The organism is Zeaxanthinibacter enoshimensis, from assembly GCF_004362865.1.
In the GTDB taxonomy this organism is placed as follows: domain Bacteria; phylum Bacteroidota; class Bacteroidia; order Flavobacteriales; family Flavobacteriaceae; genus Zeaxanthinibacter; species Zeaxanthinibacter enoshimensis.
In genome coordinates this window covers 825,228-1,055,913 of record NZ_SNYI01000002.1, presented here as the reverse complement: position 1 = coordinate 1,055,913, position 230,686 = coordinate 825,228, and the positions used below count along the sequence as shown (strand labels likewise).

Genomic DNA, 230,686 nt, shown 5'->3' with positions numbered 1-230,686 from the left:
ATTCCGAGATCCAGCCATCTTTAGAAATTACATGTTCCTTATCCTGTGTTACAGATGATATAAATTCCCTGAAGAATGCTCCAAGTTTAACAAAAGCTTTTAATCTAAGTGAGTGGTCGCCCATTATATTTGTAAGGGATTGGATTAGCATTTACCTTTGTGCAAAAATAGGAAATGCGGGAGAACCAAGAGCCCGCTCTCCCAGGAATAGTGAAGCTATTCTCCGGAGATGTATAAGAATCAGTTTATAAAACCGTTTTGGTTTTATAAACTTTAATGAAAGAAGGAGCTTATGGCAATTATAATAACAGACGAATGCATCAACTGCGGAGCATGTGAACCGGAGTGCCCGAATACCGCTATCTATGAAGGAGCGGACGAGTGGCGCTACAAAGATGGTACATCGCTTTCGGGTAAGGTGGTCTTACCTGATGGGAGCGAAGTGGATGCCGAGGAAGTTCAGGAGCCTATCAGCGACGAAATTTACTACATAGTGCCGGATAAATGTACCGAGTGCCAGGGCTTCCATGAAGAACCCCAGTGTGCTGCCGTTTGTCCCGTGGATTGTTGTGTACCTGATGAAGACCATGTGGAATCTGTGGAGACTTTAATGGCCAAGCAGCGTTTCATGCACCCGGAATAAATTATTCTATCGCTTCAAAATTCTTCATTTCCTGCAAGGGTTGGAGTATCTCCGAATCCTGCCACATCGTGGGATCGTACTTCTTTAATTCCAGGAATCTTACCTTTTCGGGCTCCTTTAGTGCTTGGTAGTCACCCGGGGGCATGGCAGCAGCTGAACTGATCAGTAATTCGGAACGTTCGATGAAGTTTCCTGCCATCTTAAAATCAAAACGAACCTTGTTCCTCGCAGGACTGTTTTCAATGAACTTGAAAGGCCTGTGAACATAAACATAGATACCTTCGTTATGAAGGATATAGGAGGGACTGTATTTACCCAGTTCATCGCGTTTATAGAGGATGGTGCCGTTTTCAATGTTTTCCACAACTTTCACTCCTAACAATAGCTTAAAATTGAATTTCGCCCCTCTTTTTCCGGGAGCATAGGCATATTCTGTTTTCACCAGGGCATAATTGTCGGCATTGACATAGAATTTCCCGCTGTATTTAGCTTTACCCCTGTCTGGTCTAAAAGTGATCACGTGAATGAGTTCATCTCCGAGCATGGTCGATCTCAGGTATTGGAATTCGTACAACCCAGGATCCATTAGCTGCAAGAGGGTGGAGCCTGAATTGAACCTGCTATAATTAAAAAGCGATCTGGTCTGTGATCTCAAGGAAGCGGTACTGTAATGCCCCTTGTCTTTATCATCCGAGTCGTCCTTGAGATTCATTTCATCGTCAATTTTGATGATCCCGGTCTTAACAGTGTAAGTTAAATTGGTATCCAGGTATTGCAGTACAATGTTCTTTGCCTTGTTTTCCACCTTATCCATGGAAAAATCCTTCCTGCTGTCGAGCAGTTCAGTAGCTTTAAGAACCGCTAGTTTGGTGGTATCAGCATCCCGGACCAGGAAATTCCCGAGAAAATCTTTGAAGTTTTTGGATTGGCTATCCTTTACCAGTTGAGACAGAGCCCGGAGTTCCTGGTTGGTCTTTTCCTGGTTTTCTTTTTTAACATGAGTTGCTTTTTCTACTTCCATATCCAGTTCCTCAAAATCTGCTTTGGAGGTTTCCCTGAAGAATAAACGGTAAGAACGGTTATCCAGGACATAGTTTTCCGGTATTCGCTCTTTCACTTTCCTGAGGATCTCATAGGGATCCGGTCTGCGGTTACTAACCATAACCTCGTCGAGTAAAACCACTGCCTCCTTTAAATAAATAATGGGTTTACCGGCTTGCAGGCTTTTTAAGGGCAGGGTTTTGGTTTGGTAACCCATGCAGGAAACCGTAAGCGAGCCTTCGGAATTATTTAGTGGCAGCGCAAAATAACCCTCATCATTGCTGATCACACCTTCAAAACGGTCAGACTGTATCGTGGCAAAAGCTATAGGCTCCCTGGTCTGTTCATCCAGGACACGCCCGCTTATCTCCTGGCCAAATACCCCGGTCCAAAGGAAAAGGCTAAATCCAAGGCTTAGTAGAAAATTTTTCAATCTTGTATGCTTTTGACAACCAGACGAACGGTAGCTAAAAATGTTACACCCGGGCGACCATTAATTATTTGATCATCAATGCGACCAGCTCTTTAAATAACTTACCACAGACCATCGCGGTTTGTTCGTTAAGATCGTTGAGGGGATTAAATTCCACCAGGTCTGCACCGATAACAGGTGACTTGATGGATTGCAGGATAGACAGCAGCTGCCGGGTACTGAAACCTCCGGGTTCCAGGTGAGAGACCCCAGGGGCAAAGGCCGGGTCCAGTGCATCAATATCCAGGGAGATATAAAGCGGGTTCTTAAATTCAGGTAGCAGGGATAAATCCCAGTCTTTCATCTCAATGATCTGCACCCCAAATTTATCAGCCTGTTTCCTTTGATGGGCATTCAGGGTTCGGATTCCCACTTGTACCAGCTTATCCGCGAGTTGCTCTTCCATGATGCGGGCAAAAGGACAGGCATGTGAGAACCGATCCCCTTCAAAGTTGTCATACAGGTCTGAGTGTGCGTCAATATGCAATATATCTACAGGACCATGCACCAGGTGCATCGCTTTCAGCAGGGGGTAGGTAATGGAATGATCACCTCCCAGCGTTAACAGGGGAAGCCCTTCGCGAAGGTTTTCCAGGGTATGGCGTTCAATCTCAAAATGATCTTTAATGCTGTAATCTCCCTTATCTTCGATGATATCCTCCGATATGTCTGTCCCGTTCTCCGCACAGGTGTTGGAAGAATCATTTAGGTAGGCTAGGCGGATCAGGGGAGGAGCAAGGGCGGGCCCCTTCTGGTAAGAAGACTTATCGTCATAGGCCATGCCTTGCAGTACAATTCTTTTCATGGCTCCTAAAATAAAAAAGAGCTGCCTATTAAAGCAGCTCTTGATGGTTTCTTTTAGGTTTTCTCAGAAATTAAATCCTAACCTCGTATAGTAGAATGTTCCGCTGAAACCCATCTGCACAGAGTCCCAGTAACCACCGGCTTCTGTCCAATCGTCCTGCTGGTCAGGGTAAACATTGAATAGGTTATTGGCACCTACATTCAGTTTAAGATTGTCGCATAGCTCAAAGCCCAGTACCAGGTCAGTAACTATTTTAGGGTCATAAGTATCGGTTGCCGCTATGATCTGGTTCTGGAAGCCCCCGTAATCTGCAGGATCTTCAAAAGTCTGGAAATCCAGTAATTCTATCCTGCTAAAGCGAGTGAACCCAAGCCCGGCATTGAACCAGTCTTTGTCATAGTTCAGGTTCAGGGTAAATTTACTGTCCGGGGCTGAAGCCAGTAAGAAGGCCTTATCCCTTTCCCCGAAAAAAGTCTGCTCATCCAGGTTACCATTCTTTACTTCCGTAATGGTCATGTTGTTGATATTCCCCGTAAAGGTGGCCGAGACCCTGCTGTCTGCGAAATTCTTTCTCCACGAAAGAACCACATCCAGTCCCACGGTCTCTGTATCCGCCCCATTGGCGAAGAACTGTGCTGCTTCCACATTTGGGATCTGTGGAGCATCAAAATTACCTGTAAGCACGATCCGATCCTGTACATTGATGTAATACCCGTCTATAGTTGCATTAAATGCTCCGAAGGTAGCTGTAAAACCCAGGCCGGCATTCAGCGCGGTTTCCTCCTTAAGCTGGTCTATTCCAAACGAAGCCGTTACCGGGCTGTTGTTAGGGGAGAGGAGCGATTCCAATGCCTCACCACCGACAAAGTTCGTAAAGCGAAGGTTGTAGTAAATCTGTGCCAGGGAAGGTGCACGGAATCCGCTACTCAGGGATCCCCGTACATTGATATTATCCGAGGCTTTAAGCCTTGCGGCTAGTTTTCCGTTCAGGGTGCTCCCGAAGTCGCTGTAATTCTCGAACCTGGCAGCCGCACTCAGTAAAAACGATTCACTTAGGTCAAATTCTCCGTCTGCGTATAGTGAGAAGTTAGAACGGCTGCGGTCTACTTCATTCGCCGGTCCATACCCGGGGAAACCCTGCGAGCCACCCGGTCTCGGATCACCACTGATAGGATCTACAGGTTGAGTCTGGTTAGCCGGATCTGTGATCAGGATGCCATTCTCATCATAGGTGCCGTAAGAGCCTTCTTCTCCGGCAAAGATGATAAAATTCTCGGTGCGGTATTCGGCACCAAAGGCCAGGTTCATCCCGTAAAGAACATCTTCATAGTATTTGGAGAAATCAAGGTTGGTCGTATTCTGGCTCAGGCTGTGACCACCGGCATCAAAATCTGTTGGAGAAACTTCACCGAGGGAAGCATTGAGAGTTCCTTTAATAAAATAGTGGAAATTGTTCTTCCCATAGGAATTACTCAGGTCAACCTTCCAGTCGTTATCCAAAACTGTACGAAATCCGGCAGTAATGGCATTATCGGTAATATTGGAAGTGATCCTGGGTGTGAAGCCATTCGGATAGATTTCCGGTATAACCCTGGCACCGCCGTTCCTGGTAAATGCATAAGCGTCCGTATCCCGGTAGTTTCGGCCTCCAAAGGCATAGAACTCTGTGTTCTCAGATACAGGGATGGCTGCATTCACCATAAGGTTCAGACCATCGATCGCCGCTTCCCCAAAACCTTTCCTGAAATCAAAAGCAGGTCTTAAGGTCTTGTTCTTACTAATATATTCCATAGTAAAATTGGCATAGCCTTTTTCACCAATACCTACCCCGTAATTTACTGCGGCCTTTACAGACCCACCGTCAAAATTCTTGTCTTTACCAATGGCATTACCATCGCGTTCTGTATCGAGACGGAATCCATCAGTGTTCCAGACCCCGTAATCATCTGCTTCGTAGTCTGAGACATCCACATCCGCATTGGTATTGTATGCGCCGTAGCTTACGACTCCGGATACACCATCGGTGCGGTCTTTCAGGACAATGTTGATCACACCTGCAATAGCGTCCGAACCATACTGTGCCGAGGCCCCGTCACGAAGAATTTCTATACGCTTGATCGCAGCGGCCGGGATGGCATTAAGGTCGGTTCCGGTATTTCCCCGTCCCCGGGTTCCAAAAATATTGATAAGGGAAGACTGATGCCTTCTTTTTCCGTTGATAAGAACCAGAGTCTGGTCGGGACCAAGTCCTCTTAACGTTGCAGGGTCTATATGGTCTGCACCGTCTGATCCTGATTGCTTGTTAGCGTTGAAGGAGGGTGCGGCATATTGCAGCAGTTCATTTACTTCTATCCGGCCACTTTGGGTAGTGACCTCGGCCACATCGATCACATCTACCGGAACAGCGGTATCGGTGGAAGTCCGTTTCGGGCTTCTCGAGCCAACGATCTGGACTTCGTCCAGGGCGACGCCTTCCATCAGCGTAACATCAACTGTGCTGCGGTTGTTTACCGGTTCTTCAATTGTATTGTACCCTATATAACTGAATACAAGCACGTCATCACCGTCAGCATCGATCCGGTAGATACCGTCAAAGTCGGTCGTAGTGCCCCGCGTAGTTCCTTTGACAACTATATTAACACCGACCAGGGGTTCGCCGGCATCATCTTTCACTGTTCCTGAAATACTTTCCTGGGCTCTTATAAGGGAAACTGCCGAAAGAAAACTCAGAAGAAACAAAATTGAAATTTTCATATATAATCTGTTAATTGGTTAAGCGGTTAAATTAGTAAAATTCCTTAAGTAGGGATACATAACTGTATTAATCATAAGAAGCACTATATTTGCGCCGTTAAAAAAATCCCTTAATGAAAGCAGGAATCGTAGGATTGCCCAATGTGGGTAAATCAACCCTTTTTAATTGTTTGTCAAACGCCAAGGCCCAGAGTGCCAATTTCCCTTTTTGTACTATTGAGCCTAATATCGGGGTGGTAAACGTACCGGATCCGAGACTCGAGAAGCTGGAATCTCTTGTGAACCCGGAGCGGGTAGTGCCTGCAACCGTGGAGATCGTAGATATTGCCGGGCTGGTAAAAGGAGCAAGCAAAGGCGAGGGATTGGGAAACCAGTTCCTTGGAAACATAAGGGAAACCGATGCGATTTTGCATGTATTGCGCTGTTTTGAGGACGATAACGTGGTTCACGTGGATGGTTCTGTTGACCCAATCAGGGATAAGGAGACCATTGACATGGAACTGCAGTTGAAAGACCTGGAAACTGTTGAAAAGAAACTGGAGAAAGTTGCCAGGGTCGCTAAAACGGGGAACAAAGATGCCCAGAAGGAGCAGGTAGTGCTGCAGCAACTGAAGACCGGGCTGGAAGCCGGTAAAAGTATCCGTGCTATTACCGTAAGTGAAGAAGACCGGGAAGAATTCGTAAGGCCATTACAGCTAATTACAGATAAGCCCGTACTTTACGTATGTAACGTAGATGAAGGATCTGCCGTAGATGGCAATGCTTACGTGGAGAAGGTAAAGAAAGCAGTTGCTGAGGAAAATGCGGAAGTATTAGTACTTGCCGTAGGTACAGAAGCTGATATTACGGAACTGGATACTTATGAAGAACGACAGATGTTCCTGGATGATCTTGGGCTTACAGAACCAGGATCGGCCAAGTTGATCCGTTCAGCTTATTCCCTGCTCAATCTTCAGACCTACTTTACGGCAGGGGAAAAAGAAGTAAGGGCCTGGACCATCCCTATAGATGCTACTGCACCCCAGGCAGCCGGAGTGATCCATACCGATTTTGAAAAAGGATTTATCCGTGCCGAGGTCATCGCATACGATGATTACGTAAATTATGGCAGTGAAGCTAAAGTAAAGGAAGCCGGGAAAATGCGGGTAGAAGGAAAAGAGTATAAAGTGAAGGACGGTGATGTGATGCATTTCCGTTTTAATGTCTAAACTTTTATCACTCTTTTACATATCTGACACCCGGATTAAATGATTCTGTACCAGGGCCTATCAACAAATGGCGCTGGCATTGTTAATTACTTTAATTTTGATTATTCCCCCGAAATTTTATATTAGCGGGGTTAACCCCCTTAAACATGTCGGATACCCAGTATACAGAAGATAACATAAGGTCATTAGACTGGAAAGAACACATCCGGATGCGTCCCGGGATGTACATCGGTAAACTCGGTGATGGCTCCTCGGCCGATGACGGGATCTATATCCTGCTAAAAGAGGTCATTGATAACTGTATCGATGAATTTGTGATGGGCGCAGGGAAGACCATTGAGATCTCTATCAATGGCGACAGGGTTACCGTACGCGACTACGGCCGGGGTATACCCCTTGGAAAAGTTGTCGACGTAGTCTCCAAGATGAACACCGGGGGTAAATACGATACCCGGGCGTTTAAAAAATCGGTTGGGCTTAACGGGGTAGGTACCAAGGCCGTGAATGCCCTTTCTTCCTATTTTAAGGTAGAATCGACCCGGGATGGAAAATCCAAATCAGCAGAATTCAGCCAGGGTGATCTGCAGGATGAAGAGATGCTGGAGGAGACCTCCCGCAGAAGGGGAACCAAAGTAATGTTCTGCCCGGACGAATCTATCTTTAAAAAATATAAGTATCGTAACGAGTATGTGGAACGCATGCTTAAGAATTACGTCTACCTGAACCCCGGACTGACGATCATCTTTAATGGAGAAAAATTTTACTCGGAAAACGGGTTAAAGGATCTGCTGGAAGACAATAACAGTGAGACAGATCTCCTGTACCCTATCATTCATCTTAAGGGGGAGGACATCGAAGTGGCACTTACCCATAGCCGGACGCAGTACAGTGAAGAATACCATTCTTTTGTTAACGGACAGAATACCACCCAGGGAGGTACACACCAGGCTGCCTTCCGGGAAGCGGTTGTAAAGACCTTCCGGGATTTCTACGGTAAGAATTACGATGCTTCGGATATCCGTAAATCGATCATTGCAGCGATCTCTATCAAGGTCATGGAGCCGGTATTTGAAAGCCAGACCAAAACAAAACTGGGATCCACGGATATGGGAGGAAACCTGCCTACGGTCCGGACATATATCAATGATTTTATCGGGAAGCAGCTGGACAACTACCTGCACAAGAACCCGGAAACGGCAGAAAAGATCCAGCGAAAGATCATGCAGGCCGAGAAAGAACGGAAAGAGTTGTCCGGTATCCGGAAACTGGCCAGGGATCGTGCTAAGAAAGCCAGCCTGCATAATAAGAAATTAAGGGATTGCCGGGTACACCTCGGGGACATGAAGAACGATCGCCGACTGGAGACCACTCTATTTATTACGGAGGGAGATTCCGCCTCGGGATCTATTACCAAATCCCGGGATGTGAACACCCAGGCAGTGTTCAGCTTAAGGGGGAAGCCTCTGAATTCTTTCGGGATGTCTAAGAAGATCGTATACGAGAACGAGGAGTTCAACTTACTCCAGGCTGCCCTGAATATTGAGGAATCCATGGAGGATCTTCGTTACAATAATATTGTGATCGCTACGGATGCGGATGTAGACGGGATGCATATCCGGTTACTGCTGATCACCTTCTTCCTGCAGTTTTTCCCGGAACTGATCAAGGAAAACCATTTGTATATCTTGCAGACTCCACTCTTCAGGGTCAGGAACAAGAAAGAGACCATCTATTGCTATAGTGAGGATGAAAAGAGAGAGGCTATCCAGAAATTAACCGGGAAGCCCGAAATTACCCGGTTCAAGGGATTAGGAGAAATCTCCCCGGATGAGTTCCAGCATTTTATTGGGGATGATATCCGCCTGGAACCTGTCATGCTGGATAAGGCGCTTTCCATAGAGGAATTATTGAAATTTTATATGGGGAAAAATACCCCTGACCGGCAGGAATTCATCATTGAAAACCTTAAAGTAGAAGTAGATTTAGTAGACGAAAACCAACTATAAATCAAATAAATACGATTCTCATTGAATGGAAGAGAATGAGGAAGTGAACGAACATCACGAGGATCCACAGGATAGCTCGCAAGACAGCCTGACGCGGGTAACCGGCATGTATAAAAATTGGTTCCTGGATTACGCTTCGTACGTGATCCTGGAAAGAGCGGTGCCTGCTATTGAAGACGGATTTAAACCGGTGCAACGCCGGATCATGCATGCGCTTAAGGAACTGGATGACGGTCGGTATAACAAGGTGGCCAACGTGGTTGGTCATACCATGCAGTACCACCCGCACGGGGATGCCAGTATCGCGGATGCGATGGTGCAGATAGGTCAAAAGGACCTGCTTATCGATACCCAGGGTAACTGGGGGAACATCCTGACCGGGGATGGCGCCGCAGCTTCCCGTTATATCGAGGCTCGTTTGTCTAAATTCGCACTGGATGTGGTCTTTAGTCCTAAGATCACCGAATGGCAGATGTCTTATGACGGGCGTAAAAAAGAACCGGTAAACTTACCGGTTAAATTTCCCTTATTATTAGCCCAGGGTGCTGAAGGTATCGCGGTGGGACTATCAACCAAGATACTCCCGCATAATTTCAACGAGCTGATCGATGGCTCCATTAAACATTTACAGGGCAAGCGTTTTAAATTGTTTCCCGATTTCCCTACTGCCGGAGTCATAGATGTTACTAATTACAACGACGGAATGCGGGGAGGGAAGATCCGGGTGCGGGCCAAGATCGAGCAGCTGGATAAGAACACCCTTGTTATTAGGGAGATACCCTACGGGACCAATACTTCTTCTTTAATTGATTCTATCCTTAAAGCGAACGATAAGGGGAAGATCAAGATCAAGAAAATAGAAGATAATACGGCGGCTGAGGTGGAGATATTAGTCCATCTGCCTTCCGGTCTTTCACCGGATAAAACCATTGACGCCCTGTACGCATTTACTGCCTGCGAATCTTCTATTTCACCTTTAGGTTGTATTATCGAGGACAACAAACCGCTTTTTATCGGTGTTACCGAAATGCTGGAGCGTTCTACGGATTATACGGTAGAGCTTTTGCGGCAGGAACTGGAGATACAGCTGGAGGAACTGGAAGCGCAATGGCATTTTGCGTCCCTGGAGCGCATCTTTATCGAACACCGCGTATACCGGGAGATCGAAGAAGAAGAGACCTGGGAAGGCGTGATCGCAGCAATTGACAAAGGTCTTAAGCCGCATACCGCTCACCTTAAAAGGGAAGTTACCGAGGAAGACATCGTCAGGCTTACAGAGATCAGGATCAAGCGGATCTCGAAATTTGACCTCGACAAGGCGCAGCAACATATCGAAAGCCTGGAGGATAAACTGGCCCAGACAAGGCACCACCTGGCACACCTGGTTGAATACGCTATAGATTATTTTAAAGAGCTTAAAGCGAAATACGGCAAAGGCAGGGAGCGAAAATCTGAGATCAGAGTATTTGATGAGATAGAAGCTACTAAAGTAGTGATCCGCAATACCAAGCTCTATGTAAACCGGGAAGAAGGATTTATCGGGACATCTCTTAAAAAAGATGAATATGTCACGGACTGCAGCGACATAGATGATATCATTGTCTTTACGAAGAGTGGAGAAATGATGGTGACAAAGGTAGATGCCAAGACGTTTATCGGGAAGAATATCATCCACGTGGCTGTCTTTAAGAAAAAGGATAAGCGCACCATCTACAATATGATCTACAAAGATGGTCGGGGAGGTGCAAGTTATGTGAAGCGCTTCAGTGTAACCAGTATCACCCGGGATAAGATGTATGATCTTACGACAGGCAAGCCACAATCCGAGGTGCTTTATTTTACTGCAAATCCAAATGGAGAGGCCGAAGTGGTCACTATCCACCTGAGACAATCAGGTAGTATAAAGAAACTGAAATGGGATCTCGATTTCGCTGATGTACTGATCAAAGGAAGGAATTCCAAGGGAAATATTGTTACCAAATATGCTGTCAAACGCATTGAGCTTAAGGAAAAAGGCCTTTCTACCTTAAAGCCACGTAAAATATGGTTTGACGAAACGGTACGCAGGCTCAATGTTGATCAAAGGGGAGAGCTCCTGGGGGAGTTTACCAGTGAGGACATGTTGCTTATCATTACGCAGAAAGGGATGGTGAAAACAGCTATCCCGGAACTCACTATGCATTTTGACCAGGACATGCTGGTGCTGGAAAAATGGAAGCCCAATAAGCCGATAACTGCTATTTATTTTGACGGAGAAAAGGAGAGGTTTTATGTGAAACGCTTCCTGATCGAAAAAGAGAATAAGGAAGAGCTAATTATCACGGATCATCCGAAATCCTACCTGGAACTGGTGTTTACAGATTGGAAGCCTGTGGCAGAACTGGTCTTTTCCAAACCGAGAGGGAAGGAGCAAAAGCCTAACCAGGTCATAGCATTGGAAGAGTTTATTTCTGTCAAAGGGATCAAGGCGATGGGCAACCAGCTTACTCCGGAAAAAGTGAAGCAGATCAACGCATTGGATCCCATACCCTATGAGGAACCTGAACCTCATAAGACAGAAGATATAGAAGTAGTTGATGAAGAGGATGTTAAGGCAGATGGAAAGAATTCAGGAAGCCAGCAGGATAAAGCCAAAAAAAATCCTAATAAAGGCAGTGAGGAAGACGATTCACAACCAACTTTGTTCTGATCAGTAAAAGATTAACGGAATACGCATGAAGAAGTTCTTTACGGAGTTCAAAAATTTTGCCGTCAAAGGTAATATGATAGACATGGCGGTAGGTATCATCATAGGTACTGCTTTCAACAATGTAGTCAATACCATAGTAAAGAAAGTGGTAATGCCGCCCTTGTCACTTATGACCGACGGGGTGAACCTGGCAGATAAGAAGCACGTTTTAAGGGAGGCCTCGGATGACGCAGCTGAAGTTGCAATAGGATACGGAGAATTGTTAGAGGTGTTAATTGACTTTCTCATCATTGCATTGACTATATTTGTGGTCATCAAATTCATCAACCGGCTTAAAGAGAAGTCGGAAGATCCGAAGAACCAGGAGCAGCCTACGCCTAAAAACATTGAACTCCTTTCTAGTCTGGAGAAATTAATGAAAGAACAGAATGATCTGTTGCGCTCCGGGAAAGACTCTTAAAAATAATTGGATCACTAACTTAAAATGCTAGGCCACATGGTTCTGCCTTACCATTCTTAAATTAATACTTGACCTAATCAATGGATTTTACAAACCCCTTAGTTTACGGAGTACCCTGTTTTATCGCGTTTATTTTGTTAGAACTTACCTACAGCAAAACCCATGGCGATGACGATCTCTATCATTGGAAAGATCTGTTCGCAAGTGGATTTATGGGTGTGGGTTCTGCTATTCTCGGACCGCTGTTCAAGGTTGTGTTCATGGTATTCTTATTTGAGTACACCTATGAATTATTCAATCCTATGGTAGATGGAGTACGTACCCATTTACTGGGTTACGAGTCTTTCGGCTACGCCTGGTATGTCTGGATCTTCTGTATGTTGGCAGATGATTTCACCTATTATTGTTTCCATCGCGCCAACCATGAGATCCGCATTCTCTGGGCAGCGCATATCGTTCATCATTCCTCTGATAATTTTAACCTGGGAACTGCCGTGAGAAACGGTTGGTTCACCATTCTTTACAAGCCGCTCTTTTACATGTGGATGCCCGCAATTGGTTTTCCGCCGGAAATGGTGATCGTTTGCCTTGGGATCGAAGCCCTTTGGCAGTTTCAGCTACACTCGGTTTACGTGCCTAAACTAGGCTTCCTGGAAACATTTTTAAACACCCATACCATGCACCAGGTTCACCATGCCCAGAATGTGGAATATCTTGATAAGAACCATGGTGGAATCCTCAATATCTTTGACCGGATGTTCGGCACTTACAAGGCGCTTGATGAGAGTATTGATGTGAAATACGGGGTGATCCACGCTCCGAATTCCTACAACCCGGTGGTCATCCTGACCCACGAATTCAAGGATATCTGGAAGGATGTAAAGAAATCCGGGAATTGGTATCATAAGTTCATGTATGTCTTTGGACCTCCGGGATGGAGTCATGACGGCAGTACGCTTACCGTGAAACAGCAACAACGCGAATTCCAGGAATACAAGCGGAAAAATCCTAAGCTGGCTTTTAGCAGGCCAAATTAAAGTTCGAACGAGCTATAAAAATGAACTGCAGCTTTTAAGGCTGCAGTTTTTTTTTGAACAAGTCCGAAGGCTGTATCAGGCTTCCGGAAGTGTGCTCCTTTGCTGATTCAGGAAGCAGCTGGTCAATTCCGGGATAATTAGGAGGAGCTGGTTAGGTCCGTAGCAGGGCGCCGGGAGAACGATCTTCAAAATAGTAACCCTCAAAGGTATTTCGCCACAAGTATTAAAGCTATAAAATCCCAATTTTGACGGATGTTCCCGCCAGGTTGGTGGTGTCCGGGGTATTATCCCTGACTGAGCTGGGGACGGGGGCAAGCTCCCGCCTCCCCAATCGAAAGATAGCAGCACTCCCTGCAGGAAAGAAGCAGTGGATTTCCTTTATTTATTCCGCCGGTCCAACATCCCTGACTTCGGTATTGTTATTCTTCCGCATTCGCATATTCAGGAATTCCACCAGTAACGAGAAGGCTATAGCAAAATATAGGTACCCCTTAGGAATAGCACCGATCTGCTGGCCGAATATCTCTGTGTGGCTCAAATGTGCGGCTTCCGCGATAAGCATAAAACCGATCAGGATCAAAAACGAAAGCGCAAGCAGCTGCATCGAAGGATGTTCGTTGATGAATTTCCTGATAGGGTTAGCGAATACCAGCATTACAATAATTGAGATCACCACGGCGATGATCATTAGTATCAGGGCATCACCCGGTTTCTCGCCTATCCCGTTGGTCATCCCGACTGCCGTCAGGATCGAGTCTATGGAGAAAATAAAGTCGATTATAATGATCTGTACTATAGCCCTGGAGAGCGTGGTCAGATTCTTTGATTTCACTTTGTCGGGGCCGTATTCCGGTTGATCTACCTTGTCGTGGATCTCCGAGGTACTTTTATATAAGAGGAAAAGACCACCGAAAAACAGTATCAGTGCCTGTCCACTCACTCCAACGTGAATCCAGGAGGCATCAATTTGGTAAAATGGCTCGGATAGGCCGATTAGGGCTGTTACTGCAAACAATAAGATGATCCGTTGCACCATGGCCAGGATCAGTCCCCAGTTGGTCGCTTTTTTCTGGTCTTTTTCCGGTAGCTTATTGGCGGCGATAGAAATAAAGACAATATTATCAATGCCCAGTACTATTTCAAGGAAAGTAAGGGTAAGTAAGGCTACCCAGGCATCGGCGGAGGTGAGGATTTCAAACATGCTAGTTAGTTTTTACGGCGGTTCCTTTAGATTTGTTTTTGCTCCCTACTATATTGTATTCAAAAGTATAAGAGCTGTCCGTGGTAGACAGGATCTTCATGTGGATTGAAGCTTCTTCCGATCTGTCCTTTGGATTCAGTTTTTTTACAATGTATTCACAGTCATTCAGCCATCGCACTTCCGATGTATCAGCTTTTCCTTCAAAATAGTCGATCTCCATATTGCCAGATCGCACAAACCTGGTTGTTTTGCTTTCACCATTAATTTCGGTGGTAAAAGTGAAAGTACCGTCTTTAAAGGACTTGCAATCGCGCTCCGGCGAATAACAGCTGCTCAGGGTGAGTATGGCCAAGAAGGCAGGTATAAATCTCTGGATCATGCTACAAAATAACTAAAAGGGGTTGAATTCGCCTAATGCCGGAAGAGGATAAACGAGCCTATTTCTGATCGAGTTCTAAATTTTTCTGATAACTCTCAAAACTCCCGTCTTTGTAGAAAATAATGATCTTATCGATCACCTTGTTTGAAGTTGATCCTGATGCCTGGTCTGATGGTTTAATAGAAGCGGTGGAGGGGGCAGGTAGATTTTGTCCGGTGTTTTGTTCTGCCGGGAAGCTACCTTTCCCGTTCAGGAGCCAGTACAGGTTTACCTCCGGGAAGGTTTTTACCACCCTCAGGACAAAATCGAGGCTGGGTTTATTTCGCCCGCTTAGGAGGTGAGAGATCCCGGATCGCTGAACTCCCAGTTGGTCCGCAAATGCTGCCGCTGTCATGTCGTAATGAGCGATGATTCGCTCCAGTCTCTTTATGAACTCCTCAGTGTTTACCATGTTAAATTTAAGTTGTTAACCTGAACATTCCGCTCAGCGATCCATCTGAACTAATTGCCAATATATATTGAATCATAAATTCACATCATTAACTGTAATACATTGAAATGCAAATAATTGAGTATGTACTATAGTCAATTTAAATCAAGTGTTAAAATCAAGTTACAATCGTAAACAACTTCAGGGAAATTCATTGATGTAACTGTTTACGAAGTTAAATAATCGTGTTGACATTTGTGAATTTTAAACAAGTTACTTTTGTAAACCAATAGCATTATTAAGTGTATGGCAACAGCATTAGATTATAAGGACATTAAGGAGGTTTCAGTTAATGGAAGATACCTGCCTCCCAAAAAAGTGAACCAGGTTTTGGCGATCTGGTCTCATCTGTTCTTTTTGGAGAAGATCGGGTACTCCGTCGAAGACCGCCCCATCCAATTACTCACTCTTGGCCAGGGGCCTTTAAAAGTTCTGATGTGGTCACAGATGCACGGTAACGAATCCACGACTACGAAAGCTGTCCTAGACCTGATTGCATTTTTCGGGAAAGGGGGTGGTGGTGATATCCTTGACCGCTGCACTATTAAAATAATACCTCAGTTAAATCCGGATGGCGCTTTTGCTTATACCCGGGTTAATGCAAATGGTGTAGACCTGAACCGCGATGCAGCCGAACTTACTCAACCTGAAAGTATCGTTCTTCGTGAAACTTATGATGAATGGCAGCCGGATTATTGCTTTAACCTGCATGATCAGCGTACCATCTTTAATACAGGTAACAGCAATAGCCCTGCAACATTGTCCTTCCTGGCTCCCGCAGCCGACGCTGATCGCAGTATTACCGAATCCAGGGCAGAGAGTATGCGCCTCATCAGTCATATATATATGGAGCTGGGTGAAAGCCTTCCGGGAAGGATAGGGAGATATGATGATAGCTACAATATGAACTGTGTTGGGGATACCTTCCAGTCCATGGGTACACCTACCTTATTATTTGAGGCCGGGCACAGCCCGGGGGATTATTCCAGGGAGGAGACCCGGGAATTTGTTTACCGGGCGATCTGCGCCGCACTGCAGGGCATAGGCAAAAGCTTGCATAAGTCGCACCGTGTTGATAGTTACAATGACATTCCCGAAAATAACCAGCAGTTTTTCGATATCCTGATATCGCATGCGGAGATCCTGCTTCCCGGTGCCCGGGATAATACAAGGGTGGGGGTGATGTATAAGGAGGTGCTGAAAAATAACCAGATCGTTTTTGAACCATACCTGGCGGAACGCGGGAAATTGTCTCAATATTATGGTCATATCCAATATGACTGTAAAGTGCCTTCTGAGCTGGATACCCTTCGAAAAAATAAAGAAATTATGCAAATTCTGGCGTAACTATTTTTCTCTGATTTTACCCGTTCGTTGAGCATATTTCAAATATCTGCAATTTTTGTTAAGATTAATTTCTTAATTTTCTATTTTTGCCCTAAATAATGTCAACATGGGAAAAATTAAGTTAGACGAAATTGATCACCAGATCCTGGACATGTTAATCGACAATACCAGGACTCCGTTTACGGATATTGCTAAAAAACTGTTGATCTCTGCAGGAACGGTTCATGTTCGTGTAAAAAAAATGGAAGAAGCCGGTATCATCAGGGGATCGTCCCTGACCCTTGATTATGTAAAACTGGGCTACTCCTTTATCGCTTATGTCGGAATTTTTCTTGAAAAGACACACCAGACCAAGTTTGTATTGGAGCGATTGGTCCAGATCCCTAATGTCACTGTGGCTCATATTACCACGGGCAAGTTCAATATTTTCTGTAAGATCAGGGCAAAAGACACTACCCATGCCAAGAATATCATTTTTAAGATTGATGATATCGATGGGATCAGTCGGACAGAAACTATGATTTCTCTTGAAGAGAGCATCAACGATAAAAAACGTCTGATGCATACGATCTTCAATGAGCTCTAGAAGGTACTCCGCAAAACTACATATTATAAGGTATGAAGGTATCTGATTTAAAGGAAGGAGATTTTCATCCCTACTACCAGGCATATATTGATACCTTGGGAGAGGCTGAATTAATGCAGCTCCTGCGCAGCCAAATTGATAACTTTCCCAAGTTTATACAAAGCATTCCGGCTGATAAATGGTTACATTCTTATGAACTTGGAAAATGGACCATCGCAGAAGTATTGCTTCATGTGCTGGATTCTGAAAGGGTTTTCCAGTACAGGGCATTGAGAATAGCCCGGCAGGATACCACGCCTTTACCGGGGTTTGAGCACGATGCCTACGTGCCGGTCTCAGGGGCAAATAATCGTACTAAAGAAAGTGTGATCAATGAATACAGGGCAGTGAGGAATAGTTCGATCACCCTGTTTGAAAATCTTGGGCCTGAAGAACTGCGGCTTAAAGGAACAGCCAGTAATTCACCAGTGAGTGTTGCAGCCCTGGGTTTCCTGATATGCGGTCATCAAAAGCACCACCGGAATGTGATCAGGGCAAAATACCTATAGATCCTCGTCCGAATCATCATCTCCTTCGTGGTCCAGATTGAGTTCCAATTCGGGAATTTCTTCTTCGAGCTCTTTATCATCAGGATTTGCTGATTCTTTAACGGATTTGGAATCCAGCTCTTCTTCTATCGCAGCATCGAAATTGGCGATAAAATGAGAAAAACTCTTACTGATCTTAACCAGGTACAGGATATCCCCGGTACGTAATTCCACTGCTTCTATATATTCCCCGCCGGCGGTTTTAAAGGCGATGATATCATCATCACCGTAGCCGTCCGGGTAAGCTTCGATCAGGAGTGCTGCCACTTCGTGCGGTAGCCTTTTGTAGTCGATGAGTATTCGTTTCATAGTTCACAGGGTTAATGTGCTGACAATGAGGTTTGAATCATTGTCTCAGTGGTTATTCCCTTCTAAACTATTGTAATTTCTTGTTTCAAAAATATAAGAGTTGTAAAACTGATGGTTTATGTACATGTAATGCTTATTCCATGTAGTAAGCGAAAGAAGATTTTAAAAGATCTTCAGGCACCTGTACGTCAATTACTGGTTCCCCGATCGATTTCAATAGGACGAAGTTTACCCTCCCGTATGAATTCTTTTTATCATACCTGAGGAGATTTAAAATTGATTCTATCTGTGAAGCCGTAAAGACCACACTCTTGAAAAACCGCTTAAATGTTGTCTTGATATCTGAAAGCTGATCTTCCGGTAATCCAGTGAGCTTAGAGGAGATATAGGCCTCCAATACCATACCTATGGCTATCGCTTCCCCGTGCAGCAGGGTCTCCTGCTCACTTTCGTTTAGGAAATAAGACTCGATGGCATGCCCAAGCGTATGTCCGAAATTCAGGATTTTTCGCTCATTCTTTTCGGTAGGATCTTTCATCACCACCTGGTTTTTCAAGGATACTGAGCGATGGATGTGTTCTTCCAGTGTACCAAACTGCTGAGTTTTGCTTAATTGCTGCCAGTACGAAAAATCCTGGATTAGCCCGTGCTTGAGCATCTCGGCAAAACCACTGACCAACTGTCTTTCCTCCAGGGTCTTCAGGAATTCCGGGATAACCAATACCATTACTGCTTCCCGGATCACCCCGACCTGGTTCTTGAGGGGGCCGAGATCGACTCCCGTTTTTCCGCCCACCGAAGCGTCAACCATTGCGAGCAGGGTAGTAGGGATGTTGATAAAATCTATTCCTCTTTTAAAGGTAGAAGCCACAAATCCACCCAGATCCGTGAGGACACCTCCTCCCAGGTTAATCATTAAACTTTTCCGGTCTGCATCTGCCTCCGAAAGCGATTCCCACAACTGCAGGCAGGTTGCGATATTCTTGTTTTCTTCGCCTGACGGTATTCGCAGTATGGTAGCCTTCTGAAGTTGCTCAACCTTCTCTAAGAGGATGGGAAGACAATCTTTTTCAGTATTCTCATCCACCAATACAAAAACACTGGAATAATTGGATCCCTTTAAATGGTTACTAAGTTGAGCATAAGCCTCTTGGTAAAAGTATACCTGTGCTCCCAGGGTCTGAATTGATTGCATACTCAAAAAATCTCTTGATATGAGCAAAATAAAGGCAATTTTTAGTGAATTGCTTCAATAATCTGTGTTTATATTTGGCGCAATGAATAATTGCTAATAATGAAGAAGATATTTGAGGATACCGCAACGGCTTTCGCATTAAAAACAGACGCGGAGCTGGAACGAGCCTATTTTTTGTTTAAAATGATTGCCAATGAACCCCTGGTCAAAATTGGTACCGCGGTGACCAACCTGGCGATCAAAGCACATTTGCCGGTTGAAGGTCTTATCAGGGCTACCGTATTTGATCACTTTTGTGGAGGTATCAGCGAAAAGGACTGTATGCCGGTGGTTGAGAAATTATGGGAAAAGAAAGTATGTTCTGTGCTCGATTACTCCGTGGAAGGAAAGGATACGGAAGATCCCTTAGATGATGCTCTTGAAAAAGTCCTTTATATCCTGGATTTTGTAAAGGAAAAAGGCGCGATTCCATTCGCGGTTTTTAAACCTACCGGCTACGGAAGGATGTCTTTATTTAAGAAGGTCAATGCTGGGAAAACCCTTACTAAAGATGAAGAAGCAGAATGGGGCAGGGTGGTTAACAGGTTTGATAAGACTTGTAAAAAGGCTTATGACCTGGATGTCTCTTTACTGATAGATGCCGAGGAAAGCTGGATGCAGGATGCCGCAGATGAATTGGTAGAGGAGATGATGCGCAAGTATAATAAGAAGAAAGCCATTGTTTTTAACACCATACAGTTCTACAGGTGGGACAGGTTGGATTACCTTAAAAAATTACACCAGCGAGCAACTGAACAAGGTTTCAAAATCGGTATAAAAGCGGTAAGAGGGGCCTACCTGGAGAAAGAAAACGAAAGGGCAGAAGAAAAAGGATACCGTTCCCCGATCTGTGCTTCCAAAAAGGAAACCGATGAGAATTTTGATGCAGGGGTGAAATACGCTCTTGATAACCTCGATTCCATTTCCATCTTTGCAGGGACTCATAATGAACAAAGCAGTTACCTGCTGATGGAGCAGATGGAAAATAAGAAAATAGAAAAGAATGATTCCAGGATCTGGTTCGGTCAGCTTTATGGAATGAGTGATCATATTTCTTTTAATATGGCTGCAGAAGGGTATAAAGTGGCAAAATACCTACCGTTTGGACCGGTTCGTGACGTAATGCCTTACCTGATCCGCAGGGCCCAGGAAAATACGTCAGTAGCGGGACAAACCAGTCGGGAACTGGAATTATTGAAAAAGGAAAGAAAGCGAAGGAGAATGTAGTTTTCCTGCCCTAAGGCAAGGCTGCATCGGGTACCGGATCCATCTGAGATTCAGTGATAGCTTTTAGTAAGAATGGCCAGACGGTTTTAGCCATGACCTTATGACCCTCCTCTGTAGGATGGATTCCGTCTTCCTGGTTTAATCTGGAATCCCCGGCGACCCCTTGCAGCAGGAAGGGGATCAGGATTACGTTTTCCTGTTCCGCAATCTCGGGATACATATTCTTAAAACTGCCTGTATATTCCGGACCCAGGTTGGGCGGAAGCTGCATCCCTGCAAGTAGTATGGCCGTTTCCTGGTTCTGCTCACGTACCGTTCGGATCATGTTTATTAAATTCTTCCGTGATTCACTTAATGGGATACCTCTTAAGCCATCGTTCGCTCCCAGTTCCAATATAAAAATCTCTATATCCTGTTTCAGGATCCAGTCCAACCTGCTCCGCCCACTGGCTGTGGTATCCCCGCTAAGCCCGGCATTGACTACTGTATACTGGTAACCTGCAGAATCTAACATTTTTTGCAGCAGTGCCGGGTATGCATCTTCCTGGGCAACACCTAATCCTGCGGTCAGGCTGTTCCCGAAAATAAGGATGATATTCCTGTCATCCGTCACCTGGCTGCCTGCCACCTCTTCCGTATTCTCTTCTGTGTTTTTTTCCGGTTCTTTCTTAGGTTCCGGGCCACAGGAACAGAGTAGGAAGAAGACTATTGGGCAAAAATATTTTACAAGGGGATTCATGCGAAATCTGCTTATCGGAAAAATTCTTCTTATTTTGTCTCCGTACAATTATACGATAAAAGGCAATAGGATGGCAAACATTTTAAGCGTGCGCAACTTGTCAAAGACTTACCAGAGTGGAACCAGTGAACTGCACGTCTTACAGGATATCACTTTTGATATCAGGAAAGGAGAATCATTTGCCATTGTTGGTCCCTCGGGAAGTGGTAAGACCACATTGCTCGGGCTCTGCGCCGGCCTCGATAAAGCTGATACCGGAAGCATTGAACTATGCGGTACGAAGCTCGAGACGCTAAACGGGGATCAGCGCGCACTTCTCAGGAACGAACATGTAGGCTTTATTTTCCAGGACTACCAGCTGTTGCCCACCCTGACGGCCCTGGAAAATGTAATGGTCCCGATGGAACTCAGGGGAGTGAAAGAAGGTGATGTCCTGGCGCTCGAACTGATGGAACGGGTAGGGCTGGGAGAACGAATACATCATTATCCCTCTCAGTTATCGGGCGGAGAACAGCAACGGGTTGCACTGGCAAGGGCTTTTTCTAATAACCCATCGATCCTTTTTGCTGATGAGCCGACAGGCAACCTGGATGAAGAAACAGGTGATAGGGTAGTGTCGCTTCTCTTTGACCTGAACCGGGAGGCCGGTACCACCCTGGTCATCGTTTCACACGACATGGAACTGGCTGATAAATGCGATAATATCCTGCGGCTAAAAGGCGGTAAGATAATGGAAGAAACAAGTCATCCCTAACGACCGTGAGCTGGAAAGAAAAAATTATTTCTAAAGCCGGGTTTTTCTGGCTGATCAAAATGGCCTGGAGAGACGGCAGGGCGAGCCAGGGGAAGCTGTTCCTTTTTATGGCTTCTATTGTCATTGGTATCACCGCGGTAGTATCAATCCAGTCTTTCAGTGACAGCCTGAAATCCAATATAGACCTGCAGTCTAAATCCCTGATAGGAGCAGATTATATTATAGACAGCTCAAGCCCTGTCAATCAGAGGGTGCAAGAAGTCATCGACTCCTTAGGGGGTACAGCCGGCGAAGAGATCAATTTTGCCTCTATGGTCATGTTCACCCAAAGCGGGTTGTCTAAACTGATGAAAGTACGGGGCATCACGGATGGTTTTCCATTCTACGGGAAACTCGAAACCCGGCCGGGCTGGGCTGCAGATGATTTTAAAAAACACGGCGGAGCTCTTGTAGATGCTACCGTAATGCTCCAATACAACCTGAAACGGGGGGATAGTATCAAAATCGGGAATATCACTCTTCCGATAGCAGGCGCTTTAAAATCAGTACCCGGTGGATCTGCCCTGGCAAGTACCGTGGCCCCCCCTGTACTCATACCGCACGAAGTGATAGAGGAAACCGGTTTGATCCAATTGGGAAGCCGTATCGCTTATGAATATTATTTCGTCGCTGAGAATGAGAATATGGATATGGAGGTCCTGGAAGATCAACTGGACGCTATGCTGGATGCTGAAGGTGCAGACCTGGATACGCATACGGCAACCAGCCGGAGCCTGGGACGGCGTTATGGGAATTTTACGCGATTCCTGAACCTGGTCGCTTTTATAGCCCTGCTTCTGGGCTGTATTGGGATAGCCAGTTCTATCCATATTTATATGAATGAAAAGCTCACCAGTGTTGCGGTGTTAAAATGCCTGGGGGCTACCCGTATCCAGACCTTTGTGATATTCCTTTTACAGATTACGGCAATGGGCTTTTTGGGAAGTGTCATCGGTACGCTGGCCGGACTGCTGCTTCAGTTGTTCTTTCCCCTGCTGCTTGACGATTTTCTGCCTGTTGATATGGTGGTTCGCCTCTCTTACCCTGCTGTATTCACGGGCTTGCTCCTGGGTCTTTCCATGTCTGTACTCTTTGCGCTACTGCCTTTGATGGGAACTTTGCGAGTTGTGCCTTTACAGGCTTTGAGAATAGAAGCACAAGGACCAGTGCGCGCAAAAAGAGTGCGTGTTCTAATATTATTTCTCATATTCCTTGCGATCTACCTGTTCTCCCTGAGAATGCTGGAGAACTGGATTTACGCTTTCTTCTTTGTACTTGGACTGGTAATTGCCTTTTCAGCTCTTGCCGGGGTGGCTTACCTTTTTGTGAAGGGCATCCAGAATTTTTTCCCTGAAAACTGGAGTTTCTGTGCGAGACAAAGTATGCGGAATCTGTCCCGTCCCAGGAACCAGACCCTGACCATGATCCTCGCGATAGGGGTAGGAACATTTTTGATCAGTACGCTCTATTTTACAAAGGACATGTTGTTAGCCCGGGCCACTATTGACCGTACCTCGGAAAGTCCGAACCTCCTGTTGCTCGATATCCAGACAGACCAGACTCGCCTGGTATCCCAAAGCCTGGAACAGCAGGACCTGGTGGTAATGGAAAATATACCCATTGTTACCATGAGGGTACATAGTGTAAAGGGGAGGGAGTCAAAAGAATTAAGAGATGATCCCGATTCCAAGGTGGGTCGGTGGGTCTTGAACCACGAGTTCAGGACTACCTACAGGGACAGCCTTATTGGTTCAGAATCCATTGTTCAGGGGGAATGGATAGGGAAATACGATTCTACCGGTATTGTCCCCATTTCTGTCGCAGAGAACTTTGCATCAGATGCCAATGTCCAAGTAGGTGATATGGTGACCTTTAACGTGATGGGGGTGATACTTCCTACCAGGGTGGCGAGCATAAGAGAAGTTGATTGGGGCAGGATGCAACTGAATTTTTCCGTGGTCTTCCCCGGGAATGTACTGGAGCAGGCACCTCAATTTCATGTTATGACCACTAAAACAATGGATGAGGAAGCTTCTGCCAGGATTCAGCAGGAGATCGTTATGAAATATCCCAATGTTTCCGTAATAGACCTCCGTCAGATACTGGATACGGTGGAGAATATCCTGGATCGAATTGGCTGGGTGATCAATTTTATTTCGTTCTTCAGTATAATCACCGGTATCATTGTACTGATCGGGGCTGTACGGACGAGTCGTTTGCAAAGGATCAAAGAAAGCGTATTGCTCAGAACTCTCGGAGCCAGTGGGAAACAAATCACCAAGATCGTTGCCCTGGAATATCTTTACCTGGGAATTTTAGGAAGTCTGTCCGGAATCCTGTTATCACTTTTAGGTAGTGAATTACTGGCGCGCTTCGCTTTTGAGACAACCTTTATACCTTCCTGGATACCATTTGTTGTCCTCTTCCCTGCAATAACTGTCGTAGTAGTGCTGATAGGGATCACCAACAGCCGTTCTGTTTTACAAAGTCCACCTTTGGAGGTGTTAAGGCGGGAAGTACGCTGATGACTTAATCCCCGGTTATCATTCCCGGTAATAATTATTGAGAATAGACGCAAGTTCCTCCTTCCCAGAAACGACCGCTTCAATCTGTTTAAGAACCTTGGTTTTCAACAGGGGCTTCAGGGGCTGGTCTAAGTCAGGGATGCGGTGAAACACCGCTCCGATCTTTTTGTCCCAGCTCTTATAATACCGCAGCAGGTCGTCCGGGTATACTGTTTTCCGGCGTGTTCCTTCATCGATACCGCGAAATGGCGCCTGTATATTCAGGTAACCATAATCATCTGTTAGTTGCTCCCCGGGGTGAATATCCCTGATGGCTATTTCAAAATCATAAGCGGTAGTGAGGCAGTTGGAGTTAAAGCTGTGGTTAACGAACCTGCCGTTATCCCAGCATAATATATAGTTGCCCTTGTTGTTCCTGTAGGTATAAAAGTCCAGGATCTCCTTGTAGGGAGAATTCATTTTCTGGTATTGCTTCGGGGTAAATTCCCTGTCCAGGTCATCGAGTACCCAGGTGATCGTACCGGCAGGAATAAACTTTGTGGCAACCACACCGTGGCCAACTTCTTCACTGATAAACTCAAGGCGAGTATTCGGATGGATCATAGTGATACATAAACATTAATGGATCTAATGTAAGCTGAAATTCAATTTCTCAGGGAAGAATATCGTCTTTCTTCTTTTTATTTTTTGATCGGATAACATCGTAGATATCCCGTCTCCGGTCCCGCAGGTTTTTAACACTGCCGTACTGATTAAGTTCCCGCAAAAGATCGATGTCTACGTCCGCAATCAGGGTCATTTCCGTGTTAGGAGTGGCTTCGGCTTTGATCCCGTTAGAAGGGAATGCAAAATCACAAGGGGTAAAGACCATGGATTGGGCAAACTGGATATCCATGTTGTGAACATTGGGTAGGTTTCCTACACTACCTGCGATCGCAACATAACATTCGTTCTCTATGGCCCTGGCTCTGGCGCAATTCCGTACCCGCGAATAACCGTTCTGGGTATCCGTTAGGAAAGGCACAAAAAGTATATCCATTCCGTCATCCGCCAGCAACCTGCTGAGTTCGGGGAATTCCGCGTCGTAACAAATGAGAATCCCAATCTTACCGCAGTCAGTGTCAAATACCTTTAAGTCCTGCCCGCCCTGCATTCCCCAGACCTTTGCTTCATCCGGGGTTACGTGAATTTTCTCGTACCGTTCAACTGTTCCGTCCCTTTTGCAGAGATAGCCCACATTATAGAGTCGCTCATCCCGGATCTCCGGCATACTGCCGGAAATGATGTTGATGTTATAGGAGATTGATAATTCCGAAAATTTCTGAACGATCTCTTCGGTATATTTTGCAAGCTCACGAATGGCATCAGGCTCGGAAAGGTGGTTATTCTCTGCCATCAGCGGGGCGTTGAAGAATTCCGGGAAAAGGGCAAAATCAGATCGGTATCCTGCAACAGCATCTATAAAGTACTCCGCTTGTTCCAACAGGTCTTCCAGTTTTTTATAGGGGCGCATCTGCCACTGGATCAACCCGATCCTTACCACTTTTTTCTTGGCAGAGGCTTTTTTTGAAGGTTTATCGTAATAGATATTATCCCATTCCAGCAGGACGGCGAATTCGTTGGAGTCTTCGTCTCCTTCCAGGTATTTATGAAGGATCCTGGAAGGGTGGAAGTCATTGGATATCTGGAAATTCAGGACAGGGTCCTGGATCTCTTTTCTCCGCACCTTTGCAATATATTCTTTGGGGGTGAGGGTATCTGCATGCTTGTGGTAATTAGGCAATCTGCCCCCGAAGGCAATACCTCTTAAGTTGAGTTTCTCACAAAGCTCTTTCCGATAATCGTAAAGCCTTCTTCCCAATCGGAGTCCCCGGTATTCCGGTTTTATAAATATATCTATACCATAAAGGGTATCGCCCTCATCCGTATGGGAATCAAAGGTGTAATTTTCTGTAATCTCTTTATAGGTATGCTGATCAGAGAGTTTCTCGTAATCCGTAATAATTGAAAGGGCACATCCTGCGATCTTCTCATTGATCTTGATTACTACCTGGCCTTCCGGGAACTTGCGTATCAGGCTTCTGATTTCTGCCTCTCTCCAGTATTCATCGGGCATAGAGGAGTAAGCTTCGATCATAGCTGCTTTAAGCTCTTTATAATCTTTCAGCTTCAGGTAAGTAAGTTCAATATTTTCAATATCTTCTATGTTCATTGCAATCATGTCTTTTTAACGCTCAAAGATAGGTGCTAAAAGTTCACCTTTTACGGAAATTCACGGTAGTTCGGGAGACATTCGGTGCCCTGTACCCTGTTCAAAATCGTAGGCGATCTGTAATAAGACAGGTTCGGACCACGGTTTACCAAAAATGGATATCCCGACAGGCAGGCCGTCTAACTGGCCCATGGGCAGGGTAATATTCGGATATCCCGAAATGGCCGCCGGGGAACTGCTCGAAAACTGGAAGTTGTCACCATTGGTAAGGTCGGTCTTCCATGCGGGACTGCCGGTGGGAGCAATGATGGCATCCAGCTGCTGTTCTTCCATTACTTTATCAATACCTTCTTCGCGGCTTAATTTAAGCATAGTGGCGAGCGCTTCCTGGTATTCCCTGGAGTTAAGGTCTCCCTTTTCCTGGGCCTGGTTCAGAAGATCGTGATCAAAGTACTGCATCTCTATACTATCTGCGGTGGTCTGCTGAATAAGATCCTCCAGGTCTTTAACAGGAGAATCAGGCCCCAGGGAAGCGAAATAGTTATTTAACCCTTCCTTAAATTCATAGAGTAGCACCTGGAAGGAATGTCTCCTGGCTTCGGAAGGCATGATCTCCTCAATAGGAACCAGTTCGCCCCCCCTGGATTCAAAATATTCTTTTGCTTTTTCCATTACGCCCTGCATGCGCACATAACCATCCAGTGGTGCAGTATAATATCCAATACGTTTGCCCTGGATTCCATTTGGATCCAGGAACTGGGTGTAATCTTCATAGGCTTTCCTGCCAGGCTGGGTTGTCTTGGAATCCGTTGAATCTACTCGGGTCATAGCGCCCAGGATGATAGCGGCATCTCTGACCGTCCGGGCCATAGGGCCCCCGGTGTCCTGGGAAAAGGAAATGGGAATAATTCCACTTCTGCTGATCAGTCCCACAGTGGGTTTTATTCCGACAATTCCGTTGTTGTTCGATGGACAGACAATAGAGCCGTTGGTCTCAGTCCCAATGGCAACAACAGCTAAATTAGCCGCTACTGCTACGGCAGAGCCTGAACTACTGCCGCATGGATTGCGGGTTGTGTCATATGGATTTTTGGTCTGTCCTCCCAGACCGCTCCAGCCACTGGAAGAAAAGCGGGAATGGAAGTTGGCCCATTCGCTCAGGTTGGCCTTGCCCAGGATCACAGCGCCTGCTTCTTTTAACTGGGCAGCGAGCGGACTATCTGCCCCGGGATAGGATTCTTTCATGGCCCTTGCTCCGGCGGTGGTCGGCATATTGTCTGCAGAATTGATATTGTCCTTTAGAAGAACCGGGATACCGAAAAGAGGACCTTTTCTCTTATTATTTTTCAACTTATCATCCATGGATGCCGCGATGTCCATCGCATCCGGATTCAGGCTGATCACCGCATTCAATTCGGGCCCGTTAAAACTCAGTTCGTTGACCCGGTCCAGGTAGAATTTTGTCACTTCACTAACAGTAAAGCTGCCCGATTCGTATCCTTTATGGATATCCTGTATTGTAACTTCATTGGGTAATTCGAAGTTCTTGGAGGATTCTTCTTTTGTGTCAGGATTACAGGAGGCATTAAACAATAAAAGACACAGGGAGAGTGTCATAGCCGGGATTGCCGTAACTTTCATTCAGGAGTAATTTTAAAGCTGTACAGGGGTGTCCCGGTGACAACTGTTTTTATCCCCTGAAGTTACTAAAAATTATCAGCTGTTAAAAGCAGACTGCTAGTACTGCAGGCTTTGCAATATAACGAGGGAGTCACAATTCTGCACTTCGAGAACAGCTGGCCTGTCCTTTATTATTCCTTCGATACTGTAGGTCTTACAGGGCTTGGTCTTAGTGTCGCTGTTTCCGAAATCAATATCCCCTTCTGTGAAGAAATATGCGACGGTGGCAGAATCCAGTAGTCCGTCCAGGCCCTGGTTCCTGATTTCATCAGAATAAGAGTATTCTTTAGACCTGATATCTTTCAGTACCCTGCAATTAGGTAAATAGCAGAAAGAGGTCCCGGTTTCTTCCGATTTTTTCCTTAAAAATATGGCCAGGAAGATCAGTCCGATAGATAAACCGAACAGGAAGAATCCAAGACGTTTAATAAATGGCATGCTTAAAATATAAGAAAGTTAATATCACTGTATTTTAGATCGAACCATTCGCCCACAGTACGATTAGTCAATATCCCGTGGTACATATACAGGCCGTTCCTCAGACCTTTGTCAAACCGGAGCGAATTCTCCAGACCGCCTTCTTCCCCGATCTTCAGTAAATACGGTGTAAAGATATTACTTATGGAGAGGGATGCGGTTTTCGGAAAGCGTGCCGGCATATTAGGTACCCCGTAATGCAGAACGCCATATTTCTCACGTATCGGTTTATCATGGGTTGTAAGCTCACTGGTTTCAAAGCATCCTCCCATATCGATACTCACATCAATGATCACCGCACCTTTTTTCATGTGCTCCACCATGGTCTTGGTCACCACCACCGGAGCCCTGTCTATGCCACGCATGGCACCGATCGCAACATCACAACGCTTTAAAGCTTTAAGCAGGTTTTTTGGTTGCAGGGTCGAGGTATAAAGGGTCTGTTTAAGATTAGTCTGAATATTTCTCAGTTTTGTGAGCGAATTATCAAAGATCTTCACATTTGCACCCAGTCCGATGGCCGAACGGGCAGCATAGTGCCCAACGGTGCCGGCACCCAGGATCACCACTTCTACCGGCGGAACCCCGCTGATGTTCCCGAACATGAGACCGCTTCCGTGCTGGTTATTGGCCATGATCTCTGCTGCAAGAAGGATGGACGAGATTCCCGCGATCTCACTCAGAGACCTGATGGCGGGGAATTTGCCGTCTTCATCACGGATATATTCAAATGCTATGGCAGTTATTCTTTTCTTGGCGAGGGCCTCGAAATATTTTCTGGATTGTGTTTTGATCTGCAGGGCAGAGATCAGGTTTGCCTGCGGGTTGAGCATCTCTATCTCGGAGAGGGTAGGGGGCTCTACTTTAAGCACTATGGGGCAGGAAAATACTTTTTTAGTATCCCGGGTCATGGTCGCCCCGGCATTCGTGTAATTCAGGTCGGAGAAATTCGCTCCTTCCCCTGCACCGCATTCGATCATTACCTTGTGTCCGTGTGCTGTGATCGCATTGACGGCATCGGGGGTTAGACAAATCCTTTTTTCCTGGTGCTGGCTTTCCTTGGGAATCCCTATAAAGAGTTCCCCTTTCTGTTTAAGGATTTCAAGGGTTTCCTCCTGGGGCAGGAGTTGTTGTTTGCTGAAAGGCGATGAAGGTTGGTTCATAGGTTGTACATCTGAAAATACCCGTCAGCAAGCAGTATTTGTCTGCGGGGAGCATTTCAAATTTACGACTTTTTGTAGAATGTAAAAGGAAGATCTTATAGGGTAGTCTCGCGCTCAATGGCACGTTCTACCTTCTGGTTTTTCTTGGCCTCTCTATCGGCTTCTTTTTCCCGAAGCGCTTTCAGCTCGGCATCCATAGCGTCCAGGTCTATCCCGTGAACATATTTATCGTAGAGCTTGATACGAATCAGGTAGACGAAGGGGATTACGATCATACAAAAAGGAAGAATCCAAAGTATATTATCAGTATCAATAAATTTATCGTCAGATATAAAAGCTTCGAATATTTGGAAGGCATACATCAACACCGGGATAATAATTATATGGTACCACCAGTGTTTGCAGGTGAAGAACCAGATCAACAGCAAGTAAAAAGGGACCACCTTACCCAGCATAAACCATATGAATATATTCACATTCGGAAACCCATTACTATCAATTGTGATTCCCAATATATTAATGGTGTCAGTCTCCGAAACATATTCATGAAGCTTAAAAACAAAAGGAGAGATTACAATAAGTAGTGCTAAAAATGACTCTACTATTAATCTTCTTTTTGCCTTGGAACTTCTATCTGTCAATTTAGCTCTCATTAAGGGGAATTATGTTGTTTAACCTCTTAAACGAAAAAAAGGGCAATTTATGATTGCCCTTTTCAATTTTCTCAATCTTTTTCTGATTAAGATTTCTTGTCACCGTTAATAATCTTCGTCCGGTCGACACTTTTTTTGTCGCCATTGATGATTTTTGTGCGGTCAACACTTTTCTTGTCCCCGTTAATAATCTTTGTTCTGTCAACTCCTTGCTCATAAAGACCATCCTCTGCGGCGGTGTTTTGAGTACAGGAAGCAACTAGAAAAAGACTGCAGGCGAACAAGCCAAAAATCGTTTTTCTTGTGTTCATCGTACAAGTTTTAAGTTAATTATTCGGTTCCATTTTCACAACAAATGTAGGAAAAAAATTACTAATCATTTGTTATTTATCGGGAAATTATAACATTTCATCGATAAAACCTAGCATTTCATCGATTAAATAGATTTACAGTGGCTTGAAAGGCAATAAAATAGGGGGGTGCCGTTGTAGGAAAAAAAAGAGAAAAAATTGTACACAAAAGTGTTTAGGAATGAGAAATATACACTTTTTTGTTATAATCAGCTTCTTACGCTCAATTTTTTTTATTAAATCTGTTGGCCTGAAGATTATTTAAATCCATACTTCGGTGTTCCGGGTCCAGTACTTGTAGGGTAATTTCCGTACGTTGCTCAGGTAGGAGGGAGGCGATCTTTTCCGGCCACTCTATAAAGATCCAGGCATCCTGGCTCAGATAATCCTCCAGGCCCAGATCCAGGGCCTCCATTTCATCATTTAGCCGGTAGAAGTCGAAATGATACCCCAGCAGACTGCCGTCCGAATTGTGATATTCGTTTACAATACCAAAGGTCGGACTGTTGCCAGGTTCTGTTCCCCCCAGCTCTTTTACGAGTTCCTTGATCAGGGTGGTCTTCCCTGCGCCCATCGCGCCATAAAAACACAACACATCGGATTCAGCATTCCGAAGGATTTTTTCGGCCACGGAGGGGAGTTCTGTTAGGCTGTAGGATTTTGTTGACATTTGAACGGATAATTATATAGTGAGTGTGTAAGATTAATTAGTTTTATCCAAAATTCATTTGTGTTACTATTTCATAAGCCCAAAGTTAGAGTAGAATTTTTTACTGCACTAGCTATTGTATTTATACCTTTCTTAATTTTCATCCATTTAGCTTTCTCAGAAAAGAGCACGCTAAATATTTTAGGTTGGCAATTTGAACATGGTTTTGGCTCTAATGAATTATTTATTTGGATGATACTCCTCAAATTGATACCAATAATTATGTTGTCAATTTGGTTTGTAACCAATTATTTTAAGTGGCGTTATTTCACACTCATTCCTATTATATTATTTAGTGATTCTCTTATACGCTATAATCTTTTCGCTTTTATTCAAAATGACCTCTTATCTGTAATTTTATCCTTATTCATCAACAGCATTATAATTTATGTTTTATTTCGATTAAATCAGTCTTATTTATCGAACATAAATGAGGTATTCGACAGGACTAGTCTTCAAAAATTAATCATAAACGATTCTAAAAAATTTTACGAAGGATTGCTGGACACGTTGAGAGAAGAAAAGAAATTTCAATCAATGAGAAAGATTGATGATTATAAAAATAGATTAGTCTTTACAAGAGGCATGATATCTGAACGTCTTTTGGCTGGTTCCATTGGGAGACCTTCTGTAAGTAGAATTACCAAATTGATTGCAATATCCATTTTGCTAATATTGCCCATTATTTACAATTTACATCGTTTTATTCCTTCTGGCACCACAACATTAAATTTATACCTTGTCGAGATCGGAACATTTGATTTTCCTGATATTAATACAATGGTATGGCTAGTGATGTTGAATTTAGTATACATATTACCACTGTTTATTTGGTTTATTACATGTCCATATTGGTGGCGATACGCAATTCTAGCCCCAATTATATTATCGACATTTCAGCTTTGGGAGTTGTTTTATGAAATAGATATATATGAATGGCGTAATCTCAATACCATTCCTTACTTGCTGATCATCATATCTATTCTCGTTTACGCTTCGGAAAAAGTAAAATATGAAGTAAAACTTTCTGAAATCCAGAATGAACTTGATATTGAATTGACCAATCTCATAAAATTTTTATCAGAAGATTCTACCCTTACAACAGTTAGAAATAAATTGGATAGAATACGAGATAAAGAAAACCTCAACGAGGCGGATAAATTAGAAGAGTTGATACGCTTACGGGAACAAATTTTAACGGTAATCCGACAAAAAGAAGGCGAATAGACCAGCTCCTCTGGGAATTACTTAGAACTCCAGGCCACTATGAAGCCGCAGTAGATGTCCTTAATAAAATAGGAAGTCAGCAGGGGAGATGCCCCTCAAATTATAAAAGAATTCTGGAAGATGATCGGTGTGATCTAAAAAGAATACCTGGTAGTACACTACATGGCAAGATGAAGCTGCCCGCATGGTACTGCGGGCGCTTTATGAAAATTATCAGAAAATCTCGGATCTATTAAAGGAAAGCTTATTTCTTTCCCTGGTTCCTTTCGATCTCCCGGGTTACTTCCTTGAGCAGGTACTGGAGTTGCTCGTCCTGGCGTTCCTTTACCTTCTGCTCGATCAGTCGTTCAATTTCGGCCTGTTTTTCACCGGGTAACTGCTCGTAAGATGAGATGGCCGGCTGTTTCTCCGGAAGAAGCATGTCACCTTCACCAGTCAATAACCACACCACGTTTAACTGGGGGTAAGTTCTCAGAATCGTTTCGATCACATCACTCCCAATGGAGGCGTGATTCTTCTTCATCCTCAGGGTATATCCATTACTGGCACCTATAGACAAATCAAATTGTCTTGCGCTTAACCCTGCGTACTGTATAAACTGCCAAAGGCGGTCGATAGTTTTTAACATATTAAGACTATATTCGATGAATGAGTTGTTTAACGGAGTAAAGATACGAAATTAAATGATTTGTTCCCTAACGAATGCATTTATTAGCAATGGATTAACTTTTGTGTTTAGTAAATTAATTTGGATATATAGACTATAATCGATATATTTGTTTCTCATTTACACCCCGAGATCTATAATAAACTCTATACGCTATGGAGATATTACGGGATAAAAGGAGTGTTCGATTCACAGTACAAGGCTATTCTGCGCATCTTTCGCAAAGATGTAAAATAATCTACAGCCTGGTGTTATTTTCCTTTTCGAGTTTTCTGCTCGCCATGCCCTGGATCCGGGTGCCGGTAAACAGTTCTGTAAGAGGCATGGTCCGTTCCGAACAGTCCCGTGCCACCGTAAAAGTCCTTGCCACGGCCCCTGTTCTCCGCAGCGAGGTAGAACATAATCGATTTGTTTATAAAGGTGATACTCTGCTTGTTCAGGATCCGGGCAACCGCTGGTTGCGTGTACGGGAACTGGAAATTCGTTTATCGGACTACAAGCTGAATTTAGCAGACCTGGATGTGTTGCTAAACAACAAGGATGCTTCAGTACAAAATTTAAAGACTGCAAACTATCAGAATTCGCAGGAGAAATATATTCTCAATTCTCATGAACTACGGCAACAACATCTTGCAGTTAAACAAAAATTACAACGTTTTTCCCGCCTCGCTGAAAAAGGGGTTATTTCTGACTATGATTATCAGAATCACCTCAACGAATTGCGGAAAAAGAGATTTGAATATCTACAGTACAGATCCCAGCAGCGCGAAATCTGGATACAGGAACGATTCACCTGGCAACAGAAAATTGATAGGATACAGGCAGAAATTGAATTCCTGAGAGGAGAATTAAAGGACCTGGTCATTCTTTCACCCCTGACCGGGCATCTATTGTCTTCACAGCTTTCCCAACCGGGTACAGTCTTATACAGCGGTTCCCTCCTGGCTGAAATCTCCCCGGATACTTCCAAGTTGGTCGAATGCTTTGTCAATTCTTCTTTGATAGGATTCCTTAAAGAGAACGCTCAGGTCCGCTTCAGCATTGATGCCTACAATCATAATTTATGGGGAATGGCAGATGGAAGGATCAGGGACATTGGTAAGGATGTGGAACTTATTGATAAGTACCCATACTACCGAGTGTTATGCAGCCTGGATACAGAATTTCTTCAATTAAAAAATGGTGTTAAAGGTCAGATAAAGAAAGGAATGTCCCTTTCAGCTCATTTTCTCCTGGCGGAAAGAAGCCTCTATGATCTCTTGTTTGACAGCATGGATGATTGGATAGATCCCAGCAATTTATGAGAATATATGGTAACAATAAATGTCGAGTATTATGAGAACAATCAAGAATTTGGAACGATTAGAACGTCTGCACTCATTAATTGAGCAGGAAAAAACGGGGTCACCGACAGAATTGGCAGAAAGACTTCATATCAGTGTAAGATTATTATATCACCTGATAGAACAATTAAGAGACTACCATGCACCAATCCTCTATGACAGGTCAAGAAAGACCTATTTCTATGACGATGATTTCCATTTGAACGTAGAGATCAACGTCTCAGTGATCAGCCGGGATGAAACCACCCATATTTTTGGGGGTAGCTACTGGATGCCTGAACGCCTGAATTCGGATGATAGTTGGAATAAAAGACCAAAATTTCGCCAGAATGCATTGACTGCAAGTTTTTTGCAGTGAACGCATTTAACTTGCGATCATTAAATGAATTGATACCTTCTGTAACAACAGGTGAACATTGTACGAATAGGTTGGTTATTTGGTTCCATTAAAATGACGCCTTGATCCTTGTTCAGCTTAAAATGAGAGGTTTAAGTCCTGGGGTTCGGAAAGTGAAGGGTGCTGAGTTTTTGAGTTATGTCCGTCATTTCTTGGTGGTGTTTACAGACGGTGATGTGGCTTGCAAACAAAGGCACCCTATTTTTTAGCATTCCTCCCTATCCCTTTCCGATTTAATCTTATTATGAATGTTTCCTGCAGTGAAGGCCTTTAATTTAGGGACCTGAAATGATGTAAGTGCACGACATTCATTTGTAAACGGAAACATGAATTAAATAGTTTAACAATGAAAGATTTAGAAATTTTATCGCAGGAAGAGCAATGTATGATCAGGGGAGGATTCTGGATAGGTCCGCCTCCTAAATGGGCAATTGATGCAGGTATTGCCATAGGGCAAAGTGTTCAACTTTTTATCGAGGGGTTTAAAGATGGCTCCAGGGAAATCTGAAGATGAAAGTCATGAAAGAGTTGAGTTCATTTGAATTAGAACAAGTAAGAGGAGGTGAAGAACCTGCCTTTTACCACACAGCGGCATACATTGCCGGCCATGCCCTGGGCAAGGGCGTTGACCTTTTACACGGGCTATGGGATGGTCTGATGGGAGTTGATTCACATTAATGTCAATTGATTTATCATGGAAATACAATTATTAAATGCCCGGGAAATTTTGGAAATTTCCGGCGGTAACGATAGCGACTATAATTTAGGTTATACGATCGGAAATCATCTAAGGCATGGGATAAAAGCCTTTGGGGAATTTCTTCAGGGGGTGTCTAGTATATTGAGCCCTTTTGATTAAGCAGGTTTTAAAGACCGGTCATTCTATGGCTGGTCTTTTATTTTCCAGTCACCTTTCCATCGATAAAATGTGGAGTCCTACACTATAAAATATTGTTTTAAGAATTTAATCCGGTTTGCACTACATCCAAAGGGAATGAATCGGGAAAAGCTCGACTCCGTGAATGCCTTCCGGGTATTATGGGCATCCTTCCTGATTAATGTAAGTATTTCCATTTCTATTGCAGTCCTGCTTTTGCTTTTTATCACTCCCCAACATACAGGAATTGAACTGATCAATAAACGATATAGTGGCTTGGATTTAATCCTCGTGGTGGTCTTGGTACTGCCCTTACTGGAGGAGTTTATGTTTAGGTTACCCCTTGTCTTTAAACCACTATACCAAGCTGTTTCGGTTTCCATTGCAGCCTATTGTTGCAGCTTTATCGCATTAGAGGCTTATACAGATTTTCAACCCTGGCCTTGTATACTGATCTCCACGGCCACGTCTTTCTGCCTGGGATCAGGCTGTTATTTTTGTCTTAAGAAGTATCAAAAAAAAGCTGCATTGATCTTTTCTAAATTTTACCCCATAATTTTTTACCTGCATGTAGCCTTATTCGGATGCCTGCATGTCTGGAATTACGGGGCGGAACCTGGATCATCGCCTGTATTACTGCTGCTTACTTTACCACAGGCTGTTTCGGCAATAATCCTGGGTTATCTCCGGGTAAGATATGGGCTGTTTTACGCCTTCGTCCTGCACAGTATGGTCAACATTCTTCCCGTGCTCATGGTTTAATGGATCCTATCACCAAGAAATTGCAGTCTGCAGGATTATCTTGAAGCTATATCCCCAGACTATGGCTCACAAGTGTATAAAACAGCATGATGTAACCGATTGTGGAGCGGCCTGTATCGCCTCAGTCGCTGCCCATTATAAGCTCTATTTACCCATAGCCCGAATTCGTCAATATGCGGGTACAGACAAAAAAGGAACAAACGTTCTGGGTCTGCTCGAAGCATTGGGCAGGCTCGGGTTCACAGCCAAGGGAGTACGCGCAAATGCAGCATCACTAACCGCGATTCCATTGCCGGCAATAGCTCATGTAGTACTGAATAATGACAGGCATCACTACGTAGTCCTCTATGCCGTTTCAGGTAAATCTGTACGATTAATGGACCCCGCCCAGGGTAAATTGATCCGGAAACCTTTTGAGAGATTCCAAGCTGAATGGTCCGGCATCCTGGTCTTAATGGAACCGGATACCGGTTTTACAGCAGCCAACAAAAAGGTATCAGTGGTACGGCGTTTTTACCAGTTACTGAGGCCTCATAACACAGTAATTGCCCAGGCTTTTTTTGGAGCGGTGGTATATACGCTGCTCGGTTTTTCCACGGCCATCTATATCCAGAAGATCACCGATTTTGTGCTGGGAGGAAACAACCTGAAACTCATGAATTTATTAGGGGTACTTATGCTCTTGTGTATTATCCTTCAGCTGGTGGTAGGCATATTTAAAGATATTTTTTTAACCAAGACCGGTCAGCAGATCGACATGCGCCTGATCTTGGGGTACTACAAACACCTGCTCCACCTGCCGCAATCCTTTTTTGACACCATGCGGGTGGGGGAGATCATTTCCAGGGTGAATGATGCCGTTAAGATCCGGCATTTTATCAACGGGGTTGCTTTAAACCTTAGCGTTAACTGTCTCATCTTGCTGTTTTCCTTTCTTTTTATGTTTTCTTATTACTGGAAACTGGCGCTTGTAATGATGCTGGTCATTCCAGTCTTTTGTCTTCTCTACTTTTTGGTCAACCGGTTGAACAGGAACACCGAAAGGAAGGTCATGGAACATGCGGCCGATTTAGAGAGTCAGTTGGTAGAATCTCTATCAGCAGTTGGTACCATTAAAAGGTTTGGCCTGCAGCGATCTTCCAATGCTAAAACAGAATTTCTATTCGTCAAACTTCTGCAGTCAACCTACCAATCAGCCATGAACCGTATTTTTTCAGGAAGCAGCAGTGGATTTGTTTCCCAAGTGTACGTCGTATTGCTATTCTGGTGTGGTTCCTATTTCGTGGTCGGGCAGGAGATCACTGCCGGGGAACTGATGTCTTTCTATGCCATAATAGGATATTTAACCGGGCCCTTATTGGGACTCATCAATTCCAATAAAGATATCCAGAATGCATTCATAGCCGCTGACAGGTTATTTGAGATAATGGACCTGGAAATTGAAGATCAATCCGGTAGTTTATCCCTTGATAAAAAAGATTTCGGTCAGATCGAATTCAGGAATGTGAGTTTCCGATATGGCAACCGGGCGCTGATCGTAAAAAATATTGATCTCAGGATTAATAAAGGGGAGGTGATCGCATTTGCAGGAATAAGCGGTTCAGGCAAATCAACCCTGGCTGCATTGATGCAACGTATTTACCCGGTAAATAAAGGAAGTATCCGGATCAATGATTTTGATATCAGCCAAATCAAGGCATCGTGTCTGCATTCATTCATAGCCTCCGTGCCTCAGAACATTCACCTGTTCAACAGTACAGTGATTGATAATATAGCCTTGGGCGATCCTAATCCCAGGATCGAAGATATCATCAAAATATGCAGGCAGTTAGGGATATCCGATTTTATTGAAAAGCTGCCGTATGCCTATAATACAGTGCTAGGGGAAAATGGGGCCACGCTTTCCGGGGGGCAGAGACAAAGGCTGGCCATCGCACGTGCGATCTACAGGGAACCTGCCATCCTGATCCTTGACGAAGCTACCTCATCGCTCGACAGCCGGGCGGCCCAATTCGTGAACAGCACTATCAAAAATTTAAAGAAACAAGGGATGACTGTTGTAATTATTGCACATCGGCTGAGAACCATTATTAATGCTGACAGGATCGTTGTCCTGGATAAGGGCAGGATAATTGAAACTGGTGACCACCTGTCCCTGCTAGGGAAGAAAGGTGCTTATTACCAATTGTTCCGGGACCAGTACTTCCATATTAATTCCCAAGGGGATACCGTTTTTCCAAATGCGAACAACCGGGCCCGGATCTTACCGGGGATCTAATACCACAAAGGGGATAATCATCTCTTCAAGGGAAACCCCGCCATGCTGGTATGTATTCCTGTAATAGCCTACAAAGTGGTTGTAATTATTGGGATAAGCAAAGAAGAGATCGTTCTTGGCGAAAATAAAAGAACTGCTCATATTGATACTGGGAAGATTGATCTTCGACGGATCTTTAGCCTCCAGGACATCCTTTTCTTCGTAAGTAAGACTGCGACCTGTTTTGTACCTCAGGTTCAGGCTGGTGTCCCTGTCCCCGATCACCTTTGATGCCTGCTTTACATTAATGGTGCCGTGATCCGTTGTGATAATAAGCTGAAATCCTAAAACCTGAGCCTGTTGTATCATCTCTAATAGGGGAGAGTTCTTGAACCAGCTTTGTGTCAGGGAACGGTAGGCTTTATCATTACTCGCCAGTTCCTTGATCACCTCCATCTCTGTTTTGGCATGCGATAGCATATCCACGAAGTTATAAACGATAACGGTGAGGTCGTTGTTCTTCTGGGACCTGAAGTTTTGCGACAGGTGTTTTCCTTGTTTAAGACTGCTAATTTTATGGTAGGACCAGTTGAGATTCAGCCCCAGTCTTTTGATCTGTTCACCAAGGAAATCTTCTTCGTGTAAATTCTTACCCCCTTCATCGGTATCATTCTTCCACCATTTCGGGTATTTCTTTTCCATATCCAATGGGGTCAGCCCGGAGAAAATAGCATTCCTCGCATACTGGGTAGCTGTTGGGAGGATGCTGTAGTAGGGTACCTCTTTCCGTTTCCTGTAGAAGGGCGCAATGATATCTTCAAAAGCCAGCCACTGGTCATACCTCAGATTATCTATCACTACGAGAAGCGTTGGTTTCTCCCTGATCCCGGGCGCAACCAATTCCTTGAACAGGGTATGTGACATCACAGGACCATCCCCGGCGGAGAACCATCCCGGGTAATGCTGATCGATAAATTTCCCGAACTGGCTGTTGGCCTCAGTCTTCTGGGATTCCAGGATCTCGAACATTCCTGAATCCTCTATCTCTTCGAGTTGCAACTCCCAGTATATTAATTTCTTATACAGTTCTGCCCACTCCTGGTAACTATTGACCATGGAAAGGTCCATCGCGATCTTTCGAAATTCCTGCTGGTAATTGGCGGTGGTCTTTTCGGAGATCAGCCTGGAATGATCCAGGTTCTTTTTGAGGGAAAGCAGGATCTGGTTAGGATTTACGGGTTTTATAAGATAATCGGCGATTTTAGAGCCAATAGCCTCTTCCATGATGTACTCCTCTTCACTCTTCGTGATCATAACCACGGGAAGGGAAGGGGAGTGGACCTTGATCTCGTTCAGTGTTTCCAGGCCCGATAACCCTGGCATATTCTCATCGAGGAAAACAATATCAAACTGATTCTGTGTGATTTCTTCCAGGGCATCCTGCCCGCTTTTGCAGGTCACCACTTCGTAATTTTTAGCTTCCAGGAAAAGGATATGGGGCTTCAGCAGGTCTATCTCATCATCTACCCACAGAATGGTAATTTTCTTCATTTAGTCCGTATATTTACACGTTTAAAGAGAACGTGATCTTGCGAAAATCGAAAAAGCTCAAAATTTTCAATGATCCAATTTACGGATTTATTGGAATACCGAATACGCTTATTTTTGACCTCATTGAAGCCCAGTACTTTCAGCGGCTGAGGAGGATCTCCCAGATGGGACTTTCCTACCTGGTGTACCCCGGTGCACATCATACCAGGTTCCACCATGCCCTTGGGGGGATGCACCTGATGCGGCAGGCCATACAGGTCTTGCGCTATAAACAGGTAGAAATTACAGAGGAAGAAGAATCCGGGTTGCTGGTCGCTATCCTTTTACACGATATCGGGCATGGACCGTTCTCTCATGCCATGGAGCACAGCATCATAGAAGGTGTTACCCATGAAACCCTTTCGGCCGAATTTATGAAAGCGCTGAACCAGGAGTTCGGGGGCAAGCTCAGCCTGGGAATAGAGATTTTTAAAGGCAACTATTCTAAAAAGTACCTCAACCAATTAGTGTCGAGCCAGTTAGATATGGATCGCCTGGATTACCTGAAGCGCGATAGTTTTTACACCGGTGTTGCCGAAGGAAACATTAATTCTGAACGCCTGATCACTATGCTTAACGTGGTCGACGGGCAGCTGGTAGTGGAAGAAAAAGGGATCTACTCCGTGGAGAAATTCCTGATGGCAAGAAGGTTTATGTACTGGCAGGTCTACCTGCATAAGGCCAGCCTTGTGGCAGAGCAACTCCTCATCAATATCCTGAGAAGAGCCAAGGAGCTTTATGGTCTCGGGCATAAATTACAGGCAAGCGTCCCGCTGTTGTATTTCCTGGAAAACAGGATTACCGGGTCTCACCTGGATAAAGAAGTTTTAGATCGTTTTGCTGCCCTGGATGATATAGACATCCTGTCTGCTATAAAAGCCTGGCAATACCACGATGATTTCGTCTTGTCTAACCTTTGCGGCATGCTGCTGCATCGCAAACTGCTTAGTATCAAGATAAAGAATAAACCAATAGACCTGGATAAGTTAGAAGCGAAATTCAGTAAGGTACAAAAGCGGTATAAGCTGTCAGCTGAAGAGTCCGCTTACTTTGTTTTCCATGGGGCTATCGAGAATAAAGCATACGACCTGGAACAACAGAATATTAATATTTTAAGGAGTAACGGGAAGTTGACTGATGTGGCCAAGGCATCAGACCACCTGAACCTCAAAGCACTCTCTAAAACCGTCACTAAATACTACTGCTGCTACCCTAAAAAGGGACATATTGGGCTCTGAACCAGCTCTTGCCGCCAGTTGATTTGTGGTAATTGACAGCCTGTTAAAAGAAGCGGGAGTTGCTGAGATACGGCTTCATTTCCATTCGGCATTTTTTCTTACTTTTGTCCCCATCATAGCGATATGAACTAAAATTTTATCATTGGAATTTACAGCGAGTCAGATTGCCGGAATTTTGGAAGGAAAAGTCGTTGGCGACCCGGAAACGGCCGTCCATAAACTGGCTAAAATAGAGGAAGGGGAGGAAGGTTCCCTGACCTTTCTCGCCAACCCCAAGTATACCCAGTACATTTACAGTACAGAAGCTTCTATCACGATCGTCAATAACGATTTTGAACCTGAACATGAGTTGAAGACTACCCTTATCAAGGTAGAGGATGCGTACAAGTCCTTTTCTAAATTACTGGAATATTACAACCAGGTTAAGTTTAATAAGAGCGGGATAGAAAATCCTGTTTTTATTTCGGATAGTGCCAAATACGGAGATGATCTTTATTTAGGTGCCTTTTCATACCTGGGTAATAATGTATCCCTTGGTAACAATGTTAAGGTTTTTCCGAATGTTTATATCGGAGATAACGTAGTGATCGGGAACGATGTGATCATTTTTCCCGGGGCTAAGATATATTCAGAAACCCTGATCGGGAATGGTTGCGTTATTCATAGCGGGGCTATTATCGGGGCAGATGGGTTTGGTTTTGCTCCCAACGCTGACGGAGAGTATAGTAAAGTACCGCAAACAGGTAACGTTATACTGGAAGATAACGTGGATATCGGGGCAGGTACTACTATAGACCGAGCTACCCTTGGATCTACCATCCTGAGGAGGGGAGTTAAGCTGGACAACCAGATTCAGATCGCGCATAATGTGGAGATCGGCGAGCACACGGCCATTGCAGCCCAAACAGGTATTGCCGGATCTACCAAGATCGGCAAGCACTGCATGATAGGCGGGCAGGTGGGAATCGTAGGACACATCGTTATCGGGGACCGGGTAAAGATTCAGGCACAGTCCGGCGTAGGTCGTAATGTGAAGGATGATGAAGTTCTTCAAGGCTCTCCGGCAATCAATTACGGGGATTATAATAAATCATATGTTCATTTTAAAAACTTACCAGGGATCGTGAACAGGATCCAGGAAATAGAAAAAAATATTAAGAGGGATTAAGAGAATGGCAAAGCAGAAAACTATCGCTCAGGAGGTAACACTGGAGGGTGTAGGCCTTCATACCGGGGAAAACGTAACAATGAAATTTGTACCTGCCCCGGAAAACCACGGTTTTGTTTTTAAAAGGGTAGACCTGGATGGGCAGCCCCTGATTGAAGCCGACGCTAATTACGTGGTCAACACACAGCGGGGAACCAACCTGGAAAAGAAAGGGGTCAAGATCCAGACATCGGAACATGTCCTGGCGGCCTTAGTAGGTATGGACCTGGACAACGTGCTGATTGAACTCAATTCTTCCGAACCCCCGATCATGGATGGTTCATCTAAATTCTTTGTTGAGGCCCTTGAGAAAGCGGGCATTGTAGAACAGGAAGAAGACCGGGATGAATACGTGGTTAAAGATGTGATCACCTATAAGGATGAAGTTAGTGGCAGCGAGATCACTGTTATCCCGGCAGATCAGTACCAGGTAACAACCATGGTCGATTTTGGCACCAAGATCCTGGGGACACAGAATGCCACCCTGGAGCAAATGTCGGATTTTAAAGAGGAGATCGCTTCGGCAAGAACCTTCAGTTTCCTGCATGAACTGGAAATGCTACTTGAAAACGGCCTGATCAAAGGAGGAGACCTTAATAATGCCATCGTATACGTAGATAAGGAGATCTCTGATGAAACCATGGTGAAGCTCGAAAAGGCTTTTAAGAAGAAGAAGCTATCGGTGAAGCCAAATGGTATCCTGGATAACCTGACACTGCACCACCCGAACGAAGCTGCAAGGCATAAATTACTGGACGTGGTAGGTGACCTGGCCCTGATCGGTACACGTATCAAGGGTAAAGTAATCGCTAATAAACCCGGGCACTATGTAAATACGCAGTTTGCCAAGAAGATCTCTAAGATCATCAAGGCAGAGAAGCGCAATAATATTCCGCAGTATGACCTGAGCCTGCCACCGCTTATGGATATCCACAAGATCATGAGTATGCTGCCCCACAGGCCGCCATTCTTGCTGATCGACCGTATCCTGGAACTTTCTGACGAACACGTGGTCGGAATGAAAAATGTTACCATGAACGAACCGTTCTTTGTGGGACATTTTCCCGGAGCACCCGTAATGCCAGGTGTATTGCAGGTAGAAGCTATGGCCCAGACGGGTGGAATCCTCGTACTAAGTACGGTGCCTGACCCGGAGAATTACCTGACCTTCTTTATGAAAATAGACAAGGTTAAGTTTAAGCAGAAAGTACTTCCCGGAGATACCCTTATCTTTCACTGCAGCCTGATCACCCCTATCCGCAGGGGAATTTGTCATATGCAGGCATATGCCTACGCTAACAATAAACTGGTCTGTGAAGCCGAAATGATGGCCCAGATCGCAAAAAAGAAATAATATGAATCAACCCCTGGCCTATATACATCCCGGAGCTAAGATCGCGAAGAACGTGGTCGTAGAACCCTTTACGACTATCCATAATAACGTGGTGATCGGGGAGGGAACCTGGATCGGGTCTAACGTCACCATCATGGAAGGTGCCAGGATAGGTAAGAACTGTAATATATTTCCCGGTGCTGTAATCTCTGCACCTCCCCAGGACCTCAAGTACAACGGGGAGGAAACGACAGTTGAGATCGGGAACAACGTAACGATCCGGGAATGTGCGACAATAAACAAAGGAACATCGGACCGGATGAAGACCGTGATAGGAGATAACTGCCTGATCATGGCCTACTGTCATATTGCTCACGATTGCCTGGTAGGAAAGAACTGTATCTTTTCTAACAATTCAACCCTTGCAGGGCACGTCACCATAGGTGATAATGTCGTACTGGCCGGTCTGGTAGCAGTGCACCAGTTTGTGGCGATCGGGAATCATGCCTTTGTGACCGGGGGATCCCTGGTGCGTAAAGATGTGCCCCCATTCGTCAAAGGAGCGAGAGAACCCATGTCTTATGTGGGGATCAACTCGGTTGGACTCCGCAGGAGAGGCTTCGCATCTGAAAAGATTCGGGAGATACAAAACATTTATCGTATACTGTACCAGAAGAATTACAACAACTCACAGGCGGTTCAGATCATAGAGGCCGAAGTAGAGGCCACCCCGGAAAGGGACGAGATTTTGCAATTTATCCGTGATTCACAACGCGGTATTATGAAAGGATACTTCAGTAACAATTAACACATTATGGCAAGCACATCAGATATCAGGAAAGGACTTTGCATCCGTTATAACAATGACATTTACAAGATCATAGAATTCCTGCATGTAAAACCCGGGAAAGGCCCTGCCTTTGTCCGGACAAAATTAAAGAGCGTAACTAACGGGAAAGTACTGGAAAATACTTTCTCTGCCGGTCATAAGATAGAGGACGTGCGGGTAGAGACCCGTTCTTACCAGTTCCTGTATGCCGATGGCAGCACTTACCATTTCATGAACACGGACGATTACAACCAGATCGCCTTACAGGAGAGCAGCCTGGATACACCACAGTTGCTGAAGGAAGGGGAGATTGTTACCATTCTTTTCAACACCGAAGATAGTATGCCGCTTTCTGTTGAAATGCCTGCCAGCGTGATCCTGGAGGTTACTGAAACCGAACCCGGTGTAAAAGGAAATACGGCTACCAACGCCACTAAACCGGCAACAGTGGAAACCGGTGCCAGGGTGAACGTACCTCTTTTTATTAACGAAGGGGATAAGATCAAAATAGATACCGAAAAGGGTAACTATATGGAGCGAGCCAAGGAATAATCCCGGGCTTTCCAGAAAACACAATAAAATCAGCTTATGAAATTTCCAAGAACCCATTCCTTAAAGGAAATAGCAGCGTTAATCGACGCAGGTTTCGTGGGTTCTGAAGATTTCCCGGTACAGGGCATGAACGAGATCCACGTGGTAGAACCCGGGGATATTGTCTTCGTGGACCATCCTAAGTATTACGATAAGGCGTTACAATGCGCCGCCACTGTAGTACTCATAAATAAAGAAGTGGAATGTCCTGAAGGAAAAGCCCTGCTAATATCGGATGATCCGTTCAGGGATTTCAACAAACTGAGCAAACATTTCAGACCTTTTAAACCCGCTTCCGAAGCTATTTCCTCCTCGGCCGTGATCGGGAAGAATACGGTCATCCAACCCAATGTCTTTATAGGGAATAACGTGGTGATCGGGGACGATTGTATTATCCATTCTAACGTTTCCATTTACGATAATACCGTTATCGGGGACAGGGTAAGTATACATGCCGGTACGGTACTGGGAGGCGATGGATTCTATTACAAGAACCGACCAGCCGGGTTTGATAAGCTGCTGTCCGGGGGTCGGGTAGTGATAGAGGATGACGTGGAACTGGGAGCAATGTGCTCCGTAGATAAGGGAGTTACTGGGGATACTACCATTAAAAGCGGGAGCAAACTGGATAACCAGGTACAGGTTGGTCATGACACGGTGATCGGAAGAAAGTGTCTTATTGCCTCACAATGCGGAATTGCCGGTTGCGTGGTCCTGGAGGACGAAGTCACTCTATGGGGACAGGTAGGAATTACCAGTGCTGTGACTATCGGAGCGAAAGCTGTACTTCTTGGGCAGTCAGGGGTGTCTAAAAGCCTTGAAGGGGGGCAAACTTATTTTGGAAGTCCTGCAGAACCGGCCCGGGAGAAAATGAAACAACTGGCCGCAATAAAACAGATGCCGGCTATAGTAAAAACAATTAGATAAACAATTGGTCTGAGAATTCTTTACCAATTGTCATCAAACCCATATTTTTGTGAAACTTTAAAACAAACAAAAAAATAATGAGTGTATTAGTCAACAAGGACTCCAAGATCATCGTCCAGGGATTTACCGGAAGTGAAGGAACCTTCCACGCCGAGCAAATGATAGAATATGGCACCAACATTGTCGGAGGGGTAACCCCCGGTAAAGGTGGGCAGGAACATTTGGGGAAACCTGTTTTCAATACAGTGGCAGAAGCTGTTGAAAAAGCAGGAGCCGACACGACTATTATCTTTGTTCCACCGGCATTTGCTGCAGATGCAATAATGGAAGCTGCCAATGCAGGAATCAAGGTGATCATTACCATTACCGAAGGAATTCCTGTCGCCGATATGGTGAAAGCATACGCTTACATCCAGGATAAAGACTGCCGACTTATCGGCCCTAACTGTCCGGGAGTTATCACCCCGGGTGAAGCTAAAGTGGGAATTATGCCCGGTTTTGTATTCGAAAAAGGGAAAGTCGGGATCGTCTCTAAATCCGGAACCCTTACTTACGAAGCTGCAGACCAGGTAGTGCGCCAGGGACTTGGAATAACAACTGCTATCGGTATCGGGGGAGACCCGATTATCGGTACTACTACTAAAGAGGCTGTTGAACTTCTTATCCAGGATCCTGAAACCGAATGCGTTGTCATGATCGGTGAGATCGGCGGCCAATTAGAAGCTGACGCTGCCAAATGGTACAAGGAAAGTGGAAGTAAGAAACCTATCGTCGGATTTATCGCCGGTGAAACTGCGCCTGCTGGAAGAACTATGGGTCATGCCGGTGCTATCGTAGGTGGAAGTGATGATACTGCCCAGGCGAAGAAACGCATCATGCGCGAATGCGGTATCCACGTAGTTGATTCTCCGGCAGAGATCGGTAAGAAAGTAAAGGAAGTTTTAGGATAAACTACATTCGAAATTTTATATAAAGATCCCGCATAACGCGGGATTTTTTTTAGCAGTCTGTAGAACAAGACTTATATTTGAGTAAGCGATCTGCTGCGGAACACAGGATGCCATGGTGCATTATATGCAAGAGGTCGGAAAACAGAATAACCAAATACAATTACAATGAAACTTTTAGACGGAAAAACAGCCATCATTACCGGGGCAAGCAGGGGGATCGGTAAAGGAATAGCCGAAGTATTCGCCGATCATGGCGCTAACGTTGCTTTTACTTACAGCTCCAGCGAAGGGCCGGCTCTCGAATTGCAGAAAGAACTTGAAGGAAAAGGGGTAAAGGCAAAAGCATATAAAAGTAACGCTGCAGATTTTAAAGAATCTGAAGAACTGGTGAACCTGGTGCTCGAAGATTTTGGCAGCATAGATATCCTTATAAATAATGCGGGTGTCACCAAAGACAATTTGCTGATGCGGATGAGCGAAGAGGATTTTGACAAGGTGATCGAGATCAACCTGAAATCGGTATTTAACATGACGAAGGCCATCCAGCGTACTTTCCTTAAACAGCGCAAAGGTTCTATCGTGAACATGAGCAGTGTAGTGGGTGTTAAAGGAAATGCAGGGCAGGCAAATTATGCTGCCTCTAAAGCCGGGATGATCGGTTTCACAAAATCTGTGGCGCTGGAACTGGGATCGCGGAATATCCGGTGTAACGCTATAGCCCCAGGGTTTATTGAAACAGAGATGACTGCGAAACTCGATGAAAAGACCGTCCAGGGCTGGAGGGATGCAATCCCGCTTAAAAGAGGAGGGACCCCGGAAGATATAGCCAATGCTTGTCTTTACTTGGCTTCTGACCTTTCAGCATATGTCACCGGCCAGGTGTTGAACGTTGATGGCGGAATGCTTACCTGATAAGGTACACATATAACCTCTCCCCGGAACAGGGGAGAGGTATATTTTATTCGCAGAGAACAGTATTACATGCAAACAGGTACCCTGGTTCTGATCATTTTAGCACTCCTACTTGCCCTGGTTTTAGCCTGGTTCCAGTATGGAAAACTTCGTGCTAATTTAGGAAACACGCTGTCCTGGATACTGGCAACACTTCGTTTTATTACCATAAGTATTATTCTCCTGTTGCTGATCAATCCGCAAATGATCCGCAATACTTACCAGGAATCCCGGCAGAACCTGGTCTTGCTCAGGGATAATTCCTCTTCCCTCGCAGATTCAGCTGCTGCAGAGCAGTTACAGCATAGCTATGAACTCATAACAGCGGACCGGGAAATACAACAGCGTTTCAACATCCATGAGTTTACGTTTGGCACAGAGTTGTCAGCCACCGATACGCTCAATTTCTCTGAGTCGGCCACGAATATACATGCAGCATTACAAGGTGTAATTGAACTCTTCAGAAAACAGGAAACAGCCGTAGTTCTTTTTTCTGATGGTAACCAGACTCTTGGAACGGATTATGAATTTCCTCCGGAGAAAGACCGTTTCCCCGTTTATACGGTCGCAGTGGGCGATACCACCCAATATGCAGATGTTTCTGTAGACCAGGTAAATGTCAATCAGTTCTCATTCCTGAATAACCAGTACCCGGTCGAGGCGTTTGTCTCCTATTCGGGTGACAGCCCTGTAAGAACCACACTTACTTTATTAGTTGATGATGTACCGGTTCACCGTGTAAACCTGGATCTGGACCCATCCGTTAACAGCTATTCTTACAGACATCTTCTGACGGCGGATAAAGTAGGATTTAAGAATATCAGTTTCGTTCTCAGTGCGTTGCCTAATGAACGAAACCAGGTTAACAACAGGCGTAAGGTAGTGTTGGAAGTGGTCGACGAACGGACAGAGATCGCTTTGATTTCCGAGCGTATGCATCCAGACCTGGGAGCCCTGATCAAGGTGATAGAGAGTAATGAACAACGGTCTGTATCTTTTTTAGGTCCGGATACGGATCCCTTATTACTGGAAGAGAAAGACCTGCTTATCCTATACCAGCCGACATCCCGGTTTAACAGGTTATATGAGTGGATGAAAAATAAAAATCCCAACCGGATGACCATCTCCGGTCCAAATACCGACTGGGATTTCCTGAACAATGCCCAGGATAACTTTCAGAAAGAGGTATTGGATGAGACCGAGAATGCCGTACCAATTCTGAATCCAGGTTTTGAGAAGTTTGATATCAGTGACTTTGAAATACGAAATTACCCGCCCCTCGATGTCAACCTCGGGGATATCCTGATCACAAAACCCCATGAGGTGTTATTAGGTCAGCAGATCCGGGGGATAGAGATAGAAGAGCCGCTCCTGGCGGTGATCACTAACGACCAGGCGCGTGAAGCGGTACTTTTTGGCGAACATATCTGGAAATGGCGAATGCAGGATTACAGGAACAATAATTCCTTTGAGAACTTTGACCAGTTCTTTAATAAGATCCTGAGGTATTTGAGCGACACCGCCTCCAGGGAAAGGCTGTCACTGGATTATAAAAATCTCTTCGAGGGAAATTCCCGGGCAATGGTTCGGGCCTCCTTCTTTGATGAGACCTATATATTTGATACCGGGGCTGAGCTATCGCTCAGGATAAGGAGATCAGGTGAGGAGAGCTATACCGAGATGCCCATGCTTCTGAAAGGGTCTTATTTCGAGGCAGATCTGAGCAACCTGCAGGCAGGAGATTATGAATTCACAGTGGCCGTACGGGGATATCCCAACAGCAAGTCGGGTCGATTTACCATCCTCGATTACGAAGTGGAGGACCAACTGGTTTCCACGAATTACAAAAAGCTGCAGCGGCTCAGCCAAAGGACCGGGGGAGGCCTTTACTTTCCTGCCCAGACCGACAGTCTTTTAAGGGTTTTGCAGGAGGATCCGGGCCTGAGTCCCGTACTTGAAAGCAAACAAAATGTCGTATCTTTGATAGAATTCGCCTGGTTACTGGCAATCCTTGCCCTGAGCCTGGCAGCCGAATGGTTTATTCGGAAATACAACGGACTAATATAAAATCAAAACAATCAATGGACAGACTCCCAAAAATTGCGTTACCCGCAGTATTTATTATCATTTTACTTATTATTCTTATCTCTAAATCAGCTGTCACCATCGGCTCCGGTGAGGCTGGAGTACTTTACAAGACCTTCGGTGGCGGAGTTGTGACCGATGAAGCTCCTTTAGGGGAAGGATTTCACATTGTCGCCCCCTGGAACAAGGTGTTTATCTACGAAGTAAGGCGGCAGGAACTTTTCGAAAAAATGAAAGTTCTTTCTTCGAATGGACTGGATATACAACTTGACGCATCGGCATGGTTTAAGCCCAAATACGATGAACTTGGAAAATTACACCAACAGATAGGAGACGGATACGTACAGCGGATCTTGTTGCCTACGATCCGTTCTGCGGCACGAAGTGTTGTTGGTCGGTATACCCCGGAACAACTTTACAGCAGCAAGCGTGATGCCATACAAAAAGAGATCTTTGAGGAAACCAAGAAGATCGTGGATAACCAGTTTATCGTTCTTGATGAAATCCTGGTGCGGGATGTCACCCTTCCTCCGACGATCAAGGATGCGATCGAACGTAAATTAAAACAAGAACAGGAGTCGCTGGAATACGAATTCCGCCTCGAAAAGGCTGACAAGGAAGCGCAGAGACAGCGTATAGAAGCCCAGGGAAAGGCTGACGCGAATAAGATCCTGAGTGCCTCTTTGAATGAGCAGATCCTTCAGGACAAAGGAATAGAAGCCACCCTGAAATTGGCGCAATCCCCTAATTCTAAGGTAGTGATCGTGGGCTCCAGTAAAGATGGGCTTCCCTTAATTCTGGGAAATAATTAGGATATTATTTTTATCAAATAAAAATATGTTATAATTTTACTTGCCTAATGAGAAACCAGATCACACATCATCATTTCTATACTTGCCCTCAAGCGAGCTAGAAGTGTATTGTTGTACATCAAAATATATTCTAACCCGTTTGAGCAATCAAACGGGTTTTTTTATTGGTAGTGGGAAAAAAATTAACAGCTATAAAGAGAACATGAACAAGATCAGAATTGCTATCCAGAAAAGCGGAAGACTGAATGAGGACTCCCTGGCGCTCCTTAAAGACAGCGGGATCTCTATTGATAATGGTAAGGACCAGCTAAAGGCATCTTCCCCGAATTTTCCTATGGAGGTATTTTACCTCAGGAACGGGGATATCCCGCAATACCTCCGTGATGGGGTAGTAGATATAGCTATTATAGGGGAGAACGTGTTGGTCGAAAAAGGAGAGGATATAGAGATCGCTGAAAAACTGGGTTTTTCCAAGTGCAGGGTCTCCATGGCTGTCCCAAAAGGACAGTCCTATAAGAGTATGGCCGATCTTTCAGGGAAGCGGATCGCCACCTCTTACCCGAATACCGTGAATTCCTTCCTTGAGAAGAACGGGATAGAAGCAGACCTTCATATTATTACCGGATCTGTGGAAATAGCACCGAATATCGGGCTCGCCGATGCGATCGTAGACATCGTATCCAGTGGTAGTACCTTGTTCAAGAACAACCTTAAAGAAGTAGAGGTACTTTTAAAAAGTGAAGCCGTGCTGGCAGTTTCCCCGGGCATTAAACCTGAAACCAGGGAAATCCTGGAGCAATTGCGTTTCCGGATACGATCCGTACTTAAGGCGCAGCAGTCTAAATATGTTCTGATGAACGCTCCCAATGATAAACTTGACCGCATACTGGAATTATTACCAGGAATGCGTAGTCCTACTGTTCTTCCCCTGGCTGAAGAAGGGTGGAGTTCAGTACATACGGTTATCAACAAAGATACTTTCTGGGAGGTGATAGATGAATTAAAACGGGCAGGAGCAGAAGGAATCCTGGTGTGCCCAATTGAAAAGATGGTGTTATGAAGGTAATCAGAGAACCGGGAAAAGAACAATGGGAAGAAATACTTGCCAGGCCAACCCAGCGTTTTGAGCAGTTAGAAGATACTGTCAGGGAGATATTTAAAGAGGTTCAGCAACAAGGCGATAGAGCGGTATTAAAATTCACCGCTAAATTTGATGGTTTAGAGCTGGACCACATGAAAGTACCCTCCGATGTAATAGAATCAAGGGCCAAAGACGTGCCTGATGCCCTGAAACAAGCTATAGAACTCGCCAAATCTAACATTACTAAGTTTCACAAAGCCCAAATCAGCGAAAGGGTTTCTGTGGAAACCAGTCCAGGTGTCCGGTGCTGGCAGGAAAAGCGACCTATAGAAAAGGTAGGGCTTTATATCCCGGGGGGAAGCGCCCCTCTTTTCTCTACGGTTCTGATGCTGGCGATACCCGCCAGGATTGCCGGATGTAAAGAAATCATTCTTTGTACACCCCCGTCCCGGGACGGAGAAATTGACCCGGCCATTTGCTATGCAGCAAAAAGCTGCGGGATAGATAAAATTTTTAAAGTAGGGGGCATCCAGGCCATTGCGGCCATGACTTTTGGCACCGAAACTATTCCTGCGGTATATAAGATATTCGGGCCAGGCAACCAGTACGTTACCGTTGCAAAACAATGGGCAACGCGTTACGGTATTGCTATTGATATGCCCGCCGGACCCAGTGAATTAATGGTGGTTGCCGATGAGAGCGCAGATGCGGCATTCGTAGCTTCAGACCTGCTGAGCCAGGCGGAACACGGTCCTGACAGCCAGGTGATCCTTGTGGCTACCTCTGAATCCCTGCTCAGCTCAGTGGCAGGAGAGCTGAAGGAACAATTATCACTATTGCCAAGGAAAGACATTGCGGAAAAGGCAATCAGCAACAGTAAATTCATTTACGTTACAACAGAGGAACAAGTGGCGGAGCTTATCAATGCATACGGCCCTGAACACCTCATTGTCTGTATGGAGGCAGAGGAGTTTATCGTAAACCGGATCATCAATGCAGGATCTGTATTCCTGGGGAATTACACTCCCGAAAGTGCCGGGGATTACGCCTCGGGCACGAATCATACCCTGCCGACAAATGGGTATGCCAGGCAGTACAGCGGGGTGAACCTGGATAGTTTTACTAAAAGCATCACTTTCCAGAAGATCACGGCGGATGGTATGGAAACTATAGGTAGTGCCATAGAGATAATGGCCGAAGCAGAAGGACTGCAGGCGCATAAAAACGCTGTGACCCTCCGGCTACGCGAGATCGCAAAGAACAACCCTGAATCCGCTTTAAATAACTAAAAGATGTCTCAAGTATTCAATATTGAAAAGCTGGTCCGGGAAAATGTCCGGAAGATGAAGCCCTACGCTTCTGCCCGGGACGAATATCATTCGGATGGGTCCGAGATGGTATTTCTCGATGCGAATGAAAATCCTTTCGATAATGGCCTTAACCGGTACCCGGATCCCCAGCAATGGAAGGTGAAAAAAAGCTTGGCCTCCATCAAGGACGTTTCGGAAAAGCAGATTTTGCTTGGAAATGGAAGTGATGAAGTCCTGGACCTGTTGTTCAGGGCGTTTTGCGAACCGGGGCAGGATAACGTGATCACACTCCCACCTACCTACGGGATGTACCAGGTGCTCGCTAATATCAACGCTGTGGAAAACAGGGAAGTATTACTGCGCAAAGATACACTGGAGCCCGATGTGGAGGGCATCCTGGAAGCAGCTGATGAGCAGACCAAACTTTTATTCTTCTGTTCCCCTAACAACCCAACCGGGAACCGGTTTTCCGATGAAACCATCCGGCAATTGCTGGGTTCGTTTAACGGGCTCGTGGTGATCGATGAAGCCTATATCGATTTTTCAAAGGAAGGCAGTTGGCTCCGGGAACTCGGCAACTATCCTAACCTGGTCATTACACAGACATTTTCAAAAGCCTATGGTCTTGCAGGTCTGCGGCTTGGTATATGTTATGCATCCCGAGATATCATCGCGGTCCTGAATAAGATAAAACCCCCTTATAATATTAATGCCCTGACCCAAAGAAGGGTAGTGGAGGCCCTGGCTGATACGGGATCGGTAAAACGGGAAATTGAAACCATCGTTTCTGAGAGAATACGGCTCATCCCACTGCTTGCTGAAATTCCTTTTGTCAGTGATATCTATGACTCTGATGCTAACTTTGTACTGCTCCGGGTAGATGATGCGAACAAGAGGTATACACAAATGCTGGAACGTGGATTTGTACTCAGGAACAGGTCTACGCAACCCCTTTGCAATAATACCCTCAGGATAACTATAGGTACCCCAGAGGAAAATCAGAAGCTGTTGAATGCTTTAAAAACATTGAGGTAATGGAAAATCAATTAAAAAAGAAAGTACTTTTTATAGACCGCGACGGAACCATGATCAGGGAACCTGCGGATGAGCAAATAGACAGTTTTGAGAAGCTGCAGTTCTATCCCGAGGTATTCCGCTACCTGGGGAAAATAGCTTCTGAACTCGATTATGAGCTGGTGATGGTCACTAACCAGGATGGTTTAGGTACAGACTCTTTTCCCGAAAACACTTTCTGGCCTGTACAGGATTTTATAGTGGAAGCTTTTAAGAACGAAGGAGTAGAGTTTTCAGAGATCTGTATAGACCGTACTTTTCCAAAAGATAATGCGCCAACCCGGAAGCCAGCTACAGGACTGCTTACAGCATTTCTTGAAGGCCCATACGATCTGGAAAATTCGTTCGTGATCGGGGACCGGCTAACCGATATCGAGCTCGCCAAAAATTTGGGAGCACAGGGCATATTTATAAATGACAAAACCTTTTTGGGTACCGATGAAATTTCTGTCGATGAAAAAGACCTGGATCAGTATATCGCACTGGAAACCAATTCCTGGAAACGCATTTACGAATTCCTGAAATTAGACGACAGAACCGCGGCCATACATCGCAAAACCAACGAAACCGATATAAAGATAGAGTTGAACCTTGATGGAGCGGGAAAGAGCAAGATCAGCACAGGATTGGCCTTCTTTGACCATATGCTGGACCAACTGGCTCGCCACGGGCAGATGGATCTTACCATCGATGTCAAGGGAGACCTTGAAGTAGACGAACACCATACCATAGAAGATACTGCAATTGCCCTGGGCGAAGTCTTTCACAAGGCACTCGGTAATAAACTGGGAATGGAACGTTATGGGTTCTGCCTGCCTATGGATGATTGCCTGGCCCAGGTCTCCATAGATTTTGGCGGCAGGAACTGGTTGGTCTGGGAGGCCGATTTTAAACGTGAAAAAGTAGGCGACATGCCTACAGAAATGTTTCTGCACTTTTTTAAATCATTTTCAGACGGAGCAAAGGCAAACCTGAACATTAAGGCCGAAGGGACCAACGAACATCACAAGATCGAAGCTATCTTCAAGGCCTTTGCCAAAGCAATTAAAATGGCGGTTAAACGGGATGCCGATAAGATGGTACTTCCCAGCACAAAAGGAGTACTCTAATATTAAATAAGGAGCAGGAAAGCATTCCTTAGTAGCAGACCTATGAAATTAGTTATTATAAATTACGGTGCCGGGAACATCCAGAGCATCAAATTTGCATTCGAACGGTTGGGATACACAGCAGTACTCAGTGATGATCCTGATGAAATAGCCGCTGCCGATAAGGTAATATTCCCCGGGGTCGGCGCTGCAGGCAGTGCCATGGAAAAACTTAAAGCCAGTGCATTACATACGCTGATTCCTGAACTCACCCAGCCCGTGTTAGGAATATGCCTTGGCATGCAACTAATGTGTAATTATTCCGAAGAAGGAAATACGCAAGGGCTGTCTATCTTTGACGTCCCTGTGAGACGTTTTAACCAGGGACAAAAAGTACCGCAGATAGGCTGGAATAATATCGAACAACTGTCGTCGCCATTATTTAAGGGGATAGAAGAGGGATCTTATATCTATATGGTGCATAGTTACTATGTACCTCTTTGCGAACAGACTATAGCCCGTTCTGAATACGGACCGGTATACAGCGCTGCCCTGAGAAAAGATAATTTCTACGGGGTACAGTTTCACCCGGAAAAAAGCAGTGAAGTGGGTGAGAACATATTGAAAAACTTTTTAGCATTATGAGGATAATTCCGGCCATAGATATCATAGACGGCAAATGTGTCCGTCTGTCCCAGGGAGATTACAATACCCAGAAAGTATACGATAGCAATCCCCTGGAGGTAGCGAAACGCTTCCAGGATCACGGGATTAAATACCTGCACCTGGTAGACCTGGATGGCGCTAAAGCCAGCCATATCGTTAACCACAAGGTCCTGGAAAGAATTACGTCGGGCACTTCGCTCAGAGTTGATTTTGGTGGAGGTATCAAAACTGATGAAGACCTGCGGATCGCATTGGAGAGTGGTGCATCCCAGATCACCGGGGGTAGTATAGCGGTAAAGGACCCGGAAACCTTTGAAGGCTGGATCTCTACCTATGGCCCTGATAAAATTATTCTCGGCGCCGATGCCCGGAATGAACAGGTAGCCCTGGCCGGATGGCTGGAAGATTCCGGGGTAGACCTGGTTCCTTTTATTCAGAAATACCTGGAGAAAGGAATACAATATGTTATCTGCACGGATATTTCCAAAGATGGTATGCTGCAGGGGCCGGCCTTTGATTTATACCGCAAGATCATTGACAAAACTGCGAAACTGGAGACCAAAATAGGAGCTAGCGGGGTTGAGGATTTCCTGGTGCCCCAGGTCAGGTTAATCGCCAGCGGTGGTATCTCATCCTTCGGGGAATTACCCAGGCTGCAGGCCATAGGATGTGAAGGCGCTATTATCGGGAAAGCGATATATGAAAACCGGATAAGTCTTAAAGAACTGGAACAGTTTATCTTAGCCCAATGAGAATGATAATAGAAGACTTCAAAGAAAGCAGTTGCCATTACCTGGACCAGGGAGAAGAGAAAGTAAGGAAGAGCTTTGATTTTCTTGATGAGGAGGATGTCTGGAAAAAACCAAATACAGCCCTCAACAGTATGGGAAACCTGCTGTTACACCTCCAGGGAAATATCAGTCAATATATCATTTCATCTCTTGGAAAAAACCCGGATACCCGGCAACGGGATGAGGAATTTCAAAGCAACCCGGGTTATTCCAAAAAGAAATTACTAGAAGATTTTTCCGGCACTGTTGCCAAAGCCAAAGAGATCATCAGAAATTGTCCGGAGGAAGAGCTACTGAGGATCCGCCGGGTACAGGGTTTTGAATTATCCGGTACGGCCATTGTGATCCACGTCACGGAACACCTGTCTTACCACGCGGGGCAGATTGCTTTCTGGACCAAATTCCTGAAAGAACAGGATCTCGGTTTTTACAAGGGGACTAATTTAAATAGGAAGAACGAATAGCATGCTGACCAAAAGAATTATACCCTGCCTGGATATTAAGAACGGCCGTACTGTGAAAGGGATCAATTTTGTAGACCTGAAAGACGCCGGTGATCCTGTGGAACTTGCCGCTGCTTACGCCAGGGAAGGAGCAGACGAACTGGTTTTTCTGGATATATCGGCAACAGAGGAACGCAGGAAGACACTCGCAGAACTGGTACTGAAAGTAGCTGAAAAAGTAAATATCCCGTTTACCGTGGGTGGCGGGATCTCTTCAGTAGAGGATGTGGACATCCTTTTACAGAACGGGGCTGATAAGATATCAATAAATTCATCTGCCGTTAAAAACCCGGATCTCATCAATAAGCTGGCCGATAAATTTGGCTCCCAATGCGTCGTGGTAGCAATAGATGCCAAACAGGTCAATGGGAAATGGAAAGTTCACCTGGTGGGAGGAAAGGTACCTACGGATATCGACCTGTTCGAATGGGCAGCAGAAGTTGAACAAAGGGGCGCGGGGGAGATATTATTCACTTCGATGGATCATGACGGGACGAAGGATGGCTTCGCCAACGAGGCTTTGTCAAGGTTGTCTGTGAGTCTCAATATCCCGATCATTGCTTCAGGTGGAGCGGGAAATATCGATCATTTTGCAGATACCTTTACTACAGGGAAAGCCGATGCTGCTCTTGCGGCAAGTGTCTTTCATTTTAAAGAAATTGGTATCCATGAACTGAAATCTTCCCTCAAAGCAAAAGGGATTCCAGTTAGGATATAGTAAACAAAAGACGGAAGGAATAACCAGATACAAAAACAGAATGAGTATAGATTTCACCAAGAGCGAAGACGGGCTGGTACCCGCGATCATACAGGATGCCGATACCCGAAACGTCCTAATGCTGGGTTATATGAACCAGGAGGCTGTTTCAAAAACGCTGGAATCCCGGAAGGTCACTTTCTTCAGCAGGAGCAAGCAACGACTCTGGACCAAAGGTGAGGAAAGTGGGAATTTCCTGAACCTGGTATCCCTGAAAATGGATTGTGACCAGGACGCCCTGCTTATTAAAGTAAACCCGGAGGGGCCTACTTGCCATACCGGCAGCGATACCTGCTGGAATGAAGACAACAGCAGCAATGAGAATTTTTTATCAAAACTGGAATCTGTGATCGCTTCCAGGAAGGCAGATATGGAAAACCAGCAGAGCTATGTGGCTTCATTATTCAGGGACGGAATTAATAAGATTGCACAGAAGGTTGGGGAAGAAGCGGTGGAGACCATCATTGAAGCTAAAGATGAGAACGAGGAACTTTTTCTGAATGAAAGTGCAGACCTTCTCTTCCATTATTTGATCTTATTACAGGCCAAGGGCTACCGGCTGGAAGATGTGGTTAAAGTCCTGCAATCGCGGCATTGACCGCAGTTCTTAAAGGTTAAGGTTTCTTAAATCTTAGAACCATTTTATGAAATGTCTTATTTTTATGAAATGGCTATGAATATGAAAAAAGGGTTCCGGTTCTCCTCCTACGAAGCACCGGAACTATCTCCCTTTGATAAACTTTTCGAAATTTTCCAGGAACTTATCACTCACACTTCCGGGGACGTTGAGGAGGCATTAGACTGGTTGCGTGAACTGGATAAGGAATACGAACTCACCACCGAAGAATATACCATAGATGATTTTATCGAGGACCTGAAGGCCAAGGGTTTTATCCAGGAAGAATTTGAGCCCGGTGATGGCGATGGGAGTGAAGGTGAAGAAGGAGACGGAGGTCGTGGTGTTAGATCAATTACTGCGAAAATGGAACGACTGATCCGGAAAAGAGCCCTGGACCAGATCTTCGGAAAATTGAAACGAAGTGGATCGGGGAATCACAAGACCGGTGCGTCGGGTCGTGGTGACGAACACACCGGCGATTTTAAGGAATATCATTACGGAGATCCGCTGGAGCGAATCTCTATGACCGAGAGCCTGAGAAACGCCCAGATCAACCACGGGATGGACGAGTTCACTATGAACGAGAACGACCTTGTGGTCGAAGACACGCACCACAAGGCACAAATGAGTACCGTACTCATGATCGATATCAGCCATAGTATGATCCTTTACGGGGAGGACCGGATCACCCCGGCTAAGAAAGTAGCTATGGCGCTAGCCGAATTTATTACTACGAGGTATCCTAAAGACACCCTGGACATCCTTGTCTTCGGGAACGATGCATGGCCTATCTCCATCAAGGAACTACCATACCTGAAAGTTGGCCCTTATCATACCAACACGGTAGCCGGTCTTCAATTAGCCATGGATATGCTCAGGAGGAAACGGAACACCAACAAACAGATCTTTATGATTACGGACGGGAAACCGAGTTGCCTGCGTTTACCGGATGGACATTACTACAAAAATAGTGTTGGTCTGGACGATTTCATTGTCGAGAAGTGCTACAATATGGCAAGACAGGCACGGAAACTTCACATCCCGATCACCACCTTTATGATCGCACAGGATCCTTACCTGCAGCAGTTTATAAGACATTTTACGGAAGCGAACCGGGGTAAGGCTTTCTTTACCGGCCTGAAAGACCTGGGTGGAATGATATTCGAGGATTATGAACAGAACCGGAAAAGAAGGATCAAATAAATAGTTAGAAAAAGAAAGAACTGAATATGAATATAGATCATACTACGATAAATACCCTTGGGGAACTTAAAACAGCCGGGTATACCCCTAAATCAATAAAAGACGAACTGCGGGATAATTTACGTGATAAGCTGAAGAAAGGGGAAACTACCTTTGAAGGCATCTGGGGATACGAGGACAGCGTGATCCCGGAATTGGAAAGAGCTATCTTGTCCAGGCACAATATCAATTTACTTGGCCTCCGCGGACAGGCAAAGACCCGATTGGCCCGCATGATGGTAAACCTCCTGGATGAATATATACCTTATGTGGAAGGCTCAGAGATCAATGATGATCCCTTTAAACCGATCTCAAGGTATGCCAGGGAGCTTATCGCAGAAAAAGGAGATGACACCCCTCTGAGCTGGCTGCACCGGTCAGATCGTTTCTTTGAGAAACTTGCCACCCCGGATGTAACTGTTGCCGACCTTATAGGAGATGTTGATCCGATTAAAGCCGCAAACCTTCGTTTATCCTATGCCGATGACCGGGTCATTCATTTTGGAATGATCCCCAGGGCGAACCGGTGCATTTTTGTCATTAACGAACTTCCTGACCTGCAGGCAAGGATACAGGTGTCTTTATTTAATATACTCCAGGAAGGTGATATCCAGATTCGTGGTTTTAAACTGAGGCTTCCCCTGGACCTGCAGTTTGTTTTTACAGCAAACCCGGAAGATTATACCAACAGGGGAAGTATAGTAACTCCCCTTAAGGACCGGATAGGATCACAGATTCTTACACATTACCCGGAAGATATTGAGACGGCCAGGAAGATCACAGAACAGGAGATACAGGTAGACAGCAGGCAGACAGATGCCGTATATGTTCCTGACCTGGCTAAAGATCTGCTGGAGCAGATCAGTTTTGAAGCGCGCGAAAGTGATTATGTCGATGCGAAAAGCGGGGTGAGTGCAAGAACAAGTATTACGGCATATGAAAACCTTTTGAGCACCGCTGAGCACCGGAGCTTACAATCAGGTTCTGACAGAACCACAGTACGGTTAAGTGATTTTATGGGAGTTATTCCTTCTATCACCGGCAAAATTGAACTGGTATACGAGGGAGAACAGGAGGGAGCGGATGCAGTCGCCATCATTCTCCTGGAAGATGCTATTAAATCCCTGTTTGAAACCTACTTCCCCAGGATTGATAAATTACAGCGAAAAGATGCGGAATCACCCTATGACGAGGTGATCCAATGGTTCTTTGAAGGAGAGGGATTTGATCTATCTGATGAAGGACCGGATGAAGATTACCGTAAGGCACTGGATAGTGTTCCTCCTCTCGAAGCATTAGTTAACAAGTACCAGCCGGATACAGCTAAAGAAGATCGTTATTTTCTGAAGGAATTTATCTTGTGGGGGCTAGTGGCCAATAATAAGCTTAGTAAACACAGGTTTACGGATGGCTACCAGTTCAAGGATTTGTACGGTAGCTATATCAGTAAATTATAGCAGTAGCCATCTTTATAAACCCGGTCTCTGGCCGGGTTTTTTAATCCCAGGGCTCCAGGTGATCATCGAGGTAATCGGTCTTATAATCACCGATCAGCCGCTTTCTGTGACCAAAAGTGAGCAGGGTAAGGATGAGTAGCAGCAACTGCAGTCCAATGATGACAGCACCAACAGGGTAAAAGGTGGCGGGTATCAGGTGATCTGCAAACTCCCCGGAACTAATCAGGGTATTCACAGTTTTTACAGTGTTGAAGATGTAAATTACGAAGATTACGTACAAGGCGTATTCCAGGTTCCGCATGCGCGGATCCGGGTATTCGCGTTCTTTGATCTTGAACCAGAAGACATACAGGAAGGTGAAATGAAGAAGGCTCAGGATTGGAAAAATATAATTATCCGGTTTAAAGAGGTAAAACCTGTTGGAGTATAATCCATAAAAATTCAGGATAATCAGAGATGACAACACTCCGACTGAAAGTATTAAACATCGTTTCCAACTAAGAATCGAGTAAAGGTATTGCATAAGACAACTGAAAAATTGTGTATGTTCGAACAGCCTTCGATGGGGATAAAACGGAGTGTGTTTTTCTTTATTTTACAAATTTTAAAAATTTAGGTTCCATGTTGTGAACCGCTTGGCATACGGTGTGAAAGAAGATAATGCTTTACTTTCAACAATCCAGGAATCTAATATAAAAAATAATCTATATTCTTATCACCAAGTCATGAAAAAAGATAGGACAACCCCAGCTTGTGAATTATGAAGTACCAGTATGTCATCCGTATGCAATATCTCGGTTTCCGCTATAGTGGGTGGCAGCGGCAGCCCGGGCAGAAAACGGTTGAAGGAATGGTGAGAAAAACCCTCAAATTTATACTCGGGGATATCCCTTTCAGGGTGTTGGCAGCCGGTCGCACGGATGCCAAGGTCTCAGCACTGGCCGCTGCCGTTGCCCTTTACCTGGATGAAGAACTTCATATGGATGGGGAGGAATTTATCAGCTTGTTTAACCGCAACCTGCCCCCGGATATTCGTGCTCTGGATATCAGCTCGGTTCCCACAGAATTCAACATAATAAAAGACAGCAGCATCAAGGAATATACCTATCTCTTCTCTACAGGACAAAAGATCCATCCTTTCTGTGCTCCCATTATGGCTTGTATCCACGAACAACTGGATATTCCTCTGATGATCAGTGCAGCCTCCTTGTTTGTCGGCACCCATGATTTTAGTGCTTATACCGTAAAACAAAAAGGACTTAAGGATCCTAACAGGACGGTTACCCTATGTGAGCTAGCTTTAAATACCCGCTGGCAAGCCAGTTTTTTTCCTGAGCAGTCCTACCTTTTGCAGATCAGGGCAGAGGGATTCATGAGGTACCAGGTCAGGATGATCATGGGAGCTTTAATAGAACTAGGGCGTGGAAACATAAGCCTGGACCAGGTAAGAGCATCTTTGGAACCTGGGAATGATACTCGCTGGACATACGTGGCACCCGGATCAGGGTTAGCACTAAACCATTTAGAATTCGGGTAAAAACAAGACCGACTTTTTTATCTTTATAAAAACTATTGTCCATGACCAAGCGAAAGATCAGGCGGAAATTAAATATCAAGACCAGGGCCATCAGACCGAGAAAAATCGCCCAGAAAAAAGGAAAACAACCCGGGGCTATTATCTATGTAGGGGATCGCGAGGGAATGGCCAGTTCAGTGAATATCATGGAGTATAATTGGGATCACCTGCAGGAATACTCCCTGGCGTCCATGACAGAACTGGAGAAACAAAGAGATAGCAATACCAATTCCTGGATCGATATTATTGGGATCAGCGACGAAAAATTTATCGAAGATCTTGGAAAGAAATTCGAGATCAACAACCTCGCACTGGAAGATGCGATAAATACCCAGCAGCGGCCTAAGATCGATGAGTACGATAATTATATCTTCGGGGTCTTTAAGATGCTCTACCTGGATGATAACCAGCAATTGGTGGTGGAACATATTGCTCTTACGCTGTTTAAACATAATGTCCTGGTGTTCCAGGAGCTGAAAGGTGACGTTTTTAACGGTGTCAGGGAAAGGTTGCGCAACAGGACTGGGAAGATACGGGCTAAGGGTGCAGATTACCTGTTCTTTGCACTGATCGATGCGGTTGTGGACAGTTATTTTGAAGTCTCGGAAAACATATTTGAACGAATTGACACCCTTGAAGATGAAGTCTATTACGACCCCAAACCCGATACGGCACGTAAGATTCAGGAACTGAAAAAGGAAGTGATCCGAATGCATAAATGGATCTTCCCGGTTAAGGAAATGATTCACCGCCTTATTGAAACGGATAACCCGATGATCTCTAAAGATACGAGGTTGTACCTCCGGGATGCCCTGGATCATTGTATCGAAATAAATGAAACCCTCCAGATATACAGGGAAATGTCTATCAGCCTGATGGAAATGTATATGACCAGTGTTAGCAACAAAATGAACGAGGTGATGAAAGTACTGACGATTATGGCCTCTATCTTTATTCCTTTAACCTTTATCGCCGGTATTTATGGGATGAATTTTGAATATATGCCCGAACTCAACTGGCGATATGGTTATTCCGTAGTGCTTGCCCTGATGCTTATTATCCTGGTTGGGATGTTAATTTTCTTTAAGAAAAAACGCTGGATTTAACATTCATTATGTTAAGATTCGTGAATTAGGGTTAAAGGCCGTTAAATCCCTTGACTTAGCCTCTCTCAGCCTTATATTACTAGTGTATTTATTGGAGATCACAAGGGGTTGCAAGCCCCGGAACCAAGAAAGGTTTCTGGCATCCTGCCACATTTCGCAAGGTCTTATATGACCACTATGCACGATCTCCTATTCATAGCATAGTTTTCACGTACTTATTGAATTAAAACAGCTAAGAAAGAACGATGAATTATTTAAATATCAACGAAGATAAATTATTGCCGGTAGTGGTGGAACTTAATACCCTCCTGGCAGATTACCATCTGTATTACCAGAAATTACGCAATTTTCACTGGAACATACTGGGTAAGAACTTTTTTGATCTTCACGAGAAATTTGAAGAATTATATTCCGATGCCCGTATAAAGATCGATGAGATCGCCGAGCGTATCCTGACCCTGAGGTACCACCCGATGAGTAATTACACGGAGTATTTAAAAACCTCTAACATCGAGGAAAGTGCAAGGGATCTGACAGATACCCAAATGGTGGATGAGATCTTGGAAGCCCATGGAATTTTACTCAAACAAATGTCCAAGGTCATCTCGGAAGCAGATGGCATACAAGATGAAGGTACCATAGATCTGATAGGTGCCTATATACGAGAATTAGAAAAAACCAGCTGGATGCTGGATGCATGGAATAAAAAGAATGAAGAGCGCCTGAACAGTGCTGAACTTGTCAAGTGATGTACTGAAAGGCCTGGAGCCTTGCCTTGAGCGGCAAGCAGATGAATGTTAATTAATTTTTAATCCTAAAACAAAACAAATGAAAAATTTCAAAAATATTAGATTAGCCCTTTTAATGACCGGAGCATTTTCCGTTACTGCTTTCACTATGAATGCGCAGGAAAACCCTGAGAAATCCACGATGGATCAGCAGGAGGAAATAGCATCTGAGACCACCAAAAAAACATATAAGTTGTGGAGGAATAACGAGGTCATTAAAAACTCAGTAAAGATCAGTACCGAGAAAAAAATGGCGGTTATGCTGGCCGATAAAGACAGCAACGATATAAACCAGGAAAGGGTACTGCCTAAGAAGCAGGTGATGAAAACCGTTGAGATAGATAATGATGCGGATGATGCATATGATGAGCGAATCAAATTTCGCTATGATGCAAGTGCAACCTCAGATTTTGTCCTGATCAGTGATAAGGACGAGATTCTTGTCGCACTGGAAAACGGTGAAAACCTGGAGATCCTGGAAGATCAGCATATAGCCAAAGATAATTCCTCGGACAACAAGGATTCTTACGTATTTACCGATAAGAATGGGAAAGAAGTTGAATTCTTCATCGAGACCTATGAAGATCTCGATTCCCTAAGCAACAATGATAACACGAAGAAATCAGAGAAATAATAGCTGGTTAACTTAGAGAGAATCAACCGAAAAAAAGAGCACAATTTGTGCTCTTTTTTTTTATTGGAATAGGTCGGAAGAAAGATAGCGGTCCCCTCGGTCACAGATAATACTGACGATCACACCATGATCTAATTCTTTAGCGAGTCTAAGAGCAGCCTCGGTTGCGCCCCCGCTGCTCATTCCTGCGAAGATGCCTTCTTTGGCGGCAAGAACGTTCGCCATTTTCCGGGCATCAGATTCGCTGACATCCAGTATCCGGTCAACTTTCCGGGGGTCGTAGATCTTTGGCAGGTAAGCCTCCGGCCATCTCCTTATTCCCGGGATACTCGAATTTTCAGTGGGCTGAACACCTACGATCTGGATAGCGGGATTTTTTTCTTTAAGATATGTCGAAGTTCCCATGATGGTACCTGTAGTACCCATGGAGGAAACAAAATGAGTCACTTTTCCCTGGGTACCTTCCCAGATCTCCGGCCCTGTGGTGTTATAATGGGCACGCCAGTTATCATCGTTTGCGAATTGATTCAACATGAAATAACCCGGTTCTTTGGCCTTGGCTTCTGCATAATCGCGGGCACCTTCGATCCCTGTATCCGAGGAAGTAAGGGTTACTTTTGCTCCATAGGCCCTCATGGTCTGTACCCGTTCTTTAGTGGCATTCTCCGGCATAACCAGTTCTATTTGTAATCCATAAATACCGGCGATCATGGCGAGTGCTATCCCGGTATTACCACTTGTAGCCTCAATAAGCTTGGATTCCCTGCTAATGGTACCTCGTTCCAGGCCATTCCTGATCATAAACAAAGCCGCCCGGTCTTTTACACTTCCGCCGGGATTTTGTCCCTCCAGTTTGAAGAATAATTTAACGTTCTTATTGGGATTCAGGTGGCTCGAAAGAACAAGCGGGGTATTCCCGATCAGGTCGGTCAGATTATGGGACATTGGGAAGCGTTTTAATTTTAATTTCCGGGGTATGAAATACCGTAGAATTTGGCGGGACCGAAGAGGTAATCCAAGCATTTCCCCCGATGATTGAATTTTCCCCGATGATGGTATTGCCGCCTAATATGGTGGCATTAGCATATATTGTAACATTGTTTTCGATGGTGGGATGCCGTTTGGTCTTTTCAAGATTCTTTGCCACGTACAAAGCCCCGAGGGTAACTCCCTGGTATATCTTCACATGATCCCTTATTACAGCGGTTTCGCCGATTACCACTCCCGTGGCGTGATCAATAAAGAACGAATTCCCAATGCGTGCCCCCGGGTTAATATCAACCCCGGTCTTACTGTGGGCGTATTCTGTCATAAGCCTGGGGACCAGGGGGAATCCGAAATTATAGAGTTCATGTGCCAGCCTGTAAATAGCAATGGCATAGAACCCGGGATAAGCCATATAGACCTCTTCCAGGGACAGGGAAGCCGGATCGCAATCAGCGATAGCCTCCGCATCCAGGTTAAGTTTTTCAAGGATGACGGGTAATTTCTCCAGGTATTGTCCCCACAGTTCCTTGCAGGAATTTTCCGGGTCCCAGCAAGCCAGTTCAGCAAGGGAGGTGAATTGCGCTTCCAGTTCAAGAAGGGAGGGCTCCACCGGTGTCTCCATGTCAAAGAGACATAGAAAGAGCTTATTGGAAAATTTCTCGACCTCCGTCTTCAGGCGAAAACGAAGATTGGGTTGTTTCTTGTGGTCCTTTATTTTACGGACTATATCATCCTTATCCATATTACCTTTTATCATTCAAAATTAACCAATTAATAAAAAGAAGGCTCTCTAAAATGGTTAACTTTAAACTAAATAGGATAAAATTTGTGGTATGAGTAACGCTAAAGTCCCCCGGGAATCCTTCAGTTTCCTGCAGCGTTTGGGGGAGAAAAATAACCGGGAATGGTTCACGGAACACAAAAAGGAATTCAAAGCAATAGAGACTTCTGTAAAGGATTTCTATAATGCATTACTTGAGAAAATGAAAATGCACGATGAGATCGAAAAACTGAAAATGTTCAGGATATACCGCGATGTGCGCTTTTCCCAGGACAAGACTCCCTATAAAACGCATTTTGCCGGTTCCTTTGCCAGGGCAGGAGAACACAGGCGAGGTGGGTACTACCTGCGGTTAAAACCAGAGGAGACCTTTATAGCCGCCGGTTTCTGGGAGCCCAACAAGGAAGACCTGCTGCGGATCAGGAAAGAACTGGAACGCGATGCTGCCGAATTCCGTGAGACCATAACAGCCCCCGGGCTCAGTGATAAATGGGGGAGTATAGAGGGCGAGGAACTAAAGACGGCACCTAAAGGGTTTGACCGGGAACACCCCGATATTGATCTGATCCGCAAAAAGCAGTTCATATTTGTTCGGAAATTCTCAGACAAAGAAGTTATGGCTCCCGGCTTTATTGATGAAGCCAACGATTCCTTTAAAGCCATAAGACCTTATTTTGACCTGATGAGTGATATTCTCACCACGGATCTGAATGGAGAATCCTTGTTAAAGTAAAGGAACCAATTCAAAGACCTGGACCTGGTCTTTAAGTCGTTCAATGACCATGTTCATCATCCGTTTGTTTAATGCGGAGGAATTCAGAATATATATTTCGTATTCTTCCACGGTGAACTGACCAATGACCATTCCTTTAAGCGAATTCCGGAATTTTATATCCTTGTGGATAGCATTGTCTATGTATTCCAGCCTGCGCTCTACAGACAGTTCATAAAAACCATTCTTGTGCTTCGCTATATAATTCTTGAAAGCAGCGAGCAGCAGCTGGTTCTGGAATTTGATGATGGGTCTCAGGGTTACATTCTGAAATCGTTCGTCATCACTCATGTTCGGGTTAATTCTTGCGGAGGGAATCTCTGGACGGAATCGCAGGAGATCGGTTGATCTATTGTTCATCACAGGTAGTTTTCTTAAAATTAGAGAGAATATGGGCCCGAGATGGCCGGGGGGCGATTAGTTTTTAACTGCTTTATGAACAGTTTAGCGCCTAGTTGATATGCCCGGCAGGGATTGAATTAAAAATCATCACGGAAGCCAACAAACATGGAGTATTAGCTTGTTATCTTTAAGAAAATAAAAAATCTATATGAAAAAGTCGGTCAACCCCTACAATAACAAAGTACTCTACGAATTTGAAGAATTATCGGAAAAGGATATTAAGGAGTTCATAAAACGCGCGGACCAAGCTGCCCGAAAATGGAAAAAGGAATCGTTTCCTGACAGATCGGCACTCCTGTTGAAAGCAGCGGCAGAACTGGAGAAAAACAAACAAGAATATGCCCGAACAATTTGCGAGGAAATGGGAAAACCGATATCCCAGGCGATCGCGGAGATAGAAAAATGTACATGGGTATGCGAATATTACGCGGAGAATGCAGCAGATCATCTGTCAGACGAGCTCATAGAAACTGATGCCGGTAAAAGCTATGTCCGTTATGAACCCCTGGGTGTGGTTCTCGCCATCATGCCGTGGAATTACCCCTTCTGGCAGGTCTTCAGGTTTGCAGCACCCGCTTTAATGGCCGGGAATGTCGGGCTATTAAAACACGCTTCTAATGTGATGAAATCTGCAGAAATGATCAGTCGTGTTTTCAGAAGAGCAGGATTCCCCGAAGGCTGTTTCCAACACCTGGTGGTGGGTAGTGATGCTATAGAGACCATACTTAAAGATCCTGTAGTTAAGGCGGTGACCCTTACGGGTAGTAAACCGGCCGGGTCCTCAGTGGCAGCAATAGCCGGCAAAGAAATAAAGAAATCAGTACTGGAACTGGGGGGAAGTAATGCCCTGGTAGTATTTGAAGATGCAGAACTTGATTCGGCAATAGACACTTGTATCCAGGCACGCTTCCAGAATACCGGCCAAAGCTGTATCGCAGGTAAGCGATTACTGTTGCATGAAGCAGTTGCCGATGACTTTACTAAGGCGTTTTTGGAGAAAGTTAAGAATCTCCAATCCGGTGACCCGGCAGATCAAGATACCTATATAGGGGTTATGGCAAGGGAAGACCTGGCCAAAGAGCTGGAACAACAGGTGAAGGATTCCGAGGCCATGGGAGCAGTAATTCTTACAGGGGGCAGGAGGGAAGGCGCCTATTTTGAACCCACGGTATTAGACCGCGTCAGCGAGGATATGCCTTTATTCAAAGAAGAGACTTTTGGCCCGGCTATCGGGATCACACGATTTAAAGATGAAAACGAAGCGGTACAATTATCCAATGCTACCGAATTTGGACTGGGTGTATCCCTCTTTACGCAGGACCGGGAGCGGGCAGAACGCCTGATCCCACTGTTCGACGAAGGTGCGGTGTTTATCAACGAGTTAGTGAAAAGTGATCCCCGGCTGCCCTTTGGTGGAGTCAACACCTCGGGTTATGGACGTGAATTATCACATCACGGGATACAGGAATTCGTCAACAAAAAGACCGTTTACATCAACATGTAGTTGAAGAGCAACTATTGCTGCTGGCTGCCGGGTTAAGATTGATCAGGCGTATATCCCGTTGCCGGATCCTGGCTTCCTTTTGCAGCGAAAAATGCCTGACCTCCTCTACTACCCATGGAGAATTCAGACTGGTTGCAGAAGCTTCGCGAGAATCGCCGGTGACGATATATCCGAAAAATGAGAAAATTGCGGCAGTAAAATATTTGACTACGGTTTGCATGGCTCAAGAAAATAGTTTGTTGATTTAAAGCTATTTAATAAATCAATCGGGCGGATCTGCCTTAAGAAAAGTTTAATTGATCTTAACAAACTTTAATAATCGTGTCTATCTTTACGGCAATAGATATAAATAGTAACCTATGAGATTTCATACAAGGAAATGGGTAAAACCTGAAGATCTGAACGCCAATGAAACGTTATTTGGAGGAAGGTTACTGGGCTGGATCGACGAGGAAGCAGCACTGTACAGTATTATCCAGTTAGAGAACCGGAAAGTAGTCACCAAGTATATGTCGGAGATCAACTTTATGAGTTCTGCCAAACAAGGAGATATCGTGGAAATAGGTATCGAAGTGGTGCATTTCGGTAAGAGTTCGATCACCCTGAAAGCAGAAGCCCGTAATAAGATGAACCGGGTAACCATCCTGACCATAGACCAGATCATCATGGTGAACCTGGGCGATGACGGGAAGCCAAAACCTCATGGAAAGACCAAAATAGAATACGTGAAAGACAGGCTGGGTGAAGCTAGTTAAAGCTTCTCAGCAATTTCGCTTACTTCATCCAGTACCCTGAGCAGGTTACCGCCCCACAGTTTTTCGATCTCCTCTTCTGTATAGCCGCGTTTTACCAGTTCGACAGTGACATTTAAGGTCTCAGAAGCGTCTTGCCAGCCTTCGATACCTCCACCGCCATCAAAATCTGAACTGATTCCAACATGATCGATCCCGATCAGGTCAACCATATAATCAATGTGGTCTACCAGGTCTCCCACATCTACTCCTGGCGGAACATCCTTGCGTTCCTTGAGCAGGCTGTCTGCTACCTGCTGAATCTTTGCAGCATCTTCCCTGTAAGCCTCCTGTTCCGCTTCGCTAAGTGCGTAGCGCTCCCGCCTGCTGTACCATTGTAAACCCAGGGAATCGGCCACTTCGTTATAAAGTGCCTGTAAATACTCAGATCTTGCCTCGTGCTTCCCGGTATTCAGGTAAGAAGAGAAAGCAACGGTCTGTACGACCCCGCCATTCTCTTTCAGGGCTTTCAGTTGTTCATCGTCCAGGTTCCTGCTGTGATCACAAAGGGCTCTTGCCGAGGAATGAGATGCGATCACCGGTGCCTTGGAGCGCTGTACGATCTGCATCATAGATTCTTTGGATACATGAGACAAGTCTATCATTATTCCAAGCCTATTCATCTCATCCACAGCCTTTTCACCTAATTCACTTAAACCATTATATAGCCATACGTCATCTTTTTCGCCTGTATTGGAATCACAGAACTGGCTGTGGCCATTGTGCGATAGGGAAATATAACGAGCGCCCAGGTTGTAATACTTTTCAAAGTTTGCAAGATCAGTACCCATAGGATAGGCATTCTCTACCCCGATCATGGCAACCTTCTTTCCGGAACTATGTAGCTCCCGGACTTCTTCTGAGCTTACCGCCAGCCCGATCTGTTCCGGGGCGTATTCCTTGGTGAGCCTGTGAATGGCTTCAAATTTCGCCATGGCATTTTCTTCGGCTTTTTTGTAACCTGAAGGACTTAAAGTGTCCTGCCCGGTATAAACGATGAGGAAGACCACATCCAAACCACCTTCTATCATCTTTGGCAGGGTTACCTGGGTGTCCAGGTCCTGGGTGTAATTAATACTATCCGTGAAGTTTTTAACATTAATATCATCATGAGTATCAATGGTGATCACATTTTCGTGAATTTCTTTTGCCTTGCTCATCAGGTCCGTATCGTTTTTATTCTCTGGCTTTTCAGCGCAGTTTATCGATAATATGCATAAAAATAAGGCCAAGTAACGCATTTGTTAAAATTTTAAACCTACAAAAAGAGGGATTTGACAACAGCTTTCAGGGTCTAGGTAACATATAATTGCCCGCCCCCGACGAATATAAGATTTTTAGACAGTTAATACACCTATTCACTTTCATCTAAAAATAGAAAATCAGCTCCCTTGAAATCAGACCACCTACTAGACCAACTTAACCAGTTAGAAGCTCACCTGAATCATTTCTCCTTCGACGAATTGTCATCTGAAGAAGCTTCTGAACTTAAAAATTCCTTTCAATCGTTCAGAGAACAGCTCGAAAAGAAGATCTGGGGTGAAAGGTCGACCATGATTCACCCGGGAACAACGGAAATTACAGAAAACACCTTGGCAGACGACCAATCCCTGGGAACAGATCTGCAATTGATCAGCATGCTGAGCAACGAGTTCCAAAGATCCCTGAACGGCATCAGTGCCGCTGCAGACCTATTGAAGGATGGTAAACTGGATAAGTCGCAACTACAGCAGCTCCGTACCATAACAGACAGCTCTGAAGGACTGATGAATATCACCAACGAGCTGCACGAATATGCTAAACTATCGTCAGGATCAGAGAATTTTGAAACGGTAAGTTTCAATCTTCCCGGTCTTGTGAACGAAGTTGTTTACCTGGGCAGGACCTTGATCGTAGATAAGAAGATCTCTCTAACCCTGGAAATGGATAAAGATGTACCCGAATTCATTGTGGGCGATCCCTCCAAATTATCCCAGGTATTGCTTACCCTGCTCGGAAATGCCATAAAGTACATCCGGAAAGGAGAAGTAAAGCTGATCATTGAGGCCAGGCGTAAAAACTTGACTACTACAGAAATCGATTTTAAAATTACGGATACGGGGCCAGGAATGGGGGAAGAGGAATTGGAGCAGTTGCTGATAGCCTTGAAACCCGGCCTTGGAAACAAGTTGCCGAACCTAAATGGTCCTGGTTTAGGATTGTGTATCGTCAGGCAGATAATAGAACGACAGCAGGGGATATTCGGAATCGATAGTATACCGGGAAAAGGTACCACCTGCCACTTCAAGATCTCTTTTCCATTGGGAAAAGAGAGTGGAAAGGCAGTCACCAGGGAATCAAGCCCTGATCCAGGGTTGGTCAGGGGAAGCAGGATCCTGGTCTTCGAGGATAACTTGCTGAATCAAAAAATAATAGACCAACGCCTTAAAACCTGGGGATGTATTCCCTATATCACGGAAAATGTACGGTACGGGCTCCAGCTCCTGGAGGAAAAAGACATAGACCTGGTACTTATGGACCTGTGCATGCCGGTAATGAATGGTTACCAGGTTACAGAGATAATAAGGAACCATGATAATAAACATATCTCACAAATACCGGTTATTGCGCTTACAGCAGATTTTACCGCCCAGGACAAATCGGATTGTGCCAAAGCGGGTATGAATGATTTTCTGTTAAAGCCCTTTAGTGCCGAGGAATTGCTGTCAAAACTGACCCGGTTTATAAAGCATGAGACCCGCAAGACAAAACAAAGGGAAGAGAATCCAATAAAACCACAACCTAAAACTGAGATCAGTAAGGAGTTGGACCTGGAAGAAATGCTGGCCGACTGTATGGGCCAGATGGCTCTCTTGGAAGAACTGGTACTTCTCTTTAAGCAAAATGCCCTGGAATTTATAGGGAAAGTGAAAATGCACTTGGATAATAATGACTATGAAGGGATTGCCCAGGCTGCACATAAGATCAAATGCGGGTTAAAAATGTTCCATGCAGAACGTCTGATCCTGCTGACCGAACAGATTCACCAGAATGCACGAACAGACAAAGACCCAAGACACCTGAAATTCCTGTACGAATGTTTTACCGAGGAATTCCCGGTGATGGAATCCAGGATACAAAAAGCACTGGATGCATTAAAATAAAAGATTATGGTTCCCCCAAAAAAACAATTACTGCTTGCAGAAGATGACGAATTACTGGCATCGTTGCTCAATTTCCGACTGAAGAAGGCCGGTTACGAAGTATTACTGGCCAGTGACGGGCAGGAAGTGAAGGAATTGCTGAAGAAGCAAATACCTGACATCATCGTCAGCGATATCATGATGCCCTATTTTTCCGGTATTGAGCTGATCGACTTTGTCCGGAACGATCTGAAATCCCAGGTGCCTGTCATCATAATATCCTCCGCCGGGAACGAACAAAATGTATTAAGCGCCTTTGAACTAGGAGCTAATGATTTTATTTCCAAACCGGTGAGTCCCTCTGAACTGCTTGTAAGAGTAGGCAGAGAGCTGAATAAAAATTAATTATTTCTCTATGCAAGCTGCTATAGTTCCCCGCTATATACTGAATGCGTCCCCGTTCTATCTAGAAATGACGGGGTACCTGACAGTGGGCTTTGCACTGATTGCCATTCTGCTCTTGTTCATCGTTTTCCAGAACAGGAGGTCACATTCTAGGAAAACAAAGGATACCGCTGCCCGAAAGAAGACCCTGGCTCCTATGGTAAGCACCTTCCTTTTCTACGAGAACGAAGGCAGTAAGGAAGATAATGTGGAATACGTTGAAATGAAAATTGGTATTCGCGAGATGCTTAAAGATAAAGGCAATAGGGTAGTGCTGGCTGAAATATTGATGGATCTTCAGAAAGATATTTCCGGGGATGCCCAGGAAAGGTTGTTAGCACTGTATACGGACCTGGAACTACATTTTGATGCCTTTAATAAGCTGTCCAGCTGGCGTTGGGAAATAATATCGCAGGGAATCCTGGAACTGAGCCGGATGAAAGTAGATAAAGCTTACACCTTCATAAGACCTTTTGTAAATGACAGGAGAAGTGTGATCAGGAAACAGGCGCAGATCGCTACGGTTTCCCTGAGAAAAGAAGGAATAAATTATTTCCTGGACACCGCAAAGTATGCTATTTCCGAATGGCAGCAGTTGAAGTTGCTCGATATAATCCGCGAGAAAGAAGATTTTACTCCGCCGAAATTCCGACTGTGGCTCACCTCCCGGAACACTGATGTGGTCCTCTTTGCATTACGACTGGTACGCTTTTACAAGCAAACTGATGCTAACAATGCCTTGCTAAGGTTACTCCGCCATAAGAATGACCAGATCAAGCTGGAGGCATTGGAATGTATAAAGGAATTCTGCGTACTGGAATCATTAGAGGTGCTGAAGGAAATATATCCTGATAATAAGGCAGAGATCAAGCGTACGATACTGGACACCATTGGTTTCCTGGGCTCAGAGGACGAGATTCCATTCCTGGAAAAAGTAATCTTTGAAGAAAAGGATTTCATGGTCAGAAGCAAGGCCATCAGTAGTCTCAACGAGATACGCCCGGATAGCGTTCTGCCCGAGGACCATCTTAAAAAACCTGCAAATGAGGATCTAACCGTTGAAACTGAGACGCCAGAAGAGATCGATGATCAGGTCCTGGTGGAAATAGAAGAGCCAGGTATTGAACTTGATACGGTAGAAGATAGCATTACTGAAGATCACCTGGAAGAGGAAGCTGTAGCTGAAGAACCTGTTTTGGAGATGCCTGTAGAAATACCCATTGAAGCAGAAGAAGACCTGGAGATCTTTGATATCTGTCTTCGTGAATCCCTGGATGAATTGATACTGGAAGCCCGGGAGTCAGAAGGTCTTATGAATCCCAGGGGAATACTGTCCCTGGACTTCTTGCCATTCATCAGTGAGGAAGAGAGTAGTGAACAACAGAATCCAGATCTGAGTGCGGATGAATTTGAAGCGATCATGCACATGGAAACTGTTTACGAGATCCTGGAATCCCAACAAGCGGACACATCTGCAGAGGAACTCGAAGATATCCCGTTAGACACGCTTCTGGAGCCTCATGGTATTGCCCTGGAAGATAATAGGGATCATGAAGCTGCAGATGTCGCCGAGGCCCCGGGAAAAGGGGTAGAAGAGCCCGGGATGGTAATTGATTTTTCCCCGGAACCTGCCTTTCATCAAAGTATTTTTTCAGAGCTCTTCCTTCGCTGTGATATGGACTCTAAATTGATGCTGCTGGATGAAATGCTGGCCGTAGGGGATGAGAAAGAATTGGAATACCTCGATTTCCTGATAGCAGAAGAAAAAGGCCCGCTGAGGGAAAAGGCCATCGCCGTTCGTAAAAAGTTGGCAGATCTCCTTGAATCATTCCCCATCCTTGCCCAGGATCCGGAAGCAATCGGTGAGAATGAGGTAGATGAAAGCTCTTTTGGTGATGAAAAATATGAAGACGCAATAAGCGCAGGAGGATTTTTAGAATTGAATTTTGAACCCGGGGCTAGTGCACCCGGTTGCAATGAAAATGCGAAGGAAGAGTCTGCTGATACCGTAGCAGGATCAATTTTTAACTGCCTTATGAAAATGATGAAATAGGCATGGAAAGAGATTTACTGCAGATCGTATTTGAATACCTGAACATAGTTTTCTTTGTGTTCACGGCTACGCTGTTCTGCATGTTCGCCTTTATGGCATATCTCTCCTCCAGGAGTTCCCTTCATTATAAGCATAAGAACAGTTTTGGAGATCTGTCTAAGATCATGGCATCCCCTTTAGCCCCAAGTATCACTATCATTGCACCGGCCTATAATGAAGGCCCTACAATTGTAGAGAATATCAGGTCCCTGTTGTCATTACAGTATGTGAATTTCGAGGTCATGGTCGTCAATGACGGTAGTAAGGATGATACCTTGCAAAAAATGATAGACGCTTATGACCTGGTAAGATCGGATGAACTGACAGACCCTGATCTTAAATGTAAGAGAATTAGAGGGATCTATAAATCCACCCAACGCTCCTTCGGGAAACTGACCGTGGTGGATAAGGAAAACGGGGGTAAATCGGACGCCCTGAATGCAGGGATACACCTGTCTACCAGCCAATATGTTGGTTGTATTGATGTAGATTGTCTTTTGCTGCCGGAAGCCTTACTCCACGTGGTAAAATCTTTTTTCCAACGATCTAAGAAAAGAGTCATAGCCGTTGGGGGTGTGATCAGGATCGCTAATTCGTGTAAAATATCGGGTGGAACTCTGGAAGAGATCAGGATGCCCAAGCACTGGCTGGCCAAGTTCCAGGTATTGGAATACACCCGCTCTTTCTTACTCGGCCGGATGGCATGGGGACGGATAGATAGTCTTCTTATCATTTCCGGTGCCTTTGGTTTTTTTGACCGGGAGGTGGCTGTCGCAGCAGGCGGTTATGATACCAATACCGTAGGTGAGGATATGGAGATCGTTTTCCGGATGCGGCGGTTTATGCATGACCGGGATCTGCCGTATTCCATTGAATATATTCCTGATCCCCTTTGCTGGACAGAAGTGCCCGAAGACCTGGAAATGTTTGTCAACCAGCGTGACCGCTGGTCACGGGGTAACCTGGAAACGCTGTATACTCATAAGGACATGTTCTTTAATCCCAGTTATGGCAGGCTGGGAATGCTCAGTTACCCGTATTGGTTCTTTTATGAATGGTTGGCACCACTACTGGAATTCGCAGGTTTCCTGTCTGTTATCCTTTTCTGGTATTTAGGAGTACTGAATACAGAATTTTTCGTCCGTATCACCCTGGCTGTGTATATGTTTTCGGTCATGTTCTCCTTTTACGCCATCCTGGCAGAAATGTATTCCTACAACCAGTATAATAAGACCAGGGATATACTTACCCTGGCCTTTTGTGCCATGATTGAGCCTTTTATTTTCCATCCCATTGTTGTTTATGCGGCGGTCAAGGGAAATTTTAAAAAGCTGTTTAAGATACGTTCCGGGTGGGGAACCATGGCTAGAAAAGGATTTGCAAAAGCATAGGTAATGATCGCAGATATAAATGACAAAAAACCTAAAGAGCAGCGACCCCTCCGGGACTATATCCGGATGGTACTTGCCTTTTTTATCTGTCTTTGCGTTATATCATTTTGGCAACATGCCCACCTTTATCAACAGGGCCTTCTGGATACTGTATTAAACCGGAGCCTGTTCCTGCTTCTGGTGCACCACACCGGTTTTGCTTCCCTGGCAGGTATCATCCTAGCCTTTATTTTTAATCTTCTCGAAGGGGTAAAGAGATCCTTCGGACTTTACTGCTGTGGAATACTTTTTATTACATTGATATTCACCGAAATACTGACTACCCTGTATTTTACGGAACAACACGAATTGCTGGGTTCAGACTTTTTAGCCGTCTATTCTAGCCGATATTCTACCTTCCGGCTAATGCTGAGGCTCATCATCGGACTGCTGTCTGCAAGCCTCGGGTTCCTGCTTATGTACAGGTTGATGGCCAGGGTGTACCATCATATTTCGAGGATGTATCCTTTTACATTGATCTTGCTTACCATCTTTCTCAGCACCCTTATGTCTCATAAGAACCCGGTGAATGAAAATAAAACCCAACACCTCCTTGACAATGCCCTGGCTGAGTTACTGGATCGGAACCCGTATGAAGGAGAGGCAGAATATCCACTGTTACGTCCCAGGGCAACTTCAACTTCGTTAACCCCGTTTTTTCAACTAGGGGAGGAGAGGCCTAATATCGTTGTCCTCGTCGTTGATGGTCTTGGAGCAGATTTCATTGGCCAGGAGGCCAGGTATGCAGCTTTTTCTCCCTTTTTGAATTCCCTGGCGGAGAGCTCACTGGTATGGGATAATTTCCTTAGTAACCAAGGGACAAGTTACGCTGCTATCCCCAGTGTTACCGGTTCACTCCCTTTTGGAACCAGGGGTTTTAATAAAATAGAGCAGCGGCTGAACAGGCATACCCTCTTTAGCCTTCTTGGTTATAATGGTTACAGGACCTCTTTTAACTACGGTGGCAATACTGCATTACATAAGTTAGACCGCTTTTTGGTCGATGAAGAGACAGACGAGATCATTGGCCGGAAAAATTTCGGTAAAAATTACAGCCAGCAACCCCAAGATGACGCGGGAGTTTCTAAAGGCTACCCGGATAAAGCTTTGTTTACACGCTGGCACAGGCAGGAAAAAGACTGGAACAAACCAAGGCTGGATGTATTCCAGACCCTGAGCAGTAGTAAGCCCTTTCTGATTCCGCAGCAAGCAGTCTATGAAAAAAAAGTTGACCAGACCCTGGAAACAGGGAATTTTTCCGAGGAAACTGAGAACAGGATCAGGCGCAATACAAGACTTTTCTCTTCCGTTCGCTATATGGATGATGCGATCAGACATTTTATCCGCCAGTACAAAAGATATCCCCAGTTTGACAATACAATTTTCATCATTACAGGAAGCCATAACCTGACCGAATTACCCCATGACAACAATTTAGATCGTTACAGGGTTCCTTTACTGGTCTACAGCCCCCTTATAAATGCCCCCCGCAGATTTCAGAACATGGCATCTCATGCAGATATCGTTCCTTCTGTACTGGACTTAATTGATCAGCATTACGGCCTGGACCTGCCTTCAGAGGTAGCATGGCTTGGAGAGGGGCTTCTGGATCATACAGACCGGAAAACAATTCCGCTCTTTCGCTACCAGAACAGCATAGAGGATTTTATTATGGGCAGCCATTTTATGAGCAACGGGCAGATATATAAAATTGGTCCATCCCTGGAGCTGGCCGATAATTACAACACAGAAGCCGCCACAGATGTAGAAACCGCATTCCAATATTTTAAGGCCGTTAATCGTTATGTAACCATGGAGAACAAGCTCATCCCCCCGGCTCAGCCAGGTTTATATACGAGTACACGCCATAGCTTTAGCAAAGAAGAAATGATCTGGTTGCAAAGTGTTTTCAACGGTGTTGATTTCGATAAGGCCTATAAACAGGCAAGGCAGATTGCTTTTGACGGAGACTGGGACAGGGCAGACCTGTTGTGCAGGTTCATCCTGGATAAAGTGCCAGGGCACGCAGATACAGAAATTCTCAGGGGACGGTTAGCTGCATGGCAGGGAAAATATGAACCTGCGGAAAAGATACTTAGCGAAGCGGTAAGGAAGTACCCTGTGTATTCTGACGCTTACGCTGCGCTTCTCGATACCTATTTCTGGAATGCTAAACACAGGGAAGCACTGGAATTGCAAGCGGATATAATAAAATATCACCCGGAGAACATAATTCTCCAGGAAAAACTTCAGCGAGCTTCATCAGGGCTGAAGAAACAGCTGGTACAGGAAAGAAAAAAAGCCCGGGAAGATAAACCGAACAAACCTATAGCAGCAAAAACATGAAAGGATCTACCAACCATATCATTATTTTGTTCCTGTTATTGCTCGGAGTGGCTTACGGACAGGAAGGCCAGGCAACAGAGCTGTTATTTTCTGAGGCCAGGCAAATGGCCTTTAATGGCCAGCATAAAGCCGCGAGGAGCAAACTGAATACTATACTCGCTTATGATCCCGGTCATTCTGATGGTCAAACCCTGCTGGCAAAAACCTACAGCTGGGAAGGAAATTACGAGGAAGCGAGGAAACATCTGAACCGGATGACCTCCGGGGAAAGGGAAAACCAGGAAGCATGGGTGGCAGCCATCAAGAACGAGATGTATGCCGGGAACCTGCACATCGCCCTGGGACTCACCAATAAAGCACTTTCATTTTTGCCCGCAGATCCAGAACTTATCGGCCTGAGGTCCGTACTGCTGGCGCAAAATCAAAAAGAGGCCCAGGCCCCGGGAATTAAAGAGGATAACATTGATGATATCATTGCATTACAACCAAAAAAACAGAGCTGGAAGGGAAAATACGACAAGGCTCGTATCCGGTTCAATACTTATACTTCAGAAGATCCCCTTCATCAACAGGCCTGGGTAGGAGCTATCAATAATGAAATGGATGCAGGCAACCTGAACATTGCCCTCGGCTTAGCGAATAAGGCACTTATAAACCTGCCCGGAGACAGGGAGTTGCTGGTACTCAGGGCCCACCTTTTAAAATTGATCGATCCTGTAGCTGCCAGGGAGAATGAAGATAAAATAACGGTGGCCCAGGAAAAAAAAAATATAAACAGGAGTAACCGGATAATACTGTCTAACCAGGTGGATGTCTTTGACAAGGCATTTGACCCGATGCTCTACGGGAGTGTTGAGTATGTAAAAGAGACCGCGTACGGTAAGATCATCCCCAGGCTCTTGTACAGTAATCGGTTTAATACAGACGGGCTGCAGTACGAACTGGAAATTTATCCCCGGTTTTCGGCAAAAACATACGCAAATCTAGCTTATGCTTATTCTTCTTCACCAATTTTCCCGGCACAACGGGCAGGGGCAGAGGTATTTTCCAATCTTCCTAAGGGGATAGAAGTATCGCTGGGAGCCAGGTATTACGATTTTAAAGAAACAGACGCTCTGGTCTACACCGGCAGTATCGGGCTGTATAAAGGGAACTATTACATTTCCTTGCGGCCCTACCTGACACCACAAGCCGGGCAACCGATATCCTTTTCCGGTTCATTACTGGCCAGGAAATATACTCGCACAAAAGAGGATTACTGGGGTATCAGGGCAGGGGTAGGGTATAATACAGACCTTAAACAGCTGAGGAGAGATGATGTATTGTTATCAGAAACCATATTATTCGTGAGTTCACAACAATTACAGTTAGAACACCAGTTCCGGCCCGGGGGGAGAACATCGATGTACAGGGCCAACCTCGGTTTGCTACGGCAGGAATTCGCCGCTGATCCGGGAAATTTCTTCTACGCCGTATCCGGGGGATTACAATATTTCTTCGATTTTTGATTTGATTCACCATGCTAATTGCAGGGTTTAACCACAAAAAAAAGCGGGTACACCACAATAAGTTGTGATAAATTCTATTATTAAATATGTTTACTGTAAGCAAATTTGACACCAATCAAACCACTTAAACCCCACTTACCATGTTGTATGATACCTACGGGGAGGAATATTTAATTTTCCTTCGAGAATTGAATGAAATTTTAAGTTTAAACGAACTGGCCGAATTGGACTATCTGTAATCGGTTTAACCCCTAAAACCTATTTATTATGGCAAATGATCATCAAGACCAAGCAGCATATCTGAATTTCATTGAAGACCTCAATGAGATCCTGATGAATTTTAATATCAACAGGCTTAACTGTTCTTAATTGTGTTTAGTGTATAGTGTAAAATAAAAAAGGGAGCTGCAGAGCTCCCTTTTTTTATTGTAAATCTTTATCCTTTATCCAAGGTAATTCTTCAGAAGTTTGCTCCTGGAATTATGCCTGAGCTTCCTTATTGCTTTTTCCCGTATTTGTCGTACCCGTTCACGGGTCAGGTCAAAGGTCTGCCCGATCTCAGCAAGGGTCATGGATTGCTGGTCACCTATCCCGTAATATAATTTAACAACATCCGCCTCGCGGGGAGACAAAGTGTCCAGCGCGCGGTTGATCTCGGTGTTCAGGGATTGCTGCATCAGGGATTTATCAGGTTTCGGGGATTCGCCGGAGCGCATCACATCGTATAAGTTAGAGTCTTCTCCTTCTTTTAACGGGGCATCCATAGAAACGTGCCTTCCTGAGTTTTTGATGGATTGCTTCACCTCGTTTACGCTCATATCCAGTTCTTTCGCAATCTCTTCTGCGGAAGGCGGGCGTTCATGGGCTTGTTCCAGGTAGGAAAATGTCTTCTTGATCTTGTTGATAGACCCGATCTTGTTCAGTGGTAGTCGGACTACCCTAGACTGCTCTGCCAGGGCCTGAAGGATCGATTGACGGATCCACCAAACTGCGTAGGAAATAAACTTAAACCCCCTTGTTTCATCAAAACGCTTTGCGGCTTTAACTAAGCCCACATTCCCTTCATTGATAAGGTCAGGTAATTTTAATCCTTGGTTTTGATATTGTTTGGCCACGGAGACGACGAATCGTAAATTGGCGTTGGTGAGTTTTTCGAGTGCGGCTTGATCCCCTTCCCTTATTTTTTGGGCCAGCTCAACTTCTTCATTAGCAGTAATCAGATCTATTTTACTGATATCTTGCAGGTATTTGTCTAATGATTTGGATTCTCTGTTAGTTACCTGCTTGATAATCTTTAGTTGCCTCATATGTCTAAAAAGGGGTTTAAGGGTTATATCCTTTCATTATAACATTTTATTCTGTCTTTTCCAAAACCAAGGGGGTTGTAATCCTTATTTTATCAAAAGTTTAGCAAATAGAGCACATAAGCATCCCCTCAGGGGTATATTGAAAGTAGCCTCATCAGATTATAGCCCTGATATCATTATCTTCGAGGCATGAGTAAACGCGCATTGAAAAAGTACGTGACCGAGTTGCCTAAAGAGGAATTGGAGCTGCAACTCATCGCTTTATACGAGCGATATCCGGAAGTCAAAAAATATTACGATTTTATATTTAATCCCAAAGAGGAGGCATTGGTACAACAAGCCAAGACAAAGATATCTTATGAGTATTTCCCCACCCGCAGGAAAAGGGCTAGGGCGAGACGCTCTGTGGCCCATAAGTACATTAAAGAGTTCAGGAAGTTAGAGATGGACCCTCAATGGGTAGCCGAGGTTATGCTCTTTAACCTGGAGATCGCCCAGGTTTACGAGGAGAAAAGACCCTTGGCTGACGCATTCTATAAAAGTATGTGGAAATCCTATTCTGAAGCCGTGCAGTTTATTACTTACCATCACCTGAAAGGTGAATTTGAAACACGGCTTAAAAAAATCCTGGAAACCGTTCAGCAGCGGGCATGGCCTTTTGAAAGTGAATTTACCAGGGTTTATGACCTGCTCGAAGAAGAAACCGGGCTGACTAATTAAGATTAAAGAACCTGAGACCGATATGGCAATAGTGATCATCCGGCAGGATGGAAAATCAGAAGAATGGAGAGAAAGTTTACACAAAGCGGCTCCAGGTATAAATATCTACGTACACGGGAATGAATTTCCGAAAGAAGAAGTGATCATGGCCCTGGTCTGGAAACATCCGGTGGGCAGTCTGAAAAATTATCCCCGGCTGCAGTTGGTAAACTCTATGGGCGCGGGAGTTGATTTTATACTCGATGATCCCGATTTGCCACCGCAGGTCGCCGTTTGCAGGGTTGTGGATCCGTTATTGGCAGAAGATATGTCCGAATTTGTGTTGTCCCTGGTATTAGGACATATCAAGAATCTGAACACCTATCACGGGGATCATCGGAGGAGATGGTGGCAACCCTTACCTTACCGAAGGATTAAAGAGACCAAGGTGGGAATAATGGGGCTTGGAGCCTTGGGAGCAACAGTAGCCCACGATCTCAAAGACTTAGGATTCGCTGTAAGCGGCTGGTCCAGGACCAAAAAAGATCTGCCGGGGATTACGACCTATGAAGGACCGGGAGGTTTTCAGGAATTTCTCGGCGGGGTCTCCGTTTTAGTCTGTTTGCTCCCCTTAACACCCGAGACCCAGGGCATCCTCAATACAGAACTATTTTATGCTCTTCCTCAGGGCACCTACCTGATCAATGTGGCTAGGGGAGGGCACCTGCAGGAAGAGGACCTGTTACAGGCCATAGATAACGGCCAGATTTCCGGGGCTTCCCTGGATGTCTTTGAACGGGAACCCTTGCCGGTCAACCACGCTTTCTGGGATAATGAGAACATTTTGATTACTCCTCATGTGGCCAGCGTCACCGATGTTGATTCTGTGGCCTCTCTACTACTCGAGAATTACCGCAGACTTAAAGCAGGCCAGGCCCTGCGCTTTGAAGTTTCCTTAAGCCGGGGATATTAAAGGACCATTTTCACCCTTAGAATTTCTTTTAAGCTTAAAAAACTGCTAGTTTTGCAAAATTGATGTTGCCGTATTTATCAGGGCATCTGACCTCAAACCTTAATCCAAATCTCGATTTGAACCTGCAGACCCGAAACATAGAAAAAACACTTTACGATTACCAGGCAGACGATCTGAATGCCATTTTTGATTACCTGGAGGAGGCGCCGGATAACGTTAACCTGTTGTACCAGCTGCCGACGGGAGGAGGTAAAACCGTGGTATTTTCAGAGATCGCAAGGAGATTTATACAGAAAACCGGCAAGAAAGTCGTTGTACTGACCCATAGAATAGAATTAAGCTCCCAAACCTCGAGAATGCTCAGGGGCTTTTCAGTGAAAAATAAGGTGATCAACAGCGAGGTCAAAGAATTGGGAGCAGACGATGACCATATGTGCTATGTCGCTATGGTAGAGACCCTGAATAATCGTCTTCAGGATGGGATGATCTCTTTGAACAACGTGGGAATGGTGATCATAGATGAGGCTCATTATAATTCGTTCCGGAAGCTCTTTAAATATTTTGAGAAATCGATCATTTTAGGAGTCACGGCAACTCCCCTTAGTTCCAACATCAAACTCCCGATGAAGGACAATTACAAGAAACTGATCGTTGGGGAATCCATCGAATCCCTGATCAAAAAGAATTTTCTTGCCCGGGCCAACATGTATAATTACGATGTCAGTCTTAAATCCCTGAAATTGGGAGTTAGCGGGGACTATACCGTCAAATCATCAGACGAGCTCTACGGGAACCAGAACATGCTGGGAAAACTGTTGGGAGCCTATGAAGAGATTGCCAAGGGCACCAAGACGCTTATCTTTAATAATGGGATCAGTACTTCCCGCTACGTTTACGAGATCTTTAAAAAGGCCGGATACAATATCAGGCACCTGGACAATAAGAATACTGCCTCTGAACGTAAAGATATACTGGAGTGGTTTGCGAAAACTCCGGATGCAATCCTGACATCGGTTAGTATTCTTACCACCGGTTTTGATGAACCAACGGTAGAGACCATTATCCTGAACCGTGCGACACGGAGTCTTACCCTTTATTTCCAGATGATAGGCCGGGGATCACGGGTGCTGCCAAATAAAAAAGAATTCACCGTAGTTGACCTGGGGAACAATATCGCCCGGTTCGGACGCTGGGATGCCCCGATCGACTGGCAGGAGATCTTCCATTTCCCTGATTTCTTCCTTGAGAACATCAAGAATGACGAAGACATAGAACGTGAATTTGTATACGAGATGCCCAAAGAACTCAGGGAAAAATTCTCGAAATCAGAATCGATCGAGTTCGATGTCAAGGAAGAGTATAAAAAAGTCTTCGCTCAGGGATTAAAATCCAAAACTGTTCTGGAACGGTCTATTGAACAGCATGCACAGATTTGTGTGGAGAACAGCAGTGATGTATTTGATGCCCGCTTACTGGCCAAAGAACTGAAGGAAGAGATCTCTTACCGGGTAAGACAGTACTCGTACTGCATTATGAACAACACCAAGAGTTATAAAGAATGGCTGGAGGAAGATTACGAACGTAAACTCCGGTTGAGCATATCACAGAAATTCGCGGCGAGGATGTAGGCGTACTGTTCCCGGAATAAGACTGCGTTATCCAACCCCAAATTTTCCTTATGAAAAATCTTCTGATCATCGGGTATAACTGGCCGGAACCGGCTACCACGGCAGCAGGAGGCAGGATGATGCAGTTGATCAGATGTTTTAAGAAGGCAGGTTACCGGCAGATCTTTGCCACCACAGCCTCCCGGACTTCATATACCACAGACCTCGAAGCGGAGGGAGTTCAGACCAGGACCATACACCTGAATGATCCCTCCTTTGATCATTTCCTCGCAGAACTGCAACCTGATATAGTACTCTTTGACCGTTTTTATACCGAAGAGCAATTTGGCTGGCGGGTACAGAATATCACCCCAGACGCTTTGCGGATCCTGGATACCGAAGACCTGCATTCATTGCGTTTTGCCCGGGAAGAAGCTTACCGTGAAAAAAAACCTTTTTCAAAGGAAAGGTGGTTGCAACAAGATCTTACCATGCGAGAACTGGCAAGCATCTGGCGTTCAGATCTCACCTTGATCATTTCCTCCTTTGAATACTCACTGTTGCTTAAGGAGGCAAAAATTGATCCTTCGCTCTTACTGCTGATTCCCTTTATGACAGAAATTACAGGGGATAAGAACTTGAAGGATTTTGATTCGAGGAAGGATTTTATCTGTATTGGAAATGGTAAACACCGCCCGAATGTAGATGCGGTACATTACCTGTATCAAAAAATATGGCCCGGGCTGAAAAAATCGCTCCCCAACGCAACGCTGCGAATTTACGGGGCTTATTTACCTGAAGCATTACTTCAACTGCACCGCCCTGCCCAGGGATTTAATGTGGAGGGCTGGGTAGAAGATGCAGCCGCCGCCATGGGAGAAGCCAGGGTACAGCTGGCGCCATTACAATACGGTGCAGGAATAAAGGGAAAATTGTTGTTGTCCATGCAGGAAAGCACTCCCAGCGTCACTACCCGGGTAGGAGCAGAAGGGATGCATAACGGATTACCGTGGAATGGGATCATTACTGATGATCCATCAGATTTTATTAATGCTGCCGTAAAACTGTATACCGATGAAGCTCTCTGGAGTAAAAGCGTGGATGCTGGGAATACCCTGCTACACGAAATTTACGATCAGGAGCTGCTTTGCCAGCGTCTTCTGGATGCCGTGGAGACAAACCGTCGATCCATGGAGCAACAGCGCGCTAAAAACCTGTTCGGGAATATATTGAGACACCAGAGCATGGGTGCCACCATGTATATGAGCAAATGGATAGAGGCGAAGAACAAAAACCAGGAAAGGGAACAGGAGTAAGTTTGTTCTAAAAGTATCATATCTTTAACCCTCATTAAAATGATCACAATGATGAAAGCAAACTGGACAACCGTTAAGGAATACCAGGATATTACCTATAAAAAATGTGAGGGTGTAGCCCGGATTGCCTTTAACCGGCCAGAAGTAAGGAATGCATTCCGCCCGCAGACGACGATGGAATTATATGATGCTTTTTACGATGCCCAGGAAGACACGAGTATAGGTGTGGTGTTGCTATCAGCAGAGGGTCCTTCACCCAAAGACGGCGTGTATTCCTTCTGTAGTGGAGGGGACCAGAAAGCCAGGGGCCATAAAGGCTACGTAGGAACCGATGGTTACCACCGTCTGAATATCCTGGAGGTACAGCGACTTATCCGCTTTATGCCCAAGGTTGTCATTGCTGTTGTTCCCGGTTGGGCCGTTGGGGGCGGGCACAGCTTGCACGTGGTTTGTGACCTCACCCTTGCCAGTGAAGAACATGCTATATTTAAACAGACAGATGCAGATGTAACCAGTTTTGACGGAGGGTACGGATCTGCTTACCTGGCTAAAATGGTCGGCCAGAAAAAGGCCAGGGAGATCTTTTTCCTGGGACGCAATTACAGTGCAAAGGAAGCCTGGGAAATGGGGATGGTAAATGCCGTAATTCCCCATGCTGAACTAGAGGATACCGCTTACCAATGGGCTAGGGAAATCCTGGAAAAATCCCCCACCTCTATTAAAATGCTGAAGTTTGCCATGAACCTGACGGATGACGGGATGGTGGGGCAACAGGTATTTGCCGGGGAGGCCACACGTCTTGCTTATATGACGGATGAGGCCAAAGAAGGCCGGGATGCCTTTTTGGAAAAACGCAAACCGAACTTTGGAAAAGATAACTGGATTCCCTGATACTACGGAGTCGATCAGGCTGCTTTTTTCTGTTTGAATTTTCTAACCAGAATATTTTTGGTACGCCATATAAACTGGTAAGCTACCGGTAAGGGGTCTTTAACTATATAAGGTAAAGGAGAATGATTCCATAAGTATGACGGTCTGAATACAATACGGTAATCCTTACTGATACTTGCCACAATGCCTTTCAGGTTTATAAAATCCTTTTTTTCATAGCTGACGGCAGAAAGTTGCGTTCCAAGCACTGCCTGGCAATAGATCAGCGGGAAATTAACCCCTGCGACCAATGATCCCAATAGTGTATTCCAGTACCTTGGGTTGATCTCCAGGATCTTGTATTCCCGGCTGTTGTTATCATAAAAAAGGTCTACGTTGGCAACCCCGGTCCAGTTCAATGATTTCATAAGCCAGCTCACGGAATCTATCACCGAATCTTCCTGTACCATGGTCAACCCTATCTGTGGTGAAAAAGGTTTGGGGTTGTATAAAAAACCTTTCTGTATAGTAAATGCAAGAATTTTCCCGTCTTTACAGATCACGTTACAGCCAAGGTCATGACCCTGCAGTTGCTCTTGTATCAGTACGGGTAATTTAATGGTGCTATCGGAAATTTTTTCTTTGAGTTCATCCGGGTCTTTCACCGGCAAAATGCCTTCTCCACCTCCTGAGACCAGGGGTGGTTTGGCCAGGACCGGGAATTTTATTTCCTGTTTGTCCAGTAAAGAAAAATCTTTTTCCTCCATCAAAAAGGATCGAGGTCCCGGGATCTGCTCCTGGTATAAGCGCTCGGCTAGTTTGCCTTTGTCATTGGCTGTATCAAAATCGGCCAGGGAGGAGGGGAGCAGTGTTTTCTCGGGGTACAACAATTTTTGCCTGTGCTCTACAAGCTTCCGGATACCCACCTCAAAAATGGGCATCAGCACATCGATGCGGTGCTCTTTCATCTTCCTGTTGATCAGTTCTATCCATGCCGAAGTATCCTCTTTAAAATCATGATGTTCATACCGGTGAACATAGCGCGAAAAACGCATGGGAGTGTAACGGGCAGATGATAAAACGAAAATCCGGACGCCTTTGATCCGCGAAAGGCAATGCAGAACTGTCCGCAGGTAAAAACTTTCACCATCTGGGATGAGAACGGAAATGGAGCGCAGTTCGTCAGCCATGATATGGGATTGGGTTAGGGGATACTTTTGATAATAAAAAGGTAATTAACTTCTTTCAGAAATCAAAAAGAGCCCTGTTCTTACGTCCAGGACTCTTTTACGAGAACACTATATGAAAATGAAAAAATTAACTCCGTTTTTTATTACATGGTAAACATACGAACACACCTGCCAGTCTCAAATTAATTGTTGTCAACTGAGGAAAAGTTGTGGTGAAATAAGAAATGACTGATATCTGTTTTGGATTAAAAGGCCTTAAACAACACATTGAAGAAACCATCAGCATCGAATTCCGGCGTTTCGGCCAGGCCTGTACGAACAATTACCATGTCGTGGGAAGGAATTATAAATACATGTTGTCCCTGGTAACCATTTGCGGAGTAGAGATCTGCCGGGGCATTGGGATAGGTCTTGCCCCTGTTCAGCCAGAAATGCCCGCCATACTGGCCTTCTGAATCAGGTACGGGAGTGCTTATAAAATCGATCCAGGAGGGGTCAAATATCCTCTCCCCGTTCCATTCACCGCGATGGAGGTAAAGCAGCCCGAACTTTCCCCAGTCGCGTGTAGTAGCCCAGGCATAGGAAGATGCTACAAAATTCCCTTCCCAATCGGTCTCTATCAGCATACTGTGCATCCCGATTCTGTCGATAAGGGCGGAATATGGGAAATCCAGGTATTCCTGATCTGAATCAAAATAATTTCTGAGCAATCCTGACAGGAGGTTAGAAGTACCTGATGAATAATTCCATTTGGTCCCCGGGGGGGCTTGCAGCTCCTTATCGCGTTGGGCCTGGGTCATGTCCGCATCAAAAAAGAGCATTTTAGTAACATCCGAAATTTTGGTGTAATCTTCCTCCCATTCCAGGCCGCTCTGCATCTGTAACAGGTTTTTCAGGGTGATCTGGCTGCGATCATCTCCCTGCCATTCTTTAATATCGGCCTGGTCTTCAATATTCAGGACTCCTTTCTCCTGCATGATCCCGTATAAAGTGGATAAGATGCTTTTGGTCATCGACCAGCCGAGAACCGGGGTGTTTTTGTCAATTCCATCGGCATAGCGCTCTGCAATTATCCTGTCCTTGTAAAGTATCAGCAGGGTCCGGGTCCGTTGTTTATCGTTATTACTGAAAGCATGTTCCACCGCTTTTTCAACGATCTTATAATCGATCTCAGGGAACACTGTATCCCTGGGTGTAAGGGTGCCAAAAGGATAGGGCAGGCTGTGAGGCCTCCGATCACGCCTGGGAACGAGCCAGTTCTCCCGCTCCCCGAAATCCTCATGGACCAGGACACATCCCTGTCCATCCCTGCAAATCGCATACCTGTCGGCCAGCCCAAATACCGCACCCCTTGCTTTTTCCGAACTCTCCTTTATTTCCGCGTCTGCATATTTTATCAGTGGAACCTGGAAGTCATTGTTGGTAATATCCCCGGGGGAACGGTCGGTTAAATGCACCCCGGATGCCATGTATTTAGCAGCATATCCTGAAATGATATCCAGTTTTGGTAATTGGAACAGGATGAGGACTGTAAGCAACAGCAACACCGCTGCGAGAATCTTTAAGGTCAGTTTCATAAGAATTATTGTAACTTTCGATTTACAATATACACTTTTGCTCCAGCTGAAGGAAGTAAAAATTATGAACCCGTATCCCCTCTTATCAACGTGCCTTTAGTGTCCTGTACATTGTTCTGTAATAATAAGCTGCGTTCTGCAGTCTCTTTGATTTCCTTTAGAAATGGTTATCTCCTCTGGATTATGCTATTCCTGGCCTTCTCCTGTAATCCCGCAAAAAAGAAAAGACAGGTAGCCCTGTACCAGTCTTATTGCGGCAGTTGCCACCTTCCGCCGTCCATAGAAGACCTTCCCCGGGATCTCTGGGCCGGGAGCGTGTTACCTGATATGGCCGCAAGGCTGGGCATTGCAGAGGCGGGTTACAATCCCTACGAGGGATTAACCTACCGGGAACAGGAAGAGATCATGAAAACGGGGATATACCCGGGTCAGCCCCTTATCGCCCGGGAAGATTGGGATTTACTGAGAGCTTATATACTGGAGATGGCCCCTCAGGAATTAAGGGGTTTGGAGAACAGGAATGTAGATCCGGAACAGCTGCGTTTCCGGGTAAAAGTATTGCAAAGCGACAGCCTGCCAGGTAGTTATATCAGTGCCTTAACCTACAAGCAACAGAATTCCTCGCTCTGGGTCGGTGATTTGAGTGGCGGCTTACGGCATTTTAATTTTAAAGATTCAACCTGGCACGATATGGGTACTTACGGGAGAGGCATTACGAACTATTCGGGTACGGATTCCCTGCCATTGGTGACCAGTGTGGGAAAACTTGATCCATCAGAGATTGCACAGGGGAATTTGTTCAATGTACAATCCGGGGAAAGGTTAGCGATAACCGAACCCCTGCACAGGCCCGTTCATTCGCTCGTTGCAGACCTGGACCAGGATGGGTCAGAGGAGATCCTGGTCAGTGAATTCGGGAACCTGGGGGGGAGCCTGAGTCTTTTTAAAAGAAATGGTCATAATTATGAAAAGAAGATATTAATACATCAACCGGGGGTGATCAAAACATCAGTCCTGGATATGAATGCAGACGGACTCCCCGATATCGTTGCCATGACCACCCAGGGAGATGAAAGCATAACGATACTCTATCAACAGCAGAACGGCGAATTTTTACAGGAGAAAGTTATCCGGTACAGTCCTCTTTACGGAAGTAGCTGGTTTGAACTTATGGATTACGACGGCGATGGGGATATGGATATTGTTTCGGTGCATGGGGATAACGCGGATAAAACATATGTCCATAAGCCATACCACGGGATGCGGATCCATATCAATGATGGTCAGAACCGTTTTGAGGAAGCTTACTTTTTCCCCATGCACGGGGCCACAAGGGTAAGTGCCGACGATTTTGACCTGGACGGGGATATGGATTTTGCCCTGATCTCCACTTTCCCTGATTACGAAAAAGAATCACTGGAAACTTTTATTTATCTTGAAAACCAGGACAGTAAAAGTTTCACTTTCAAAGCCACGGGGCAGGCTGTTTCTGATATGGGTCGATGGTTCCTGATGGATACCGGTGATGTGGATGAAGACGGGGATACAGACCTGATCCTAAGTAGCTTTACCTACGCATTCACCCCAATACCCGAAGAACAGATGAAAGCGTGGGATATGTACGGTATAGACCTGCTGCTGCTGGAAAATCTTACCGTGGACTGATGCCTATAACCATGAAGAGAATTCCGACATTCTTATTTCTGCTGCTTGGAGCAAGTTGTGCCCGGCAGGAAACTCCGCCTGAATACAACTGGCAGACCCTGGAAGTGAAAGCATCTGCCTATAACTCGGTAGAATGGCAAACTGACGAGGACGGGGACATAGCGGCCTGGGGGGATACCCTAAAACCCACGATGCGTGCCATTGCCGTTTCCCGCGACCTGCTCCGGAAAGGACTGGACCATAATACCCCGGTATTTATAGAAGGACTGGATGGAGTCTTCCTGGTAAAAGATAAGATGCATCACCGCTGGCGCAACAAGATCGATATCTATATGGGAAAAGACATTAAAAGAGCACGTAAATGGGGAGTGCAGAAGGTGAAGATCAGTTACCCTGTAAAAGCAGATACGCTAAACCCGAAAACAACTGGCTGACCTGATAGCTATAATCCGGACATTTACCAGTACGAATATTTACCAACCTGACATAAAAAAGATCACCTGCATTTTTTTTAGCCGGGGTCATAAAATAGTATTTTAGCCAGTATCTAAAAAAACCAGCAAATGTTGAAAAGACTGCTCGCGCTCCAGGCGCTATTATTTTTCTCTTGTGCCTCCGAAGCCCAAACCATAAATATCACGGACACCCTGTATGCCACCTATGGTAATTACCAGGAAAGCAGTATAAGGAAAAGGCGTATCAAACACCAGGATATACAGCCGCTGATAGATCAGTACAGGGGTAAAGAAGGATACGAGATAACCAAAGTGGGAACTTCTATTGAAGGGCGCCCTCTGCACCTGATCAGTCTTGGAAACGGGTCTACCGATGTCTTTCTTTGGTCCCAGATGCACGGGGACGAACCGACAGCAACCCAGGCAATTTTTGATATCCTGAATTTCTTTGACAGTAAGGACTTTTCAGGAGAAAAGAAGGCGATGCTTGACGAACTGAGGATCCATTTTCTGCCGATGCTTAACCCGGATGGTGCAGAAGTATTTCAACGCCGGAATACCCTGGGGATAGATATCAACCGGGATGCACTAAGACTACAGTCCCCGGAAGGCCGGACCCTTAAAAGGGTCAGGGACAGTCTTGAGGCAGATTTTGGATTCAACCTCCATGACCAGAGTATTTATTACAATGCGGAAAGAACTCCTAAGCCGGCTACCATCTCATACCTGGCACCGGCCTTTAACTATGAAAAGGATATTAACCAGGTAAGGGCCGATGCAATGAGAGTGATCGTGTTCATGAACGATATCATCCAGAAATATGCCCCTGGCCAGGTGGGTCGCTACAACGATGATTTTGAACCCAGGGCGTTCGGTGACAATATCCAGAAGTGGGGGACAAGTACCATCCTGATAGAATCAGGAGGATTCCCGGGGGATACGGAAAAACAGGAGATCCGGAAACTGAACTACGTTTCTATTCTTTCCGCGATCTACACGATAGCCACCGGGCAGTATAAAGATATCCCGATCGAAGCTTACGAGAATATCCCGGAAAATGATCGCAAGCTTTTTGATCTTAAGCTGGAAGGACTCTCTTATAATTTACTGGGTAATGAATATACCCTTGACCTGGGGATCCAACGAACAGAAATCGATAATTCCGCCCATTCTGATTTCTGGAACAGGAGTACTATTGCAGACCAGGGAGACCTTTCTACCTTTTACGGGTACCAGGTATTAGATGCGAGTGGTTATACTGCCGTACCCGGTAAAATTTATCCCAAGACATTGAACAGCCTGGAAGCGATAAAGGGGCTGGATCTGCTGCAGGTATTAAAAGATGGTTACCTCTACGTCCGCGTTGCCGATCTGGCAAAATCCAATAAGTTCGTTCAATACCCTATCAACGTGTTGAGTACTAATTATAAAATACCAGAATTCCGACTCACCGTGGACAGTAACCCGAATTTCTTATTACAGAAGAATGGTATAAACGAGTATGCTGTCGTTAATGGTTTCCTGATCCCTTTACAAGGGCAGCAAAAGGATTTCAGGTTCAAAAATGCCCTGATATTACGGTAAAAAAACAATGCGCCCCTGGGGGCGCATTGCGAAGACCTGTAATATTATAGTTTATCTCTTTTCCCCCGAAGATAAAACAATTTACAGGTCTCCCGGGGTTATATATAGGAAGGCAGTTATGGGATGACTGCCGTGTTATTAGAAAACAACTCACCCCGGTTTTTCCCTACCTCGGAACAAAAAAAAGACCCTCGAAAGGGTCTTTTAACATTGTAGTGATATAAGTTCTTACTCGCATCCGCCGGTAAAACCCTTAGCGCTGAACTTTGTCTGTACAGCACCCTGGCGGTTCCCGTCTTTCACCTGTATAGCCAGGTTATTCTCGCCACTACCATCTCTTTTCGGACTGCAGTATTCGAACAAGTAAAAACTGCTGGCCTGTTCCGAAACACGGAAAGAAATATCGTTGAAAGTAGTCTCTAATTCTTCTTTATTCCCGGCGAAAACACTGAATGTCTTCCCGATCTGGGAAAGAATGTCTGCATCGATCTCCGCCCCAAGGCCTATAGAGAAGAAAGAAATATTACGATCGGCATTCTCCACTTTATCAATGGCTGCTTGTTCGGTATATCTTGACGCCTGGTCTGTACCATCCGTAAATACCACTACAGAAGCAGCGGCGATAACATCGTCATTGCTGCTTTCTTTCAGCAGGTTTTCAGCAATATTAGTCGATTTAATCACTGCCCCGTACAGATCGGTGGATGGGTCAGTGCTGATATCCTTAGTGATCCCGTCTATAGAAGCGATAAGTTCTGTTTTAGAACGGCTGAGTGGGTTCAGAAGATGTAATTTATCTTCCCCGTCAAACCAGTAGATCGCCATCTTGTAGGAATCAGTTTCCTGGGCCGGCATCACGTTATTCACGAAACTAATGGATGCTGATTTAAGTTCTTCAAGACTACTGCTGAGAACACTGTTACTGAGATCAAGTACCAGCAGGGTATTATTCCGGAATATTTGCGAATTCGGAGAAATACGTGCCTGCGATTCTGAGGTGGAAATGGTGTTAAAACAATCATCATTTCGCCCTTGCTCGTAAATGGTGAACTGGTTGGCCTGTAACCCGGATACAGGGTTGCCATTACTGTCAGATACTTTGAAAAAGATGGAAACTTTTCCGGGAAGTGTTGTAAACTGGTCCTGTATAGAGAGGATAAGATCGTTTTCTCCCAAGCCCAGGCAGTCGTCAACAGGCTTTCCCTGTCCCAGTTCACCCTGGTTAAAGTTGAAATCGACATCGTTATCAGCATTTCCACAGGATACCACCAGGGCAGCAAGGCTGAGAATTGTAAAAAAGGAGCGTATTAATTTCATAGACATTAGGTTTATTGTTCTGCGTCCTTAACGCATGATTGGCCACAAAAGTATAAAGCCTTGTAAATTCTTATCCGGTAGAAGTAGAATTTATTTTCGTAGCTTCCTTGTACTATTAAAAACTTGTGATCATGAGACTGATATGTCTGCCAATCCTCCTCTTTGCCGCCGGTGCCATTTACGCCCAGCAACCAAGTATTGCCTCACGATTGGGTTACCCGGATAACGCAAGGCTACTCATTATACACGCTGATGACCTGGGGATGGCTCATTCAGAGAACCAGGCCAGTATCATAGGCCTCGAAAACAGCCCGGTCAATTCCGCCAGTATTATGGTTCCCTGTCCCTGGTTCCCGGAAATAGCCGCTTACGCCCGTAGCAATAAACAAGCTGATCTCGGTTTACATCTTACGCTTAACAGCGAATGGAAGCACTATAAATGGGGCCCGGTCAGTTCCCGGGATGCTGTTGCCTCCCTGCTGAATAAGCAGGGCTATTTCTATGCCACGGTAGACAGCACGGTACAGAAGGCTAAACCGGGAGAAGTGGAACTGGAATTAAGGAACCAGGTTAAAAAAGCCTACGAAGCCGGTATAGATGTAACACACCTGGATGCTCATATGCGAGCGGCCCTCAGCACACCCGAATTCATTGCCGCTTATATGCGTGTGGGTAAGGAATTCGGTTTACCACTGTTACTGCCCAGGAGGGTCTTGGAGTACGACCATCCGGAAATTAATGCCCTGTTTGATGAAAATACCGTCCTGATGGATGGTATCCATACGGTGGTGCCGGAGGATTACCGGAAAGGTCCGGAGAAATACTACGATAGTTTAATGAAAAATCTACCGCCGGGTCTGCATTCCCTGCAGATCCACCTGGCTTATGATAATGATGAAATGCAGGCAATCACTGTAGACCACCCGGATTGGGGAGCAAGCTGGAGGCAGGCCGATTTTGATTACTTCACCAGTGATGCTTTCCGGCAATTGCTGGAAGCAGAAGATATTATCCTGGTCACATACCGCGAGTTACGAGATAAGATCAGCCGGGCGGAGTAGTTTTTAACATTTAACATATTGTTAAAACAGTACTTCCGGCGCTAAATTTTGATAACTTGTAAAGACAACCAATTTCATAACTAACAATCCTTCTATGCCAACTTATCAAATTAAAGTGAACGGGAGCGTCCGTTCCGTGGACGTAAGCGAAGATACGCCCCTGTTATGGATACTCCGGGATCACCTGGACCTTGTAGGTGCAAAATATGGATGCGGAATTGCCCAATGCGGGGCTTGTACCGTTCACCTGGACGGACAGGCAGTTCGCAGTTGTGTTCTCACCGCGGCCCAGGTCTCGGGGAAAGAGATCACTACCATAGAAGGGCTTTCTGAAGATGGCTCCCACCCGGTTCAGCAGGCCTGGAAAGAGGTAGATGTGCCGCAGTGCGGATATTGCCAGGCCGGGCAGATCATGACGGCAGCGGCTTTCTTAGATAAAAATCCCAACCCCGATTCCGCTGAGATCAAATCGGCCATGCAGGGAAATCTCTGTCGCTGCGCATCATACAGCCGTATCTACAAGGCAGTTGAAAAGGCCGCTTCCAGGATGGGATGAGGCTGTTATCATTAAAGTCCGGGTTAGAGGCCCGGAATAAGAACAACAATATCATACAAAACCAACGACATGTCAACTTCCAAACCCAATATGACCTTCAGCCGTCGCGATTTTATGCGTACCAGTTCACTGGCAGGCGGGGGAATCCTTATCGGTTTTAATCTGTTTACTGCCTGTAAGCCGGAGGCTTCACCTCCCGTGGACCTGGCATCACTGAATTACAATGATTTTAATGCCTTTATCAAGATCGCGGACAATGGTGCGGTCACTATTTTTTCTCCCAACCCGGAAATAGGGCAGGGGGTTAAGACTTCCATGCCTATGCTCATCGCAGAAGAACTGGATGTGGCCTGGGATAAGGTGTTGGTGGAACAGGGTGTCCTGGATACAAAGAATTATACAAGACAGGTGGCAGGTGGTAGTCAATCCATCCGATTTGGCTGGGATCCACTCCGGCAGACGGGGGCCACTGCCCGGCAAATGCTTATCAATGCTGCTGCATCCAGGTGGGGGGTAGAACCCTCTGAATGCACCACGAGCGAGGGGGTAATTAAAAATGCATCCGGGGAAACCCTTACATACGGAGATGTGGTAAAAGATGCGGCGGGTATGGAGATCCCCGAAAAAGTAAAACTTAAGAAAAGATCAGAATATAAGATCATCGGGAAAGACACCTGGAATGTGGACCTCGATAAGATCGTCACCGGGCAACCTCTGTTCGGGTTGGATTATAAAAAGGAAGGAATGGTCATCGCATCCGTCATGCGACCACCGGCATTCGGCCAAAAACTGGACTCTTATGACGATGCCGGTGCAAAAGAAATACCCGGGGTTATAGACGTGATACGTTTTGGGGACAAAATTGCCGTCCTTGCCAAGGATACCTGGACAGCTATGAAAGGGAAAAAAGCATTGAAAGCCAGCTGGAAAGATGACGGTACTTTAGAAAGTACATCAGACCACGATCGAATTCTGACCGGTTTACTCGATGGAAAAGATTTCCAGACGCTCAGAGCAGACGGCGATATTAAGAAAGCCTTTGCCAGTGCAGATAAAGTTCTGGAACGCACATACGAATCCCCTTTCCTGCCCCATAATTGCCTGGAGCCCATGAATTTCTATGCCGATGTGACCAGTGATAAGATCCACTTAGTCGGGCCAATACAGACCCCGGAGCGCACCGCCCAGGAGATCGCTGAAAAATTAGATCGGAGCCCGGAGGAAATCCACCTGGAAATGACCCGGATGGGAGGTGGTTTCGGGAGAAGGCTTTATGGTGATTTTGCCATGGAAGCAGCTGAAATCTCAAGCAAAGCGGGGAAACCCGTAAAAGTGGTCTTTTCACGGGAGGACGATATGGCCGCGGGTATTTACAGGCCTGCCATTAAATACAGGATCAAAGCTGCGGTCAAGAACGGGGAAGTTACCGGTTACCATCTCAAGGAAGCAGCAGTCAATAGTAATATGTATGGGTTGATCCCAAACTTTTTCCCTGCCGGTGCCATCGAGAATTACCAGGTAGATGTAGCCAAGCATGACAGTAATATCACTACCGGGGCCTGGAGGGCTCCGTATACCAACTTCCTGGCCTTTGCCGAACAGAGTTTCTTTGATGAACTCGCGGAAATGATGGAAGTAGATAAGGTACAACTGAGGTTAGACCTGTTACAGAAAGTGAAAGGAACCACCGATGAACGGATACAATATTCCCCGGAGCGTATGGAAGAGGTCATTAAGACCGCTGTAGAAAAATCAGGTTGGGGAAAACAGCCCGATGGTGTATACCAGGGTTTCGTGAATTACTACTGCCACAACAGCCACGTGGCCGAAGTAGCTAATGTTGAAATAGAAGATGGTATGCCTGTGGTCAAAAAGATCATCTGCGTGGTTGATTGCGGAATAGTGGTTAACCCCCTGGGCGCACTCAACCAGATCGAAGGCGGGGTGATCGATGGCGTAGGCCATGCCATGTACGGGGATTTTGCATTTGAGAACGGCGTACCCCAGTCGGGGAATTTTGATGCATACCGACTGATCCGTATCAACGAGGCTCCGGAAGTGGAAGTACATCTTATGGAAAATGATCATTCCCCTACAGGCCTGGGTGAACCAACTTTACCCCCGGCAGGAGGGGCAGTAGCCAACGCCCTGAAAGCTGCAACAGGCAAGCGCTTGTACAAGCAACCTTTTACAAAATACCCGGAATTACTAATCGTACCGGAAAAGGAAATTATAGGATAATATGACTGTATTATTATTTGGGATTACCAGGGATATCGTAGGTACCGGGGCCCTGGAAATGCCTGCTGACAAAGTTCGTGACATGTTGACCGTGGGCGACCTTCGTTCTTACATGGAAGATTCTTACCCGGCTTTAAGAAATCTTTCTTCGCTTATGGTGGCGGTCAATAATTCCTATGCGGAAGATGACATTAAACTCGATAATTTTGATGAAATTGCATTAATCCCACCCGTGAGTGGGGGTTGACCCCGGGGAATAGTGATTTCCCGAAGACAATTATCCAATTATTCATTCCTTTAGCAGTTGGTATGCTTATAGACAATCATAACAGAACCATTAATTACCTGCGACTTGCCGTCACGGATCGCTGTAACCTGCGTTGTAATTACTGTATGCCTTCAGAAGGTATCCGTTTTGCAAAAAAGGAGCAGCTGCTGACCACGGAGGAACTTTGCAAGGTAAGCGAACTGATGGTGGCGGAGGGAATAGACAAAATAAGAATCACCGGGGGAGAACCCTTTGTCCGTAAAGACCTGATGCAACTGCTGCGATTCCTGGCAGGGCTTGAGGGATTAAAGGATATTTCAATTACCACCAATGCCACCCTTATAGGCCCTCATATTGAGGAATTGAAGGAACTGGGGGTTACCAATGTCAATGTCAGCCTGGATGCTATCGACCGGGAAAATTTTAAGCGTATCACCAGGCGGGATCAGTATGATCTTGTATTTCATAACCTTCACCAGTTGATCAGGGAAGGTTTTAATGTACGTGTGAATTGTATTGTCCTGGATGGACAAAATACAGACGAGATCATCCCGATGCTGCAATTAGCCAAAGAATTTCCCGTATCTGTACGATTCCTGGAAGAGATGCCTTTCAACGGGGGTAGCAAGAGTTTTGATCATATCCGATGGGACCACCGAAAAATATTGGAGACTATCCTTGCGGCTTACCCCGACTATGAAAAATTGCAGTCCCCGGCCACCTCTACCTCGGTCAATTATAAGATTGCAGGCCATAAAGGAACCTTCGGAATTATACCGTCTTTCAGCCGTACTTTTTGTGGCAGTTGTAACCGGTTGAGGATTACGGCGAAGGGCGATGTGATCACCTGTCTCTACGGCAAACCTAAAGCCAATATCAGGGACCTGATCCGGGGAGAAGACAGTACAGAGGCTGTTAGCAGGGCGGTAAGACAGGCCATTGGAAACAGGGCAAAAACAGGTTTTGAGGCCCAGGAGAATTTTGATACCGTTTTTGAGAACTCGATGACCTCCATAGGGGGATAAGATTTAAAATATGACAACCGGAACACATATAAAACCACCCTTGTACGGCTTAGTACTATGCGGTGGCCAGAGCAGCAGGATGGGACAGGATAAAGGACTGATCTCATATCACGGTATACCCCAGCGGGAATTCCTCTATAAACTCCTATCTGATCGTTGTGAAAGAACATTTATGAGTATCAGGTCTGAGCAACTTCAATCCTTAGGCAGCCGGTTTAATACCATTACCGATAAGAACCAATATCGTGGGCCTTATAATGGCCTGCTCAGTGCGCACATCCAATTTCCGGAAGCGGCATGGCTGGTCCTGGCCTGTGACCTGCCCCTGATGGACGAGGAAGGAATTCGCGCTTTGATCGATTCCAGGAAACCAGACCAGGTGGCTACTGCATTTACAAGCTCAGGCTCTGAATTGCCCGAGCCCCTGGCTGCCATCTGGGAGCCTGCTGCATTGAAAGCATCCATCGCTTACCTCCGGCATGCAAAGAGTAGCTGCCCGAGGAAATTTCTCATCAACTCGGAAACAGCCCTGGTAAAAGCGCAAAAAGATGAATGGCTTACCAATGCAAATTCCCAGGAGGATCTTAGAGAAGTAAATGAGAAAATTAAAATGTCGTGAATACCAACCGCTACACCAGGCAAACCTCGCTTGAGCAATTTGGCCCCGAAGCACAGGAGAAACTGTCTAAGGCCAGGGTGCTTATCGTAGGGATGGGGGGCCTGGGAATTCCCGCAGCCCAATATCTCAATGCTATGGGGGTCGGAACATTGGGGTTGGTGGAAAGCGATACCGTAGAACTACATAACCTTCAAAGGCAGGTATTGTATACTGAAGAGGATTGTGGATCTTCTAAACTGGAAGCTGCGGTCAGGTTCCTGGAGAAACAGAATTCGGGAACTGAACTCAGAGCGTATCACACTTTCCTGGACCGGGACAATGCACTGCAAATACTCAGAGATTATGATGTAATTATTGATGCTACAGACAATTTCCCGGCACGCTACCTGATCAATGACGCCTGTGTTCTTCTCAAAAAGCCTTTGGTATATGGGGCTTTACACGCTTTTGAAGGCCAGCTGAGTGTTTTTAATTTCGAGAATGGCCCCACCTACCGCTGCCTTTTTCCCAGTATGCCCGGAAACGGTGAAATTGCAAATTGTGACCAAAACGGGGTCTTAGGGGTCATACCTGGTATTATAGGAAACATGCAGGCGCTGGAAACTGTCAAGGTCATCACCGGGATCGGGGAAGTACTCTCGGGTAAATTATTGCTTTATGATGGTCTTTCACAGCGAATGCAGCAAATCAGCTTCCCGGCAAGACCAGAGAACAGGCAGATCACTTGCCTGGCAAAAGACTATGGCAATGACAGCTGCGAAACAGGCATGCGAACCTTGCGCATCGAAGAATATATGCAGATGGCCGGGAATCCCGAAGGTATTCAATTGATCGACGTTCGGACTGAGGAAGAATACAGGGCAGACCATTTGCCCGGCGCAGTAAATATCCCACTCAATAGTTTAGAGCGTTCCCCGGAGGCCTTACAAACTGATAAAATCATTTACTTGCTCTGTGCTTCAGGAATTCGGTCTATAAAAGCCTGGCATATCCTGAAACGGCGAGTAGGACCCGACCGACTGATCGTGATCGCTGGAGGTATGAACGATTTACGGGTAGCGACAAAGAGTTAATAACATAATAAGTTTCCATAAAGTTGCAGACGTAATGACAGAAACAATGATATCCTATAAAGAAGCATTGCAAGCAGTACTGGAGCAGGCATATTATTATGGCGAGGAACGGGTTTTACTTAAAGATGCCTGTGGACGCATCCTCGCCGAAAATATCTATGCCGACAGGGATTTCCCACCTTTTAACCGGGCTACCAAAGACGGCATCGCAATCCGTTATGAAGCCTTCCAGGGCGGCCGGAAAGATTTTGAAATAGAGTCCGTGGTTCCGGCGGGGGAGCCTCTTACGGCGCTCAGGGAATCGGATCACTGCGTGGAGATCATGACAGGTGCCGTGGTCCCTATGGATACAGATACCGTGGTGATGTATGAAGAAGTTGAGATAGAACACCAGGTAGCGACCTTAAGATCAACACCGGTCAAAGGGCAGAATATTCACCGCAGGGGTAGCGACCTGAAAAAAGGGGATATCCTGATCACTGAGAACAGCCTTATTACCCCTGCCGAGATAGGCATACTCGCTTCGGTAGGATGTGAACTTGTGCGAGTCAGGAAACTTCCAAAAGTGGCCATAATCTCGACAGGGAACGAACTTGTAGAGGTAGGGGAGACTCCTTTGCCGCACCAGATCAGGAAATCTAATGCGCATACCCTCTATGCTGCATTAAAGAATGAATGTATCACTCCTCTCTTACTACATGTATATGACGATATAGATATGATCCGTCAGAAACTGCAATACGCCATTGAAGAAATGGATGTCTTGTTGCTGAGTGGCGGGGTCTCCAAAGGTAAATATGATTTTATACCCGGGATTATGAAAGACCTGGGTGTGGAAAAGATCTTTCACCGGGTTTTACAGCAACCGGGAAAACCTTTCTGGTTCGGAACCAGGAAAGAATCAAATACACGGGTATTTTCTTTTCCCGGGAACCCTGTATCAACCTTTGTCAATTATCACTTATACTTCAAAAGTTGGTTAAAGCGCTCTATGGGCGTAAGGACAGAAGATTTGTGGGTCGTATTGGAAGAAGCAGTGGAAATGAAAGGTGATCTCACCAGGTTTATCCAGGTGAAGACTTATTGGGACCAGGGTTGCCTGAAGGCCAGGGTAGTCCATGGTAATGGTTCCGGGGATCTGACAGGCCTTGCACGCACCGATGGATTTATTTGTCTTGAACCCAGGGAGGAAGGATATAAACCGGGGACAGCTGTACGCTTTATACCCACGAGAATCTTAAATTAGATGTTACACGAGTTAAAACAGATCGTCCTTGAATATGAAAAGGCCAGGAAAACCGGGAAGAAAACCGTTCTGGCCACGGTAGTTAATCTAGAAGGATCTTCTTACCGAAGACCTGGAGTGCGGATGTTACTCAGTGAAGATGGTACCATGACGGGTGCTGTCAGCGGGGGATGTGTAGAGAAAGAGATCTGGAGACAAGCACAACAGCTTTTTAAGTCTGCTGTACCCCTGATGATGACCTATGATGGAAGGTATCGCCTGGGTTGTGAGGGGATTCTGTATATCCTGTTAGAACCATTTGACCCCGGGGAAGCATTTATCCGGAAATTCCGGCAACATCTGCAACAGAGAAAACCATTAAAGATTGATTGTTCTTATGAATCCGGGGAAGGAATATCCACGACCTCCGGCACCGTGGTAGATTTCGGGGATCAGCAATTACCCCTGAGGAAGGGATATAAAGTTGTTCCCGGCGGCCACCGTTTCAGCCAGGAATTACCTCCCTGTTTCCGTTTACTGATCATCGGTGGGGAACATGATGCAGTGGAATTATCACGCTTCGCAGCCTCAACGGGTTGGGAAGTTTTCGTGGTTGTTAATCCTATGGAAGAGAAATCTATATCTGATTTCCCCGGAACGGAACAATTAATTCCGGCTATCCCGGAAGAACTCGATGTTTCTGCGGTCGATTCCAGGACTGCCGTGGTACTGATGACCCATAGTTTTGTGAAAGATCTGCAGTACTTGATAGCTCTGCGCAACTGCCAAACTGCTTATTTCGGGCTATTAGGGCCTTCTTCACGAAGAGAAAAATTGCTGGGCGCCCTGATAGAACATGAACCGGATGTTGCTGATCATTTCATGGACCATTTAAGGGGGCCGGCAGGACTGAATATCGGTGCCGAAACTCCGCAGGAGATAGCGGTATCCATACTGGCTGAGATCCTGGCCGTTGTCAGGCAGCAGCAACCTATCCCGCTTAAGGATAAGAAAGGTAGCATACACCATTGAATAAGGATATAGCCATATTGATCATGGCCGCCGGTGCTTCTACTCGCATGGAGCCTGTAAAACAATTACTTGCCTGGAAAGGAAATACCATGCTAGAGCATGTTTATCAACGCTGCCGGGCCTCCAGGGCGGGGCAGACCTATATTGTACTCGGTGCTTACGCGGAAAAAATTAAAGGAAACTGTACAGCCCCGTCCGCAGACATCTTTATAAACCCAAATTGGCGAAAGGGGTTGGGAAACTCTATAGCCTTCGGAGTCAATAGCGTACTTGGTGTTCAACCTGGTCTTAAAGGTATCCTGATCGTACTGGGAGACCAGCCCAGGGTTAATGCTGATCACCTGGATAAATTGATATCGCTTTGGGAAATGAAGGGGGTAGCCGTTGCTGCTACACAATACAGAGAAAAGACCGGGGTTCCTGCATTATTCGATAGAAAGCTTTTCGATGAAATCAGGGTTCTGGACGGGCCTCGGGGTGCACAGCCATTACTTTCCAATACATTAAAGGATATTGAAACCATTGATGGTCGTGAATATATTGCAGATATAGATACGCTTGAGGATTACGAGCGCTTAAGGAAAGAACAAGGTTAGCCCCTGATACTCACTGCAGATCATGGGATGAAAAAAACATTTGTCCGATTGATCAAAAGATTCGAAATTGTAGGAAGAAAACTACTTTATGTGTACCGCAAAAACCTGTTTTATCATCCCTCCGCATATCCTTGAAGCGCTGGCAAAACAAGGTAATATATCCTGTAAAAAAGCCTTGAATGACACTAAGAGGATTCTTTCTGAAAGAAATGAAGCCCTGAATTACCTGCTTTTGCGAACAGAAGCAGAAAAAGATGGAGAACGGTTTGTGTACGATTCCCAGGGTCAGTACAAACAAAGAGTGGAGCTTTCCAGGACCGAAGACGGGGAACCTTCCGGGGACACGGTGGTTAACCAGGCCTTTGAGACCTCAGGCTTTGTGCGCGACTATTTTGAAAATACCTTTGGTCTTAATTCCATCAATAATATGGGGATGCCGGTGATCTCTAATGTGCATTACGGGAAAGCCTACAATAATGCTTACTGGGATGGTGATGAAATGACTTACGGCGATGGGGATGGAATAGAGTTTAAAAATTTTGCCAGTGCCATAGACGTAGTCGCGCATGAACTTACCCACGGGGTAACCCAGTTCCTGGCCAACCTGGAATATGAAGGTCAACCCGGAGCGCTGAATGAACACTTTTCGGATGTATTCGCTACCATTGTAAAACAGAAATACTTTAACCAGAGTATCGAAGAAGCGGACTGGCTCATAGGTGACAGCATAGTGACGCCAGCTTTTCCTGGCACTGCGATCCGCTCCCTTAAAGAACCCGGCAGTGCGAACGATTTTGACAGGCAACCGGCGCACATGGATAAGTACTACAACGGCCCGGATGATCGCTACGGTGTCCACATCAATTCCGGGATCCCTAACCGCGCTTTTTACCTTTGCTGCCAGGAGATCGGGATAGAGCAGGCATCACTGATCTGGTATCATACCTTAAAAAAATTATGGCGTACCAGTAATTTCCAGGATATGGTTGATATTATTTCTGATGTCACTCAGAAATTAGCTTCGGAAGGGAGGGTTTCGGACAGTGCACCCGCAGCGGTAAGCCAGAGTTTCAGATCGGTCGGACTTGAAACCCAGTTAGTATGAAATATAAAGTAATAATCGACGGGGGCTTTACCGGGATCAGGAGAACCTACGAAGGCGATGTTTCCCTTGAAAAAGAGGAATTAGAATCCCTGGTTTCCGCACTAAAGGAATCCCACCTGCCTACCAAACCACCACTGAACGATGGTGAACAGTACCGTTGGATCCTGGAGAGTGGTGAAGATACCATCGAAGCCGTATTCGATGAACAAAACCATCCCCCTACACTCCGCAAATTCCTCGACGAGATCAAAGCGAAGCAATAAGATTTCCTCCATCATCCTGCCATGTGGACCGGGTTTTAAAAAAAATAGAGGTTTAATGTGATTTTTTACAGAACCTGCTACTAATTAGGTGTAACTAACCATTAAATGACAAAGGAAGAAGCTTTTGTTGCCATAATCCAGGACCACGAAGGAGTGATCTATAAGATTACCACGGTATATACCAACTCGGTTTCTGAGCAACAGGACCTGTACCAGGATATAGTGTACCAGTTGTGGAAAGCCTACGATTCATTCAGGGGTGAATCCAAAGTCAGCACCTGGATGTACAGGGTTGCTCTCAATACTGCTTTCAGCAGGCTTCGGAAAGAGAACAGGAGACCAAGGCCTGTAGCCTTGGATCATGTAAATATATGGCCGGCAGAAACATATGATAAGGAATTCGAGCTTCGGCTCCGGGCCATGTATGAGCAGATCCACCAGTTGAATGATCTGGATAAGGGATTGATCCTGCTGCTGCTGGAAGGAAAGAAATACGAAGAGATTGCAGAGATCACAGGACTTTCCAGGTCTAATGTAGGTACGCGGATCTCCCGGATCAAAGAACGATTAAGAAAAAAGATGACCAAAAAGACGTAAGCATGGAACTCGAAGAATTACAGCAGGTCTGGGCAGAACTCAGTCAGGAGGTAGAACAACAGAAAAAATTAAACCATAAGATTATCATGGAAATGACACAGCAAAAATATCAGCAGAAATTTGACAAGATATCCAGGTATGAAACCGCCGGATCGGTGGTATGTATCCTGGCGGCAGTATTCGTTCTTTTTAATTTTGAAAAACTGGACAGTTTATTTTACCAGCTTTGTGGAATAGTTGCCATTGCGTTCCTGGTACTCTTACCGATCGCGGTGTTAAGAGCATTGAAGAAAATCCGATCCATAGACCTGATCAATACTACCTACAAGGAAACAATGATTGCTTACAACAAAGCCAAAGACCGGCTATTGCTTCTCCAGCGGATCGGGTTGTTCAGCAGTTTTATATTCTTTTTTATTACGCTCGCCTTAAGCGGCAAGATTTTTAATGATAAGGATATATTCCAGGAGACCGGGATCTGGTTCCCGGTGACCGTGGTTCTTGTCGGGCTGGGGCTCTTCAGCTGGTGGGGATACCGTAAATATCTAAGTATCACCGGGTCCGCTAAAAACCTGATTGAGGAATTGGAACCATGAAGACAGGGGTAGTTTATTAATATTTACCTGAGATTCTGTACTTTGTGGAAACAGGGGAGAAGAGGCAATCGCATCCAACCCGTAATAATTAATCATACAGTATGCGCAGTCTATCCTGGATCATACAGCACCTGGTACCCGCCAAACATTATGCTTGGGATATCCTGCGCCTGGTCATGCCTTTACTCCTGGTGCAATATGGTTTTACGCAAGAATCCTGGAATGTTGCCCGTGAGAACATGGTGGTACAACAGATCGAGAGCAGGGGGATAAAAGACGCTGCAACCCTGGCCGCAATGCGGAAAGTGCCCAGGCATCTCTTTGTACCTGAAAACATCTGGGTGGTGGCCTATGCTGATCGAGCACTTTCGATAGGGGAGGGACAGACCATTTCGCAACCCTATATAGTGGCCTTTATGACAGAAGCAGCTCATTTGGGGCGCGGGGATAAGGTGCTTGAAATTGGTACTGGCTCTGGTTACCAGGCGGCAGTCCTTGGAGAGATTGCAGCCGAGGTTTACACCATTGAAATTGTTCCCGGCCTGGGTGAGCAGGCCGCTGAATTACTGTCAGACCTCGGTTATAAGAATGTACACGTGAGGATAGGAGATGGATATGCCGGTTGGCCTGAACAGGCACCTTTTGATGCGATCCTGGTTACCGCAGGGGTAACAGAAGTTCCTGAACCCCTGTTACAACAGCTTGCTGATGGCGGGCGGATGGTCATCCCGGTGGGCCCCCACAATGGTGTACGCCAGCTTACCGTGATCAGCAGGAAAGGAAATGCCTTCAGGAAAAAGCAGGTAATGGCCGTCCGTTTTGTCCCGTTTACCAGGCATTGAAGTACATCCGCAGGTTAATTGGCCAGAATGCATTGATCGTAAATAGACACTCAGAAGTACTAAAAGCATCCTAAGTACGTTTACATATCAAAACCTCAAACAATTACCAGATGAAAAAAGTTCAATTTTTTGGAAAGTATACGGGCATGATCCTGTTAACTGCGCTCCTGGCTATAGGCTGTAGTAAGGATAATGATACTCCGGCCTTGCCTGAAGAGCAGCTTTCACCAGAAGATTTAGAAACTGTAATGGAATCCAGCGAGTATACAGGTGCTGTCGATGCTGTTTTAACTGATATCTTTACCGATGAAGGTAATAGTGGCAAATCAGCAAAGAGCAATGAGTGCTACCAGGTAGAATATACAGAAACAGGGTACATGGTTACATTCAACAATTGTGTACTGAACGGTACTGATAATGCCAACGGAACCCTGGAGATGACATTTGACAGGACCACGAACAGTAAATCGTTCACTGCGATCTTTACCGACTTCTATGTTGGTGAAATAAAAGTTAACGGTAGAAGAACGTATACCATGATCGACCACGAGGACCAGTCTAAATTCTGTTTCTCTGTGACCAGCGAAATGAGTGTTGTCCTGGAAGACGGTTCTGAAATAACAGAAGAAGGTACCCGTACACTTACCCTTACCCTGGGTGAGAGTTTTGAGACCACGACCATTGAGATCAGTGGTGAATGGACGGTGACGGCAGATGGTCATACCTATTCGGTAACTATCCCGGAAGGAATAGTGGGTAACCTCGGATGTGAATATTTTGTGAGCGGAGCAATGACCCTGGATAAGAATGGTCTTATTGTTGTGGTGGACTTCGGTGACGGGGAATGTGATAATATCGCCACCCTGATCTACCCGAATGGTGCGACCCAGGAAATAGAACTGGATTAAAATACAGACCTTTCTAAAATATGATCCCTGTTGTTTAATAGCAACAGGGATTTTTTTTTGTCCTTTTCACGTTTCTTCAAGTTGCAGCCATCGCTCTATTTACCCAGTATATATGCCCTTAATTAATCCTTAAATCCCGTGGAAACACATCATAAGTATCTCATTTAATTGAGGTTATCTGGTAAAACAAAAACAAAAAAATGCTATCTTAATGGAGCGCTTTCTGGCCAATAAACCATTACTCGACCAAAAACCATCCATTATGAAAGTATACGACGATAAACACATTAAAAATGTGGTTTTCGTAGGGGCACATTCCAGTGGTAAAACCACCCTCGCAGAAACCATGTTATTTGAAGCAGGCCTGCTGAACAGAAGAGGGACAGTAGAACAGGGGAACACAGTTTCTGATTACCATGAAATAGAACAACAGCGGGGCACATCGGTCTTCGCCACTCCCCTGCACACCGAATGGAGAAACTATAAGATCAATATTATTGATACCCCCGGCCTGGATGATTTTGTGGGGGAGATCATTTCATCCATAAGGGTAGCGGATACAATTGTGACCGTACTTAACGCCCAACAAGGCGTGGAAATCGGGACAGAGATCATCTGGAATTACATCGACACTTATAATAAACCGACCGTATTCGTGGTCAACCAGATAGATCACATCAATGCTAATTATGAAAAGAGTATCCGGAGCATCAAAGACCTGGTGGGAAACAACACAGTGATCATCCAGTATCCCATCGTGATAGACGGGGCCCAGTGTATCGTGGATGTACTGAAGATGAAGTGTTATAAATTCCCCGAAGAGGGCGGTAAACCGGAAAAATTACCAATTCCCGGGGATCAAAAAGAAAAGGCTGATCACCTGCATAATGAATTGGTAGAAAAAGCGGCAGAGAACGATGAAGCCCTAATGGAACTATTCTTCGACAAGGGCACCCTGAACGAAGATGAAATGAGACAAGGTATAAAGGCCGGGATGCTGAATCATGAACTCTTCCCGGTCTTTTGCGTTTCGGCCCTTAAGGATATGGGCAGTGGAAGGTTAATGGGATTTATAGACAATGTAGCCCCGGCAGCAGCGGACCTGCCACCGGAACAAACCGTTGAGGGAGATCTGCTTGAACGTAAGAAAGATAGTCCCGCCACCTTGTTCGTTTTTAAAACCCTTTACCAACCTAACCTGGGACAGATTACATTTTTTAAAGTAAAATCCGGTGTACTTCGTGTAAATGACAAGATGGAGAACTCCAGGAATGGAGAAACCGAGATCCTGAACCAGCTATTTATCATGGATGGCAAAAAGCGAGAACCGGTAAACCGGCTGGAAGTGGGAGACATCGGCGCAACCCTTAAGCTGAAGCACACCGAAACTAATGATACCCTCTATACGCCCGGTCATCCTGCAACCATTAAACCTATTCAGTATCCCCAGCCCAGGACGCGGAAATCCATCAGCGCTGAGAAGCAACAGGACGAAGAAAAACTGTCTGACGCTTTGCGTAAACTTCACAGCCAGGACCCGACAGTGGTTGTAAAATATTCCACTGAATTAAAGCAATTGATCCTGGGTTGCCAGGGAGAACTTCACCTGGCCACAATTCAGTGGCAACTAGAACATGTGTATGGCGTAACAGCTGTATTTGAAGCCCCGAAGATCGCTTACAGGGAAACGATACAGAGGTCGGCTGCTGCCACCTATCGTCACAAAAAACAGTCGGGCGGTGCCGGGCAATTCGGGGAGGTACATCTAAAAATAGAACCCTGGACAGAGGGGATGGATGAACCCCAGGGCTTTAATATTCGTGGAAAGGAAGAAATAGATCTTCCGTGGGGAGGCAAGCTGGTATTCTATAACTGTATCGTGGGAGGGGTTATCGATTCACGGTATTTACCATCGATCAGGAAGGGAATCCTGGAAGTGATGGAAACCGGTCCGCTAACCGGGTCCTATATCCGGGATGTAAGAGTGATGGTCTATGACGGTAAAATGCACCCGGTAGATTCGAACGACATCTCTTTTAAGATCGCCGGGGCTCATGCCTTTAAGGAAGCTTTCCTGAATGCGAAACCAAAACTGCTGGAACCCATACAGGAATTAACGGTAAAAGTACCGGAAGAAATGGTCGGAAGTGTCATGACCGACCTGCAGTCAAGGCGCTCCATCATTCAGGGGATAGATAGTATAGACCAATACCAGATCCTTAAATGTGCCGTACCGGAGGCAGAGTTGTTCGGGTATTCCACTAATCTGAGATCACTGACACAAGGGAAGGCTACCTTTAAATCAGCTTTTTCATCTTTTAAAGCGGTACCTAATAACATACAGGCATCATTGACCAGCGCTGTGAGTTAATTACCTATATTTAGAGAAACTAACCTGAAAGTATATGTATTATGTTATAGTTGCCCTGCAGGTCATTGTAGGATTGAGCCTTCTCAATGTCTGGCTGGTACAGTACAATAAACCGACAAAATACAGGGGTGGCGATGCCCAGAATATCCTGGAAGAATTTAAGATTTACGGGCTCCCTGAATGGTCCTGCTATGTGGTGGGAACGATCAAGGTAATGCTTGCTCTTCTGTTGATCGCGGGAATCTGGTTCCCTGCCCTGAAGCAACCGGCGGCGCTTGGGCTGGCAATTCTGCTCGCCGGATCAATCCTCATGCATGTTAAGATCAAAGATCCGCTTATTAAGTCGTTCCCGGCAGCCCTTTTCCTGCTGATGTGCCTGGTAATTGCCTTCTATGGATAGCCAGAATACTCCGCTTTTAGAAAGTGATAAAAACGGTTCTTGTCTAAAATCCTAAAGCACAGGTATCACCTGTGTGATGTTTAGACGACAATCCTGGCACTTCTGTTAATTAAGAATATTTTAACAGGAATTACATCTTTCCCGGCCCATGTTCTCTTGCAGGATGGGAAGCTATTTAATTATCTTACAGGCTTAAACAAATACTATACAAACAATGAACAAAATGCGAAAAAACTACTTTTTTGCCATTCTCTTTATGACAATCCTGATCGCCATGACAGCAAGCGCTCAGGATTCCGTCATTTATAAGGGATTGGAATTCCGTTCCCTTGGTCCTGCTACCACCTCGGGGCGTATTGCAGACATTGCCATTCATCCCCAGGATGAAAATACCTGGTATATCGGGGTAGGCTCCGGGGGTGTATGGAAAACCACCAATGCAGGCACCACCTGGAAACCTATTTTTGACGACCAGTCTACCTACTCGATTGGCTGTGTGACTATCGATCCGAATAATCCGAGTACCGTCTGGGTCGGGACCGGTGAAAATGTTGGTGGTAGGCACGTCGCTTTCGGAGATGGAATATTTGTCAGCCATGATGGGGGCAGTACGTGGAAGAACATGGGACTTAAAAAATCTGAACACCTATCCAAGATCATCGTTCACCCTGAAAATTCAGATGTGATCTGGGTTGCTTCCCAGGGTCCTTTATGGAGTAAAGGGGGCGAACGTGGTCTATATAAATCCACAGACGGTGGTAAAACATGGAACAGGACACTGGGTAACAGCGAATGGACCGGGGTAACCGACATAGCCATGGACCCAACCAACCCTGATGTTTTATATGCAGCTACCTGGGACAGGCACAGGACGGTTGACAAGTACCTTGGAGGCGGACCCGGATCCGGTCTTCATAAAAGTATGGACGGGGGCGAAACCTGGACTGAACTGAAGAACGGAATACCTAATGCCAACCTTGGTAAAATTGGATTGGCGATCTCTCCCTTTGATTCCCAGACCATCTATGCAGCCATTGAACTGGAGCGCCTTAAAGGCGGAGTATTCATCTCACGTGACGGGGGAGCTTCCTGGAGTAAACAGTCTGATGCAGTATCCGGCGGTACCGGCCCTCACTACTACCAGGAGTTATACGCCTCTCCGCACCAGGAAGGGCGTCTCTACCTGATGAACAACTATGTGCTTATTTCTGATGACCACGGGAAGAATTTCTCCCGTATGAACGAAGACAAAAAACACGTGGACAGTCATGCAATGGCCTTTAAGAAATCGGACCCGGATTATGTACTGTTCGGAACCGACGGAGGGCTGTATGAATCTTATGACCTAACAGAGACCTGGAGGTATTTCCCAAACCTCCCGATCACCCAGTATTACAAAGTAGCAGTAGATGATGCGAAACCCTTTTACCATATTTACGGGGGAACCCAGGATAACGGGTCTCACGGGGGACCATCACAAACTACAAGCGAAGGGGGGATCACCAATTTTGACTGGTGGAAAACCCTAGGTGCAGACGGCCACCAATCTGCCACCGAGCCTGGAAATCCGGACATTACCTACGGGGAATTCCAGCAGGGAGTTTTATGGCGGATCGACCAGAAAACCGGGGAGACGGTTTATATACAGCCCCAGCCCGGTCCCGGAGAGCCACACGAACGTTTTAACTGGGATGCTCCTATTTTGGTAAGTCCACATAAACCCTCCAGGATCTATTTCGGTTCTTACCGCGTATGGAAGTCAGAGAACAGGGGGGATGAATGGACTGCTGTTTCCGGAGACCTGACCCGTAATGAAGAACGCATGGAACTTCCTATCATGGGGAAAAAACAGAGCTGGGACAACGCCTGGGATGTAAATGCGATGTCTGAATACAATACCATTACTTCCCTGTCAGAATCGCCGGTTAAAGAAGGAGTACTCTATGCAGGAACAGACGACGGGATGTTGTCAGTATCTGAAGACGGAGGTAATAACTGGAGGAAGATCATGCTAGGAAATATTAAAGGGGTGCCAGCGAGGGCTTTTGTAAACGATGTCCGGGCAGATCTCTTTGATGCAGCAACCGTGTACCTTGTATTGGATAATCACAAAGAGGGCGACTATCGCCCCTTCTTACTGAAGAGTACAGATACAGGACGCAGCTGGACCATGATCAATGGTAACCTGCCCAATCGTTTACTCACCTGGAGGATAGTGCAGGATCATAAGGATAAGAACCTGTTATTTGCTGCTACGGAGTACGGTATCTATATGACCAAGGACGGGGGCCGTAGCTGGATTCAGCTTAAAGACGGACTTCCTACGATCGCGTTCCGTGATATCACCATCCAACGCGATGAGGACGACCTGGTAGCCGCTTCTTTTGGCCGTGGGTTTTACGTATTGGACAATATCAGTCCGCTGAGATCCATGAATCCTTCAATGGCTAAAGAAACCCATTTATTCCCTGTAAACACAGCTCATTTATACGTGCAGCGAGACGGCATGGATAGCCAGGGGAATACACATTATACCGGCGACAACCCTCCTTTCGGGGCAGTAATCACCTACTACCTGCCGGAAAAACTGAAAACCCTTAAAGATGAGCGGCAGGAGAAAGAGAAAGCGATGACCAAGTCAGGGAACGATATTCCCTTCCCTGGATGGGACGCTCTGGCGGAAGAGACTAACCAACAAAAGCCGGAGTTAGTTCTTACTATTCGGGATGATAAGGGCAATGTGATCAATACGGTCACCGGAACGAATAAAAAAGGTTTTAACCGCGTTGCCTGGGATCTGCGGCATGCAGATCGTTCCGGGGTATCCCTGGAAGAACCCAGCGGCAATGTAAACCGATGGAACCGCCGTTCCTATTACGTTACCCCGGGAACCTATAATGTAACCTTATCCCAGTGGGTAGACGGATCCCTGCAACAGTTGGCGGGACCTGAAAGTTTCGAGGTGGTCCCCCTGGCAGAAGGAGCCCTTCCAGGCAAGTCCAAGGAAGAGATCGAGGCATATCGTGAAAAGCTGACGAATTTCCAGCAGGAAATGTACGCGGTAAGAAATACCCTGAAAGAAAGTACAGCCAAAGTGTCTGCGATGAAGCGGGCTCTTGATACTGCCAAAAAGCCAAATGCAGAACTATACAGCCGCATTTATGAGGCAGGGAAGGAGTTGCAGGCTTTACAGACGATCATGGAGGGTAATGCCGCCAAAAATGAAATTGGAGACAGGAACCCACCTTCACCAGGGGAGGCACTGAGTGCTGCATCCAGGGGATTGTCTAATACTTATGGACCTACAGCGAATCACAATAAAGCCCTGAACAGGGGAATTTCACAGCTGAATTCTGTTGAGAATCGTTTAAAGACAATGGTTAATACTACGCTGCCTGCACTGGAAGCGGATCTAAAAGCAGCCGGCGCCCCGGTAATTGAAGGGCAAGGGCTGATCGATTAAGGTTTAGCAACAGCTGGTTTAAAAAGGGTCTGTTCCTCCCCGGGAACAGGCCCTTTTTTATGCCATCAGCTATTCCTTTGAACACATATTTGGTGGATAAGGGTACCGGCCTGGCCCCGAATAACTTTATTTTTGTGGATATCCGGATTAATTATGGCAATACTAGGGAATATTATCAAAGGAGTGATCGAGGTAAAGGATGCCTTTACGACGGAACCTGACCCGGTCGCGGAGCAGCGAGAGGTTTTGCGGGAATTACTGCATACCGCCAGGGACACAGCCTTTGGGCAGCATTATAATTTTGAAAAAATTCTGCAGTCCAAAGATATGACCAAAGCTTTTGCAGAAACCATCCCGTTCTACGATTACAATACCTTGTACGAGCGTTGGTGGCAGCGGCAACTCGATGGTGAACCCGATATTACCTGGCCGGGAAAGAGCACTTATTTTGCCCTGAGCTCCGGCACCACCGGGAAGACCAGTAAAAGGATTCCGGTAACTGATAATATGATAGAGGCCATAAGGCAAGCTGGTATCAAGCAGGTCTTCTCCCTGAGCAACTTTGAATTCCCTGCAGATTTCTTTGAAAAAGAGATCCTGATGCTGGGAAGTTCTACGGATCTGCAGGAAAAAGAAGGCCGTCTGGAAGGAGAGATCAGTGGTATCAGTGCCAGTAATATTCCGTTCTGGTTCAGGAAATACTACAAACCCGGAGAAGAAATAGCGGCTATTGATGACTGGGATAAACGTGTTGCACGGATAGCGGAGAAGGCTGCTGAATGGGATATTGGTGCATTGAGTGGAATCCCTTCGTGGATAGAGCTGATGTTGGAAAAGGTTATTGAAAAGCACAAGCTGAACCATATCCATGAGATCTGGCCAAACCTGCAGGTATATACTTCCGGGGGGGTGGCTTTCGGACCCTACGAAAAAAGCTTCCGAGCCCTGATGGGTAAACCTGTAACGGTAATTGATACCTACCTGGCATCCGAAGGTTTTATCGCCTTCCAGTCGCGCCCGGGAACCAATGCTATGAAGCTAATTACGGACAACGGTATATACTTTGAATTTGTTCCCTTTGAGCCGGAATATATTTTACAGGATGGATCGATCACCCAGGATGCTCCCTGTCTGGATTTGTCCGAGGTAGAGGAAGGTAAAGATTATGTCTTAATTATCAGTACGGTATCAGGGGCCTGGCGTTACCTAATAGGGGACACCATTGCTTTCACAGACCGGGAACGGGCGGAGATCATTATCACGGGCAGGACTAAATTTTTCCTCAATACGGTAGGTTCGCAATTGTCTGTCAATAAACTGGATGACGCCTTAAAGCACCTTGAAGAGACGCTGGAATTGAAAATTCCCGAATACACCTTGTGTGCAAAACGCTATCCGGATGGGTTCTACCACAGCTGGTACCTGGGAACTTCAACTTCCATGGATCCCGGCAGAATTGCGAAAGAATTAGATGATTACCTGAAAGAGGCCAATAAGAACTACAGGGTGGCACGTTCAAAAGCTCTGGAGGGGGTAAAAGTGCATTGTATTGATCCATCAGTGTTTTATGAATGGAATGCCCGGAACAAGAAAAAAGGAGGGCAGGTAAAGATGGAACGTGTGATGGGAGAGGAAAAATTTGAGGATTGGGAAAACTTCGTCAAGACAGAAATAACTCCTTAATGGCTCATCAACTTTCATTATTGCGTGCTGCCACCATTTCCATGATCTCTTCCGGACTCAGGTAGAACTTCTTGATACGATTCTTATACTGGGGTGAGATGGCGGCGTGGTTCAGAATAAATTCCTTTGTTTTTAAGATATAGTGCTCCATCCCGTTGGCTACGGCAAAAGCGTCTGCTGTACGTTCTGCGGCTTTTATTGAATTGGAGAAAAAGAGGTACCTGAACCCGAACCAAAGTAGGTTCAGACCAGACCTGTGGGTATAATCCAGGATATGTCCCAGTTCATGTCCGAGCCACCCTATCATGATCTCGGACGGAATATCCCTAGTTCTGAATTCCTGCCCGGAGATCTTGAACCGGTTGCTGATCAGTACATAATATTTCCGTTTCTTTCTGCTGCCTAAGATGGTCTTAAAATCAGGCTGTGCCTGCATGGTCGATTTCCTTATATTTTCCTTGAATTTAAAGGTGATATGCGTTTCTGAAAGGGTAGGGTAATATGAGAGGGCTTTGCGTGCCTCCTGCTCAATACTTCGGGGAACCTGGTGGTACCCGGAAATTTTTACTTGTTCCATTTTTTAAAGATAAAAGCAAGGGAGTAAAAATTGAAAGAGGCCACTCTGGCTGGTGGCCTCTTTCCTTATTCTATCAAAACAAATTATTTTGAATTAACGATAAACGCGTGAATTACCCCGGGCAACCAGCCCAGTAACGTCAGTAACAGATTGATAAGGAATGTACCTCCCAGTCCGTGTTTCAGAAAAACTGCTAGTGGTGGTAAAAGAAGGTTTAATATAATAGTTAATAAAGACATATTTTGTTTGTTTTAGTATTCTCTCCTAATATGCTAATTCCCCGTAAATTATGCGGGTTCCATCAATTTTATAATTAGTCCATTCCATAGAAAAGCATCTTTCCACCGGACTTCCTGCAGGTTTAAGAAAGCTTCACTAAAAATTAATAAAAATCGTATTTTTAGTAATCAAACTGCCTCTTATGAAAAATGTAGTTTTAAAATCCTGCGCGACAGTGTTTTTATTAGTATTCGCCATTGTCGGTTGTAAACAAGAGAAAAAAGAAAATCAGCCTGCCGGGCAAACAGAAGAAGTTAACCTGGAAGCCAGGACGCTCCGCTACAGTACAGACTCCACAGAGATGACAGGATACCTGGTATATAATTCGGACATCGAAGGAAAACGTCCCGGGATCCTGGTGGTACACGAGTGGTGGGGGCATAATGAATACACCCGCAAAAGGGCAGATATGCTGGCTGAAGAAGGTTATACAGCTATGGCCATCGACATGTACGGGGACGGGAAGCAGGCGAAGCACCCGGATGATGCCGCCAAGTTTTCTGGCATGGTTATGCAGAACCGGGAGCTTGCAGAAGCCCGTTTTGATGCCGCCATGGAAATCCTGAAGAAAGACCCTTCTGTAGATCCGGATAAGATCGCGGCCATTGGATATTGTTTTGGGGGCAGCGTGGTATTAACCATGGCCAATGCAGGGAAAGACCTCGCAGCAGTAGCTGCATTCCATAGTGGGGTAGAATTACCGGTAATGCCCAACGAAGATCTAAAGGCCAGGGTCCTGGTGGCCAATGGCGGGGCAGATCCATTTATCAGCAAAGAATCCGTCACCAGGTTCAGGAAGGCTATGGATAGTATCGGAGCAGATTATACGTATATCAATTATGAGGATGCCAAGCATGCCTTTACCAGTAAGGGAGCGGATTCGCTGGGCCGTAAATTTGATCTGCCACTTGCCTATGATAAAAAAGCAGACCAGGAGTCGTGGAAGGCCTTACTAGAATTCTTAAATAAAACATTTAATTAAAGCCTATATATAATTGATTATTAACATTATAATTTATATAATATGAAATTTATCAGGAGAGCTAAAGCCCATTGGAAAGGAAGTGGAATGGAGGGCTCGGGTACGCTGACCACCCAGAGTAATGTGCTCAAGGATACGCCCTATTCCTTCCACACCCGGTTTAAGGATGAAGTGGGAACCAATCCGGAAGAACTGGTCGGGGCAGCTCATTCAGGCTGCTTTGCCATGCAGCTCAGTTTTATGCTCGGCGAAGAGGGATATTCCCCCGAATCATTGGAAGTTGATTCAAAGATCACTTTTGAAGACGGGAATGTAACCCACAGTACACTAACGCTTAAAGGCAAAGTACCCGGGATAGGGAAGGAGGATTTTGAAAAACTGGCCAATAAGGCAAAAGATATCTGCCCGATTTCCAAACTGCTTAAAGCGGAGATCGTCCTGGAAAGCAAGTTGAAGAATTAAAAGAGGAGATTGCATTTATGAAGAAGTAATCCTCAAGTGCTTTAACCTTTTTCATTTGCTAAAGAGGTTTCCAGGGCTGTGGGTAATTCAAATATCTTTAAACCAAAATATGGGGTGGCGGCTATCAGGTGATCAAAGATATCTGCCATGATATATTCGTAATTTTCCCATCTTTTGTCCGTACTGAAGGCATATATTTCTATGGGGATTCCTTGGGATGTTGGCGCCATCTGCCTGCACATCAGGGTCATTTTCTTATTGATGGCCGAATGGTGCTCCAGGTAGGTTTCTGCGTATTTCCGGAATAACCCCAGGTTGGTCAGGTTGCGGCCATTGATGGCCAAAGTCTTATCAGCCTTATGATCTGCGTTATGTTGGTCTATCTTCTCTGTTCGCTGGGTAATATAGGCAGATATCAATTGGATTTTCTTTAATGACTCCACTTCTTCGGGCTTCAGGAACCTCACACTCCGCTGTTGCAGGATGATGGCTCTCTTTATCCTTCTTCCACCGGACTCACGCATCCCTCTCCAGTTCTGAAAGGAATCAGCGATCAGGGAGTAGGTCGGGATCGTGGTAATGGTCATATCAAAATTCTGAACCTTTACCGTAGCGAGGTTTATTTCTATTACGTATCCATCTGCACCGAACTTCTCAAACGTGATCCAGTCCCCGATACGCACCATATCGTTGGCACTTACCTGTATACTGGCGACAAGCCCCAGGATGGTATCCTTGAAGATGAGCAGTATAATGGCAGAGGCTGCACCGAAACTGGCAAAGAATTTCCAGAGTGTACTGCCGGTGATCAGGGCAATGATCATGAGCAAACCGGTAACCCAGGCAAAGATCATGAACACCTGGATATAACTGTCAATAGGTTTATCGCGAAACCTGGGAAGGGTTTTGAGGTAATCTTTGATACTCGCCAGTACTCTTTTTACAATGCGCAGTATCAGGATTACCGCCAATACCTGGAAAAACTTCAACGCCCAGTAACCAATTGTGGGGTAATCTACAAAGATCCATTTCACCATTTCCAGCATAAAGACCAGTGGCGGTAAATGAGCAACCCCGCGTGGCACCCGGTTGGTCACCAGGAAATTATCAAAATTAGTGCGGCTGCGTCTCGCAATATTAATAGCTATGTAACGGAGGATCTTCCAGATAATATAATCCATCGCCAGGGCCAGCAGGATGGCAACCACCAGTAAGGTTGCACTATTGAGCAGGTGAGCAGCATACTCACTCATACCCAGCTCAAGGAAATAATCATACAGGAAATGCACGAATCCATTGTCCATAGAAGGAAATTTTTGGACAAAAATACAGTAAAATAGTGGTTCCGGGGCTCCAGAAGCCCTTTAGTCTGCTCGCATGCTGCCATACTTCATAAAGCTATAATGAACCTTTGCTAATTCATTCGCGCTACCCGGACAATTTTCATGGCTATTCATCCCTGTCCGGCCTTCTTATTCTATCAAAAGACGTAACTCTGGCAGGTAACATTTAAAATTCTGGAGTATGAAATCGAAGGTATTAGTATTGGCGTTACTCATGGCATTTGGCCTGATAGCACAAAAAAAGAAGAATGGCACCGTGTATATTGAGCATCCGGCTATAAACACGGTCAGTGAACTTAACGATGCATGGGTAAAAGGAGATTCTGCAAAGATATCCATGCTCCTGGCTGATGATTTTAAATCGTACAATGGGATAAATACCAATAAAGAAGCCAAAGGTGGCAGTAAAGAAAGGTTTATCAATGGTTTAAAATGGTGGCATGAGAATTTTAACCACCTGAGTATTGAACCAACTTCCGGAGCCTATCCGGATGCTATCGAGTATGCCGACAGTGGAATGTGGGTGCAATCCTGGGATCATATGAAAGGGGTTCATAAGACAACCGGGGTAAAACTGGATATGCCGGTTCATCGGTTGTATCAGATGAATGACGAGGGTAAGGTGAAAACGATCATTAACTATACCAACACTATGCCTTTCAGAGAAATATGGACCAGTGAAAAGGATCTTGTTAACGGAACCATTTATAAGAATCACGAAAACATCAATACGGTAAGAAAGATGATCCATGCGATGGAATTCGGGCAATTCGATGAGGCTTACAGTTATTTCAGTCCGGATGCCCGGTTCAGGGACCTCGAGATGCCAGCCGGGAAGACTATGAGCCTGGAGGAAGACAAGGAATGGACCAAGAAATTCCTGGAGGATTTTGAAATCAGGAGTATCGATGTCCGTGGGTACCCAGATTACCTGGAGTACGACCTGGGCGATCAGAAAGACGTTCTTTCCTGGTGGAATTTCTACCTGCTAAGGAAATCAGATCAAAAAAAGATCACATTTCCGGTGATGTTCATTCATGGTTTTAACGATGAAGGTAAGATCACAGACAGCATGGCATACTACAGCAGTGCGGTTCTGAAAGAAGCCGGTGATAAGTCTGCTACAGCATCTGAATAGGACTTAATACTGTTAAGTTTATGTAAAACCCCCGGATTTAGCGGGGGTTTATTCGTTAAGCCGGTCAATATTTCCTAGTTTTGCCCTTTATAACAGGATTGAAAATAAGATAATTAAGTTTAGATGAGTAAAGTAAAAGAGAACGACACAGTACTGGTACATTACACCGGAAAATTAGAGAACGGTCAGGTTTTTGACAGTTCTGAAGGAAGAGATCCTCTTGAAATTCAGTTGGGTCAGGGAATGTTGATTCCGGGTTTTGAAGAAGGACTGATCGATATGGAGGTCAACGAAAAGAAGACTGTTACTGTACCACAGGACAAAGCTTACGGAGATGTTCGTAAAGAACTTTTCCAGGAAGTACAGAAATCAGAACTGCCTCAGGAAATAGAGCCGGAAGTAGGGATGGGCCTTATGGCACAGAATCCTGACGGTTCCCAGCGCCAGCTGAGGGTGGCAGAAGTACACGATGAGCACATCGTTATTGATGCTAACCATCCTTTAGCAGGACACAATCTGGTTTTTGACCTGGAGGTTGTAGAGATCAAAGGATAATCTGCGGGAATTTGATTCCCATATACAGTATAAAAACCACCTTGAAAAGGGTGGTTTTTTTGTGCTTAAAACTCTCATTGACAATTATTTAATGCCTAATTGTAACAGCAATACGACTTTATCAAAATTTTATGAGAGTGAATTTTGAAATGTGTTAATATTGCGCTAGTTTTTTATAAACTCAAATACTCTATGCTAAAACGAATTTCTTTTATAATCGCTGCTCTCTGCATGGTACAACTGTCTCTGGCACAGCCAACTCTGCCTATAGCTAAATCTGAAGAGGTTAAGCCTTTGACAGAATTGCACAGTGAAAAACTAAGGAAATTATTAAAGACTGAATTGTGCAATAACCCGACATGGAAGCGGCTGATCAACAACAAGAAAATGACCGTGGGTCTTGTCGATCTTTCGGATCTGAACAACGTTCGTTATGCAGGGATCAACGACGACCATATGATGTATGCGGCAAGTCTGCCGAAGATCGCTATTCTCCTGGCAGCCATGGATGCCATGGAAGAGGGAGTCCTCGAGGAAACCCCCGAGGTTATAGAGGACCTTACCTTAATGATCAGGAAATCCAATAACCAGGCATCTACCCGGATGATAGATCGCTTAGGATACGACCGTATAGAAGCCACTTTACGTAATCCCAAGTATAAACTATATGATGAAGAGGAGGGAGGCGGACTCTGGGTTGGCAAGCGCTATGCTGCAGGCGGACTAAGACATCCGGAACCGATGAAAGGGCTCAGCCATGCAGCAACTACCAGGCAGGTGAGTAACTTCTATTATATGCTGGCCATGGGGGAATTGGTAAGCAAGGAGCGTTCCGAGCAGATGCTCGAGATTATGGTAGACCCCGGGTTGCATCATAAATTCGTAAATACCCTGGATCGAATCGCACCTAAAGCAAAGCTATACCGGAAATCAGGCTCCTGGCGTAATTATCACTCAGATTCTGCCCTGGTCTGGGGACCTAACAGGAGGTATATCATCGTTGTACTAGTCGATGATGCCTATGGTGAACAAATTATGAGGAGAGTGGTGCGGCCTCTTGAAAATGTTATCAAAAAAAGCCATCAATTATAAGTACTTTTGAGCAGACCTAATGTGCCGGTATGCTCAAAACTACCTTAAAAAAACTTTTCCTGCTCAGGGACGGGGAATTCAGGGTGTCACTGCTGATGCAGCTGTATATCTTCCTGATCATCACCGTACTCCTGATCGTTAAACCCACGGTAAACGCTCTCTTTCTTTCGGAACTTGGGGCTGCTTACCTGCCTTACGGATATATGCTTACTGCCCTGATAGCGATGGGCAGTTTCTACTTTTACAGCAAAGCGGTAAATTATTTTTCGCTCAGGTCTATCATATATTCCACACTTGTCTTTTTTTCAGCCTGCTTTATTTTACTGAGCCTGCTGATCCACTTTAAACTGATCAATACCTTTGCGCTTTTTGCTTACTATATCAGTGTATCCCTGTTCGCGGTACTTACCACCTCCCAGTTCTGGTTGTTCGCAAACATGGTCTATAATTCCAGGGAAGCCAAAAGGTTATTCGGCTTTATAGGGGCCGGGGCGATCTCGGGTGGTATTATCGGCGGGTACCTGACGTCGATTATCGCTTCAAGCTTAGGGAATAAGTTCGCCATTCTTCTCTCTGCTGTACTACTGTTGATCTGTATTCCGATCTTACACAATGTATGGCGATTACGAATTTCCAAATTAAACCTGTACACCCGGAAACAGCGGACCAGCGCTAAGACTGTGCAGGATTCACCTGCCTATAAACTGATCCTGGACTCCAAGCACCTTTCTAACCTGGCCGGGATCGTAGCCGTTGGTGTTATCGTTGCAAAGCTGGTCGATTTTCAATTCAGTGATTATGCCAATAAACTTATCCCTGACCCGGATGATCTGGCCTCTTTCTTTGGATTCTGGTTCTCCACGTTCAATGTCCTTGCCCTGTTGATACAGTTGTTACTGACGACCCGGATCATGGATCGTCTCGGCGTTGCCAGTACACTTTTGCTCATGCCTTTGGCCCTGGCCCTGGGGAGCTTGCTTTTCCTTACTTTCCCGGAACTATGGGTACTGGTGCTGCTCAAAGGTATAGATGGTAGTTTTAAACAATCCGTTTACAAAGCAGCCTTAGAGCTTTCTATTATGCCTGTCCCGTTCCAGGTGAAAAACCAGGCCAAGTCTTATATCGATGTGGTTGTAGACAGCATATCAGGTGGGGTAGCGGGGCTTTTATTGTATTTCGTGATCCGTAAAATGGAAATAGATACGATCTATATTACCATCCTGATCCTGCTTTTCTTATTTGCCTGGATCGTGCTTATCTACAGGCTCAGGGAGGCGTATTTTGATTCGTTCCGCAGAAACCTTAAAAGTTCAATTGACCCTGTCAATAAGGATAAGAAAGGCGATAGGGGAGCGGCCACCCTCAGGCATGCCAGGGATATCCTGACTAAAGGTTCAGAGGAAGAGATCCTTACCCTGTTAGACAAGCTTGATAACTACAGGTTAAAAGCGCTCCAGGCCGATATCATCGCGCTATTATACCACCCAGACAGCAGGGTGAAGACAAAGACCCTGAAGCTGTTGCATTTTTACGATAAAGGTACCGCTTCAAAAAAAGTGATGGGCTTACTGGAACTGGAAGACCGGGATGTAGTCGTGGCAGCTATGGAGTATATCCTGGATAATACACATATCAATGATGTGTATGTATTTAACACCTACCTGGACCACACCCAGGCCCAGATCGCTGATGCAGCCCTTCTGTGCCTGGCACAGGAAGCGACCAATAATGAGAAACTCGGGGCGAGATACCAACTATCAGAACGGATCAGCCAGCGGATCAATACGATACAACATACCCCTTCGCCCTCTGCACATTACCTTTCCGATACCCTGTTGATAATAGGTTTTGCTGGCCTTCCTCAGTTTTATCCGTTTATAGCGGAACAGCTGAATAACCCGGAGGATACGGTGGTCAAAAAAGCTATAAAAGCTGCCGGACTAACAGCAGATCAAAGATTTATTGAACCGCTGCTCCATACACTCAAAGAGAAGAAATTCAGGAAATCCGGTATCAGGGCTCTGAAAAACTATGGCCAGGAAATCTCCAGGACATTGTATTCGATGGCGGAACAGGAGTTGCTGGAAGACCAGGTTAAGCCTTACCTGCCCGAGGTTATCGGGGCTTTCCACAATCAGCATTCTGTTAATACCTTATTGAGGTTATTAAAGAACAGGGATGTTCGCACCCGTCTGGCATCAGCAAAGCACCTGAGAAAGCTGAAATTATCCAATCCTAAATTACGGTTCCCCGACAGACAGATAAGCCGGTATATTATCAGGGAGAGCAAATACTATAAGAATACAATATGGTCTTTGAACACGATCAACGCCACATTGAACACAGCCCAGGGTGAAGACCCGGGCAGTGCGGGGGAAACCCTGGACCTGCATATCGCCCGGGAGGAACTACTACAGATCTTATATCAGCAGTTAGACCTCAGTTTTCAAGCAATCTTTGAATTACTAAGTATTAAGTATCATCATGCGGATATAGAGGTGGCTTACTATGGTATAAAAAGTCAGAAAGAAGATACCGTGCACAATGCACTGGAATTCCTGGATAACCTGTTGCATAATCGGCTCAAAGGTGCCATACTTCCTTTGTTGGAATACAGGATCCTCGAAAATCCTGATCAGCAGGATGCTATGCCCGCCCTTAAGAAGATGGATGAATATAAGTGTATCAACATGCTGGTGGCTAATCGCGGCAAACGGATCAAAATGACCTGCCTGCGGATCATTCATGAACTCGGCGACCCCAAATACAGGAAGATCGTAAGGAAATTAACCTATCACAAAAACCCGGAAGTCAGTGAACTGGCCAAGCGGGTCCTGCACCGCCTGGCGCTTAAACCGAAATCAGTGTAAGATCCTGTCTATAGCCGTAGCCAGGTACATATGTTCACCTGCAGAGTTCTTGTTCAGTACATTGGTCATCAGGCAGACGATATACCGGGTTCCATCCGGATGTTCAACCAGGATGACCGAATTCATATAATTGAAAACATTCCCTGCATATTCCCCACAATCCGGATTTTTCTTCCGGTCACACTTGTAAAAACTGCCGGATTTAAAATATACCGCGGCATCGTTAAGCCTGGGGGAGTGAGCGTAGCGTATACGCCTGTCTGTCAGGTATAATATCCGTTTCATTTCAAGACTGGAGGGAGCGTCAATGGCCAATCCCTGTTCCATTTTCAACATAAATTTCATTAGCCCGACCGGGGTACCGATACTGCCGCCTTTACGACTAACATATTTGTCTGGCCCATTGGTGAAAAATCCCCCTAATCGCCATTCATCTTCTGTAATTCCCATTTTCCGGAGCGGTTCATTGACGACCTGATGAGACAAGTTGGTCAGTGAATCCCGGGGAGTTTCCTTAAAGAACTTCTCTGCCTGTTCCGGGGTCAGGGTCAGGTAATCCTCACCAAGGGCGGCCATCAACAGGGCTTCCCGGTAGACTACACTTGCAGCACCGTTGTTACTTACAGAGACCATATGATCTGCCCATTCAAATAACGAGAACTCGTCCTCAGCCCTGACCGTGCGCCTGGTAAGCTGATTGGTCTGGGGATTGTATATCGGAACCGTATGGTGATCCCCTGTCCCCCATATTCCGGATTTAACCCTGCGGTTCCTCATCAGTGCAATCCGTTGTTCAAAATCTTCGGGGCATAATTTGGCCAGCTGGTCAAAGAGGGCGATAAGCACGGCCAATTTCCCCACACTACCGGGTTGATACCCAATCTCTTCCCTGTAGGCCGCATAACGGAGAGAATCAGGGTTGGTGATATCCATGACCGTTGCGGAATATCCTTTCCCGGGAAAGAGCTTGTTGATCTTTTCGGCAAAACTTCTGTCTTCGGTCAGTAAATTCTCCATGGGGTCATCCCGCCTCGAGAGCAGGTTCAGACGGATATCCTCTACCCCCAGGTATGCCCCCTTGGGTATCCGGGTATAGGGTATACTGTCTTCCTGGAATTTCCGGATCTGCAGTAATCGAGTGATCCCGCTCCGGTTATAACCGTCTATGGGATACAGGAACAGTCCCAGGGAAGTGAGTATAAAGAATGTGGTGATAAACAGGAAATTAGTACGCATATATTAAATTTTTGTATCCAGGGAAATAGTTAAGTTAGCAGGCTTCTTCGGACTGATACTGTTCAGGTATTCCGAGGTCCGCGCATTAGTGTTCTCGACAAAAGGACGGATCTGGAAGAGCCATAGCTTATTATTTTTAAAACCAAGTTCTACATCATAAGCCCCCTTATAATCTGCTTCACCCGAGCCCGGGATCTTATTCCGGATCTCCGCTGCGATATTTCGGATCGATTCGATGTTGCCGGGATTCAGGATCGGTTCTTCAAAGGTGGCGTAGTGTTTCTTAACTCCTCCGCTTGCAGGCAGCCTGATATAATCCGGTTGTCGGGCAGGGGAGAGGAGCTGCCAGCCGTTTTCTGTGACGAGGTATGTTTCCGCAGATTGGCCGTCAACGGCCCCACCGGCGCCCCTGCTGAACGCTATGGTAAGGTCTTTCTCCTCACCAATATTAATTCCTTTTGTGATCATTACCCCGGAATAATCCACATCCACACTGGGGATGATCAGGATGGAAGGGTAAACATTTTCCGGGTTTAGCAAGTAACTCTGCCGCCATTTAAAACTACGCTCGCTGTATGGGGAAGCCCATACATTTTTGATACCCTGGAGTATCTTTTCGCGCTCCAGGATATTGAACAGGGTGAGGTTTAGTCCGGCTCCCGTAAACTCTTTAAGATCCTCCATGTTAGTATCACTCCGCAGGAATACCGGGACAGTACCCATCTTGCCCCCGAGGATCGCTGTGAATTGCTCCTCTAACTCGGCCATGAACTCCGCAGATAAGTTAATTTCCCTGATGGCGTCAGCCAGGACCTTCAGGTTGCTCAGCTGGTACTCTTCTACCTGTTCGTCTGCAACACCTGCTTTTCTCATTTCGCTTGCCTTCTCAAAGGTTGCAGTAAGGAACTCCCAGTAACACATACCTTTCCCAGGCATTTGCTGGTTCATATGTTGCCTGAAAATACCAAAGGGGATCACCAGGCCTTCCACAACCTGTTCCGGGAACAGTTTTTTAAGCTCTCCCAGGTTGGCCGCCTTGGGACCGCATAATTTGCCTGAATCTTCAGCGTCCACTTCCCTCAGGCTGAGGACCCGCTCTGCCGTGGTATTAATATTTTCCGTGGGAACGGTGATCTTGGAATTATTCCTGCTTTTTGTACTGAAGAGGGCTGACTCTTCCGCAGACATGCTGGTTGCGGCTTTCATTACCACGTTTCCTGCCGGGGTTACCGCGTAGAAAACTTCGGAACCGTTCTTCGCCATTAAATCCCGGAGGTTGCGTTCGGAAAGCGCTGCGTTCGGGATACCTAGGTTCCGGGCGAGTAACTGTACATGGGAGACCAGGTTACCTTCAGAGACCGTCATGATGCCGGCCACTGGCTTCAGGTCCGAAGGGGGTCGCTGAAACACGTAGATCTTATCGGAATCAACTTCAATCGCCTCCGGGTCCCCTGCTACCACAACCAGGGTTCCTTTGGCGTAACCGGGGTTAAGGCCGCGTACAGCACCCTGGTCTGCGATGCTGAAAACTTTATTTTCCAAGGAAGATTTTTCAGAGATGTAATCCCCGAGCCTGCTCACACTTTCACCCAGCCCAAGGCTGACCGAGCTGCGGATCCGGTCGTCCAGGAAGGTACGTGCCATAGGCTCGAACTCGGCATACCGGTCTACTTCTGTTCCGTAAACCGCTTTGACCATAGCGGCACTCCATTCCACTACGGAACGAGCCCCTCGCTGGAATTCCTGAAGCCGATCCATGCTTAGTTTCTCGGTATTATCCTGTACAAGTAAGAGATCATTAATTGATTCCCATTCATGCATTTCCAGCAAACCGGACCCCATACTGGCATAAGACAAGGTATATATCTTTGACAGGAGCTGGCGCAGATCTGTAGGTTTCCATTCCTGTGACCTTTTGATGAGTTCATTTTCCAATTCAATGCTTAGATCCATAATGAGCAGCCTGTCCCGGGGTTTTTCAATACTGGTGATATTCTCACGGATCTCGCAAAGCAGATCGGCAAGCCCTTTCACCACGGTTTTAGCGTCGGTTTCACGGTCCAGGGCCATCAGTGCTGCCTTGAATTCCGTGGTAAAATTATTGTCCCCTTTTATATCCCCGATCCGGCGCGACAGCTCCGCCATACTAACGGGGCTGTGAAACTCTTTCATGGTCTCCAGCAATTCTTTCATTCGCTTCAGCAGTTCGGGAGATAATTTACTTTGGTGCTTCTCCAGGAAATTCCGCACCATACCAATGTCTTTAGGTTCCGGTTTTCCGTGGATCTTTATCCGTGCATCCATAAAGGGAGTGTACTCTTCAGAGATCACTTTACTCTGGCTCCTCATCTCCTGAGCTACATTAGTATCCCCGGAATGGGGCACATCTCTCAGGGACTGCCTGAGCAGGTAATAATGCTGCCTGAGCAGGGAGTCCACTGAAAAGATCTTTTGGTAGAAATTAATTCCCCATGCCTGTTCATCTTCGGCCTGGACAGCACCCCTGTAGTATTGTGCCTTTCTCAGGATCCAACCATCATCAACACTAGCCAGGTACCTTCCAAGCTGGTATTGCTTCAACCTGCTCTGGTTATCATCATCATACCAGAAATCCTCTATCTCTGTAGCGGCAAGGATCTGCCCGAAGTACAGTTTATTCTTTTTACCCAGTGCGACTACATCCGGTTTATAACTGGCGTGTTGGATGCCACCCCCGATGTTGTCCGGGCAAGGGTCCCGTGGTTCCCTGATGCTCCCGTCATTACAGAACCACCTGATCCTTAGATAAGGACCACGAGGATCTTTTTTATAATCTTCAATATATTTTTCTACAGTGCTATTGGGTATTTCCTGGGCTCCCAGTTGGAATAGGAATAAGAAAAAAAGACAACTAAGCAGGGTGTTGTAGTACTTCATAAATTCACGTATGCATAATTAACAGGACAGGACAGGTTGCCGGAGACCTGCCACCAATATAATACAATTCTAAGTCATTGCTTTTAATCTACCTGGTAATGAATAGGTTTAAAGCTGCCTCCGTTGCTGTCTTCGGCAGAACAAGCAGTTAGTCCCACCACCAGGTCCATCAAGGCTTCAAATCTCACCCTGTCACCCGCACGGGATGTAGGAGGCGCTACTGTGATCTTCCCGTGCTGATCAAACTGGACATTCATAAAGATATTGAAAGCAGTGGGTATGTCATCCGGACTTATGCCGTATTCCTTTAAGTTGATTGAAAGATTTTCAAAGCAACTAGGGTGGTATTCCTCGATCCCGTAGAGGATCTTAAAAGTCTCCGGGGAGCAGGGGGCTAACAGGAAATCATTCCGGCCATTAGAGTCTTCAAGGATCTTCATCATTTTCCGGGAACGGTTGCTCCAGAGGTGATGCCCTTCCGTAATCAGAATGGTTTCTTCAAAATCCAGGGTTTTACCCGAAGACAGTTTTTCTCCTTTTTCATTTGCATTAAAAAGGACCATATCACTGACCTGCCCACCTTCGGGATCAATGACCGTTAAAACCTGTCCCTTTTTTAATTTTAATGATGTCCCTGATTGTCTTGGTATAATATTCATCCGTTCTCTTTTTCTAACTCTTTCCTGAGAAAAGGACAGTTCCACGCTTCAGAAACCTGTCGTCCGCTGTACTGCCTGGCTTCGCTGGAAGTTCCAAAATCACTGAGCATAGGGTTAACAGAACCGTGCTTTTCCTTATCCCTTTGCCGGATAGTGTCTCTGATTCTCTGGTAGGTGCCCATTTCGCGTAACTGTTCAAACTGCCAGTGGAGGTTAAAGACAATGCAGGGAACCGGGCTGCGTCTCGCCTGCCTGGAACTTTGCGGGTGCATTCCCACGATATAAAAGGCCTTGCCGAGCAGGCTGAAGCTAAAATCCGGAGCAGAAGGGTCCGAGTTAACGTCCGGGTCCCAATCCGTTTCATCTGCCAGGTGCAGGGCTTGCAGCTGCTCCCATAACAGCTCTTCATATTCTATTTCTGTCGCAATTTCCATCTTGGGAAATGTTGCGATAAAGCTATAGAATTCAGGAGATGTAAAGTCGTAATTTTCCAGGTAGTTCTCCAGGTCATCCAGTAATTTCTCAGTAGTCTCTTTACTACCCATTTCCGGATAGGCCTTCAGTTTAAAGGTGTCCAGTTCAAACATGGTCTTTGCCATGATACAAGGATGGTCCTTTTCCAGTATAAAGGATTGAAATTCCTTTCTTAAGGAATTTTCTATATGATTTTCCATAGAGGTCTTAGATTAATGCTATCCCTGTAAAATTAGGAAACCATATTGCGGTGTATTGACGCGAAAAGCATATCGTTTAACCGGTTTAGGGGTGGACACCTACTTTATGTCGACTGGATTTCTGAAGGGGATTATTCCTATTTTTTATCTCCGGATGCTACCCGGTCAGCATAGTGTGCTCCTCTCTGGCCCAGGGGTTCATCTTCACCCACAGTGCTGTCTTTTCGCACCTGGTGTTCCGTTTCCGCATTTATCTCGGCGCCGAGCAGAATAATAAAGGCGGTTAAAAAAAACCATAACATCAGGATGATCACAGAGGCAAAACCTCCATAGGTATTCCCGAAATTTCCGAAGTTATTGACAAACCAGGTGAATAATAAAGACCCCAGCAGCCATAGAAGGGTAGCGGTTATTGCACCCGGACTTACCCAGCGGAATTCCGGGTTATCCCTGTCCGGCCCGATCTTGTAAAGGAAAGAAAGCCCCATCATGATTACGAATCCTAATACAACCCATCTCAGTACTCCGGCCAGAACTTCTAATAAACCGGTGAGATTAAGGCCGGAAAGGTATGAAGGAAAGGCAATGATTACTGCCAGACTCAGGATCCCGATGATAATTGACAAAAAAGTTATTCCCAGGGTGATGGCTTTTCTTTTGATGAAGCTCCGGTCATCTGATTCGTGGTAAGCAATATTTAATCCCTTAAAAATTGCCGTGGTACCCTTGTTGGCACTCCAGAGACTGAAAAGTATACTAAAAACTATACTCCAGCCAAGAGCTTGTTGTGACTGCTGGCTGACCGAGGTAATTACATCCCGAATCAGGCCAAATGCCTGGGAGGGTAGAGTTCCCTGCAGACTGGATAATTGTTGATTCATCAGGGAAGGGTCTATTATAAGACTGTAAATGGAAACAAAAGCCGCTATGGCCGGGAAGATCGCCAGGAAAAAATAGAAGGCGATCCCGGCGGCAACGATCTCCGCATGGTCGTTAGATAGCTGTTCCTTGATCCTTTTTATAATGTCCCACCAGCCCGATCCCGATATTTCGGAAGGGGAGGAGGTCTCGTGATTGTCAGTTGGGGTAGCGTTACTCATTTATCGTTATTTTTATTTTGTGATAATCATAATTAGAATGGAAATAATGTATCCAATTACCCGGAACATTGGTGACAGGAAAAACGGAAATATTAGTCGCATCGGTGAAACAGCTATTTCCCATTCTTTCCGGAGTAAATAGCGATGTTTCCTATCTTTATAGAAAATGTGATATTGGATTATGAGCAGAGGATTTGTAAAAGAAGATGACCAGGAAGAAATTCCTTTTATCCCCCCTCGGGCGGATCTGCCCGAGGGAACACCCAATTATGTCACTCCCGCCGGGATGGAGGAACTACTTGCCGAACGTACTGCCCTGACCGAGGAAAGGGAGGGGTTACAGGCAGAAACAGAAAAGGATCGTAGGATCGGTCAAAATATGATCGATCTTAAATTAAAACAGCTCAACGAACGGATAAACAGTGCCAGGGTAGTGGAGAAGGTGGTAGAACCTGTGGAAACCGTGCGATTTGGCACCGAGGTAAGTCTTAAAATAGGGAATGCGGATCGACCACAAAATTTCAGGATAGTAGGAGTGGATGAAGCGGACATAAAAAAAGGTAAGATCGCATTTACTTCACCATTGGCGAAACTGTTGATGCACCAGGAAAAAGGCAAGAAGGTTACCCTGGCTTTACCCGGAGGGGAACGGACCTTCGAGATCCTGGAGATCAGGGCGTGATTATCTATACCCGAGTATCTCCGGGTCAAGAGAAAGGACTTGGCCGGGCTGAAGATCGTCTAACCAGAAGGGGCCGATACGCATCCTCACCAGCCTTAGGGTAGGAAATCCCACCGCGGCTGTCATCTTCCTGATCTGGCGGAATTTTCCCTCGCTGATCGTAATGCTGATCCAACTCCCAGGCCTGTGATGCCCTATTCTCAACCTGGGGTCGGCAGGAGGGAGGGAAGGTAGTTTTTCCAGCAGATGTGCCTGGCAGGGCTGAGTCTTATACCGTTTTCCTTCGAATCCAATTTCAACACCATTCTGAAGTTGTTCAATAGCAGTCTTGTCTATCACGCCGTCAAGCTGTGCATAGTATTCTTTTTCCAGACCAGACCGATTGACCCAGTCACTGAATTTACCATCGGTGGTCATCAGCAGCAAGCCTTCTGATTTCTCATCCAGGCGACCAATGGGCATGGAACCGGGAGGGAAGTCGAACAATTCCGTCAAAAACCTTTTTTTTGAGCGTTGCCTGGTATTTCCTGAACTGAGCTGGCTGAGCATCCCACAGGGTTTGTACAGGTAAAAATGCCGGTCCTTGATCAAAAAGAATAATGATTAATTGAAGCCGATCGCTTTGAGGTTTCCATGGCTTACCCGGATGGCTTTAAGGGGCTCAAGATCAAAGGTATTATCCTGTTCCACCATATAGTACTGCATCCCGGCGGTTTCTTTATGTTCCAGGATCTTCGCAAAATCTATGGTCCCGGTACCTACAGGGGCAAATTTTCCTTGTTTATCCATATCCTTAACGTGCCAGATCTTAAACCTGCCTGGGTATTTCTCAAAATATGCCAAAGGATCGGCTCCGGCCTTGGTCACCCAGAAGAGGTCCATCTGGAAATTAACAAGCTCCGGATCCAGGTTTTCCAGCAGGTAATCGATAGGAACTATGCCATCTTCATTCTCAACAAATTCAAAATCGTGGTTGTGATATAACAGTTGTAATCCTGCTTTATTGGCTTTTTCCCCCAAAGTTCTAAGGATATCAGCCAGTTCTTCAACACTGCCGGTCATTCCCATAGTATCAGTCTTATTATCGTAATAGAACCTGCCCATTGGCGGTACCGGGATGACAAAGTAGGTAAACCCCGCTGCTTTGACATCTGTCATCATTTGGTCCGCATTTTCCAGGGTAACGCTGCCCTGGTGGGTGCTGACGGGTTTTAGGCCTAATTCCCGGAGTAGAGCGCTGAAATCTGACGGACTCATATTATAAAACTTACCATTCTCATACCCGGCAGCTTCAATATGGGCATAACCAGCATCGGCAACAGATTTAAGCGTTGCCCGGGCATCCTTGTTCATATTATCTCTAACTGTGTATAGTGCAAGACCGCCAAATTTTTCCTGGGCTACTCCTGCATGCAGGGAAAAGAGGATGGTAAACAATAGCAGGAGTCCGGAATATTTAGAGGGAAAGAGCGACTTCATAGGATATATAATTAATGAATTATTAAAGTTAATGAATGTATGTCAATTAGACCATGGACAGACCTAAAATGCATAGTGATTGACGGGATACGTTAATTAATTCAGGAAACAGGATGGATAGCGGAAACATAAAATGCTTTAATATTGTCTTTTAATACGCAGAGCTACCTATGCAACCCAAAACGAATGTCCCCTTAATAATTGCTGCTTTTTTCGCCATTTACGTAATATGGGGGTCAACATACCTGCTTAATAAGATCGCGGTGACCGAATTACCGCCATTTATGTTGGCCGGGATTCGATTTGTGACCGCGGGATTGCTCATTTTCCTGATCGCCAGGCTCATGGGAAAGAGTTTGTCAATTACTCCCAGGCAGTTAAAGAACAGTGTTATAGCCGGTTTCCTGTTTATCAGTTTTGGGAACGGGCTGGTAGTGTGGGCATTACGGTTTGTAGACAGTAATTTTGCCGCATTGGAGATATCCGCCCAACCTTTGATCATCCTGTTGATGATGTGGCTGATTCAGGGCAAGAAGATCCAACCCATGTCCCTGGTAGGGGTGTTTTTAGGCGTCTGCGGGATCTATCTGCTGATCAGCCAGAAAACCGTGGTGCAACAGGAGAATTCTTTCCTGGGAATATTTATGATCTTTTTGGCCATGCTGGCCTGGGCGTATGGCAGTCTATTTGTAAGTAAGGCCGAATTCCCCAAGAATTTCTTTGTGAATACGGGTTACCAAATGCTGACCGGCGGTATTATCCTGGGCATACTGAGCCTGGGGTTTGGAGAGAGCTGGAGTATGCCCTGGGAGTGGAGTGCCAAGACCAACTGGTCCATGTTGTTACTGGTGATCTTTGGCAGTATTGTAGCCTTTACCTCGTTCAATTTCCTGCTGAAATCGGTATCCCCGGAAAAAGTAGCCACTAATACCTATGTGAATCCTATTGTAGCCATGTTTTTAGGCGGGTATTTTTTAAAGGAACCGATCACGACTCAATCTATCGTGGCAGCGGTAGTATTGCTAACAGGGGTGTATTTCATCAATACCAAGAAAAAACTGGTGTTGCTTTCGCGTTTCAGGAATAACAAGGTCAGCAAAAGCCAGGGGAGTTGATTGGGGTCGGTTTGATCCTTCTTAAATGTTCTATTTTACATAATATAAATTATAGTGCACGGGATGATAGTTCGAGGTTCGAGGTTCGAGGTTTGAGGTTTGAAGTTTGAAGTTTGAAGTTTGAGGATTTAAATATCAGGACCTGTGTCTCTGTATCACCGCATCACTGTATCACCCGCCCGAACGTGCCGTTCGGTACGGGCGGGCCGTATCACTGCATCCCCGCATCACCCGCCCGAACGACGTTTTGAGGTTCGAGTGCGCTGTTCGCAGTTTGCAGTTTGCGGTTGGTTACGCTTAATTAGTTTCGAGTTTAATCATTATGGTAAAGCTTCCTGTATCCCTTTTCCCTCATGTAACCACTTTGCACCTATGTACCTATGTAACTATGTACCTAATTAGTTCGAGGTTTGAAGTTTGAGGTTCGAGTGTGAAGTTCGCAGTTTGCAGTTTGCTGTTCGCTTACTCGGGACTTATCTGTGCCTGTGTCACCGTATCACTGCATCCCCCGCCCGAACGACGTTCAGTCGGGCGGGCCGCATCACCGTATCACCGCATCACCGCATCACCGCGTCACCACCGCTTGACGGCATGACCCTGTGACCGTATTACGCATTAAACAGATCAATATTATTCCTTCCAAAGCGCATAATCGTCTCTTTGAAAACGTCAATGACAACAGGGTCTGACGTACATTTATCATATGCGCCGGAAGCGGGAATTCACATTAAATTTCCGGCGATCTTAACTCATGGAAACAACAATTCAGCGCTCCCCTGGGATGGGAGCCACAATAAAGGATGGCCTGACCACCTTCAGGGTATGGGCCCCGAATGCCGAAAAAGTATTTGTTATCGGTGATTTTAATGACTGGAACCGGACCGACTTTGAACTGGAGCACGAAGAAGTGGGATATTGGTCTGGGGTTACAGACCTGGCCAAGCCACGACAAGAATATAAGTACCTGATCCACTACCAGGGACAGGAATTAGAACGGAATGATCCTTATGCCTTTGAAGTGACTAACAGCAATGGGAATTCGATCATCCGGGACCTCGATTTTGACTGGGAAGGTGACGATTTTGTAATGCCGCCCTGGAATACCCTGGTGATCTACGAACTGCATGTGGGTACCTTTAACAGGAAAGATCCTGGAAAAGTGGGCACTTTTGCTGATGTCATTGAAAAACTCCCCTACCTCGCGGACCTCGGTATCAACTGTATAGAACTTCTGCCGGTAGCAGAATTTGCCGGGGGTATCTCCTGGGGATATAACCCTGCACATCCTTTTGCGATTGAACAGGACTACGGTGGACCTGAGGGACTGGCCAGTCTTGTGCGGGAAGCTCATAAACACGGGATCGCAATTATTATGGATGTGGTCTATAATCATTTCGGCCCTTCGGATGTGGACCTGTGGCAATTTGATGGGTGGAGTGAGAACGGGAAAGGAGGAATTTATTTCTATAACGATCACCGGAGTCAGACCCCTTGGGGTGATACCCGTCCAGACTATGGCAGGCAGGAGGTACGACAGTACCTCAGGGATAACGCCCTGATGTGGATAGAAAAATACCATTGTGATGGCCTGAGATTGGATGCAACTTCCTATATCCGCTTTGAAGGCGGGGGTTTAGGGGAAGACGTGGCTATAGAAGAAGGCAACCAGATGATGCGGGAGATCAATACGGAATTGCAGGAGAAATATCCGCATGTACTGACCATCGCCGAGGATCTTAAGGGCCACCCATTTATTACCGATCCTGTTTCGGCCGGAGGTGTAGGCTATGGTTCTCAGTGGGATATGCATTTTGTACATCCCGTAAGAGAAGTTCTGACAGATACCCATGACGACAGCAGGGACATCCAGAAGATCGTTGATGCCCTCACCTACTCCTACAGCGGGGATGTCTTCCGCCGGATCATTTATACCGAGTCTCACGATGAAGTGGCAAATGGTAAGGCTAGGGTGCCCGAAGAGATACAGCCGGGAGATGCAGAAAGTGGTTTCGCTAAGAAACGAGCTATCCTGGGATTAGTACTGGTGCTGACTGCCCCCGGAATCCCCATGATCTTCCAGGGCCAGGAATTCATAGAGGACGAGTATTTCCAGGATACAGAACCCCTGGATTGGGATAAATTCAAAAAGCATCGCGGCATCTTCCGCCTGGTTTCTGATCTCGTGAAATTGAGAACAGGGGCATCCCCCGGTACCGACGGATTAAGAGGTCAGGATATAGAAATAATTCACTTTAACCCGGAGACCAAAATACTGGCTTATAGCAGGAAAGCTATGGGGCAACCCGTGATGGTCATCCTGAATTTCAGCGCTGTAGACCACCTCGATTACATGATCGGAATAGATGACGGTCTTGATTGGAAACTGCGCGTGAATACGGTCTGGAAAGGCTATGATGATCATTTTTCAGACCTCGAAGTTAGTGAACCGGAGATCGAGGAGCAGATGACAGATCAACGGGCCTTATCAGGTAAATTCAATATCCCGGCCTACGCCGCACTTATTTATACGCTTTGATAGGTTAATTAAGTGAGTGTACGCGTTATAAAATAAGGATTTAGAGCACTTGTTCCCGCTCCGGATTAAATAGCTTTAAAAATAAAATCAGATCCATGAAAAATATAATACGGGCTATAGTGGCAGGCTACGGGGCTAAGAAAATTGGCGGAGGCCGATGCGGGTGTATCGGGACTATCATCGTATTCCTGATATTATACTGGTTGCTGGGCTATGTTTTTGAGATTTTTTAAAACAATATCGACTGGCAGCTTCAGTTTTATCCGCTAATTTTGCCGGATGGTAAAGACAAAAAGGTCCCAGGCAGAATTTGTAGGGTTGATGGCATCGCTGATGGCGATCGTTGCCCTGGCCCTGGATGCCTTACTCCCGGCACTGGATGTTATTGGACGTTCTATAGGTACCGCAGATCCTACGGAGAACCAGCTGCTGATTATTCTTTTTTTCCTCGGACTCGGTTCCGGCCCACTCATCTTTGGGCCGGTCTCTGATAGTTTAGGGCGTAAACCGGTGGTTTTCATCGGTTTTGCCTTATTCATTCTTGCCAGCCTGCTCTGTGTAAGTGCAACAGACCTGCAGACCATGGTTTTGGGGCGTATCCTCCAGGGAATCGGGCTGTCTGCCCCGAGAACTATCAGTATTGCTATGATACGTGACAGTTACAGCGGCGACCGCATGGCAAGGATCATGTCTTTTGTGACCGTAGTTTTCATACTCGTCCCGGTGATCGCACCGGCATCAGGGAAACTCATCATGGATTCTTACGATTGGCAGGCCATATTCTATACCCAGGTCTTCTGTAGTCTCCTGGTGTGTCTTTGGTTTTGGAGACGGCAGCCGGAAACCCTCGCTCCCGTGAACAGGAAACCGTTTAAATTCAACTTGTTCGGGAAGGGCTACAAGGAGCTCATAAAATACAGGCAAACCATGATATATACCCTGATCTCAGGTTTTATCACCGGTTCCTTCCTGGTCTACCTCAGTACTTCCCAGCAAATTTTTGAAAGACAATACGGCCTGGACGAAAGCTTCCCTTATATTTTTGCAGGTCTGGCAATTACTATAGGAACAGCAACCTTTATGAATGGCAGCCTGGTAATGCGTTTTGGAATGCAACGCCTGATCACTCTTTCGCTGATATCTTTTTTTGCAGTATCCCTGACCTATGTGCTCCTGTTTCCTTCCGGGGATAATCCACATGTTTCCATATTACTGACCTTCTTTGGCCTGCAATTCTTTGCTATCGGATTTCTTTTCGGAAACCTCAGGGCCATGGCGATGGAGCCTGTGGGTCATATTGCAGGGATAGCAGCTGCCCTTACAGGGTTTCTTTCCACTTTAATGGCTGTACCCATCAGTACTTATATCGGCCATTATGTATTGGGAACAGCTCTTCCATTATTTATAGGATTCTCTATTTGCAGTTTTATCTCCCTATTACTGCTGGGAGTTGCCCGGTCTGAAGACCTGAAAGAATGGAGGTTAAAATTAATTCGTAGTAAGGCATAAAGAAAGCCGTAACCTACCCTGATCACGACTTTCTCTACTAATGCAACAACCTGTTGATATAAAAATAAATAATTTACTTAATATCAAATACTTAGCTTACTTGATAATTCCTTTTTATCAGTGCTTACTCCATACACCTGCTGGTCTACTTCCATAGCACGGGTGGCGGAAAGATCACCCACATAAACAGCATCCATACCAATATCCTCTATCAGCTGTTTTGTCACTTCCCGGCTTTTCTCATCCTGGGCTGCAAAAGGCACAGCCAGCCTGTCAGTATCACGGAATGCTCTCTTCTTCAGGTCATCCGCCTTGATAGTGTTAAAAGCCTTTGCCGTTAAAGCTGTACTGAATTTCATAGCGGTGTATTCCGTAGCATTTCTGTTACTGTCCCTTACCTCCTGGGCAATCTCACCGTCTCTTTCAGGATAAGGATTGGTTGCATCTATAACTACTTTCTGTCCGTATTCCCCGGCAAAGACTTCAGCGATACGGTTTACCTCCTTAAAGGGAACAGCCAGCAGGTATGCATCTGCATTAGCTTCGAATGCTTCTGCAACTGAAACGGCCTTGGCATTCTTACCGGCTTGCGTAACGAGTGAATTAAGTTCTTCAGGATGCCTGGAACTGAACATAACCTCGTGACCGGCTTTAGCCCAGTGTTTCCCTAGCGTTCCACCTATTTTCCCGCTTCCTATTATTCCTATTTTCATCATATTTTTTTTAAATGTTTGCTTGTTCGTATTTCGTTTCTGCTCCCCTGGCCGGGTAATCGTTCTCCAAAATAAAATCCACCGCCTTTAAAACTTCCGCTAGCCTTGGCCTGGCAAAAGGCATGGTCTGAACTGATCCGGCATAAAGCTTCTGATCCGGCCTGACCAGGAATAAACCGGGTTCAAAGAAATGTCCAGGTTCTTTATCAGAGATGGCCCCGGATATGTAGAGCCCCCATTCCTGAGCCTGTTCCATGTTAATTCCGTACCCGACGGGTAAGCCGGGGATGTCCCACTCCTCTGCGGTCTTCTTGGCCAATTCTTCCGTATTTGCACTTATGGCGATGATATGCACTCCCCTGCTGGCAAATTTATCACGCAGTTGGGCCAGGTCTTCCAGGTAACTTTTACATACCGGGCAGTGCAGCCCTCTGTAGAAGATAACCAGGGTAAAATTTTCTGGTTCCTGCGCGTACAGATCCCATTCAGTCCCATTTATCAGTGGCACTTTCAACTGGGGAACTTTTTCATTCGGTATTAACATCTGTTTCTTTTTAATTTATTGTTACTTGTTCAGGTTGCATGCTTCGCTTCAATCGTTTGTAAGCCCTTAGCTGGGGATTTGTCAGGATATTTGCTATTTCAGCAGTTTCCTGTCTTGACAGTTTTTTCATCAGGACCATCTTCTCAGGCATCGGCAAATCCATCTTGTCGATCTTTTGCCTGCGGATCTGGAATTCTTCAACTTTCTGGCGGAATTTACTTCCTTGTTCTACGGTCATTCCCAATTCGGCCTGGTAGTCCCTGGTCAACGCAATGGCAATTTCCTCAGCAGTCTTATTCTCAGTTTGGAGGTAAGGATCCTGGGCATTGATATCAACCGGGGCCAGGAAAAGGAATCCCAGCAATAAAAAGTTTAAGTATTGAAGTTTCATGCGGTAATCATTTTGATGGAATATATTTTTTTCAACCCCGCCACCTTGACCCAAAAACCTTTTTTTTTAGTTACTTAAGTCATACCGCCCCTGCTCCTGTCCTATCTATCGAATCGATTGTTATATTTGCCACTAAACTGAAAATTGCTATGTGGATCTGGGGATCGTTTATTTTTCTGATCATTATATTTCTTGCACTGGACCTGGGGGTCTTTAACCGAAAAGATCATGTTATCCGAACCAGGGAAGCTGCCATATGGACCTCGGTCTGGGTGAGTGTAGCAATGGGTTTCAGCGGGGTAATCTACTGGCTCTTCCAATCGGGGCTTATTGAAAATCCTACCGGGCTTACCCCGGGTAACGCGGTTTTGAAGTACATCACCGGCTACCTGATAGAACTTTCCCTGAGTATTGATAACGTCTTCGTGATCGCGGTGATCTTCAGCTCGTTTGCCATTCCTGCAAAATACCAGCACAGGGTGCTATTCTGGGGTATCCTGGGAGCTATTGTCTTCAGGGCTATAATGATCGTATTCGGTGTTGCCCTTATCAATAAGTTTGAATGGATCATATACGTCTTCGGGGTATTCCTTTTATATACGGCATACAAGATGCTGAAATCAGATGCAGAAGATTACAAACCAAAAGAGTCCTTCGTCTTTAAACAGGTGAAGAAAATTTACCCGCTTACCACGGCCATGGACGGACATAAGTTCTTTATTCGCAGGATGGGAATTAAGGCCGCCACTCCCCTCTTTGTAGCTCTCATCGTCATAGAACTTACGGATATACTTTTTGCCCTTGACAGCATCCCGGCGATATTAGCGATCACATCTGACCCCTTTATCGTCTTCAGTTCTAATATCCTGGCCATCCTGGGATTGCGTTCCATGTACTTCCTGATCTCGCGCATGCTGGCAAAATTCAGGTACATCCACTACAGCCTGGTGGTTATCCTGGCATTCGTGGGACTTAAAATGTTGTTCTCTCATTTCCTGCACCTGGAAGAATGGGTATCACTCACGGTAATCCTGGTGGCATTGCTAGGTGGGATAGCGGCCTCCTTGTTAAAACCTGAAAAAACAGAATTGGATTAGGTAAAATCAACAGTGCATTTTGGCCATACCGATGTACTCCAGCACGCTGCGTTCCAGTTCCTGGAATTCCTTGATCCTGTTTCGGAATTGCTCTACCTGGTCTCCCAGTGCCTGTTTCTGCCCCTTCATAGCGGCAATAAGCTCCTGGTTGCCGGACCTTAAATTATCCAGGCGGCGTTTCAGGGATTCAAAACGCTCAAATAATGTGTACGTCTTGGGTTCGCATACGTAGGACCGGAGGGTATCACTCAATCCACGTAGTTCCTGGTTAGTTCTTTCCAGCCGATGGATCGCATGGCTGGTGCTCTGGAGGGCTCTTCTCGGGGTTGTTTGTAAGGCTGTCATGAAGTAGGTTCATTAGAGTTAATATTAAATGGTTTCGCGTACAAAAAGATACGAAAATATATAATCCCTCGGATGCCCTAAGCATCAGAAAATCAGACTTTAACATTTTGTTTGAGAATTCTTTACATCCGGACAATTTTTTGGGAGTTCCGGGGTAAAAATAAATTTGGAATTGGAGCCTCATCATCCTATCTTGAATTCAAACAAAAAACAACTATGAATATTAATTTTGAATATGACGGTGTGTCGGCCAGTTCCAGGTTGGAAGATATGGCCGCTAAGAAATTGGATAAACTGGTAGATAAATATGACTTTATAGTTCGTGCAGATGTTTTCTTTAAAAAAGAAAAAAGTTCGAACCCTGAGGAAGGAAAAATTTGCAATATCCGGCTAAGTGTGCCCGGGCCAAGGTTGTTTGCAGAAGCGAGCAATGATACGTTCGAGGAATCTATAGCAGAATCTACCGACGAACTGGAAAGACAGCTCAAGAAGAAAAAGGAAAAAATGAAATCTCATTAATCTTATGGAAGACGATATGAGTGTGTTAGCAACAGATAAACGACAATTAACCCTGATCTATAATTCGGAAACGAGTTTGGGTAAACAGACTGTGGGGTACGTGGAATCATCCGGCGACAAGATCCAGATGGTCGACATCTCTAAAACCTCGCTGGGTGATACAGTTTGGGTATCCCTGGCAGAGGGGCTTAACAAACCCTTTGGAGAGTTGCTCGCTACGGATCACCCGGATGCACCGGAAATAGACGGGGGAAACTTCAGTACAGATGATTGGCTGAAACTGATCAAGAAAAATCCTGTATTGCTCCAGCAGCCCATCGCAGTGAATGGGGACAACTATATGCAGGTAGATACCCCATCAGAAATCCTTAAATTTTTTGATGTGGATTCTGCCGGCCTATCCAAAAAGCCTTTGGGTCAGCAACCGAATACAGACGCAAATGATGAAGAGCCCTTTGTATAAGGGCTTTTTTTATCGCTCAGGTTCTTCCTCTTCCAATACCAGGTCTGCGACCACCTTATCCCAGTAAGCGGTGTGCGGGCTGAGATAAAGTTCTTCCAGCAATTTCCATTTTCTTCTGAATGAAAGCTGCATGGTATCTATCGCCCTTAACCGCTCTTCCAATTCGCGCCTTCGCTGTTCTTTTAATTGCTGTCTTTCCTGTGCACTGATGGTGAATTCCGGCTCAAAACGAGCCATAAGGGTGTGTCTCTTCACCCTCATCTCCTGGATAGAATCCAGGGGAATAGGTACTTCGGTCTGTGCGCTCAGACTAGTAAAAGCCATAGCGAAACAACAGACCATGCCCATTCTCAGGTAGGCGTATCTGCTCATGTTTATAGTGTTCTCCCCTCTAAGATATTGAAACCTGCTGTAATTTGGATCAAGCTATCGACCAAAGGATCAGAAATATCCGGGAAATACCATCAGCTCATATAGTAAGCCAGCAATTGTGTAGTACCTCTGAAATAGCTCCGGGAAAATAAAACTGTCATTCAGTCTGTGCCTGCCATATTTCCCCACGAATACAGCCGCGGCTGTGGCTCCATTTGTTGAAGTACAGGAGCCGGTTACAAACTGAATGACAATGATTTACACCCTATATACGTAACAGGAAGGCGTTTGGTTTATCAGGAGAGATACTTCCCGGGCTCCTGGTTGTTAAAAGAAGTAGCGCACCTGAAAAAACCCCGTCTTATGGTAAGTACTTTAGATTCTTAAAAGTATGCTAAACGGATCTTTTTCTTTCAATAATTGCCATTGCATCCCTCACAGTTTGCATGGCCTCCATGTCTTCATTCTCCAGGACAATATCAAATTCGTCTTCCACGTCCAGGACGATATCAACCAGGTTGGCTGAATTTATATTGAGTTCCCGGATAAAGTGACTGTCTGCCTGTATCTGATCCACGGATACATCTTCCGGAAGATAGGGACTGACAATTGATTTCAATTTCTGGTAATATTGGGACTCGGTCATATTTCTTCGCTAATTTTCTTAAAGATAACACAGGCATTCACATCACCAAATCCAAAACTGGCCTTTGCAATGATCTCTGGACTTACAGGAATTGTATTTTCCGGCACCCGGGATCTGTGAATTATGTCTTCGATAGCCGGATCCAGGTCATGGCAATTCACATTCCCGAAAACCTGCCCTTCTTTGAGCTGTAGAACAGCACCAACAGATTCTATACTACCTGCCGCGGCAAGGCAATGCCCTATCGTGCTTTTAAAGGAATTGATGTACGGAAACTCCTTAGCCCGGAGTCCCAGTGCAATGGACCAGTTCATAATTTCTTCTGCATCCTTGGAAGTGGCCGTCAAATGTCCGTTTATAGCATCTATTTCCCTCGCTTCTATTCCGGCAACCTCGAGGGAGTGTTGTATACATCGTTGTACGGCAAAGGGATTCGGGGCCGTCATACTCCCACCCTGCCGCTGTCCGCCACTGTTCACGGTGCCGCCAAGCACTTCTGCGTAAATACGGGCTCCTCTGTTCCTCGCACTTTCCAGGGACTCCAGGACCAGCGCCCCTGCCCCACTCCCGGGAACAAAACCCGTTGCCGTGGCACTCATAGGCCTGCTCGCCTTTCCTGGATTGTCATTATATGCCCGGGGAAGGATCCGTAAAGCATCAAAACCACCCCAGATATAAGGACCACTGTCACTGGTACTCCCCACCAGCATTCGCTGCGCGCTACCCTGCCGGATCCGTTCCCAGGCTATCAGTATTCCTTCAGTTCCGGTCGTACAGGCAGAGGAATTGGTCGTCACCTGGTTTCCGCATCCCAGGATTCCTCCCAGGTACGCACTTATTCCACTCGCCATGGTATGCACCACAGCAGTACTGCCGAGCCTGCGTACCTGCCCTTGATCTATTTGCAGGACGGATTCCCGGAAACGGTCTACGCCCAGCAGCCCGGTGCCGAATATAACTCCGGTTTCCCAATCCGGTTCACTGTCATTTTTTATTTCCAGGCCAGCATCTTTCCAGGCATCTGTCCCGGCTATAACCCCGTAGACCAGCCCGGAACCGGGCTCGCTTTTTAACTGGACACTATTAAAATATTTGTTTAATTCAACCTTGTTAATATCAGGTTTGCCAGCGATCTGGCATCCAAAGTTAAGGTCTTGTAATTCCTGCTGGAAATGTATACCGTTGCGGCCAGAGCTGAGGGCGGATTTAAATTGCTCCAACCCTACGGCATTGGGTGCACATACACCCATTCCTGTTATTACTACCCTCTTACCCATTGTTATTTTTTACTTGCATCCCGGCCAGGATTCCTCTGCACACCAACTGGTCTTTTTCATTCCACATTCGGACCTTGCATTTAAGTTTACCAAACCTGAAATACTCTTTTTCCGATCTTACTCTTACCCGCTCCCCGGGAAAGACCGGCAGCAGGAATTCCATTTCTGAACTGCTCAGGGCAAAAGCTATTTTCCTTTCCCCGCTTTCTCCTGAAAGGAATATGCCAAGACACACCAAGCCGATCTGCGCACAACATTCGGTCAGCAAGACTCCCGGGATCACAGCCCGGTCCTTGAAGTGACCCCTGAACACCTCCGAACCTGGTTTAAATGTATAAAAACCCTCGGCCCCATCTGCATCCACTTTATCCAGGCCCTCTACAAAATTAAAGGGCTCCCCATAGGGTAACCGATTGATGATTTCCGCTCTTTCCATATTACCTTAAACTTTCCCCTCCGTCTACTTTAATGGTAGTCCCGGTTATCCATTTTGCCTCGTCCAGGGTGAGGAGGTAAACGGCATTGGCCACATCTTCCGGCAGGGTCAGCCTGCCGGACGGGTTCCGGGACCTCGCTGTTTTGAGCAGCTCCTCGCTCCCCGGGATCATTCTTAATGACCGGGTATCCGTTACACCCGCCTGTATACAATTCACACGCACCCCCTGGGGAGCTAGCTCTGCAGCCATATTCCTGCATAGCGCTTCCAGAGCGGCTTTTGCCGAACTGACCGCGGCATAATTGGGAATAGCGCGGGAATTGCCCTCGCTGGTGAAAGCGATAACCCGGCAATCCTGCGCCAACATTTCTTTGTCCAGCAGGAGCCGGATCCAATCGTATAGACTTATAGCCATGGCTTCCAGGGTGAGGATAAGATCCTGGTGGTCGAGCAGGGGTCCCTCCCCTGTCATTGGTTTCAGGTTACCCTTGGCAATACTGTGTACCACAACTTTTATTCTTCCCTCATCCCCCATAATTTCTGTGAACCGGGATAGGATCTCTTCTCTCTTTTCCTTATTCAGGGCATCTGCATTAAAAGTATGGCACTTCCCTCCTTCAGAACGAATAGATGCGAACTCCTTTTCAATTGCCGGGAGATCTGCTTTCCTGTCCCTGTGAAGCACCAACAGCCCATACCCTGCCGATGCCAGCTTTTTAGCCGTAGCGAGCCCCAGCCCATGGCTGCCGCCCAGGATCAATGCCCACCCGGAGCTACCTGCATTTTTATTTTTATCTGTATCCAAGTCGGTCATATCCTTTACCATTCTAATAATACCCGCTGTGCAGAAAAGCCCGGACCGAAACTCAGCACCAGTCCCTGTTCTCCAGCCGAAATTTCCTTTTGCATAAATCGCTGCAGCACATATAGCACTGTAGCACTACTCATATTCCCGTACTGCCGGAGCGTTTCCCGAGTATCATCAATATTTTTGCCCAGGGGCTTAAAGCGCTCTTCCACGGCCTGAACGATCTTCTTTCCTCCCGGGTGGAAGATCAAATGGCTGAGCTTCTCAATATTTGATCCATGCTCCCGCAGGAAGGGATGAATGATGGCATCAAAATGTTCATTGATCGTATCCGGGACCGAAGGATCGAGAATCATTTTTAAACCGGGGTTGGTCAGCTCAAAACCCATCATGTGTGTGGCGTCCGGGAAATGGTACATCCCGTCCCCGATGATCCGTGGCCCGGGAGCGGTCTCTTCTGAAGAGAGTAGTACACAGGCAGCCCCGTCCCCGAAAATGGCTACGCTCACCATATTGGCCATAGAGAAATCATTGTGCTGGAAGGTTGCAGTGGGACTCTCCACCGCGACAACTGCTGCTCTTTTGCCCGGGTTAGACCGTAAAAAATTACGGGCATATATAAGGCCTGATACCCCTGCGGCGCAGCCCATCTCGGTAACCGGTAAGCGGATCACATCCTGTCTTAGTCCCAGTTTGTTCACCAGGTAAGCATCCAGTGAAGGAATCATGATCCCGGTACAACTGACCGTTATGATATAATCCAGGGAATCGGCTTCCCAGCCCGCCTGGTCCAGGGCTTTCTTTAAGACATCAGATCCAAGGCCCTGAACGGCATCGGCATAAAGCCGGTTCTTTTCTTCAAAGGAGGTCTCCGTAAACACATCCTCTGCTTCCATTATACTGTAGCGCTTATCCACGGCTGCGCCTTCAAAGATCTTTAATACTTTTCGTCGGAACCTGGGTTCCTGTTCTCCAAGCCAGCGTTCAACATAAGGCAGTATTTCCGGTGTTTCGCGGCAATATGGCGGTAGCGATTTGCTTACCGTTACTATTCTCGTATCAATCATAAATTCGGGGTGCTTTGGCCTGGATCACCCAGAGGTACCGGAATAACCACTGCCAACGGATCGTATGCTGCCATTCACTGAGTTGATCCGCGAAATGTTCTAATTCTTTTTCCCGGAATCCACTGCGTATAGAGATCAAACCGTCTTCTTTTGCAATTTTTGTTTTTATAAAAATAAGGCTAAACAGCTTAAATAGATAGTATGCGACCCGGTTTCTTTGGAGCTCCTGGATTATTATGGCCTGCCGCGCAGACCGACTAAAGTTGTCTAATATCCTGCTGATCTTATCATCAGGAAAATGATGCAGGGTGAGGGTACATAGTAAAATATCGCAGCTAAAGGTTTCCAGCTGTAACAGATCACCTTTAAAGAAAGTGATTTCCGGATAAGTTTTGGACTTCCTCCTTGCTATTTCAAGGGCAGCATCGCTGTTGTCTATTCCGGTCAGCGTTACTCCTATTCCTCGTTTCCTGCAATGTTTTGCGAGGCGCCTGAGCATATCTCCATCGCCACATCCCATATCTGCTATATGGTATTTTACTTCATATCCGGGCTTTAAAAGTTTACTGACAGCTGAAAGTGTTATTCGCTGCCCGGCGAGCAGTACATTTGTGCGGTTGAGATCCTTAAAGACCCTGTCCAGCTCCTGTACTCCCAGGCCAGGATCATCCATTGCTTCTGCCTGCCGGGATCGTTTACTGAAGTCTGTCATACCTGAATCGTTTTTCCATGGGTCGCCCGTATTACGGCCCGTAATAACTGAGGAGAACGTGCAAGAGTTGCCTGTGCAAAAGACGCCAGGGATTCGGTCAGCAGGATACGTTGTAACAGTCCTCCAACCCTGAGCCGGTCATTAAAATTTTTCTCCCATTCTTTTGCGTATTGTCGCTGCAGCTGAAGGGAATCAAAAGAAGATGATGAAAGCGACTGACTCACCAGCCGGGCTGCAATTGCGGCTGAATGGATCGCCATCGCCATGCCGTTCCCACAAAGGGGATGAATCATTCCCGCCGTATCGCCGCACATAAGTATTCCCTGTTCCACAGGATTTTTACGTTCAAATGAAATTTGCGCAATGGTCATCGGGGATTCGAATGCCATTTCTGCTTCATCAAGGAACTCCCCGAGTTCACGGTTGCGGGAAATCACTTGTTCAGTGAATTGCTCTATATTACCATATCTTTTAAAGACATTGTAACACACCAGGTAGCAAAAGTTCACCGTTCCCAGTTCCGTTTTGGACAATCCCCCATAACCTCCTGTAAATGTGTGCAAACCTACTTTATTAGATGGCCAGTCCGGGAAATGGTAATGTGCCTTTACAGCCAGCCAGGGAGATCTTTTGGTTATAAAATCACGTTCCAGGCTTTTATCAAGGGCGTCCCGTTTGCCATAAGCCCCAAGTACGACCCTCGATTCATATACCTGCTCCTTGGTATATACCCGGAAACTTTTATCCCCGGGACGTATTTCTGTGACCGTTTCAAATTCGACCATGGCTCCTGCAGTACATGCGCGCTGGTATAAGAGCGCATCAAGGCCATAACGACTTATCCCGATCCCCCCAAGCGGTAAGCGGGTATCGACCGGCTGTCGGCCAGGTACTGACCAGCTGAGTGTATCAATGGCAATTTCCCCAGGTAACTTTATCCCTAAGGTGTCCAGGTAAGGTAAAACCTCTGCAGATAAATATTCCCCGCACACCTTATGGCGGGGATATGGATGCTTCTCCAGTAACAGCACTTTATGCCCCGACAAGGCAATATCTGTAGCGGCAGTTAATCCTGCCAAACCTCCCCCGACAATAATCACTTCATAATTCTTCACGACAGGAAGATACTATTTTGCTATTGTGATCAGGGTTACGGGCAAAAAAAAATCGACCCCTCCAGGATATCTTTTGCCACAACGTCCCCACATCGGCAAATAGATCATACCGTCAATTTTTTTTAGAAGTATGGTGACGGTTTCCTGTACAGGTCGACTTTCGTCTTATATTCTGAGGAATTATTCCTGGGTCTCGCGACGGGCTTCCTCTTTTAATGCTTCGCTGGCAACGATCCCCAGCTCAACCCTCCTGTTCTTGGAGCGTCCCTCGGGAGTCTCGTTATCAAAGCGGGGCTGCTCTTCCCCGTACCATTTCGTGGTAAAGCGACTGGCATCGATACCCTGTGCGATAAGGTAATCACTAACGGCCTGTGCCCTTCGTTTAGACAAGGACATGTTGTACTCGTTACTACCACTGCTGTCTGTATGTCCTTCTATCAGGATGTTAGACTTGGGGTATTCTTTAAAGATATTGGCCAGGCGATCGAGCGTTACGGCTGCAGGACCTTTGATCTCACTTTTATTGAGTTCAAAATATACTCCACTGTTCTCGTCGAAGGTTACATTGATCCCTTCCCCGACCCTGGTGACTTCCGCCCCGGGGACCTGGTTTTCAATTTCCTCAGCCTGCCGGTCCATACGGTCACCGATATATCCACCAGCGACACCACCGACGACTCCGCCGATAATAGCGCCAAGCACGGTATTCCCTTTACCAACATTATTTCCTACAACACCACCTATTACAGCACCACCGGCACTACCGATGACGGCACCTTTCTGCTTGTTATTGGCATTTTTTACGGCATTACACCCAAATACCAATCCCAATATCAGCAGCATGCTGATGTATTTCGTGTATTTAATATCTTTTAGCATCTTATGATTTTTTTGTGAATTCGTAAACAACGGTTACAGCTTCCCCGTTAACATTGACGTCAGACCGAAGGGTCATCTGGGTATCCGTAAGCTGGGATATCTTTAAGCGATACCCGTTACCTCCGGATATATCTTTCCTCTTGTCGTCTATAAATTTAAATTGTAATTCGCTCGAATATGTTTCAGGTCTCTCTATGACGGACCACCGTATAAAACGGTCACCCCCGCTACAGAGGCTGCCCTGCTCAATAGTGTACCTCCCGGTACTGTTATTGTCCCTGAAATACCAATCGCTCCCTTCAAAACACACTGCGTCAGCATCACCGAATAACTGGGACTTGAATGTTCCCTGGTTATTCTCATAGGATATATTATCGAGGGTCCAGGACCCGCTTATCATGTTTCGCTGTTCGCGTACAGATTTTGATATAGAGCAAGAAATGATGATCAGCAGCAATAGACCGCTGAACCAGTAAAATGATTGTTTCATAATGATCTTTCTCTTTTGCAGATTTAACATCTATTTACGTAAAGTCTGGTTTCCCGGTTTTCGAATATTTAAATTCTTTTTCACCGGAATAGTGCTGCAAGATGTTAATAAATGAAAGATCTGAATGATGGAAACAAAAGTATTATTGACGCATTCGTCAATACTCGATAAGCGACATCAATTCCTGCCTGAATCGTTCCCTGGGTAAAAAGCCTGCCTCCAGTGCGGAGGCAAACGGAATCGGGGTCTCCAGGCTACCAACCCTGCGCACGGGTGCATCCAGGGCTTCAAAACAGTGCTCCATTACCATGGCAGAGATATCGCTGGCAATGCCTCCGAAAAGAGTATCCTCCTGCAGGATGATCATTTTTCCCGTTTTACGGACGGAGGTAAAAATTGCTTCGGTGTCTAAAGGCTGCAGCGTACGCAGATCGATCAGGTCCGCAGAGATTTCAGGGTGTTCTTCCAGCGTCTTTAAAGCCCAGTGCACCGCAGCCCCGTAGGCCACTATGCTCACCTGCTCTCCTTCCCGGAGCAGGGCTGCTTTCCCAAAAGGCAGCGTATAATAATCAGTAGGAACATTTTGATAAACACTTCGATACAGGGCCTTATGTTCAAAGAAAAGAACAGGATTAGGATCATTCACCGCTGTCGCCAGTAAGCCTTTTGCGTCGTAGGGAAAAGCCGGGTACACCACCTTCAGACCCGGGGTCTTGGTAAACCAGGCCTCGTTGGTTTGTGAGTGAAAGGGCCCCGCCCCGACCCCGGCGCCGCAGGGCATGCGGATAACCACATCCGCCGGTTCATTCCAGCGATAATGCACCTTTGCCAGGTAATTTACTATGGGATTGAACCCGGTACTCACAAAATCTGCGAACTGCATCTCTACCATCGCCTTCATCCCGTTAATGGAAAGACCCATAGCCGCTGAGACCACCGCAGATTCACAGATGGGGGTATTCCGGACTCTCGCCGCGCCAAAGGTATCGGCAAATCCTTCGGTCACTTTAAATACCCCGCCATAGCCGGCAATATCCTGTCCAAGGAGGACCAGGTCCGGGTGCCTTTCCATGGACTGTCGGAGTCCCTGGGACACTGCGTCGATCAACCTGATATTCTGCAAGGTACTTCCCGGCTTGCTTTCCTGGTAATCAAATGCCTTGTAGACGCAAGACAGTTCGTACTGTTCATCAAATTGTATCTCGGGTTCAGCCCCGGCTTTCCGCAAACCTTCTTCTATCTCTGACTGGATCCCGGCCCGGATTTCTGAAATCTGCGCATCATCCAGGATTCCTTCTTTGACCAGGAATTCCTCGTAATTTTCCAGGGGATCCCTTGCCGCCCAGGTTTCCATTAATTCGTCCGGAACATACTTGGTGCCACTGGCTTCTTCATGTCCCCGCATCCGGAACGTTTTAAATTCCACCATAACCGGTCGCGGATTCTCACGCAGGCTTTTACAGATGGCCGAAACTTTCGAATACACTTCCAGTATATTATTCCCTTCGATAACATGAGATTCCATCCCGTAGCCTTTCCCTTTATCGGCAATATGTTCGCAGCGAAATTGTTCCCTGGTCGGGGTAGACAAGCCGTACCCGTTATTTTCAATACAGAACAACACAGGAAGGTCCCAGACAGCAGCAATATTCAGTGCTTCGTGGAAATCCCCCTCACTGGTTCCTCCTTCACCTGTAAAGACCACAGTTACGCGCTTATTTCCTTTTAATTGATCGCCAAGGGCTATTCCATCCGCCACCCCGAGCTGGGGCCCCAGGTGGGAGATCATCCCTACAATCTTATATTCCTGTGTACCAAAATGAAAACTCCTGTCGCGGCCCTGGGTAAAGCCGGCAGCTTTCCCTTGCCATTGTGCAAAAAGTCTTTCCAGAGGAACTTTCCTGCTTGTAAAAACGCCCAGGTTCCTGTGTAATGGTAATATGTATTCCTCCGGAAGGAGGGAATGGGTTACCCCAACAGAGATGGCCTCCTGCCCTATCCCGCTGAACCATTTGGAAACTTTTCCCTGCCTGAGGAGGATGAGCATTTTCTCTTCGATCATCCTGGGCATGGTCATTGCCCGGTAAAGTTCTATTTGGATCGATTTGGATAAACCATCATTCTGGTAATGCATAAGCGAAAAGTTTGTTTGGTAGTTCGTTAGGTAAATGTAATAAAATAGCCAACATTTCCGTATTACCCCTTATGTCCCTCATATGGTATATTTTATTAACTTTGACAACCAATTTTGAAATATGAATATGAACGCAATTCCAAGTGTAGACCTGAGAGATTTTATTTCGGGAGATCAGGAACGGAAAGAGAAATTCATCCGGGAGATAGGTAGTGCCTTTGAAAATATAGGTTTTGTCGCACTCAGCGGGCACTTCCTGTCAGATAAGCTGGTAGAGGATCTCTATGACGAGATCAAAAAGTTCTTTAACCTGCCGCAGGAAGTAAAGGATAAATACGAGATTCCCGGTATTGGGGGGCAGCGCGGGTATACTTCTTTCGGGAAGGAACATGCAAAAGGCAGGAAAGAAGGCGACCTTAAAGAATTCTGGCATTTTGGCCAATACGTGGAAAACGACCCGAAACTGGAAGCAGAATATCCTGATAACGTAGAGGTAAAAGAGTTACCCCATTTTAACGAGGTAGGGAAGGAAACCTATAAAATGCTTGAGAAAACCGCACGTTATGTACTGCGGGCCCTCGCCCTTCATCTGGGACTGGAAGAGACCTATTTTGATGAATACATCACTAACGGGAACTCTATTTTAAGGCCTATTCATTACCCTCCTATCAAGGAAGAGCCAAAGAACGCCGTACGTGCCGCAGCTCATGGTGATATCAACCTGATCACTTTACTCATGGGAGCCCATGGGCGTGGACTACAGGTAAAGAATCACAATGCAGAATGGGTAGATGCTATTGCAAGACCTGATCAGCTTATGATCAATGTCGGGGACATGCTTTCTCGTTTGTCAAATAACAAACTGAAATCCACCATCCACCAGGTCGTTAATCCACCGAGGGAGGAATGGGGTAAATCCCGGTACAGTATTCCCTTCTTCATGCACCCGGTAAGCGAGATGCCTTTGAATTGCCTGGAAAACTGCATTGACGAAGATAATCCGAAACAATTTGAAGATATCACTGCGGGTGAATTCCTGCACGAGCGATTGATCGAACTCGGCTTGATCAAAAAATAACAAACACTTTAAATAACACCACTTAACTCATTAATAATCAAAGGTTAATTGGTGTTTTTTACTTTTAATTATGGACTTAAAAGATCAGCTGCAAAATTTATTCCCCGATCATGAACCTAATGAAGAACCGGTACAGGAAGACAAGAGTGGTGGTCTGTGGATGCAGGAAGATCCTATCCTCTGCAAGTACGAGAAACGCAAAGGGAAACCTGTCACTATCCTGGACGGCTATACAGGCGCAGATGATGATTTTAAGAAACTCTGCAAGGAACTCAAAACACGCCTGAGTGTCGGCGGAAGTTACAAGAATGACCAGATCATCCTGCAGGGCGACTACCGCGACCAGATCATGGAAATTTTACAGGAAAAAGGCTTCAGAACCAAGCGCGTAGGTGGCTGAATTCTGTTAATTAGTTTTTCTATTTTTCGATATTAATGTACCTTAGAGGTTAGAACAAAAACCAAATTGAAGATGAGCTCCCAACTACTGCATATCACTAACGGGGACAGTTTTACCCAAAGATTACAGGAACTGGATTTGAAAGGCGATATTATTACCTGGAGGGAGATGTTGTGTGAAGGTAAGACCGAAACTAATGTTGGAAGCGAAGCATTCTGGAAGACCCGATTTGAATTCCTGCATAAGAATTACAACGTCAGTAAATCCTGGTTCGTTGAAAAAACGCTGAAAGAATACCGCTCGCTCTGTAACCATAAACAACAGGACCAGATCATTCTTTGGTTTGAACATGACCTGTTCTGCCAGATCAATATGCTGGCCGTACTGAGTTGGTTAAAGACGCACCGCAGGCACGCAGAAATTTCCATGGTCCTTACCGGAAAAGATCCTGAAACCTCTAGGCTGACCAGTTTAAACAAACTGAGCAACGAACAGTTGTTGACACTATATAAGAGCCGTAAGGTCCTGAGCCAGGATGATATCGAGTACGCAGATTACGTATGGCAACTTTACTGCAGTGACAACCCAATACGCTTGGAGAATATCACTGATTCTGATCATTTTAGCTTTGATTACCTCTCCGATGCCTTGAAGGCACACCTGCGCAGGTTCCCTACTATTAAGAACGGACTTAACGAGATCGAGAACAGGATACTTGAAGTTTCCCTGCTGGACAGACCCAAGTCGAAAAAAGCATTATTAAAAAACCTGCTCGAGACCCAGCAACTTTATGGGTTCGGGGATACCCAGTACGAAAGAGTTATCACCACCTTAAAGCCACTTTTCAGCGGGTTTAACCCCGTAAAGATCACTGAGAAAGGCAAAGCAATACTGGAGGGAAAATCTAACTATTATTCCCAGCTCAGAGATAACGACTCCTACCTCGGTGGTGCACTTAAATACAATTTCCTTTACAATACGGATTCACGGAGAATCCTAAAACTCTGATATGCCTTTACTCCCCTCTGAATTGATCCTCAACGAGGATCAGAGCATCTATCATCTCAATTTACATCCTGAAGATATTGCCGATACCATCATCACCGTTGGTGATCCTGATCGCGTGAAAATGGTAACTTCTTATTTTGACTCCGTAGAGGTCAAAAAAGGAAAGCGGGAATTTGTCACCCATACCGGGCACTACAAGGGCAAACGTCTCACCGTGATTTCGACCGGAATAGGAACAGACAACATAGATATTGTTCTTAATGAACTGGATGCCCTGGTGAATATTGATTTTAAGACGAGGAAGGTCAAAGAAGAATTAAAGCAACTGAAACTGATACGGGTCGGGACTTCCGGGGCGCTGCAGCCGGAGATCGAAGTTGATACATTCCTTATGAGCGAGTACGCTATCGGGTTTGACAACCTGCTGCATTTCTATGACAGCTCCCATTTACAATACCACGAGGTTCAGAAAGCTTTCCTGGAATATACCCAATGGTCTTCGGCCAAATCTACCCCCTACGTCATTAAAGCTGATAACGAACTACTTGAAGCCTTTGCATCGGACCAGGTCTTGATGGGGGTGACCGCCACCAAGGTAGGATTCTATGGTCCACAGGGTCGGAAACTGAGACTGGAACTCCAGGATCCCGACCTGAATCATAAACTTTCGTCTTTCAGGTATAAAGGACGTATGATCACTAACCTTGAAATGGAAACCTCCGGTATTTATGGGCTTTCCAGGTTGCTGGGTCACCAGGCCGTTTCCATGAATTGTATCCTGGCCAATCGCTATAATGGTACCTTCTCGGAAAACCCGGAGAAAGCAGTGAAAAAACTTATCGAATATGTACTGGAACATTTGACTGTAGCGTCATTTGTTTAACCAATATAGCAAACGGGCAGTCTAACTTATACGTATTTTTACCCTCAAAACATCAGAGTGGAAAAATCGTACAAGCATCGGGACGTCAACTGGCTTTCCTTCAACGAACGGGTACTGCAGGAAGCAGAAAACCCGGCTACTCCCCTTTTAGAACGCCTGAAATTCCTGGCCATCTTTTCTTCAAACCTGGATGAGTATTTCAGGGTGAGGATCTCCCAGCTCCGCCAGCTAAAGAAGGTGGATAAAAAACTCCGTAAAAAACTGATGACAAGGTCTAACAAGACCCTTAAACATATCCTTAAAGAAGTACACGCCCAACAATGCAGGTTTGGAGAAATACTGCAGAATATCTACAGGGGCCTGGAGGATCACGGGGTATATTTTGAAACTCCGCAAAGTTGTTCCGCGCAGCAACAGGAATTCCTTGAAACTTTTTTCAGTAATGAGGTAATGGACGACTGCGAGGTATTGCAGGAATTTACTTCGGAGGATCTTCAGAATGGGAAAATTTACCTGTTGGTCGCCTTTGAAGACGGATCCTTTTCACTGGTCTTAGTGCCCACAGATAAACACGGGCGATTTATCGAGCTGCCCGGGGAGCGTACCCATTATATTTTCCTGGACGACGTGCTGCGGTGCCACCTGGACAAACTGTTTACAGGAAAAACGGTGAAGAATGCCTATTCTATCAAGTTATCGAGAGATGCAGAGCTGTACCTGGAAGATGAAACATCAGATACAGACCTGGTAGAACGCATTTACAGCAGCCTCGACCAGAGAACATCCGGGCAGCCTACAAGACTGCTATACGACGAGAGCATGCCTAAGAAATTGTGTGGGTCTCTTATGAAAGAACTCGAGATTAGTAAAATAGACATGTTCCCGGGAGGCAGGTACCACAATTTCTCCGATTTTATGGATTTCAGCCTTTCATTGGAAAAGCCCGGGTTGAAATATGAAGAAATGCCGCCCCTGCCCCACCCTGAACTGGCCGGTATAAAGGACTATTTTGCTGCACTGAAACAAAAAGATTACCTGACACATTACCCTTACCAGGACTTTTCTGTCCTCGAGAATTTTATCCGGCAGGCATCGGATGATGACAAGGTCACCAGCCTGAAAATTTCCCTGTACCGTATCGCCAAAGAATCAACCCTCACGGACGCACTTTTAAAAGCCCTGAAAAACGGGAAAGAAGTTATCGTCTTTGTAGAAGCGAAAGCGCGCTTTGACGAGGAGAACAATATCTTCTGGGGAAAAACTTTGGAAGAGAACGGGGCTAAAGTCATTTTCAGCGTACCCAACATCAAGGTGCACGCGAAGATCGCAATGGTAGAGCGAGAGGAAGAAGGTGGCCTCATGCGCTACGGATATATCGGCACAGGGAATTTCAATGCCCAGACTTCGAAGATATACTGCGACCACGGGCTGTTCACAGCTGACAAACGCATTACGGAGGATCTCAGCCAGGTCTTCCTGGTTCTGGAGAAAAAACTAATTATCCCCAAGCTGAAATACCTGTTAGCTTCCCCTTACAACACACGTAGCACGTTTCGGGAACTCATCGAAAACGAGATCAGGAACCGCCAGGAGGGTAAGAGAGCTTTGGTCATTGCCAAGATGAACAGCCTGGAGGATAAAGGAATGATCGATGAACTTTACAAGGCCCTGGCGCAGGGGGTGGATATCCGCTTACTGGTCCGTGGGTTCTGTTGCCTGGTACCACCAACTCCCGAGGAAGGGAGTTCCTGGGGCAAGCTGGAGATCACCAGTATCATTGATCGTTACCTTGAACACGGGAGGATCTATTATTTCTATAACGATGGTGATCCCAAGATGTATATGGGCTCCGCGGACTGGATGACACGCAATCTCGATAAAAGGATTGAAGTATTGACACCTATACTCAGCCCGCATATATTTAAGGAACTGAAACAAGTGCTGGATATACAACTGGCTGATAATGTAAAGGCCAGGATCATAGACCGGGAGGATACCAACACCTACGTGGAGCGGGCTGCCGGTGAAAAACCGGTCAGGTCCCAGTACAGCATATATGAATTCTTAAAATCAAAATTAGTTGTAAACCAGGATATATGAAGCAAGTGAAAGTCATTGGAGTACCCGAACATTTTAACCTTCCCTGGCACCTGGCAATAGAAGAAGGTGCCTTCGAGGAAAGAGGTATCGACCTTCAATGGACCGATATCCCCGAAGGAACCGGGAGGATGTGTGATATGTTAGAACAAGGAGAGGCTGATATAGCCATTGTCCTGACGGAAGGTATCGTCAAAAAGATCACGGAAGGCCTGGATGCAAGGATCGTGCGGGAGTATATATCCACCCCCTTACAATGGGGCATACACGTCGCAGCCCAGAGTCATTACCAGAAAGTGGAAGAACTGCGGGACGCGCGGGCTGCGATCAGCAGGTTTGGCAGCGGAAGTCACCTCATGGCTTTCGTCAACGCAAGACAACAGGGCTGGGATACCAAATCATTAAAATTCAGAGAGGTGCAGCACCTGGAAGGCGCCATTGAAGCCCTTGGTAAGAAAGAAGCCGATTATTTTATGTGGGAGCACTTTACCACCAAGCCCCTTGTGGATGAAGGCATCTTCCGTAGACTGGCCGACTGTCCTACCCCCTGGCCGTGTTTCGTTATCGCGGCGAGTGACAGGTTTTTAAAAGATGAAAGCAGCACCCTGCTGCACATCCTGGAAATACTGGATAATTATACCAGGGAATTCCGCCAGATCCCCAGCATTGACCGCACCCTGGCCAACCGTTACGGGCAACAACTGGAGGACATTCGTATCTGGCTCTCGGCCACCCGGTGGAGCCAGAAACAGATCAGCAGGGAGGTCATTGATAACGTGAGTAATACACTACTCTATTTAAAGCTTATTGAAGAAAAAGCAGCCCCCTCGGATATACTCTGGAAAAAATAAGATTACCAATCAATAGGCGGTTTTCCCTGGCTCAGAAGCAAGTCATTGGTTTTGCTGAAGTGCCCGTTGCCGAACCAGTAGCCGCGGTTGGCGCTTAAGGGAGATGGATGACCGGAAGTAAGGATATGATGCCTGCTTGCATCGATCAATTTAGCCTTCTTTTTGGCATAGCCGCCCCACAGCAGGAAGATCAATCCTGATTTCTCACGGTTCAGTACCCGGATGACCGCATCGGTAAATTCTTCCCAGCCCTTGCCCTGGTGACTTCCCGCCAGCCGCTCCCTTACAGTGAGTGTAGCATTAAGCAACAGAACACCCTGCCGTGCCCAGTGGCTCAGGTCCCCGTTTGCCGGTAGTGGTTTATCCAGATCCCTGGACAACTCTTTGTAGATATTGAGCAGGGACGGGGGGAGTGATTGATCCGGGGAAACGGAAAAACAAAGTCCGTCAGCCTGGCCCTGTCCGTGGTAGGGATCCTGCCCCAGGATCACCACCTTCACCTCTTCATAGGGTAATTGGTCAAAAGCCCGGAATATTTGATCCTCCGGCGGGTAACACTGGTGGGTCCCGTATTCATTTTGTACAAAATGCAATAGCTCCAGGAAGTAAGGTTTTTCACATTCCTGCGATAAAGCTTCGGCCCATCTGCCCGGCAGGTTTAAATTCATACTTAATTTGGGTATTTTTGTATCACTAAAATCATTGCAATATACTTTGAAGCACAAGATCCGCAAAAAAACCCTGGAAGACCTTGAATTCCCTACTGTCTTAAAACAACTGTCATCCCGCTGTGCTACAACGCCAGGGAAAGAAGCCGCCCTTTCACTGGCTCCTTTACGGGAGCGGGAAAATATCCTGACTACCCTGGGGAGGACATCTGAGTACCTTTCATCCTTCACCACGGATAACCGTATCCCAGCTCACGGGTTTGACGAGATCAACGCAGAATTACGGTTACTGGGTATAGAGAATACCACCCTGGAGATACAGGGCTTCAGAAGGATCGCTTCTCTGTGTGAGGTAGTTGCCGAACAAAAGAAATTCTTTAAAAAATTCAAGGAGTACTACCCCCTGCTCCATGAATTATCACTGTCTGTAGAAGAAGATACTGAAGTAGCCACAATGATCGGCCAGGTCATCGATCGATTTGGCGAGGTACGCGACGATGCTTCAGAAGCCCTGGGCAGGATTCGCCGGCAGATGCAAACCGTAAAAAGCCAGATCAACCAGAGCTTCGTCTCTGCCCTGCAGTCCAGCCAGGCTGCAGATTACCTGGATGAGATCCGGGAATCCGTGGTGGAGAACAGACGGGTACTGGCCGTGCGATCCATGTACAGGAAAAAAGTAAAGGGAAGGGTAATGGGCACTTCCAAAACCGGCAGTATCGTATATATCGAGCCCGAAAATGTACTCCGATACAGCCAGGAACTGGAACACCTAGAAATGGATGAGAAGGAAGAGGTACACCGGATCCTCAACCAGCTGACCTACCGGATAAGGCCATGGCGCCCGGTACTGAAATCGTACCAGACTTACCTGACCGAAATGGACCTCACTGCCGCCAAAGCCCGTTATGCCGATGAGATGGGCGGACTTATGCCTGAGATCAATAATGCGAAACAGTGGCATCTCCGCGATGCCTACCATCCTTTGTTGTTTCTCTCTAACAAGAAAAAGAAAGAGAAGACCTATCCGCAAACTATCTCCCTGCACCCGGAAAACAGGATCATTGCTATTTCGGGTCCCAATGCCGGGGGGAAAAGTATCACCTTGAAAACCATTGGGCTGCTTCAGCTGATGCTTCAGAGTGGAATGCTGATCCCGGTTCACGAAAGGAGTACGGTCTGCCTTTTCTCCAAGATACTTACCGATATTGGGGACAACCAGTCTATCGAAAATCACCTGAGCACATACAGCTACCGTCTGAAGAATATGAACCGGTTCTTACGGTTGTGTGATGATGATACGTTATTCCTGATAGATGAATTCGGAACAGGAAGTGATCCGGAACTCGGGGGTGCTTTGGCCGAAGCTTGCCTGGAGGTGTTCTATGAACGCGGCTCCTACGGGGTAATTACCACGCATTACGCTAACCTGAAGTTACTGGCAGATGAACTGCCCCATATGACCAATGCCAATATGCTCTTTGATTCTTCCACCCTGGAACCTACTTACCAGCTGATGCTTGGACAGGCAGGTAGTTCCTTTACTTTCGAGGTGGCACAGAAGAACGGCATCCCTTACAGCCTGATCAACAAGGCAAAGAAGAAGATAGAGCGTGGAAAGCTGCGGTTTGACGCCACCATAGCCAAAATGCAGAAAGAACGCAGTAAAATGGCTGAAACAGGCTCCAGGCTGCAGGTAGAAGAGAGTAAAGCGAGAGAGGAAGCCCGGAAACTTAAAGAATTAAAAGGCAGGGTGAAAACCAAGTTAGAAAGTTACCAGGAACTTTACGATCACAACCAACGTATGATCCACCTGGGGAACAAAGTTCATTCGGCCGCCGAGCGATATTTTGTGGATAAGAAAAAAAGACCGCTGGTATCAGAACTGCTCCGTATCGTTGAGACAGAGAACAGTAAAAAGAAGAAGTCTTCTGCCAAAGAGGTCAAGGCACGAAAAGTGAAACAGGCCCAGGTCGCCAAGGAAGCGGAAGTGCAGGTAGAACATATCCGTAAGAAGAAAGAAAAAGAAAAGAAGAAGGCCGAAGTAAAGCAGAAACAAGCACCTAAACCCATACTTGCCGTAGGGGACCGGGTTCGACTCGCAGATGGGAAGGCCGTTGGTACTATAGACACCCTGGAGAAGAAAGAAGCCGTGGTCAATTACGGGCAATTTACCACCCGGGTTGATGTTTCTAAACTCGAACTGGTCATGAAAAAGAAATAAATTTCGCTGATCCATACCTTCCTTTAACAGCACTCGTATAGTGCAGATCTCTGGATCTTAATGTACTTTTACACTATGGAATCCCTTAACAGGAACAAGAAAATCATCCTCTTTGACGGGGTCTGCAACCTCTGTAACGGCGCCGTGCAGTTCGTGATCCGCAGGGATCACTCCCACCAGTTCGTTTTTGCCTCCCTGCAGAGCCGGGTCGGGCAACAACTGGTATTGGAAAGGGGAATCAATACGGAAGAACTAGATTCGATCATTCTGATAGAACCTTCTGTGGCCTATTACGCCAAGTCTGATGCTGCACTAAAGATCGGCCAGGCTTTCGGAGGCGGATGGAAACTGCTGGCTCTTCTGGAAGGGATACCCAGGCCCATCCGTGATGGCATCTACGACCTTGTTGCGCGGAACAGGTACCGCTGGTTCGGGAAAAAAGAGGCTTGTATGATCCCTACCCCGGAACTACAATCGCGCTTCCTGGACGCCTGAGTCCTTACTTAAGATTGTTCAGGATAAAATCGAGCTTGCTGTTCTTATTCAGGTTCTGGCGGAAGGCCAGGTTTTCGAAAGTATTTTTTGCTGCAAGTCCCCTGGCCTGCAGGTAAGCGATATCGTTCTCGAAATCAATTGCCACTTTCCCGCTTAGTAGTATATCCAGAGATTCCTGCCTGCTGTACCTTTTATAGATCTTGCGCAAGCCGCTGAGATAGAGCCTGTCTTTGGTGAACCCTCCTCCCCGGTGAGCACGTAATGTGATATTAAAGGCATCCTCCCGGTTCAGTTTATACTGGGAATGAATGAGATCAAAAGTATCCTGGAAACTGTAACCTTTAATTAAACTATCCGATGCCAAAACCCTGTAAGCCAATTCCTTAAGTCTTTTTAAAGTGAGCGATCCGCTCATGTATTCACTGAAAACAGCCAAACCTTCCTGGGTTTCGACGTTCTTTGGAAAACCATTGGAAAAAATCTTCAGAGGTTGATCCTGGGCATTGAAAGTGGTAACCAGGTGAACCCCTATCTCGTGGTTCGCCAGGGTCTGCAACTGGTTCTTGCTGAACTTTGCATTCCGCTTCAGTAGCAGGGATTTGGTAGCATTACTGACCATGGCATCCGCCGCGATATTAGTGGAAAACCGGATGTTGAGGGGAAAGTCATAACGACCGGAAAAATCTTCAAAATAATCTTTCGCCTCTTCCGGCGTGAATACCTTTTCAAGGTCCTGCGAAGGAGGATCATTATCAAAGTGTAATATGAATTTGGCATTCTGTACATCCTTTTCTGTCGGGGTACCGTATACCCGGAGCGAATTATAGTAGAATTTACGGCCACTCCCGATGGTCTCTATACACTGCACCATATTAGCATAGAAATACACGATATCCCTGTATACCCGGTATATCTCCTCATCTTCTATCTTTTCTAACCGGATGGAAAAAAGTAATCTGTGTAATTTCAGGGGATCGAATTTCAGCTTAGGGTAGCGGAATTCCGGTGTCTCTGTATATTTTGAAGCGAAGAACCGGTGCTTCTCCTTTTCGATATTCTGAGGATTGACATAATTCAGCAACTCGATGCGTTTCACTAACCTGTCCAGTTGTGAATCGATCTCCATCAACCCGGAATAGGATTTTTGCAATGCTATGAGTTCCTTTTCGCTCATCATAAAGATGTCTCTTGAAATATTTTGCTCTGCAAAGGTATAAATTCATCCAGCTGCCTGGTCACAGTGTCTACAACTTCCCCGTAGATCTCCCCGGTTAACTCGTCGCAATATATCTTTGCGATCTCGGTAGCCAGGACCAGGGTATTATCAAAATTTTCCGTAATAAATTTCAGGAAATAACCATTACCCTGGAATGTGTCGTTGATCCTGGAAGTAGACCTCAGGTCACCAGGTAAATCCATCCTTCCCAGTAATTCACGCCATGATTCAGCTATCCGACCGAACCGCTTATTATCAATATTTGCCGTTCCAAGGTTCCAGGTGGGAACTTCCCGCTGCCAGCGCTTCCAGTTGTAGCTGTGCATATCAAAGACCAGGGCCTTCCCGTAAAGTTCTTCTGTCTTGGTGACCAGGGCACGTGTTACGTTATAAAATGCCCGGTGTTTTTCCATGCTGATCTTTTTCTCGTTCTCGGGCAGGGGATCCTTCCATAGAAGCTTTCCCCAGGCATCTTTATAGATGGCTAATTCCGGTGGGCGGTTAAGGTCGTATTCAAACCGGCTGTCGCAACCCGAGATCACCATCGGATGGCTGGCCACCATCTGCCGGGTACAGGGATCCTCCTCGTACCACCGCTCGTATTCGGAATGCAGGCAGTAGCCTGCCAATGAAGAACGGAATTGGTGGCCGTCGTGGACGGCACCGCAGAGATAGGGAGCGTAATGATCTATTTTTACCTGGAAAGAATGGTCTTCTGCCAGGGCATGGAAAGGGATTTCCTCCTCGATGTTCCGGATAATGCGCGAGACAGGAAGTTTAAGCATTCTGCACCTCATTTCGCAGGCGCGACCTTCGGTCAAAGGCTTCCAGTTTGTCCAGCACCTTACTTTCAATAAAATCGATCACCTTGGTCTGTATCCTGGCCTTGTACACTTTGTTGATATAAGTAATCCCCCCGGGAGACATGACATTGACCTCTACCAGTTTCCCGCCGATCACATCAATTCCCACGAAATACAGGCCGTCCTTAACAAGTTTAGGTCCAATTTGCTTACAGAGTGCTTTCTCCTGTTTGGTCAGGTTGTGCTTGGCTACCCTGCCACCGGCCGAGATATTGGATCGGTGGTCATCGGAACCCGGGATTCGCTTCATGGAGCCTATCACCTCCCCGTTGAGTAGCAGGATTCGCACATCGCCTTCATCGGCACCCTCTATATATTCCTGGAGGATGACATAATTGGAGGTGCCATCAGAATTGGTGATATAAAAATCGAGCAGGGAGTTAATATTAGACATGGCCGATTTTTCGATAAGAATAACTCCTGAACCTCCGAAACCGTTCAGCGGTTTCAGTATCATCCGGTCGGCAGTGGATTGTTTAATTTGCTCTACCAGGTACTCCTTGTTTTTCGAGACATGGGTCACCGGGATGATATTGCTGTGACTGTCCCCGAAAGCCGCGGTATACAGCTTATTATTGGCTTCCCTGAGGCCTTGAATGGAATTCACGATAAAGACATCATCCTTAACAGAATCCAGGAAATTGAGCATTAAGGGATCCAACGGCGGGTTAGCGCGCATAAAAATAACATCAAACCCGGCCAGGGGAAGCATTTCTTCCCTCAGCTCTGCTTTCCGGTAGAAGGTCTTCATATTAGAGGGCACCTTCTCCATCTTGCCGATCACTTTACAAAAAGCGCTGGTAACACTATTACGGATGGTAAGGTTAGCCGGCGTACAATACGCCACCCCATGATTCCTTTTCACACATTCATGGATCAGCGCAAGGCTGGAATCCTTTTCTGGTTCTATCTCCTCCCAAGGATACATCAGGAAGCATATATTCATAACATCGAGTTTTTCTATTTTACTTCATCCAGGTTATCATCCCAGTTCTTGACCTTCGGATGCAAGGTCCTGCCGAGAGATTTGGCCACCATCATGGATACGGTTGCATCGCCGGTAACGTTCACTACTGTCCTGCACATGTCCAGGGGGCGGTCTACAGCGAAAATGAGCGCAAGTCCAATAGCCAGTTTATCTGCCGGGAAACCAATCGCCTCCAGGACGATCACCAGCATTACCATACCGGCGCCGGGTACCGCGGCCGATCCGATGGATGCCAGCAGTGCGGTCAGAACAATGGTCAGCTGGCTCCCGAAGGTCAGGTCAAAGCCCAGTGCCTGGGATATAAAAACAGCGGCAACCCCCTGGTACAGACTGGTACCATCCATATTGATGGTGGCCCCTACCGGGAGTACAAAACTGGAAATATCTTTATCCACTCCCAAGTGCTCTTCCACGCGTTCCATGGTTACCGGCAGGGTTGCCGCACTGGAACTGGTAGAAAAGGCAAGCAGTTGTGCCGGGGTTATCTTACTGAGGAAGGTCAGAGGGTTGTAGCGGGTAAAAGTAGCCACCACCACGCTGTAAAAAACGATCATCAGGAGAAGACCCAGTAAAACGACACCGGCATATTTTAGCAGTGCAAGTAAAAGATCCGGATCCCCCGAGGTCACCACCACGTTGGCCAACAGGGCAAACACCGCTACGGGAGCGGTAAGCATAATAAGGTCTACCATCTTCAGCACTACATCATTGAGGGAGTCAAAGACATTTTTAAGCGGTTTTGCCGCTTCCTCCCCTATCAGTAACATGGAAATTCCCATGAAAATGGTGAAAAAGATCACCTGTAACATCAGGCTGTTATCTCCCAGCGCATTGAAAGCGTTGTCGGGCACCATATCTTCCAGGAACTGCAATGGCCCGCTTTCCTTTTGCTTGGAGGCTTCTTCCAGTTTAGAGGTTACCTGCTCATCACCGGCATAGGTTTCGGTTAACTGGGCAATAGTATCCTGAGAGATACCCTCCCCGGGCTGCAGTACGTTTACCAGCAGCAGCCCGATGGTAATAGCCACTACGGTGGTAGAAATGTAGATCATGATGGTCCTGACCCCGATATTCCGGAACTGGGAAATATCTTTCAGGTCAGAGATCCCTTTTATGAGGGAGGCAAGAATCAGCGGAATCGCGATCAGCTTCAGGAGTTTTACGAATATGGTTCCCAGTGGATTGATCCAATCCTGTACAAACGTGGCACCCCAATCAGGATAAGTCATGGCAAACCCGAAGAGTACCCCGGCAACCATCCCAATGAGGATCTGCCAGTGCAATTCCAATTTCTTCATAAAATAAAATTTGATTTTGCCGGGTAAGATACCATTTTGCAGGCAAACCCCCTAAACTGAGCTGCTATAATTTAGCGCCCTCGTTGCGTAGTCTAAAATCAGCCAACACCAGGGCGGCCATGGCCTCGACAATAGGAACTGCCCTCGGGACCACGCAGGGATCGTGTCTCCCTTTACCTTGCACGGTAACAGCATTACCCTCTTTATCTATGGTCTCATAAGACTGTATCAGCGTGGCTACCGGTTTAAAAGCCACTTTGAAGTAGATATCTTCCCCGTTACTGATTCCTCCCTGTATACCCCCACTGTAATTGGTCTTGGTAGTACCATCCTGGCTGAACGAATCATTGTGTTCACTTCCTTTCATCTGTACCCCGGCAAAACCGCTGCCGTACTCGAATCCCTTAACGGCATTGATAGACAGCATTGCTTTCCCTAGCTCCGCATGGAGCTTGTCAAATACAGGTTCCCCAAGACCTTTAGGTACGTTCCGGATCACACAGCTGACTACTCCGCCGATCGTATCTCCTTCTTTCCTTACATCGCGGATATAAGCCTCCATTTTTCCGGCCATTTCAGGATCCGGGCAGCGCACGGGGTTCGATTCGGTTTTGGAAAGATCCAGTTCCTGGTATGGTTTATCCATGATAAGCGAACCAACCTGCGAAACATAGGCCCGTATTTGAACCGGGGCAAGGAATTGTTTAGCAATGGCGCCGGCTACTACCCTGCTCGCGGTTTCCCTCGCAGAACTTCGCCCACCCCCGCGGTAATCCCTGAAACCGTATTTGTCGTCATAGGTCTTATCGGCATGGGAAGGGCGGTAAGAGTCCTTGATGTGCGAGTAATCTTTGGATTTCTGGTTGGTGTTATGAATGGCAAAACCGATCGGGGTCCCGGTGGTCTTACCCTCGAATATCCCAGAAAAGAATTCGACCGTATCCGGTTCCTTACGCTGGGTTACAATGGCCGATTGCCCGGGCTTCCTGCGCTCTAACTCCCCTTGTATGGCTTCTAAGTTCAATGTCAGCCCGGCCGGGCACCCCTCCAGAATACCTCCGATGGCAGGACCATGTGATTCTCCGAAGGTCATTAATTTAAACAGGGTTCCGTAAGTATTTCCGGCCATAGTTTACTGTGCTTTGATAGGAATACCCGGGGGTATTCCCAACATGTTTAAGCTATCAAAGATAAAGCTTAGCCCGAACCAATGCAACGGCAACTCCTTAATATTCATTTAACAACAGCCACAGTCCGCTTAATCTAAAGATAACCTTGTCCTTAAACAAAAATGACACGCCGGGTTAGGAACGTTTTCATCCCTGGCATAATTTTACCACATCATAATTTTACCGGTTTGAGAAAGAGAACGATAGAGGTCGTAGTACTATCAGATATTTACCTGGGCAGCGAAGAGTGTAAAGCGCAGGAATTGCTGACCTATCTCAGCAGTATAAAGCCCGGGATCCTCATCCTTAACGGTGGATTGATCGCCGGGAATGCGAATAATCTTAAAGAACTTCCGAAGGTCCAGATGAAGGTAGTAAAGAAGATCGTTACCATAGCTGCACAAGGAACAGCGGTTTATGTTCTTGCCGGGGAAACGGATCACTACCTGAAAAGACTTGAGGGTATCGCTGTCGGCGCGATACAGATCAGGAAGGAATTAGTCCTGGACCTGGACCATAACAAAACCTGGTTTCTACACGGGCAACATTTTGACATGGGACCCACCTCCTCTTCCTTGCTAAGACCTTTCCGGCTGCATAGTTATACCCTGTTTGCCAGATGGAAAAAACTGTCCAATTCCCTGGGAGGCTTTTTTATAAAGAAGAAAGCCGGGGAATTACCAGTGAAAAACCCCTCATTCTGCCCGGAACAGTTCCGCACTAACGCCTTACACTGTGCCGCCGCCCGGGGTTTTGGTGCAGTAGTTTGCGGTTATACCAGCCTGGCAGATAAATATGTACAGGAAATGGAGTACGGCAGTACACAGTATCTTAATTCGGGCGACTGGCTGGGAGAAATGACCGCGCTGGAATACGCCTTTAAAAGGTGGAAAATATACAGGTACCAGGCCGACAAATGCAGCGTCTTCTTTGCAGATGAAGAGCTTAAATCCATGGATTTGACCAACATCGAAACGCTCCTGGACACCCACGGGAAACGCAATAAACGTAAGAGGCGCAAAAAGACTCTACACTAGTGCGTTTCTTAAAATACTTACCGGGTGTAGGGCAGTCCTGCTTGTCCCATCCTTGATCTGGTGTCTGCAGCTCGTACCGTTAGCCGCGATAAGCACCTCAGGACCAGATTTCCTTACAGCAGGAAACAACCGAAGCTCCCCTATCGCCATACTGATGTCATAATGTTCTTCCTCGTACCCAAATGATCCCGCCATACCACAACAGCCGGAATTAATTATAGTCACTTTATAATTCTCCGGCAGGTTAAGCAGGTCAAAACTCACTTTTTGGTCAGAGAGGGCCTTCTGGTGGCAGTGCACATGTAGTTTTACGGTCTTTGCTTCTTTCGTAAAAGCTTCGCCGGACAAATGCCCGAGCCTGATCTCTGCTGCCAGGAATTCCTCGATCAGCAAAGATCTTGTAGCAATCTTATCTACTATTTCCTGGTTCAGCCCAAACCTTTTGTATTCATCCCTGAAGGTGAGGATAGCAGAAGGTTCGAGTCCTATCAACACCCAATCTTCATCCAGCTTCCCGGACAGAGCATCTATGTTTTTAGCAGCAAGTTTTTTGGCCTGTTCCAGGAAGCCTTTGGAAATATAGGTGCGCCCACTTTCGCCGTAAAAAAGATCTACGTCATACCCCAGGGTCGTTAGTAACACCACGGCGTCCTCGCCCAGGTCGGTATCCAGGTACCTGGTGAACTCATCAATATAAAGCAACACCTTCTTTTTATTCGTAACCTCTTTATTAACAGATGACTTTAATACTTTATCAAAATCAACACTTGAAACCTTTGGCAGGCTCCTGGCGGGAGCAACTCCCGTCATTTTTTTAAGAATTCCACCGAAACTTTTACTGCTGTACATGGCGTTGGTCAGTCTAGGCCATTTACTACCCAGCCGGTTCAGCGTGGTGTTATATGCGAACAGCCGACTTCTAAGACTGAAGCCGTTTGCTTTCTGGTATTGGTACAGGAATTCTGATTTAAGGCTGGACATATCAACGTTACTCGGACACTCGCTACCGCACGCCTTACAGCTAAGGCAAAGGTCCATAGCTTCTTTCAGCGTAGCGTTGTCAAAACGGTTGGTATCCCCTTCATGTGTCAGTACTTCCCTGAGCACATTCGCCCGGCCCCTGGTAGTATCTTTTTCGTTGCGGGTGGCATGGTAACTGGGGCACATAGCTCCGGCGGAATGATGCGTCTTCCGGCAGTCCCCGCTGCCATTACATTTTTCAGCAGCTTTAAGTATGCCCTCGCTATCCGAGAAATCCATAAATGTTCTGATCTCGAGTTCTTGTCTCCCTACCTCATACCTGAGAGATTCGTCCATGGGGTAAGCATCCACGATCTTCCCCGGATTCAAGATACCCTTTGGGTCAAAATACGACTTCACCCTTCTGAGCAGTTCGTAGTTAGCTTCGCCTATCATCAGCGGAATAAATTCAGCCCGGACGATCCCGTCCCCATGTTCCCCGCTGAAAGAACCTTTATATTTTTTGGTAAGCCTGGCCACATCGGTGGTGATCTTGCGGAAGAGCACTACGTCTTCCTTCTTTTTCAGGTTCAGTATAGGTCTCAGGTGCAGTTCCCCTGCCCCGGCGTGGGCATAATACACTGCCTGCTGGTTATAAGAATCCATAATACCGGTGAATTCCGCAATAAAACCGGACAGGTCTTCCAGGGCAACCGCCGTATCTTCTATACAGGCCACGGCCTTGCGGTCTCCAACCATATTCCCCAGGAGTCCAAGCCCCGCCTTCCTGAGTTCGATGGCTTTATTGATATCCGGCCCGCTCAATACGGGATGGGCATAGCTGTTTCCTGAAGCAGTAATGGATTTTAGTAATGAGGTTACTTTATCCTGTAGGAGCTGCTCACTTTCTGCCCGGACTTCTAACATCAGTAAGGCTGCCGGATCGCCCTGCACAAAGAACCGGTTTGCCAATTGGGCACGGTTATTCTTAGTGCAGTCCAGGATCACCTTGTCCATCATCTCGCAGAGGTACAATGTATGCTGCATAAGAGGAGCGACATCTGCAAGACATGTTTTGAGGGTTTCATAATGAGTCACTACCATGGCGGAATGAACAGGAGGCAGATCGTCCAGGGCCAGGGTGATCTCCGTGGTAAAGGCCAGGGTTCCTTCGCTCCCACTCAGTAATGAACAGAGATTGATACCCGGCGATTCTCCCCCGAAAAGCTCGCTTTCCAGCAGGGAATCAACCGCATACCCTGTGTTTCTCCTATGGATGCTTTTCTTAGGAAATTCAGTATTAATATTTTTCTGTATCTCACTGTTTGACAGTTCTTTATGAATGTTCTTATAAATATTTCCTTCAACAGTGTCCTCTTTGGTCTTATGCAGGAATTCCTCTGTGCTCAGTTCGTGGAAAAGAGCGGTAGACCCGTCGTGAAGAACCGTTTTTAATTCCAGCACCTTATCCCGGGTTACCCCGTATTGAATCGAGGTTGTTCCACTGCTGTTATTACCCACCATTCCACCGATCATGCAGCGGTTAGAGGTAGAAGTATTGGGACCGAAGAACAGGCCATACTCGGCCAGGTAGGTATTTAATTCATCCCTGATCACCCCGGGCTGTACCCGGACCTGTTTTTTTTCCACATCAAGCTCCAGAATTCGGGTAAAGTGTTTTGACACATCCACTACGATCCCCTCACCCACACATTGCCCGGCCAGGGAAGTTCCAGCAGTCCGGGGAATAATCCCGACCTGGTGTTCCGAAGCGAAACGCAACAATTTTACAATATCCTCGTTAGTGCGTGGAAAAGCGACCGCAAGTGGAGTCTTCCTGTACACCGAAGCATCGGTGGCATATAGTTTCCGGCCAAGGTCTGTATAGTCCAGGGTCCCTTCCAGGGAGTCTCCTAAGGCTTTGAGCAAATTATTATTCAATTTAAACTAAATTTGGTCACTAAATTAAGTCTTTATTAACGATACACCAGAAGCAAGTAGCTAAATTTGGTCTAACTAAAAAAAATGATTCACAATGAAAATAATGAAACCATTAACCCTTCTGTTTTTATTTGCAAGTTGCGCGATCAGCGCACAATCTCTGTCCGAGCATGCTCTCGGTCTTCGACTGGGAGACAGCGACGGATTCGGAGCTGAAATCTCTTACCAGAACGCCCTGAGCACCGATACACGCCTTGAACTGGACCTGGGATGGAGAGACAGCAGGAATTACGATGCTTTTAAACTGGCGGCGGTACATCAATGGGTACGCCCGCTTGACGGAAATTTTAACTGGTTCTACGGCCTAGGTGGTGGTTTGGGAAATGTTGATTTCGCAAACAATGATTTTGATGATGGTCTGTTCCTGTTTGGAGCCGGGAACATTGGTGTGGAATACGATTTTGATATTCCACTGATGCTGTCCCTGGATTTCAGGCCGGAAATCGGAATTGTCGGTTATGATGATTTCAGCGACAATTTTGATTTCGACATCGCCCTTGGTATCCGTTACCAGTTCTGATCAATTACAATAAAATCCTTAGAAGTCCTTAACATAAGCTCTTGTTAAGGACTTTTTTTATTCGATACCAGTTAGCTATATTTGGCCATCTTAAAATAAAGAAATGAAGAAATACACCCTAGTTTTGTTAAGTGTCCTGGCCCTTGTGGGTTGTAATAGTGAACCAGACGGTTTTACCATCAAAGGTGAGCTGGAAGGCGATGTGGAAGACGGGACCATGGTTTTTTTGAAAAAGACCAATGAGCAGAACCAACCTGTAGATGTAGATACCGCCCTGGTAAAGGATGGGAATTTCAGCTTTAAAGGAAAAGCCGGAGAACCTGAATTACACTATGTATTCATTGATAACATCCGGGGAAACATCCCGGTGATCATCGAAAAGGGAGAGATAGAGGTAGAAGCCCAGAAAGACAGCCTGCCCTTCGCCGAGGTAGAAGGAACACTTCAGAACGATCTGTTCAGCGACTTCCTGGATGCTTCCCGTGCATTGTCCCGTAAAGCCATGTCTATGAACGAGGACATGAGGGCTGCTACGGCAAAACGAGATACAGTGGTCATGAATTCGCTGCGGGAAGAATATTTTGAACTACAGGAAGAAGCCAAGAACTTTGAGATCTCATTTGCCGAAAAGAATCCTAATTCCCTTATCTCTGCCCTGATCATTGAAAAGGGTCTGACAACCGGTTCCCTGGCCGATAACAAGGCTAAGAAAATGTACGAGGCTCTCACCGATGAAATAAAGAATACCCGCGTTGGTCTGCGAATCAAGGAGAAACTGGAGAAAAGTGCGAATACCTCTATAGGAGCCAAGGCTCCAAATTTCTCTGCTCCTACCCCGACAGGGGAAGAGCTTGCCCTGGCTGATGCTATGGGAAAGGTGACCATCATTGATTTCTGGGCCGCATGGTGTAAGCCTTGCCGGGCCGAGAATCCAAACGTGGTAAGGATCTACAACAAATACAAGGACCAGGGTCTGAACATCCTTGGAGTCTCCCTGGACAGGAAAGCCGAAGACTGGAAAAAAGCGATCGAGGATGACGGACTGACCTGGGACCACGTTTCCAATGTGAACTACTTTGACGAAATCGCGCAATTGTACAGCGTCAATGCGATTCCTGCAACTTTTATTCTCGATGAGAACGGGGTGATCGTTGCGAAGAATCTCCGGGGTGATGCCTTGGATCAGAAAATTGCAGAGCTTCTGCAGTAAGACAGGAAGTCCCTAGCAAAAAAAAGCCCGGTAGATACCGGGCTTTTTAATTTACAGCTTTAGACTAGGATTTAGAATTTCCCCCGGATATCCTCAAAATTTCCTTTAACTGTAGCACCTGGATCTATATTTACATTGCCAAAGATGCTTACTACAGATGAGTCTCCAAGGAACTCCAGAGTAGCGCCCTCATCTAAATTCAGATCTCCGTATAAAATTAGTTCCCCTTCAATTTTTAAGGTAGCTCCTTTTTTCAGCGTGAGATTCTTTCTGTTATTATTCCTGGCTACGATCAACATACCATTTAATTCCATCAGCGCATCAGCCTCTATACTGATATTGTTTCGAACACTCCAGGATCCACATAATAATAAGGCTCCTTTGTTCACTATATGATTCAGTCTCTTAGCGCCGCTAAAGGCTACTGTTTCCCCTGTATCCACGTTAAATTTATCACTCCCGGTATATTCCGAAAGACCCGAACAGCGCTCTACCAGGGTTTCAGCAGGCCTGTTCATTTTGATGATCTGTAACCCTTCTGAACCCGAAGCTGCGAATATATAGTCACCTTTAGATGCCACGTAATTTATAGAACCTTTCAGCTCTACTACGCCTACTACTTTAGACTCACCATTCTCAATTTCGGTAAGGCTTAGCCCGGCACCACCGTTGGCCATCATCAACAGCCCGTCATTTGTGTCTACCGCGTTGGTCACCTGGTCTCCCGGGTTTACTCCTTCCGGGTCTACCAGGATAGGAATGTACTCCAGAAGGGCACCATCATTAAACGAATAAACCCCAGTTCCCTTACTTGCCTCCGAGACCATGATCCGGTCATCGTGAAATTTCAGGGTTTTCTTGGTAGACTCGCCGAAGTCGGTGGTAATATCAATCTCCCTGTCAATCTTATATTTTTTATCCAGGATCTTAACTCCTTGGCCGGCGTCTAATAAGGCTATTTGTTCATTTTTTACTGATATGGACCTGAGATCAGGGTAAAGGAATTCTTCCTCCAGTCTAAGGTCTTGTTGGCGGTATACCGTAAGCGAACCATCTTTTCCGCTGGTCACCAGTACCTGGTCACCATGAATAAAGACATCATTTGCTGTAAATCCTTGCTGGAACCCGTAGATGATGCCGCTTAGATTTGAAAAGACACCGCCGCTCACGGGGATCTTCGCGATAAAGGAATTACTTGGAGCCGCGTCGGAGATCAGGGCATCTACTCCCCCGACGGCATATACATTTCCATTATAATATTGCAGCGCATTAATATCTGCACTACTGTAGATAAGCCTGGAAGTGACCCTGGGATCATGTGGATTCGAGATGTTGATGATCTCAATTGCCCCCGAATAGGCTTCATCGACAACATTGTAGGATACGTAGGCGAAATCTCCCTCCACGTCAACATGGGAAGCTTTCAGGAGATTGTTTGGCGGACTCACCTGGGCTACCAGGCTCAGGGGGTAATTTCCCGCGGTATCCGTGGCTCCTTTCCCGGCATTTCCCGGGGCGTCATCCTCGTAAATATCCAGTACTCCCGAGACCTCGAAAGATACACTGGGTTGTAAAACGGCAGCATCGCTTTCAGTGATAACATTATCTGTAAGGTTATCCTGGTATACTGTGGTCTGGTCAGAACAAGCTGAAGCCAATAGTAATACTGAGACGGCCAGCAGGGGGGACTTTTTAAACATAAATAGGTCTTTTTTGTTAATGTTGGGCTTTACATTAACGAATCAGAATCCTATTTCTTGCCTTTACTTGTTTTTTTGAGGTGTAAAACTGCAACAGGCACAGGATGTTGCTGAAATTTCAGGGCAACAGGGCAAGAAAACACCCCTAAAGTTTCCCCATTTTCTGCAGGATGAACAGCAGGGCTATAGGGATCGCCAGTAGTAGAACCATCCAGGTATCCGTAACCAGCAGATCCGGTTTAAAGATCAATGTGGTCAGGTAACCTCCGACAGCACCGCCGAAATGAGCGGTATGACCGATGTTCCCTACCCTTTTCTTCATCCCGTAAATGGAATAAAGTAAGTACCCGACACCCAGTATATATGCGGGAATTCCAACGGTGGGCAGAAATATAAAATACAGGGGATCATTGGGCTGCAAGAGAATAGCCGAATACAACACCCCCGTGACCGCTCCACTCGCACCTACCGCACTGTAATAATACTCGTTCCTGTGGAAGTACAGGGCCAGTAGACTTCCGGCCAGCAGGCTTACAAAATAGAGCAGGAGAAATTTAATGGACCCGAACCAGGTCACGACCACATCGGCGAAGAAAAACAAGGTGAACATATTCAGGAAGAGGTGGGCTATGTCCACATGCAAGAATCCCGAAGTGATCATCCGTTCCTTTTGTCCTGCCTGGATCTGCCCGATCCCGAACTTATACCGCTCAAAAAAACTGATATCATTGAACCCCTTGATAGATACTAAGGCGTTGGCTGCGATCACAGCTAGGGTTACCAGGGCAATATTCATAGGCAGGGCGTATTTTAGGGCCAAATATAAGTATATTTGCCCACAGTAAAATACCGCATGCAACTACTGACCTACATCCTCACCTACCCTTTTCTGTGGTTACTTTCAATACTTCCGGACCGGCTGTTCTACACCGTATCTGATATCGTTTATATACTGGTATACCACCTGGTGGGATACCGTAAAAAGGTAGTCCTGAACAATCTAAGGCTCTGTTTCCCGGAGAAAGAGGAAGAAGAGCTGCTGCGTATCAGGAAGGAGTTCTACAAGCATATGTGCGATATGTTCCTGGAAATGACCCGGACCATGAATTTCAGCCAGGCAACCCTGGAGAAACATTACCGAATCCTTAACCTGGAGACCCTGCTGGAGTCTGAGAAACATAAAAGCACCCTGGTTCTTACCGCACATTACGGTAACTGGGAATGGAGCGTGATCCTTAACAGGGTGATAAAATCTAAGGGTTATGCCGTTTACCAGAAAATCAACAACCCATATTTTGATAAACTCGTCCGCGATATTCGTTCCAAGTGGGGTGCAGAACCTATCCACCAGAAGGAAACCGTAAGAACCATAGTAAAGAATGAAAAGGAAGGAATCCGTTCCCTATATGGAATCGTGGCAGACCAGTCGCCGCAAAAGCACCGGGCCAAGTACTGGAGTAATTTTATGGGGCACTATGTCCCTATCTTCACCGGGCCTGAAGATCTTGCGCGAAAATTGGACCTGGCAGTTTATTTTGCCCGTATTACCAAAGTAAAAAGAGGATACTACACCTTTGAGCTTGTCCCGATCACCCTGAACAGCAAGGCAACAGGCGAACATGAGATCACGGATACTTTTATGCAGATGACCGAGGAACGCATCCGTACCGCACCCGCTTACTACCTGTGGACCCACCGGCGATGGAAACACCGGAAACCAGCTGAAAACTGATTCTTTCAGCTTCTCCTTAACCAATAAAAAACCCCGGAATCCCGGGGCTATATTTTTATAAAAAAAAGTTCGATCAGGACTTTATACCCGCTGTCTCCCTGATTTCCTCCATGATCCTATCTCCTAGCGCATCAGCCTCCTGTTGGCTTTTTGCTTCTGTATAGATCCGGATGATAGGTTCTGTATTTGATTTGCGCAGATGCACCCAGCTCTCTGCAAGATCGATCTTAACCCCGTCAATAGTAGATATATCTTCCTTGCTGTATTTATCCGCCATCGCTTCTAACAGGCTGTCGACGTCAAGATCCGGGGTGAGTTCAATTTTTTTCTTACTCATATAATAGGCAGGGTAAGAAGCGCGCAGGTCGGCCACTGTTCCACCTCTCTCTGACAGCAGCATCAGGAATAAGGCAGTACCTACGAGGGCATCCCTACCGTAATGGCTGTCCGGGTAAATTATACCGCCGTTCCCTTCACCGCCGATAACGGCCTTCACCTCTTTCATCTTTTCCACTACGTTTACCTCCCCTACTGCTGCGGCATGGTATTGGCCCCCGTGCTTTTCGGTAATATCCCTGAGAGCTCTCGAAGAAGAAAGGTTAGAGACCGTATCTCCTTTTGTCTTGCTAAGTACGTAATCGGCACAGGCGACCAGGGTATATTCCTCCCCGAACATTTCCCCGTCATTACTGATAAATGCCAGTCGGTCCACGTCCGGATCCACTACGATCCCGAAATCAGCCTTTTCTTCCACTACCAGTTTACAGATATCCCCCAGGTGCTCCTTAAGAGGTTCGGGGTTATGTGGAAACTGCCCGGTAGGATCGCAATACAATTTGACTACTTCTACCCCGAGTGCTTCAAGCAGCATAGGGATAGCGATACCACCGGACGAGTTAACCCCGTCTACCACTACTTTGAATTTCTTCTCCCTGATCACCTCGGCATCAACCAGTTCCAGGTCCAGTACTTCATCAATATGGATATCAAAATAGGCATCATTATTAACTACGGATCCAAGGGAATCCACCGTGGCAAAACTGAAGTCTTCGCGCTCGGCAATATCCAGGATCGCGGCACCCTGTTCAGCATTTAGAAATTCCCCTTTACTGTTCAACAGTTTTAAGGCATTCCATTGTTTGGGGTTATGGCTGGCAGTAAGGATAATACCCCCGTCTGCTTTCTCCAGGGGGACGGCGATCTCCACGGTAGGAGTGGTAGATAATCCAAGATCTATCACATCCATGCCCAAACCTACCAGGGTTGAGACCACCAGGTTCTGGATCATTTCTCCCGAGATCCTTGCATCACGGCCTATCACCACTTTTAAGGCCATCCGGCCGGTGTGCTTCTGCAACCATCGCCCGTAGGCGGCTGCAAATTTTACGGTGTCTACAGGTGTCAGGTTCTCATTAGGGCGACCTCCGATGGTGCCTCGTATCCCGGATATGGATTTGATCAGTGTCATATGTATTTCTTACTTTTTGGCAAATATACATCTCTTATGAGGATGCTGTGTTGTGAATTTGTAAATTCGAAATCCAAAGCCCTGGCCCATGAATTTCCTTGCGCATATCTACCTTTCATTTGAAGATGACGAGATCACCATCGGGAATTTTATAGCAGACAGTATCCGGGGCAACAAGTTTAAACACTACCCTGACCGTATACAAAAAGGAATATTACTGCACCGGGCCATTGATACGTTTACCGATGCACATCCCATCGCGAGGCGCAGCAGCAAAAGACTTCATAAGAATTACAGTCATTACAGCCGGGTGATCGTCGATATATTTTACGACCATTTCCTCGCGAAGAACTGGCAGCACTACTCCAACACACCACTACCCATATACACGGATCGGTTTTATGATCTGCTCGAATCTAATTTCGAGATACTGCCGGAGGGGGTGCAGCGAATGATGCCTTACCTGGTAACGGATAATTGGCTGGTAAGCTACGCATCCATCGATGGCATATCCAGGGTGCTGAACGGGATGAACCGGCGAACCCAGAACCGCAGCAGGATGAATTTTGCCGTGGATGACCTGCAGGAACATTACGGTTCTTTTGAGCACGAATTCACTTTATTTTTTGAAGAAGTTATATCTTTTGCCAAAGCTAAATACCTGAGACTATGCGACGACTAATTTACCTGATCCCTTTACTCCTGATTATTTCATGTGCCCGGAAAGAGGCAGAACCAACTGGTTTTGTGGCTGAAAAGGCCATGGTGGTATCCGCGAGGGAAGAGGCTTCACGCATTGGTGTGGAGATCCTTCAGAAAGGTGGTAATGCATTTGATGCCATGGTAGCTACGGAAATGGCCCTTGCCGTTGCCTACCCTTTTGCCGGAAATCTGGGGGGTGGTGGTTTTATGGTCTACCGGAAAGCTGATGGGGACGTCGGGGCCCTGGATTACCGGGAAATGGCTCCCTTGTCCGCCACCAAGGATATGTACCTGGATTCCGTAGGAAATGTTATTCCCGGGAAAAGTCGGGTCGGCGCTACCGCTGTAGGGGTCCCAGGAACTGTAGCCGGGGTATTTGAAGTGCATCAGCAATTCGGATCCCTTCCCATCGAAGAGATCTTTGCACCGGTTATAGCGCTTGCCCGCAAGGGGGTGGTAGTAACTGAAAAGCAGGCGGAACGCTTAGATAAATACAGGGATGAGATCCTGGAGGTCAGCGGGGACAGCACCTTGTTTTATACTCAGTGCAAAGCCGGGGACAGCCTAAAGTACCCTGCCCTGGCAGAAACCCTTACCCAGATCTCCACCAAGGGCCGGGATGCATTTTACAAAGGTGACATAGCCAGGACCCTGGCCGAATTTATACAGTCGCGCGGGGGATATATTACTACAGAAGACCTGGCAGCTTACGAGGCCAAATGGCGGCAACCCGTTATTTTTGAATACGAGGACCTGCGTATCATCTCTATGAGCCCCCCAAGCAGTGGCGGGGTAACCATGAACCAGATCTTCAGGATGATCGCACCATATAACTTGTCCAAATTTGGGCACAATAGTGCTGAGTCCATACAACTGTTAACCGAAGCTTTCCGGAGAGCCTATGCTGACCGGAACTATTACCTGGGCGATCCTGATTTTGTTGAGATCCCCTTGGATTACCTTTTAAGCGAAAGCTACCTTAAAGAACGGATGTCGGATTTCAGTTTTAAAAAGGCTACTCCTTCCGAGGCTATCAGGGAAGGCCAGGTTCAGATGGCAGAGAGTATGGAAACCACCCATTACTCTATTGTAGATGCTGAAGGAAATGCCGTATCTGTAACCACCACCCTGAACGGGGCTTACGGTTCCAAACTGTATTGTGATGAACTCGGCTTCTTCCTGAACAACGAGATGGACGATTTCAGTGCCAAGGCGGGGGTACCTAATATGTTCGGGCTGATCGGTGCCGAAGCAAACAGTATAGCAGCAGGGAAGCGAATGTTGAGTAGCATGACCCCGACCATAGTGGAAAAGAACGGCAAACTCTGGATGGTGGTAGGAACCCCGGGAGGGTCTACCATCATAACCGCGGTGGCACAGACCATCCTGAACGTGCAGGAATTTAATCTCAGTATGCAGGAAGCAGTAAATGCCCCGAGATTTCATCACCAATGGCTTCCAGATGAGATCGTCTTTGAACCCGAGGCTTTTTCAGAGGAACTGATAAAAGAACTGGAAGCTAAAGGATACCATATTAACCAGGGGCGTACCCCTGTAATCGGAAAGGTGGATGCCATTAAAGTATTAGAAGACGGTCGCCTGGAAGGAGGAGCCGACCCGAGGGGGGATGATACAGCGGTAGGATACTAAGCGTAGCGCTGTAACCAATAGTATCAGGACTTACCGAGCTGACGTTTCAGATCGTCCATGGATTCCTGTAATTGTTTCAGTAAACCTTTTTCTGTGGTGGCATCCAGGCCAAAAGTTATTTTACTGCTCACCTGCCAGAGCTCCTGGATCTGTTGGGGCTCTACCTCGTAAGGGGGATAGGTCTCGTTCAGCGAGATCAACATAACTCTCCTGCTGTTCGGGGGACGCTCTATTTTCTTGACCAGTACTGCATCCTGCAGCACCACAACGTACATTTTATTCGGGGATACATCCTCGAGACTTTCAACAGCTTTGGCCAGCACCCACTCCCCTGGCCTGAGGTTGGGCAGCATACTGTCTCCCTCTACCTGGAAACCCCGGTAAGTCGCATTCCTGAACTCCGGTAAGGGAAGGTCAAAGGCAGGTAACTGCTGGTACCAGCTCGTATCCTGTATATTCTGGGGGTATCCTGCCGCTGCTTTGGCGTTGACCAGGACCATATTATCCCGATCGAAAGAATCCACGGTAACTACTTTGGGAATCACATTCACGTTGGCCGTTTCAAGGTACTGCTGTTCGCTCTCCCCGTATAGCCAAAGGGGGTTGATCTTAAAAGTTTTCAGAAGCTCTGCCACCACTTTCCCGGAGAGCTTTGTCCTGCCCCGTTCAATATCTGCGGTGGTACTGGATATGCCCAACAACTGAGCAAATTCTGCCTGGGTATACCCCAGCTCTCTCCGTACTTCCGTAAATCTCTTAATGGTTAACTCCTGGTCCATAAACTGTTCTTTTTCAGACAACGCCCTCAGGAAATCAGGAAAATCCCTCATTAACCTTCCCGGCGTACTCCTCAAAAATACAAAATTTGGATTATTTCCAAAATTTAATTTGGATTATTTCCAATATTAGGAATATTTCCATAATTTTGGAATGATTACAAAAACAAGCGCTATGATTTTACAGGAAAAATTAACCGATTGGGCCTTGAAAGGAATGGAAGATCAGGTTCCCCTTCCCGGAATAAAGAAAAGAAGGACACGCAGTAAAGCAAATACTTCTAGGGTACGTGCCACAGCTGTTTTGGCGGGGATCCAGTTAAATCTGTTTGATTAATATTTCTATCCCGAACTTACTATGGATTACAACAGAATTCGAGAAAAATTAAGCATCCTGGCAGACGCCGCTAAATACGACGTTTCTTGCGCCAGCAGTGGGAGCAACAGGAAAAATAACTCCGGGGGCCTGGGTAACAGTACCGGGATGGGCATTTGCCACAGTTATACGGAAGACGGCCGGTGTGTTTCCCTTTTAAAGATATTACTCACTAACCATTGCATCTTTGACTGCGCCTACTGCGTTACGAGAAAGAGTAATGATATACCCCGTGCGGCTTTCAAGATACAGGAGGTTGTAGATCTTACCATCAATTTTTACAGGCGGAACTATATAGAAGGTCTCTTTCTCAGTTCCGGAATCTTTAAAAGTGCGGACCATACTATGGAACGCCTTATCGCGGTGGCGCGCAAGCTGCGGGTCGAGGAAAATTTTAATGGGTACATCCATTTAAAATCCATCCCCGGCGCCAGCGATGAGCTTATGTACGAGGCAGGCCTCTATGCCGATCGGTTATCAGTGAATATAGAGATCCCAACGATCTCCGGTCTAAAGTTACTCGCCCCCGACAAGCGGCACGAGGATTTTACCCAGCCTATGAACAAGGTGAAGAATGAAATCATCCGTTATAAAGATGAATTGAAGGTAAACCGCCATACTCCCAAATATGCTCCTGCCGGCCAAAGTACCCAGATGATCGTGGGGGCCACGGGTGAATCCGACCGGGACATCATGTACAGCGCCACGCATTATTACCGGAATTACGGGATGAAGAGGGTATACTATTCCGGCTATATTCCCGTAGCCTCGGATGATCGCTTGCCGGCGTTGGGTTCACAGGTTCCCCTGGTACGGGAGAATCGGTTGTACCAGGCAGACTGGCTGTTGCGATTCTATGGTTTTTCTGTCAAAGAACTGCTGGACGAACAAAAACCTTTCCTCGATACGGACATTGACCCTAAATTGAGCTGGGCATTGCGGAACATGCATTTGTTCCCGGTTAATGTGAATACTGCAGATAAACAGTTGCTTGCCAGGGTTCCGGGAATCGGGATCAAAGGTGTTCATACCATACTCAAGGCGCGAAAACACCGCGCCCTTACCTGGGATCATTTGTCGCGATTCCAGCTGGCGCTGAACAGGGCCAAATATTTCATCACCTGTGCCTCCCCGGATGTTTATCACCGGGACCGCGAAGCCGGAAACCTGAAAGAGCTTATCCTCCATCAATCCAGGAGTAAATACAGACATCTTCACGCTAATCAACTCAGTTTATTCAATTAATTATGGAACAAGCCACTATTCTACTTTACGACGGAAGTTTTAACGGTTTTCTGACCGCTGTTTTCAAAACCTACAGTGATAAAATTGCCACCGTGGATATCCAGAGGGCCGATAAAGGACAACACGGCTTATTCTCGGACGCGGTGCACGTTGTGACCGATACTGCCCTGGCGCAACGGGTATGGCACGGGATAAGGAAGAAAAGTGGGCAGGCCATAAAGGAGATCTACTTTGCTTTCCTGAGTGAACAGGAGGGAATAGAGCGCTTGCTGCTCAGCTATATCCGCCGGATCTTTTCCGAAGTCCGGGCAGTACGTTCTGACCTTGGGAACGAGATGGTCCTCCGAATAGAACAACTGGCCCGGAAAGTTGGCAGGGAAAAACACCGTATGGAGGCTTTTGTCCGGTTCCAACTGACGGCAGATGGGATCTATTTTGCCAACATCGAACCTGATTTCAATGTATTACCCCTTATCTCCAGGCATTTCAGGTCCCGCTATGCAGACCAGGAATGGATCATCTATGATTTGAAACGAAATTATGGCCTGCATTACGATGGATCCTGCATTAGCCTGATCAACATGGATCTTCCAAAGTCATTTACCAATACCCTGCAGTTGGGAGACGAGTTTCACGAAAGCGAGGCATCTTACCAAGAATTATGGGGAACTTACTTTCAAAAGACGAATATCCGCTCCAGGATAAATAAGAAATTACATGAACAACATGTGCCGCGCAGGTACTGGAAATACCTGAGTGAAAAGAAACCATTGCAGGCACTCCCGGGTGCCTGATCCCTGTAAATCTTAACCTGACATTAACAGCTCGCAGAATGAAAGCTGCTTCCGTTTTACGGCTGATTATTGTATTTTAGCGGTTTGGCTGATTGTTAATGATAAGATACGAAGAGAACATAGAAGTAAAGGGTGCACGGGTACACAATCTTAAGAATATTGATGTCACCATCCCCAGGGAACAATTGGTTGTAATTACAGGGCTCAGCGGGAGTGGAAAGTCTTCCTTGGCATTCGACACCATTTATGCAGAAGGACAACGCAGGTACATCGAGACCTTTTCCGCCTATGCGCGGCAATTCCTCGGGGGCCTGGAACGCCCGGACGTAGATAAGATAGACGGACTCTCCCCTGTCATTGCCATTGAACAGAAGACCACTTCCAAATCACCCCGTTCTACAGTGGGTACTATTACCGAGGTTTACGATTTCCTGAGGTTATTATACGCCAGGGCTGCGGATGCCTACAGCTATAATACAGGAGAAAAGATGGTGAGCTACAGCGATGAACAGATCGGGCAGTTGATCATGTCTTCCTATGAGGGTAAAAAGATCAATATCCTCGCCCCGGTTATCCGCTCGCGGAAAGGACATTACCGTGAATTATTTGAACAGATAGCGAAGCAGGGTTTTGTAAAAGTTCGCGTAGACGGCGAGATCCGTGACCTGGTCAAAGGGATGAAGGTAGACCGTTACAAGACGCACGATATAGAGATCATAATAGACCGCTTAAAAGTTTCCGATACCGAGGATTTCCGCAAAAGGCTGGCAGAAACGATTCCGACCGCTATGTACCACGGGGATAACGTGATGATGGTACTGGAAGAAGGGACAGATGACCCCCGCTACTTCAGCCGGGACCTGATGTGTCCTACAACTGGTATCTCTTATCCCAACCCGGAACCCAATACCTTTTCTTTTAACTCTCCTAAAGGTATGTGCCCCCGGTGCAACGGCCTGGGACATGTTTACGAAGTTAACCGCAAAAAGATCATCCCTAATCCCAAATTATCCATCAAGGCCGGTGGTTTGGCTCCCCTGGGGGAATACAAAAAATCATGGGCTTTCCGGCAGCTTGAAACCATCGGTACCCGTTACGGATTTGAACTTACAGATCCGATAGAGAAAATTCCAGCTGAGGCCATGGATGTGATCATGAATGGCGGGAATGAAAAATTTGACTACACCTCCAAGACCCTGGGCGTAAAGCGCCAGTACCATATTGACTACGAGGGGATCGCCAACTTTATTCACAGCCAGTTTGAAAGTAATGACAGTAAAGCCATCCGGCGGTGGGCCAAGGATTATATGGATAAGGTGGCTTGCCCTACCTGCGATGGAAGTCGGTTAAAGAAGGAAGCTTTGAATTTCAGGGTGTCAGGAAAAAGCATTGCGGACCTAGCTCATATGGATATTGGGGAATTGGCCGAATTCTTCAATAACCTGGACCATTCCCTGGAAGGAAATCAAAAGATCATTGCCAGCGAGATCATTAAAGAGATCAGTACCAGGGTACAATTCCTGCTCGATGTAGGTTTGAATTACCTTTCCCTTAACCGGAGCTCCAAATCTCTCTCGGGGGGTGAAGCACAGCGTATCCGGCTGGCTACCCAAATCGGTTCACAGTTGGTAGGGGTCTTGTATATCCTGGATGAGCCCAGTATAGGGCTGCACCAGCGTGATAACCAGAGGCTGATCAATTCCCTGGAATCTTTAAGAGACCTGGGGAATTCCGTGATCGTGGTAGAACATGATAAGGATATGATCCTGAGCGCGGACCACGTGATAGATATAGGTCCGTTTGCCGGGAGACACGGGGGGGAGATCATCTCCCAGGGCCCTCCTTCAGAATTAGAACATCAGCACACCCTTACCGCGGAATACATGTCCGGCACCCGCGAGATCCCTGTTCCAACAGAAAGAAGAAAAGGGAATGGGAAAAAGATAAAATTAGAAGGATGTACCGGGAATAACCTGAAGAACATCACGGTCGAATTCCCCCTGGGTACCCTGATCGGGGTTACTGGTGTCTCGGGTAGCGGAAAATCCACCCTTGTCAACGAGACCCTCTACCCTATTATGAATGCCCATTATTTTAACGGGGTAAAAAAACCCATGCCATACAAGGCGATCCACGGCCTGGAACATATAGACAAGGTGATCGATATCAACCAGTCGCCCATTGGGCGCACCCCCAGGTCTAACCCGGCTACCTATACAGGGGTTTTCAGCGAGATCCGGTCACTCTTTGCAAAGACCCCGGAGGCAGCCATACGGGGCTATAAACCCGGTCGTTTCAGTTTTAACGTAAAAGGCGGGCGCTGCGAAACCTGCCAGGGAGGCGGTATGCGGGTAATAGAAATGAATTTCCTGCCGGATGTTTATGTTGAATGCGAAACCTGTAACGGGAAACGTTTTAACAGGGAAACCCTGGAGATCCGCTACAAGGGAAAGTCTATTTCGGATGTACTGGAGATGACCATTAACGAGGCGGTTGATTTCTTCGAGAAAATTCCAAAAATCTACCGGAAATTAAAGACCATCCAGGATGTGGGCCTGGGCTATATCTCGCTCGGTCAGCAGTCTACAACCCTTTCGGGGGGAGAAGCACAACGGGTAAAACTGGCTACTGAACTTTCCAAGAGAGACACGGGTAACACGTTTTATATCCTTGACGAGCCAACGACCGGGCTTCATTTTGAAGATATCCGGGTACTGATGGGCGTATTAAATAAGCTGGTTGATAAAGGAAACACTATCTTGGTCATCGAACATAACATGGACGTTATTAAGATGGCAGACCATATTATTGATATTGGCTACGAAGGCGGGCGTGACGGTGGGCAGGTCGTTGCCACGGGTACCCCGGAACAAGTAGCACAACATACTAAAAGTCATACAGCGAAGTTCTTAAAAGAGGAACTTAAAGCAGAAATACCTCAATCCGTAGACCGGTAGTCCCGCAGGGAAGGATCGGACACGGCGATAACCATATACAGACTATTACCAATGAGAAAAGAACAACATTCTAAAGGATGGAATGAGATAAAAACAAATGATTCCTGGGCGATCTTCAAGATCATGGGAGAATTTGTAAATGGATTCGAAAAGATGAGTGCCATAGGGCCCTGCGTTTCCATTTTTGGTTCAGCCAGGACCAAAGAAGATGCCAAGTATTACCAGCTTGCCATAGAGATTGCCCAAAAAGTGGCTGAGGCCGGTTACGGGATCATAACCGGGGGTGGCCCTGGGATCATGGAGGCCGGTAACCGCGGTGCACACCAGGCCGGGGGCACTTCTGTTGGTCTGAATATTGATCTTCCGTTTGAGCAGCACGACAATCCCTACATAGACAGTGATAAGAGCCTGGATTTTGATTATTTCTTTGTGCGCAAGGTTATGTTCGTAAAATATTCCCAGGGGTTCGTAGTTATGCCCGGGGGATTTGGCACCCTGGATGAACTGTTCGAAGCAATTACCCTCATCCAGACCAATAAGATCGGGAAGTTCCCGATCATACTCGTCGGAACGGAATTCTGGCAAGGTCTGCTGGATTGGATCAAGAATACCATGCTGGAAGTTGGGAACATCTCCCCTACCGACCTGGACCTGATTCACCTTGCAGATACCGCAGAAGAAGTCGTCGATGTTATTGATGCCTTCTACAAAGGGCATACCCTTAGTCCAAACTTCTAACGGTTCATGGTCTCACTCCGATTTAATGCCCTTTATATTTTATTGCTTACCCTCTTATGTGCAGGTCTTACCCAGCAGGCAAGGGCTCAGCACAATAATATAATAACCGCTACGCTGGATGCGGAGACCAAACAGCTGGATATCCAGCAGGAATTCGTTTATCTTAATGACTCCAGGGATACCCTGCAGTTCGTGTATTTCAACGATTGGGCTAATGCTTATTCTGACAAAAAAACAGCCCTTGCTGAAAGGTTCGCGGAGGATTTTAAGAAAAGTCTGCACCTTGCCCCCGACGATGAGCGGGGATATACGGAAATTCTCGGGGTCGTAGATGATGAATACCGAGCTATATCCTTTAAACATTTACCAGGGAAGGATATGATCCGGGTGGCACTTAACAAACCCCTGGCACCCGGTAATTCGGCCAAAATATTCTTTACTTACAAGGTTCAGCTGCCACCGAACAAATACACACCCTACGGTTATAACAGTCGAGGAGGCTATTACCTCAAAGACTGGTACCTGACCCCCGTGGTATATGACAGCACATGGCACCTGTACAGTAACAAGAACCTGGAAGACCTGTATACCGATGTAACAGATACTTATCTCAACTTTGTCTTCCCTGACTCCCTCCACCTGGGTACTAATTTCAACGAAGTCAGTATTACAAGGCTGCCGGGAAAACAATATGCCTCCCTGAAGGGCATCAACCGTAAGAGTTGTGATATTATTTTAAACCATCAGAAGCGTTTCCAGAAGCATGTCACTCCTGAACTTATCGTCGTGACCGATATACAGGCCAATAAATACGATGAACTTTCACAGGGACTTTCCATCAACCGGATTACCCGTTTTATCGATGATAACCTGGGTAAGTTCCCCTATGAGCAACTGCTAGTCTCTGAGATAGACTTTGATAAGAACCCGCTGTACGGTCTCAATATGCTGCCGTCTTTTATCAGGCCTTACAACGAACAGTTCCAGTTTGAATTGAAATTCCTGAAAACTGCCTTACGCAGTTACATGCGGGAAACGGTCTTCCTGGATCCCCGTTACGAGAATTGGGTAAGTGATGCTATGGTCAATTACCTCATGATCCAGTTTGTGGAAGAATTCTACCCGGAACAGAAATTATTAGGAAAGTTATCCGATATCTGGGGTCTGAGGAGCTTCACATTGGCTCAACTGGATTTTAATGATCAATACTCGCTTTTCTATATGTTGATGGCCCGTAAGAACCTGGATCAACCCCTTACGACGCCCAATGATTCCCTGATCAAATTCAACCAGAAAATTGTGAATACGTATAAGGCCGGACTGGGCCTGGCCTACCTGGCTGAATACGTAGGAAAAGACCGAGTAGATAAAAGTATCAGGGAATTCTACGAGAATTATCGCCTGGCACCGGTAACTGCCGGTGATTTTAAGAGGGTGCTCGAAGAAAATGCGAATAAGGACATTAACTGGTTCTTCGAAGATTATGTCTCTTCCAATAAAAGGATCGATTTTAAGATCAGAAAAGTTGAGAAAACAGAAGACTCCCTGCATGTCACCCTGAAAAACAAAACCGGCACTAAGGTCCCGATCTCGATTTTCGGGTTACAAAATGATTCGGTCATCTCTAAATACTGGGTAAAGGGCTTTGATTCCGAGAAAGAGGTAACACTGCCTAGAGGTAAAGAAGACAGGCTGGTACTGAACTATGACCAGGTGATCCCTGAATTCAATCAAAGAGATAACTGGAAATCTCTGAACGGTTTTTTATCCAGCAATAAGAAATTAAAATTTCAATTCCTGAAAGATGCTGAAGACCCGTATTACCGGCAGATCTTTTATATGCCTGTCGCCAATTTCAACATTTATGACGGTGTGTCCCCGGGAATCCGGATCACAAATAAGACTCTTATCGAACGGCCCTTCATATTCGACTTTGCACCAACTTATGCCCTGAGAGAGCGGACCATGGTGGGCTACGGCCGGTTTAACCTCAGGAACTACCACGCAAAGAGCGGTTTGTATGTGAGTAATTTCAGTTTGGGAGGTTCTACTTTCCATTTCCAGGAGAATTCGCGCTACTCTACCCTGACCCCCTCCTTTTCCCTGGGATGGAGGCCGGATAACCTGCGATCCAATAAACGACAATCCTTACTGCTGCGTCATGTAAATGTATTCCGGACCATTGATCCTTCCCTGGGTGACCTGGAAACCGAACCGGATTACAGTGTTTTGAATGCCAGGTTTATCCACAGTAATAATGGTATTATCGATTACTTCTCCTGGTTTGCCGATTTCCAGTACGAGAACAACTTTACCAAGCTGGCCCTCGACATGGAATACCGGAAACTGTTTATCAGTAACAGGCAGCTGAACCTTCGTTTTTTCGCGGGTAAATTCCTGTCCAATTCGACAAACTCTGACTTTTTCAGTTTTGCCCTGGACCGGCCGACGGATTATCTCTTTGACCTGAATTACCTGGGTAGGTCAGAAGAGTCCGGGATTACCAGCCAACAGATCATTATAGCCGAAGGAGGGTTCAAATCTAAAATTCCTGACCCGTTTGCAAACGACTGGATGGCTACTACTAACGCAAGTTTTAACCTTTGGCGGTGGATAGAGGTTTATGGCGATGCAGGTTTCCTAAAGAATAAAAGTGAAAGAGCACGATTTGTATATGATTCGGGCATCCGGCTGAACCTTGTCACTGATTACTTCGAGTTGTATTTCCCGGTGTATTCCAGCCTGGGTTGGGAACTGGGACAGCCCAATTACGATCAGAAGATTCGTTTTATCGTAACCTTAAGTCCGAGGACCCTTACAGGGCTTTTCACAAGGCAATGGTTCTGATATATTGAATTATTCTCAAAATAAACGACTTATTTTAACGGATATATAATTTTTATGGCTTCTGACAGGAGTTTGTTAATAAATTATTAATGCTTTAGCGTATTTTCTCATTGCAAAAATCAACTGGATTTGATATTTTTGCAGCAAACATGATCTTAGCCCTATGAAAGTTAAACTAGAGACCGGAGACGATATATCATTTGAAGATTTCAGGGCACAGATACTCCAGGACTATGAAACCGCAGTTATAAGCAGGGAATGCAGTATACTGGGTCGAAGAGAAGTCCTTACCGGGAAAGCCAAGTTTGGTATATTCGGGGACGGTAAAGAACTACCACAGCTTGCCATGGCAAGGGCATTTAAAGATGGTGATTTCCGAAGCGGCTATTACCGGGACCAGACCTTTATGATGGCCCTGGGTCTGCTAAAACCAAAAGATTTTTTCCACGGGCTTTACGCTACCACAGATATTTCACAAGAACCCATGAGTGCCGGGAGGCAGATGGGTGGACATTTCGGAACCTATAGCCTGAATGAGGATGGCAGCTGGAAATATCTGACCAAACAAAAGAACAGCAGCCCGGACATCTCTCCTACTGCTGGCCAGATGCCAAGGTTACTGGGACTGGCCCAGGCCTCCAAGATCTACCGTCATGTTGAAGGAATAGACGCTGAGAAATTTTCAGTAAACGGAAATGAAGTGGCCTGGGGTACTATCGGGAACGCGAGTACCAGTGAAGGTCATTTTTTTGAAACCATCAATGCCGCAGGTGTATTGCAGGTACCGATGGTAGTAAGTGTCTGGGATGATAAGTACGGAATTTCCGTACCGGCACAATACCAGACCACCAAGGAAGATATATCGGAGATCTTGAAAGGTTTCCAGAGGGATGAAAATAACCCGGGTTACGAGATCCTGAAGGTAAAAGGATGGGATTACACCGCCCTCATCCACACTTATGAGAATGCATCAGACATCTCCAGGGAAGAACATGTACCGGTACTTATCCACGTCACGGAGCTGACCCAGCCCCAGGGACATTCTACTTCAGGTTCGCACGAGCGTTACAAGAGCGAAGAGCGACTGGAATGGGAAAAGCAATACGATTGTAATAAGAAATTCCGTTCCTGGATCCTGGAGAACAATATAGCAGATGAGGATACCCTGACCGACCTGGAAAAGAAAATCAAAAAGGAAGTTCGCCTGGCTAAAAAAGAAGCCTGGTCCGAATTCCTGGCTCCCCAGAAGGAAGCAAAGAAGAAATTGGTAACCCTTCTTGACAATGCTGCCCAGGCGAGCAATAACAAAGCATTTATATCTAAGATCAAGAACGATCTAATCGCCATAGATGAACCTTTAAAGAAAGACTTGGCTTCCAAAGCCCGGAAAGCCCTGCGGTATATGATTGGGGAGAAATCCGAGGCAAAACAGGTATTGTCAGATTGGATCTCTTCATATATAGCCAAGGAACAACCCAACTACAGTTCTCACCTGTATAAAGAAACGGAAGGCAAAGCCACTGAAATAGTGGCAGTCTCTCCTACTTATGACGAAAATCCCGAACAAGTGGACGGGCGGATCATCCTGAGGGATAATTTTGACCAATTATTCAGCAGGCACCCGGAAGCCTTGATATTTGGAGAAGACAGTGGTGCCATCGGGGATGTAAACCAGGGGCTGGAAGGATTACAGAAGAAATACGGGAAACTCCGGGTTGCGGATACCGGTATCAGGGAAGCGACCATCATAGGCCAGGGAATCGGGTTGGCGTTAAGAGGGCTACGCCCAATCGCCGAGATACAGTACCTTGATTACCTGCTCTACGGGTTACAGACCCTGAGTGATGACCTGGCCACTTTGCTCTATCGCTCCGTAGGGAAACAAAAAGCTCCGCTTATCGTCAGGACAAGAGGACATCGCCTGGAAGGTATATGGCACTCTGGATCCCAAATGGGGGCCGTGATCCATTTACTGAGGGGGATGTATATACTGACCCCACGGAATATGACGCAGGCTGCAGGATTTTATAACACCCTGATGAAAACGGATGAACCTGCCCTGATCGTAGAGAGTCTTAATGGTTACCGTTTAAAAGAACCGATCCCGAATAACCTGGGGGAGCACTGCACCCCAATAGGTAAGGTTGAAGTGATGCGCGAAGGATCCGATATTACTTTACTTTCATACGGTTCCACCCTGAGGATCGTTATGGAGGTAGCCAAGGAATTACTGGAGGTTGGGATTGATGCAGAAGTCATCGATGCGCAATCACTGCTACCCTTTGATATTGAAGGGGAAGTCGGGAAAAGTGTAGAAAAGACCAACCGCTTACTGGTCATTGACGAGGATGTTCCCGGCGGATGTTCTGCCTACCTGCTGCAGGAGGTCATTGAGAAACAGGGCGCTTACCGCTTCCTGGACAGTGCACCGCAGACCCTCGCTGCAAGACCACACAGGCCGGCCTACGGAACCGACGGTGATTATTTCTCCAAACCAAGTGCGGAAGACATCTTTGAAAAAGTGTACCGCATCATGCACGAAGCAAACCCGTCAGATTACCCGTGGCTACGGTAATTCTTGAGTAGTAAATCGCTTTTCTAAAAAAGATTTCCACACTTTGTTCTGCAAAATGTGAAAAACCGCCATTTATAAATCCCTGATTGAGAACTGCTAAAGGGTGTGTGACGCACTTTATGGCTGAAATAATGACTGTCTTTCTGCGTTTTCTATTAGATACGGCTACTGCTTTCAACAAATTTTATTTTACATTTAGGCAGAACTTAACTACTTAATCATGAATAAAAGCTTAAAGACCGATCTGGGGCTTGCCCTGCTCCGCATCGTTCCCTCTGCCCTTATGCTAACCCATGGTATTGGCAAATTTACCCGCCTGATCAATGGTAATTTCGAGTTTGCAGATCCAATTGGGATCGGGCAATCACCCTCTCTTTTCCTTGCCGTGATTGGTGAGTTTATTTGTCCCGTCCTGGTCATATTAGGTTATAAGACCCGCTGGGTTGCAGTACCTCCTGCCATCACAATGCTGGTTGCTGCATTCGTGGTTCATGCCAATGATCCTATCGCAAAAAAGGAAATGGCCTTGTTGTATATGGTCTTCTTTGTGGTGATCATTTTGCTGGGACCCGGCCGCTACAGTATAGACAAGAAATAATTCAGACGATCTTTACAAGCAATTCCTTTAACAGGTCGGCCTGGGACATATTGGCTGCCCCTACCCCTTTTCCTTTCAGGTCCATATCTCTCAGGTGAGAGACGATCCTGCTTACTTCCTTCATCGGGTAATTGCGGGCTGCTGTCTGTATCTCCGGAACAAAATACGGGCTGATCCTCAGGGCACTGGCTACACTGCGCGAAGAATGGTCTGTCAGGCCGTGATATTGTAACAGTTGCGAGAAATAACCGTGAAGAAAGGGTACGGTCATGACAAATGGATGCTCTTTAGGGTTCTGGGCAAAATAGGTTACGATCCTGGTGGCTTTGGCTATGTCGCGTTCACCCAGCGCCTTCTTCAGCTCAAAGTGATTATAGTCTTTACTGATACCTATGTGCTTCTCGATCAGCTGGGGGGTAATTTCCTCGCCTTCCTCCAGGAGTCCCTGCAGCTTCTCCAGTTCTTTATCAATCCTGCTCAGGTCTGCCCCCAGGTATTCCACAAGGAGGATGGATGCTTTCAGGGAAATAGCATGTCCCTTGCTTTTCATAAGCTGGCGGATCCAGTCGCCCACTTTATTCTCGTAAAGCTTTTTGCTTTCAAAGATCACAGCCTGGCTGTCTTTAAGTGTTTTGGATAGCTTCTTGCGCTTATCGATGGTCTTGTACTTATAGCATACAACAAGGACGGTGGTGGGCTGGGGCTGGGCGGCATAGGGGGCCAGTTGTTCAATGGTCCGTACCAGGTGCTGTGCTTCTTTTACGATCACAACCTGTTTTTCGGCCATCATGGGAAAACGTTTGGCAATGGAAACGATCTCGTCAATGCTGGTATCTTTGCCGTAGACGACGGTCTGGTTGAATTCGCGCTCCTGCTCGTTCAGGATCGATTCCCCTATAAACTGGGCCAGCTTATCTATGAAATAGGGCTCTTCACCCATCAGGAAATAAATGGGCCTGATATCCCCCTTGCGGATTGCCGCTACGATCTGTTTTACTTCCTCCATTCAGATAAAATCATCAACTTTGCCATATGCAACGATTGAACTTCCCGTCATATCAATTTCGTTTCAAAAATAGCGAAAATAAGGTGCGTATCTTTGATCTCATCCGCAAAAAATTCGTTCTCCTGCAGCCTGAAGAGTGGGTAAGACAACATGTTCTCAATTTCCTACATAAAGAGCTGGGATACCCGGTGGGACACCTGAACGTGGAGAAACAACTGGAAGTTAACCGGTTAAAGAAGCGGTATGACATCGTGGTGTTTAATTCCGATGGCTCACTGGAGGTACTGGTAGAGTGCAAAGCACCACAGGTGCGGATCACACAGGACACTTTTGACCAGATCGCAAGGTACAACCTGCAATTGCGCTCACGATTCCTGATGGTGACCAATGGGTTGCAGCACTATTGCTGCCGTTTGCATTACGAGGAACAACGCTACGAGTTCTTACCTGCATTACCTCCATATTCCGCTCCTGCCACCGGCAGTTGAAAATGACTAAAGCAACAGGGCTTGAAGTAAACAGTTCTAAAATATTTCTTTACTTTGCCAGCTTTAACAAAACCCGGAAGCCGCATCACGCCAAGCAGCCGCAATCATGCTAAAATTTGCCATTGTTATACTGAACTGGAACGGGGAAGCTCTCCTGGAGCGCTACCTGCCTTCGGTCGTCCAATATTCCCCGGGTCGGGATATCTACGTGGTTGATAATGCTTCTACGGATGGATCTGTCAGCTTCATGCAGCGGTACTATCCTCAGGTAAAAATTATTGAGAATCCCACCAACGGAGGGTTTGCCAAAGGGTACAACGATGCTTTGCCACAGGTAGACGCAGATGTGTACTGCCTGCTGAATTCTGATGTGGAAGTTACCGAGGGATGGCTGGAACCCGTGGAATTATTGATGGAAGAAAACAGGGAAGCCGCAATTGTGCAACCCAAGATCCTGGACCTGATGAACAAGGATCACTTTGAATACGCGGGGGCTGCCGGCGGGTACCTGGATATGCTGGGATACCCCTTTTGCCGTGGCCGGATCTTCCAGGCCCTGGAAGAGGATCGCGGGCAATACAACGATACCCGGGAAATCTTCTGGGCCACGGGAGCATGTATGTTCATCCGCAGCGAGGTTTACAAGGCCCTCGGCGGCTTTGACGAGCTGTATTTTGCGCACCAGGAAGAGATAGACCTGTGCTGGAGAGCTCAGAACGAGGGGTTAAAAGTTCTCTATACCGGGGCTTCCGAGGTATACCACCTGGGAGGTTCTACCCTGAGTAACATGAATCCGAAAAAAACCTTTCTTAATTTTAGGAATTCACTCTATTCTATCACAAAAAATCTACCCCGCAGAAGGGCATTCCCACTAATTCTCTGCCGGCTGCTCCTGGATTTCGTAGCTGCGCTGCGCTTTGTTTTCCAGCTGAAGATCAGGCATGCATGGGCGATCCTGAGAGCTCATTTAAGTTATTACAGGCATTTCAGGGCCGTTTACCGTAAGCGTAAAAAGAAAGATTATTTAAAAAATTACCATGTTATAACGTCCATAGTATGGTCACACTTCGTACATCAAGTAGATAATTTTAACGAATTAGTAAAAGATTAACTAAATTGTAAAATCGACGGATTGATTATTATATAATTTTGGTCCTGATTTCACAATCATTCAAACCATAAGAATACAAGTAACAAACAATTAAATCATTTAATCAGAATTATGAAAAAAATCATGTTAGGTGTGCTGGGGATGACCCTTTTACTTTCATCCTGTGTATCACAAAAAAAATATGCAGAACTTGAATCTAAACAAAAAGAGACACAAGACCTGCTGAACAGTGCAACTGTTAAGCTGAACACCTGTCTTGAAGAGAAAGCCACGGCAAATTCCAGGTTGCAGACCCTGGAGGACCAGAATGCCTTCTTAAAAGCAAACAACCAGGAGCTTATCAATAACATGGGTAATTTAACCACCCTGACAACCAAAGGTGCTGAGAACCTTGAAAAATCTCTTGAGAGTCTTAAAGAAAAAGATCTTACCATCCGCAAATTACAAGATGCGATCACCCGGAGAGATTCTGTGAACCTCGCATTGGTTCAGAGCCTGAAAGGTGTTCTTGGTAACCTTGACGATGAGGATATCGAGATCAGCGTTGAAAAAGGTGTGGTCTTTGTGTCCATCTCTGATAAGTTACTCTTCAGTACCGGAAGCTATACCGTTACCCAGGCCGCTAAGAACGTCCTTGGAAAGGTAGCCCAGGTGGTGAATAATAAACCTGACTTTGAGTTCATGGTAGAAGGACACACAGACAACGTACCTTACCGTGGTAGCAACGGTGTCTTGTTAGACAACTGGGATCTTAGTGTAAAACGTGCCACTTCTGTAGTTCGCATCCTTGAAAAAGACTTCGGTGTAGCACCAGCCAGGATGACAGCTGCCGGAAGAAGCCATTATGCTCCCCTGGTTGATAACAATACTTCAGATAACAGGGCCAAGAACAGGAGAACCCGTATCGTAGTATTACCTAAGATCGATCAGTTCTACAGCATGATCGAAGAAGGGATGAAGGATCCTGCTATCAATAACTAAGCGTTATTCCTGAAAGCGCTCTATGCAGCCAGGCTGCCGAGCAAAACATATTAACCAAACCACGGCAAAACCAAGAAGGCAATGCCGTGGTTTTTTTGTACCCAGAATTGTATATTATGTAATAATAAATAGACAACGGATCAGGAATTTTAAATTGCTGATCAGGACTAGTAAGCAAACCAACGTAATCTGTTAACCCAAATCATTCTGACACTATGAGAATCATAATGTTGTCATTATCAATACTCCTATTGTGCGCTTCCTGCGCATCTAACCGGGCAAAAGTCCAGCAGGAAACTGCTACCACTGCTACCACTGCTTCCACGGATCCCGGTAGTATCCCCGGTATTACGGATTTCCTGGGAAAGGATGCTGAAGTTCAAAATGGACTATTCAATATATACCGGAAAGCAGACAAGGTCTATTTCGAGATACCGGACAGCCTGCTCAACCGGGAAATGCTGGTGGTTACCAGGTTTATTAAGACCCCTGCCGGTGCCAAGAATTACGGGGGTGAAGAAATAGGGGACAAAACCATTTTCTGGGAAAGAGGCCCTGCCAACAATCTTTTCTTAAGGATCTCTACCCTGGTCAGTATGGCGAACGAGGAGGAAGCGATTGCTTCTGCTGTTAATAATGCCACGGTAACACCAATCCTGGAAACATTTGATATTAAAGCGAGAAATGAGAAGACCGGTAGTTCACTTATCCGGGTCGATGAATTCATCAACAGTGACAATCCATTACTGACGATGAGTCCCACCCAGAAAGACGCTTATAAGCTCAGCACCCTGGAAGCCAATAAGTCTTATATCAAGAATATCAGTTCCTTTCCGATCAATACCGAAATACGCAGTGTAAAAACTTACAAGGCCAGGTCCGGGGATTCCCGGAAAGAGCTGCCCGCCATTGCCCTTTCTGGTGTTGTCACCCTGGAAATCAACAATTCGTTCATCCTCTTACCGGAAGAACCAATGAAAAAACGCGCCTATGATCCCCGTGTCGGGTTTTTCGCCAGTTCTTACCTGGAATACGGGGACGATCAGCAGAAGGTATCAGAAAATGTATACATCCACCGCTGGAGATTAGAACCCAGGGAGGAAGACCGGGAGAAATGGTTGTCAGGGGAACTTGTAACTCCAAAAGAACCCATCGTTTTCTACCTGGACCCTGCCACCCCTAAAAAATGGAGACCGTACCTGATACAGGGGATCAACGATTGGCAAAAAGCGTTTGAAAAAGCAGGTTTCAAGAATGCTATCATTGGGAAGGAATGGCCAGAGAATGACAGCGATATGAGCCTGGAGGACTCAAGGTTCTCTGTTCTCCGCTATTTTGCCTCCCCGGCGCGGAATGCCTATGGCCCAAATATCACGGATCCACGCAGTGGTGAGATCCTTGAAAGTCACATAGGCTGGTACCATAATGTTTTAAGCCTGGTTCACGACTGGTATATGATACAGGCCGGTGCAGTTGACCCTGGTGCCAGGAAAATGGAATTTGACACCGAATTGATGGGGCAGTTGGTCCGCTTTGTCTGTTCTCACGAAGTGGGACATACCCTTGGACTCCGGCACAATATGGCTGCAAGTTTTGCTACCCCGGTTGAAAAATTAAGGGATGCAGAGTGGCAACGCAAATACGGTCATACCAGCTCTATAATGGATTATGCGCGTTTTAACTACGTGGCTCAGCCTCGGGACAGTATCGCTCGGGAAGACCTTATGCCCAGGATCAACGATTACGACCTGTGGGCCATACGCTGGGGTTACGGCCCCCTGCCCCCTAACCCGGAGGGCCTGGATGAAAAAGAATTACTGAACGCTATGGTGGTAGACAGTATCAGTAATAATCCCAGGTTATGGTTCGGTGGTGAAGGCCGGGATTTTGATCCCCGCTCGCAGCGCGAAGACCTGGGTGACCAGGCAGTCCTTGCAAGTAATTACGGGATTCTAAACCTGCAACGAATTGTTCCCCACCTCCCGGAGTGGACTCAAGTAAAGCGCAGTGACAGCTACAGGAACCTAGACCAGGTCTATTCGGCCCTGGTTAAACAGTACGAGAATTACCTGTTCCACGTTGTAAAGAACATCGGCGGGATCTACGAGACGCCTAAAACCATGGGGGAAACCGGAGAAGTATATGCCCCGGTTGATGAACAACTGCAACGGGAAGCCCTAGTGTTCCTGGATCACCACATTTTTAATGAACCCAAATGGTTGCTTACCAACGAGATCCTGAATAATATCCAGTCTCCTCAATCCAAGGAAGCAGTAACCAAAACCATGGAAAGCGTGATGCTGAACCTGCTCGGTGGTAGTCGTCTTAGCCGGATGACATTCATTACAGAGCGGTTTACAGACCGTAATACCTACACCCCGGAAGAATATATGGATGACCTGTACGAGATGATCTGGGGCGACCTTAATGTGTTTTACCAGGCCAGTACTTACAGGCGGAAATTACAAAAGGCATACGTAGAAAACCTGATCGCCCTGTATCGCCCGGATAAAGCAAAAGGTGCCATCGGGGGACTACTCGCCAAGTTATCTGAGGATTTCACCTCCAATACTGATGTGCGATCCTTGGCCCTGAGCTACCTTTTACAATTACAAAAAGATATCAAGGGGAACCTGACTGTGATCAATCACAGGATGACCAGGGCTCACCTGCTGTACCTGGAGAAAGAACTGGAGGAAGTGATTGGGGAAACCAAAGAAGGCCAGCGCTTTATTGCCCCGTATAACCCGGACCTGTCTATCAAGGCAGAAGACGGGAACTGACCTCAGAAGATATCGAGACTGCCCTTGCCTTCCCTGATCACTACGGGCTCTGCTTCAGACAGATCGATAACCGTGGAAGGCTGGTTGTCGCCGTACCCGCCATCGATCACTACATCTACGAGGTTATCCCATTTCTCAAGGATCAGCTCGGGATCCGTGGTATATTCCAGGAGGGTATCTTCGTCCTTGATAGAGGTACTTACGATAGGCCTCCCCAGGGCCTCCACGAGTGCCCGGGAAATATTATTGTCCGGAACCCGTATCCCCACCGTTTTCTTCTTTTTAAAATCTTTGGGAAGATTATTGTTCCCCGGTAAAATGAAGGTATAAGGTCCGGGCAGGGCTCTCTTTAGAATTTTAAAAGTCGGGGTATCTATCTGCCGGACATAATCGGAGAGGTTGCTGAGATCGGCACAGATAAAGGACCAATTGGCTTTGGCCAGTTTAACTCCTTTTATCCTGGCTATTTTTTCAAGCGCTTTACTGTTGGTGATATCGCATCCCAACCCGTAAACCGTGTCTGTCGGGTATATGACAAGTCCGCCTTTCCTGAGAATATCAGCCACCCGTTTAATTTCTTTGGGTGCCGGGTTGTCTTCGTAAATCCTGATAAATTCTGCCATAGTATTCCGGGCTAAGAATTCGCAGGGAAATTCCTTATTCCAGGATCTCCAGCTTTGCGAACCGCAGTAATAATTTTTTAATATCTCCTTTTTCGAACCGGATCTCAGCCTTTTTATCGTTCCCCACTCCTTCTATCAGCAGTACCTCTCCCCTTCCGAAACGAGAGTGATTCACCCGGGTTCCTACTTCAAGGTTAGTGTCAGCCGCAGCGGCATTTCCAACCGGTGTAGACAATTCGGGTTTCAGTTTCCGTAATTTCCGAAGCTGGTTCTGGGTAGGCTGATTTCCACTTGGGGGTGCACCGTTCCTGGGTTTCTCCTGGCGCAGCCTGCTCTTATCTACTTCGCCGAAGATATTTTTATCGATGAAGGACTTATACTTATAGGTGTCTACAGGGGTAAGCTGTTCCACATATTGCTCATCTATTTCTTCCAGGAACCTGCTGGGTTCTGAATCGATAAGTTTACCCCAGCGATACCGGTTCTGGGTATAGGTCAGGTATGCCTGCTCTTCCGCCCTAGTAAGTGCCACATAGAACAATCGGCGTTCTTCTTCCAGCTCGCTTCTCGTATTCATGCTCATGGCAGAAGGGAAGAGATCTTCTTCCATACCCACTATGAAAACAAATGGGAATTCGAGTCCCTTGGCCAGGTGAATGGTCATCAGTGCCACGCGGTCATCATCCCCAGTGTCTTTGTCCAGGTCTGTAGCAAGCGCCACATCTTCCAGGAAGGTGGAAAGGTCTCCCTGCTCATCAGCTAATTCTTTCTGCCCTTCCACAAAATCTTTGATACCGTTCAGAAGTTCCTCAATATTCTCCATCCTGGCAATACCTTCCGGGGTTCCGTCCTTTTTGAATTCCAGCAGCATCCCTGTCTTCCTCGCCACGTGTTCGGCCAGGGTAAAGGCATCCGAGGTCTGGTTCATGATCTGGAAGCTTTTGATCATATTGACAAAGTCTTCCAGTTTTCTTTTGGTCCCGGAGTTGATCTTCAGGTCTATTTTATCCAGGTTCTGCATTACCTCGAAGATAGATCGCCCGTAATGGTTAGCAGCTACCGTCAACCGGTCAACCGTGGTCTGCCCAATACCCCTCGCTGGGAAATTGATCACCCTTTTCAGGGCTTCTTCATCCTTTGGATTGATGATCAGCCTGAGGTAAGACAGCACATCCTTAATCTCCTTTCGCTGGTAGAATGACAGCCCCCCGTATATCCGATACGGGATATCCTTCTTTCTCAGCGCATCTTCAATGGCCCGGGATTGGGAGTTGGTTCTGTAAAGTACTGCGAAATCACTGTCCGGACGCTGTGAGCGCATTTTTTCCTCGAAAACCGTACTGGCCACGAAACGCCCTTCTTCGGCATCCGTAACACTGCGGTGAATCTTTATTTTGGGACCATCGTCATTGGCTGTCCAGACCACTTTTTCCAACTGGTTCTTATTATTGGCAATGATGGTGTTGGCAGCGTTAACAATGTTCTTAGTGGAGCGGTAATTCTGTTCCAGACGGTACATGGCAGCATCATCATAATCCTTCTGGAAATTGAGGATGTTACTGATGTTGGCCCCCCTGAAGGAATAAATACTCTGGGCATCATCTCCTACGACACAGATGTTGTGGTACCTGTCTGCCAGGGCTTTTACGATCAGGTACTGGGAATGATTGGTATCCTGGTACTCATCCACCAGGATATACCGGAAGCGCTCCTGGTATTTCATCAGCACTTCGGGAAAACGGGTCAGCAACTCGTTCGTCCTTAAGAGGAGGTCATCAAAGTCCATCGCCCCCGCCTTAAAACAACGGTCCACGTATTCTTTATAGATCTCCCCGGTTCTAGGCCTCTTGGCCATAGCATCCGCCTCTACCAGGTCCTGATTCTGGAAGTATGCTTTAACCGTGATCAGGCTGTTCTTATAGGAGGATATCCGGTTCTGGATCTGTTTGTACTTATAGATGTCTTTATCCAGTCCCATTTCCTTAATGATCGAAGCGATCAGCCGCTGGGAATCCTGGGTGTCGTAGATGGTGAAGTTACTGGGAAATCCAAGTTTATCCCCGTCATAGCGTAACAACCTGGCAAAAATTGAATGGAAGGTTCCCATCCAGAGATTCTTGGTTTCCGATTTCCCGGCGATCTCCGCGATCCTGTGCTTCATTTCCCTGGCCGCCTTATTGGTAAAGGTAAGCGCGAGGATATTGAAGGGATCCACCCCCTGGTCCATCAGGTAAGCGATCCGGTAAGTCAGTACACGGGTTTTCCCGGAGCCTGCACCTGCGATCACCATAAGGGGTCCTTCCTTATGCAATACAGGGGCTCTCTGGGCCTCGTTCAGTTCATTGATAAATTGTTCCAACAGTAGTTTTTTAAAAAATCTTGGGCGGGGTATAAAATTAGCTATAATCAGGCGTATCCTGAAATGGAGAGGCAATAAACTTATCAAAAAAACCACTAATGATGTTTACCCAAAGTTTAATACGGGCAGCAATGTGATTTAAATACAATTTGAATATATTTAGCCTTTCCAAATTTCTCCTATGAATTATCGCAGCTGCATCACTTTGGTCTTAAGCTTGTTCCTATCCATTCAGATTATGCACGCACAAGAAGCACAGGCCGGTCCTGTGATCAAAAATTACGGCAAGGTTCACCGTATCTCCGATCCTGATTACAAGACGAATACCTCCCATGATTTCAAGGTGGTGTTTGATGTCACAGAAAGCCCGGAAAATAAAGAAGAGGTCAACAGGTATATAGAAACCGCGGCAAGATTCCTGAATATGCATGCCCAGGCCGGGATACCCGTGGAGCAATTGTCAGTCGCTATGGTAATTCACGGTTCTGCCACTCTGAATGTAATCGACAACGATGCTTATAAAAAAAGATTCGGGGTACCCAACCCGAACGAGCCCCTGATCAGGGAATTACTCGAAAAAGGAGTGCAGCTGATACAATGCGGGCAATCTATCAACAGCAGAGGAGTAGACCGGGAAGAACTAATTCCGGGGGTGCAGCTTTCCCTATCCGCCATGACTGCATTGATACAATTACAGGGAGATGGATACCAATTAATAAAATTCTGATAATATGATAAGATTAGTACAATGCGCTTTACTGCTGACCGCTGTTTGCGGGATGGCCCAGGGCAGTGGCCTGGAACAGGAGTACCAGGACATCGAGGAAAAGGTGATCACCTGGAGACGGGATATTCACCAGAACCCTGAACTTTCCAACCGGGAATTCAAAACCGCTGAAAAAATTGCCACCCACCTTCGATCTCTCGGGATGGAAGTGCAGACCGGGATTGCTCATACCGGAGTAGTCGGAATTTTAAAGGGAAACAATCCTGGCAAGGTGATTGCGCTCAGGGCAGATATCGATGCCCTCCCGGTTACGGAAAGAAATGACCTGCCGTACAAATCGACCGTCACCTCCGAGTTCCTGGGAGAAAAAGTAGGTGTGATGCACGCCTGTGGGCATGACACCCATGTGGCTATCCTGATGGGAGTGGCCGAGATCCTTTCTAAGAACAAAGACATGATCAACGGTACGGTAAAATTCATTTTTCAACCTGCGGAAGAAGGTGCACCTCCGGGAGAAGAGGGCGGGGCTGCCCTGATGATCAAAGAGGGAGTTCTGCAGAACCCGGATGTGGATGCCATTTTTGGGCTGCATATCAACAGCCAGACCCCGGTGGGTGTGATCCGTTATAAATCCGGAGGTACCATGGCATCAGCCCAGAGGTTTACCATAAACGTAAAGGGAAAACAAAGCCATGGGTCCCAGCCCTGGTCCGGGGTAGATCCTATCCTTATCAGTGCCAAGATCATCGACGGTCTGCAGACGATCGTCAGCCGCGAAATGAACCTGACCAATGAAGCCGCGGTAATTACTGTTGGAAAGATCAAATCAGGGGTTAGATCTAATATCATCCCTGAAAGTGCCGAGATGATCGGTACGATCCGGACCCTGGATTACGACATGCAGAAGCAACTTAATAAGCGAATGGAAGAAATGGTTCCGGCTATTGCCAAAGCTTACGGGGGTGAAGCCACAATAGAGATCGTAACCAATACGGCGATCACTTACAATAAACCGGAACTTGTAACCCAGATGCTGCCTACTATGGAGCGTGTTGCTGGCAAAGAGAACGTACAGACCCAGAATGCTATTACCGGGGCAGAGGATTTCTCATACTACCAGGAGAAAGTACCGGGCTTCTTCTTTTTCCTTGGGGGAATGACCCCCGGTACGACCGAGTCTTACCCGCATCACACCCCGGATTTCCTTATAGATGACAGCGGTCTGTTGCTGGGTGTAAAGACCCTGACTGAAATGAGCCTCGATTACCTGAATCAATAGAAATTACGGGACCCTCTCAAGGGTCCCTTTCAAATACTTTATCCCAATGAAAATATTACCTGCACTTTTTCTATGCGGCTCACTGCTTTGCGTAAGCAGCCTGTACAGCCAAAAGAAAAAAGATCTTATCCTGAAAGTTGATGCCCTGCAAACAGAACTTGACTCTACCAACCGGGTCCTGCGGGAGTGTCAGCGCAAAGAAACCGCCCAGCGGGCTGTTATTTCCGATTACGAAAGGCAATTAGCGGATTCCAGGAAGACCAATGCGGATCTACTGAATACCCTGACCAGGGTAACCGAAGAATCTAAGTCACAAACTGAGAACATAGGGAAATCCCTGGAAAACCTGAACCGGAAAGAGAGCCAGCTAAGACAGATCAACGAGTCGCTTACCCGTACTGATTCCACTACCATACAGTTGCTCACCTCGATCAAAAAGAGTCTGGGGGATGAAGTTCCGGTAGCCCTGGATAAAAATGTTTTCAGGATCGTGCTGGATAACAGTACCCTCTTTGGAAGTACTTCGCAGCAATACACGATAACGGAAGGCGGCAACGGGATGTTAGAAAAGGTAGCGCAGATCATGAAACTGCACCCTGATGCAAGACTGCATATAGAGAGCAATGCCGCTGCTGGAGTGGCAACCGATCAAAACGCACTGACGGGCACCCAATTGAGCGCTCTTAGAGCCAGTGCAGTTAAACAGTACTTAGAGGAAAAATTTATGATCTCACCGGAGTTTATCATCGCAACCGGCCAGGGCCAGGGACCTGCGAACAAGACCCTTTTGCGTATTACCCCGGATTATGACCAATTCTTCGTCATGGTGAAAGATCTTATGAAAAACACGCGCTGATGTATGGCAGGCATGCGGTGGGAATTAAAGAGGCTGCCTTGCTGTCATAATTTTTAAAAGAATACAGCGTTGTAAAGGGGAGTAAACAACTAAACACTTTTCAATATGACCGGAGACGGAATCTTTCAGTTATTTGCCTACTTATTACCTGCTTTAGTAACAGGGGCCATTGCATTTTATTTTTTCAGGTTACATACAAGGAATGAAGAAGGCCGTCGCAGGTTTCTCCTTCATAAGGACGCGCAAAAAAATGCACTTCCCCTGAGGTTACAGGCTTATGAAAGAATGGCATTATTCCTGGAACGGATCTCGATCCCCAGCCTGGTTGTAAGGATCGCCCCGAAATCCACGGATAAGAATGCTTACGAATCCCTCCTTATCAGGAATATCGAAAACGAATTTGATCACAATTTATCCCAGCAGATCTACATGAGTGATGAGTGCTGGAATATCATCAAAGCCGCCAAGAACGCCACTATACAGGCCATCAGGAAAGCTGCCATGAGCGAAGCTGACAATGCCGATAAATTAAGGGAAGATATTCTTAACGATACCATGGACAAGGCATCGCCATCTGCCACAGCCCTTTCTTATATCAAGAAAGAGATTGGGGAACTCTGGTAACCCTCCTATTCGTTGGGCTCTATCTGGCTCAGGTTTTCACTTTTCGACTGGGCAAAATTAAACCCACTGGACCACCAGCTGGCCATCTTTTCTTTATCAAAGATCAGGGAATTGGTTGTGAGCACCGTAGGGGTATAATAGAAGTTGATAATCGCTTCGTTCTGGTTGGCTACCAGTTTCCCTATCCGTATATTCTGGCGCTCGATCCGGTCCAGCATAAAACTGAACATACTGGTTAGTAAAGCGAAGACATTCTTTGACGGCAGCCTGTTGTAGTGGGTTACTTCTGTATGCAATATAATCGCATCAACCTCGGTGGCACCTCTTTTCAGCGCTTCCTCTATCGGGACCATGGATCCCAGTCCCCCATCAGCATATTCACAGCCATCTTTCCTCACTAAACTCATAAACGGGGTGTAATTACAGGAAATCCAGATCCACTCGCAAAAATCATCGTAGTCAAAATCCCGGATAGATTTATATTCAACCTGGTTGAGGGACAGGTTAGATACCGTGACCACGATATCTTTATACTGCTCCTTCAGGGAGCGAAATTCGGCCGGGCTGAGTGTTTTCCGTATAAGTTTTAAAAGGTTATGACTCTCCCCGAAAGTTTTACTGCCGTCGTAAAAATTCTTCAATACGTTCCAATGGTTGATCCCGATGGTGGCCATCCCGTGTTTCTGGTTGATGGTAAAGGGGCACCTGGAGAAAATACTATTCTGGTTGACCGAAGTATAAACCTCTTTGATCTTTTCAATTTTACCCAGGGCCAGGTGTGAGATCAGCAGGCTGCCTGTAGAAGTACCGATAAAAATATCATACTCATGTCCGTGCTCTTCCATCAGGTATTGGGCCACGCCCCCGGCAAAGGCCCCTTTACTGCCTCCGCCAGATATTACTAATGCCCTCATAGTTCTTTCAGTTTTTGGTTGATGTATGTAGCCTTTCCTTCAGGTAACATTGCTGCTACACGCCGAATCCGGGCAAGTTGTTTGTCGTCCTTCATCAGCCGTTCCAGGAGGTTCCTGGCAAATTTCCTGAACTGCCAGGAATGATGTGCAGAAGCAAACAGTAAGTCTAAAATATTCTTTTCCGTGAACATCCTGGCTTCTTCCAGGTAACGGAATGCACCTATGCGGATGTCAAATGGGTATTTGGGATCTGTATAACCGGACAATTCATTGAAGAATTCTTCTTCTTTGCCCGGCTCATAATCTTTGGTAAATAAAGCCAGGGTAAGCCAGAGTAAGCGGATGTTATAATTGGGTAATCCTTTTATCCCGTTTGTTTTCCGCAGGTAATCGGCACGCCCTTCCGGGTGATGTACCCATAATTTGAACAATGCATTTTCTTTAGTCACATAACTGGGATCTTCAAGAAAGGACTCGTAGGTCTCCGTTAAAGTATCGGGAACACCTGAATTAGATAAGGCAAGGGCCTGTCTCGACTTGATTCCCGCGTTGGCCATAAGTTCCGACAGCACTTCTGCAGGAAGCAATTTGTGGTAATCGCTGACCAGGTTTGCGCGAAAAAGATCGGAGTCGTTCTTATTCCAGGCTTCAAGTAAAATTGCCCTGCTGGAGTCCTTTGCCACCGTCAAGCTGTTCTGCAGGGCTCGGAAATCCCTGATGTCTTCGTTGCTTTCAGCTAGTAGATGGAGAGCTTCCCGGTAAGGAAATTGCCTCGAATCCAGCCACTGCTCTTTAAAAGTGGTCAGGTCTTCAGTAGATGTGGTCTCCATTTCGTGCAGGAAATCTTCGACCGTGGCATTCGCATAGGCATAGCGCTGCAGGAAAGATATAATCCCGGCATTGAAAAGCTTATCCCCCACCAGTTCTCGCAGGGCAAAAAGGGCCCAGGCTCCCTTCTCGTAAAAAGTGAGGCTACCTGCATTGGGGTCCAAAAGTGATTCCCCCTTTCCTTGCTGGGACATCCGATCCAGGGTACGGGCACTTTCAAACAATTTCCAGTAGAAGTAATCGTCGCCAAATAGCTCTCGTTCCGCCAGGAGGGCGTAATAGGAGGCAAAACCTTCGTGCAGCCAATGATGCTCCCCGGAGACTTCTGTGACCAGGTTTCCGAACCATTGGTGTGCCAGCTCATGGGCATTTACATTCACATAATTCTTATCGGTAAACGCCAGGCTGTCGATCACATAGGCATCAGAAAAAATAGTAGTGCTGGTATTTTCCATACCGGCATAGAGAAAATCGCGCACCGGTAACTGCCTGTACACCTGCCAGGGGTATGGAACACCTATCTCTTTCTCAAGAATGTTGAATATCTCGGCAGAATAGCGGTAGGTGGGTTCTGTATAAAGGCTGTCTCCCGGGTAATAATAGAGTTCAATGGGAACTCCGCTCTCAGAGGTCAGTTCTTTTTTTTCGTAATTACCGATCACAAATGCCAGGAGGTAACTGCTCATCGGTTTATCCATATCGAAGGACCAGGTGGCCGTGCTGTCGGCCACGCTCACAAATCTCTGAATCCCGTTGGCTGTGACAAAATAATCCTTGTCAAACGTTATCTGCAGGTCGTAGACCATCTTTTCGGTCATATCATCGATCCCGGGCAACCAGTGACTGCTGTATTTCCCCTGTCCCTGTGTCCAGACCTGCCGCATTCCATCCTCATCCCCGGGATAATCCCACCCAATAAAGTAAACGGCCTCTTCCGGATGTGCCAGGTAGGCCAGGGACAGCTCGTATTGCTGCCCGGGTTTAAATTTCCTGTAAACCTTCAGATGCCGCCCGTCATAATCAAAGCGGGCTTTCTTCCCTCCTACCCGGACCTCGCTGAATTTCATCTTACGGGCATCCAAGGTAATAACATCCAGGGATGCCAGTGCTTCCAGGGTATAGTGCACGGTACCGCTTATTTCCTCGTCTTCCGGGTTAATACGTATCGCTACTTCTGCTTGCAGGAAATCTGTTTTATTTCCTCCCTGGGCAGCAAGGCTAATCGAAAAGATGAACAGGGAAAATAATATAAGAAATGATCTTTGGCTCACGGGCTGTAAATTACATTAAAAATAGGTTTTTAGTTTATTGCAGTTATATAGGGGAACCTTTATTTTAGTCGGATGAATGCCAAGTTTCTTCAAACCCCTATAGCCTACCTGAAAGGCGTAGGGCCCAACAGGGCCGAAATCCTGCAATCTGAACTGGGTATTCATACCTACCAGGACCTGCTGCACCTGTTCCCGAACAGGTATATTGACAAAACTCAATATTACACCATTAACCAATTGCAGCGAAATTCTTCCGAGGTCCAGATCATTGGTAAGGTCGTACATCTAAAAACTGTAGAACAAGCCAGGGGAAGTCGCCTGGTCGCCACTTTCATGGACCAAACCGGGGAAATGGAGCTAGTGTGGTTCCGGGGTCATAAATGGATCAGGGAGAGCCTGAAGCTGAATGTTCCCTATGTCATCTTCGGACGCTTGCAGTATTTTAACGGCCGGTTTTCCATGCCTCACCCGGAAATGGAATTGGCACAAGAACACCAGCAGGGTATCCGGGTAGCGATGCAACCTGTTTATCCTTCCACTGAAAAACTTCAGAAAAGAGGAATAACCAACCGTTTAATGAATAAACTGCTCCAACAGCTATTCAGTGAGTTACCCGGAGCATTTGCAGAAACCCTGCCTGCAAAAATGATCGAGGAGTTACGACTCACCTCTAAATCCAGGGCATTATTCCATATCCATTTTCCCAAAGACCAGGAAACCTTATCAAAGGCCCAGTTCCGCTTAAAATTTGAAGAATTCTTCTACATACAGCTGCAGCTGCTCTTTAAAAAACAACTGCGAAAACAAAAGATCAAGGGTATGCCCTTTGAAAAGGTGGGTGAACATTTTAACCGTTTTTACCAGGAACATTTACCGTTCCAGCTCACCGGCGCCCAGCAAAGGGTTATCAAAGAAATTCGTGCAGACCTTGGCAGTAATGCACAGATGAACCGTTTACTGCAAGGTGACGTTGGCTCGGGTAAGACGATAGTTGCTCTCCTGGCAATGCTCCTGGCGATAGATAACGGATACCAGGCCTGCCTGGTGGCACCTACTGAGATCCTGGCAGTACAGCACTATAACGGGCTAAAGGAACTACTGGGAGATATGGGGGTCTCAATCGCGCTGCTGACAGGTTCGGTAAAACAAAAAGACCGGAAACCCCTGCACGAAGAATTACAGAATGGGAAACTTAATATCCTGGTAGGGACGCATGCGGTTTTAGAAGATAAGGTGCGCTTCCACAACCTGGGGCTGGCAATTATTGATGAGCAACACAGGTTCGGGGTGGCCCAGCGTGCCAAGCTTTGGCGTAAGAACCAATTACCTCCCCACATCCTGGTGATGACTGCTACACCGATTCCCAGAACCCTGGCCATGAGCCTTTACGGCGACCTGGATATCTCAGTGATCGACGAACTTCCGCCGGGTCGGAAACCTATACGTACCGTACATCGATACGATGCTAACCGGTTAAAAGTGTTCCGTTTTCTCAGGGACGAGATCCAGAAAGGGCGACAGGTCTATATTGTTTACCCCCTGATACAGGAATCAGAAGCCTTGGATTACAAAGACCTGATGGATGGCTATGAAAGCGTGGTCCGCGAATTTCCACAACCGGAATACCAGGTCTCTATTGTACATGGGCAGATGAAGGCTGAGGACAAGGACTACGAAATGGAACGATTTCTCAAAAAAGAAACCCAGATCATGGTAGCAACGACAGTGATTGAAGTGGGTGTCAATGTTCCCAATGCTTCCGTGATGATCATAGAGAGTGCAGAGCGCTTTGGTCTCTCCCAGTTACACCAGTTGCGCGGGCGTGTAGGCCGCGGGGCCGAGCAAAGTTTCTGTATCCTGATGACCGGTCATAAATTATCCTCAGAAGCAAAGACCAGGCTGGAGACCATGGTAAGGACCAATGACGGTTTTGAAATAGCCGAAGTGGATCTGAAACTCCGGGGACCCGGCGACCTGATGGGAACCCAGCAAAGCGGAGTTCTGAACCTGAAGATAGCAGACGTGGTCAGGGACAGGGATATATTACAGACCGCACGTTTTTACGCCCAGCGGTTACTGAAAGAGGACCCCGATTTGGAGGCCAATGATAATCTCCCGGTCAGGGTGGCTTACAGCAGGTTGTCACGGCATAAGGATATCTGGACCTATATCAGCTGAACCAGAGACTACCCCGGTATAGGTGCTGATTATAGACATAGTAATTCCCGGAAATTAATGAATGGGCTGGGTCACTCCCCGGATCACCCAATTAATCCTGGCTAAAGCGAAACGCTTGGAACTCGTCAAAATTTCCCTATTATATCTCTTAACTAATTGATTAACTGCATTATACATCACATTATAAGTGGTTGAACATCGTAATTTGAAAATGCGGTTTCCCTGTACTCTTAATATGCTTTACTACTTTTGAATGCTTAAATACTGGCTAATCAGAAGCTATTTCAATTATGAGTAAAACACTGTTCGATAAAGTCTGGGATGCCCACGTGATCAAGAAAATTGAAAACGGGCCGCAAGTTCTTTTTATAGACCGCCACCTCGTTCACGAGGTGACCAGCCCTGTGGCTTTCCTGGGGCTAAAGAATCGTGGGATCAAGGTGCGGTACCCGGAGCGGACCTTTGCTACTGCAGATCACAACACCCCTACCAGGAACCAGCATTTACCTGTGGCTGACCCGCTTTCCGCCAACCAGCTGAAAATGTTGGAACAGAATGCGGCAGAACACGGAATTCCTTACTGGGGTTTAGGACATGAAAAGAACGGGATCGTCCATGTGATCGGTCCGGAAAATGGGATAACCGTTCCCGGGGCAACCATTGTCTGCGGGGATTCACATACTTCTACACACGGGGCTTTTGGTGCTATTGCTTTCGGGATAGGTACCTCCGAGGTAGAAATGGTCCTGGCAACACAATGTATACTGCAACCCAAACCTAAACGGATGCGCATCAATGTGCACGGTCAACTGAACCCGGGGGTAACGCCTAAGGATGTAGCCCTGTATATAATTTCCAGGCTGACCACCTCCGGTGCCACTGGGTATTTTGTAGAGTATGCCGGGGAGGTCTTCCGGAATATGTCTATGGAAGGAAGGATGACGGTATGTAACCTGAGTATTGAGATGGGCGCCAGGGGCGGAATGATGTCCCCGGATAAAAAAACATTTGAGTACATCAAGGGACGTGAGTTCACGCCAAAAGGCGAAGCATGGGATAAAGCCATGGAGTACTGGGCTACGCTGAAGACCGATGACGATGCTATTTTTGACAAAGAGATCAGTTTTAACGGGGATGATATTGAACCTATGATCACTTACGGAACCAACCCGGGAATGGGGGTTGGGATTACGAAGGGAATACCAACAGCCGATACAGTTGAAGGAGGCGCGGCAACCTATGCCAAATCCCTGGCCTATATGGATTTTCACGAGGGTGATTCCATGATCGGCAAACCGATCGATTTTGTCTTCCTTGGAAGTTGTACCAATGGAAGGATAGAGGACTTCCGGGCGTTTACTCAAATCGTAAAAGGCCGGAAAAAAGCTGATAATGTAACCGCCTGGCTAGTGCCCGGCTCTCATAAGGTAGAAGCTGCAATCCGGCAAGAAGGACTGCTGGATATTCTTACGGAAGCAGGCTTTGAATTGCGGGAACCCGGCTGTTCTGCATGCCTTGCCATGAATGATGATAAGATCCCTGCAGGGAAATATGCGGTGAGTACTTCTAACCGGAATTTTGAAGGGCGACAGGGACCTGGAGCACGGACCCTCCTTGCAAGCCCGCTTGTGGCTGCAGCAGCCGCGGTGACGGGTAAGGTGACAGACCCAAGAGAACTCCTCGAAATGGCTACGGCCTGAAATAAAAATATTAATACAAGATAATAGGAATGGCTTACGATAAATTTAATGTACTTACCAGCACAGCAGTGCCTCTGCCTATAGAAAATGTGGATACGGACCAGATCATCCCTGCCCGTTTCCTGAAAGCAACTACCAGGGAAGGGTTTGGAGATAACCTCTTCCGCGACTGGCGTTACAACCCGGACAACAGCCCGAAAGAACATTTTGTGCTGAATAACCCAATTTACTCGGGCCAGATCCTTGTAGGTGGAAAGAACTTCGGTTCCGGTTCCTCGCGGGAGCATGCTGCCTGGGCCGTTTACGATTACGGTTTCCGATGTGTTGTTTCGAGCTTTTTTGCCGATATCTTCAGGAACAACTGTCTGAACGTTGGCGTACTCCCGGTGCAGGTCAGTGCGGCCTTCCTGCAACAGATCTTTGAAGCCATTGAAAAGGATCCGAAGACGGAGATAAAGGTAGACTTACCGGAACAGGCGATAACTATCCTTGCGACCGGGGCCAGCGAAACCTTTGATATCAACCCGTATAAGAAAGATAATATGCTTAACGGTTTTGACGACATCGATTTCCTTTTGAACCTGGAAGATGACATCACTGCATTTAACGCCCGGAATCCTTTATAATTCCCACAAAGAAAGATCTTCTGCCTAACAGCAAGGTAAGACCATGAAGAAGCGCACCATAGAAATAATGGATACTACCCTCAGGGACGGAGAACAGACGTCCGGAGTCTCTTTTTCAGCTTCTGAAAAACTGACCCTGGCTAAACTCCTGCTGGACGAACTGAAGGTGGACCGCATAGAGGTTGCCTCTGCCAGGGTTTCCGAAGGAGAGTTCCAGTCCGTCGCACAGATCACTAGCTGGGCGGAAGAAAAAGGTTATCTGGACAGGGTTGAGGTACTGACCTTCGTGGATGGAGGCAGTTCCATCGAATGGATGATCAAGGCCGGGGCACGGGTTCAGAACCTGCTGACTAAAGGGTCTATGAATCACCTGACCCACCAGTTAAAAAAGACTCCGGAGCAACATTTCAGTGAAATTGCCGCCGTAGTGGCACAGGCAGAGAAAAACGGGATCAGTACCAATGTATACCTGGAAGACTGGAGTAATGGCATGCGGAATTCGCCGGACTATGTATATAGTTTTATCGATTACCTTACAACACTGCCCATCAAAAGACTGCTGCTTCCCGACACCCTTGGAATTCTTACCCCTTCAGAAACTTATAGTTTCCTTTATGAGATCAGGAAGAAATACCCGCAGCTACACATCGATTTTCACGGGCATAACGATTACGACCTCAGTGTGGCCAATGTAATGGAGGCCCTGAGAGCCGGTTGTGACGGGTTACACCTGACAGTGAACGGGATGGGAGAACGTGCAGGAAACGCCCCCTTAGCGAGCGTGGTGGCCGTGGTAAACGACTTTATACCCGATGTCCGCATCAATGTTAAGGAATCTTCTCTCTTTAAGGTAAGTAAGTTGGTCTCCACTTTTACCGGCTTTGGTATCCCTGCCAACAAACCTATTGTAGGCGATAATGTTTTCACCCAAACTGCTGGTATTCATGCAGATGGAGACAACAAGAAGAATCTTTACTTTAATGATCTGCTGCCGGAGCGATTCGGGCGGAAACGGAAGTACGCCCTTGGCAAGACCTCCGGGAAAGCCAACATCCAGAAGAACCTCCAGGAACTGGGGCTTACCCTGAATGATGAAGAACTAAAAAGGGTTACCCAACGGATCATTGAACTGGGAGACAAGAAAGAAAAGGTGACAAAAGAAGACCTGCCGTACATTATCTCTGATGTACTGGATAGTAACACCTACCAACAGCGTGTTTTTGTACGGTCTTATGTTCTAACCCATTCCAAGGGATTAAAACCATCTACCACGGTGTCCGTGGAGATCGATGGAGACTCCCATGAGGAAAATGCCCAGGGAGACGGCCAGTTTGATGCCTTTATGAATGCACTGAGAAAAGTTTACTCCTCCCGGAAGATGGAACTGCCAACCCTGACTGATTACGCGGTGAGAATACCCCCGGGAAGCAATTCCGATTCCCTTTGTGAAACCATTATTACATGGGAACACGACGGCAGGGAATTCAAGACGCGGGGACTTGATTCTGACCAGACGGTATCTGCCATCAAGGCAACCGAGAAAATGCTCAATATTTTTTAACGATCAAATACCAACACATGAACTTAAATATTGCCTTATTGGCCGGGGACGGCATTGGTCCGGAAGTAATAGACCAGGCTGTCAAGGTCTGCGACGCAGTAGCTAAAAAGTTTGACCATACTATTAACTGGATCCCTGCACTGACAGGTGCTGCGGCCATAGATGCCGTGGGTGATCCCTATCCCCCGGAGACCCACAAGATCTGCCGGGAAGCAGATGCTGTACTCTTCGGGGCCATTGGACACCCGAGGTTTGATAACGACCCTTCTGCCAAAGTGAGGCCGGAACAGGGACTATTAAAAATGAGGCAGGAATTAGGTTTGTTCGCGAATGTCCGGCCGACGTTCACCTTTCCTTCACTGGTTGATAAATCCCCGTTAAAGAGAGAGCGAATAGAAGGGACAGACCTGGTCTTCCTGCGCGAACTTACAGGTGGAATATATTTCGGAAAACGCGGCAGGGAGGATAATGGTGATACAGCCTATGATACCTGTACCTATACGCGCAAAGAAGTTCAGCGCCTGGCTAAGAAGGGCTTTGAGCTTGCTATGAGGCGATCCAAGAAGCTTTGTTGTGTGGATAAAGCCAATGTGCTGGAATCTTCCAGGTTATGGAGGGAAACGGTACAGGCTATGGAAAAAGATTACCCGGAAGTTACCGTGAGTTATGAGTTCGTAGATGCCGTGGCAATGCGTCTTGTTCAATGGCCAAATTCTTATGACGTACTGATCACAGAGAACCTGTTTGGCGATATCCTGACGGACGAGGCTTCAGTGATCTCCGGTTCCATGGGCTTAATGCCATCGGCCTCGGTAGGAGAAAATGTTTCTCTTTACGAGCCTATACACGGTTCATACCCCCAGGCCGCCGGGAAAAATATCGCCAATCCCATGGCCACTATACTTTCTGCCGCCATGATGTTTGAGGACTTCGGGCTCAGCGAGGAAGCCACCGCTATTAGAGATGCCGTTAACCAGGCCCTTGAAACAGGTATGGTTACCGAAGACCTTGCAGATAAGGATAAAGCTCACGGAACCGATGAAGTAGGAAACTGGCTGGCAGCGCAGATCTAGGATTGTAAAGCGAGTTGTCTCCTCCTGTTCTTTACTTGTCGGCGCTGCAGCAGGAGAAGCACTGAAGCGATCAGCACCCCAATCCCGGCTAACAATGCTCCCACCAGTCCCGGCTTGGTAAAATCATACCCCATGGCGATGGGTAATCCGCCGAAAAAAGCTCCGGAAGCATTGGCCATATTAAAAGCACTTTGGTTCAGTGACGATCCCAGCATTTCTGAACCCTTTGATTGTTGTATAATGGCCATTTGAACAGGTGTTCCCACCGTGAAGGCTACCATACTGATCACAAAGGTCATGATAATGGCGGCATAAGGATCAACGGCAAGGAAACTGTTCACCACCAGCACTGCGGTCATTAGGATCAGGCTGGTGACCACTGCTTTCATAGGGGCAAACCATTCGGCCAACTTGGCACCCAGGAAATTCCCGGCTACCATTCCAAGGCCAGCCAGTATCATTGCATAGCTGACCATTTCATCTTCCCAACCTGCAACTTTGGTAAGCAGTGGGGCGATATAACTGTACCATGCAAAGAAACCCCCTGTTCCAATGGTGGTCAGGAGAATAAGTCCCAGCACCTGCGGTTTGGCAAGAATACTTATGTCTTTCCCAAAGCCCCGGGTAGAGGCCCTTTCCTGTACAGGAATCCAGAAATGTACACTAACCAGCGTTAACAGGCCTATAATTCCCGCTAGGAGAAAAGACCAGCTCCAGTGGATCTGTTGCCCGAGGTAAGTTCCCAGTGGCACTCCCAGGACATTGGCCACTGTGAGACCGGCAAACATAGTGGCGATCGCTTGTGCTGCCTTCCCTTTTTTCGCCAGTTTTGCAGCCACTACTGCCCCAATTCCGAAAAAAGCACCATGCGGCAGACCAGAGAGGAACCTGGTGAGCAATAATAATTCGTAATTAGGAGCAAATGCCGATAAGGTATTGAATAGGGTAAACCACAACATGAGGTATAACATCACCTTATGCGCTTTCCATTTCCCGGCCACCGCGGTCAGCAATGGTGCTCCCACTACAACGCCAAGGGCATAGGCCGCAATAAAATGACCGGCTTTGGCAATGCTGATGTTTAGATCCTGTGCCACATCGGGTAATATTCCCATGATGACAAATTCTGTCAATCCAATCCCAAACCCACCCATGGCCAGGGCGAATAAGGCTTTCTTTCTCAATATATCTGGTTTCATGTGTACCTGTTTAAACTGTCCCGGAAAACCCGTTCGGTTAGCCCGGGTTTAATCCTGCAATCAAAGTTAGCTGTAGATACGCGTGAACAGCTGTCTTGGATTACCAGCTTTAGGTAGTATTTTACCTTTTTAGGTAATAGAGTCAGTAATCTTTTGATAATATCGAACAGTCGCGGTTTAAAAACAGAAAGCCCCTTCCATGACAGGAAGGGGCTTTTGTGTTATAATCAATAATATCACAGGATATAGTCCGTGCTTATAAAGTTAGACAGCTTGGATTCCAGTAATTGCTCTACGGTCTCCGTATTTAAAGGGTTATCCTTAAAGGCTACGAAGGTACGGATCGAGAATGATCGCAATGCATCATGCACACTTAACGTAGATTGGGCAGAATCTTTCCTGCCAGTAAACGGGTAGACATCTGGCCCTCGCTGGCAGGAGCTGTTCAGGTTCACCCGGCAAACGAGGTTTACCAGGGTATCGATCAGGGGTGCAAGGGTATAGACGTCCTTCCCGAATAGACTCACCTGCTGCCCGTAATTACTTTCGGCCATGTCATCCAGGGGTTCTTCAATATCCTGGAATGATATTACCGGGATCACAGGTCCGAATTGTTCTTCCTTATACACCCTCATCTCTTTGGTTACGGGGTATAACACTGCAGGCCAGATATAATTATCACTGCGTTCTCCCCCCTTTTCATTTATGATCTTTGCCCCTTTTGCCAAGGCATCATCAATGAGTTCCTGTATATAATCAGGTTTACCCGGCTCCGGTAAGGGAGTGAGTTTCACCCCTTTTTCCCATGGGTTCCCAAACTTAAGTTCATCGACTCTCTTTGCAAAGCGCTGCAGGAATTCCTCCCTAACCTCCTGGTGAACATATACGATCTTCAGTGCTGTACAACGCTGACCGTTAAAAGACAATGTTCCCGCAAGGCATTCTTCGATGGTCAGGTCCAGGTCTGCATCCGGTAAAACGATCGCAGGGTTCTTAGCCTCGAGACCGAGGACCAGCCGAAGCCTGTTGCTCTTGGGATGCTGTTCCTGGAGGGCATTGGCCGATTTACTGTTCCCGATCAACGCGAGCACATCTACTTTTCCTGTCTTCATAATAGGAGCTGCGACCGCCCGTCCCCGACCAAAAAGGATATTCACCACCCCCTTCGGAAAACTTGACTGGAATGCTTCGAGCAGAGGCGTAATTAACAGTACCCCGTGTTTAGCCGGCTTAAAAATGGTGGTATTTCCCATAATTATAGCAGGGATAAGAAGGGCAAAGGTTTCGTTCAGCGGGTAGTTATATGGTCCCAGGCAGAGTACCACTCCCAGGGGTCCCCTCCTGATGTGGGCATACACCCCGTCATTCTTGGTAAACTTGGCCGAATTCCTGTCCAATTCGCGGTAATCTTCGATCGTATTATAGATATACTCCACGGTACGGTCAAATTCCTTTTCAGAATCAGGAAGTGATTTTCCTATTTCCCACATCAGCAATTTTACGATCTCGTCCCTTTTGGTCTCCATCTGGCTGACAAACTTCAGCATACACTCTATGCGGTCTTTAACCCTCATGGTAGGCCATATACCTTTTCCCTGGTCAAAGGCTTCCAGCGCACCCTGTAAAGCCGCCAGGGCTTCAGGTTCTCCCATATCCGGGATACTTCCTAGTAAGGTAGGCGCATAATCCTCCGAAGACGAGATAGACGAATACACTTCCGTACTTGCCCCTTCCCAGGATTCGAGCTTACCGTTCACCAGGTATTTCTTCTGGTGAATGGGATCTGTGATCGCGTAAGCTTCCGGGATTTGATTCATTGTTTGTTCCATAATCAAATGATTATTCTGTTCTTTTCTATAAATTTTTTTGATCAGGCCAGCGGTTTCATTGCCGTCATAGACGCGCGTAACCTTGCCCCGACGATCTCTACCGGGTGTTCCCTCAGGGTTTTATTCACCGCGATGAGCTTTGCATTATCTACCCCGTTCCCTTTGCCTTCAGCATAGGATTTCCCGATCACATCAGTCTTAATTTTTTTCATGAAATCTGCCAACAGGGGTTTACAAGCATGATCAAAGAGGTAACATCCGTATTCTGCCGTATCCGAGATCACCCTGTTCATTTCAAATAGTTTTTTCCTCGCGATAGTATTAGCTATCAGCGGAGTTTCGTGCAGCGACTCGTAATAAGCCGACTCCCCTATGATGCCTGATTCTGTCATCGCTTCATAAGCCAGCTCTACTCCTGCCCTGACCATGGCCACCATCAGGACACCATGATCATAATACTCCTGTTCGGAGATCTTGTGATCCCCTGCCGGAGTTTTCTCGAAGGCAGTTTCCCCGGTAGCAGCTCGCCAGGCGTGGAGATTCTTATCGTCATTAGCCCAATCCTCCATCATTGTTTTAGAGAAATGACCGCTCATGATATCATCCATATGTTTATTGAACAATGGTCTCATGATCTCCTTAAGTTCCTCAGACAATTCAAACGCTTTGATCTTTGCCGGGTTAGACAGGCGATCCATCATATTGGTGATTCCCCCGTATTTCAACCCTTCAGTAATCGTTTCCCAGCCGTACTGAATTAGTTTGGAAGCATAGGACGGTTCTATTCCTTCGGCTACCATCTTGTCAAAGCAGAGGATAGAACCTGTCTGCAACAGGCCGCAGAGGATGGTCTGTTCTCCCATTAGGTCTGATTTCACTTCAGCCACGAAAGAGGATTCGAGCACCCCTGCCTTATGACCCCCGGTAGCGACGGCATAAGCTTTGGCCTGTTCAAGTCCCTTCTGCTCCGGGTCGTTTTCCGGATGTACTGCGATCAGGGTGGGCACCCCAAATCCGCGTTTGTATTCCTCGCGCACTTCAGAACCGGGGCTTTTTGGCGCGACCATTATTACGGTCAGGTCTTCCCGAACCTGCATTCCTTCTTCCACGATGTTGAACCCGTGGGAGTAAGACAAGGTGGCGCCTTTCTTCATCAGTGGCATTACCGCATTGATCACAGCGGTATGCTGCTTATCCGGGGTAAGGTTAATGACCAGGTCAGCGGTAGGAATCATTTCTTTGTAGGTACCAACTTTAAAACCGTTCTCTTTGGCATTCTTAAATGAAGGGCGTTCTTCAGCTATCGCTGCATCGCGAAGGGTGTAGCCGACATCCAGGCCGGAATCCCTCATGTTCAGTCCCTGGTTAAGGCCCTGTGCCCCACAACCAATGATCACTATTTTTTTGCCTTTAAGTGCGGATACACCATCCGAAAACTCGCTCGATTCCATAAACCGGCATTTACCCAGTTGCATCAGTTGTTCGCGTAAGGAGAGTGTATTGAAGTAATTTGCCATTTTTTGTAATGATTATTTATAAATATTGGTTTGATTATTATTTTTCCATTGCGGCCAGTAAGGAGGATATCTTCATTTCGGCCTTTGTTACCGTGATCCGCCCTGATCTCACAAACTGCATGATCCCATAGGGTTTTAACAGCCTGTACATTTCTTCGATCTCTTCCCGTTTCCCGGTTTTTGCCAGCACGAAAAATTCCCTGGAAACCGTCACGATCTGGGCGTGACTGTCCTTTATGATATTCTGTATCTGCCTTTCATCGAACAAGAGGTGAGATCCTATTTTGAAGAGTGCTGATTCCTGGTAGATCGTCTCTTCATCCGTGTGATAAAATGCTTTGATCACCTCTATCTGCTTTTCTATCTGCATCACGATCTTGCGGGTCCAGTCCTCCGTAGTAAATACCACCACCGTAAATTTAGAAACCCCTTCTATCTCGGATTTAGAGACATTAAGGCTTTCAATATTGATGTGTCTTTTCAGGAATATCCCGGAGATCCTGTTGAGGAGCCCGACGTTGTTCTCTGAGTATACTGAAATGGTAAACCATTTTTTTTCCATACCTACCGTATTATTTTAATCGAATGTCTGAGACAGATGCCCCTGAAGGGATCATCGGGAAGACATTATCTTCTTTTTCAACTCTTACCTCCAGGAAATAGGGTTCTTTGGAATTCATCATCTCCTTAACCGCTTCATCCAGTTCAGAACGTTCTTCCACCCGGCGGGCTTTCAGGTGGTATCCCTCCGCAATCTTTACAAAATCAGGATTGGTCATCACCGTGGAAGCATATCGCTTTTCGAAGAAAAGTTCCTGCCATTGCCGCACCATGCCTAAATGTTCGTTATTCAGCACTACGATCTTTACCGCGGTCTTATTCTGGAAAATGGTAGCGAGCTCCTGTATATTCATCTGGTACCCGCCATCCCCTATAATGGCCACTACTTCCCTGTCCTCGGCACCCATTTTCGCACCTATAGCTGCAGGGAGTGCAAATCCCATCGTTCCGAGTCCGCCTGAGGTAATATTACTTTTAGTCTGGGTAAAGCGCGCATAGCGACAGGCGATCATCTGGTGCTGGCCTACATCAGAGACGATGACGGCATTATCCCCGGATGCTTTATTGATGGAACCGATCACCTCACCCATGGTAAGCCCCGGTTTTTGAGGATACAGGTCTGCTTTGATCACCGCCTCGTACTCTTCCTCCTGTTTTTTCTTGAATTCGGAATGCCAGGCTTCGTGCTTATTTTCCTTGATCAAGGGTAAAAGCAGCTTTAAAGACTCTTTGGCATTGCCAAGTACAGCCACATCCACTTTTACGTTCTTATTGATCTCTGCTGGATCTATTTCAAAATGAATGATCTTTGCCTGTTTGGCATAGGTATCCAGGTCACCGGTCACCCGGTCATCAAACCGCATACCAATGGCGACAAGCAGGTCGCACTCGTTGGTTAGCACATTAGGACCGTAATTCCCGTGCATCCCGACCATTCCAACATTGAGGGGATGATCGGTCTCCATGGCCGACAAACCGAGAATCGTCCAGGCTGCAGGAATGCCTGATTTTTCCACCAGTGCTTTTAATTCTTCTTCTGCTTTGCCGAGGATCACGCCCTGGCCATATACAATGTATGGTTTTTTGGCAGTATTGATGAGGGCTGCGGCCTCTTGTAAATCCGCCATATCAGGTTTAGGATAAGGCTGGTAACTTCTAACCTGGGTGCAAGGCTTGTATTCAAATTCCAGTTCATCAAACTGGGCATTTTTAGTGATATCCACCAGCACAGGTCCTGGCCTGCCCGATTTAGCTATATAGAAAGCTTTAGCCATGATCTCAGGGATCTCAGAGGCCTTGGTAACCTGGTAATTCCATTTGGTGACCGGGGTAGAAATACCGATGATATCGGTTTCCTGGAAAGCATCAGAACCCAGTAAATGACGGGGTACCTGCCCGGTTATACAGACCATAGGAGTTGAATCGATCTGGGCATCGGCAAGACCTGTCACCAGGTTCGTTGCCCCGGGCCCGGAAGTGGCCATGGCAACCCCGACCTTTCCGGTTGCCCTCGCATATCCCTGTGCAGCATGGGCCGCCCCCTGCTCGTGCCGGGTAAGGACATGGGTAAGCTGATCCTGGAACTTGTATAATTCGTCGTAGACAGGCATGATAGCACCCCCGGGGTAACCATAGATAAGGTCTACTCCTTCTGCCAGCAGGCAGTGGATGATAGCCTCTGCACCACTGATCTTCATCCGGGTGTCTGCGCTCTTTTTCATTTTTTTATCCTTCAATGTTTCCATAGATCTGCTATGCTATGTTAATGTGTTATAACTCGTCTGTCACACAACCCTGGGAGGCTGATGAAACAGTTTTGGCATATTTAAAAAGACTGCCCCGCTTAACCTTCAAAGGTGGAGCGGTCCATGCCTCCCGGCGGGCCTTCAGTTCTTCCTCGCTGAGGGCAACACTTATGGTATTCTCCTCGGCATCGATAGTGATCATATCGCCGTCTTTAAGTAATGCGATAGTACCACCTTCCTGAGCTTCCGGTGAAATATGACCGACCACGAAACCATGGGTTCCCCCGGAGAACCTCCCATCAGTAATAAGAGCTACATCCTTTCCAAGACCTGCCCCCATGATGGCCGAAGTGGGTTTTAGCATTTCCGGCATACCCGGACCTCCTTTAGGACCTTCATACCGGATAACCACCACATCCCCTTTCTTCACCAGACCTTTTCCAATACCTTCATTGGCTTTGAACTCATCCTCGAACACCTTTGCAGGTCCCGTAAAGTGAAGGCCTTCTTTCCCGGTGATCTTGGCAACTGCACCTTCTTCTGCGAGGTTTCCGTACAATATCCTGAGATGTCCCGTTGGTTTGATAGGGTTGCTGACCGGGTGGATAACATCCTGCCCGCTCTTAAGACCCGGTACGTCTTTCAGGTTCTCAGCCAGGGTTTTCCCGGTTACCGTAAGACAATCTCCGTGCAGCATATCATTTTCGAGCATGAACTTCATAACAGCCGGAATTCCTCCTACCCTGTAAACATCTTCCATGAGGTATTTCCCGCTGGGTTTCAGGTCAGCCAGGAACGGGGTTGTATCACTAATCCGCTGGAAATCATCCAGAGTGAAGTTAATGTCAGCGGCTTTTGCTATTGCAAGGAAGTGCAGTACCGCATTAGTGGACCCCCCGAGAACAATGATAAGTCGGACTGCATTCTCAAATGATTTCCTGCTAAGGATATCCATGGGCTTCAGATCCTTTTCCATCAGCACCCGAAGTGCTTTACCGGCTTTTATACAATCTCCCTTTTTATCCTTACCCACAGCGGGGTTAGAAGAATTATAGGGTAAGGCCATCCCCAGTGCTTCTATAGCAGAGGCCATAGTGTTTGCTGTATACATTCCTCCACAAGCACCTGCTCCTGGGCAGGCATTTTGTATCACTTCTTTATATTCCTCTTCATTAATGCTTCCAGCCACCTTTTCACCCCAGGCTTCGAAAGCCGAAACTACATCCAGGTTCCTGTTCCTGACACAACCCGAAGCAATTGTGCCTCCATATACCATAACACTGGGCCTGTTAAGACGGATCATTGCCATTAAGGCTCCCGGCATATTCTTATCACATCCCACCACGGTGACCAAACCATCGTAATTCATCGCCTGTACCACGGTTTCCATGGAGTCTGCAATGATATCCCGGGATGGCAGGGAATACCTCATCCCGTAAGTACCCATTGAAATACCGTCACTGACTCCAATGGTATTGAATACAAGTCCGACCATCCCGGCTTCCCCTACCCCGGTCTTCACATGCTGTGCAAGATCGTTGAGATGCATATTGCAGGGATTCCCTTCATAGCCGGTACTCCCAATCCCGATAAAGGGTTTGCTCATATCCTCTTCCTTAAGTCCTAGGGCGTAAAGCATTGCCTGCGAGGCCGGTTGCGATGGATCCTGGGTAATCTGTTTGCTGTATTTATTCAATTCCATAAATGCCGTTTGGTCTTCCTATTTTACAATGACTTCCAAAGATAAGCCTTTGACTATGGGAAGAATCCGGCATATGCCTAAGAGGATAAATTCAATACCATCCAATACTATTTAAATAACTGATTGCCAGGTATTTAAATGCAGTTCCGTTATTATATCCAGCAAAGGTAAAAAAGTAGAAGAAGTAGTATTCAATGCATTCTTAAACGGATATGATCCCCGTATTTCTTCTGTGCCAGCAACGAGACCGCTGTAGAAGACAGCTGCAGCACCCTGGGGTAGCCTCCTGTAGTTTGACCGTCTCGCATAAGTATGATCAGTTTACCTGCAGGTGTAAACTGTATGGTTCCGGGGAGCGTTGCAGAGGTAAGCATGCTCTTGTTATGACCTTCTATAGCTTCCTCCAGCTGGTAGGCCATACGGTTGTTTTCTTTTGCAATGGTAAAGTCCTTCGTGAATATAGTCTCCAGTTGCCTGTCATTGAGCATGGCATATTCCGGCCCGGGCGACACCTTCAGTATATTCTCTTTGTAAAAACCTTTTGTTGTTACACTACTGATCTTGGGTTCAAACTCCAGGGTCTCATCGTAAGGGAGCTGCATATGTTCTCTGATCTTTCCCATTTCAGTTACAGGGAAATAAAAAGACCTGCTATCCAGTATTTTTTTTGTAAGGAACCCGCCTTTAACAGCCAGGTAGCTCCTGAACCCATGCTCCAATTGTCCAAAAGAAATTTCATCCCCGGCTTCGATCTTGTGCACGGTATTCTTCTCAATAGCCTCCCCGTTGCACTTCATAGATAGCTCTGCGCCTGAAACCGCGATATAAGTCGATTTTTCAAAAACCAGGGTGGGTCCGGTCATAGTGATCTCCAGCACGGCGTCCTCTTCCTCGTTCTCCAACAGCGAATTCGCTACAGAAGCGGCATAACTGTCCATCGCACCTGATGCGGGCACCCCGAGTTTCCTGTATCCAAATCTTCCCAGGTCCTGTACACTGGTGTAAAGGCCTGTTTTCTTAACTGTCAGCATCCAGCTTGATTTTTTCAATTTGATGTATCCCCACTTCAGACTCTAATTTGAATAACTGGTATTCTCCTTCCGTGATCTCGTAAAATCGCACTTTATCCCCGGTCTTTATAAAGCTTGGAGGTTCTTTCTTGGCATCAAAACTCGGAATAGGGCAGTTTCCAATAATATTCCATCCTCCCGGTGATTCCTGGGGATAGATGCCTGTCTGTTGCCCGGCAAGTCCCACGGAACCTGCATCTACTTTCATCCTCGGGTGTTCCCGCCTTGGAATTTGTAAACTATCAGGCAGTCCTCCCAGGTACATGAAACCCGGTAGAAATCCGAGGCCGTACACGGTATAGGTAGAAGAGGTATGCATATTGATGACTTCTTCCGAACTCAAACCAAGTTTATCTGATACTTCTTTAAGATCGGGAGCAAACTCTTCGTCGTAACAGACAGGAAGTTTCCAAAGATAACGCTCCGGAAGTTCAGCTTTCGTGGCATTTTCATACCATTGTAGCAATTCTCTTTTCAGATTGGCACTGTCTTCTATAGGGATCCTCCTGATCACAGCCATCGTATGGTATGCCGGGACCAATTCCCATTTGCCCTTTTTAAGGCAGTT

At 46.3% G+C, this 230,686-nt stretch carries 209 protein-coding genes (2 of these 209 only partly in view); 130 read left to right on the top strand and 79 right to left on the bottom strand.

Going from position 1 to position 230,686, the window contains the following annotated elements:
* A protein-coding gene (locus tag CLV82_RS10825) for an acyl-CoA reductase (RefSeq protein WP_133644314.1) crosses the window boundary here: on the bottom strand, positions 1 to 124 show its beginning. It extends 944 nt beyond the left edge of the window; the window shows 124 of its 1,068 coding nt (coding positions 1-124); it begins with the start codon at positions 122 to 124; its stop codon lies beyond the left edge, outside the window.
* A gap of 168 nt (positions 125 to 292) precedes the next feature.
* Between CLV82_RS10825 and CLV82_RS10820 the strand changes: the two genes are divergently transcribed.
* On the top strand, positions 293 to 643 hold the full coding sequence (locus CLV82_RS10820) for a 4Fe-4S dicluster domain-containing protein (RefSeq protein WP_133644313.1): 351 nt from the start codon (positions 293 to 295) through the stop codon (positions 641 to 643).
* Position 644: 1 nt separating this feature from the next.
* Here CLV82_RS10820 and CLV82_RS10815 read toward each other — a convergent pair whose 3' ends face one another.
* The 3 genes from CLV82_RS10815 to CLV82_RS10805 form a co-directional block, all read right to left on the bottom strand.
* Entirely contained in the window at positions 645 to 2,117 is a 1,473-nt protein-coding gene (locus CLV82_RS10815) for a carboxypeptidase-like regulatory domain-containing protein (protein ID WP_166636706.1), read from the bottom strand.
* Between the two features lie 64 nt (positions 2,118 to 2,181).
* Positions 2,182 to 2,961, bottom strand: coding sequence for an agmatinase family protein (locus tag CLV82_RS10810; protein WP_133644311.1), 780 nt, complete (start codon positions 2,959 to 2,961; stop codon positions 2,182 to 2,184).
* 63 nt (positions 2,962 to 3,024) lie between these two features.
* Entirely contained in the window at positions 3,025 to 5,715 is a 2,691-nt protein-coding gene (locus tag CLV82_RS10805; RefSeq protein WP_133644310.1) for a TonB-dependent receptor, read from the bottom strand.
* A gap of 113 nt (positions 5,716 to 5,828) precedes the next feature.
* On the opposite strand from CLV82_RS10805, the gene ychF reads away from it, so the two are divergent.
* The 5 genes from ychF to CLV82_RS10780 all read left to right on the top strand — a co-directional run bounded on the left by ychF (position 5,829) and on the right by CLV82_RS10780 (position 13,115).
* Positions 5,829 to 6,923, top strand: a complete 1,095-nt coding sequence (gene ychF, locus CLV82_RS10800; protein WP_133644309.1) for a redox-regulated ATPase YchF — start codon at positions 5,829 to 5,831, stop codon at positions 6,921 to 6,923.
* Between the two features lie 146 nt (positions 6,924 to 7,069).
* Positions 7,070 to 8,929 (top strand): DNA topoisomerase IV subunit B, encoded by a 1,860-nt coding sequence (locus CLV82_RS10795; RefSeq protein ID WP_133644308.1) that lies wholly within the window; start codon positions 7,070 to 7,072, stop codon positions 8,927 to 8,929.
* A 25-nt stretch (positions 8,930 to 8,954) separates the two neighbouring features.
* Positions 8,955 to 11,618 carry a DNA gyrase/topoisomerase IV subunit A gene (locus CLV82_RS10790; protein WP_133644307.1) on the top strand — a complete coding sequence of 888 codons (2,664 nt, stop codon included), beginning with the start codon at positions 8,955 to 8,957 and terminating at the stop codon, positions 11,616 to 11,618.
* A gap of 25 nt (positions 11,619 to 11,643) precedes the next feature.
* The gene (gene mscL / locus CLV82_RS10785; RefSeq protein ID WP_133644306.1) at positions 11,644 to 12,078 is read left to right on the top strand and encodes a large-conductance mechanosensitive channel protein MscL; all 435 of its coding nucleotides are present in this window, start codon (positions 11,644 to 11,646) and stop codon (positions 12,076 to 12,078) included.
* A gap of 80 nt (positions 12,079 to 12,158) precedes the next feature.
* Positions 12,159 to 13,115, top strand: coding sequence for a sterol desaturase family protein (locus CLV82_RS10780; RefSeq protein WP_133644305.1), 957 nt, complete (start codon positions 12,159 to 12,161; stop codon positions 13,113 to 13,115).
* Between the two features lie 382 nt (positions 13,116 to 13,497).
* Here CLV82_RS10780 and CLV82_RS10775 read toward each other — a convergent pair whose 3' ends face one another.
* From CLV82_RS10775 to CLV82_RS10765, 3 genes are read right to left on the bottom strand one after another with little or no spacing between them, the layout of a single operon-like run.
* Positions 13,498 to 14,316: a TerC family protein gene (locus CLV82_RS10775; RefSeq protein WP_133644304.1), complete on the bottom strand. Its 819-nt coding sequence runs from the start codon at positions 14,314 to 14,316 to the stop codon at positions 13,498 to 13,500.
* A gap of 1 nt (position 14,317) precedes the next feature.
* Positions 14,318 to 14,695 (bottom strand): DNA topoisomerase IV, encoded by a 378-nt coding sequence (locus tag CLV82_RS10770; RefSeq protein ID WP_133644303.1) that lies wholly within the window; start codon positions 14,693 to 14,695, stop codon positions 14,318 to 14,320.
* Positions 14,696 to 14,753: 58 nt separating this feature from the next.
* Positions 14,754 to 15,146 carry a helix-turn-helix transcriptional regulator gene (locus CLV82_RS10765; RefSeq protein WP_133644302.1) on the bottom strand — a complete coding sequence of 131 codons (393 nt, stop codon included), beginning with the start codon at positions 15,144 to 15,146 and terminating at the stop codon, positions 14,754 to 14,756.
* A gap of 285 nt (positions 15,147 to 15,431) precedes the next feature.
* Between CLV82_RS10765 and CLV82_RS10760 the strand changes: the two genes are divergently transcribed.
* From CLV82_RS10760 to CLV82_RS10750, 3 genes are all read left to right on the top strand, one after another.
* Positions 15,432 to 16,532 carry a M14 family zinc carboxypeptidase gene (locus CLV82_RS10760; RefSeq protein WP_133644301.1) on the top strand — a complete coding sequence of 367 codons (1,101 nt, stop codon included), beginning with the start codon at positions 15,432 to 15,434 and terminating at the stop codon, positions 16,530 to 16,532.
* A gap of 106 nt (positions 16,533 to 16,638) precedes the next feature.
* Positions 16,639 to 17,118: an Lrp/AsnC family transcriptional regulator gene (locus tag CLV82_RS10755; protein WP_133644300.1), complete on the top strand. Its 480-nt coding sequence runs from the start codon at positions 16,639 to 16,641 to the stop codon at positions 17,116 to 17,118.
* A gap of 32 nt (positions 17,119 to 17,150) precedes the next feature.
* Positions 17,151 to 17,666: a DinB family protein gene (locus CLV82_RS10750; protein ID WP_133644299.1), complete on the top strand. Its 516-nt coding sequence runs from the start codon at positions 17,151 to 17,153 to the stop codon at positions 17,664 to 17,666.
* Here CLV82_RS10750 and CLV82_RS10745 read toward each other — a convergent pair.
* Both CLV82_RS10745 and aroB read right to left on the bottom strand, forming a co-directional pair.
* Positions 17,661 to 18,014, bottom strand: a complete 354-nt coding sequence (locus CLV82_RS10745) for a hypothetical protein (protein WP_133644298.1) — start codon at positions 18,012 to 18,014, stop codon at positions 17,661 to 17,663. The two genes, CLV82_RS10750 and CLV82_RS10745, sit on opposite strands and share 6 nt — an antisense overlap.
* A 133-nt stretch (positions 18,015 to 18,147) precedes the next feature.
* On the bottom strand, positions 18,148 to 19,209 hold the full coding sequence (aroB, locus tag CLV82_RS10740) for a 3-dehydroquinate synthase (protein ID WP_133644297.1): 1,062 nt from the start codon (positions 19,207 to 19,209) through the stop codon (positions 18,148 to 18,150).
* Between the two features lie 99 nt (positions 19,210 to 19,308).
* Here aroB and CLV82_RS10735 point away from each other — a divergent pair, with 99 nt between their 5' ends.
* Complete coding sequence (locus CLV82_RS10735) at positions 19,309 to 20,475, top strand: proline dehydrogenase family protein (protein ID WP_133644296.1); 1,167 nt, start codon at positions 19,309 to 19,311, stop codon at positions 20,473 to 20,475.
* A 10-nt stretch (positions 20,476 to 20,485) separates the two neighbouring features.
* Here CLV82_RS10735 and CLV82_RS10730 read toward each other — a convergent pair whose 3' ends face one another.
* Complete coding sequence (locus CLV82_RS10730) at positions 20,486 to 21,214, bottom strand: arylesterase (protein WP_133644295.1); 729 nt, start codon at positions 21,212 to 21,214, stop codon at positions 20,486 to 20,488.
* Between the two features lie 70 nt (positions 21,215 to 21,284).
* Here CLV82_RS10730 and CLV82_RS10725 point away from each other — a divergent pair, with 70 nt between their 5' ends.
* The gene (locus tag CLV82_RS10725) at positions 21,285 to 21,968 is read left to right on the top strand and encodes an ABC transporter ATP-binding protein (RefSeq protein WP_133644294.1); all 684 of its coding nucleotides are present in this window, start codon (positions 21,285 to 21,287) and stop codon (positions 21,966 to 21,968) included.
* Between the two features lie 5 nt (positions 21,969 to 21,973).
* Positions 21,974 to 24,532, top strand: a complete 2,559-nt coding sequence (locus tag CLV82_RS10720) for an ABC transporter permease (protein WP_317128285.1) — start codon at positions 21,974 to 21,976, stop codon at positions 24,530 to 24,532.
* 18 nt (positions 24,533 to 24,550) lie between these two features.
* Here the strand turns inward: CLV82_RS10720 and CLV82_RS10715 are convergent, their stop codons facing one another.
* From CLV82_RS10715 to tsaE, 8 genes are all read right to left on the bottom strand, one after another.
* Positions 24,551 to 25,135 (bottom strand): SET domain-containing protein, encoded by a 585-nt coding sequence (locus CLV82_RS10715; RefSeq protein ID WP_133644293.1) that lies wholly within the window; start codon positions 25,133 to 25,135, stop codon positions 24,551 to 24,553.
* Between the two features lie 49 nt (positions 25,136 to 25,184).
* On the bottom strand, positions 25,185 to 26,744 hold the full coding sequence (locus CLV82_RS10710; RefSeq protein ID WP_133644292.1) for a bifunctional GNAT family N-acetyltransferase/carbon-nitrogen hydrolase family protein: 1,560 nt from the start codon (positions 26,742 to 26,744) through the stop codon (positions 25,185 to 25,187).
* A 60-nt stretch (positions 26,745 to 26,804) separates the two neighbouring features.
* Positions 26,805 to 28,385 (bottom strand): amidase, encoded by a 1,581-nt coding sequence (locus CLV82_RS10705; protein ID WP_133644291.1) that lies wholly within the window; start codon positions 28,383 to 28,385, stop codon positions 26,805 to 26,807.
* Positions 28,386 to 28,481: 96 nt separating this feature from the next.
* Positions 28,482 to 28,862, bottom strand: coding sequence for a DUF4258 domain-containing protein (locus tag CLV82_RS10700; protein WP_133644290.1), 381 nt, complete (start codon positions 28,860 to 28,862; stop codon positions 28,482 to 28,484).
* A 2-nt stretch (positions 28,863 to 28,864) separates the two neighbouring features.
* Positions 28,865 to 30,064: an alanine dehydrogenase gene (locus CLV82_RS10695; protein WP_133644289.1), complete on the bottom strand. Its 1,200-nt coding sequence runs from the start codon at positions 30,062 to 30,064 to the stop codon at positions 28,865 to 28,867.
* A gap of 95 nt (positions 30,065 to 30,159) precedes the next feature.
* The gene (locus CLV82_RS10690) at positions 30,160 to 30,540 is read right to left on the bottom strand and encodes a hypothetical protein (protein WP_133644288.1); all 381 of its coding nucleotides are present in this window, start codon (positions 30,538 to 30,540) and stop codon (positions 30,160 to 30,162) included.
* A 263-nt stretch (positions 30,541 to 30,803) separates the two neighbouring features.
* Entirely contained in the window at positions 30,804 to 31,028 is a 225-nt protein-coding gene (locus tag CLV82_RS10685) for a hypothetical protein (RefSeq protein WP_133644287.1), read from the bottom strand.
* 262 nt (positions 31,029 to 31,290) lie between these two features.
* Entirely contained in the window at positions 31,291 to 31,737 is a 447-nt protein-coding gene (tsaE, locus tag CLV82_RS10680; protein WP_133644286.1) for a tRNA (adenosine(37)-N6)-threonylcarbamoyltransferase complex ATPase subunit type 1 TsaE, read from the bottom strand.
* A gap of 576 nt (positions 31,738 to 32,313) precedes the next feature.
* Between tsaE and CLV82_RS10675 the strand changes: the two genes are divergently transcribed.
* Positions 32,314 to 33,003, top strand: a complete 690-nt coding sequence (locus tag CLV82_RS10675; protein ID WP_133644285.1) for a hypothetical protein — start codon at positions 32,314 to 32,316, stop codon at positions 33,001 to 33,003.
* Between the two features lie 244 nt (positions 33,004 to 33,247).
* On the opposite strand, the gene CLV82_RS10670 is transcribed toward CLV82_RS10675, so the two are convergent.
* The gene (locus CLV82_RS10670; RefSeq protein ID WP_133644284.1) at positions 33,248 to 33,631 is read right to left on the bottom strand and encodes a hypothetical protein; all 384 of its coding nucleotides are present in this window, start codon (positions 33,629 to 33,631) and stop codon (positions 33,248 to 33,250) included.
* Between the two features lie 194 nt (positions 33,632 to 33,825).
* Here CLV82_RS10670 and CLV82_RS10665 point away from each other — a divergent pair, with 194 nt between their 5' ends.
* From CLV82_RS10665 to CLV82_RS10650, 6 genes are all read left to right on the top strand, one after another.
* Positions 33,826 to 34,974: an HlyD family secretion protein gene (locus CLV82_RS10665; RefSeq protein ID WP_133644283.1), complete on the top strand. Its 1,149-nt coding sequence runs from the start codon at positions 33,826 to 33,828 to the stop codon at positions 34,972 to 34,974.
* Positions 34,975 to 35,005: 31 nt separating this feature from the next.
* Positions 35,006 to 35,371, top strand: coding sequence for an HTH domain-containing protein (locus CLV82_RS10660; RefSeq protein ID WP_133644282.1), 366 nt, complete (start codon positions 35,006 to 35,008; stop codon positions 35,369 to 35,371).
* Positions 35,372 to 35,756: 385 nt separating this feature from the next.
* Positions 35,757 to 35,918 carry a hypothetical protein gene (locus tag CLV82_RS14740; RefSeq protein ID WP_166636705.1) on the top strand — a complete coding sequence of 54 codons (162 nt, stop codon included), beginning with the start codon at positions 35,757 to 35,759 and terminating at the stop codon, positions 35,916 to 35,918.
* 11 nt (positions 35,919 to 35,929) lie between these two features.
* Positions 35,930 to 36,088 carry a hypothetical protein gene (locus CLV82_RS14735; protein WP_166636704.1) on the top strand — a complete coding sequence of 53 codons (159 nt, stop codon included), beginning with the start codon at positions 35,930 to 35,932 and terminating at the stop codon, positions 36,086 to 36,088.
* A 316-nt stretch (positions 36,089 to 36,404) separates the two neighbouring features.
* Positions 36,405 to 37,049, top strand: coding sequence for a CPBP family glutamic-type intramembrane protease (locus tag CLV82_RS10655; RefSeq protein ID WP_133644281.1), 645 nt, complete (start codon positions 36,405 to 36,407; stop codon positions 37,047 to 37,049).
* 61 nt (positions 37,050 to 37,110) lie between these two features.
* Positions 37,111 to 39,327 carry a peptidase domain-containing ABC transporter gene (locus CLV82_RS10650; RefSeq protein WP_133644280.1) on the top strand — a complete coding sequence of 739 codons (2,217 nt, stop codon included), beginning with the start codon at positions 37,111 to 37,113 and terminating at the stop codon, positions 39,325 to 39,327.
* Here the strand turns inward: CLV82_RS10650 and porX are convergent.
* Positions 39,313 to 40,857, bottom strand: a complete 1,545-nt coding sequence (porX, locus tag CLV82_RS10645) for a T9SS response regulator signal transducer PorX (RefSeq protein ID WP_133644279.1) — start codon at positions 40,855 to 40,857, stop codon at positions 39,313 to 39,315. The two genes, CLV82_RS10650 and porX, sit on opposite strands and share 15 nt — an antisense overlap.
* A gap of 38 nt (positions 40,858 to 40,895) precedes the next feature.
* On the opposite strand from porX, the gene CLV82_RS10640 reads away from it, so the two are divergent.
* From CLV82_RS10640 to CLV82_RS10540, 21 genes are all read left to right on the top strand, one after another.
* Positions 40,896 to 42,134: an HD domain-containing protein gene (locus tag CLV82_RS10640; protein ID WP_133644278.1), complete on the top strand. Its 1,239-nt coding sequence runs from the start codon at positions 40,896 to 40,898 to the stop codon at positions 42,132 to 42,134.
* Between the two features lie 142 nt (positions 42,135 to 42,276).
* Positions 42,277 to 43,302 (top strand): UDP-3-O-(3-hydroxymyristoyl)glucosamine N-acyltransferase, encoded by a 1,026-nt coding sequence (lpxD, locus tag CLV82_RS10635; RefSeq protein ID WP_133644277.1) that lies wholly within the window; start codon positions 42,277 to 42,279, stop codon positions 43,300 to 43,302.
* A gap of 4 nt (positions 43,303 to 43,306) precedes the next feature.
* On the top strand, positions 43,307 to 44,695 hold the full coding sequence (locus CLV82_RS10630; RefSeq protein WP_133644276.1) for a bifunctional UDP-3-O-[3-hydroxymyristoyl] N-acetylglucosamine deacetylase/3-hydroxyacyl-ACP dehydratase: 1,389 nt from the start codon (positions 43,307 to 43,309) through the stop codon (positions 44,693 to 44,695).
* A 1-nt stretch (position 44,696) separates the two neighbouring features.
* Positions 44,697 to 45,482 carry an acyl-ACP--UDP-N-acetylglucosamine O-acyltransferase gene (gene lpxA, locus CLV82_RS10625; protein WP_133644275.1) on the top strand — a complete coding sequence of 262 codons (786 nt, stop codon included), beginning with the start codon at positions 44,697 to 44,699 and terminating at the stop codon, positions 45,480 to 45,482.
* 6 nt (positions 45,483 to 45,488) lie between these two features.
* The gene (gene efp / locus CLV82_RS10620; protein WP_133644274.1) at positions 45,489 to 46,055 is read left to right on the top strand and encodes an elongation factor P; all 567 of its coding nucleotides are present in this window, start codon (positions 45,489 to 45,491) and stop codon (positions 46,053 to 46,055) included.
* 36 nt (positions 46,056 to 46,091) lie between these two features.
* Positions 46,092 to 47,021: a UDP-3-O-(3-hydroxymyristoyl)glucosamine N-acyltransferase gene (locus CLV82_RS10615; protein WP_133644273.1), complete on the top strand. Its 930-nt coding sequence runs from the start codon at positions 46,092 to 46,094 to the stop codon at positions 47,019 to 47,021.
* A 77-nt stretch (positions 47,022 to 47,098) separates the two neighbouring features.
* Positions 47,099 to 47,971, top strand: coding sequence for a succinate--CoA ligase subunit alpha (gene sucD / locus CLV82_RS10610; RefSeq protein WP_133644272.1), 873 nt, complete (start codon positions 47,099 to 47,101; stop codon positions 47,969 to 47,971).
* 165 nt (positions 47,972 to 48,136) lie between these two features.
* On the top strand, positions 48,137 to 48,883 hold the full coding sequence (gene fabG, locus CLV82_RS10605) for a 3-oxoacyl-[acyl-carrier-protein] reductase (RefSeq protein WP_133644271.1): 747 nt from the start codon (positions 48,137 to 48,139) through the stop codon (positions 48,881 to 48,883).
* Between the two features lie 69 nt (positions 48,884 to 48,952).
* Positions 48,953 to 50,989, top strand: coding sequence for a VWA domain-containing protein (locus tag CLV82_RS10600; protein ID WP_133644270.1), 2,037 nt, complete (start codon positions 48,953 to 48,955; stop codon positions 50,987 to 50,989).
* A gap of 14 nt (positions 50,990 to 51,003) precedes the next feature.
* A complete protein-coding gene (locus CLV82_RS10595) occupies positions 51,004 to 51,819 on the top strand; it encodes a prohibitin family protein (RefSeq protein ID WP_133644269.1) in 816 nt (271 codons plus the stop codon).
* 202 nt (positions 51,820 to 52,021) lie between these two features.
* A complete protein-coding gene (gene hisG, locus CLV82_RS10590; RefSeq protein WP_133644268.1) occupies positions 52,022 to 52,879 on the top strand; it encodes an ATP phosphoribosyltransferase in 858 nt (285 codons plus the stop codon).
* A complete protein-coding gene (gene hisD / locus CLV82_RS10585) occupies positions 52,876 to 54,189 on the top strand; it encodes a histidinol dehydrogenase (protein WP_133644267.1) in 1,314 nt (437 codons plus the stop codon). Before hisG ends, hisD begins: the two co-directional genes overlap by 4 nt.
* A gap of 3 nt (positions 54,190 to 54,192) precedes the next feature.
* On the top strand, positions 54,193 to 55,245 hold the full coding sequence (gene hisC, locus CLV82_RS10580; RefSeq protein ID WP_133644266.1) for a histidinol-phosphate transaminase: 1,053 nt from the start codon (positions 54,193 to 54,195) through the stop codon (positions 55,243 to 55,245).
* Positions 55,245 to 56,393, top strand: a complete 1,149-nt coding sequence (hisB, locus tag CLV82_RS10575; protein ID WP_133644265.1) for a bifunctional histidinol-phosphatase/imidazoleglycerol-phosphate dehydratase HisB — start codon at positions 55,245 to 55,247, stop codon at positions 56,391 to 56,393. The genes hisC and hisB overlap by 1 nt, the downstream gene beginning before the upstream one ends.
* A 42-nt stretch (positions 56,394 to 56,435) precedes the next feature.
* Complete coding sequence (hisH, locus tag CLV82_RS10570; RefSeq protein WP_133644264.1) at positions 56,436 to 57,017, top strand: imidazole glycerol phosphate synthase subunit HisH; 582 nt, start codon at positions 56,436 to 56,438, stop codon at positions 57,015 to 57,017.
* The gene (hisA, locus tag CLV82_RS10565) at positions 57,014 to 57,790 is read left to right on the top strand and encodes a 1-(5-phosphoribosyl)-5-[(5-phosphoribosylamino)methylideneamino]imidazole-4-carboxamide isomerase (RefSeq protein ID WP_133644263.1); all 777 of its coding nucleotides are present in this window, start codon (positions 57,014 to 57,016) and stop codon (positions 57,788 to 57,790) included. The genes hisH and hisA overlap by 4 nt, the downstream gene beginning before the upstream one ends.
* Positions 57,787 to 58,293, top strand: a complete 507-nt coding sequence (locus CLV82_RS10560; protein ID WP_133644262.1) for a DinB family protein — start codon at positions 57,787 to 57,789, stop codon at positions 58,291 to 58,293. Before hisA ends, CLV82_RS10560 begins: the two co-directional genes overlap by 4 nt.
* A 1-nt stretch (position 58,294) precedes the next feature.
* Positions 58,295 to 59,050 (top strand): imidazole glycerol phosphate synthase subunit HisF, encoded by a 756-nt coding sequence (gene hisF / locus CLV82_RS10555; protein WP_133644261.1) that lies wholly within the window; start codon positions 58,295 to 58,297, stop codon positions 59,048 to 59,050.
* A gap of 40 nt (positions 59,051 to 59,090) precedes the next feature.
* Entirely contained in the window at positions 59,091 to 59,687 is a 597-nt protein-coding gene (hisIE, locus tag CLV82_RS10550) for a bifunctional phosphoribosyl-AMP cyclohydrolase/phosphoribosyl-ATP diphosphatase HisIE (RefSeq protein ID WP_133644260.1), read from the top strand.
* A 69-nt stretch (positions 59,688 to 59,756) separates the two neighbouring features.
* Positions 59,757 to 60,911, top strand: coding sequence for a vWA domain-containing protein (locus CLV82_RS10545; protein ID WP_133644525.1), 1,155 nt, complete (start codon positions 59,757 to 59,759; stop codon positions 60,909 to 60,911).
* Positions 60,912 to 60,937: 26 nt separating this feature from the next.
* On the top strand, positions 60,938 to 62,407 hold the full coding sequence (locus CLV82_RS10540; RefSeq protein ID WP_133644259.1) for a magnesium chelatase: 1,470 nt from the start codon (positions 60,938 to 60,940) through the stop codon (positions 62,405 to 62,407).
* Positions 62,408 to 62,447: 40 nt separating this feature from the next.
* Here CLV82_RS10540 and CLV82_RS10535 read toward each other — a convergent pair whose 3' ends face one another.
* On the bottom strand, positions 62,448 to 62,873 hold the full coding sequence (locus CLV82_RS10535) for a hypothetical protein (protein WP_243744192.1): 426 nt from the start codon (positions 62,871 to 62,873) through the stop codon (positions 62,448 to 62,450).
* Positions 62,874 to 63,167: 294 nt separating this feature from the next.
* Between CLV82_RS10535 and CLV82_RS10530 the strand changes: the two genes are divergently transcribed.
* The 4 genes from CLV82_RS10530 (at position 63,168) to CLV82_RS10515 (ending at position 66,511) form a co-directional block, all read left to right on the top strand.
* On the top strand, positions 63,168 to 63,944 hold the full coding sequence (locus CLV82_RS10530; protein WP_133644257.1) for a tRNA pseudouridine synthase A: 777 nt from the start codon (positions 63,168 to 63,170) through the stop codon (positions 63,942 to 63,944).
* A gap of 41 nt (positions 63,945 to 63,985) precedes the next feature.
* Positions 63,986 to 65,089, top strand: coding sequence for a magnesium/cobalt transporter CorA (gene corA, locus CLV82_RS10525; RefSeq protein WP_133644256.1), 1,104 nt, complete (start codon positions 63,986 to 63,988; stop codon positions 65,087 to 65,089).
* Between the two features lie 245 nt (positions 65,090 to 65,334).
* Positions 65,335 to 65,838 (top strand): Dps family protein, encoded by a 504-nt coding sequence (locus CLV82_RS10520; protein WP_133644255.1) that lies wholly within the window; start codon positions 65,335 to 65,337, stop codon positions 65,836 to 65,838.
* A gap of 79 nt (positions 65,839 to 65,917) precedes the next feature.
* Positions 65,918 to 66,511 (top strand): hypothetical protein, encoded by a 594-nt coding sequence (locus tag CLV82_RS10515; protein ID WP_133644254.1) that lies wholly within the window; start codon positions 65,918 to 65,920, stop codon positions 66,509 to 66,511.
* 60 nt (positions 66,512 to 66,571) lie between these two features.
* Here the strand turns inward: CLV82_RS10515 and cysM are convergent, their stop codons facing one another.
* Positions 66,572 to 67,456, bottom strand: a complete 885-nt coding sequence (gene cysM / locus CLV82_RS10510) for a cysteine synthase CysM (protein ID WP_133644253.1) — start codon at positions 67,454 to 67,456, stop codon at positions 66,572 to 66,574.
* Entirely contained in the window at positions 67,446 to 68,240 is a 795-nt protein-coding gene (gene epsC, locus CLV82_RS10505) for a serine O-acetyltransferase EpsC (protein WP_133644524.1), read from the bottom strand. The genes cysM and epsC overlap by 11 nt, the downstream gene beginning before the upstream one ends.
* 91 nt (positions 68,241 to 68,331) lie before the next feature.
* Here epsC and CLV82_RS10500 point away from each other — a divergent pair, with 91 nt between their 5' ends.
* Positions 68,332 to 69,012: a DUF2461 domain-containing protein gene (locus tag CLV82_RS10500; RefSeq protein WP_133644252.1), complete on the top strand. Its 681-nt coding sequence runs from the start codon at positions 68,332 to 68,334 to the stop codon at positions 69,010 to 69,012.
* Here CLV82_RS10500 and CLV82_RS10495 read toward each other — a convergent pair.
* Complete coding sequence (locus CLV82_RS10495) at positions 69,004 to 69,411, bottom strand: glyoxalase (protein ID WP_133644251.1); 408 nt, start codon at positions 69,409 to 69,411, stop codon at positions 69,004 to 69,006. The two genes, CLV82_RS10500 and CLV82_RS10495, sit on opposite strands and share 9 nt — an antisense overlap.
* A 190-nt stretch (positions 69,412 to 69,601) precedes the next feature.
* Here CLV82_RS10495 and CLV82_RS10490 point away from each other — a divergent pair, with 190 nt between their 5' ends.
* Positions 69,602 to 70,957, top strand: coding sequence for an NAD-dependent succinate-semialdehyde dehydrogenase (locus CLV82_RS10490; protein WP_133644250.1), 1,356 nt, complete (start codon positions 69,602 to 69,604; stop codon positions 70,955 to 70,957).
* Here CLV82_RS10490 and CLV82_RS10485 read toward each other — a convergent pair.
* A complete protein-coding gene (locus CLV82_RS10485; RefSeq protein ID WP_133644249.1) occupies positions 70,947 to 71,177 on the bottom strand; it encodes a hypothetical protein in 231 nt (76 codons plus the stop codon). The genes CLV82_RS10490 and CLV82_RS10485 overlap by 11 nt on opposite strands.
* 139 nt (positions 71,178 to 71,316) lie before the next feature.
* Here CLV82_RS10485 and CLV82_RS10480 point away from each other — a divergent pair, with 139 nt between their 5' ends.
* Positions 71,317 to 71,712 (top strand): acyl-CoA thioesterase, encoded by a 396-nt coding sequence (locus tag CLV82_RS10480; protein WP_133644248.1) that lies wholly within the window; start codon positions 71,317 to 71,319, stop codon positions 71,710 to 71,712.
* On the opposite strand, the gene CLV82_RS10475 is transcribed toward CLV82_RS10480, so the two are convergent.
* Positions 71,709 to 72,989, bottom strand: coding sequence for a dipeptidase (locus CLV82_RS10475; protein ID WP_133644247.1), 1,281 nt, complete (start codon positions 72,987 to 72,989; stop codon positions 71,709 to 71,711). The two genes, CLV82_RS10480 and CLV82_RS10475, sit on opposite strands and share 4 nt — an antisense overlap.
* Before the next feature lie 150 nt (positions 72,990 to 73,139).
* Between CLV82_RS10475 and CLV82_RS10470 the strand changes: the two genes are divergently transcribed.
* The 6 genes from CLV82_RS10470 to CLV82_RS10445 are packed head-to-tail and all read left to right on the top strand — an operon-like array spanning position 73,140 to position 82,690.
* Positions 73,140 to 74,891 carry a response regulator gene (locus tag CLV82_RS10470; RefSeq protein WP_133644246.1) on the top strand — a complete coding sequence of 584 codons (1,752 nt, stop codon included), beginning with the start codon at positions 73,140 to 73,142 and terminating at the stop codon, positions 74,889 to 74,891.
* Between the two features lie 6 nt (positions 74,892 to 74,897).
* Positions 74,898 to 75,275: a response regulator gene (locus tag CLV82_RS10465; RefSeq protein WP_133644245.1), complete on the top strand. Its 378-nt coding sequence runs from the start codon at positions 74,898 to 74,900 to the stop codon at positions 75,273 to 75,275.
* Between the two features lie 10 nt (positions 75,276 to 75,285).
* Complete coding sequence (locus tag CLV82_RS10460; protein WP_133644244.1) at positions 75,286 to 77,367, top strand: HEAT repeat domain-containing protein; 2,082 nt, start codon at positions 75,286 to 75,288, stop codon at positions 77,365 to 77,367.
* Positions 77,368 to 77,369: 2 nt separating this feature from the next.
* Complete coding sequence (locus tag CLV82_RS10455; protein ID WP_133644243.1) at positions 77,370 to 78,797, top strand: glycosyltransferase family 2 protein; 1,428 nt, start codon at positions 77,370 to 77,372, stop codon at positions 78,795 to 78,797.
* A gap of 3 nt (positions 78,798 to 78,800) precedes the next feature.
* On the top strand, positions 78,801 to 81,182 hold the full coding sequence (locus CLV82_RS10450; RefSeq protein WP_133644242.1) for an LTA synthase family protein: 2,382 nt from the start codon (positions 78,801 to 78,803) through the stop codon (positions 81,180 to 81,182).
* A complete protein-coding gene (locus tag CLV82_RS10445; protein ID WP_133644241.1) occupies positions 81,179 to 82,690 on the top strand; it encodes a YaiO family outer membrane beta-barrel protein in 1,512 nt (503 codons plus the stop codon). The genes CLV82_RS10450 and CLV82_RS10445 overlap by 4 nt, the downstream gene beginning before the upstream one ends.
* A 443-nt stretch (positions 82,691 to 83,133) precedes the next feature.
* Here CLV82_RS10445 and CLV82_RS10440 read toward each other — a convergent pair whose 3' ends face one another.
* A complete protein-coding gene (locus CLV82_RS10440) occupies positions 83,134 to 83,997 on the bottom strand; it encodes a sigma-70 family RNA polymerase sigma factor (protein ID WP_133644240.1) in 864 nt (287 codons plus the stop codon).
* A 189-nt stretch (positions 83,998 to 84,186) separates the two neighbouring features.
* Between CLV82_RS10440 and CLV82_RS10435 the strand changes: the two genes are divergently transcribed.
* From CLV82_RS10435 to CLV82_RS10415, 5 genes are all read left to right on the top strand, one after another.
* Entirely contained in the window at positions 84,187 to 84,717 is a 531-nt protein-coding gene (locus CLV82_RS10435) for a DUF6155 family protein (protein WP_133644239.1), read from the top strand.
* Between the two features lie 22 nt (positions 84,718 to 84,739).
* A complete protein-coding gene (locus CLV82_RS10430; RefSeq protein ID WP_133644238.1) occupies positions 84,740 to 85,669 on the top strand; it encodes a 2-hydroxyacid dehydrogenase in 930 nt (309 codons plus the stop codon).
* A gap of 62 nt (positions 85,670 to 85,731) precedes the next feature.
* Positions 85,732 to 87,297 carry a DEAD/DEAH box helicase gene (locus tag CLV82_RS10425; protein WP_133644237.1) on the top strand — a complete coding sequence of 522 codons (1,566 nt, stop codon included), beginning with the start codon at positions 85,732 to 85,734 and terminating at the stop codon, positions 87,295 to 87,297.
* Positions 87,298 to 87,347: 50 nt separating this feature from the next.
* Positions 87,348 to 88,592 (top strand): glycosyltransferase, encoded by a 1,245-nt coding sequence (locus CLV82_RS10420; protein ID WP_133644236.1) that lies wholly within the window; start codon positions 87,348 to 87,350, stop codon positions 88,590 to 88,592.
* Between the two features lie 48 nt (positions 88,593 to 88,640).
* Positions 88,641 to 89,483, top strand: coding sequence for a 1,4-dihydroxy-2-naphthoyl-CoA synthase (locus CLV82_RS10415; RefSeq protein WP_208107977.1), 843 nt, complete (start codon positions 88,641 to 88,643; stop codon positions 89,481 to 89,483).
* Positions 89,484 to 89,497: 14 nt separating this feature from the next.
* Here the strand turns inward: CLV82_RS10415 and CLV82_RS10410 are convergent, their stop codons facing one another.
* Together CLV82_RS10410 and CLV82_RS10405 are read right to left on the bottom strand one after the other, a co-directional pair.
* Complete coding sequence (locus CLV82_RS10410) at positions 89,498 to 90,652, bottom strand: ATP-grasp domain-containing protein (RefSeq protein ID WP_133644235.1); 1,155 nt, start codon at positions 90,650 to 90,652, stop codon at positions 89,498 to 89,500.
* A 245-nt stretch (positions 90,653 to 90,897) separates the two neighbouring features.
* Positions 90,898 to 92,229: a serine hydrolase domain-containing protein gene (locus CLV82_RS10405; RefSeq protein ID WP_133644234.1), complete on the bottom strand. Its 1,332-nt coding sequence runs from the start codon at positions 92,227 to 92,229 to the stop codon at positions 90,898 to 90,900.
* Between the two features lie 183 nt (positions 92,230 to 92,412).
* Between CLV82_RS10405 and CLV82_RS10400 the strand changes: the two genes are divergently transcribed.
* From CLV82_RS10400 to CLV82_RS10390, 3 genes are all read left to right on the top strand, one after another.
* Positions 92,413 to 93,894 carry an FG-GAP repeat domain-containing protein gene (locus tag CLV82_RS10400; RefSeq protein WP_133644233.1) on the top strand — a complete coding sequence of 494 codons (1,482 nt, stop codon included), beginning with the start codon at positions 92,413 to 92,415 and terminating at the stop codon, positions 93,892 to 93,894.
* Positions 93,894 to 94,328 (top strand): 3D domain-containing protein, encoded by a 435-nt coding sequence (locus CLV82_RS10395; RefSeq protein ID WP_243744190.1) that lies wholly within the window; start codon positions 93,894 to 93,896, stop codon positions 94,326 to 94,328. Before CLV82_RS10400 ends, CLV82_RS10395 begins: the two co-directional genes overlap by 1 nt.
* A 129-nt stretch (positions 94,329 to 94,457) precedes the next feature.
* Positions 94,458 to 95,933, top strand: coding sequence for a M14 family zinc carboxypeptidase (locus tag CLV82_RS10390; RefSeq protein ID WP_133644232.1), 1,476 nt, complete (start codon positions 94,458 to 94,460; stop codon positions 95,931 to 95,933).
* 228 nt (positions 95,934 to 96,161) lie between these two features.
* On the opposite strand, the gene CLV82_RS10385 is transcribed toward CLV82_RS10390, so the two are convergent.
* A complete protein-coding gene (locus tag CLV82_RS10385) occupies positions 96,162 to 97,250 on the bottom strand; it encodes a vWA domain-containing protein (protein ID WP_133644231.1) in 1,089 nt (362 codons plus the stop codon).
* Between the two features lie 131 nt (positions 97,251 to 97,381).
* Here CLV82_RS10385 and CLV82_RS10380 point away from each other — a divergent pair, with 131 nt between their 5' ends.
* From CLV82_RS10380 to CLV82_RS10285, 20 genes are all read left to right on the top strand, one after another.
* Positions 97,382 to 98,311, top strand: a complete 930-nt coding sequence (locus CLV82_RS10380; RefSeq protein ID WP_133644230.1) for a polysaccharide deacetylase family protein — start codon at positions 97,382 to 97,384, stop codon at positions 98,309 to 98,311.
* 94 nt (positions 98,312 to 98,405) lie between these two features.
* Entirely contained in the window at positions 98,406 to 98,867 is a 462-nt protein-coding gene (locus CLV82_RS10375) for a (2Fe-2S)-binding protein (RefSeq protein WP_133644229.1), read from the top strand.
* A gap of 69 nt (positions 98,868 to 98,936) precedes the next feature.
* A complete protein-coding gene (locus CLV82_RS10370) occupies positions 98,937 to 101,108 on the top strand; it encodes a xanthine dehydrogenase family protein molybdopterin-binding subunit (RefSeq protein WP_133644228.1) in 2,172 nt (723 codons plus the stop codon).
* 1 nt (position 101,109) lies between these two features.
* A complete protein-coding gene (locus CLV82_RS10365) occupies positions 101,110 to 101,355 on the top strand; it encodes a MoaD/ThiS family protein (RefSeq protein WP_133644227.1) in 246 nt (81 codons plus the stop codon).
* Positions 101,356 to 101,417: 62 nt separating this feature from the next.
* Complete coding sequence (moaA, locus tag CLV82_RS10360) at positions 101,418 to 102,401, top strand: GTP 3',8-cyclase MoaA (protein ID WP_133644226.1); 984 nt, start codon at positions 101,418 to 101,420, stop codon at positions 102,399 to 102,401.
* A 10-nt stretch (positions 102,402 to 102,411) separates the two neighbouring features.
* A complete protein-coding gene (locus CLV82_RS10355; RefSeq protein WP_133644225.1) occupies positions 102,412 to 103,020 on the top strand; it encodes an NTP transferase domain-containing protein in 609 nt (202 codons plus the stop codon).
* A complete protein-coding gene (locus tag CLV82_RS10350) occupies positions 103,017 to 104,093 on the top strand; it encodes a HesA/MoeB/ThiF family protein (RefSeq protein WP_133644224.1) in 1,077 nt (358 codons plus the stop codon). Before CLV82_RS10355 ends, CLV82_RS10350 begins: the two co-directional genes overlap by 4 nt.
* Positions 104,094 to 104,127: 34 nt before the next feature.
* Positions 104,128 to 105,339: a molybdopterin molybdotransferase MoeA gene (locus CLV82_RS10345; protein ID WP_243744189.1), complete on the top strand. Its 1,212-nt coding sequence runs from the start codon at positions 104,128 to 104,130 to the stop codon at positions 105,337 to 105,339.
* The gene (locus CLV82_RS10340) at positions 105,340 to 106,350 is read left to right on the top strand and encodes an XdhC family protein (protein ID WP_133644223.1); all 1,011 of its coding nucleotides are present in this window, start codon (positions 105,340 to 105,342) and stop codon (positions 106,348 to 106,350) included.
* On the top strand, positions 106,347 to 106,946 hold the full coding sequence (locus CLV82_RS10335; RefSeq protein ID WP_133644222.1) for a nucleotidyltransferase family protein: 600 nt from the start codon (positions 106,347 to 106,349) through the stop codon (positions 106,944 to 106,946). The genes CLV82_RS10340 and CLV82_RS10335 overlap by 4 nt, the downstream gene beginning before the upstream one ends.
* An 88-nt stretch (positions 106,947 to 107,034) precedes the next feature.
* Positions 107,035 to 108,051 (top strand): M4 family metallopeptidase, encoded by a 1,017-nt coding sequence (locus CLV82_RS10330; protein WP_133644221.1) that lies wholly within the window; start codon positions 107,035 to 107,037, stop codon positions 108,049 to 108,051.
* Positions 108,048 to 108,314, top strand: coding sequence for a hypothetical protein (locus CLV82_RS10325; protein ID WP_133644220.1), 267 nt, complete (start codon positions 108,048 to 108,050; stop codon positions 108,312 to 108,314). The genes CLV82_RS10330 and CLV82_RS10325 overlap by 4 nt, the downstream gene beginning before the upstream one ends.
* A gap of 105 nt (positions 108,315 to 108,419) precedes the next feature.
* Positions 108,420 to 108,911 (top strand): RNA polymerase sigma factor, encoded by a 492-nt coding sequence (locus CLV82_RS10320; protein ID WP_133644219.1) that lies wholly within the window; start codon positions 108,420 to 108,422, stop codon positions 108,909 to 108,911.
* Positions 108,912 to 108,913: 2 nt separating this feature from the next.
* The gene (locus tag CLV82_RS10315) at positions 108,914 to 109,507 is read left to right on the top strand and encodes a hypothetical protein (protein ID WP_133644218.1); all 594 of its coding nucleotides are present in this window, start codon (positions 108,914 to 108,916) and stop codon (positions 109,505 to 109,507) included.
* Between the two features lie 101 nt (positions 109,508 to 109,608).
* Positions 109,609 to 110,349 (top strand): protein-L-isoaspartate(D-aspartate) O-methyltransferase, encoded by a 741-nt coding sequence (locus CLV82_RS10310; protein ID WP_394346161.1) that lies wholly within the window; start codon positions 109,609 to 109,611, stop codon positions 110,347 to 110,349.
* A 110-nt stretch (positions 110,350 to 110,459) separates the two neighbouring features.
* Positions 110,460 to 111,257, top strand: coding sequence for a hypothetical protein (locus tag CLV82_RS10305; RefSeq protein ID WP_133644217.1), 798 nt, complete (start codon positions 110,460 to 110,462; stop codon positions 111,255 to 111,257).
* A gap of 262 nt (positions 111,258 to 111,519) precedes the next feature.
* Entirely contained in the window at positions 111,520 to 113,628 is a 2,109-nt protein-coding gene (locus CLV82_RS10300; protein ID WP_133644519.1) for an elongation factor G, read from the top strand.
* Positions 113,629 to 113,662: 34 nt separating this feature from the next.
* Positions 113,663 to 114,028, top strand: a complete 366-nt coding sequence (locus tag CLV82_RS10295; protein WP_133644216.1) for a DoxX family protein — start codon at positions 113,663 to 113,665, stop codon at positions 114,026 to 114,028.
* A 223-nt stretch (positions 114,029 to 114,251) separates the two neighbouring features.
* Positions 114,252 to 117,491: a sialidase family protein gene (locus CLV82_RS10290; RefSeq protein WP_133644215.1), complete on the top strand. Its 3,240-nt coding sequence runs from the start codon at positions 114,252 to 114,254 to the stop codon at positions 117,489 to 117,491.
* A gap of 153 nt (positions 117,492 to 117,644) precedes the next feature.
* A complete protein-coding gene (locus CLV82_RS10285) occupies positions 117,645 to 119,174 on the top strand; it encodes a GH3 family domain-containing protein (RefSeq protein WP_133644214.1) in 1,530 nt (509 codons plus the stop codon).
* 7 nt (positions 119,175 to 119,181) lie between these two features.
* Here the strand turns inward: CLV82_RS10285 and CLV82_RS10280 are convergent, their stop codons facing one another.
* Both CLV82_RS10280 and CLV82_RS10275 read right to left on the bottom strand, forming a co-directional pair.
* Entirely contained in the window at positions 119,182 to 119,751 is a 570-nt protein-coding gene (locus tag CLV82_RS10280) for a hypothetical protein (protein WP_133644213.1), read from the bottom strand.
* 83 nt (positions 119,752 to 119,834) lie between these two features.
* Positions 119,835 to 119,990 (bottom strand): YqaE/Pmp3 family membrane protein, encoded by a 156-nt coding sequence (locus tag CLV82_RS10275; protein WP_133644212.1) that lies wholly within the window; start codon positions 119,988 to 119,990, stop codon positions 119,835 to 119,837.
* Between the two features lie 182 nt (positions 119,991 to 120,172).
* Between CLV82_RS10275 and CLV82_RS10270 the strand changes: the two genes are divergently transcribed.
* Both CLV82_RS10270 and CLV82_RS10265 read left to right on the top strand, forming a co-directional pair.
* A complete protein-coding gene (locus CLV82_RS10270; RefSeq protein WP_133644211.1) occupies positions 120,173 to 121,012 on the top strand; it encodes a dienelactone hydrolase family protein in 840 nt (279 codons plus the stop codon).
* Positions 121,013 to 121,054: 42 nt separating this feature from the next.
* Complete coding sequence (locus CLV82_RS10265) at positions 121,055 to 121,474, top strand: OsmC family protein (protein WP_133644210.1); 420 nt, start codon at positions 121,055 to 121,057, stop codon at positions 121,472 to 121,474.
* A gap of 41 nt (positions 121,475 to 121,515) precedes the next feature.
* Here CLV82_RS10265 and CLV82_RS10260 read toward each other — a convergent pair whose 3' ends face one another.
* Complete coding sequence (locus tag CLV82_RS10260) at positions 121,516 to 122,778, bottom strand: mechanosensitive ion channel family protein (RefSeq protein WP_133644209.1); 1,263 nt, start codon at positions 122,776 to 122,778, stop codon at positions 121,516 to 121,518.
* Between the two features lie 220 nt (positions 122,779 to 122,998).
* On the opposite strand from CLV82_RS10260, the gene CLV82_RS10255 reads away from it, so the two are divergent.
* From CLV82_RS10255 to CLV82_RS10240, 4 genes are all read left to right on the top strand, one after another.
* Positions 122,999 to 123,955, top strand: a complete 957-nt coding sequence (locus tag CLV82_RS10255) for a nuclear transport factor 2 family protein (protein ID WP_133644208.1) — start codon at positions 122,999 to 123,001, stop codon at positions 123,953 to 123,955.
* Between the two features lie 123 nt (positions 123,956 to 124,078).
* The gene (locus tag CLV82_RS10250) at positions 124,079 to 124,510 is read left to right on the top strand and encodes an FKBP-type peptidyl-prolyl cis-trans isomerase (protein WP_133644207.1); all 432 of its coding nucleotides are present in this window, start codon (positions 124,079 to 124,081) and stop codon (positions 124,508 to 124,510) included.
* Between the two features lie 192 nt (positions 124,511 to 124,702).
* Positions 124,703 to 125,602, top strand: a complete 900-nt coding sequence (locus CLV82_RS10245) for a serine hydrolase (RefSeq protein WP_133644206.1) — start codon at positions 124,703 to 124,705, stop codon at positions 125,600 to 125,602.
* A 29-nt stretch (positions 125,603 to 125,631) separates the two neighbouring features.
* Positions 125,632 to 128,472: an Npt1/Npt2 family nucleotide transporter gene (locus tag CLV82_RS10240; protein ID WP_133644205.1), complete on the top strand. Its 2,841-nt coding sequence runs from the start codon at positions 125,632 to 125,634 to the stop codon at positions 128,470 to 128,472.
* Here the strand turns inward: CLV82_RS10240 and CLV82_RS10235 are convergent.
* From CLV82_RS10235 to CLV82_RS10215, 5 genes are all read right to left on the bottom strand, one after another.
* Positions 128,464 to 129,708 carry a serine hydrolase gene (locus tag CLV82_RS10235; protein WP_133644204.1) on the bottom strand — a complete coding sequence of 415 codons (1,245 nt, stop codon included), beginning with the start codon at positions 129,706 to 129,708 and terminating at the stop codon, positions 128,464 to 128,466. The two genes, CLV82_RS10240 and CLV82_RS10235, sit on opposite strands and share 9 nt — an antisense overlap.
* 3 nt (positions 129,709 to 129,711) lie before the next feature.
* Entirely contained in the window at positions 129,712 to 132,624 is a 2,913-nt protein-coding gene (locus CLV82_RS10230; RefSeq protein WP_133644203.1) for a PEP/pyruvate-binding domain-containing protein, read from the bottom strand.
* Positions 132,625 to 132,707: 83 nt separating this feature from the next.
* The gene (locus tag CLV82_RS10225) at positions 132,708 to 133,283 is read right to left on the bottom strand and encodes a DUF1989 domain-containing protein (RefSeq protein WP_133644202.1); all 576 of its coding nucleotides are present in this window, start codon (positions 133,281 to 133,283) and stop codon (positions 132,708 to 132,710) included.
* Positions 133,280 to 133,957, bottom strand: a complete 678-nt coding sequence (gntA, locus tag CLV82_RS10220) for a guanitoxin biosynthesis heme-dependent pre-guanitoxin N-hydroxylase GntA (protein ID WP_133644201.1) — start codon at positions 133,955 to 133,957, stop codon at positions 133,280 to 133,282. Before gntA ends, CLV82_RS10225 begins: the two co-directional genes overlap by 4 nt.
* 137 nt (positions 133,958 to 134,094) lie before the next feature.
* A complete protein-coding gene (locus tag CLV82_RS10215) occupies positions 134,095 to 135,057 on the bottom strand; it encodes a YihY/virulence factor BrkB family protein (RefSeq protein WP_133644200.1) in 963 nt (320 codons plus the stop codon).
* A 181-nt stretch (positions 135,058 to 135,238) separates the two neighbouring features.
* On the opposite strand from CLV82_RS10215, the gene CLV82_RS10210 reads away from it, so the two are divergent.
* Positions 135,239 to 135,739: a GreA/GreB family elongation factor gene (locus CLV82_RS10210; RefSeq protein WP_133644199.1), complete on the top strand. Its 501-nt coding sequence runs from the start codon at positions 135,239 to 135,241 to the stop codon at positions 135,737 to 135,739.
* Here CLV82_RS10210 and CLV82_RS10205 read toward each other — a convergent pair whose 3' ends face one another.
* Positions 135,740 to 136,330: a pseudouridine synthase gene (locus tag CLV82_RS10205; protein ID WP_133644198.1), complete on the bottom strand. Its 591-nt coding sequence runs from the start codon at positions 136,328 to 136,330 to the stop codon at positions 135,740 to 135,742.
* A 12-nt stretch (positions 136,331 to 136,342) separates the two neighbouring features.
* Entirely contained in the window at positions 136,343 to 137,218 is an 876-nt protein-coding gene (locus CLV82_RS10200; RefSeq protein WP_133644197.1) for a sugar phosphate isomerase/epimerase family protein, read from the bottom strand.
* Positions 137,219 to 137,388: 170 nt separating this feature from the next.
* On the opposite strand from CLV82_RS10200, the gene CLV82_RS10195 reads away from it, so the two are divergent.
* The 4 genes from CLV82_RS10195 to CLV82_RS10185 all read left to right on the top strand — a co-directional run bounded on the left by CLV82_RS10195 (position 137,389) and on the right by CLV82_RS10185 (position 142,378).
* Positions 137,389 to 138,333: an EamA family transporter gene (locus CLV82_RS10195; protein ID WP_133644196.1), complete on the top strand. Its 945-nt coding sequence runs from the start codon at positions 137,389 to 137,391 to the stop codon at positions 138,331 to 138,333.
* 751 nt (positions 138,334 to 139,084) lie between these two features.
* Positions 139,085 to 140,869, top strand: coding sequence for an alpha-amylase family glycosyl hydrolase (locus CLV82_RS10190; RefSeq protein ID WP_133644195.1), 1,785 nt, complete (start codon positions 139,085 to 139,087; stop codon positions 140,867 to 140,869).
* A 95-nt stretch (positions 140,870 to 140,964) separates the two neighbouring features.
* Positions 140,965 to 141,102, top strand: a complete 138-nt coding sequence (locus CLV82_RS14730) for a hypothetical protein (RefSeq protein ID WP_166636703.1) — start codon at positions 140,965 to 140,967, stop codon at positions 141,100 to 141,102.
* 46 nt (positions 141,103 to 141,148) lie between these two features.
* A complete protein-coding gene (locus CLV82_RS10185; RefSeq protein WP_133644194.1) occupies positions 141,149 to 142,378 on the top strand; it encodes a multidrug effflux MFS transporter in 1,230 nt (409 codons plus the stop codon).
* A gap of 83 nt (positions 142,379 to 142,461) precedes the next feature.
* Here CLV82_RS10185 and CLV82_RS10180 read toward each other — a convergent pair whose 3' ends face one another.
* Genes CLV82_RS10180 through CLV82_RS10170 form a run of 3 tightly spaced genes read right to left on the bottom strand, consistent with a single transcriptional unit; the run spans position 142,462 to position 144,026 of the window.
* Positions 142,462 to 143,091: an NADPH-dependent F420 reductase gene (locus CLV82_RS10180; protein WP_133644193.1), complete on the bottom strand. Its 630-nt coding sequence runs from the start codon at positions 143,089 to 143,091 to the stop codon at positions 142,462 to 142,464.
* Positions 143,092 to 143,101: 10 nt separating this feature from the next.
* On the bottom strand, positions 143,102 to 143,635 hold the full coding sequence (locus tag CLV82_RS10175; protein ID WP_133644192.1) for a peroxiredoxin-like family protein: 534 nt from the start codon (positions 143,633 to 143,635) through the stop codon (positions 143,102 to 143,104).
* Positions 143,636 to 143,645: 10 nt separating this feature from the next.
* Positions 143,646 to 144,026 (bottom strand): hypothetical protein, encoded by a 381-nt coding sequence (locus tag CLV82_RS10170; RefSeq protein WP_133644191.1) that lies wholly within the window; start codon positions 144,024 to 144,026, stop codon positions 143,646 to 143,648.
* A gap of 149 nt (positions 144,027 to 144,175) precedes the next feature.
* On the opposite strand from CLV82_RS10170, the gene CLV82_RS10165 reads away from it, so the two are divergent.
* Positions 144,176 to 145,123, top strand: a complete 948-nt coding sequence (locus tag CLV82_RS10165; RefSeq protein WP_133644190.1) for a TerC family protein — start codon at positions 144,176 to 144,178, stop codon at positions 145,121 to 145,123.
* Positions 145,124 to 145,129: 6 nt separating this feature from the next.
* Here CLV82_RS10165 and CLV82_RS10160 read toward each other — a convergent pair whose 3' ends face one another.
* Positions 145,130 to 145,468, bottom strand: a complete 339-nt coding sequence (locus tag CLV82_RS10160; RefSeq protein ID WP_133644189.1) for a hypothetical protein — start codon at positions 145,466 to 145,468, stop codon at positions 145,130 to 145,132.
* 216 nt (positions 145,469 to 145,684) lie between these two features.
* Here CLV82_RS10160 and hpf point away from each other — a divergent pair, with 216 nt between their 5' ends.
* The gene (gene hpf, locus CLV82_RS10155) at positions 145,685 to 145,987 is read left to right on the top strand and encodes a ribosome hibernation-promoting factor, HPF/YfiA family (RefSeq protein ID WP_133644188.1); all 303 of its coding nucleotides are present in this window, start codon (positions 145,685 to 145,687) and stop codon (positions 145,985 to 145,987) included.
* 4 nt (positions 145,988 to 145,991) lie between these two features.
* Complete coding sequence (locus tag CLV82_RS10150; protein ID WP_166636702.1) at positions 145,992 to 146,450, top strand: arsenate reductase family protein; 459 nt, start codon at positions 145,992 to 145,994, stop codon at positions 146,448 to 146,450.
* A gap of 9 nt (positions 146,451 to 146,459) precedes the next feature.
* Here the strand turns inward: CLV82_RS10150 and CLV82_RS10145 are convergent, their stop codons facing one another.
* The 11 genes from CLV82_RS10145 to CLV82_RS10095 form a co-directional block, all read right to left on the bottom strand.
* Positions 146,460 to 146,822, bottom strand: coding sequence for a hypothetical protein (locus CLV82_RS10145; RefSeq protein WP_133644186.1), 363 nt, complete (start codon positions 146,820 to 146,822; stop codon positions 146,460 to 146,462).
* 394 nt (positions 146,823 to 147,216) lie between these two features.
* Positions 147,217 to 147,468, bottom strand: a complete 252-nt coding sequence (locus CLV82_RS10140; protein ID WP_133644185.1) for an acyl carrier protein — start codon at positions 147,466 to 147,468, stop codon at positions 147,217 to 147,219.
* Positions 147,465 to 148,745, bottom strand: coding sequence for a beta-ketoacyl-[acyl-carrier-protein] synthase family protein (locus tag CLV82_RS10135; RefSeq protein WP_133644184.1), 1,281 nt, complete (start codon positions 148,743 to 148,745; stop codon positions 147,465 to 147,467). The genes CLV82_RS10140 and CLV82_RS10135 overlap by 4 nt, the downstream gene beginning before the upstream one ends.
* Positions 148,738 to 149,181: a 3-hydroxyacyl-ACP dehydratase FabZ family protein gene (locus tag CLV82_RS10130; protein WP_133644183.1), complete on the bottom strand. Its 444-nt coding sequence runs from the start codon at positions 149,179 to 149,181 to the stop codon at positions 148,738 to 148,740. The genes CLV82_RS10135 and CLV82_RS10130 overlap by 8 nt, the downstream gene beginning before the upstream one ends.
* A gap of 1 nt (position 149,182) precedes the next feature.
* Complete coding sequence (locus CLV82_RS10125) at positions 149,183 to 149,995, bottom strand: enoyl-ACP reductase FabI (RefSeq protein ID WP_133644182.1); 813 nt, start codon at positions 149,993 to 149,995, stop codon at positions 149,183 to 149,185.
* Positions 149,996 to 150,000: 5 nt separating this feature from the next.
* Entirely contained in the window at positions 150,001 to 151,056 is a 1,056-nt protein-coding gene (locus CLV82_RS10120) for a type III polyketide synthase (RefSeq protein ID WP_133644181.1), read from the bottom strand.
* On the bottom strand, positions 151,049 to 151,768 hold the full coding sequence (locus tag CLV82_RS10115) for a methyltransferase domain-containing protein (RefSeq protein WP_133644180.1): 720 nt from the start codon (positions 151,766 to 151,768) through the stop codon (positions 151,049 to 151,051). Before CLV82_RS10115 ends, CLV82_RS10120 begins: the two co-directional genes overlap by 8 nt.
* Entirely contained in the window at positions 151,765 to 152,883 is a 1,119-nt protein-coding gene (locus CLV82_RS10110; protein ID WP_133644179.1) for an NAD(P)/FAD-dependent oxidoreductase, read from the bottom strand. The genes CLV82_RS10115 and CLV82_RS10110 overlap by 4 nt, the downstream gene beginning before the upstream one ends.
* Before the next feature lie 180 nt (positions 152,884 to 153,063).
* Positions 153,064 to 153,762 (bottom strand): OmpA family protein, encoded by a 699-nt coding sequence (locus tag CLV82_RS10105; RefSeq protein WP_133644178.1) that lies wholly within the window; start codon positions 153,760 to 153,762, stop codon positions 153,064 to 153,066.
* Position 153,763: 1 nt separating this feature from the next.
* Entirely contained in the window at positions 153,764 to 154,252 is a 489-nt protein-coding gene (locus tag CLV82_RS10100) for a lipocalin family protein (RefSeq protein ID WP_133644177.1), read from the bottom strand.
* Between the two features lie 157 nt (positions 154,253 to 154,409).
* Positions 154,410 to 156,386 (bottom strand): alpha-ketoacid dehydrogenase subunit alpha/beta, encoded by a 1,977-nt coding sequence (locus CLV82_RS10095; RefSeq protein WP_133644176.1) that lies wholly within the window; start codon positions 156,384 to 156,386, stop codon positions 154,410 to 154,412.
* A 127-nt stretch (positions 156,387 to 156,513) separates the two neighbouring features.
* Here CLV82_RS10095 and CLV82_RS10090 point away from each other — a divergent pair, with 127 nt between their 5' ends.
* From CLV82_RS10090 to CLV82_RS10065, 6 genes are all read left to right on the top strand, one after another.
* Positions 156,514 to 157,464, top strand: coding sequence for an isopenicillin N synthase family dioxygenase (locus CLV82_RS10090; protein WP_133644518.1), 951 nt, complete (start codon positions 156,514 to 156,516; stop codon positions 157,462 to 157,464).
* A 70-nt stretch (positions 157,465 to 157,534) separates the two neighbouring features.
* The gene (locus tag CLV82_RS10085; protein WP_133644175.1) at positions 157,535 to 157,864 is read left to right on the top strand and encodes a translation initiation factor; all 330 of its coding nucleotides are present in this window, start codon (positions 157,535 to 157,537) and stop codon (positions 157,862 to 157,864) included.
* Between the two features lie 72 nt (positions 157,865 to 157,936).
* Positions 157,937 to 158,872 (top strand): DUF1835 domain-containing protein, encoded by a 936-nt coding sequence (locus tag CLV82_RS10080; RefSeq protein ID WP_133644174.1) that lies wholly within the window; start codon positions 157,937 to 157,939, stop codon positions 158,870 to 158,872.
* Between the two features lies 1 nt (position 158,873).
* On the top strand, positions 158,874 to 159,755 hold the full coding sequence (locus tag CLV82_RS10075) for a nucleoside phosphorylase (RefSeq protein ID WP_133644173.1): 882 nt from the start codon (positions 158,874 to 158,876) through the stop codon (positions 159,753 to 159,755).
* A 57-nt stretch (positions 159,756 to 159,812) separates the two neighbouring features.
* The gene (ppk1, locus tag CLV82_RS10070; RefSeq protein WP_243744188.1) at positions 159,813 to 161,855 is read left to right on the top strand and encodes a polyphosphate kinase 1; all 2,043 of its coding nucleotides are present in this window, start codon (positions 159,813 to 159,815) and stop codon (positions 161,853 to 161,855) included.
* Positions 161,852 to 162,703, top strand: coding sequence for a substrate-binding domain-containing protein (locus tag CLV82_RS10065; protein WP_133644171.1), 852 nt, complete (start codon positions 161,852 to 161,854; stop codon positions 162,701 to 162,703). Before ppk1 ends, CLV82_RS10065 begins: the two co-directional genes overlap by 4 nt.
* Before the next feature lie 2 nt (positions 162,704 to 162,705).
* Here CLV82_RS10065 and ung read toward each other — a convergent pair whose 3' ends face one another.
* Positions 162,706 to 163,371 carry a uracil-DNA glycosylase gene (gene ung, locus CLV82_RS10060; RefSeq protein WP_133644170.1) on the bottom strand — a complete coding sequence of 222 codons (666 nt, stop codon included), beginning with the start codon at positions 163,369 to 163,371 and terminating at the stop codon, positions 162,706 to 162,708.
* Positions 163,372 to 163,417: 46 nt separating this feature from the next.
* Between ung and CLV82_RS10055 the strand changes: the two genes are divergently transcribed.
* Complete coding sequence (locus CLV82_RS10055; RefSeq protein ID WP_133644169.1) at positions 163,418 to 165,592, top strand: endonuclease MutS2; 2,175 nt, start codon at positions 163,418 to 163,420, stop codon at positions 165,590 to 165,592.
* A 75-nt stretch (positions 165,593 to 165,667) separates the two neighbouring features.
* Positions 165,668 to 166,087, top strand: a complete 420-nt coding sequence (locus CLV82_RS10050; RefSeq protein ID WP_133644168.1) for a thiol-disulfide oxidoreductase DCC family protein — start codon at positions 165,668 to 165,670, stop codon at positions 166,085 to 166,087.
* Positions 166,088 to 166,091: 4 nt separating this feature from the next.
* Here CLV82_RS10050 and CLV82_RS10045 read toward each other — a convergent pair whose 3' ends face one another.
* From CLV82_RS10045 to aroC, 5 genes are all read right to left on the bottom strand, one after another.
* Positions 166,092 to 167,264 (bottom strand): flavohemoglobin expression-modulating QEGLA motif protein, encoded by a 1,173-nt coding sequence (locus tag CLV82_RS10045; RefSeq protein WP_133644167.1) that lies wholly within the window; start codon positions 167,262 to 167,264, stop codon positions 166,092 to 166,094.
* Positions 167,261 to 168,088: an N-formylglutamate amidohydrolase gene (locus CLV82_RS10040; protein WP_133644166.1), complete on the bottom strand. Its 828-nt coding sequence runs from the start codon at positions 168,086 to 168,088 to the stop codon at positions 167,261 to 167,263. The genes CLV82_RS10045 and CLV82_RS10040 overlap by 4 nt, the downstream gene beginning before the upstream one ends.
* The gene (gshB, locus tag CLV82_RS10035) at positions 168,081 to 169,112 is read right to left on the bottom strand and encodes a glutathione synthase (RefSeq protein ID WP_133644165.1); all 1,032 of its coding nucleotides are present in this window, start codon (positions 169,110 to 169,112) and stop codon (positions 168,081 to 168,083) included. The genes CLV82_RS10040 and gshB overlap by 8 nt, the downstream gene beginning before the upstream one ends.
* A gap of 14 nt (positions 169,113 to 169,126) precedes the next feature.
* Complete coding sequence (locus CLV82_RS10030) at positions 169,127 to 170,452, bottom strand: dicarboxylate/amino acid:cation symporter (RefSeq protein ID WP_133644164.1); 1,326 nt, start codon at positions 170,450 to 170,452, stop codon at positions 169,127 to 169,129.
* A 64-nt stretch (positions 170,453 to 170,516) separates the two neighbouring features.
* Positions 170,517 to 171,581, bottom strand: coding sequence for a chorismate synthase (gene aroC / locus CLV82_RS10025; protein WP_133644163.1), 1,065 nt, complete (start codon positions 171,579 to 171,581; stop codon positions 170,517 to 170,519).
* Between the two features lie 228 nt (positions 171,582 to 171,809).
* Here aroC and CLV82_RS10020 point away from each other — a divergent pair, with 228 nt between their 5' ends.
* Complete coding sequence (locus CLV82_RS10020) at positions 171,810 to 172,658, top strand: metallophosphoesterase family protein (RefSeq protein WP_133644162.1); 849 nt, start codon at positions 171,810 to 171,812, stop codon at positions 172,656 to 172,658.
* Here CLV82_RS10020 and CLV82_RS10015 read toward each other — a convergent pair.
* Positions 172,650 to 175,559, bottom strand: a complete 2,910-nt coding sequence (locus tag CLV82_RS10015) for an FAD-binding and (Fe-S)-binding domain-containing protein (RefSeq protein ID WP_133644161.1) — start codon at positions 175,557 to 175,559, stop codon at positions 172,650 to 172,652. The genes CLV82_RS10020 and CLV82_RS10015 overlap by 9 nt on opposite strands.
* Before the next feature lie 94 nt (positions 175,560 to 175,653).
* Here CLV82_RS10015 and CLV82_RS10010 point away from each other — a divergent pair, with 94 nt between their 5' ends.
* Together CLV82_RS10010 and CLV82_RS10005 are read left to right on the top strand one after the other, a co-directional pair.
* On the top strand, positions 175,654 to 176,139 hold the full coding sequence (locus tag CLV82_RS10010) for a hypothetical protein (RefSeq protein ID WP_133644160.1): 486 nt from the start codon (positions 175,654 to 175,656) through the stop codon (positions 176,137 to 176,139).
* Positions 176,140 to 176,242: 103 nt separating this feature from the next.
* Positions 176,243 to 177,349: a TlpA disulfide reductase family protein gene (locus tag CLV82_RS10005; protein WP_133644159.1), complete on the top strand. Its 1,107-nt coding sequence runs from the start codon at positions 176,243 to 176,245 to the stop codon at positions 177,347 to 177,349.
* Positions 177,350 to 177,420: 71 nt separating this feature from the next.
* Here the strand turns inward: CLV82_RS10005 and CLV82_RS10000 are convergent, their stop codons facing one another.
* Both CLV82_RS10000 and CLV82_RS09995 read right to left on the bottom strand, forming a co-directional pair.
* On the bottom strand, positions 177,421 to 179,049 hold the full coding sequence (locus tag CLV82_RS10000; RefSeq protein WP_133644158.1) for an LVIVD repeat-containing protein: 1,629 nt from the start codon (positions 179,047 to 179,049) through the stop codon (positions 177,421 to 177,423).
* 145 nt (positions 179,050 to 179,194) lie between these two features.
* Positions 179,195 to 179,845, bottom strand: a complete 651-nt coding sequence (locus CLV82_RS09995) for a rhomboid family intramembrane serine protease (RefSeq protein WP_133644517.1) — start codon at positions 179,843 to 179,845, stop codon at positions 179,195 to 179,197.
* Positions 179,846 to 179,881: 36 nt separating this feature from the next.
* Between CLV82_RS09995 and CLV82_RS09990 the strand changes: the two genes are divergently transcribed.
* Positions 179,882 to 180,781, top strand: a complete 900-nt coding sequence (locus CLV82_RS09990; protein WP_243744187.1) for a lysophospholipid acyltransferase family protein — start codon at positions 179,882 to 179,884, stop codon at positions 180,779 to 180,781.
* A gap of 73 nt (positions 180,782 to 180,854) precedes the next feature.
* Here the strand turns inward: CLV82_RS09990 and glmM are convergent, their stop codons facing one another.
* A complete protein-coding gene (gene glmM / locus CLV82_RS09985; RefSeq protein ID WP_133644157.1) occupies positions 180,855 to 182,249 on the bottom strand; it encodes a phosphoglucosamine mutase in 1,395 nt (464 codons plus the stop codon).
* An 88-nt stretch (positions 182,250 to 182,337) separates the two neighbouring features.
* Here glmM and CLV82_RS09980 point away from each other — a divergent pair, with 88 nt between their 5' ends.
* Together CLV82_RS09980 and ggt are read left to right on the top strand one after the other, a co-directional pair.
* On the top strand, positions 182,338 to 182,931 hold the full coding sequence (locus CLV82_RS09980; RefSeq protein ID WP_133644156.1) for an acyl carrier protein phosphodiesterase: 594 nt from the start codon (positions 182,338 to 182,340) through the stop codon (positions 182,929 to 182,931).
* Entirely contained in the window at positions 182,919 to 184,601 is a 1,683-nt protein-coding gene (ggt, locus tag CLV82_RS09975) for a gamma-glutamyltransferase (RefSeq protein WP_133644155.1), read from the top strand. The genes CLV82_RS09980 and ggt overlap by 13 nt, the downstream gene beginning before the upstream one ends.
* Positions 184,602 to 184,624: 23 nt before the next feature.
* Here ggt and CLV82_RS09970 read toward each other — a convergent pair whose 3' ends face one another.
* Positions 184,625 to 185,380 (bottom strand): XRE family transcriptional regulator, encoded by a 756-nt coding sequence (locus CLV82_RS09970; RefSeq protein ID WP_133644154.1) that lies wholly within the window; start codon positions 185,378 to 185,380, stop codon positions 184,625 to 184,627.
* 172 nt (positions 185,381 to 185,552) lie between these two features.
* On the opposite strand from CLV82_RS09970, the gene CLV82_RS14725 reads away from it, so the two are divergent.
* The 8 genes from CLV82_RS14725 to CLV82_RS09935 all read left to right on the top strand — a co-directional run bounded on the left by CLV82_RS14725 (position 185,553) and on the right by CLV82_RS09935 (position 197,507).
* The gene (locus CLV82_RS14725; protein WP_166636701.1) at positions 185,553 to 185,714 is read left to right on the top strand and encodes a hypothetical protein; all 162 of its coding nucleotides are present in this window, start codon (positions 185,553 to 185,555) and stop codon (positions 185,712 to 185,714) included.
* 21 nt (positions 185,715 to 185,735) lie between these two features.
* Positions 185,736 to 186,998 (top strand): putative DNA modification/repair radical SAM protein, encoded by a 1,263-nt coding sequence (locus CLV82_RS09965; RefSeq protein WP_133644153.1) that lies wholly within the window; start codon positions 185,736 to 185,738, stop codon positions 186,996 to 186,998.
* A 2-nt stretch (positions 186,999 to 187,000) separates the two neighbouring features.
* On the top strand, positions 187,001 to 187,792 hold the full coding sequence (locus CLV82_RS09960; RefSeq protein WP_133644152.1) for a TIGR03915 family putative DNA repair protein: 792 nt from the start codon (positions 187,001 to 187,003) through the stop codon (positions 187,790 to 187,792).
* Positions 187,793 to 187,890: 98 nt separating this feature from the next.
* The gene (gene uvrA, locus CLV82_RS09955; RefSeq protein WP_133644151.1) at positions 187,891 to 190,749 is read left to right on the top strand and encodes an excinuclease ABC subunit UvrA; all 2,859 of its coding nucleotides are present in this window, start codon (positions 187,891 to 187,893) and stop codon (positions 190,747 to 190,749) included.
* A gap of 51 nt (positions 190,750 to 190,800) precedes the next feature.
* Positions 190,801 to 191,487 carry an LOG family protein gene (locus CLV82_RS09950; RefSeq protein ID WP_133644150.1) on the top strand — a complete coding sequence of 229 codons (687 nt, stop codon included), beginning with the start codon at positions 190,801 to 190,803 and terminating at the stop codon, positions 191,485 to 191,487.
* Between the two features lie 6 nt (positions 191,488 to 191,493).
* The gene (locus CLV82_RS09945; RefSeq protein WP_133644149.1) at positions 191,494 to 194,334 is read left to right on the top strand and encodes a gluzincin family metallopeptidase; all 2,841 of its coding nucleotides are present in this window, start codon (positions 191,494 to 191,496) and stop codon (positions 194,332 to 194,334) included.
* 163 nt (positions 194,335 to 194,497) lie between these two features.
* A complete protein-coding gene (locus CLV82_RS09940) occupies positions 194,498 to 196,909 on the top strand; it encodes an alpha-ketoacid dehydrogenase subunit alpha/beta (RefSeq protein WP_133644148.1) in 2,412 nt (803 codons plus the stop codon).
* A gap of 220 nt (positions 196,910 to 197,129) precedes the next feature.
* On the top strand, positions 197,130 to 197,507 hold the full coding sequence (locus CLV82_RS09935; protein ID WP_133644147.1) for a DoxX family protein: 378 nt from the start codon (positions 197,130 to 197,132) through the stop codon (positions 197,505 to 197,507).
* Between the two features lies 1 nt (position 197,508).
* Here the strand turns inward: CLV82_RS09935 and holA are convergent, their stop codons facing one another.
* A complete protein-coding gene (gene holA / locus CLV82_RS09930; RefSeq protein ID WP_133644146.1) occupies positions 197,509 to 198,513 on the bottom strand; it encodes a DNA polymerase III subunit delta in 1,005 nt (334 codons plus the stop codon).
* A 26-nt stretch (positions 198,514 to 198,539) separates the two neighbouring features.
* Between holA and CLV82_RS09925 the strand changes: the two genes are divergently transcribed.
* The 4 genes from CLV82_RS09925 to CLV82_RS09910 all read left to right on the top strand — a co-directional run bounded on the left by CLV82_RS09925 (position 198,540) and on the right by CLV82_RS09910 (position 203,876).
* A complete protein-coding gene (locus CLV82_RS09925; RefSeq protein WP_133644145.1) occupies positions 198,540 to 199,001 on the top strand; it encodes a type I restriction enzyme HsdR N-terminal domain-containing protein in 462 nt (153 codons plus the stop codon).
* Between the two features lie 106 nt (positions 199,002 to 199,107).
* Positions 199,108 to 200,112 (top strand): glycosyltransferase family 2 protein, encoded by a 1,005-nt coding sequence (locus tag CLV82_RS09920; RefSeq protein WP_133644144.1) that lies wholly within the window; start codon positions 199,108 to 199,110, stop codon positions 200,110 to 200,112.
* 111 nt (positions 200,113 to 200,223) lie between these two features.
* A complete protein-coding gene (locus CLV82_RS09915) occupies positions 200,224 to 201,093 on the top strand; it encodes an OmpA family protein (RefSeq protein ID WP_133644143.1) in 870 nt (289 codons plus the stop codon).
* 215 nt (positions 201,094 to 201,308) lie between these two features.
* The gene (locus tag CLV82_RS09910; RefSeq protein ID WP_133644142.1) at positions 201,309 to 203,876 is read left to right on the top strand and encodes a zinc-dependent metalloprotease; all 2,568 of its coding nucleotides are present in this window, start codon (positions 201,309 to 201,311) and stop codon (positions 203,874 to 203,876) included.
* A gap of 2 nt (positions 203,877 to 203,878) precedes the next feature.
* Here CLV82_RS09910 and CLV82_RS09905 read toward each other — a convergent pair whose 3' ends face one another.
* Together CLV82_RS09905 and CLV82_RS09900 are read right to left on the bottom strand one after the other, a co-directional pair.
* Entirely contained in the window at positions 203,879 to 204,499 is a 621-nt protein-coding gene (locus CLV82_RS09905; protein ID WP_133644141.1) for an L-threonylcarbamoyladenylate synthase, read from the bottom strand.
* Positions 204,500 to 204,533: 34 nt separating this feature from the next.
* A complete protein-coding gene (locus CLV82_RS09900) occupies positions 204,534 to 206,858 on the bottom strand; it encodes an ATP-dependent helicase (RefSeq protein ID WP_133644140.1) in 2,325 nt (774 codons plus the stop codon).
* Positions 206,859 to 207,096: 238 nt separating this feature from the next.
* On the opposite strand from CLV82_RS09900, the gene CLV82_RS09895 reads away from it, so the two are divergent.
* From CLV82_RS09895 to CLV82_RS09880, 4 genes are all read left to right on the top strand, one after another.
* On the top strand, positions 207,097 to 207,585 hold the full coding sequence (locus tag CLV82_RS09895; RefSeq protein ID WP_243744186.1) for a DsrE family protein: 489 nt from the start codon (positions 207,097 to 207,099) through the stop codon (positions 207,583 to 207,585).
* Between the two features lie 4 nt (positions 207,586 to 207,589).
* On the top strand, positions 207,590 to 208,864 hold the full coding sequence (locus CLV82_RS09890; RefSeq protein ID WP_133644138.1) for an amidohydrolase: 1,275 nt from the start codon (positions 207,590 to 207,592) through the stop codon (positions 208,862 to 208,864).
* Positions 208,865 to 208,910: 46 nt separating this feature from the next.
* The gene (locus CLV82_RS09885; RefSeq protein WP_133644137.1) at positions 208,911 to 209,720 is read left to right on the top strand and encodes an OmpA family protein; all 810 of its coding nucleotides are present in this window, start codon (positions 208,911 to 208,913) and stop codon (positions 209,718 to 209,720) included.
* Between the two features lie 105 nt (positions 209,721 to 209,825).
* Positions 209,826 to 210,344, top strand: a complete 519-nt coding sequence (locus tag CLV82_RS09880) for a DUF7935 family protein (RefSeq protein ID WP_133644136.1) — start codon at positions 209,826 to 209,828, stop codon at positions 210,342 to 210,344.
* A gap of 5 nt (positions 210,345 to 210,349) precedes the next feature.
* Here the strand turns inward: CLV82_RS09880 and CLV82_RS09875 are convergent, their stop codons facing one another.
* Entirely contained in the window at positions 210,350 to 211,258 is a 909-nt protein-coding gene (locus tag CLV82_RS09875; protein WP_133644135.1) for a patatin-like phospholipase family protein, read from the bottom strand.
* Complete coding sequence (locus tag CLV82_RS09870; protein ID WP_243744185.1) at positions 211,255 to 213,357, bottom strand: M1 family metallopeptidase; 2,103 nt, start codon at positions 213,355 to 213,357, stop codon at positions 211,255 to 211,257. Before CLV82_RS09870 ends, CLV82_RS09875 begins: the two co-directional genes overlap by 4 nt.
* 72 nt (positions 213,358 to 213,429) lie before the next feature.
* Between CLV82_RS09870 and recG the strand changes: the two genes are divergently transcribed.
* The 5 genes from recG to leuB all read left to right on the top strand — a co-directional run bounded on the left by recG (position 213,430) and on the right by leuB (position 220,495).
* Positions 213,430 to 215,535 (top strand): ATP-dependent DNA helicase RecG, encoded by a 2,106-nt coding sequence (gene recG, locus CLV82_RS09865; RefSeq protein WP_133644134.1) that lies wholly within the window; start codon positions 213,430 to 213,432, stop codon positions 215,533 to 215,535.
* 290 nt (positions 215,536 to 215,825) lie between these two features.
* Complete coding sequence (gene leuC, locus CLV82_RS09860) at positions 215,826 to 217,235, top strand: 3-isopropylmalate dehydratase large subunit (RefSeq protein ID WP_133644133.1); 1,410 nt, start codon at positions 215,826 to 215,828, stop codon at positions 217,233 to 217,235.
* Positions 217,236 to 217,264: 29 nt separating this feature from the next.
* The gene (gene leuD, locus CLV82_RS09855) at positions 217,265 to 217,861 is read left to right on the top strand and encodes a 3-isopropylmalate dehydratase small subunit (protein ID WP_133644132.1); all 597 of its coding nucleotides are present in this window, start codon (positions 217,265 to 217,267) and stop codon (positions 217,859 to 217,861) included.
* A 43-nt stretch (positions 217,862 to 217,904) separates the two neighbouring features.
* Positions 217,905 to 219,422, top strand: coding sequence for an alpha-isopropylmalate synthase regulatory domain-containing protein (locus CLV82_RS09850; protein ID WP_133644131.1), 1,518 nt, complete (start codon positions 217,905 to 217,907; stop codon positions 219,420 to 219,422).
* Positions 219,423 to 219,439: 17 nt separating this feature from the next.
* Positions 219,440 to 220,495, top strand: coding sequence for a 3-isopropylmalate dehydrogenase (gene leuB, locus CLV82_RS09845; RefSeq protein ID WP_133644130.1), 1,056 nt, complete (start codon positions 219,440 to 219,442; stop codon positions 220,493 to 220,495).
* On the opposite strand, the gene CLV82_RS09840 is transcribed toward leuB, so the two are convergent.
* The 8 genes from CLV82_RS09840 to pxpB form a co-directional block, all read right to left on the bottom strand.
* Positions 220,492 to 221,694, bottom strand: a complete 1,203-nt coding sequence (locus CLV82_RS09840) for an MFS transporter (protein WP_133644129.1) — start codon at positions 221,692 to 221,694, stop codon at positions 220,492 to 220,494. The genes leuB and CLV82_RS09840 overlap by 4 nt on opposite strands.
* A 236-nt stretch (positions 221,695 to 221,930) precedes the next feature.
* On the bottom strand, positions 221,931 to 223,523 hold the full coding sequence (locus CLV82_RS09835; protein ID WP_133644128.1) for an NADP-dependent glyceraldehyde-3-phosphate dehydrogenase: 1,593 nt from the start codon (positions 223,521 to 223,523) through the stop codon (positions 221,931 to 221,933).
* A 41-nt stretch (positions 223,524 to 223,564) separates the two neighbouring features.
* Positions 223,565 to 225,040: a ketol-acid reductoisomerase gene (ilvC, locus tag CLV82_RS09830; protein WP_133644127.1), complete on the bottom strand. Its 1,476-nt coding sequence runs from the start codon at positions 225,038 to 225,040 to the stop codon at positions 223,565 to 223,567.
* A 37-nt stretch (positions 225,041 to 225,077) separates the two neighbouring features.
* The gene (gene ilvN / locus CLV82_RS09825; protein ID WP_133644126.1) at positions 225,078 to 225,602 is read right to left on the bottom strand and encodes an acetolactate synthase small subunit; all 525 of its coding nucleotides are present in this window, start codon (positions 225,600 to 225,602) and stop codon (positions 225,078 to 225,080) included.
* Positions 225,603 to 225,612: 10 nt separating this feature from the next.
* The gene (gene ilvB, locus CLV82_RS09820; protein WP_133644125.1) at positions 225,613 to 227,346 is read right to left on the bottom strand and encodes a biosynthetic-type acetolactate synthase large subunit; all 1,734 of its coding nucleotides are present in this window, start codon (positions 227,344 to 227,346) and stop codon (positions 225,613 to 225,615) included.
* Positions 227,347 to 227,371: 25 nt separating this feature from the next.
* The gene (ilvD, locus tag CLV82_RS09815; protein WP_133644124.1) at positions 227,372 to 229,048 is read right to left on the bottom strand and encodes a dihydroxy-acid dehydratase; all 1,677 of its coding nucleotides are present in this window, start codon (positions 229,046 to 229,048) and stop codon (positions 227,372 to 227,374) included.
* 191 nt (positions 229,049 to 229,239) lie between these two features.
* Positions 229,240 to 230,079: a 5-oxoprolinase subunit C family protein gene (locus tag CLV82_RS09810; protein ID WP_133644123.1), complete on the bottom strand. Its 840-nt coding sequence runs from the start codon at positions 230,077 to 230,079 to the stop codon at positions 229,240 to 229,242.
* Positions 230,066 to 230,686 carry the 3' portion of a 5-oxoprolinase subunit PxpB gene (pxpB, locus tag CLV82_RS09805; protein WP_133644122.1) on the bottom strand. Its footprint extends 123 nt past the window's final position, so only the last 621 of its 744 coding nucleotides appear in the window; the start codon falls outside the window, past its right edge; the stop codon is at positions 230,066 to 230,068. The genes CLV82_RS09810 and pxpB overlap by 14 nt, the downstream gene beginning before the upstream one ends.

Excerpts from the sequence above, each read along its gene's own strand:
- CLV82_RS10820 (WP_133644313.1), top strand. The coding sequence starts at position 293 with ATGGCAATTATAATAACAGACGAATGCATCAACTGCGGAGCATGTGAA.
- CLV82_RS10810 (WP_133644311.1), bottom strand. The coding sequence starts at position 2,961 with ATGAAAAGAATTGTACTGCAAGGCATGGCCTATGACGATAAGTCTTCT.
- CLV82_RS10805 (WP_133644310.1), bottom strand. The coding sequence starts at position 5,715 with ATGAAAATTTCAATTTTGTTTCTTCTGAGTTTTCTTTCGGCAGTTTCC.
- ychF (WP_133644309.1), top strand. The coding sequence starts at position 5,829 with ATGAAAGCAGGAATCGTAGGATTGCCCAATGTGGGTAAATCAACCCTT.
- CLV82_RS10795 (WP_133644308.1), top strand. The coding sequence starts at position 7,070 with ATGTCGGATACCCAGTATACAGAAGATAACATAAGGTCATTAGACTGG.
- CLV82_RS10790 (WP_133644307.1), top strand. The coding sequence starts at position 8,955 with ATGGAAGAGAATGAGGAAGTGAACGAACATCACGAGGATCCACAGGAT.
- mscL (WP_133644306.1), top strand. The coding sequence starts at position 11,644 with ATGAAGAAGTTCTTTACGGAGTTCAAAAATTTTGCCGTCAAAGGTAAT.
- CLV82_RS10780 (WP_133644305.1), top strand. The coding sequence starts at position 12,159 with ATGGATTTTACAAACCCCTTAGTTTACGGAGTACCCTGTTTTATCGCG.
- CLV82_RS10775 (WP_133644304.1), bottom strand. The coding sequence starts at position 14,316 with ATGTTTGAAATCCTCACCTCCGCCGATGCCTGGGTAGCCTTACTTACC.
- CLV82_RS10770 (WP_133644303.1), bottom strand. The coding sequence starts at position 14,695 with ATGATCCAGAGATTTATACCTGCCTTCTTGGCCATACTCACCCTGAGC.
- CLV82_RS10765 (WP_133644302.1), bottom strand. The coding sequence starts at position 15,146 with ATGGTAAACACTGAGGAGTTCATAAAGAGACTGGAGCGAATCATCGCT.
- CLV82_RS10760 (WP_133644301.1), top strand. The coding sequence starts at position 15,432 with ATGGCAACAGCATTAGATTATAAGGACATTAAGGAGGTTTCAGTTAAT.
- CLV82_RS10755 (WP_133644300.1), top strand. The coding sequence starts at position 16,639 with ATGGGAAAAATTAAGTTAGACGAAATTGATCACCAGATCCTGGACATG.
- CLV82_RS10750 (WP_133644299.1), top strand. The coding sequence starts at position 17,151 with ATGAAGGTATCTGATTTAAAGGAAGGAGATTTTCATCCCTACTACCAG.
- CLV82_RS10745 (WP_133644298.1), bottom strand. The coding sequence starts at position 18,014 with ATGAAACGAATACTCATCGACTACAAAAGGCTACCGCACGAAGTGGCA.
- aroB (WP_133644297.1), bottom strand. The coding sequence starts at position 19,209 with ATGCAATCAATTCAGACCCTGGGAGCACAGGTATACTTTTACCAAGAG.
- CLV82_RS10735 (WP_133644296.1), top strand. The coding sequence starts at position 19,309 with ATGAAGAAGATATTTGAGGATACCGCAACGGCTTTCGCATTAAAAACA.
- CLV82_RS10730 (WP_133644295.1), bottom strand. The coding sequence starts at position 21,214 with ATGAATCCCCTTGTAAAATATTTTTGCCCAATAGTCTTCTTCCTACTC.
- CLV82_RS10725 (WP_133644294.1), top strand. The coding sequence starts at position 21,285 with ATGGCAAACATTTTAAGCGTGCGCAACTTGTCAAAGACTTACCAGAGT.
- CLV82_RS10715 (WP_133644293.1), bottom strand. The coding sequence starts at position 25,135 with ATGATCCATCCGAATACTCGCCTTGAGTTTATCAGTGAAGAAGTTGGC.
- CLV82_RS10710 (WP_133644292.1), bottom strand. The coding sequence starts at position 26,744 with ATGAACATAGAAGATATTGAAAATATTGAACTTACTTACCTGAAGCTG.
- CLV82_RS10705 (WP_133644291.1), bottom strand. The coding sequence starts at position 28,385 with ATGAAAGTTACGGCAATCCCGGCTATGACACTCTCCCTGTGTCTTTTA.
- CLV82_RS10700 (WP_133644290.1), bottom strand. The coding sequence starts at position 28,862 with ATGCCATTTATTAAACGTCTTGGATTCTTCCTGTTCGGTTTATCTATC.
- CLV82_RS10695 (WP_133644289.1), bottom strand. The coding sequence starts at position 30,064 with ATGAACCAACCTTCATCGCCTTTCAGCAAACAACAACTCCTGCCCCAG.
- CLV82_RS10685 (WP_133644287.1), bottom strand. The coding sequence starts at position 31,028 with ATGAACACAAGAAAAACGATTTTTGGCTTGTTCGCCTGCAGTCTTTTT.
- tsaE (WP_133644286.1), bottom strand. The coding sequence starts at position 31,737 with ATGTCAACAAAATCCTACAGCCTAACAGAACTCCCCTCCGTGGCCGAA.
- CLV82_RS10675 (WP_133644285.1), top strand. The coding sequence starts at position 32,314 with ATGAGAAAGATTGATGATTATAAAAATAGATTAGTCTTTACAAGAGGC.
- CLV82_RS10670 (WP_133644284.1), bottom strand. The coding sequence starts at position 33,631 with ATGTTAAAAACTATCGACCGCCTTTGGCAGTTTATACAGTACGCAGGG.
- CLV82_RS10665 (WP_133644283.1), top strand. The coding sequence starts at position 33,826 with ATGGAGATATTACGGGATAAAAGGAGTGTTCGATTCACAGTACAAGGC.
- CLV82_RS10660 (WP_133644282.1), top strand. The coding sequence starts at position 35,006 with ATGAGAACAATCAAGAATTTGGAACGATTAGAACGTCTGCACTCATTA.
- CLV82_RS14740 (WP_166636705.1), top strand. The coding sequence starts at position 35,757 with ATGAAAGATTTAGAAATTTTATCGCAGGAAGAGCAATGTATGATCAGG.
- CLV82_RS14735 (WP_166636704.1), top strand. The coding sequence starts at position 35,930 with ATGAAAGAGTTGAGTTCATTTGAATTAGAACAAGTAAGAGGAGGTGAA.
- CLV82_RS10655 (WP_133644281.1), top strand. The coding sequence starts at position 36,405 with ATGAATCGGGAAAAGCTCGACTCCGTGAATGCCTTCCGGGTATTATGG.
- CLV82_RS10650 (WP_133644280.1), top strand. The coding sequence starts at position 37,111 with ATGGCTCACAAGTGTATAAAACAGCATGATGTAACCGATTGTGGAGCG.
- porX (WP_133644279.1), bottom strand. The coding sequence starts at position 40,857 with ATGAAGAAAATTACCATTCTGTGGGTAGATGATGAGATAGACCTGCTG.
- CLV82_RS10630 (WP_133644276.1), top strand. The coding sequence starts at position 43,307 with ATGGCAAAGCAGAAAACTATCGCTCAGGAGGTAACACTGGAGGGTGTA.
- lpxA (WP_133644275.1), top strand. The coding sequence starts at position 44,697 with ATGAATCAACCCCTGGCCTATATACATCCCGGAGCTAAGATCGCGAAG.
- efp (WP_133644274.1), top strand. The coding sequence starts at position 45,489 with ATGGCAAGCACATCAGATATCAGGAAAGGACTTTGCATCCGTTATAAC.
- CLV82_RS10615 (WP_133644273.1), top strand. The coding sequence starts at position 46,092 with ATGAAATTTCCAAGAACCCATTCCTTAAAGGAAATAGCAGCGTTAATC.
- sucD (WP_133644272.1), top strand. The coding sequence starts at position 47,099 with ATGAGTGTATTAGTCAACAAGGACTCCAAGATCATCGTCCAGGGATTT.
- fabG (WP_133644271.1), top strand. The coding sequence starts at position 48,137 with ATGAAACTTTTAGACGGAAAAACAGCCATCATTACCGGGGCAAGCAGG.
- CLV82_RS10600 (WP_133644270.1), top strand. The coding sequence starts at position 48,953 with ATGCAAACAGGTACCCTGGTTCTGATCATTTTAGCACTCCTACTTGCC.
- CLV82_RS10595 (WP_133644269.1), top strand. The coding sequence starts at position 51,004 with ATGGACAGACTCCCAAAAATTGCGTTACCCGCAGTATTTATTATCATT.
- hisG (WP_133644268.1), top strand. The coding sequence starts at position 52,022 with ATGAACAAGATCAGAATTGCTATCCAGAAAAGCGGAAGACTGAATGAG.
- hisD (WP_133644267.1), top strand. The coding sequence starts at position 52,876 with ATGAAGGTAATCAGAGAACCGGGAAAAGAACAATGGGAAGAAATACTT.
- hisC (WP_133644266.1), top strand. The coding sequence starts at position 54,193 with ATGTCTCAAGTATTCAATATTGAAAAGCTGGTCCGGGAAAATGTCCGG.
- hisB (WP_133644265.1), top strand. The coding sequence starts at position 55,245 with ATGGAAAATCAATTAAAAAAGAAAGTACTTTTTATAGACCGCGACGGA.
- hisH (WP_133644264.1), top strand. The coding sequence starts at position 56,436 with ATGAAATTAGTTATTATAAATTACGGTGCCGGGAACATCCAGAGCATC.
- hisA (WP_133644263.1), top strand. The coding sequence starts at position 57,014 with ATGAGGATAATTCCGGCCATAGATATCATAGACGGCAAATGTGTCCGT.
- CLV82_RS10560 (WP_133644262.1), top strand. The coding sequence starts at position 57,787 with ATGAGAATGATAATAGAAGACTTCAAAGAAAGCAGTTGCCATTACCTG.
- hisF (WP_133644261.1), top strand. The coding sequence starts at position 58,295 with ATGCTGACCAAAAGAATTATACCCTGCCTGGATATTAAGAACGGCCGT.
- hisIE (WP_133644260.1), top strand. The coding sequence starts at position 59,091 with ATGAGTATAGATTTCACCAAGAGCGAAGACGGGCTGGTACCCGCGATC.
- CLV82_RS10545 (WP_133644525.1), top strand. The coding sequence starts at position 59,757 with ATGGCTATGAATATGAAAAAAGGGTTCCGGTTCTCCTCCTACGAAGCA.
- CLV82_RS10540 (WP_133644259.1), top strand. The coding sequence starts at position 60,938 with ATGAATATAGATCATACTACGATAAATACCCTTGGGGAACTTAAAACA.
- CLV82_RS10530 (WP_133644257.1), top strand. The coding sequence starts at position 63,168 with ATGAAGTACCAGTATGTCATCCGTATGCAATATCTCGGTTTCCGCTAT.
- corA (WP_133644256.1), top strand. The coding sequence starts at position 63,986 with ATGACCAAGCGAAAGATCAGGCGGAAATTAAATATCAAGACCAGGGCC.
- CLV82_RS10520 (WP_133644255.1), top strand. The coding sequence starts at position 65,335 with ATGAATTATTTAAATATCAACGAAGATAAATTATTGCCGGTAGTGGTG.
- CLV82_RS10515 (WP_133644254.1), top strand. The coding sequence starts at position 65,918 with ATGAAAAATTTCAAAAATATTAGATTAGCCCTTTTAATGACCGGAGCA.
- cysM (WP_133644253.1), bottom strand. The coding sequence starts at position 67,456 with ATGTCCCATAATCTGACCGACCTGATCGGGAATACCCCGCTTGTTCTT.
- epsC (WP_133644524.1), bottom strand. The coding sequence starts at position 68,240 with ATGGATAAGGATGATATAGTCCGTAAAATAAAGGACCACAAGAAACAA.
- CLV82_RS10500 (WP_133644252.1), top strand. The coding sequence starts at position 68,332 with ATGAGTAACGCTAAAGTCCCCCGGGAATCCTTCAGTTTCCTGCAGCGT.
- CLV82_RS10495 (WP_133644251.1), bottom strand. The coding sequence starts at position 69,411 with ATGAACAATAGATCAACCGATCTCCTGCGATTCCGTCCAGAGATTCCC.
- CLV82_RS10490 (WP_133644250.1), top strand. The coding sequence starts at position 69,602 with ATGAAAAAGTCGGTCAACCCCTACAATAACAAAGTACTCTACGAATTT.
- CLV82_RS10485 (WP_133644249.1), bottom strand. The coding sequence starts at position 71,177 with ATGCAAACCGTAGTCAAATATTTTACTGCCGCAATTTTCTCATTTTTC.
- CLV82_RS10480 (WP_133644248.1), top strand. The coding sequence starts at position 71,317 with ATGAGATTTCATACAAGGAAATGGGTAAAACCTGAAGATCTGAACGCC.
- CLV82_RS10475 (WP_133644247.1), bottom strand. The coding sequence starts at position 72,989 with ATGCGTTACTTGGCCTTATTTTTATGCATATTATCGATAAACTGCGCT.
- CLV82_RS10465 (WP_133644245.1), top strand. The coding sequence starts at position 74,898 with ATGGTTCCCCCAAAAAAACAATTACTGCTTGCAGAAGATGACGAATTA.
- CLV82_RS10460 (WP_133644244.1), top strand. The coding sequence starts at position 75,286 with ATGCAAGCTGCTATAGTTCCCCGCTATATACTGAATGCGTCCCCGTTC.
- CLV82_RS10455 (WP_133644243.1), top strand. The coding sequence starts at position 77,370 with ATGGAAAGAGATTTACTGCAGATCGTATTTGAATACCTGAACATAGTT.
- CLV82_RS10450 (WP_133644242.1), top strand. The coding sequence starts at position 78,801 with ATGATCGCAGATATAAATGACAAAAAACCTAAAGAGCAGCGACCCCTC.
- CLV82_RS10445 (WP_133644241.1), top strand. The coding sequence starts at position 81,179 with ATGAAAGGATCTACCAACCATATCATTATTTTGTTCCTGTTATTGCTC.
- CLV82_RS10440 (WP_133644240.1), bottom strand. The coding sequence starts at position 83,997 with ATGAGGCAACTAAAGATTATCAAGCAGGTAACTAACAGAGAATCCAAA.
- CLV82_RS10435 (WP_133644239.1), top strand. The coding sequence starts at position 84,187 with ATGAGTAAACGCGCATTGAAAAAGTACGTGACCGAGTTGCCTAAAGAG.
- CLV82_RS10430 (WP_133644238.1), top strand. The coding sequence starts at position 84,740 with ATGGCAATAGTGATCATCCGGCAGGATGGAAAATCAGAAGAATGGAGA.
- CLV82_RS10425 (WP_133644237.1), top strand. The coding sequence starts at position 85,732 with ATGTTGCCGTATTTATCAGGGCATCTGACCTCAAACCTTAATCCAAAT.
- CLV82_RS10420 (WP_133644236.1), top strand. The coding sequence starts at position 87,348 with ATGAAAAATCTTCTGATCATCGGGTATAACTGGCCGGAACCGGCTACC.
- CLV82_RS10415 (WP_208107977.1), top strand. The coding sequence starts at position 88,641 with ATGATGAAAGCAAACTGGACAACCGTTAAGGAATACCAGGATATTACC.
- CLV82_RS10410 (WP_133644235.1), bottom strand. The coding sequence starts at position 90,652 with ATGGCTGACGAACTGCGCTCCATTTCCGTTCTCATCCCAGATGGTGAA.
- CLV82_RS10405 (WP_133644234.1), bottom strand. The coding sequence starts at position 92,229 with ATGAAACTGACCTTAAAGATTCTCGCAGCGGTGTTGCTGTTGCTTACA.
- CLV82_RS10400 (WP_133644233.1), top strand. The coding sequence starts at position 92,413 with ATGCTATTCCTGGCCTTCTCCTGTAATCCCGCAAAAAAGAAAAGACAG.
- CLV82_RS10395 (WP_243744190.1), top strand. The coding sequence starts at position 93,894 with ATGCCTATAACCATGAAGAGAATTCCGACATTCTTATTTCTGCTGCTT.
- CLV82_RS10390 (WP_133644232.1), top strand. The coding sequence starts at position 94,458 with ATGTTGAAAAGACTGCTCGCGCTCCAGGCGCTATTATTTTTCTCTTGT.
- CLV82_RS10385 (WP_133644231.1), bottom strand. The coding sequence starts at position 97,250 with ATGAAATTAATACGCTCCTTTTTTACAATTCTCAGCCTTGCTGCCCTG.
- CLV82_RS10380 (WP_133644230.1), top strand. The coding sequence starts at position 97,382 with ATGAGACTGATATGTCTGCCAATCCTCCTCTTTGCCGCCGGTGCCATT.
- CLV82_RS10375 (WP_133644229.1), top strand. The coding sequence starts at position 98,406 with ATGCCAACTTATCAAATTAAAGTGAACGGGAGCGTCCGTTCCGTGGAC.
- CLV82_RS10370 (WP_133644228.1), top strand. The coding sequence starts at position 98,937 with ATGTCAACTTCCAAACCCAATATGACCTTCAGCCGTCGCGATTTTATG.
- CLV82_RS10365 (WP_133644227.1), top strand. The coding sequence starts at position 101,110 with ATGACTGTATTATTATTTGGGATTACCAGGGATATCGTAGGTACCGGG.
- moaA (WP_133644226.1), top strand. The coding sequence starts at position 101,418 with ATGCTTATAGACAATCATAACAGAACCATTAATTACCTGCGACTTGCC.
- CLV82_RS10355 (WP_133644225.1), top strand. The coding sequence starts at position 102,412 with ATGACAACCGGAACACATATAAAACCACCCTTGTACGGCTTAGTACTA.
- CLV82_RS10345 (WP_243744189.1), top strand. The coding sequence starts at position 104,128 with ATGACAGAAACAATGATATCCTATAAAGAAGCATTGCAAGCAGTACTG.
- CLV82_RS10340 (WP_133644223.1), top strand. The coding sequence starts at position 105,340 with ATGTTACACGAGTTAAAACAGATCGTCCTTGAATATGAAAAGGCCAGG.
- CLV82_RS10330 (WP_133644221.1), top strand. The coding sequence starts at position 107,035 with ATGTGTACCGCAAAAACCTGTTTTATCATCCCTCCGCATATCCTTGAA.
- CLV82_RS10325 (WP_133644220.1), top strand. The coding sequence starts at position 108,048 with ATGAAATATAAAGTAATAATCGACGGGGGCTTTACCGGGATCAGGAGA.
- CLV82_RS10320 (WP_133644219.1), top strand. The coding sequence starts at position 108,420 with ATGACAAAGGAAGAAGCTTTTGTTGCCATAATCCAGGACCACGAAGGA.
- CLV82_RS10315 (WP_133644218.1), top strand. The coding sequence starts at position 108,914 with ATGGAACTCGAAGAATTACAGCAGGTCTGGGCAGAACTCAGTCAGGAG.
- CLV82_RS10310 (WP_394346161.1), top strand. The coding sequence starts at position 109,609 with ATGCGCAGTCTATCCTGGATCATACAGCACCTGGTACCCGCCAAACAT.
- CLV82_RS10305 (WP_133644217.1), top strand. The coding sequence starts at position 110,460 with ATGAAAAAAGTTCAATTTTTTGGAAAGTATACGGGCATGATCCTGTTA.
- CLV82_RS10300 (WP_133644519.1), top strand. The coding sequence starts at position 111,520 with ATGAAAGTATACGACGATAAACACATTAAAAATGTGGTTTTCGTAGGG.
- CLV82_RS10295 (WP_133644216.1), top strand. The coding sequence starts at position 113,663 with ATGTATTATGTTATAGTTGCCCTGCAGGTCATTGTAGGATTGAGCCTT.
- CLV82_RS10290 (WP_133644215.1), top strand. The coding sequence starts at position 114,252 with ATGCGAAAAAACTACTTTTTTGCCATTCTCTTTATGACAATCCTGATC.
- CLV82_RS10285 (WP_133644214.1), top strand. The coding sequence starts at position 117,645 with ATGGCAATACTAGGGAATATTATCAAAGGAGTGATCGAGGTAAAGGAT.
- CLV82_RS10280 (WP_133644213.1), bottom strand. The coding sequence starts at position 119,751 with ATGGAACAAGTAAAAATTTCCGGGTACCACCAGGTTCCCCGAAGTATT.
- CLV82_RS10275 (WP_133644212.1), bottom strand. The coding sequence starts at position 119,990 with ATGTCTTTATTAACTATTATATTAAACCTTCTTTTACCACCACTAGCA.
- CLV82_RS10270 (WP_133644211.1), top strand. The coding sequence starts at position 120,173 with ATGAAAAATGTAGTTTTAAAATCCTGCGCGACAGTGTTTTTATTAGTA.
- CLV82_RS10265 (WP_133644210.1), top strand. The coding sequence starts at position 121,055 with ATGAAATTTATCAGGAGAGCTAAAGCCCATTGGAAAGGAAGTGGAATG.
- CLV82_RS10260 (WP_133644209.1), bottom strand. The coding sequence starts at position 122,778 with ATGGACAATGGATTCGTGCATTTCCTGTATGATTATTTCCTTGAGCTG.
- CLV82_RS10255 (WP_133644208.1), top strand. The coding sequence starts at position 122,999 with ATGAAATCGAAGGTATTAGTATTGGCGTTACTCATGGCATTTGGCCTG.
- CLV82_RS10250 (WP_133644207.1), top strand. The coding sequence starts at position 124,079 with ATGAGTAAAGTAAAAGAGAACGACACAGTACTGGTACATTACACCGGA.
- CLV82_RS10245 (WP_133644206.1), top strand. The coding sequence starts at position 124,703 with ATGCTAAAACGAATTTCTTTTATAATCGCTGCTCTCTGCATGGTACAA.
- CLV82_RS10240 (WP_133644205.1), top strand. The coding sequence starts at position 125,632 with ATGCTCAAAACTACCTTAAAAAAACTTTTCCTGCTCAGGGACGGGGAA.
- CLV82_RS10235 (WP_133644204.1), bottom strand. The coding sequence starts at position 129,708 with ATGCGTACTAATTTCCTGTTTATCACCACATTCTTTATACTCACTTCC.
- CLV82_RS10230 (WP_133644203.1), bottom strand. The coding sequence starts at position 132,624 with ATGAAGTACTACAACACCCTGCTTAGTTGTCTTTTTTTCTTATTCCTA.
- CLV82_RS10225 (WP_133644202.1), bottom strand. The coding sequence starts at position 133,283 with ATGAATATTATACCAAGACAATCAGGGACATCATTAAAATTAAAAAAG.
- gntA (WP_133644201.1), bottom strand. The coding sequence starts at position 133,957 with ATGGAAAATCATATAGAAAATTCCTTAAGAAAGGAATTTCAATCCTTT.
- CLV82_RS10215 (WP_133644200.1), bottom strand. The coding sequence starts at position 135,057 with ATGAGTAACGCTACCCCAACTGACAATCACGAGACCTCCTCCCCTTCC.
- CLV82_RS10210 (WP_133644199.1), top strand. The coding sequence starts at position 135,239 with ATGAGCAGAGGATTTGTAAAAGAAGATGACCAGGAAGAAATTCCTTTT.
- CLV82_RS10200 (WP_133644197.1), bottom strand. The coding sequence starts at position 137,218 with ATGAAGTCGCTCTTTCCCTCTAAATATTCCGGACTCCTGCTATTGTTT.
- CLV82_RS10195 (WP_133644196.1), top strand. The coding sequence starts at position 137,389 with ATGCAACCCAAAACGAATGTCCCCTTAATAATTGCTGCTTTTTTCGCC.
- CLV82_RS10190 (WP_133644195.1), top strand. The coding sequence starts at position 139,085 with ATGGAAACAACAATTCAGCGCTCCCCTGGGATGGGAGCCACAATAAAG.
- CLV82_RS14730 (WP_166636703.1), top strand. The coding sequence starts at position 140,965 with ATGAAAAATATAATACGGGCTATAGTGGCAGGCTACGGGGCTAAGAAA.
- CLV82_RS10185 (WP_133644194.1), top strand. The coding sequence starts at position 141,149 with ATGGTAAAGACAAAAAGGTCCCAGGCAGAATTTGTAGGGTTGATGGCA.
- CLV82_RS10180 (WP_133644193.1), bottom strand. The coding sequence starts at position 143,091 with ATGAAAATAGGAATAATAGGAAGCGGGAAAATAGGTGGAACGCTAGGG.
- CLV82_RS10175 (WP_133644192.1), bottom strand. The coding sequence starts at position 143,635 with ATGTTAATACCGAATGAAAAAGTTCCCCAGTTGAAAGTGCCACTGATA.
- CLV82_RS10170 (WP_133644191.1), bottom strand. The coding sequence starts at position 144,026 with ATGAAACTTCAATACTTAAACTTTTTATTGCTGGGATTCCTTTTCCTG.
- CLV82_RS10165 (WP_133644190.1), top strand. The coding sequence starts at position 144,176 with ATGTGGATCTGGGGATCGTTTATTTTTCTGATCATTATATTTCTTGCA.
- CLV82_RS10160 (WP_133644189.1), bottom strand. The coding sequence starts at position 145,468 with ATGACAGCCTTACAAACAACCCCGAGAAGAGCCCTCCAGAGCACCAGC.
- hpf (WP_133644188.1), top strand. The coding sequence starts at position 145,685 with ATGAATATTAATTTTGAATATGACGGTGTGTCGGCCAGTTCCAGGTTG.
- CLV82_RS10150 (WP_166636702.1), top strand. The coding sequence starts at position 145,992 with ATGGAAGACGATATGAGTGTGTTAGCAACAGATAAACGACAATTAACC.
- CLV82_RS10145 (WP_133644186.1), bottom strand. The coding sequence starts at position 146,822 with ATGAGCAGATACGCCTACCTGAGAATGGGCATGGTCTGTTGTTTCGCT.
- CLV82_RS10140 (WP_133644185.1), bottom strand. The coding sequence starts at position 147,468 with ATGACCGAGTCCCAATATTACCAGAAATTGAAATCAATTGTCAGTCCC.
- CLV82_RS10135 (WP_133644184.1), bottom strand. The coding sequence starts at position 148,745 with ATGGGTAAGAGGGTAGTAATAACAGGAATGGGTGTATGTGCACCCAAT.
- CLV82_RS10130 (WP_133644183.1), bottom strand. The coding sequence starts at position 149,181 with ATGGAAAGAGCGGAAATCATCAATCGGTTACCCTATGGGGAGCCCTTT.
- CLV82_RS10125 (WP_133644182.1), bottom strand. The coding sequence starts at position 149,995 with ATGACCGACTTGGATACAGATAAAAATAAAAATGCAGGTAGCTCCGGG.
- CLV82_RS10120 (WP_133644181.1), bottom strand. The coding sequence starts at position 151,056 with ATGATTGATACGAGAATAGTAACGGTAAGCAAATCGCTACCGCCATAT.
- CLV82_RS10115 (WP_133644180.1), bottom strand. The coding sequence starts at position 151,768 with ATGACAGACTTCAGTAAACGATCCCGGCAGGCAGAAGCAATGGATGAT.
- CLV82_RS10105 (WP_133644178.1), bottom strand. The coding sequence starts at position 153,762 with ATGCTAAAAGATATTAAATACACGAAATACATCAGCATGCTGCTGATA.
- CLV82_RS10100 (WP_133644177.1), bottom strand. The coding sequence starts at position 154,252 with ATGAAACAATCATTTTACTGGTTCAGCGGTCTATTGCTGCTGATCATC.
- CLV82_RS10095 (WP_133644176.1), bottom strand. The coding sequence starts at position 156,386 with ATGCATTACCAGAATGATGGTTTATCCAAATCGATCCAAATAGAACTT.
- CLV82_RS10090 (WP_133644518.1), top strand. The coding sequence starts at position 156,514 with ATGAACGCAATTCCAAGTGTAGACCTGAGAGATTTTATTTCGGGAGAT.
- CLV82_RS10085 (WP_133644175.1), top strand. The coding sequence starts at position 157,535 with ATGGACTTAAAAGATCAGCTGCAAAATTTATTCCCCGATCATGAACCT.
- CLV82_RS10080 (WP_133644174.1), top strand. The coding sequence starts at position 157,937 with ATGAGCTCCCAACTACTGCATATCACTAACGGGGACAGTTTTACCCAA.
- CLV82_RS10075 (WP_133644173.1), top strand. The coding sequence starts at position 158,874 with ATGCCTTTACTCCCCTCTGAATTGATCCTCAACGAGGATCAGAGCATC.
- CLV82_RS10065 (WP_133644171.1), top strand. The coding sequence starts at position 161,852 with ATGAAGCAAGTGAAAGTCATTGGAGTACCCGAACATTTTAACCTTCCC.
- ung (WP_133644170.1), bottom strand. The coding sequence starts at position 163,371 with ATGAATTTAAACCTGCCGGGCAGATGGGCCGAAGCTTTATCGCAGGAA.
- CLV82_RS10050 (WP_133644168.1), top strand. The coding sequence starts at position 165,668 with ATGGAATCCCTTAACAGGAACAAGAAAATCATCCTCTTTGACGGGGTC.
- CLV82_RS10045 (WP_133644167.1), bottom strand. The coding sequence starts at position 167,264 with ATGATGAGCGAAAAGGAACTCATAGCATTGCAAAAATCCTATTCCGGG.
- CLV82_RS10040 (WP_133644166.1), bottom strand. The coding sequence starts at position 168,088 with ATGCTTAAACTTCCTGTCTCGCGCATTATCCGGAACATCGAGGAGGAA.
- gshB (WP_133644165.1), bottom strand. The coding sequence starts at position 169,112 with ATGAATATATGCTTCCTGATGTATCCTTGGGAGGAGATAGAACCAGAA.
- CLV82_RS10030 (WP_133644164.1), bottom strand. The coding sequence starts at position 170,452 with ATGAAGAAATTGGAATTGCACTGGCAGATCCTCATTGGGATGGTTGCC.
- aroC (WP_133644163.1), bottom strand. The coding sequence starts at position 171,581 with ATGGCCGGAAATACTTACGGAACCCTGTTTAAATTAATGACCTTCGGA.
- CLV82_RS10010 (WP_133644160.1), top strand. The coding sequence starts at position 175,654 with ATGAAAATAATGAAACCATTAACCCTTCTGTTTTTATTTGCAAGTTGC.
- CLV82_RS10005 (WP_133644159.1), top strand. The coding sequence starts at position 176,243 with ATGAAGAAATACACCCTAGTTTTGTTAAGTGTCCTGGCCCTTGTGGGT.
- CLV82_RS10000 (WP_133644158.1), bottom strand. The coding sequence starts at position 179,049 with ATGTTTAAAAAGTCCCCCCTGCTGGCCGTCTCAGTATTACTATTGGCT.
- CLV82_RS09995 (WP_133644517.1), bottom strand. The coding sequence starts at position 179,845 with ATGAATATTGCCCTGGTAACCCTAGCTGTGATCGCAGCCAACGCCTTA.
- glmM (WP_133644157.1), bottom strand. The coding sequence starts at position 182,249 with ATGACACTGATCAAATCCATATCCGGGATACGAGGCACCATCGGAGGT.
- CLV82_RS09980 (WP_133644156.1), top strand. The coding sequence starts at position 182,338 with ATGAATTTCCTTGCGCATATCTACCTTTCATTTGAAGATGACGAGATC.
- ggt (WP_133644155.1), top strand. The coding sequence starts at position 182,919 with ATGCGACGACTAATTTACCTGATCCCTTTACTCCTGATTATTTCATGT.
- CLV82_RS09970 (WP_133644154.1), bottom strand. The coding sequence starts at position 185,380 with ATGGACCAGGAGTTAACCATTAAGAGATTTACGGAAGTACGGAGAGAG.
- CLV82_RS14725 (WP_166636701.1), top strand. The coding sequence starts at position 185,553 with ATGATTTTACAGGAAAAATTAACCGATTGGGCCTTGAAAGGAATGGAA.
- CLV82_RS09965 (WP_133644153.1), top strand. The coding sequence starts at position 185,736 with ATGGATTACAACAGAATTCGAGAAAAATTAAGCATCCTGGCAGACGCC.
- CLV82_RS09960 (WP_133644152.1), top strand. The coding sequence starts at position 187,001 with ATGGAACAAGCCACTATTCTACTTTACGACGGAAGTTTTAACGGTTTT.
- uvrA (WP_133644151.1), top strand. The coding sequence starts at position 187,891 with ATGATAAGATACGAAGAGAACATAGAAGTAAAGGGTGCACGGGTACAC.
- CLV82_RS09950 (WP_133644150.1), top strand. The coding sequence starts at position 190,801 with ATGAGAAAAGAACAACATTCTAAAGGATGGAATGAGATAAAAACAAAT.
- CLV82_RS09945 (WP_133644149.1), top strand. The coding sequence starts at position 191,494 with ATGGTCTCACTCCGATTTAATGCCCTTTATATTTTATTGCTTACCCTC.
- CLV82_RS09940 (WP_133644148.1), top strand. The coding sequence starts at position 194,498 with ATGAAAGTTAAACTAGAGACCGGAGACGATATATCATTTGAAGATTTC.
- CLV82_RS09935 (WP_133644147.1), top strand. The coding sequence starts at position 197,130 with ATGAATAAAAGCTTAAAGACCGATCTGGGGCTTGCCCTGCTCCGCATC.
- holA (WP_133644146.1), bottom strand. The coding sequence starts at position 198,513 with ATGGAGGAAGTAAAACAGATCGTAGCGGCAATCCGCAAGGGGGATATC.
- CLV82_RS09925 (WP_133644145.1), top strand. The coding sequence starts at position 198,540 with ATGCAACGATTGAACTTCCCGTCATATCAATTTCGTTTCAAAAATAGC.
- CLV82_RS09920 (WP_133644144.1), top strand. The coding sequence starts at position 199,108 with ATGCTAAAATTTGCCATTGTTATACTGAACTGGAACGGGGAAGCTCTC.
- CLV82_RS09915 (WP_133644143.1), top strand. The coding sequence starts at position 200,224 with ATGAAAAAAATCATGTTAGGTGTGCTGGGGATGACCCTTTTACTTTCA.
- CLV82_RS09910 (WP_133644142.1), top strand. The coding sequence starts at position 201,309 with ATGAGAATCATAATGTTGTCATTATCAATACTCCTATTGTGCGCTTCC.
- CLV82_RS09905 (WP_133644141.1), bottom strand. The coding sequence starts at position 204,499 with ATGGCAGAATTTATCAGGATTTACGAAGACAACCCGGCACCCAAAGAA.
- CLV82_RS09895 (WP_243744186.1), top strand. The coding sequence starts at position 207,097 with ATGCACGCACAAGAAGCACAGGCCGGTCCTGTGATCAAAAATTACGGC.
- CLV82_RS09890 (WP_133644138.1), top strand. The coding sequence starts at position 207,590 with ATGATAAGATTAGTACAATGCGCTTTACTGCTGACCGCTGTTTGCGGG.
- CLV82_RS09885 (WP_133644137.1), top strand. The coding sequence starts at position 208,911 with ATGAAAATATTACCTGCACTTTTTCTATGCGGCTCACTGCTTTGCGTA.
- CLV82_RS09880 (WP_133644136.1), top strand. The coding sequence starts at position 209,826 with ATGACCGGAGACGGAATCTTTCAGTTATTTGCCTACTTATTACCTGCT.
- CLV82_RS09875 (WP_133644135.1), bottom strand. The coding sequence starts at position 211,258 with ATGAGGGCATTAGTAATATCTGGCGGAGGCAGTAAAGGGGCCTTTGCC.
- recG (WP_133644134.1), top strand. The coding sequence starts at position 213,430 with ATGAATGCCAAGTTTCTTCAAACCCCTATAGCCTACCTGAAAGGCGTA.
- leuC (WP_133644133.1), top strand. The coding sequence starts at position 215,826 with ATGAGTAAAACACTGTTCGATAAAGTCTGGGATGCCCACGTGATCAAG.
- leuD (WP_133644132.1), top strand. The coding sequence starts at position 217,265 with ATGGCTTACGATAAATTTAATGTACTTACCAGCACAGCAGTGCCTCTG.
- CLV82_RS09850 (WP_133644131.1), top strand. The coding sequence starts at position 217,905 with ATGAAGAAGCGCACCATAGAAATAATGGATACTACCCTCAGGGACGGA.
- leuB (WP_133644130.1), top strand. The coding sequence starts at position 219,440 with ATGAACTTAAATATTGCCTTATTGGCCGGGGACGGCATTGGTCCGGAA.
- CLV82_RS09840 (WP_133644129.1), bottom strand. The coding sequence starts at position 221,694 with ATGAAACCAGATATATTGAGAAAGAAAGCCTTATTCGCCCTGGCCATG.
- CLV82_RS09835 (WP_133644128.1), bottom strand. The coding sequence starts at position 223,523 with ATGGAACAAACAATGAATCAAATCCCGGAAGCTTACGCGATCACAGAT.
- ilvC (WP_133644127.1), bottom strand. The coding sequence starts at position 225,040 with ATGGCAAATTACTTCAATACACTCTCCTTACGCGAACAACTGATGCAA.
- ilvN (WP_133644126.1), bottom strand. The coding sequence starts at position 225,602 with ATGGAAAAAAAATGGTTTACCATTTCAGTATACTCAGAGAACAACGTC.
- ilvB (WP_133644125.1), bottom strand. The coding sequence starts at position 227,346 with ATGGAAACATTGAAGGATAAAAAAATGAAAAAGAGCGCAGACACCCGG.
- ilvD (WP_133644124.1), bottom strand. The coding sequence starts at position 229,048 with ATGGAATTGAATAAATACAGCAAACAGATTACCCAGGATCCATCGCAA.
- CLV82_RS09810 (WP_133644123.1), bottom strand. The coding sequence starts at position 230,079 with ATGCTGACAGTTAAGAAAACAGGCCTTTACACCAGTGTACAGGACCTG.